This window comes from Enterobacter sp. LU1 (genome assembly GCF_008271405.2).
GTDB lineage: Bacteria > Pseudomonadota > Gammaproteobacteria > Enterobacterales > Enterobacteriaceae > Enterobacter > Enterobacter hormaechei_C.
Genome location: NZ_CP043438.2, coordinates 4,411,334 through 4,636,526, shown reverse-complemented (window position 1 = coordinate 4,636,526; position 225,193 = coordinate 4,411,334). Strand labels below are relative to the sequence as shown.

192 protein-coding genes, 5 tRNA genes, 6 rRNA genes, 2 pseudogenes and 1 riboswitch (1 of these 206 only partly in view) are annotated in these 225,193 nt (G+C 55.8%); of the genes and pseudogenes, 98 read left to right on the top strand and 107 right to left on the bottom strand.

Annotated elements, in window-relative coordinates; genetic code table 11:
• Positions 1-638 precede the first annotated feature (638 nt).
• The 9 genes from rpmH to FZF21_RS22085 all read left to right on the top strand — a co-directional run bounded on the left by rpmH (position 639) and on the right by FZF21_RS22085 (position 8,158).
• The gene (gene rpmH / locus FZF21_RS22125) at positions 639-779 is read left to right on the top strand and encodes a 50S ribosomal protein L34 (RefSeq protein ID WP_000831330.1); all 141 of its coding nucleotides are present in this window, start codon (positions 639-641) and stop codon (positions 777-779) included.
• A 16-nt stretch (positions 780-795) separates the two neighbouring features.
• Positions 796-1,155: a ribonuclease P protein component gene (gene rnpA, locus FZF21_RS22120; protein ID WP_006808764.1), complete on the top strand. Its 360-nt coding sequence runs from the start codon at positions 796-798 to the stop codon at positions 1,153-1,155.
• The gene (gene yidD / locus FZF21_RS22115) at positions 1,119-1,376 is read left to right on the top strand and encodes a membrane protein insertion efficiency factor YidD (RefSeq protein ID WP_001307474.1); all 258 of its coding nucleotides are present in this window, start codon (positions 1,119-1,121) and stop codon (positions 1,374-1,376) included. Before rnpA ends, yidD begins: the two co-directional genes overlap by 37 nt.
• 2 nt (positions 1,377-1,378) lie before the next feature.
• Complete coding sequence (gene yidC / locus FZF21_RS22110; protein WP_003861138.1) at positions 1,379-3,022, top strand: membrane protein insertase YidC; 1,644 nt, start codon at positions 1,379-1,381, stop codon at positions 3,020-3,022.
• Between the two features lie 72 nt (positions 3,023-3,094).
• Entirely contained in the window at positions 3,095-4,459 is a 1,365-nt protein-coding gene (gene mnmE, locus FZF21_RS22105; protein WP_015570136.1) for a tRNA uridine-5-carboxymethylaminomethyl(34) synthesis GTPase MnmE, read from the top strand.
• Positions 4,460-4,570: 111 nt separating this feature from the next.
• Entirely contained in the window at positions 4,571-5,746 is a 1,176-nt protein-coding gene (locus tag FZF21_RS22100; protein WP_023302811.1) for an MFS transporter, read from the top strand.
• Positions 5,715-6,686 carry an HTH-type transcriptional regulator YidZ gene (gene yidZ / locus FZF21_RS22095; RefSeq protein WP_017383702.1) on the top strand — a complete coding sequence of 324 codons (972 nt, stop codon included), beginning with the start codon at positions 5,715-5,717 and terminating at the stop codon, positions 6,684-6,686. The genes FZF21_RS22100 and yidZ overlap by 32 nt, the downstream gene beginning before the upstream one ends.
• A gap of 122 nt (positions 6,687-6,808) precedes the next feature.
• Positions 6,809-7,555, top strand: a complete 747-nt coding sequence (locus FZF21_RS22090) for a 4'-phosphopantetheinyl transferase (RefSeq protein WP_017694032.1) — start codon at positions 6,809-6,811, stop codon at positions 7,553-7,555.
• Positions 7,556-7,591: 36 nt separating this feature from the next.
• Positions 7,592-8,158: an NADPH-dependent FMN reductase gene (locus tag FZF21_RS22085; protein WP_003861147.1), complete on the top strand. Its 567-nt coding sequence runs from the start codon at positions 7,592-7,594 to the stop codon at positions 8,156-8,158.
• Positions 8,159-8,246: 88 nt separating this feature from the next.
• Here FZF21_RS22085 and adeP read toward each other — a convergent pair whose 3' ends face one another.
• The gene (adeP, locus tag FZF21_RS22080; protein WP_017383704.1) at positions 8,247-9,584 is read right to left on the bottom strand and encodes an adenine permease AdeP; all 1,338 of its coding nucleotides are present in this window, start codon (positions 9,582-9,584) and stop codon (positions 8,247-8,249) included.
• A gap of 165 nt (positions 9,585-9,749) precedes the next feature.
• Between adeP and yieH the strand changes: the two genes are divergently transcribed.
• On the top strand, positions 9,750-10,415 hold the full coding sequence (yieH, locus tag FZF21_RS22075; RefSeq protein ID WP_017383705.1) for a 6-phosphogluconate phosphatase: 666 nt from the start codon (positions 9,750-9,752) through the stop codon (positions 10,413-10,415).
• A gap of 44 nt (positions 10,416-10,459) precedes the next feature.
• Here the strand turns inward: yieH and phoU are convergent, their stop codons facing one another.
• From phoU to asnC, 24 genes are all read right to left on the bottom strand, one after another.
• Positions 10,460-11,185, bottom strand: coding sequence for a phosphate signaling complex protein PhoU (gene phoU / locus FZF21_RS22070; protein ID WP_003861153.1), 726 nt, complete (start codon positions 11,183-11,185; stop codon positions 10,460-10,462).
• Between the two features lie 26 nt (positions 11,186-11,211).
• The gene (pstB, locus tag FZF21_RS22065; protein ID WP_003861154.1) at positions 11,212-11,985 is read right to left on the bottom strand and encodes a phosphate ABC transporter ATP-binding protein PstB; all 774 of its coding nucleotides are present in this window, start codon (positions 11,983-11,985) and stop codon (positions 11,212-11,214) included.
• A 47-nt stretch (positions 11,986-12,032) separates the two neighbouring features.
• The gene (gene pstA / locus FZF21_RS22060) at positions 12,033-12,923 is read right to left on the bottom strand and encodes a phosphate ABC transporter permease PstA (protein ID WP_003861156.1); all 891 of its coding nucleotides are present in this window, start codon (positions 12,921-12,923) and stop codon (positions 12,033-12,035) included.
• A complete protein-coding gene (gene pstC, locus FZF21_RS22055; RefSeq protein WP_015570141.1) occupies positions 12,923-13,882 on the bottom strand; it encodes a phosphate ABC transporter permease PstC in 960 nt (319 codons plus the stop codon). Before pstC ends, pstA begins: the two co-directional genes overlap by 1 nt.
• A gap of 128 nt (positions 13,883-14,010) precedes the next feature.
• Positions 14,011-15,051 (bottom strand): phosphate ABC transporter substrate-binding protein PstS, encoded by a 1,041-nt coding sequence (gene pstS, locus FZF21_RS22050; RefSeq protein ID WP_017383706.1) that lies wholly within the window; start codon positions 15,049-15,051, stop codon positions 14,011-14,013.
• A 246-nt stretch (positions 15,052-15,297) separates the two neighbouring features.
• A complete protein-coding gene (locus FZF21_RS22045; RefSeq protein ID WP_149121136.1) occupies positions 15,298-16,350 on the bottom strand; it encodes a fimbrial protein in 1,053 nt (350 codons plus the stop codon).
• Between the two features lie 9 nt (positions 16,351-16,359).
• Complete coding sequence (locus FZF21_RS22040; RefSeq protein ID WP_149121391.1) at positions 16,360-18,837, bottom strand: fimbria/pilus outer membrane usher protein; 2,478 nt, start codon at positions 18,835-18,837, stop codon at positions 16,360-16,362.
• A gap of 38 nt (positions 18,838-18,875) precedes the next feature.
• On the bottom strand, positions 18,876-19,559 hold the full coding sequence (locus FZF21_RS22035; protein WP_015570146.1) for a fimbrial chaperone: 684 nt from the start codon (positions 19,557-19,559) through the stop codon (positions 18,876-18,878).
• Between the two features lie 95 nt (positions 19,560-19,654).
• A complete protein-coding gene (locus FZF21_RS22030; protein WP_047737221.1) occupies positions 19,655-20,179 on the bottom strand; it encodes a fimbrial protein in 525 nt (174 codons plus the stop codon).
• A gap of 331 nt (positions 20,180-20,510) precedes the next feature.
• Positions 20,511-22,340, bottom strand: coding sequence for a glutamine--fructose-6-phosphate transaminase (isomerizing) (gene glmS / locus FZF21_RS22025; protein ID WP_047737219.1), 1,830 nt, complete (start codon positions 22,338-22,340; stop codon positions 20,511-20,513).
• Positions 22,341-22,565: 225 nt separating this feature from the next.
• Positions 22,566-23,936, bottom strand: a complete 1,371-nt coding sequence (glmU, locus tag FZF21_RS22020) for a bifunctional UDP-N-acetylglucosamine diphosphorylase/glucosamine-1-phosphate N-acetyltransferase GlmU (RefSeq protein ID WP_017383707.1) — start codon at positions 23,934-23,936, stop codon at positions 22,566-22,568.
• 138 nt (positions 23,937-24,074) lie between these two features.
• Positions 24,075-24,494 carry a F0F1 ATP synthase subunit epsilon gene (locus FZF21_RS22015; RefSeq protein WP_006177560.1) on the bottom strand — a complete coding sequence of 140 codons (420 nt, stop codon included), beginning with the start codon at positions 24,492-24,494 and terminating at the stop codon, positions 24,075-24,077.
• Positions 24,495-24,514: 20 nt separating this feature from the next.
• Positions 24,515-25,897, bottom strand: a complete 1,383-nt coding sequence (gene atpD, locus FZF21_RS22010; protein ID WP_015570150.1) for a F0F1 ATP synthase subunit beta — start codon at positions 25,895-25,897, stop codon at positions 24,515-24,517.
• 31 nt (positions 25,898-25,928) lie between these two features.
• Positions 25,929-26,792: a F0F1 ATP synthase subunit gamma gene (gene atpG / locus FZF21_RS22005; protein WP_003862364.1), complete on the bottom strand. Its 864-nt coding sequence runs from the start codon at positions 26,790-26,792 to the stop codon at positions 25,929-25,931.
• Positions 26,793-26,843: 51 nt separating this feature from the next.
• Positions 26,844-28,385 (bottom strand): F0F1 ATP synthase subunit alpha, encoded by a 1,542-nt coding sequence (gene atpA / locus FZF21_RS22000; protein ID WP_003862367.1) that lies wholly within the window; start codon positions 28,383-28,385, stop codon positions 26,844-26,846.
• A 12-nt stretch (positions 28,386-28,397) separates the two neighbouring features.
• Entirely contained in the window at positions 28,398-28,931 is a 534-nt protein-coding gene (gene atpH, locus FZF21_RS21995) for a F0F1 ATP synthase subunit delta (RefSeq protein ID WP_015570151.1), read from the bottom strand.
• A gap of 14 nt (positions 28,932-28,945) precedes the next feature.
• On the bottom strand, positions 28,946-29,416 hold the full coding sequence (gene atpF, locus FZF21_RS21990; protein WP_003862370.1) for a F0F1 ATP synthase subunit B: 471 nt from the start codon (positions 29,414-29,416) through the stop codon (positions 28,946-28,948).
• 48 nt (positions 29,417-29,464) lie between these two features.
• The gene (gene atpE, locus FZF21_RS21985) at positions 29,465-29,704 is read right to left on the bottom strand and encodes a F0F1 ATP synthase subunit C (RefSeq protein ID WP_000429386.1); all 240 of its coding nucleotides are present in this window, start codon (positions 29,702-29,704) and stop codon (positions 29,465-29,467) included.
• Positions 29,705-29,753: 49 nt separating this feature from the next.
• Positions 29,754-30,569, bottom strand: coding sequence for a F0F1 ATP synthase subunit A (atpB, locus tag FZF21_RS21980; protein WP_003862373.1), 816 nt, complete (start codon positions 30,567-30,569; stop codon positions 29,754-29,756).
• An 8-nt stretch (positions 30,570-30,577) separates the two neighbouring features.
• The gene (gene atpI / locus FZF21_RS21975; protein ID WP_003862375.1) at positions 30,578-30,958 is read right to left on the bottom strand and encodes a F0F1 ATP synthase subunit I; all 381 of its coding nucleotides are present in this window, start codon (positions 30,956-30,958) and stop codon (positions 30,578-30,580) included.
• A 615-nt stretch (positions 30,959-31,573) separates the two neighbouring features.
• Positions 31,574-32,197 carry a 16S rRNA (guanine(527)-N(7))-methyltransferase RsmG gene (gene rsmG, locus FZF21_RS21970; protein ID WP_017694037.1) on the bottom strand — a complete coding sequence of 208 codons (624 nt, stop codon included), beginning with the start codon at positions 32,195-32,197 and terminating at the stop codon, positions 31,574-31,576.
• 107 nt (positions 32,198-32,304) lie between these two features.
• The gene (gene mnmG, locus FZF21_RS21965; RefSeq protein WP_003862379.1) at positions 32,305-34,194 is read right to left on the bottom strand and encodes a tRNA uridine-5-carboxymethylaminomethyl(34) synthesis enzyme MnmG; all 1,890 of its coding nucleotides are present in this window, start codon (positions 34,192-34,194) and stop codon (positions 32,305-32,307) included.
• Between the two features lie 374 nt (positions 34,195-34,568).
• Positions 34,569-35,018, bottom strand: a complete 450-nt coding sequence (gene mioC, locus FZF21_RS21960; RefSeq protein WP_003862381.1) for an FMN-binding protein MioC — start codon at positions 35,016-35,018, stop codon at positions 34,569-34,571.
• 90 nt (positions 35,019-35,108) lie between these two features.
• Positions 35,109-35,567, bottom strand: a complete 459-nt coding sequence (gene asnC / locus FZF21_RS21955) for a transcriptional regulator AsnC (RefSeq protein WP_003862383.1) — start codon at positions 35,565-35,567, stop codon at positions 35,109-35,111.
• Between the two features lie 151 nt (positions 35,568-35,718).
• Here asnC and asnA point away from each other — a divergent pair, with 151 nt between their 5' ends.
• Positions 35,719-36,711, top strand: coding sequence for an aspartate--ammonia ligase (gene asnA / locus FZF21_RS21950; protein ID WP_003862385.1), 993 nt, complete (start codon positions 35,719-35,721; stop codon positions 36,709-36,711).
• Here the strand turns inward: asnA and viaA are convergent, their stop codons facing one another.
• On the bottom strand, positions 36,712-38,163 hold the full coding sequence (gene viaA / locus FZF21_RS21945; protein WP_015570153.1) for an ATPase RavA stimulator ViaA: 1,452 nt from the start codon (positions 38,161-38,163) through the stop codon (positions 36,712-36,714).
• Positions 38,157-39,653 (bottom strand): ATPase RavA, encoded by a 1,497-nt coding sequence (gene ravA, locus FZF21_RS21940; protein ID WP_003862389.1) that lies wholly within the window; start codon positions 39,651-39,653, stop codon positions 38,157-38,159. The genes viaA and ravA overlap by 7 nt, the downstream gene beginning before the upstream one ends.
• Positions 39,654-39,875: 222 nt before the next feature.
• On the opposite strand from ravA, the gene kup reads away from it, so the two are divergent.
• The 7 genes from kup (at position 39,876) to rbsR (ending at position 47,813) form a co-directional block, all read left to right on the top strand.
• A complete protein-coding gene (gene kup, locus FZF21_RS21935) occupies positions 39,876-41,744 on the top strand; it encodes a low affinity potassium transporter Kup (protein WP_006808744.1) in 1,869 nt (622 codons plus the stop codon).
• A 214-nt stretch (positions 41,745-41,958) separates the two neighbouring features.
• A complete protein-coding gene (gene rbsD, locus FZF21_RS21930) occupies positions 41,959-42,378 on the top strand; it encodes a D-ribose pyranase (protein ID WP_003862392.1) in 420 nt (139 codons plus the stop codon).
• Positions 42,379-42,385: 7 nt separating this feature from the next.
• Positions 42,386-43,891 (top strand): ribose ABC transporter ATP-binding protein RbsA, encoded by a 1,506-nt coding sequence (gene rbsA, locus FZF21_RS21925; RefSeq protein WP_017383711.1) that lies wholly within the window; start codon positions 42,386-42,388, stop codon positions 43,889-43,891.
• Positions 43,892-43,895: 4 nt separating this feature from the next.
• A complete protein-coding gene (rbsC, locus tag FZF21_RS21920; protein WP_003862395.1) occupies positions 43,896-44,861 on the top strand; it encodes a ribose ABC transporter permease in 966 nt (321 codons plus the stop codon).
• 27 nt (positions 44,862-44,888) lie between these two features.
• Positions 44,889-45,779 carry a ribose ABC transporter substrate-binding protein RbsB gene (gene rbsB, locus FZF21_RS21915; RefSeq protein ID WP_003862397.1) on the top strand — a complete coding sequence of 297 codons (891 nt, stop codon included), beginning with the start codon at positions 44,889-44,891 and terminating at the stop codon, positions 45,777-45,779.
• 108 nt (positions 45,780-45,887) lie between these two features.
• Positions 45,888-46,817: a ribokinase gene (rbsK, locus tag FZF21_RS21910; RefSeq protein WP_015570155.1), complete on the top strand. Its 930-nt coding sequence runs from the start codon at positions 45,888-45,890 to the stop codon at positions 46,815-46,817.
• 3 nt (positions 46,818-46,820) lie between these two features.
• On the top strand, positions 46,821-47,813 hold the full coding sequence (rbsR, locus tag FZF21_RS21905; RefSeq protein WP_003862402.1) for a ribose operon transcriptional repressor RbsR: 993 nt from the start codon (positions 46,821-46,823) through the stop codon (positions 47,811-47,813).
• Here rbsR and mdtD read toward each other — a convergent pair.
• Both mdtD and FZF21_RS21895 read right to left on the bottom strand, forming a co-directional pair.
• On the bottom strand, positions 47,779-49,212 hold the full coding sequence (gene mdtD / locus FZF21_RS21900) for a multidrug transporter subunit MdtD (RefSeq protein WP_023295649.1): 1,434 nt from the start codon (positions 49,210-49,212) through the stop codon (positions 47,779-47,781). The genes rbsR and mdtD overlap by 35 nt on opposite strands.
• Complete coding sequence (locus FZF21_RS21895; RefSeq protein ID WP_003862405.1) at positions 49,209-49,916, bottom strand: FadR/GntR family transcriptional regulator; 708 nt, start codon at positions 49,914-49,916, stop codon at positions 49,209-49,211. Before FZF21_RS21895 ends, mdtD begins: the two co-directional genes overlap by 4 nt.
• 455 nt (positions 49,917-50,371) lie before the next feature.
• On the opposite strand from FZF21_RS21895, the gene FZF21_RS21890 reads away from it, so the two are divergent.
• From FZF21_RS21890 to rrf (FZF21_RS21875), 4 genes are all read left to right on the top strand, one after another.
• Positions 50,372-51,913 (top strand): 16S ribosomal RNA (locus tag FZF21_RS21890).
• An 84-nt stretch (positions 51,914-51,997) separates the two neighbouring features.
• Positions 51,998-52,073, top strand: a tRNA-Glu gene (locus FZF21_RS21885).
• Positions 52,074-52,265: 192 nt separating this feature from the next.
• Positions 52,266-55,170, top strand: a 23S ribosomal RNA gene (locus FZF21_RS21880).
• A gap of 71 nt (positions 55,171-55,241) precedes the next feature.
• Positions 55,242-55,357: ribosomal RNA gene (gene rrf, locus FZF21_RS21875) — 5S ribosomal RNA — on the top strand.
• Together the 16S, 23S and 5S rRNA genes with 1 tRNA gene alongside form the textbook arrangement of a ribosomal RNA operon.
• 99 nt (positions 55,358-55,456) lie before the next feature.
• Here rrf (FZF21_RS21875) and mobB read toward each other — a convergent pair.
• Both mobB and mobA read right to left on the bottom strand, forming a co-directional pair.
• Positions 55,457-55,960, bottom strand: a complete 504-nt coding sequence (gene mobB / locus FZF21_RS21870; protein ID WP_023295648.1) for a molybdopterin-guanine dinucleotide biosynthesis protein MobB — start codon at positions 55,958-55,960, stop codon at positions 55,457-55,459.
• Complete coding sequence (gene mobA, locus FZF21_RS21865; protein ID WP_045334283.1) at positions 55,957-56,541, bottom strand: molybdenum cofactor guanylyltransferase MobA; 585 nt, start codon at positions 56,539-56,541, stop codon at positions 55,957-55,959. The genes mobB and mobA overlap by 4 nt, the downstream gene beginning before the upstream one ends.
• Positions 56,542-56,609: 68 nt before the next feature.
• Between mobA and FZF21_RS21860 the strand changes: the two genes are divergently transcribed.
• The 3 genes from FZF21_RS21860 (at position 56,610) to dsbA (ending at position 58,592) form a co-directional block, all read left to right on the top strand.
• The gene (locus FZF21_RS21860) at positions 56,610-56,879 is read left to right on the top strand and encodes a YihD family protein (RefSeq protein WP_003861904.1); all 270 of its coding nucleotides are present in this window, start codon (positions 56,610-56,612) and stop codon (positions 56,877-56,879) included.
• A 75-nt stretch (positions 56,880-56,954) separates the two neighbouring features.
• The gene (locus tag FZF21_RS21855) at positions 56,955-57,941 is read left to right on the top strand and encodes a serine/threonine protein kinase (protein ID WP_023295647.1); all 987 of its coding nucleotides are present in this window, start codon (positions 56,955-56,957) and stop codon (positions 57,939-57,941) included.
• A 27-nt stretch (positions 57,942-57,968) separates the two neighbouring features.
• The gene (gene dsbA / locus FZF21_RS21850) at positions 57,969-58,592 is read left to right on the top strand and encodes a thiol:disulfide interchange protein DsbA (protein ID WP_015569896.1); all 624 of its coding nucleotides are present in this window, start codon (positions 57,969-57,971) and stop codon (positions 58,590-58,592) included.
• A gap of 22 nt (positions 58,593-58,614) precedes the next feature.
• Here the strand turns inward: dsbA and FZF21_RS21845 are convergent, their stop codons facing one another.
• Positions 58,615-59,523 carry an acyltransferase gene (locus tag FZF21_RS21845; protein ID WP_026094355.1) on the bottom strand — a complete coding sequence of 303 codons (909 nt, stop codon included), beginning with the start codon at positions 59,521-59,523 and terminating at the stop codon, positions 58,615-58,617.
• 439 nt (positions 59,524-59,962) lie between these two features.
• On the opposite strand from FZF21_RS21845, the gene polA reads away from it, so the two are divergent.
• Positions 59,963-62,752 (top strand): DNA polymerase I, encoded by a 2,790-nt coding sequence (gene polA / locus FZF21_RS21840; protein ID WP_045334285.1) that lies wholly within the window; start codon positions 59,963-59,965, stop codon positions 62,750-62,752.
• Positions 62,753-63,064: 312 nt separating this feature from the next.
• On the opposite strand, the gene yihA is transcribed toward polA, so the two are convergent.
• Positions 63,065-63,694, bottom strand: a complete 630-nt coding sequence (gene yihA / locus FZF21_RS21835) for a ribosome biogenesis GTP-binding protein YihA/YsxC (protein WP_003861913.1) — start codon at positions 63,692-63,694, stop codon at positions 63,065-63,067.
• Positions 63,695-64,273: 579 nt separating this feature from the next.
• Here yihA and yihI point away from each other — a divergent pair.
• Together yihI and hemN are read left to right on the top strand one after the other, a co-directional pair.
• The gene (gene yihI, locus FZF21_RS21830; protein WP_015569898.1) at positions 64,274-64,789 is read left to right on the top strand and encodes a Der GTPase-activating protein YihI; all 516 of its coding nucleotides are present in this window, start codon (positions 64,274-64,276) and stop codon (positions 64,787-64,789) included.
• A 188-nt stretch (positions 64,790-64,977) separates the two neighbouring features.
• Positions 64,978-66,351 carry an oxygen-independent coproporphyrinogen III oxidase gene (hemN, locus tag FZF21_RS21825; protein WP_015569899.1) on the top strand — a complete coding sequence of 458 codons (1,374 nt, stop codon included), beginning with the start codon at positions 64,978-64,980 and terminating at the stop codon, positions 66,349-66,351.
• A 100-nt stretch (positions 66,352-66,451) separates the two neighbouring features.
• Here the strand turns inward: hemN and FZF21_RS21820 are convergent, their stop codons facing one another.
• From FZF21_RS21820 to glnA, 4 genes are all read right to left on the bottom strand, one after another.
• Positions 66,452-66,562 carry a YshB family small membrane protein gene (locus FZF21_RS21820; RefSeq protein WP_017382667.1) on the bottom strand — a complete coding sequence of 37 codons (111 nt, stop codon included), beginning with the start codon at positions 66,560-66,562 and terminating at the stop codon, positions 66,452-66,454.
• A 110-nt stretch (positions 66,563-66,672) separates the two neighbouring features.
• Positions 66,673-68,085 (bottom strand): nitrogen regulation protein NR(I), encoded by a 1,413-nt coding sequence (gene glnG / locus FZF21_RS21815; protein ID WP_003861919.1) that lies wholly within the window; start codon positions 68,083-68,085, stop codon positions 66,673-66,675.
• Between the two features lie 11 nt (positions 68,086-68,096).
• On the bottom strand, positions 68,097-69,146 hold the full coding sequence (gene glnL, locus FZF21_RS21810) for a nitrogen regulation protein NR(II) (protein WP_003861923.1): 1,050 nt from the start codon (positions 69,144-69,146) through the stop codon (positions 68,097-68,099).
• A gap of 167 nt (positions 69,147-69,313) precedes the next feature.
• A complete protein-coding gene (gene glnA / locus FZF21_RS21805; RefSeq protein WP_003861925.1) occupies positions 69,314-70,723 on the bottom strand; it encodes a glutamate--ammonia ligase in 1,410 nt (469 codons plus the stop codon).
• 377 nt (positions 70,724-71,100) lie between these two features.
• On the opposite strand from glnA, the gene typA reads away from it, so the two are divergent.
• A complete protein-coding gene (gene typA, locus FZF21_RS21800; protein ID WP_149121137.1) occupies positions 71,101-72,924 on the top strand; it encodes a ribosome-dependent GTPase TypA in 1,824 nt (607 codons plus the stop codon).
• Between the two features lie 80 nt (positions 72,925-73,004).
• Here typA and ompL read toward each other — a convergent pair whose 3' ends face one another.
• From ompL to yihU, 7 genes are all read right to left on the bottom strand, one after another.
• Entirely contained in the window at positions 73,005-73,691 is a 687-nt protein-coding gene (ompL, locus tag FZF21_RS21795) for a porin OmpL (RefSeq protein ID WP_047638098.1), read from the bottom strand.
• A gap of 74 nt (positions 73,692-73,765) precedes the next feature.
• Complete coding sequence (locus tag FZF21_RS21790) at positions 73,766-75,190, bottom strand: MFS transporter (protein WP_149121138.1); 1,425 nt, start codon at positions 75,188-75,190, stop codon at positions 73,766-73,768.
• A gap of 43 nt (positions 75,191-75,233) precedes the next feature.
• Entirely contained in the window at positions 75,234-76,616 is a 1,383-nt protein-coding gene (locus FZF21_RS21785; RefSeq protein ID WP_003861932.1) for an MFS transporter, read from the bottom strand.
• Positions 76,617-76,661: 45 nt separating this feature from the next.
• Entirely contained in the window at positions 76,662-78,686 is a 2,025-nt protein-coding gene (locus FZF21_RS21780) for an alpha-glucosidase (RefSeq protein WP_149121139.1), read from the bottom strand.
• 16 nt (positions 78,687-78,702) lie between these two features.
• Entirely contained in the window at positions 78,703-79,944 is a 1,242-nt protein-coding gene (yihS, locus tag FZF21_RS21775) for a sulfoquinovose isomerase (protein WP_023304653.1), read from the bottom strand.
• A gap of 14 nt (positions 79,945-79,958) precedes the next feature.
• Entirely contained in the window at positions 79,959-80,834 is an 876-nt protein-coding gene (gene yihT, locus FZF21_RS21770) for a sulfofructosephosphate aldolase (protein WP_017382671.1), read from the bottom strand.
• A gap of 17 nt (positions 80,835-80,851) precedes the next feature.
• A complete protein-coding gene (yihU, locus tag FZF21_RS21765) occupies positions 80,852-81,742 on the bottom strand; it encodes a sulfolactaldehyde 3-reductase (protein WP_032672236.1) in 891 nt (296 codons plus the stop codon).
• A 155-nt stretch (positions 81,743-81,897) separates the two neighbouring features.
• Between yihU and FZF21_RS21760 the strand changes: the two genes are divergently transcribed.
• The 6 genes from FZF21_RS21760 (at position 81,898) to fabY (ending at position 86,642) form a co-directional block, all read left to right on the top strand.
• Entirely contained in the window at positions 81,898-82,794 is an 897-nt protein-coding gene (locus FZF21_RS21760; protein WP_047736687.1) for a sugar kinase, read from the top strand.
• Positions 82,795-82,828: 34 nt separating this feature from the next.
• Positions 82,829-83,629 carry a DeoR/GlpR family DNA-binding transcription regulator gene (locus FZF21_RS21755; RefSeq protein ID WP_003861944.1) on the top strand — a complete coding sequence of 267 codons (801 nt, stop codon included), beginning with the start codon at positions 82,829-82,831 and terminating at the stop codon, positions 83,627-83,629.
• 118 nt (positions 83,630-83,747) lie between these two features.
• Positions 83,748-84,347: a glucose-1-phosphatase gene (yihX, locus tag FZF21_RS21750; protein ID WP_017694048.1), complete on the top strand. Its 600-nt coding sequence runs from the start codon at positions 83,748-83,750 to the stop codon at positions 84,345-84,347.
• On the top strand, positions 84,341-85,222 hold the full coding sequence (locus FZF21_RS21745; RefSeq protein ID WP_003861949.1) for a virulence factor BrkB family protein: 882 nt from the start codon (positions 84,341-84,343) through the stop codon (positions 85,220-85,222). Before yihX ends, FZF21_RS21745 begins: the two co-directional genes overlap by 7 nt.
• A complete protein-coding gene (gene dtd, locus FZF21_RS21740) occupies positions 85,219-85,656 on the top strand; it encodes a D-aminoacyl-tRNA deacylase (RefSeq protein WP_015569909.1) in 438 nt (145 codons plus the stop codon). The genes FZF21_RS21745 and dtd overlap by 4 nt, the downstream gene beginning before the upstream one ends.
• Positions 85,657-85,700: 44 nt before the next feature.
• On the top strand, positions 85,701-86,642 hold the full coding sequence (fabY, locus tag FZF21_RS21735) for a fatty acid biosynthesis protein FabY (RefSeq protein ID WP_015569910.1): 942 nt from the start codon (positions 85,701-85,703) through the stop codon (positions 86,640-86,642).
• 8 nt (positions 86,643-86,650) lie between these two features.
• Here fabY and FZF21_RS21730 read toward each other — a convergent pair whose 3' ends face one another.
• Complete coding sequence (locus FZF21_RS21730; protein ID WP_045142559.1) at positions 86,651-87,571, bottom strand: alpha/beta hydrolase; 921 nt, start codon at positions 87,569-87,571, stop codon at positions 86,651-86,653.
• Between the two features lie 198 nt (positions 87,572-87,769).
• Between FZF21_RS21730 and FZF21_RS21725 the strand changes: the two genes are divergently transcribed.
• Both FZF21_RS21725 and FZF21_RS21720 read left to right on the top strand, forming a co-directional pair.
• A complete protein-coding gene (locus FZF21_RS21725; RefSeq protein ID WP_015569912.1) occupies positions 87,770-88,012 on the top strand; it encodes a ribbon-helix-helix domain-containing protein in 243 nt (80 codons plus the stop codon).
• 2 nt (positions 88,013-88,014) lie between these two features.
• The gene (locus tag FZF21_RS21720) at positions 88,015-88,386 is read left to right on the top strand and encodes a type II toxin-antitoxin system VapC family toxin (RefSeq protein WP_017382676.1); all 372 of its coding nucleotides are present in this window, start codon (positions 88,015-88,017) and stop codon (positions 88,384-88,386) included.
• Between the two features lie 39 nt (positions 88,387-88,425).
• Here the strand turns inward: FZF21_RS21720 and fdhE are convergent, their stop codons facing one another.
• The 4 genes from fdhE to fdnG are packed head-to-tail and all read right to left on the bottom strand — an operon-like array spanning position 88,426 to position 93,949.
• Complete coding sequence (fdhE, locus tag FZF21_RS21715) at positions 88,426-89,355, bottom strand: formate dehydrogenase accessory protein FdhE (RefSeq protein WP_149121140.1); 930 nt, start codon at positions 89,353-89,355, stop codon at positions 88,426-88,428.
• Positions 89,352-89,987: a formate dehydrogenase cytochrome b556 subunit gene (gene fdoI / locus FZF21_RS21710; RefSeq protein ID WP_015569914.1), complete on the bottom strand. Its 636-nt coding sequence runs from the start codon at positions 89,985-89,987 to the stop codon at positions 89,352-89,354. Before fdoI ends, fdhE begins: the two co-directional genes overlap by 4 nt.
• Positions 89,984-90,886 (bottom strand): formate dehydrogenase subunit beta, encoded by a 903-nt coding sequence (gene fdxH / locus FZF21_RS21705; RefSeq protein ID WP_014072386.1) that lies wholly within the window; start codon positions 90,884-90,886, stop codon positions 89,984-89,986. Before fdxH ends, fdoI begins: the two co-directional genes overlap by 4 nt.
• A gap of 12 nt (positions 90,887-90,898) precedes the next feature.
• The gene (gene fdnG, locus FZF21_RS21700) at positions 90,899-93,949 is read right to left on the bottom strand and encodes a formate dehydrogenase-N subunit alpha (protein WP_085929672.1); all 3,051 of its coding nucleotides are present in this window, start codon (positions 93,947-93,949) and stop codon (positions 90,899-90,901) included.
• Positions 93,950-94,320: 371 nt separating this feature from the next.
• Between fdnG and fdhD the strand changes: the two genes are divergently transcribed.
• The 6 genes from fdhD (at position 94,321) to FZF21_RS21670 (ending at position 100,489) form a co-directional block, all read left to right on the top strand.
• Positions 94,321-95,157, top strand: coding sequence for a formate dehydrogenase accessory sulfurtransferase FdhD (gene fdhD, locus FZF21_RS21695; protein WP_017382677.1), 837 nt, complete (start codon positions 94,321-94,323; stop codon positions 95,155-95,157).
• 114 nt (positions 95,158-95,271) lie between these two features.
• Positions 95,272-95,484, top strand: coding sequence for a DUF1471 domain-containing protein (locus tag FZF21_RS21690; RefSeq protein ID WP_047736684.1), 213 nt, complete (start codon positions 95,272-95,274; stop codon positions 95,482-95,484).
• A 487-nt stretch (positions 95,485-95,971) separates the two neighbouring features.
• Positions 95,972-96,685, top strand: coding sequence for a DUF1120 domain-containing protein (locus tag FZF21_RS21685; protein ID WP_015569917.1), 714 nt, complete (start codon positions 95,972-95,974; stop codon positions 96,683-96,685).
• 77 nt (positions 96,686-96,762) lie between these two features.
• A complete protein-coding gene (locus FZF21_RS21680; RefSeq protein WP_015569918.1) occupies positions 96,763-97,449 on the top strand; it encodes a fimbria/pilus chaperone family protein in 687 nt (228 codons plus the stop codon).
• A 26-nt stretch (positions 97,450-97,475) separates the two neighbouring features.
• Positions 97,476-99,899 (top strand): fimbrial biogenesis usher protein, encoded by a 2,424-nt coding sequence (locus tag FZF21_RS21675; protein WP_149121141.1) that lies wholly within the window; start codon positions 97,476-97,478, stop codon positions 99,897-99,899.
• Positions 99,890-100,489: a hypothetical protein gene (locus tag FZF21_RS21670; protein ID WP_017382680.1), complete on the top strand. Its 600-nt coding sequence runs from the start codon at positions 99,890-99,892 to the stop codon at positions 100,487-100,489. Before FZF21_RS21675 ends, FZF21_RS21670 begins: the two co-directional genes overlap by 10 nt.
• A gap of 42 nt (positions 100,490-100,531) precedes the next feature.
• Here FZF21_RS21670 and FZF21_RS21665 read toward each other — a convergent pair whose 3' ends face one another.
• The 6 genes from FZF21_RS21665 to FZF21_RS21640 form a co-directional block, all read right to left on the bottom strand.
• On the bottom strand, positions 100,532-102,274 hold the full coding sequence (locus FZF21_RS21665; RefSeq protein ID WP_149121142.1) for a putative frv operon regulatory protein: 1,743 nt from the start codon (positions 102,272-102,274) through the stop codon (positions 100,532-100,534).
• Positions 102,275-102,283: 9 nt separating this feature from the next.
• Entirely contained in the window at positions 102,284-103,345 is a 1,062-nt protein-coding gene (locus tag FZF21_RS21660; RefSeq protein ID WP_149121143.1) for an aminopeptidase, read from the bottom strand.
• Entirely contained in the window at positions 103,335-104,780 is a 1,446-nt protein-coding gene (locus FZF21_RS21655) for a PTS fructose-like transporter subunit IIBC (protein ID WP_149121144.1), read from the bottom strand. Before FZF21_RS21655 ends, FZF21_RS21660 begins: the two co-directional genes overlap by 11 nt.
• Positions 104,781-104,790: 10 nt before the next feature.
• Positions 104,791-105,237, bottom strand: a complete 447-nt coding sequence (locus FZF21_RS21650; protein ID WP_045348667.1) for a PTS fructose transporter subunit IIA — start codon at positions 105,235-105,237, stop codon at positions 104,791-104,793.
• A 186-nt stretch (positions 105,238-105,423) separates the two neighbouring features.
• Entirely contained in the window at positions 105,424-105,747 is a 324-nt protein-coding gene (locus FZF21_RS21645) for an AzlD domain-containing protein (protein WP_017382685.1), read from the bottom strand.
• Positions 105,747-106,406 carry an AzlC family ABC transporter permease gene (locus FZF21_RS21640; protein ID WP_015569922.1) on the bottom strand — a complete coding sequence of 220 codons (660 nt, stop codon included), beginning with the start codon at positions 106,404-106,406 and terminating at the stop codon, positions 105,747-105,749. The genes FZF21_RS21645 and FZF21_RS21640 overlap by 1 nt, the downstream gene beginning before the upstream one ends.
• A 103-nt stretch (positions 106,407-106,509) precedes the next feature.
• On the opposite strand from FZF21_RS21640, the gene FZF21_RS21635 reads away from it, so the two are divergent.
• The 4 genes from FZF21_RS21635 to FZF21_RS21620 all read left to right on the top strand — a co-directional run bounded on the left by FZF21_RS21635 (position 106,510) and on the right by FZF21_RS21620 (position 111,622).
• On the top strand, positions 106,510-107,058 hold the full coding sequence (locus tag FZF21_RS21635) for an XRE family transcriptional regulator (protein WP_032649886.1): 549 nt from the start codon (positions 106,510-106,512) through the stop codon (positions 107,056-107,058).
• A gap of 17 nt (positions 107,059-107,075) precedes the next feature.
• A complete protein-coding gene (locus FZF21_RS21630) occupies positions 107,076-108,071 on the top strand; it encodes a LacI family DNA-binding transcriptional regulator (RefSeq protein ID WP_003861974.1) in 996 nt (331 codons plus the stop codon).
• Positions 108,072-108,176: 105 nt separating this feature from the next.
• Positions 108,177-110,300: an alpha-galactosidase gene (locus tag FZF21_RS21625; protein ID WP_149121145.1), complete on the top strand. Its 2,124-nt coding sequence runs from the start codon at positions 108,177-108,179 to the stop codon at positions 110,298-110,300.
• Between the two features lie 44 nt (positions 110,301-110,344).
• The gene (locus FZF21_RS21620) at positions 110,345-111,622 is read left to right on the top strand and encodes an MFS transporter (protein ID WP_015569924.1); all 1,278 of its coding nucleotides are present in this window, start codon (positions 110,345-110,347) and stop codon (positions 111,620-111,622) included.
• Here FZF21_RS21620 and rhaM read toward each other — a convergent pair.
• The 9 genes and pseudogenes from rhaM to rhaB all read right to left on the bottom strand — a co-directional run bounded on the left by rhaM (position 111,610) and on the right by rhaB (position 121,495).
• Positions 111,610-111,924 (bottom strand): L-rhamnose mutarotase, encoded by a 315-nt coding sequence (gene rhaM, locus FZF21_RS21615; RefSeq protein WP_015569925.1) that lies wholly within the window; start codon positions 111,922-111,924, stop codon positions 111,610-111,612. The two genes, FZF21_RS21620 and rhaM, sit on opposite strands and share 13 nt — an antisense overlap.
• Positions 111,921-113,068, bottom strand: a pseudogene (gene fucO / locus FZF21_RS21610) (lactaldehyde reductase). Before fucO ends, rhaM begins: the two are co-directional and overlap by 4 nt.
• Positions 113,069-113,165: 97 nt before the next feature.
• Entirely contained in the window at positions 113,166-114,170 is a 1,005-nt protein-coding gene (locus tag FZF21_RS21605; RefSeq protein WP_015569926.1) for an ABC transporter permease, read from the bottom strand.
• Positions 114,167-115,171 carry an ABC transporter permease gene (locus tag FZF21_RS21600; RefSeq protein ID WP_149121146.1) on the bottom strand — a complete coding sequence of 335 codons (1,005 nt, stop codon included), beginning with the start codon at positions 115,169-115,171 and terminating at the stop codon, positions 114,167-114,169. Before FZF21_RS21600 ends, FZF21_RS21605 begins: the two co-directional genes overlap by 4 nt.
• Positions 115,172-116,674, bottom strand: coding sequence for a sugar ABC transporter ATP-binding protein (locus FZF21_RS21595; protein WP_128772125.1), 1,503 nt, complete (start codon positions 116,672-116,674; stop codon positions 115,172-115,174).
• A 99-nt stretch (positions 116,675-116,773) separates the two neighbouring features.
• Entirely contained in the window at positions 116,774-117,760 is a 987-nt protein-coding gene (gene rhaS / locus FZF21_RS21590) for a rhamnose ABC transporter substrate-binding protein (protein WP_015569929.1), read from the bottom strand.
• An 82-nt stretch (positions 117,761-117,842) separates the two neighbouring features.
• Positions 117,843-118,673 carry a rhamnulose-1-phosphate aldolase gene (gene rhaD / locus FZF21_RS21585; RefSeq protein ID WP_015569930.1) on the bottom strand — a complete coding sequence of 277 codons (831 nt, stop codon included), beginning with the start codon at positions 118,671-118,673 and terminating at the stop codon, positions 117,843-117,845.
• Between the two features lie 96 nt (positions 118,674-118,769).
• Complete coding sequence (gene rhaA, locus FZF21_RS21580) at positions 118,770-120,029, bottom strand: L-rhamnose isomerase (protein WP_017382693.1); 1,260 nt, start codon at positions 120,027-120,029, stop codon at positions 118,770-118,772.
• A complete protein-coding gene (gene rhaB, locus FZF21_RS21575; protein WP_149121147.1) occupies positions 120,026-121,495 on the bottom strand; it encodes a rhamnulokinase in 1,470 nt (489 codons plus the stop codon). The genes rhaA and rhaB overlap by 4 nt, the downstream gene beginning before the upstream one ends.
• 136 nt (positions 121,496-121,631) lie before the next feature.
• On the opposite strand from rhaB, the gene FZF21_RS22325 reads away from it, so the two are divergent.
• From FZF21_RS22325 to rhaR, 3 genes are all read left to right on the top strand, one after another.
• Positions 121,632-121,736, top strand: coding sequence for an ABC transporter ATP-binding protein (locus FZF21_RS22325; RefSeq protein ID WP_099975469.1), 105 nt, complete (start codon positions 121,632-121,634; stop codon positions 121,734-121,736).
• A 60-nt stretch (positions 121,737-121,796) separates the two neighbouring features.
• Entirely contained in the window at positions 121,797-122,633 is an 837-nt protein-coding gene (gene rhaS / locus FZF21_RS21570; protein ID WP_015569934.1) for an HTH-type transcriptional activator RhaS, read from the top strand.
• A gap of 73 nt (positions 122,634-122,706) precedes the next feature.
• The gene (gene rhaR / locus FZF21_RS21565) at positions 122,707-123,555 is read left to right on the top strand and encodes an HTH-type transcriptional activator RhaR (protein ID WP_017382695.1); all 849 of its coding nucleotides are present in this window, start codon (positions 122,707-122,709) and stop codon (positions 123,553-123,555) included.
• Here the strand turns inward: rhaR and rhaT are convergent, their stop codons facing one another.
• Positions 123,556-124,590, bottom strand: coding sequence for an L-rhamnose/proton symporter RhaT (gene rhaT / locus FZF21_RS21560; RefSeq protein WP_015569935.1), 1,035 nt, complete (start codon positions 124,588-124,590; stop codon positions 123,556-123,558).
• Positions 124,591-124,878: 288 nt separating this feature from the next.
• Between rhaT and sodA the strand changes: the two genes are divergently transcribed.
• Together sodA and yiiM are read left to right on the top strand one after the other, a co-directional pair.
• On the top strand, positions 124,879-125,499 hold the full coding sequence (sodA, locus tag FZF21_RS21555) for a superoxide dismutase [Mn] (protein ID WP_003861999.1): 621 nt from the start codon (positions 124,879-124,881) through the stop codon (positions 125,497-125,499).
• 66 nt (positions 125,500-125,565) lie between these two features.
• Positions 125,566-126,249 (top strand): 6-hydroxyaminopurine reductase, encoded by a 684-nt coding sequence (gene yiiM, locus FZF21_RS21550; protein ID WP_149121148.1) that lies wholly within the window; start codon positions 125,566-125,568, stop codon positions 126,247-126,249.
• A 43-nt stretch (positions 126,250-126,292) separates the two neighbouring features.
• Here the strand turns inward: yiiM and cpxA are convergent, their stop codons facing one another.
• Together cpxA and cpxR are read right to left on the bottom strand one after the other, a co-directional pair.
• Positions 126,293-127,666: an envelope stress sensor histidine kinase CpxA gene (cpxA, locus tag FZF21_RS21545; protein ID WP_015569937.1), complete on the bottom strand. Its 1,374-nt coding sequence runs from the start codon at positions 127,664-127,666 to the stop codon at positions 126,293-126,295.
• Entirely contained in the window at positions 127,663-128,361 is a 699-nt protein-coding gene (gene cpxR / locus FZF21_RS21540; RefSeq protein WP_003862004.1) for an envelope stress response regulator transcription factor CpxR, read from the bottom strand. The genes cpxA and cpxR overlap by 4 nt, the downstream gene beginning before the upstream one ends.
• A gap of 150 nt (positions 128,362-128,511) precedes the next feature.
• On the opposite strand from cpxR, the gene cpxP reads away from it, so the two are divergent.
• The 6 genes from cpxP (at position 128,512) to FZF21_RS21510 (ending at position 134,659) form a co-directional block, all read left to right on the top strand.
• Positions 128,512-129,018 carry a cell-envelope stress modulator CpxP gene (gene cpxP, locus FZF21_RS21535; protein ID WP_003862006.1) on the top strand — a complete coding sequence of 169 codons (507 nt, stop codon included), beginning with the start codon at positions 128,512-128,514 and terminating at the stop codon, positions 129,016-129,018.
• Positions 129,019-129,171: 153 nt separating this feature from the next.
• A complete protein-coding gene (gene fieF, locus FZF21_RS21530; RefSeq protein WP_017382698.1) occupies positions 129,172-130,056 on the top strand; it encodes a CDF family cation-efflux transporter FieF in 885 nt (294 codons plus the stop codon).
• A gap of 184 nt (positions 130,057-130,240) precedes the next feature.
• Positions 130,241-131,203: a 6-phosphofructokinase gene (pfkA, locus tag FZF21_RS21525; RefSeq protein ID WP_003862009.1), complete on the top strand. Its 963-nt coding sequence runs from the start codon at positions 130,241-130,243 to the stop codon at positions 131,201-131,203.
• A 233-nt stretch (positions 131,204-131,436) separates the two neighbouring features.
• On the top strand, positions 131,437-132,426 hold the full coding sequence (locus FZF21_RS21520; RefSeq protein WP_032103450.1) for a sulfate ABC transporter substrate-binding protein: 990 nt from the start codon (positions 131,437-131,439) through the stop codon (positions 132,424-132,426).
• A gap of 111 nt (positions 132,427-132,537) precedes the next feature.
• Complete coding sequence (locus FZF21_RS21515; RefSeq protein ID WP_003862014.1) at positions 132,538-133,281, top strand: CDP-diacylglycerol diphosphatase; 744 nt, start codon at positions 132,538-132,540, stop codon at positions 133,279-133,281.
• A 73-nt stretch (positions 133,282-133,354) separates the two neighbouring features.
• Positions 133,355-134,659, top strand: a complete 1,305-nt coding sequence (locus FZF21_RS21510; RefSeq protein ID WP_023304636.1) for an SLC13 family permease — start codon at positions 133,355-133,357, stop codon at positions 134,657-134,659.
• Between the two features lie 36 nt (positions 134,660-134,695).
• On the opposite strand, the gene tpiA is transcribed toward FZF21_RS21510, so the two are convergent.
• Both tpiA and FZF21_RS21500 read right to left on the bottom strand, forming a co-directional pair.
• Complete coding sequence (tpiA, locus tag FZF21_RS21505; RefSeq protein ID WP_003862019.1) at positions 134,696-135,463, bottom strand: triose-phosphate isomerase; 768 nt, start codon at positions 135,461-135,463, stop codon at positions 134,696-134,698.
• A 111-nt stretch (positions 135,464-135,574) separates the two neighbouring features.
• Entirely contained in the window at positions 135,575-136,171 is a 597-nt protein-coding gene (locus tag FZF21_RS21500) for a DUF1454 family protein (RefSeq protein WP_017383094.1), read from the bottom strand.
• Between the two features lie 112 nt (positions 136,172-136,283).
• Here FZF21_RS21500 and FZF21_RS21495 point away from each other — a divergent pair, with 112 nt between their 5' ends.
• Positions 136,284-136,703: a DUF805 domain-containing protein gene (locus tag FZF21_RS21495; protein WP_006808672.1), complete on the top strand. Its 420-nt coding sequence runs from the start codon at positions 136,284-136,286 to the stop codon at positions 136,701-136,703.
• Here the strand turns inward: FZF21_RS21495 and fpr are convergent, their stop codons facing one another.
• From fpr to FZF21_RS21475, 4 genes are all read right to left on the bottom strand, one after another.
• On the bottom strand, positions 136,704-137,450 hold the full coding sequence (fpr, locus tag FZF21_RS21490; protein WP_003862024.1) for a ferredoxin--NADP(+) reductase: 747 nt from the start codon (positions 137,448-137,450) through the stop codon (positions 136,704-136,706).
• A 96-nt stretch (positions 137,451-137,546) separates the two neighbouring features.
• Positions 137,547-138,557 (bottom strand): class II fructose-bisphosphatase, encoded by a 1,011-nt coding sequence (gene glpX / locus FZF21_RS21485; RefSeq protein WP_015569942.1) that lies wholly within the window; start codon positions 138,555-138,557, stop codon positions 137,547-137,549.
• Positions 138,558-138,679: 122 nt separating this feature from the next.
• Positions 138,680-140,188 carry a glycerol kinase GlpK gene (glpK, locus tag FZF21_RS21480; RefSeq protein ID WP_006808669.1) on the bottom strand — a complete coding sequence of 503 codons (1,509 nt, stop codon included), beginning with the start codon at positions 140,186-140,188 and terminating at the stop codon, positions 138,680-138,682.
• A gap of 21 nt (positions 140,189-140,209) precedes the next feature.
• Positions 140,210-141,055 (bottom strand): MIP/aquaporin family protein, encoded by an 846-nt coding sequence (locus FZF21_RS21475; RefSeq protein WP_003862030.1) that lies wholly within the window; start codon positions 141,053-141,055, stop codon positions 140,210-140,212.
• Positions 141,056-141,454: 399 nt separating this feature from the next.
• On the opposite strand from FZF21_RS21475, the gene zapB reads away from it, so the two are divergent.
• On the top strand, positions 141,455-141,694 hold the full coding sequence (gene zapB / locus FZF21_RS21470) for a septal ring assembly protein ZapB (protein ID WP_003862031.1): 240 nt from the start codon (positions 141,455-141,457) through the stop codon (positions 141,692-141,694).
• A gap of 586 nt (positions 141,695-142,280) precedes the next feature.
• On the opposite strand, the gene rraA is transcribed toward zapB, so the two are convergent.
• From rraA to priA, 7 genes are all read right to left on the bottom strand, one after another.
• Positions 142,281-142,766 carry a ribonuclease E activity regulator RraA gene (gene rraA / locus FZF21_RS21465; protein ID WP_003862032.1) on the bottom strand — a complete coding sequence of 162 codons (486 nt, stop codon included), beginning with the start codon at positions 142,764-142,766 and terminating at the stop codon, positions 142,281-142,283.
• Between the two features lie 92 nt (positions 142,767-142,858).
• Positions 142,859-143,785 carry a 1,4-dihydroxy-2-naphthoate polyprenyltransferase gene (gene menA, locus FZF21_RS21460; protein WP_149121149.1) on the bottom strand — a complete coding sequence of 309 codons (927 nt, stop codon included), beginning with the start codon at positions 143,783-143,785 and terminating at the stop codon, positions 142,859-142,861.
• 62 nt (positions 143,786-143,847) lie between these two features.
• Complete coding sequence (gene hslU, locus FZF21_RS21455; protein WP_015569947.1) at positions 143,848-145,179, bottom strand: HslU--HslV peptidase ATPase subunit; 1,332 nt, start codon at positions 145,177-145,179, stop codon at positions 143,848-143,850.
• A 9-nt stretch (positions 145,180-145,188) separates the two neighbouring features.
• Positions 145,189-145,719 carry an ATP-dependent protease subunit HslV gene (gene hslV / locus FZF21_RS21450; RefSeq protein WP_003862036.1) on the bottom strand — a complete coding sequence of 177 codons (531 nt, stop codon included), beginning with the start codon at positions 145,717-145,719 and terminating at the stop codon, positions 145,189-145,191.
• Between the two features lie 94 nt (positions 145,720-145,813).
• Complete coding sequence (gene ftsN, locus FZF21_RS21445) at positions 145,814-146,782, bottom strand: cell division protein FtsN (RefSeq protein ID WP_017383099.1); 969 nt, start codon at positions 146,780-146,782, stop codon at positions 145,814-145,816.
• Positions 146,783-146,874: 92 nt separating this feature from the next.
• Complete coding sequence (cytR, locus tag FZF21_RS21440; RefSeq protein ID WP_017383100.1) at positions 146,875-147,900, bottom strand: DNA-binding transcriptional regulator CytR; 1,026 nt, start codon at positions 147,898-147,900, stop codon at positions 146,875-146,877.
• A gap of 119 nt (positions 147,901-148,019) precedes the next feature.
• Entirely contained in the window at positions 148,020-150,215 is a 2,196-nt protein-coding gene (priA, locus tag FZF21_RS21435; RefSeq protein ID WP_032104298.1) for a primosomal protein N', read from the bottom strand.
• Between the two features lie 200 nt (positions 150,216-150,415).
• Here priA and rpmE point away from each other — a divergent pair, with 200 nt between their 5' ends.
• Positions 150,416-150,628 carry a 50S ribosomal protein L31 gene (gene rpmE / locus FZF21_RS21430; protein WP_003862040.1) on the top strand — a complete coding sequence of 71 codons (213 nt, stop codon included), beginning with the start codon at positions 150,416-150,418 and terminating at the stop codon, positions 150,626-150,628.
• 48 nt (positions 150,629-150,676) lie between these two features.
• Here the strand turns inward: rpmE and metJ are convergent, their stop codons facing one another.
• Positions 150,677-150,994 (bottom strand): met regulon transcriptional regulator MetJ, encoded by a 318-nt coding sequence (metJ, locus tag FZF21_RS21425; protein WP_006179183.1) that lies wholly within the window; start codon positions 150,992-150,994, stop codon positions 150,677-150,679.
• A 275-nt stretch (positions 150,995-151,269) separates the two neighbouring features.
• Here metJ and metB point away from each other — a divergent pair, with 275 nt between their 5' ends.
• The 4 genes from metB (at position 151,270) to katG (ending at position 158,307) form a co-directional block, all read left to right on the top strand.
• Complete coding sequence (metB, locus tag FZF21_RS21420; protein ID WP_017383102.1) at positions 151,270-152,430, top strand: cystathionine gamma-synthase; 1,161 nt, start codon at positions 151,270-151,272, stop codon at positions 152,428-152,430.
• Positions 152,431-152,432: 2 nt separating this feature from the next.
• The gene (locus FZF21_RS21415) at positions 152,433-154,865 is read left to right on the top strand and encodes a bifunctional aspartate kinase/homoserine dehydrogenase II (RefSeq protein WP_017383103.1); all 2,433 of its coding nucleotides are present in this window, start codon (positions 152,433-152,435) and stop codon (positions 154,863-154,865) included.
• Between the two features lie 226 nt (positions 154,866-155,091).
• A complete protein-coding gene (gene metF, locus FZF21_RS21410; protein WP_003862045.1) occupies positions 155,092-155,982 on the top strand; it encodes a methylenetetrahydrofolate reductase in 891 nt (296 codons plus the stop codon).
• Positions 155,983-156,126: 144 nt separating this feature from the next.
• Complete coding sequence (katG, locus tag FZF21_RS21405; protein WP_017383105.1) at positions 156,127-158,307, top strand: catalase/peroxidase HPI; 2,181 nt, start codon at positions 156,127-156,129, stop codon at positions 158,305-158,307.
• 92 nt (positions 158,308-158,399) lie between these two features.
• Here katG and FZF21_RS21400 read toward each other — a convergent pair whose 3' ends face one another.
• The 4 genes and pseudogenes from FZF21_RS21400 to argE form a co-directional block, all read right to left on the bottom strand.
• Positions 158,400-159,503 carry a glycerol dehydrogenase gene (locus FZF21_RS21400; RefSeq protein WP_047736664.1) on the bottom strand — a complete coding sequence of 368 codons (1,104 nt, stop codon included), beginning with the start codon at positions 159,501-159,503 and terminating at the stop codon, positions 158,400-158,402.
• Positions 159,504-159,515: 12 nt separating this feature from the next.
• Positions 159,516-159,623 (bottom strand): annotated as a pseudogene (locus tag FZF21_RS22270) (fructose-bisphosphate aldolase); the annotation flags it as partial.
• Positions 159,624-159,709: 86 nt separating this feature from the next.
• Positions 159,710-162,361, bottom strand: coding sequence for a phosphoenolpyruvate carboxylase (gene ppc / locus FZF21_RS21395; protein ID WP_017383108.1), 2,652 nt, complete (start codon positions 162,359-162,361; stop codon positions 159,710-159,712).
• 271 nt (positions 162,362-162,632) lie between these two features.
• On the bottom strand, positions 162,633-163,784 hold the full coding sequence (argE, locus tag FZF21_RS21390; RefSeq protein WP_015569956.1) for an acetylornithine deacetylase: 1,152 nt from the start codon (positions 163,782-163,784) through the stop codon (positions 162,633-162,635).
• Positions 163,785-163,872: 88 nt separating this feature from the next.
• On the opposite strand from argE, the gene argC reads away from it, so the two are divergent.
• The 4 genes from argC (at position 163,873) to oxyR (ending at position 168,362) form a co-directional block, all read left to right on the top strand.
• Positions 163,873-164,877 carry an N-acetyl-gamma-glutamyl-phosphate reductase gene (gene argC / locus FZF21_RS21385; RefSeq protein ID WP_015569957.1) on the top strand — a complete coding sequence of 335 codons (1,005 nt, stop codon included), beginning with the start codon at positions 163,873-163,875 and terminating at the stop codon, positions 164,875-164,877.
• 6 nt (positions 164,878-164,883) lie between these two features.
• A complete protein-coding gene (argB, locus tag FZF21_RS21380) occupies positions 164,884-165,660 on the top strand; it encodes an acetylglutamate kinase (RefSeq protein ID WP_096159761.1) in 777 nt (258 codons plus the stop codon).
• A 105-nt stretch (positions 165,661-165,765) separates the two neighbouring features.
• A complete protein-coding gene (gene argH, locus FZF21_RS21375; protein ID WP_032104309.1) occupies positions 165,766-167,139 on the top strand; it encodes an argininosuccinate lyase in 1,374 nt (457 codons plus the stop codon).
• A 305-nt stretch (positions 167,140-167,444) separates the two neighbouring features.
• Entirely contained in the window at positions 167,445-168,362 is a 918-nt protein-coding gene (gene oxyR / locus FZF21_RS21370) for a DNA-binding transcriptional regulator OxyR (protein WP_003862055.1), read from the top strand.
• On the opposite strand, the gene sthA is transcribed toward oxyR, so the two are convergent.
• On the bottom strand, positions 168,345-169,745 hold the full coding sequence (gene sthA, locus FZF21_RS21365; protein WP_003862057.1) for a Si-specific NAD(P)(+) transhydrogenase: 1,401 nt from the start codon (positions 169,743-169,745) through the stop codon (positions 168,345-168,347). The genes oxyR and sthA overlap by 18 nt on opposite strands.
• 196 nt (positions 169,746-169,941) lie before the next feature.
• Here sthA and fabR point away from each other — a divergent pair, with 196 nt between their 5' ends.
• Complete coding sequence (gene fabR / locus FZF21_RS21360; RefSeq protein ID WP_003862059.1) at positions 169,942-170,580, top strand: HTH-type transcriptional repressor FabR; 639 nt, start codon at positions 169,942-169,944, stop codon at positions 170,578-170,580.
• 9 nt (positions 170,581-170,589) lie between these two features.
• The gene (locus FZF21_RS21355; RefSeq protein WP_017383113.1) at positions 170,590-170,949 is read left to right on the top strand and encodes a YijD family membrane protein; all 360 of its coding nucleotides are present in this window, start codon (positions 170,590-170,592) and stop codon (positions 170,947-170,949) included.
• A gap of 80 nt (positions 170,950-171,029) precedes the next feature.
• Here the strand turns inward: FZF21_RS21355 and trmA are convergent, their stop codons facing one another.
• On the bottom strand, positions 171,030-172,130 hold the full coding sequence (gene trmA / locus FZF21_RS21350) for a tRNA (uridine(54)-C5)-methyltransferase TrmA (protein WP_003862063.1): 1,101 nt from the start codon (positions 172,128-172,130) through the stop codon (positions 171,030-171,032).
• A gap of 104 nt (positions 172,131-172,234) precedes the next feature.
• A riboswitch (cobalamin riboswitch) is annotated at positions 172,235-172,411 on the top strand.
• Between the two features lie 65 nt (positions 172,412-172,476).
• Here trmA and btuB point away from each other — a divergent pair.
• From btuB to FZF21_RS21305, 9 genes are all read left to right on the top strand, one after another.
• Complete coding sequence (gene btuB, locus FZF21_RS21345) at positions 172,477-174,327, top strand: TonB-dependent vitamin B12 receptor BtuB (RefSeq protein ID WP_023304629.1); 1,851 nt, start codon at positions 172,477-172,479, stop codon at positions 174,325-174,327.
• The gene (murI, locus tag FZF21_RS21340) at positions 174,272-175,123 is read left to right on the top strand and encodes a glutamate racemase (RefSeq protein WP_003862067.1); all 852 of its coding nucleotides are present in this window, start codon (positions 174,272-174,274) and stop codon (positions 175,121-175,123) included. Before btuB ends, murI begins: the two co-directional genes overlap by 56 nt.
• A 386-nt stretch (positions 175,124-175,509) precedes the next feature.
• Positions 175,510-177,051, top strand: a 16S ribosomal RNA gene (locus FZF21_RS21335).
• A gap of 70 nt (positions 177,052-177,121) precedes the next feature.
• Positions 177,122-177,198 (top strand) — tRNA-Ile (locus FZF21_RS21330).
• 105 nt (positions 177,199-177,303) lie between these two features.
• A tRNA-Ala gene (locus FZF21_RS21325) sits at positions 177,304-177,379 on the top strand.
• 170 nt (positions 177,380-177,549) lie between these two features.
• Positions 177,550-180,454 (top strand): 23S ribosomal RNA (locus FZF21_RS21320).
• Positions 180,455-180,521: 67 nt separating this feature from the next.
• Positions 180,522-180,637: ribosomal RNA gene (gene rrf / locus FZF21_RS21315) — 5S ribosomal RNA — on the top strand.
• A 55-nt stretch (positions 180,638-180,692) separates the two neighbouring features.
• Positions 180,693-180,769: transfer RNA gene (locus FZF21_RS21310), tRNA-Asp, on the top strand.
• Positions 180,770-180,821: 52 nt separating this feature from the next.
• Positions 180,822-180,897 (top strand) — tRNA-Trp (locus FZF21_RS21305).
• 99 nt (positions 180,898-180,996) lie between these two features.
• Here the strand turns inward: FZF21_RS21305 and hdfR are convergent.
• Complete coding sequence (gene hdfR / locus FZF21_RS21300) at positions 180,997-181,818, bottom strand: HTH-type transcriptional regulator HdfR (RefSeq protein WP_017693775.1); 822 nt, start codon at positions 181,816-181,818, stop codon at positions 180,997-180,999.
• A 118-nt stretch (positions 181,819-181,936) separates the two neighbouring features.
• Here hdfR and FZF21_RS21295 point away from each other — a divergent pair, with 118 nt between their 5' ends.
• Positions 181,937-182,275 carry a DUF413 domain-containing protein gene (locus FZF21_RS21295; RefSeq protein WP_006808641.1) on the top strand — a complete coding sequence of 113 codons (339 nt, stop codon included), beginning with the start codon at positions 181,937-181,939 and terminating at the stop codon, positions 182,273-182,275.
• A 27-nt stretch (positions 182,276-182,302) separates the two neighbouring features.
• Here FZF21_RS21295 and FZF21_RS21290 read toward each other — a convergent pair whose 3' ends face one another.
• A complete protein-coding gene (locus FZF21_RS21290; protein WP_032620478.1) occupies positions 182,303-183,823 on the bottom strand; it encodes a YifB family Mg chelatase-like AAA ATPase in 1,521 nt (506 codons plus the stop codon).
• A 340-nt stretch (positions 183,824-184,163) separates the two neighbouring features.
• Here FZF21_RS21290 and ilvL point away from each other — a divergent pair, with 340 nt between their 5' ends.
• The 7 genes from ilvL (at position 184,164) to ilvA (ending at position 190,714) form a co-directional block, all read left to right on the top strand.
• Entirely contained in the window at positions 184,164-184,262 is a 99-nt protein-coding gene (gene ilvL, locus FZF21_RS21285; RefSeq protein WP_001311244.1) for an ilv operon leader peptide, read from the top strand.
• Positions 184,263-184,348: 86 nt separating this feature from the next.
• The gene (gene ilvX / locus FZF21_RS22145; protein WP_166792073.1) at positions 184,349-184,399 is read left to right on the top strand and encodes a peptide IlvX; all 51 of its coding nucleotides are present in this window, start codon (positions 184,349-184,351) and stop codon (positions 184,397-184,399) included.
• A 2-nt stretch (positions 184,400-184,401) separates the two neighbouring features.
• Entirely contained in the window at positions 184,402-186,048 is a 1,647-nt protein-coding gene (ilvG, locus tag FZF21_RS21280) for an acetolactate synthase 2 catalytic subunit (protein WP_149121150.1), read from the top strand.
• Positions 186,045-186,308, top strand: a complete 264-nt coding sequence (gene ilvM / locus FZF21_RS21275; protein ID WP_003860184.1) for an acetolactate synthase 2 small subunit — start codon at positions 186,045-186,047, stop codon at positions 186,306-186,308. The genes ilvG and ilvM overlap by 4 nt, the downstream gene beginning before the upstream one ends.
• A gap of 18 nt (positions 186,309-186,326) precedes the next feature.
• Positions 186,327-187,256, top strand: a complete 930-nt coding sequence (gene ilvE, locus FZF21_RS21270; protein ID WP_003860182.1) for a branched-chain-amino-acid transaminase — start codon at positions 186,327-186,329, stop codon at positions 187,254-187,256.
• 60 nt (positions 187,257-187,316) lie between these two features.
• Positions 187,317-189,167: a dihydroxy-acid dehydratase gene (gene ilvD / locus FZF21_RS21265; RefSeq protein ID WP_008501574.1), complete on the top strand. Its 1,851-nt coding sequence runs from the start codon at positions 187,317-187,319 to the stop codon at positions 189,165-189,167.
• Positions 189,168-189,169: 2 nt separating this feature from the next.
• Positions 189,170-190,714 carry a threonine ammonia-lyase, biosynthetic gene (gene ilvA, locus FZF21_RS21260; protein ID WP_149121392.1) on the top strand — a complete coding sequence of 515 codons (1,545 nt, stop codon included), beginning with the start codon at positions 189,170-189,172 and terminating at the stop codon, positions 190,712-190,714.
• Between the two features lie 97 nt (positions 190,715-190,811).
• Here the strand turns inward: ilvA and ilvY are convergent, their stop codons facing one another.
• Complete coding sequence (gene ilvY, locus FZF21_RS21255; protein ID WP_017693777.1) at positions 190,812-191,702, bottom strand: HTH-type transcriptional activator IlvY; 891 nt, start codon at positions 191,700-191,702, stop codon at positions 190,812-190,814.
• Positions 191,703-191,854: 152 nt separating this feature from the next.
• Between ilvY and ilvC the strand changes: the two genes are divergently transcribed.
• Complete coding sequence (gene ilvC / locus FZF21_RS21250; RefSeq protein ID WP_006808634.1) at positions 191,855-193,330, top strand: ketol-acid reductoisomerase; 1,476 nt, start codon at positions 191,855-191,857, stop codon at positions 193,328-193,330.
• Positions 193,331-193,368: 38 nt separating this feature from the next.
• Here ilvC and trmL read toward each other — a convergent pair whose 3' ends face one another.
• From trmL to lldP, 5 genes are all read right to left on the bottom strand, one after another.
• Entirely contained in the window at positions 193,369-193,842 is a 474-nt protein-coding gene (gene trmL / locus FZF21_RS21245) for a tRNA (uridine(34)/cytosine(34)/5-carboxymethylaminomethyluridine(34)-2'-O)-methyltransferase TrmL (RefSeq protein WP_003860178.1), read from the bottom strand.
• 45 nt (positions 193,843-193,887) lie between these two features.
• Positions 193,888-195,228 carry an aromatic acid/H+ symport family MFS transporter gene (locus FZF21_RS21240; protein WP_032651952.1) on the bottom strand — a complete coding sequence of 447 codons (1,341 nt, stop codon included), beginning with the start codon at positions 195,226-195,228 and terminating at the stop codon, positions 193,888-193,890.
• 180 nt (positions 195,229-195,408) lie between these two features.
• A complete protein-coding gene (lldD, locus tag FZF21_RS21235; protein WP_017382576.1) occupies positions 195,409-196,596 on the bottom strand; it encodes an FMN-dependent L-lactate dehydrogenase LldD in 1,188 nt (395 codons plus the stop codon).
• On the bottom strand, positions 196,593-197,366 hold the full coding sequence (gene lldR / locus FZF21_RS21230; RefSeq protein ID WP_006808630.1) for a transcriptional regulator LldR: 774 nt from the start codon (positions 197,364-197,366) through the stop codon (positions 196,593-196,595). The genes lldD and lldR overlap by 4 nt, the downstream gene beginning before the upstream one ends.
• A complete protein-coding gene (lldP, locus tag FZF21_RS21225) occupies positions 197,363-199,018 on the bottom strand; it encodes an L-lactate permease (RefSeq protein ID WP_003860175.1) in 1,656 nt (551 codons plus the stop codon). The genes lldR and lldP overlap by 4 nt, the downstream gene beginning before the upstream one ends.
• A gap of 1,099 nt (positions 199,019-200,117) precedes the next feature.
• On the opposite strand from lldP, the gene FZF21_RS21220 reads away from it, so the two are divergent.
• From FZF21_RS21220 to FZF21_RS21205, 4 genes are read left to right on the top strand one after another with little or no spacing between them, the layout of a single operon-like run.
• Complete coding sequence (locus FZF21_RS21220; protein WP_015572771.1) at positions 200,118-200,699, top strand: fimbrial protein; 582 nt, start codon at positions 200,118-200,120, stop codon at positions 200,697-200,699.
• A 30-nt stretch (positions 200,700-200,729) separates the two neighbouring features.
• Positions 200,730-201,404, top strand: coding sequence for a molecular chaperone (locus FZF21_RS21215; protein ID WP_023295610.1), 675 nt, complete (start codon positions 200,730-200,732; stop codon positions 201,402-201,404).
• Between the two features lie 4 nt (positions 201,405-201,408).
• Complete coding sequence (locus FZF21_RS21210) at positions 201,409-203,889, top strand: fimbria/pilus outer membrane usher protein (RefSeq protein WP_052951376.1); 2,481 nt, start codon at positions 201,409-201,411, stop codon at positions 203,887-203,889.
• A gap of 9 nt (positions 203,890-203,898) precedes the next feature.
• Positions 203,899-204,993, top strand: a complete 1,095-nt coding sequence (locus FZF21_RS21205) for a fimbrial protein (RefSeq protein WP_063946296.1) — start codon at positions 203,899-203,901, stop codon at positions 204,991-204,993.
• Between the two features lie 32 nt (positions 204,994-205,025).
• On the opposite strand, the gene FZF21_RS21200 is transcribed toward FZF21_RS21205, so the two are convergent.
• From FZF21_RS21200 to FZF21_RS21185, 4 genes are all read right to left on the bottom strand, one after another.
• Positions 205,026-205,388 (bottom strand): YibL family ribosome-associated protein, encoded by a 363-nt coding sequence (locus FZF21_RS21200; protein WP_015572767.1) that lies wholly within the window; start codon positions 205,386-205,388, stop codon positions 205,026-205,028.
• A gap of 58 nt (positions 205,389-205,446) precedes the next feature.
• Positions 205,447-206,037: a mannitol operon repressor MtlR gene (mtlR, locus tag FZF21_RS21195; protein WP_015572766.1), complete on the bottom strand. Its 591-nt coding sequence runs from the start codon at positions 206,035-206,037 to the stop codon at positions 205,447-205,449.
• Positions 206,034-207,182: a mannitol-1-phosphate 5-dehydrogenase gene (gene mtlD, locus FZF21_RS21190; RefSeq protein WP_017382581.1), complete on the bottom strand. Its 1,149-nt coding sequence runs from the start codon at positions 207,180-207,182 to the stop codon at positions 206,034-206,036. Before mtlD ends, mtlR begins: the two co-directional genes overlap by 4 nt.
• Before the next feature lie 101 nt (positions 207,183-207,283).
• On the bottom strand, positions 207,284-209,191 hold the full coding sequence (locus FZF21_RS21185) for a PTS mannitol transporter subunit IICBA (protein ID WP_045329323.1): 1,908 nt from the start codon (positions 209,189-209,191) through the stop codon (positions 207,284-207,286).
• Positions 209,192-209,627: 436 nt separating this feature from the next.
• On the opposite strand from FZF21_RS21185, the gene FZF21_RS21180 reads away from it, so the two are divergent.
• From FZF21_RS21180 to selB, 3 genes are all read left to right on the top strand, one after another.
• The gene (locus FZF21_RS21180; protein ID WP_015572763.1) at positions 209,628-210,236 is read left to right on the top strand and encodes a glutathione S-transferase; all 609 of its coding nucleotides are present in this window, start codon (positions 209,628-209,630) and stop codon (positions 210,234-210,236) included.
• A gap of 103 nt (positions 210,237-210,339) precedes the next feature.
• Positions 210,340-211,725 (top strand): L-seryl-tRNA(Sec) selenium transferase, encoded by a 1,386-nt coding sequence (selA, locus tag FZF21_RS21175; protein WP_023304616.1) that lies wholly within the window; start codon positions 210,340-210,342, stop codon positions 211,723-211,725.
• On the top strand, positions 211,722-213,560 hold the full coding sequence (gene selB / locus FZF21_RS21170) for a selenocysteine-specific translation elongation factor (protein WP_047736585.1): 1,839 nt from the start codon (positions 211,722-211,724) through the stop codon (positions 213,558-213,560). Before selA ends, selB begins: the two co-directional genes overlap by 4 nt.
• A 3-nt stretch (positions 213,561-213,563) precedes the next feature.
• Here selB and FZF21_RS21165 read toward each other — a convergent pair whose 3' ends face one another.
• Positions 213,564-214,448 carry an ROK family protein gene (locus tag FZF21_RS21165; RefSeq protein ID WP_015572761.1) on the bottom strand — a complete coding sequence of 295 codons (885 nt, stop codon included), beginning with the start codon at positions 214,446-214,448 and terminating at the stop codon, positions 213,564-213,566.
• Between the two features lie 166 nt (positions 214,449-214,614).
• Between FZF21_RS21165 and aldB the strand changes: the two genes are divergently transcribed.
• The gene (gene aldB / locus FZF21_RS21160; protein WP_006808612.1) at positions 214,615-216,153 is read left to right on the top strand and encodes an aldehyde dehydrogenase AldB; all 1,539 of its coding nucleotides are present in this window, start codon (positions 214,615-214,617) and stop codon (positions 216,151-216,153) included.
• A gap of 137 nt (positions 216,154-216,290) precedes the next feature.
• Here aldB and FZF21_RS21155 read toward each other — a convergent pair whose 3' ends face one another.
• Both FZF21_RS21155 and FZF21_RS21150 read right to left on the bottom strand, forming a co-directional pair.
• Positions 216,291-218,240 carry a glycoside hydrolase family 127 protein gene (locus FZF21_RS21155; RefSeq protein ID WP_045142690.1) on the bottom strand — a complete coding sequence of 650 codons (1,950 nt, stop codon included), beginning with the start codon at positions 218,238-218,240 and terminating at the stop codon, positions 216,291-216,293.
• Positions 218,241-218,250: 10 nt separating this feature from the next.
• Positions 218,251-219,651 (bottom strand): MFS transporter, encoded by a 1,401-nt coding sequence (locus FZF21_RS21150; RefSeq protein WP_045329326.1) that lies wholly within the window; start codon positions 219,649-219,651, stop codon positions 218,251-218,253.
• A gap of 225 nt (positions 219,652-219,876) precedes the next feature.
• Between FZF21_RS21150 and FZF21_RS21145 the strand changes: the two genes are divergently transcribed.
• Positions 219,877-220,695, top strand: a complete 819-nt coding sequence (locus tag FZF21_RS21145; RefSeq protein WP_032649828.1) for a helix-turn-helix domain-containing protein — start codon at positions 219,877-219,879, stop codon at positions 220,693-220,695.
• On the opposite strand, the gene araD is transcribed toward FZF21_RS21145, so the two are convergent.
• The 5 genes from araD to FZF21_RS21120 form a co-directional block, all read right to left on the bottom strand.
• Positions 220,696-221,391, bottom strand: coding sequence for an L-ribulose-5-phosphate 4-epimerase (gene araD, locus FZF21_RS21140; protein WP_047736587.1), 696 nt, complete (start codon positions 221,389-221,391; stop codon positions 220,696-220,698). It abuts the gene before it with no gap.
• On the bottom strand, positions 221,385-222,245 hold the full coding sequence (locus FZF21_RS21135) for an L-ribulose-5-phosphate 3-epimerase (protein WP_045616101.1): 861 nt from the start codon (positions 222,243-222,245) through the stop codon (positions 221,385-221,387). Before FZF21_RS21135 ends, araD begins: the two co-directional genes overlap by 7 nt.
• A 2-nt stretch (positions 222,246-222,247) precedes the next feature.
• The gene (gene ulaD / locus FZF21_RS21130; RefSeq protein ID WP_047052152.1) at positions 222,248-222,901 is read right to left on the bottom strand and encodes a 3-keto-L-gulonate-6-phosphate decarboxylase UlaD; all 654 of its coding nucleotides are present in this window, start codon (positions 222,899-222,901) and stop codon (positions 222,248-222,250) included.
• On the bottom strand, positions 222,898-224,403 hold the full coding sequence (locus tag FZF21_RS21125) for an FGGY-family carbohydrate kinase (protein ID WP_058685864.1): 1,506 nt from the start codon (positions 224,401-224,403) through the stop codon (positions 222,898-222,900). The genes ulaD and FZF21_RS21125 overlap by 4 nt, the downstream gene beginning before the upstream one ends.
• A 76-nt stretch (positions 224,404-224,479) precedes the next feature.
• Positions 224,480-225,193 carry the 3' portion of an MFS transporter gene (locus tag FZF21_RS21120; RefSeq protein ID WP_022652031.1) on the bottom strand. The gene runs 606 nt beyond the window's last position, so the window shows 714 of its 1,320 coding nt (coding positions 607-1,320); its start codon lies off the right edge, out of view; its stop codon occupies positions 224,480-224,482.

Sequence of the window (225,193 nt, the reverse complement as noted above, 5' to 3'; positions counted from 1 at the left end):
GGCGGACTCCACTCGAACAATAAAAGAAAACTATTGAATATTCATGATTGTTGGCGCACATCGACATGACCCCATCAGGGTGATGTGCGAACCGCTATCTGCGGTTATACACGCTATCGTTGATACAACCTGAACGATGTTGTGTCTATGCCCGACCAGGATCGCTGGATCCCGATCGGGACCGCGGATCATAGCCTAAACTGAGCCAGAGATCTTCTGTTTCTCACAGATTCTTCCCGATTTATCCACAGGAAGATCCGGAATCGGGTAAGTGTAAACGATCCTGACGCGAGTGCCTCGCGATTTAGGCCGCATATTGGAAAATTTAATGAGCACAGACAATTTTTGGCTTAAATGATCTAACGAAGATCCGGGACGATCCTTGCGCTTTATCGTTGAGCCCGTATAATCCTCGACCCGGCGCGTGATGCTCATCTTCCTGCGTCGTCCGCTGCTCATTTTCCACGCGAAAACGTGCGGAAATACACAGGGATTTAAGGAAAGAGAATTGACTCCGGAGTGTACAATTATTACAATCCGGCCTCTTTAATCACCCACGGCTTCGGCGTCCGTCATTCGAAACTCGGTCGGGCATCCGCAAAAGTCATGAATTTTTTCAAGTTTAGGTAGAAATCGCCATGAAACGCACTTTTCAACCGTCTGTACTGAAGCGCAACCGTTCTCACGGCTTCCGTGCTCGTATGGCTACTAAAAATGGTCGTCAGGTTCTGGCACGTCGTCGTGCTAAAGGCCGCGCTCGTCTGACCGTTTCCAAGTAATAAAGCTAACCCCTGAGTGGTTAAGCTCGCATTTCCCAGGGAGTTACGTTTGTTAACTCCCACTCATTTCACTTTCGTCTTCCAGCAGCCATTACGGGCTGGCACGCCGCAAATCACCATCCTCGGCCGCCAAAATTCGCTGGGGCATCCCCGCATCGGTCTCACAGTCGCCAAGAAAAACGTTAAGCGTGCGCATGAACGCAACCGGATTAAACGTCTGACGCGTGAAAGCTTCCGTTTACGTCAGCACGAACTGCCTTCAATGGATTTCGTGGTGGTGGCTAAAAAAGGGGTTGCCGACCTCGATAACCGTGCTCTCTCGGAAGCGTTGGAAAAATTATGGCGCCGCCACTGTCGCCTGGCTCGCGGGTCCTGATAGCCCTCATTCGGGTCTATCAACGCCTGATTAGTCCGCTACTCGGGCCACACTGCCGTTTCACGCCAACATGCTCAAGCTACGGAATTGAGGCATTGCGCAGGTTTGGAGTGATAAAAGGCAGTTGGTTGACGGTGAAACGCGTATTAAAATGCCACCCTTTACACCCAGGTGGAGACGACCCCGTCCCTCCAGGACCTTTTGATACCAGAGAACACTAACGATGGATTCGCAACGCAATCTTCTTATCATCGCTTTGTTGTTCGTGTCTTTCATGATCTGGCAGGCATGGGAGCAGGATAAAAATCCTCAACCCCAGCAGCAGACCACGCAGACCACGACCACCGCAGCGGGTAGCGCCGCCGACCAGGGCGTACCGGCCAGTGGCCAGGGGAAACAGATTACGGTTAAGACCGATGTGCTTGAGCTGACTATCAACACCCGTGGTGGTGATGTTGAGCAGGCGCTGCTGTTGACCTACCCGAAAGAGCTGAAGTCTACCGAACCGTTCCAGTTACTGGAAACCACGCCTGAATTTATCTACCAGGCGCAGAGCGGCCTGACCGGTCGTGATGGCCCGGATAACCCGGCTAACGGTGCGCGTCCACTGTATAACGTCGAGAATGACACGTTTGTGCTGGCTGATGGTCAGAACGAACTGGTTATCCCGATGACCTACACCGACGCGGCAGGCAACACCTTCACCAAAACCTTCACCCTGAAACGCGGTGAGTATGCGGTGAACGTGGGCTACAGCGTACAGAACGCCGGTGCGAAACCGCTGGAAATCTCTACCTTTGGTCAGCTGAAGCAGTCCATCAATCTGCCGTCTCACCGTGACACCGGAAGCAGCAACTTTGCGCTGCATACCTTCCGTGGCGCGGCTTACTCCACGCCAGATACCAAGTACGAGAAATACAAATTCGACACCATTGCCGATAACGAAAACCTGAACGTCAGCTCTAAAGGCGGTTGGGTCGCAATGCTGCAACAGTATTTCGCGACGGCGTGGGTACCGAATAACGACGGTACGAACAACTTCTACACCGCGAACCTCGGCAACGGTATTGCAGCCATCGGCTACAAATCTCAGCCGGTTCTGGTGCAGCCGGGTCAAACCGGGAAACTGGCAAGCACCCTGTGGGTCGGCCCGGAAATCCAGGACAAAATGGCTGCCGTTGCGCCGCACCTGGATCTGACCGTCGATTACGGTTGGTTGTGGTTCATCTCTCAGCCGCTGTTTAAGCTGCTGAAGTTCATCCACAGCTTCCTGGGTAACTGGGGCTTCTCCATCATCGTTATCACCTTTATCGTTCGTGGCATCATGTACCCGCTGACTAAAGCGCAGTACACCTCCATGGCGAAGATGCGTATGCTACAGCCGAAGATTCAGGCTATGCGTGAGCGTCTGGGCGATGACAAACAGCGTCAGAGCCAGGAGATGATGGCCCTGTATAAAGCAGAGAAAGTGAACCCGCTGGGTGGCTGCTTCCCGCTGCTGATTCAGATGCCAATCTTCCTTGCGCTGTACTACATGCTGATGGGTTCCGTTGAGCTGCGCCACGCGCCGTTCGCTCTGTGGATCCATGACCTGTCCGCACAGGACCCGTACTACATCCTGCCGATCCTGATGGGCGTGACGATGTTCTTCATTCAGAAGATGTCTCCGACCACCGTGACCGACCCGATGCAGCAGAAGATCATGACCTTTATGCCGGTCATCTTCACCGTGTTCTTCCTGTGGTTCCCGTCAGGTCTGGTGCTGTACTATATCGTCAGCAACCTGGTGACCATCATCCAGCAGCAGCTGATTTACCGTGGTCTGGAAAAACGTGGCCTGCATAGCCGCGAAAAGAAAAAGTCCTGATTCGGTAACTTAACGCTAAAATAAGGGCGGTCGATTGACCGCCTTTTTTATTTGTATTGAACGAGAGCAACCATGAGCCATAACGACACTATCGTCGCCCAGGCAACCCCACCGGGACGCGGTGGTGTAGGCATTCTGCGCATCTCCGGCCTGAAGGCGCGTGAGGTGGCCGAAGCGGTGCTGGGTAAACTGCCAAAGCCGCGCTACGCTGATTATCTGCCGTTTAAGGATGCCGACGGCACACCGCTGGACCAGGGCATCGCGCTGTGGTTCCCCGGCCCAAACTCCTTTACCGGCGAAGATGTGCTGGAGCTTCAGGGTCACGGCGGCCCGGTGATCCTCGACCTGCTGTTAAAACGTATTCTGACCCTGCCTGGCCTGCGCATTGCAAAGCCGGGTGAGTTCTCCGAGCGTGCTTTCCTCAACGATAAGCTCGACCTGGCGCAGGCCGAGGCGATTGCCGACCTGATCGACGCCAGTTCCGAACAGGCAGCCCGCTCCGCGCTGAACTCGTTGCAGGGGGCATTTTCCGCACGCGTGAATCACCTTGTGGAAGCACTTACTCACCTGCGAATCTATGTCGAAGCGGCTATAGACTTCCCGGACGAGGAGATCGACTTCCTATCAGACGGTAAAATTGAAGCTCAGCTCAACCAGGTGATGAACGATCTCGATGCCGTTCGCGCCGAAGCGCGCCAGGGCAGCCTGCTACGTGAAGGAATGAAGGTGGTGATTGCTGGTCGCCCCAATGCCGGAAAATCGAGCCTGCTGAACGCCCTGGCGGGCCGTGAAGCGGCGATCGTGACCGACATAGCCGGCACCACCCGCGATGTCCTGCGCGAGCATATCCATATCGACGGCATGCCGCTGCACATCATCGACACCGCTGGCCTGCGCGATGCGAGCGATGAAGTCGAGCGTATCGGTATCGAACGCGCCTGGCAGGAGATCGAGCAGGCCGACCGCGTGCTGTTTATGGTGGACGGCACGACAACCGACGCCGTTGACCCGGCTGAAATCTGGCCAGACTTTATCGCCCGTCTCCCGGCTAAACTGCCGATCACCGTGGTGCGCAACAAGGCCGACGTTACCGGCGAAACGCTGGGCATCAGCGATGTGAATGGTCACTCACTTATTCGCCTGTCGGCCCGTACCGGTGAAGGCGTGGAAGCCCTGCGTAGCCATCTCAAACAGAGCATGGGCTTCGACACCAGTATGGAGGGCGGCTTCCTGGCACGTCGTCGTCACTTGCAGGCGCTGGAAGAGGCGGCTCGCCACCTTGAGCAGGGTAAAGCCCAGCTGATCGGCGCGTGGGCCGGTGAACTGCTGGCGGAAGAGCTGCGTCTGGCGCAGCAGAACCTGAGTGAGATCACCGGGGAGTTTACGTCGGACGATCTGCTGGGTCGGATTTTCTCGAGCTTCTGCATTGGTAAGTAATTCCCGTTAATACAGGGTGATTTCCTCCAGGGAAATCACCATTGTCCAAATGGCAACTCGCTTAATCCCTCCACGCCCCCTATCCTGCTTGCCTGCATCTATGGGGGATTTATGGCTCGTTTTCTGTTCTGTAGTTTTGCGCTGGTTCTGCTGTATCCGTCCGGCATTGATATGTATCTGGTGGGGCTACCGCATATTGCCCGCGATCTGGGCGCCAGCGAGGCGCAACTGCACATCGCGTTTTCGGCCTACCTCGCGGGAATGGCGTCGTCGATGGTATTTGCCGGGAAAATCGCGGATAAAGCAGGCCGTCAGCCCGTCGCCATTACGGGTGCAGTTATCTTTGCGCTGGCATCAGTACTGTCTTCAGTAGCTCAGGAAAGCACAATGTTCCTGTCAGGCCGTTTTATCCAGGGCATTGGCGCGGGTGGCTGTTACGTGGTGGCGTTTGCTATTCTTCGCGATACCTTAAGCGCCCAGCGCCGCGCTAAAGTGCTGTCGATGCTGAACGGCATTACCTGCATCATCCCGGTGCTGGCACCGGTTGTAGGCTACCTGATTATGCTTAAATTTCCGTGGCAGAGCCTTTTCTGGACCATGGCCGCAATGGGCGCCATCGTCTTTATCCTGTCCGTGACGGTGCTGAAAGAGACCCATCCCGGTTCGCAACAGCCATATCACACCGCAACCCTCCATCCGGCTGAAAAGCTGATGAATCGCTTTTTCCTGAGTCGGCTGGCAATCACCACGCTTAGCGTGGCGGTGATCCTCACCTATGTAAACGTTTCCCCGGTGTTACTGATGGAGACGATGGGCTTCGATCGCGGTGAGTATTCGACGGTGATGGCGCTAACCGCGATGGTGAGCATGGCGGTTTCATTCTCCACGCCCTTTGCGCTCAACATCTTCCGCCAGCGCACGCTGATGCTCACCTCACAGACGCTGTTCCTCGCCGCAGGCGTGATCCTGGCGACCGCCACCTCACACGCTGTAATGCTGGTGGGCATTACTCTGATCTGCGCCGGATTCTCCGTCGGCTTTGGTGTGGCAATGAGTCAGGCACTTGGCCCGTTTTCATTGCGGGCAGGCGTGGCAAGCTCGGTGCTGGGCATTGCGCAGGTCTGCGGTTCGTCACTGTGGATTTGGCTGGCGGCGGTGATCGGCCTTAACGCGCTGAATATGCTGATCGGGGTTCTGATTGGCTGTAGCATACTCTGCATTACCTTACTTATGGTCATCCAGCCCGCGGCGCACTATGAAGAAGCCCATCAGCAGTCTCGATCTTAATCTTTTACTTTGCCTGCAACTTTTGTTGCAGGAGCGCAGCGTCACCAAAGCCGCGAAGCGGATGAACGTGACGCCGTCCGCGGTGAGTAAATCGCTGGCGAAGTTGCGCGACTGGTTCGACGATCCGCTGTTTGTGAAAACGCCTTTAGGGCTATTGCCCACGCCGCTGACGGTGAGTCTGGAACAGGATTTGGCCGACTGGATGCAGATTGGCAACCAGATCCTCGATAAATTCCACCATAGCTCTCCTGGCGGGCTTAAGTTTGTGCTCGCCGCCGAAACACCGCTGATGCTGATCCGCTTTAATACCCTGCTGGAGCAGGTGAATGAACGCTACCCACAGGCGACGGTGAAGCTGCGCCAATGGGATTACGATTCGCTGGACGCCATTACGCGCGGAGAAGTGGATCTGGGCTTCACCGGGCGTGAAACGCACCCTCGCTCGCGCGAACTGCTAAAGCTGATGCCGTGGTTTATCGACTACGAAATCCTGTTCAGTGACCGTCCGTGCGTGTATTTGCGCGAGGATCATCCCGCGCTCCAGGAAGCGTGGGATCTGGAGACGTTTCTGCGCTACCCGCATATCAGCATCTTCTGGGAACGCAGCGACACCTGGGCGCTCGACGAGGTGCTAAGAGAGATGGGTCGGGAGCGTAACATCGCCATGAGTTTGCCCGGTTTTGAACAGTCGATGTTTATGGCGGCTCAGCCGGATCACAACTACATTGCCACTGCGCCGCACTACTGCCATCACTACAATCAACTCCACCAGCGTAATCTGGTCTGTCTGCCCATTCCCATCGATGAGGCGCAGGCAGAAAAGCTCACCGTCCCCTTCACGCTGATCTGGCATAAACGGAACAGCCATAATCCGAAAATCCTCTGGCTGCGCGAGACGATCAAAGCGCTGTATACCGCACCAGGTCAGGTTTTTGCCTAAGATAATGTAAAGTTCGGTGCTCAGGCTTCTCTTATTTCCATTTACTGATTAAAACAGAAGCTGAGTTAAGCGATAATCATGTAACCGTTTAACCGACTACGACCATTATCAAGGAGCGAAAAATGGCTACGCACTTTGCACGAGGAACATTAACGGAAGGGCATCTCGTATCGGCCAGACTTTCTTCAGCCTGTCACAGTGAGGCGCTCAAACTACCTGAACACCGCAGGACGCGGTTTTTAGCTTCCCGAGCGCTCCTCGCAGAACTGCTTTTTATGCTCTACGGCACCAGCGAATTACCGGACATACTCACCCAGCCAGAAGGTCGCCCGGTTTTTGCGGACCCGGCACTCCCCCATTTTTCCATTGCGTACACCGGCAACATTGTTGGCGTCGCGCTGACGACGGAAGGTGATTGCGGCCTGGATATGGAGCTACAACGCGTCACGCGCAGCTTCCATGGTGCTAACGCGCTCGATGAATACCCGCTCTCCAGCAATGAAAAGCTGTGGATACGTAACCAGAACGACCCCGTTGAAGCCAGAGCGCAGCTCATTACCCTTCGCCAGAGCATCCGCAAACTGAGCGGCGCGGCGTCAGACGACGCCAGCCTGTTGCAGCTGCTCCCCGGCTCCGGACGCCTGCGCGCGACAAAAGCCTCGCTGGTAGAGGCGCTCTGCGACGCTGAGGACGTACTGATCTGGTCCGTTGCGGTGACCCCCGCCATCGAACGGCTGAAAATCTGGGAGTTTGACAGCACTCGCGGTTGGCGTAGTCTTCCGGATGTACCTGAGCGCGCCAACGAGCCCGCCGCGCGCCTGATGCGATTAACCAGTTTACCGGCAGAAAAAGCATACACCCATAGCTGATCCGTCCAGGATCATCATGATGAAACAGGAGTAATCATGTCTGATACGTTGAAAGTTGTTACGTTACTGGGAAGCCTGCGCAAAGGTTCTTTTAACGGGATGGTTGCCCGTACGCTGCCGCAGCTGGCGCCTGCGGGAATGGAGATCAGTGCCCTGCCGTCCATTGGCGACATCCCGCTTTATGATGCTGACGTTCAGCAGGAAGAAGGGTTCCCGCAGAGTGTGGAAGCGATAGCCGAGCAAATCCGTCAGGCTGACGGCGTGGTGATTGTGACGCCTGAATATAACTACTCGGTGCCGGGTGGTCTGAAGAACGCCATTGACTGGCTGTCCCGTTTACCGGAGCAGCCGCTGTCTGGTAAACCTGTGCTGATCCAGACCAGCTCAATGGGCGCCATCGGCGGCGCGCGCTGCCAGTATCACCTGCGTCAGATCCTGGTGTTCCTGGATGCGATGGTGATGAACAAGCCGGAATTTATGGGCGGCGTGATTCAGAACAAGGTCGACCCGCAGACGGGTGAAGTGGTGGATCAGAGTACGCGTGACCATCTCTCTGGCCAGCTGACCGCGTTTGGGGATTATATTAAGCGGGTGAAGGCCTGATAAAAAAGCCCGGTGGCGCTAGCGCTTACCGGGCCTACACTCGTCAGTAGGTCAGGTAAGCGAAGCGCCACCTGACACCACCAGCATCTTAGTGTGCATCAATAAACACAATCTTCAGCACAAACAGCAGCGCCACAATAATCACGCACGGGCTAAGTTCGCGGAAGCGGCCGGTACCGATCTTCATCACGCAGTAAGAGATAAAGCCCAGCGCGATACCTTCGGTGATCGAGAAGCTGAACGGCATCATCACCGCGGTAATAAATGCCGGAACGGCTTCCGTCAGATCTTCCCACTTCACGCGCGCCAGGCTTGAGGTCATCAGCACGCCGACGTAGATCAGCGCGCCGGCTGCCGCGTATGGTGGCACCATCCCCGCCAGCGGAGAGAGGAAGATCACCAGCAGGAATAGCAGACCCACAACTACCGCCGTCAGGCCGGTACGACCACCCACGGACACACCGGAAGAGGATTCAATGTAAGCGGTAACAGACGAGGTACCGATGAAAGAGCCAGCAACGGAAGAGATGCTATCCACATACAGCGCCTGCTTCATGCGCGGGAATTTGCCTTTTTCATCTGCCAGACCCGCTTTGTCGGTCACGCCAATCAGCGTACCGGAGGAGTCAAACAGGTTGACCAGCATGAAGGAGAAAATCACCCCGGCCAGTCCCAGGTTCAGCGAGCCCGCCAGATCAACGTGGCCAATCACGGTAGAGACGCTCGGTGGCGCAGAGACAATACCGTTGTAATGCACGTCACCCAGCATCCAGCCCAGCAGTGTGGTCACAATGATAGAGACCAGCACCGCAGCATGGATGTTGCGCGATGCCAGGATCGCGATGATAAAGAAGCCCAGCACGCCCAGCAGCACGCTGTGAGAGGTCAGGTTACCAATGCTCACCAGCGTTTCCGGGTTCGCCACGATAACGCCAGCGTTTTTCAGCCCCATCATGCCGATGAACAGACCGATACCGCTGGTGATGCCCACGCGCAGGCTCACGGGAATGTTCGCAATCATCCAGTAGCGCACGCGGAAGATGGTCAGCAGCAGCAGGCCGACCGCGCCCCAGAAAATAGCGCCCATCCCAACCTGCCACGGCAGGCCCATCGCCTGAACCACCACGAACGCAAAGAACGCATTCAGACCCATTGCCGGGGCCAGCGCCACGGGCAGATTAGCGAAAACGCCCATCAGGATGCTGCCAAGGGCCGCGATCAGACAGGTGGTTACAAAGACGGCGCTGGTGTCCATGCCAGCCACGCCCAGAATTTGCGGGTTAACGAAAACGATATAGACCATCGTCAGGAAGGTAGTAAAACCGGCGATCACTTCGGTGCGTGCCGTTGTGCCGTGCTCGCGCAGTTTGAACACGCGCTCAAGCAGCCCCTGACCAGACGTCTGGGTAGTGTGTTGTTGACTCATCATCAATTTCCGAACAAGGAGGGAAAATTCGTCGCTATCCTATACCAAAATGCGACAATAGTGGCGGTTACGGGATACTTTTTTCATTGATTTTGCTTATACGGCAACGATTGCGTCCCGGTGAACTGCCGTACGAAAACGTTAAACTTGTTAAAAGGGAAAGGCATGTCCGGAATTGAAGCGGTATTTTTCGACTGTGACGGTACGCTGGTCGACAGTGAGGTCATTTGTTCCCGCGCGTATGTCGCCATGTTCCAGGAATTTGGTATTACGCTCGATCTCGAAGAGGTGTTTAAACGCTTTAAGGGCGTGAAGCTGTACGAGATCATCGACATCATTAACGAAGAGCACGGGGTGGATCTGGTGAAAGCGGATCTGGAACCGGTGTACCGCGCCGAGGTCGCACGCCTCTTCGACGCCGAGCTGGAAGTTATCGCCGGCGCTAACGCGCTGCTGGATGCGATGACGGTGCCGATCTGCGTAGTCTCTAACGGCCCGGTCAGCAAAATGCAGCACTCGCTCGGCAAGCTGGAGATGTTGCACCACTTCCCGGAAAAACTGTTCAGCGGCTACGATATCCAGCGCTGGAAGCCCGATCCGGCGCTGATGTTCCACGCGGCGAAGGCGATGAACGTCAACGTGGAGAACTGCATTCTGGTGGATGACTCATCTGCCGGCGCGCAGTCAGGGATTGATGCGGGGATGGAGGTGTTTTACTTCTGCGCCGATCCGCACAACAAGCCGATCGACCATCCAAAAGTGACAACCTTTACCGATCTGGCGCAACTGCCAGCGTTGTGGAAGGCGCGCGGGTGGGATATTACGCGTTGAATTAACGTAGGGCGGGTAAGCGTTAGCGCCACCCGCCACACATATCACTCTTTCGGATCTTTACCCGCCAGCAGCTTGTCCAGCTCGTCGCCGCCCACGTGTCGGAAATCCTGCCCCTTCACGAAATAGAAAATGTATTCACAAATGTTCTGGCAACGGTCACCGATACGCTCGATGGAGCGCGCGCAGAACAGCGCGGTCAGTACGCTTGGAATGGTACGTGAATCTTCCATCATGTAGGTCATCAGCTGACGCACAATGCCTTCGTATTCCTGGTCAACTTTCTTGTCTTCACGGTAGATACGGACCGCTTCGTCCAGATCCATGCGCGCGAAAGCGTCCAGCACGTCGTGCAGCATCTGCACGGTGTGGCGACCGAGAGACTCCAGGCTCACCAGCAGCGGCTGGTGCTGCTGGGAGAATTTCTCCAGCGCGGTACGGCAGATTTTATCCGCCACGTCACCGATACGCTCCAGCTCGGCGATGGTTTTGATGATCGCCATCACCAGACGCAGGTCGCTCGCCGTCGGCTGACGCTTCGCAATGATGCGCACGCAGGCTTCGTCGATGGCGACTTCCATCATATTGACGTTGTGGTCGCCTTCAATAACGCGCTTAGCCAGCTCGCTGTCCTGGTTGTGCATCGCCGTGATCGCGTCAGAAAGCTGCTGCTCGACCATGCCGCCCATGGTCATCACCTGGGTGCGAATGCTTTCCAGTTCTGCGTTAAACTGGCCGGAAATGTGTTTATTAAGATTGAGGTTGTCCATGGTTTCTCCACATGCACTAAGGCAAATCAACCGTAGCGGCCAGTAATATAATCTTCGGTTTGTTTCTTCGCCGGACGAGTGAACAGCGCGTCCGTATCGCTGAACTCAATCAACTCGCCCAGATACATAAACGCCGTGTGGTCAGAACAACGTGCAGCCTGCTGCATGTTGTGGGTCACGATCACCACGGTGTAATCCTGCTTCAGCTCGGTGATCAGCTCTTCGATACGCCCGGTCGAGATCGGGTCCAGGGCTGAGCACGGCTCATCCAGCAGCAAGACTTCCGGGCGAATGGCGATACCGCGCGCAATGCACAGACGCTGCTGCTGACCACCGGAGAGAGAGTACCCGCTCTGGTGAAGTTTATCTTTGGTTTCGTTCCATAATGCGGCCTTGGTCAATGCCCACTGCACGCGCTCGTCCATATCCGCACGGGAGAGCTTCTCAAACAGACGCACACCAAAGGCGATGTTGTCATAGATCGACATCGGGAACGGCGTGGGTTTCTGGAACACCATCCCCACTTTCGCACGCAGCAGGGCGATATCCTGGGTATTGGTCAGGATGTTGTCACCGTCCAGCAGAATTTCACCTTCTGCGCGCTGCTCCGGATAGAGCGAATACATTTTGTTAAAGGTGCGCAGCAGCGTGGATTTGCCACAGCCGGACGGACCGATGAATGCCGTTACCTGGTTCTTTGCGATATCCAGGTTGATATTCTTCAGGGCATGGAATTTGCCGTAGTAGAAGTTCAAATCACGAACCTGAATCTTACCCGGGGCAGTATCAACCATACTCATTGACTCATTTCCTCATTCGGCGCCGCGATGTGCCGCGCCGTAAAAATTTAACCGTGTTTCTTCTTCGCGAAAATGACGCGCGCCAGAATGTTCAGCAACAGTACGCAAAGGGTGATGATCAGCACCCCGGCCCAGGCCAGCTGCTGCCATTCCGCGAATGGGCTCATCGCAAATTTAAAGATCGTCACCGGCAGGTTGGCGATCGGCTGCATCATGTCCGTGCTCCAGAACTGATTGGAGAGGGCGGTAAACAGCAGCGGTGCGGTTTCACCGGCGATACGGGCGATAGCCAGCAGGATACCGGTCATGATCCCCGAGACGGACGCTTTCAGGGTGATAGCCGAAATCATCTTCCATTTAGGCGTACCCAGCGCGTAAGCCGCTTCACGCAGGCTGTCCGGCACCAGTTTCAGCATGTTTTCAGTGGTACGAATAACGATAGGCACCTGCAACAGCGCCAGCGCAATCACACCCGCCCAGCCGGAGAAGTGTTCCATTTGCGCCACCACGATGGTGTAAACAAACAGACCCACGACAATCGACGGGGCAGAAAGCAGAATGTCGTTAATGAAGCGGATGACTTCAGCGATCCAGGACTTGCGGCCATATTCCGCCAGATAGATACCCGCCATGATGCCCAACGGCGTACCGAAAACGGTCGCCCACAGGATCAACAGGCCGCTGCCCGCCAGAGCGTTTGCCAGACCACCACCCGCCGTGTTCGGCGGCGGCGTCATCTCGGTGAACAGCGCCAGGGACATTCCATCAATACCCCGGGTGATGGTGGACATCAGGATCCAGATCAGCCAGAACAGGCCGAACGCCATCGTCGCCATGGAAAGCGTCAACGCAATGCGGTTTTTAATCCGGCGCTTTGACTGCATTTTGCGACGGGATTCCGCAAGCTGAGCGGTGTTTTGCATGTCGAGAGTCGCCATTAGCGTGCCCCCTCGTTTTTAGCCAGACGCATAATCATCAGCTTGGAGATAGCCAGCACAATAAAGGTGATAACAAACAGGATCAGGCCCAGTTCCATCAGCGCCGCGACGTGCAGCCCGGATTCCGCTTCGGCAAATTCGTTCGCCAGCGCGGAGGTAATACTGTTCCCCGGCATATAAAGCGAGGCGCTGTCGAGCTGGTAGGTGTTGCCGATGATAAAGGTGACCGCCATGGTTTCACCCAGCGCGCGGCCTAAGCCCAGCATAATGCCGCCAATCACCCCGTTTTTGGTGAACGGAAGGACGATGCGCCAGATAACTTCCCAGGTGGTGCAGCCGATGCCGTAGGCAGACTCTTTCATCATCACCGGGGTTTGTTCGAAGACATCACGCATGACCGCCGCAATGTACGGAATAATCATGATGGCGAGGATCACACCTGCCGCCAGAATGCCGATACCGAATGCCGGGCCGGAGAACAGCGCCCCCACAAACGGAATGGCAGAGAGAACGTTACCGACCGGCTCCTGGAAGTACGTTGCAAACAGCGGCGCGAAGATAAACAGGCCCCACATGCCGTAAACGATACTTGGGATGGCCGCCAGCAGTTCAATGGCGATACCCAGCGGACGTCGCAGCCAGCCTGGCGCCAGTTCCGTCAGGAACAGGGCAATACCAAAGCTCACCGGAACCGCAATCAGCAGGGCGATAAAAGAGGTCACCAGCGTGCCGTAAATCGGCACCAGCGCACCGTAAATATCGTTCGGCGCATCCCACTCTTTGGTCCACAGGAAGGCGAAACCAAATTTTTGAATGCTCGGCCAGGAGGAGAAAATCAGGGACACGATAATGCCGCCCAGCAGCAATAGCACAATCAGCGCAGCCAGTTTCACCAGCGCGCTGAAAATCATGTCACCTTTTTTACCCGGAGGGTTAAATGCAGGCTTGGTTGCAGCCATAAATTACTCTTCTTTTTGAGACGTTTTTACGAATATGCCCGGTGGCGCTGACGCTTACCGGGCCTACAGAGTAAACCGTAGGGCGGGTAAGCGCAGCGCCACCCGCCATCTTCGTTAAATATATCCTGTTAGTACAGCGCTTTACCGCTGCTGTCTTTCACGTTGGTTTTCCATGCAGCACGGATCTGCTCAACCACGCTGTCTGGCAGGCTGGCGTAATCCAGATCGTTAGCCTGTTTGCCGCCATTTTTATATGCCCAGTCGAAGAACTTCAGCACTTCAGCACCCTGCTCAGGCTTCTTCTGCTCTTTGTGGACCAGAATGAAGGTGGTAGACGTGATAGGCCATGCATCGTCGCCTTTCTGGTTGGTCAGGTCCTGCGCGAAGGATTTGCTCCAGTCAGCGCCTTTCGCGGCGTTGGCGAAGTTCTCTTCGGTCGGGCTAACCGGTTTGCCGTCGGCAGAAACCAGTTTGGTGTAAGCCAGGTTGTTCTGCTTAGCGTAAGCGTATTCTACGTAACCGATGGAGCCTGGCAGACGCTGTACGAAGGCTGCGATACCGTCGTTGCCTTTACCGCCCAGACCGGTTGGCCAGTTAACGGTAGAGCCGGAACCGACTTTAGATTTCCACTCTTCGTTCACTTTCGCCAGGTAGCTGGTGAACACGAAAGAGGTACCAGAGCCGTCAGCACGACGAACCACCGCGATATTCTGCGAAGGCAGCTTAACGCCCGGGTTCAGCTTAGTGATGGCTTCGTCATCCCATTTTTTGATTTTACCCAGGTAGATGTCACCCAGGGTTTTGCCGTCCAGCACCAGCTCGCCTGATTTCAGGCCAGGGATGTTAACAGCCAGCACAACGCCGCCGATCACGGTCGGGAACTGGAACAGGCCTTCCTGATTCAGTTTCTCATCAGACAGCGGAGCGTCGGATGCGCCGAAATCAACGGTATTCGCGGTAATTTGTTTTACGCCACCGGAGGAGCCGATACCCTGATAGTTGACCTTGTTACCGGTCTCTTTCTGGTAGGTATCCGCCCATTTGGCATACACCGGCGCAGGGAAGGTTGCACCAGCGCCAGTCAGGCTTGCTGCTGCAAAGGCAGAGAAAGCGCTCATTGATAAGGTCGCGGCGACAACAGTTGCGACAGTGGTACGCATAACTTTCATAATGTCTCCTGCAAGGATTTCGTAAATCATTGTTTAAGTGGCTACGATGAGCAAAATAGGACAAACAGGTGACAGATAAATGTACGAAATATGACAGTTTTATGACAAAGCCAGCGATGGATGTAACCACATGAAAAATAAAGCCATTAATTCACAGCATGGTCATATTTTTGTCATCTTTTTTGCAATGAATCAGTTTTAGCGTAGCTGATATGACAACGGCTGTCATAAACAGCCGTTGTCATTTTAATGAGCGATTTCAATCGTCAGAGTTGCCGTTGCATTGAACTGGCCTGGTTTGGGCCTCGCTCCTGTCGCGCTGGCAGGCGCGCTTGAAAATGTCAGCGTGCCCAGCGTATCCCCCATGATGTCGGGAATTTTAGTCGTTTCCGCTTCAAGGGCACCGCCATTCGTATTCACTTCCCGATTATATTTATCGTAGACTTTAATTCCTACGTCTTCGTTGTCCGTCGCAATCATCGAATTATCAGAAGCCACGGCTGAGGCATGCAGGGTTGCGTCGAGCTTGTCGTAGAACATCATATCGGTGCATTTGATGTTCACGGTACGAGTGATTTTGCGATCGGTCAGCGCTTTCCCTTTCGTCGACGAAAACTCTGACGCCAGGATTTCATTGAAATCAAAAACAATGGCCTGCCCCTCGTCAATCTCACAAGATTGAGGAACCGTCACTGTTCCCTGAACAATCACATCAGAAATAATCTCATTCGAAACAGTACGCGGGTCGATCGTGGCATAGATATTCGCCACCAGCGTCGCCGGGATCGTCATCACCCCGGTAAAGGCTTTTTTAACGTACAAATAGACCTGCCCCGAGCCGCCACTATAAAACGTGGTGGCGGAACTTACACCGCTGTGACATTGATAGGGAGTACCGGTTTTATTCGGCAGATGATCAAAAGGCACGGCCGTATAACCGACACCAAGTATGTAAACAAGCAGGCCGATATCAACGTTTTCATTCAGGTTAAAATAGGCGACATTGTTCCTGCTTCCCGCAGGCACCAGCGCCGGATTAACGACGCTGGTTATGTAGGTGTGATCGTAACTCTGATTCGGCCCGGTCAGACAGTAGCAGGTACCTTTAAACGAGGTGTTGTTATTATTCACATTAATAAGCGTTGTCGTCCCGGCTATATTGTCCGTAATGGAAAACTGCTCTGTAAAATTGAGGTAGTTATGATATTTGCCATTGTCTGGCACACAATAACCGGTTGGGGCTGCATGCGCATAAAAGACGCAGGTCAGTAAGGCTAAAAGCCAGTATTGCAGTTTCATTTTAATCCTTTATCGACACGTGACGGGCATCTGCACCAGTCCAGCGTCAGGCTGTTGTTGAAGCGTGTATTCCGCCCGACAGGTTGCGCCGTCGTTTAGCGTCAACGTAAATTGCCCCTTTTCCGGCAGGCCTGAGAGATAGAGTTCGCCCTCTTCTCCGACAATGCCCGTAACGCTTCCGGTGTCCAGCGTTGCCGATCCCGTTGCCCCAAAAGGCGCAGGTTTGCCATTGCTGAGATGAACGTTGAAAAGGATGCGGTAGCCGATATGCGTAACGAATTCCGCTTTTACTACCGCTCCACGGGTGGGAACCAGATTCTGGACGCTTTTTTCCAGTTCAATATTGCCAGAGGCAAAGTCGCTGTCGCCAATTGCGATACGATTTTCATCATAGGGTGACAGCTGCGTTTTTACGGTGTAGCCGCGCCAGTCCGTCGCGACACCGCTGCTGTTTTCCACCGCCAGGCCCGCCGCTCCTGGAGCTTTCACCAGCGCGACGGTTTCTCCCATTTCCTGTGAGAAGGTGACACCTTCTGAATGCAGTAGAATGCCGCCGCTGACGCCATAATTGAGACTTCGGGTTTCGTTGCTCCAGGCATAGTTACCTTTCATGGAGCCATAAGCCGCGTCCCATGCCAGTCCCGCATTCCCCCCCGTACTGCCGCCACTTTCATCAACGGATTGCTGTATGTTCCAGTTCAAGTTGTTGTTCTGAAGCAGCCTTCCGTTCAGGCCTACCTGATGGGAGACGCTGTTTTTATTGTTGCCAGTAACGTTATAGTTGGCGTAGGTGTTCGGTAACCACTGGGAGAGCGGAAGCGAGAGTGACAGCATGAAAACGTGTTCGTTTTCGCCATCCTTTTCCCAGTCCCCATCGTGATGATTCGCAGTATCGGTATAGTTCCATGACGCATTCCACGTCATCTGTTTCCAGCTGTTGCTGTAACCAATCTGGATCAGCCGTTCAACGTTATCCGTTCGCCAGTACTGTTCACGGCTCAGCGTCAGGTAAATATTTCCATACCCCTGCGCAAAAGGTTGTGTCCACGTTCCCTCCAGACGGCTTCTGCGGTTACCCGTTTGCCAGAACGTCTCGCTATCGCTCCTGCGGGAAGCCCACTCATCCAGGGTATAAAATCCTTCCGTTGAATAGCGATAGCCTACTATTCGCAGGCTGGTATTACTTACATCGAACGTCTTGGAATAGAGAAAACGCCAGGATTGCCCCTGCTCCGTATCATCGACAAAACGAGACGCCGCATGGGTGACATCCATCGATATCGCCCCGATTTCGCCGAGATCCTGACCAATACCAGCCGCTATGGCAGTGTAATTCTCAGCTAACTGTGTGCCGCCATACAGCGTCATTCCCCCTTGCATGCCGCGTAAAAGCTGAGCCTGCAATAAATCAGGTGAATAGCGATCGCTGTTGTTCAGTTCGCCAATGCTGATATCAAAGTCCGTCTGGCCTTCCCGTCGCAATATCGCCAGGGAAGCATAAGGCTGCGTAAAATGCTGCTCACTACCGTCTTCTTCTTTGATCGTGACGTCGAGATCGCCCCCACTGCTGGTAGTGTTGAGATCGGTCAGGGCGAACGGCCCCTGAGGAACAGCAGATTGATAGATAATGTAGCCATTCTGACGAATGGTGACGACGGCATTACTTTTAGCAATGCCCCGGACGACGGGTGCGAAGCCGTTCAGACTATCCGGCAGCATGTCATTATCGGTGTACAGGCGCACGCCGCGCACCTGGCTGCTATCGAATAGATCATTTGCCGTCCAGGTATCCCCCATCATTATCTGGCTTCGCAGGCTGGCAATATCACGTTGTAAATACGTACTCGCAGAATGATAACTGCCGTTGCTGTTTACCGCATTGAGGGTGCTGTAGTTGCGAAGTCGCCAGCTGCCAAGGTTAATACCGCTACGCATGTTCAGATAATACAGATCGTCACTGTCATAGTCTGATTTCAACGTCTGGGTGGTTGAAAAATCATAATTCACCATCAGGGCATTAATACCCTGATCCCAGCGTGAAGGCGGAATGGCGTCACGCGCTGAAGAATCCATATAAATCTGCGGGATAGAGACCCGTAACGCGAGCTTTTCGTCATCCAGAACCCATGTAGCTCCCGTAAGCGGTGGAACGGGCTCGCAGCGGCTGGTGTTAATCGTAGCCAGTGCTTTTATGGCATCCACTTTTATGCCAAACGTAGCCAGCGTATTTTTTAAGTCGCGGAAACAGGGCTGGAGTGCGCTCTCGTTGTTTGTTCGAAAAAAATGGATTTCACGGCGCTCAAAAAAGCGCTCGTTGATATAAATATCAACCTGATAATCCCCTTCAGGGAGATTATCAGGCCGGCTAAACTGACTGATATCAATGTCGACCGGATGTTCAAGTTCTAACAATCGTGAGTTAAAGGTTTCACCAGCAGCGTGCCCGGAATACGTGCCGCTGACCCACAGCGACACCAGGGATAACATAAAATAGATGCGCTTCAACGTTAACCATCTCGCCTGAGTCAAAGGGGGTATTTGATGACGTCGCTTATCGCGCCATAATCATTGATGCTATGCCAGGTGAGTGTCTTACTCGCGACGCCAGCGGGTAAGGGAATGTTGAGCGTCTCAAAGGGCTTAATCATCGCCAAATCCAGCGGTTTGCCGTCTACAGCAACATCAATAACGTTGATATGGATAGCCGTAGGATTATTAACCACCAGGGTATTGCCTTGTTTGCGCCAGATGACTTTTAGGCTGGCGGTTTCAGGCTTTTCAGTAATGCTGGCAGGGCGCCAGAATAACTTAATGCGCGTTTTAATCGCGATTTCCAGCTTGCTGTTCTGTTTGTCCGGCGTTGGAGGGATATTCTTAACATTCAGCCAAAAGACAGATTCCCGCTCGGTGGGTAAATCGCCTTTTGTTTTAATAATGCGCAATACGCGCTCCTGTTTTGGCTCCAGCCTTGAAACAGGAGGAATAACGGTAAACGGTGGTTTCGTTTTCTCTGTGGCTAAAAAAGGATCAATCCATGCCTGAATCAGATAGGGTAAGGAAGTATCATTATTAATTACAGAAATAGTGGTATCTGTTTTATTGCTGGGGAAAATAACCCGCGTACCACCGATAATAATCCCACCCCAGGAGGGAGAGGCACACACGACTAAAAAGAGAATAATAAAAATGTCGATAAAACGCCTGCGCATATCATATCCTGTGACAGGCCTGCGAGGTTTCGCTGTCCATTAGACGTAAAGAAACCTGCCTTGCCAGGCCTGATTATATTTCGGAAAGCTAGAGGTTAATTACTGTAAGTGATAGTAAATTCAGAATCCGCATTTGCCACACCAGGCGTTACGGCTGCGGAGGTAGCAATATAGCGAGCCATGAACGGCAGTGTCGCCTTGCCATCAGCGTCGATATCTGCACTGACTGACTGGTTGTAGAGCTTCAGCAAGGTGTTGTCAGCACGGTTGTAGATGGCAACGGCAACCCCTGTAGCTCCACCAGCGTTCAGTTTAAGGTAACCGTCTCCATCTTCTGTACCATCAAAGCGAGCGGTGGCTTTTTTATATGTATCAGGGCAATTTTCAAGATCGATCTGGAAAGCCTGTACGGAAGCCGTCGAGCCTGCACCAGAAAAGGCGGATTTATTGACTTTACCAAGGTCAACGGTTTGAGTTTGTGTTGGCGCAGTAACCTCACAGGTGCTGTCAATAATTTCGCCTGTAAAGTGTACAGTACCATTGCCGTTCCCCGCGTGCGCCTGCCAACCTAAAAGCAAAGATGAGCAAACTAATGCGCTTTTAAAAAGTTTTCCATTCATTATGACATTATCCTGAAGTTATGAATAATCATGTTTCATTATTAAAACAAATATTGCCGAACCATCCCGGCCAGGAAATAGTAAACTGAAAAATGAAAATAACAAGGAGAAATAATATTGTATTAATTATTACTGATGGAATAAGAGAATAAACATAAGCGTTTTATTACTTAATATAATTTTATATCACACTGAAAAGTCGACACACTGTAATTAGTTTTTATTTAATAAGAAGTGGAAAAGTTTATTTTTCAGAAAATATTTATGTTTTGATATAAAAATAACCCCGTAATCATAAATTAACGGGGTTATTCCTAAGTGATATATAATATTATTCTACGGTAACAGACTTCGCCAGATTTCGCGGCTGATCAACGTCGGTGCCTTTGATCAGCGCGACGTGATAAGCCAGCAGTTGCAGCGGAACGGTATAGAAGATCGGCGCAATCACCTCTTCCACATGCGGCATCTCGATGATGTGCATGTTGTCGCTGCTGGCGAAACCGGCATCTTTATCCGCAAAGACGTACAGAACACCACCACGGGCGCGCACTTCTTCGATGTTAGATTTCAGTTTTTCCAGCAGTTCGTTGTTCGGTGCCACCACGATAACCGGCATATCCGCGTCGATCAGCGCCAGCGGGCCATGTTTCAGTTCACCTGCCGCGTAAGCTTCAGCGTGAATGTAAGAGATCTCTTTCAGCTTCAGTGCGCCTTCCAGCGCAATCGGATACTGATCGCCACGCCCCAGGAACAGGGAGTGATGTTTGTCAGAGAAATCTTCCGCCAGCGCCTCAATGCGTTTGTCCTGAGACAGCATCTGCTCGATACGGCTCGGCAGCGCCTGAAGGCCATGCACAATGTCGTGTTCAACGGAGGCATCCAGACCTTTCAGACGCGCCAGTTTCGCCACCAGCATCAGCAGAACGGTTAACTGAGTGGTAAACGCCTTGGTGGAAGCCACGCCAATTTCAGTACCGGCTTTGGTCATCAGCGCCAGATCGGATTCACGTACCAGCGAAGAGCCCGGCACGTTACAGATGGCCAGCGAGCCCAGGTAACCCAACTCTTTAGACAGACGCAGCGCCGCCAGGGTATCAGCCGTTTCGCCAGACTGAGAAAGGGTGATCATCAGGCTGTTACGACGCACCGCAGATTTGCGGTAGCGGAACTCAGACGCGATTTCCACATCACACGGCACGCCCGCCAGGGATTCAAACCAGTAGCGCGAGACCATACCGGAGTTATAAGAGGTACCGCAGGCCACGATCTGAATGTGCTCGACTTTGCCCAGCAGTTCGTTGGCATTGGCGCCCAGCTCGCTCAGATCCACTTCGCCGTGGCTGATGCGCCCGGTAAGGGTGTTTTTGATGGCGTTTGGCTGTTCGTAGATCTCTTTCTGCATGTAGTGACGGTAAGCACCTTTGTCGCCCGCGTCGTATTGCAGGTTTGATTCGATCTCCTGACGCTTAACCTGCTCGCCTTTCGTGTCGAATACGGTCACGCTGCGACGTGTCACCTCGGCAATGTCTCCCTCTTCCAGGAAGATAAAGCGACGGGTAACCGGCAGCAGCGCCAACTGGTCGGAAGCGATAAAGTTTTCACCCATACCCAGACCAATCACCATCGGACTACCGGAACGCGCGGCCAGCAGCGTGGACGGGTCGCGGGAATCCATGATCACCGTACCGTAAGCACCACGCAGCTGAGGGATAGCGCGCAGCACCGCATCACGCAGTGTACCGCCCTTTGCCAGCTCCCAGTGCACCAGGTGAGCAATCACTTCGGTGTCGGTTTCAGAGACGAAGGTATAGCCGCGCGCTTTCAGTTCTTCACGCAGCGGTTCGTGGTTTTCGATAATGCCGTTATGCACCACCACAATGTGTTCAGACACATGCGGGTGTGCGTTGCCTTCAGATGGCTCACCGTGGGTCGCCCAGCGGGTATGTGCAATACCGGTGCCACCGTGCAGCGGATGTTCTTCCGCAGCCTGGGCCAGCATCTGCACTTTACCGAGACGACGCATACGGGTCATATGACCTTCTGCATCGACCACAGCCAGACCGGCTGAGTCGTAACCACGGTATTCCAGACGACGTAAACCTTCGAGAAGGATTTCAGCAATATCACGCTGCGCAACTGCGCCAACAATTCCACACATAGTTAGATTTCCTGATTATGGCGTTATGCCATGCGTTGTCGCTGACCTGTATTTGCCCTTTCCGGGCGCCCCGAGCCTTGTAGAGAGTGGGGTTATTTTTATGGGTACTGCTTGTGGGGGGAGATATATATTTATCTCCTCACCCGGGTTTGCCTGATGACGGCTACGCCTTATCAGGCCTACTCAATCGTAGGGCGGGTAAGCATAGCGCCACCCGCCTTGTTGTTACTTCTTCTTCACCGGGCGTTTCCAGCCCTGCTTGCTGACCTGCGGCACACGGCTTAACACCAGCTCGTTCTCGGCCACATCGCGCGTAACGGTTGTCCCGGCGGCAATGGTCACGCCTTTGCCCACGGTGACAGGCGCCACCAGCTGGGTATCGGAGCCTACAAACACATCATCACCGATGATGGTTTTAAACTTATTGGCACCGTCATAGTTACAGGTGATGGTTCCAGCACCGATGTTTACGTTGTCGCCAATTTCCGCATCGCCCAGATAGGTCAGATGACCGGCTTTCGAGCCCTTACCCAGACGCGCTTTTTTCATTTCCACAAAGTTACCTACGTGAGCGCCTTCCAGCAGCTCAGCGCCCGGGCGCAGACGCGCAAACGGGCCGATGGTACATGCCGCCTCAAGATGGGCATCTTCCACCACGCTGTACGGGCTGATTTCGCAGTCGTCACCGATCACGCTGTTTTTAATCACGCAGCCAGTGCCGATTTTGACGCGGTTGCCCAGCGTGACGTTACCTTCCAGGATAACGTTAGTATCTATTTCAACGTCGCGCCCGTGGGTCAGCGTGCCACGCAGATCGAAACGCGCCGGATCGCGCAGCATAACGCCCGCGAGCAACAGCTTTTCTGCCTGCTCGGACTGGTAAATACGCTCCAGGCGAGAAAGCTGGAGACGGTTGTTTACCCCGTCCGTTTCGCTGATGCGAGCCGGGTGAACGGCGGCAATCTCACGCCCTTCCTGGTACGCCATCGCAATGATGTCGGTGATGTAGTATTCACCCTGCGCGTTGTTATTGTTGAGTCTGGACAGCCAGCGCTTCATATCCGCACCGTTCGCAATCAGGATGCCAGTGTTGATCTCCTGAATCTGGCGCTGTTCGTCAGTGGCATCTTTATGCTCAACAATCCCGGTTACCTTGCCGTTTTCACGCGTAATGCGGCCATAGCCGGTTGGATCGTCCAGCACGACGGTCAACAAACCGATGCCGCCCTGCGGTTTGGCTTCACGTAGGCGAGTGAGGGTTTCAACGGAGATCAGCGGGACGTCGCCGTAGAGCATCAGGATATCTTCATCATCAGAGAAGAAGGGTGCAGCCTGCTGCATCGCATGGCCTGTACCCAACTGTTCTGCCTGTAGCACCCAGTTGAGATTGTCATCACGCAGCGTTTTTTTCAGCAGGTCGCCGCCATGTCCATAAACCAGATGCACCTGGCTGGCGCCCAATTCATTCGCTGCATCAATAACATGCTGAACCATTGGCTTTCCTGCCAGCGTGTGGAGCACCTTAGGCAGATCGGAATACATGCGGGTACCTTTGCCTGCGGCAAGGATCACCACGCTCATCGCACTGTTTAACATACGCATCCTGACGGTAGTTTGTGTGAGAAGTAAAAACGTTTGATGCTTAAAATTCTACATCTTTTTCATCATGAATTAAGGCCGAAAAAAAAAGCCAGCCTGGGATCCAGACTGGCTTTTGTGCTTTTCAAGCCGGTGTTACATCGCTTTTTTGGTCAACTCGATAACGCGCAGTTTCGCGATCGCTTTGGCCAGCTCCGCAGACGCCTGAGCGTAATCCACGTCACCATGAGAGCTGCTAATGTGCTCTTCAGCCTTACGCTTCGATTCCAGGGCTCGCGCTTCGTCGAGATCCTGGCCACGAATAGCGGTATCGGCCAGAACGGTCACACTGCCTGGCTGCACTTCAAGAATGCCGCCGGACAGATAGATAAACTCTTCATGACCGAACTGTTTAACGATGCGGATCATACCAGGCTTAATGGCGGTGAGCAGCGGTGCGTGACCCGGGAAAATACCCAGTTCACCTTCACTACCCGTTACCTGGATTTTCTCGACCAGACCAGAGAACATTTGTTGCTCTGCGCTGACGACGTCCAGGTGGTAAGTCATTGCCATATCACCCTCCGATTAAGGCGTTAAAGTTTTTTGGCTTTTTCCACGGCTTCTTCGATGGAACCAACCATGTAGAACGCCTGCTCTGGCAGGTGATCGTATTCGCCTTCCATGATGCCTTTAAAGCCACGGATGGTGTCTTTCAGGGAAACGTATTTACCAGGTGCACCGGTGAATACTTCCGCAACGAAGAACGGCTGGGACAGGAAGCGCTGGATCTTACGCGCACGTGCTACCACCAGTTTGTCTTCTTCAGACAGTTCATCCATACCCAGGATGGCGATGATGTCTTTCAGTTCCTGATAACGTTGCAGCAGGGACTGTACGCCACGCGCGGTGTCGTAGTGCTCCTGGCCAACAACCAGTGGATCCAGCTGACGGCTGGTGGAGTCCAGCGGGTCAACGGCCGGGTAGATACCCAGAGACGCGATCTGACGGCTCAGTACCACGGTTGCATCTAAGTGAGCAAAGGTGGTGGCTGGGGATGGGTCAGTCAAGTCATCCGCAGGTACGTATACCGCCTGAACGGAGGTGATAGAACCGGTTTTGGTAGAGGTGATACGTTCCTGAAGAACACCCATCTCTTCCGCAAGCGTAGGCTGATAACCTACCGCTGAAGGCATACGACCCAGCAGTGCAGATACTTCAGTACCGGCCAGGGTGTAACGGTAGATGTTATCAACGAACAGCAGAACGTCACGACCTTCGTCACGGAACTTCTCAGCCATGGTCAGGCCGGTCAGCGCAACGCGCAGACGGTTTCCTGGTGGCTCGTTCATCTGGCCGTAAACCAGGGATACTTTATCCAGAACGTTGGAGTCGGTCATTTCGTGGTAGAAGTCGTTACCCTCACGAGTACGTTCACCCACGCCCGCAAACACGGAGTAACCGGAGTGCTCGATCGCGATGTTACGGATCAGCTCCATCATGTTTACGGTTTTACCTACACCCGCACCACCGAACAGACCGACTTTACCGCCCTTCGCGAACGGACACATCAGGTCGATAACTTTGATGCCGGTTTCCAGCAGTTCCTGAGAGCTGGACAGCTCTTCGTAGGAAGGTGCCGCGCGGTGGATAGCCCAACGCTCTTCTTCACCGATGTCGCCTTTCATGTCGATTGGCTGACCCAATACGTTCATGATACGACCCAGTGTTGCTTTACCTACCGGGACTTCGATCGGGTGCTCAAGGTCTTTTACTTCCAGACCACGACGCAGACCGTCGGAAGAACCCATGGCGATGGTACGCACGATACCGCCGCCGAGCTGCTGCTGAACTTCCAGCACCAGGCTCTCGTTACCATTCTGTACCTCAAGCGCGTCGTACACGCGTGGTACGGCGTCCTGAGGGAACTCGACGTCCACCACGGCGCCGATTACCTGGACAATCTTTCCAGTAGCCATCTTGAATCCTCTACGTAATTCGTAAACCTGGTTAAACCGCGGCGGCCCCCGAGACGATCTCGGTGAGTTCCTGAGTAATGCTGGCCTGACGAGCTTTGTTGTAAACCAACTGCAGCTCTTTAATCAGGCTGCCGCCATTATCGGTCGCGGCTTTCATCGCCACCATTCGTGCGGCCTGCTCGCTGGCCAGGTTTTCTACAACGCCCTGATAAACCTGAGATTCAACGTAACGACGCAGCAGGGTATCCAGCAGCGGTTTCGGATCGGGTTCATACAGGTAATCCCAGGCTTTCTGTTTCAGCTCGTCATCTTCTGATGCCGGTAACGGCAGCATCTGAGTGAGCGTAGGCACCTGAGACATGGTGTTAATAAATTTGTTGCTGACAACGTACAGTCTGTCCAGACGGCCTTCATCGTAGGCCTGCAACATCACTTTAACCGGGCCGATCAGTTCGGACAGGGACGGGTTATCACCCATACCGGTCACCTGAGCGACAATGTTGCCGCCAACGGAGTTAAAGAAAGAGACGCCTTTAGAGCCAATCAGTGCCAGATCGCACTGAACGCCTTTATCGGACCAGCCTTTCATATCCGCCAGCAGTTTTTTGAACAGGTTAATGTTCAAGCCGCCACACAGACCACGGTCAGTCGACACCACCAGGTAGCCCACGCGCTTAACGTCGCGTTCTTCCAGGTAAGGGTGCTTATATTCCAGATTACCGTTCGCAAGGTGACCAATCACTTTGCGCATGGTCTCTGCATAAGGACGGCTGGCCGCCATGCGATCCTGCGATTTACGCATTTTGGAAGCGGCGACCATCTCCATCGCTTTAGTGATCTTTTGCGTGTTCTGGACGCTTGCGATCTTACTACGTATCTCTTTTGCGCCGGCCATGAGCTTCTCCTCAATGCCAGACGGCTTGTCCTGAGACAAGCCGCCGGACGATTACCAGGATTGGGTTGCTTTGAAGGAATCGAGGATAGCTTTCAGCTTGCCTTCGATTTCGTCGTTATAGCCACCGGTCTGGTTGATCTCTTGCATCAGCGGAGCGTGATCACGGTCGACGTAAGCCAGCAGAGCGGCTTCGAAGCTACCGATTTTCGCCAGTTCCACATCTTCGAGGTAACCGCGTTCAGCCGCGAACAGTACCAGGCCCTGCTGAGCAACAGACATTGGCGCGTACTGTTTCTGCTTCAGCAGCTCGGTCACTTTCTGACCGTGGCTCAGCTGTTTACGGGTTGCTTCGTCCAGATCGGATGCGAACTGAGAGAACGCAGCCAGTTCACGATACTGTGCCAGCGCGGTACGGATACCACCGGACAGTTTCTTGATGATCTTGGTCTGAGCAGCACCACCCACACGGGATACGGAGATACCCGGGTTAACCGCCGGACGAATACCGGAGTTAAACAGGTTGGTTTCCAGGAAGATCTGACCATCGGTAATGGAGATTACGTTGGTCGGAACGAACGCAGAAACGTCACCCGCCTGGGTTTCAATGATCGGCAGAGCGGTCAGAGAACCTGTTTTACCCTTCACTTCACCTTTGGTGAAGTTCTCGACGTATTCCGCGTTAACGCGGGAAGCACGCTCCAGCAGACGAGAGTGGAGGTAGAATACGTCGCCCGGGAATGCTTCACGTCCTGGTGGACGACGGAGCAGCAGGGAAACCTGACGATAAGCAACGGCCTGTTTAGACAGGTCATCGTATACGATCAGCGCATCTTCACCGCGGTCACGGAAGTATTCGCCCATTGCGCAACCGGCGTATGGCGCCAGGTATTGCAGTGCAGCAGATTCAGACGCGGTTGCTACCACAACGATGGTGTTAGACAGTGCGCCGTGCTCTTCCAGTTTACGAACCACGTTGGAAATGGTGGACGCTTTCTGGCCGATAGCCACGTACACACATTTGATGCCGGAGTCACGCTGGTTGATGATGGCGTCGATAGCCATCGCGGTTTTACCGGTCTGACGGTCACCGATGATCAGTTCACGCTGACCACGACCGATTGGGATCATGGCGTCAACGGACTTATAACCCGTCTGCACTGGCTGATCAACGGACTGACGGTCGATAACGCCTGGTGCGATAACTTCGATTGGGGAGAAGCCATCGTGCTCAACCGGACCTTTACCGTCGATTGGCGCACCCAGGGTGTTAACAACGCGACCCAGCAGGCCACGGCCAACCGGTACTTCCAGAATACGGCCAGTACACTTAACCTTCATGCCTTCGGCAAGGTCAGCGTATGGACCCATCACAACGGCACCTACGGAGTCGCGCTCCAGGTTCAGTGCGATAGCGTAACGGTTACCCGGCAGGGAAATCATCTCACCCTGCATACAATCGGCCAGGCCGTGGATGCGGATAACACCGTCACTTACAGAAACAATAGTACCTTCGTTGTGAGCTTCACTCACAACATTGAACTGAGCAATGCGCTGCTTGATCAGTTCGCTGATTTCGGTGGAATTCAGTTGCATGCTCCAGTCCCCTTAAGACTGCAAGACGTCTGCAAGGCGCTCAAGACGGCCGCGTACGCTGCCATCAATGACCATATCACCCGAGCGGATGATTACGCCTGCCATTACAGACTTATCGATTTTGCAATTCAGCTTAACTTTGCGTGACAGACGTTTTTCCATCGCGGCGGTGATTTTCGCAAGCTGTTCGTTACTCAGTTCAGTCGCAGAAGTTACTTCAACTTCAGCGGTAGCTTCACTAAGGGCACGTAAGTGCTCAAACTGCTCGAGAACATCCGGGAGCACACGGAGACGACCATTTTCCGCCATCACCTTAATCAGGTTCTGGCCGTTGGCATCCAGTTGCTCTCCGCACACGGCGATAAACGACGCGGCGAGGGTTTCAGGCGCTAACGCACCAGAAAGCAACTCGGCCATTTGTTCGTTTTTCGTCACCTCAGCGGCAAACGCCAGCATATTCTGCCAGCGATCGACATTTTGGTGTTCGACAGCAAAGTCAAAAGCTGCTTTGGCGTAGGGGCGAGCTACCGTAACAAATTCAGACATCAGCCCCTCCCTCCTTACAGTTCAGCGACAAGTTTGTCCACGATGTCGCTGTTAGCAGCTTCATCCACGGAACGTTCGATGATCTTCTCGGCGCCAGCAACAGCCAGAATCGCAACCTGCTTACGCAGTTCTTCACGAGCACGTTTACGCTCAGCTTCAATTTCAGCCTGAGCCTGTGTCACGATCTTAGTACGTTCCTGTTCTGCTTCAGCTTTGGCTTCGTCCAGGATCTGAGAACGGCGTTTGTTAGCCTGTTCAATGATTACCTGAGCTTCAGCTTTCGCTTTTTTCAGCTGGTCTGTCGCGTTGGCCTGTGCAAGGTCCAAATCTTTCTTAGCGCGTTCTGCGGAAGCCAGACCGTCAGCAATTTCTTTCTGACGTTTTTCGATGGCAGCCATTAAAGGCGGCCATACATACTTCATGCAGAACCAGACAAAGAGAATAAACGCGATGGCCTGGCCGAGGATTGTTGCGTTCATGTTCACAGCACAATACCTCTTAAATTTCTGTGGCTTGGGGTTTTAAAACAACTACTACGCGACAGCAAACATCACGTACAGACCCAGACCTACAGCGATCATTGGGATTGCATCCACCAGACCCATAACGATAAAGAACTGAGTACGCAGCAGAGGAATCAGATCAGGTTGACGCGCTGCGCCTTCCAGGAATTTGCCCCCGAGGATGCCGATACCGATCGCAGCACCGATAGCCGCCAGACCCATCATCACAGCGGCAGCCATGTACAGCAGATCCATATTCAGGTTTTCCATGACAGTCTCCAGTTTGTTTCAATTAAAACGTAGTAGTGTTGGTAAAAAATCAGTGCTCTTCAGACGCCATCGACAGATAGACGATCGTCAGAACCATGAAGATAAAGGCTTGCAGCGTAATGATCAGGATGTGGAAAATGGCCCATGGCACATTCAGAATCCACTGTGACCACCACGGCAGAAGACCCGCGATCAGAATGAAAATCAGCTCACCCGCATACATGTTGCCGAACAGTCGCAGACCCAGTGAAACAGGTTTGGACAGCAGGCTAACGCCTTCCAGGATCAGGTTGACCGGAATAAACGCCCAGTGGTTGAACGGCTGCAAGGTAAGCTCTTTCACAAAGCCGCTTACGCCTTTCATTTTGATGCTGTAGAACAGAATGAGGATAAATACGCCCAGCGCCATCGACAGGGTGATGTTCACGTCGGCAGACGGAACCACGCGCAGTGCAGGCAGGCCGAGTACGTGCTCACCGATCCAAGGTAAGAAATCGATAGGCAGGAGGTCCATCAGGTTCATCAGGAAGACCCAAACGAACACGGTCAGGGCCAGCGGAGCAATCAGTTTGCTCTTACCATGGTACATGTCTTTCACGCTGCCATGGACGAAGCCGATGATCATCTCGATGAACGTCTGGAATTTCCCTGGAACACCGCTGGTCGCCTTTTTAGCAACGCTGCGGAACATGGCCAGGAACAGAAGACCCAAAACCACCGAGAAGAACATGGAGTCGATGTTGATCGTCCAGAAGGTGGCCGGGGGGTTATGTGGATCCACCAGCGAGAATGTACGCAGGTCCAGCTGAAGGTTATTCAGATGGTGACCTATGTAATCCTGCGGCGTCATATTTTCTGAAGCCATGATGCCTTTTACCCTTTGTTATTGATTACAGCTGGAGCCAGAACTTGTACCACCAGCACCAAAACCCACGTTGCTATCAGCGGCATGAATACCACTTTCAAAACCGCCAGCGCCATCACCAGTAGAGCAAAGGTCAGCAACACCTTACACACTTCGCCGAGAGCGAAGGACCAGGCCACGCGGCCTTTGGCGGGTGTATGCGCCTGATGACGCCAGGCAAAAATCATAAACAACACGTTTGGCAGAACCACCGCCAAACCTCCGCACGCGGCGGAGATGCCCCAGAAGGGGTCTTTGAGGCTAAACAGCAGTCCACTTGCTATCACAGCCAGAAACTGAATGAACAGAAGCTTACGAGCAACGTTTCTACTCAAGAGCGACACAGACATCACGTTTTTACTCCTGCTCCCTTCGAGGTATGCCGCGTGTCGTATAAAACGTCCTTTAAGGCTCAGAGTCAAGCATCAAAAAGCGGTCAAATTATACGGTGCGTACCCGTGATTTCAAACATTAAGTAGCGAAAAGGTGAATAAATGTTTAAATATTTTTCCCCAGTCCTATTTTTCAACTTTTGACCTAAGTGCCGACCTTCAGGCAAAACTGCAAACAGCGCGGAAACGTTGGTGATAAAGCGTGCACGAGATCACAAAATACACATTTGCGATAAAGTGGTATTTATCAAAGACGTAAAACGATTTATTTCATCTGTATGAAATTAAAGCAAAAAAATCGCAACTATTTTTAAAACAGAGCCGTATACAACAAAAACCTTTTATTGACATTCTTAATAAATATTTAACATTCCATTCTTGTTGCCTTTACCCACTTTTAGCAGGCTGATATTTTCATGGTTGATTATCCTCAGAGTGAACAACTCACTTCAGGTTAACCATAAGAAAACCCATGGTAACAACAAGGTTAAATTAACAACGGCCAAAACAGACGGGATGTGCTGCTTTTTAACACGATCAGAACAGCACAAATTCCACATTTTTTATTAATTTTTAAAAAGTGTTTGGCTTAATTATCACCAGATGACGCTCACCTTCGAGCTGAGGGATCTGAAGTTTCTCAATGGATTCGACAGCAAAACCGTCCGGAAGCTGCTCGATTTCGTCCCCCGGAAGTTGCCCTTTCAGCGCATAAAAACGCCCCTTCTCCGCCGGCAGGTGTTTGCACCAGCTCACCATGTCATTGAGTGACGCAAATGCGCGGCTGATAACGCCGTCAAACGGTGGCTCAGCCGGGAACTCCTCTACCCTGCTCTGCACGGGCGTGATGTTTTCCAGCTTCAGCTCATGCTGGACCTGGCGTAAAAAGCGTACGCGCTTACCCAGGCTGTCCAGCAGCGTGAATTGACTCTCCGGTCGAACAATAGACAACGGAACGCCCGGCAAGCCCGGGCCGGTGCCCACGTCGATAAAACGTTCCCCGTTCAGATATGGCGCCACGACGATGCTATCGAGAATATGGCGAATCAGCATCTCGTTGGGATCGCGTACGGAGGTGAGGTTGTACGCTTTATTCCATTTGTTCAGCATATCGACATAGGCCACCAGCTGATTTTTCTGGTGATCGGTGAGCGAAATACCTGCCTGTTCCAGCAGACGAGAGAGTTTATTGAGCACGGTGGATACCTGTTGAGAAACTTAAGTGGCGGGTGGCGCTTCGCTAACCCGCCCTACGGGTTCAGTAGGCCCGGTAAGCGCAGCGCCACCGGGCAATTTTCAGAGCATTACGCGCTGCGGCGCAGCATACCCTGCTTTTTCAGCCACACCAGCAGAATCGAAATCGCAGCAGGTGTGACGCCGGAGATACGTGAGGCCTGGCCAATCGACACAGGTTTGTGATCGTTCAGCTTAGCGATCACTTCGTTGGAAAGGCCCGTCACCTGACGATAGTCCAGCATTTCCGGCAGCAGCGTGTTTTCGTTGCGCTGCTGTTTTTCGATCTCATCCTGCTGACGCGCGATGTAGCCTTCGTATTTCACCTGGATCTCGACCTGTTCAGCCGCTTCCGCGTCTTCAAGGCCCGGCGCGAACGCGGTCAGTTTGACCAGATTCTCGTAAGTGACTTCAGGACGACGCAGCAGATCTTCCCCGCTGGCTTCGCGCGACAGCGGTGCTGTTAAGTGAGCGTTTACTTCGGCAGCGGTTTCCGCCTGCGGATTCACCCAGGTGGTTTTCAGGCGCTGACGTTCCTGTTCGATACGCTCCAGCTTCTCGTTGAAGCGCGCCCAGCGTTCGTCATCCACCAGACCCAATTCACGGCCCACCTCAGTCAGACGCAGATCGGCATTGTCTTCGCGCAGCATCAGGCGATATTCCGCACGAGAAGTAAACATGCGGTACGGTTCTTTGGTCCCCAGCGTGCAGAGATCGTCGACCAGAACGCCCAGGTAAGCCTGAGAACGCGCCGGTGCCCAGCCCTCTTTCTCGGCAGAGAAGCGAGCGGCGTTCAGACCGGCCAGCAACCCTTGTGCGGCAGCTTCTTCGTACCCGGTGGTACCGTTAATCTGGCCTGCGAAGAACAGACCCTGGATGAATTTGCTTTCCAGCGTCGGCTTCAGGTCGCGCGGATCGAAGAAATCGTACTCAATAGCGTAGCCAGGACGAACGATCTTCGCGTTTTCCATGCCCTGCATTGAACGCACAATCTGCATCTGCACGTCGAACGGCAGGCTGGTGGAGATGCCGTTTGGATAAATTTCGTTAGAGGTCAGCCCTTCAGGTTCGAGGAAGATCTGGTGCTGGTTACGATCGGCAAATCGCATCACTTTGTCTTCGATCGACGGGCAATAACGTGGGCCGATCCCTTCGATCACACCGGCGTACATTGGGCTGCGATCGAGGTTATTGCGGATCACGTCATGGGTTTTTTCATTGGTGTGCGTGATGTAGCACGGCACCTGCTGCGGATGCTGAGCCGCATTGCCCATGAACGAGAACACCGGCATCGGATTATCACCGTGCTGTTGCGCCAGCACGCTGAAATCAATGGTGCGCGCGTCAATACGCGGCGGTGTACCGGTTTTCAGGCGGCTGACGCGCAGCGGCAGTTCACGCAGACGACGTGAAAGTGGGATAGACGGCGGATCGCCAGCACGGCCACCGCTGTAGTTATCCAGGCCGATATGAATTTTTCCGTCCAGGAATGTCCCGACGGTCAGCACAACCGCTTTTGCGCGGAACTTGAGCCCCATCTGGGTTACGGCACCCACGACGCGATCGTTCTCGACGATAAGATCTTCAACTGCCTGCTGGAAGATCATCAGGTTCGGCTGGTTCTCCAGCGCGGTGCGCACAGCCTGACGGTAAAGCACGCGGTCTGCCTGTGCGCGGGTCGCACGAACAGCAGGCCCTTTACTCGCGTTTAGTATCCTAAACTGGATGCCTGCATGATCGATCGCTTTCGCCATCAGGCCGCCAAGTGCATCCACTTCTTTTACCAGGTGTCCTTTCCCAATGCCGCCAATCGCCGGATTACAGGACATTTGTCCCAGCGTGTCGATATTGTGTGTCAAAAGCAGGGTCTGCTGACCCATTCGCGCTGCGGCCATTGCGGCCTCAGTGCCTGCGTGACCCCCGCCAATGATGATGACGTCAAAAGGATCCTGATAAAACATGGTGGTCTGCCTCGCGTAAAGCGGTATGAAAATGGATTGAAGCCCGGGCCGTGGATTCTACTCAACTTTAGTCTTTCGAGAAAGCATTGGGATCCTGGGCTATTAAAAAGAAGATCTTTTTATTTAGAGATCTGTTCTATTGTGATCTCTTATTAGGATCGCAGACCTCTGTGGATAAGTCCGATCCCATAAATAAGATCATGCAGTTAGGAAGGATCGTTTGCTGTGAATGATCGGTGATCCTGGACCGTATAAGCTGGGATCAGATCGCCACTTTATACACAGGTCAAAAACTAAACCAACGTTGTTCTTTGGATAACTACGGCTTAATACGAGCTTTTAACCAGAGTTATCCACATCTGATCGCACGATCTTTAATCGTTTTTGAGTAAATTTTTCCATTCCGCGAGCCAGATCTCGGCTGGATCTTCGGGAATATCATGATCGAGGATGTTGATCTTTAGCGTTTCACCCAGCTGTTTTGCTCCGCAGGCGGTCACCGCAGCTTCTACTTTCTCTATGGCGCCACAGAAAGTGTCATATTCACGGCTGCCGATCCCCACAGCGCCAAACCGGACGTTTGACAGATCGGGCTGTTGTTCCAGCAGTTCGTCATATAAAGGTTGCAGGTTATCCGGCAGATCGCCCGCGCCGTGCGTGGAGGTGATCAGCAGCCAGACCCCGTCAGTCGGGAGATCTTCCAGCAGCGGTCCGTGCAGCGTTTGTGTAGAAAAGCCCGCATCTTCCAGCTTCTCAGCCAGATGTTCCGCTACATATTCCGCACCGCCCAGGGTGCTGCCGCTGATAAGAGTAATGTCCGCCATTGATCGCTCGCTCAGATAAAGAGGCGGCCATTGTACGCTGTGAACGAGCTGGGATCTACCTGTGGAAAATGTGGGAATGAAATTGCCCGATCACGGGCGGATAGTACGCATGATCGGGTTTTGCAGGGAGATCAGGGTTTCAGTGGACTGAATTTCATCGATTGTTTGGATCTTGTTGATAAGTACCTGCTGGAGGGCGTCAATGGATCGGCACATCACCTTTATAAAGATGCTGTAGTGCCCGGTGGTGTAGTACGCCTCGGTGACTTCATCCAGCGCGTTCAGTTTCTCCAGCGCGGAGGGGTAATCTTTGGCGCTTTTCAGAATAATGCCAATGAAGCAGCAGACGTCGTAGCCAAGTTGCTTCGGGCTGACATCAATGCGTGCGCCGGTGATGATCCCGGCCTGCTTCATTTTCTCGACGCGAACGTGAATGGTCCCCGGGCTGACGCCAAATTGTTTCGCCAGTTCGGCATACGCGGTGCGTGCGTTGGCCATTAGCGCTTCCAGAATGCCGCGGTCCAGATTGTCGATCTGATAATTTTCCATAGGTTTTTCTTATGAAGATTAATGATTCCCTCTATTCTAGCGTCTTATTTTAACGAATCAAAAGTGAAGGCGGCTTTTTGTTGATGGGTTATTGAATTAAGCGCCTGTTCTGTTGCTTAATCAGTATCAACAGGACGCAGGAGTATAAATAATGAAAACCGCTTACATCGCAAAACAACGCCAGATCAGTTTCGTAAAATCCCATTTTTCCCGCCAGCTGGAAGAGAAGCTTGGCCTTATTGAAGTTCAGGCGCCGATTCTGAGCCGCGTGGGTGACGGGACGCAGGATAACTTGTCTGGTTGCGAAAAAGCGGTACAGGTAAAAGTGAAAACACTGCCAGACGCCCAGTTCGAAGTGGTTCATTCCCTGGCGAAGTGGAAGCGTCAAACCCTGGGACAACACGACTTCAGCGCGGGCGAAGGGCTTTACACGCACATGAAAGCCCTTCGCCCCGATGAAGACCGCCTTTCCCCGATTCACTCTGTCTACGTTGACCAGTGGGACTGGGAGCGCGTAATGGGAGATGGCGAGCGTCACGTCGGTACGCTGAAATCCACTGTTGAGGCGATCTACGCCGGGATCAAAGCAACCGAAGCGGCCGTGAGCAAAGAGTTTGGTCTGGCACCGTTCCTGCCGGAAACGATCCACTTTGTTCATAGTCAGGAATTGCTGAGCCGTTTCCCGGATCTGGATGCCAAAGGCCGTGAACGCGCGATCGCCAAAGAGCTGGGCGCGGTATTCCTTATCGGCATTGGCGGGAAATTGTCTGATGGTAAACGTCACGACGTCCGTGCGCCGGATTACGATGACTGGAGCACCGTGGGCGAAAGCGAATATGCCGGTCTGAACGGCGATATTCTGGTCTGGAACCCGGTTCTGGAAGATGCGTTTGAACTCTCTTCGATGGGGATCCGCGTGGATGCTGAAGCACTGAAGCGTCAGCTGGCCGTGACCGGTGATGAAGATCGTCTGCAACTGGAGTGGCACCAGGCACTGCTGCGCGGTGAAATGCCGCAGACCATCGGCGGTGGTATTGGCCAGTCTCGTCTGACCATGCTGCTGCTGCAACTCTCTCACATTGGTCAGGTACAGTGTGGGGTCTGGCCGCAGCAGGTACGTGAGAGCGTCGGTTCTCTTCTTTAATTAACGTCGCCAGCGTCTGAGCAGGCGGCTACGCAACCCGGTATCAAAGCGCCAGATGTGATCGAAGATGCGCATGATGCCGGGTTTTCCATGTGCAGACATCGCCACGGCATGGAAACGGTGCTGGTGCACGCGCTGCATCTCCTTCACTTTATTCACGACGTCGTCCGGCAGCCGCTGGGCGATAAAATCGGAAATCACCACCGCATCCGCGTCGTACCAGTCACCGCCCTGCATGCGCTCAATGATGCTGCGAAAACAGCTGGCCAGATCGGTGCCGCCGCGAAAGCGCTGGCTTAAAAAGCGGATCGCCTGCTCCAGCCCCTGTGGGCTGGTCAGTTCATACCCAACAACTTCGCTGGAAAAGAGCATGATGTAGCAGCGACGACGATCGGCAAGCGCCACGCGCATCAGAGCCAGGCAGAACGCTTTTGCACACTGTTCATTAAAGCCCCCCATCGATCCAGACGTATCGACGCAAACAATGAATGGGCCGCGCGGTTGCTCATCAAAATCCTGGTGTACCACCGGACGCTGGCTGATCTTCTCGCGCCAGGCTTCGCCATGCAGTCGATAGGTAATGAGCTGTTTTTCCACCAGCCGACGATAAAACTCATACTCCAGTTCGGTCATGCCCAGCGTGCTGAGTTCCGTAGGCAGCAGGCGCAGGATGTCATCGCTTTGCTGTAGCCCGTCCACCTGCTCCGGTACGGTGGAGGGTTCACGTACCAGCGTACGGAAGGTTTCCATCGGCGCATCTTTCTTTGGGACCGACCGGGCCTCCCGGGAACGGCCGAGCTGTTCTGCGAGCTTCATCAGCTCCGGCTGTTGTGCCAGAAAGTCGCCGTACTTCACGATCAGCTGATAATCGCCCCGCTTTAACTGGCCGGCACTCATATCCCAGAGTCGACCGGCGGCGTTTTCATTCTCCACCAGCACCTGTTCTAACTGGCCGCTCAGGGTCATTCGCTCCTGGACTTCACTGAGCAACTGTTCGCGCTCTTCGTCCAGCAACTGCTGATTAAGGGCCGTGGCCTGGACCACAAGGCTCAGACGCCAGCGCTGTAAAAACAGCGTATGCAGGGCGGGAGTAAAGCTGGGGTTGTCCGTGACCAGCGCTCTGGCCTGGCTGGCAAACGGGGAGTGAACGTTATCAAGCAGCGTCAGGGTTTGCTGTAGCTGGGCAATAAACTGCGGCGTTGAAAGCCGCTGGCACTGCTGGTAACCAGCCACTTCCTCTGTCAGTTCCGGCGGGACTTCCGTCTCCTTAAACCGCTGTCGCAGGTTATCGCGCCAGCGGGGCAGATCGTCCGTCATTGCTTTTCGGAGCTTCGGGAATTTTTCAAAGAAGGCCGCCAGCTGCGGTGAAGCGAGCAGGGTAATGACGACCTCTTCGATCAACCCTTCTTCGCTAACCGCCAGCATGACGTTAAGCGTGTCCAGCGTTAGCATTGACGCGCCTGTTTGATCTGCGCGCTGACATCCTGCAAGCTGGCTTCAATGCGACCTAACCAGTCGCTATGGATAAAGAGGCATTTCTGCTGCTCGCTGAAGCGCGTGTGCTGCTGATGCCATTCGTTATCCAGCGCGTCGAGCTGCTGTTTGATCTCCTCCGGAACAGTATCGGAGGCCGTGCCCGGCAGCGCCAGGCGCGATCCCTGAAGGCTGACGTCACGGATCACAAGGTGCTGGCTGCTGTCGACTTCCATCGACAGCGGCTGTGCAAAGCCTATACCGTTGAGTTTACCGCGGATCTCACCGCCTTTATCCAGCCACTGAACCAGCGCAACGCGTTCGATCGTCACGTGCACAACCTGCATATCATGAAGCTTCAGCGGTTGCTGAAGAAGAAGCGTGAGCGAGGCGTCAGTCAGCCCGGCGGGCAGTTCATAGTGCGGTTTACGGGCAAACATCCCGCCAAGACGGTTCACCTTCAGCGCGGTTTTGTCACTTTGCTGCTGCTGGAGCTGAAGGCGACGTTGGGCAATCGCGCCCAGTTGATTAAGCATGGATTGTTGACCCCACGCGTGTCCGGTCATCAAAACGTCCAGCTGCTGTTGCATCAGATTCATCCCTTCTGCGTCGTGCCACAGGCAGTCTTTCAGCAGGATCAGATCGATTGGGGCGACAGCATCGCGGCCGCTAAACAGCGCGCTTGCCTGGAGCAGGCGAATGGCTTTTTTCCAGCGACGATCGGAGACGTACGGCGCGGAGGGCAGCAAATCAAGCTGCTGGCGCAGCATGAAGATCAGCTCAAAAACGGGATCGGGCAGTTTTATCTTGCCGATCTCCTCCTGCCACTGGTGGTATTCCTCGTCCGTGACCTGCAATGACGCTGCCACCGGGTTTTCGTTTTCATCCTGCTGGCTTACCAGCATAGAACGGAAGTTTGATTTATCCTGGACTTTATCCAGCCACAGACGGATCAGCATACGGTCATACAGCGCTTCCAGGCTGCTGTCGGCTTCGGGCAATTCGTTAGACGCGGCCACCAGCAGGCGCATGGGGATCTTCTCTTCGCTGGCGCCGTTACGGAATCGACGTTCGTTAATTGCCGTCAACAGGGTATTCAGTATGGCCGGGCCGGCTTTCCAGATCTCATCAAGAAAGACGATTTCCGCTTCCGGAAGATAGCCCGCCGTCAGACGTTCATAGCGTCCCTCATCTTTTAACGCCTGAATGGAGAGTGGGCCGAAAACTTCTTCCGGCGTGGAGAAGCGCGTCATCAAATACTCGAATGCGCGCGCGTTCTGGAAAGCGAATTTGAGGCGGCGTGCGATCAGACTTTTGGCAATGCCCGGCGGGCCCAGCAGAAATACGCTTTCCCCACTCAGCGCCGCCAGTAAACAGAGGCGAATGGCGTGGCTACGCTCGTAAAGGCCTTTCTCCAGCGCACTGCTGAGGCGGGAAATTCTTTCTGCTAATAAATGTGAGTGAGCCATAATAGTTTTGCATCCTTTCGCCGTCGTGGCGGCTAATTGAAGCGAGTATAGACGTTTCGGTCTGGCCTGGTAATAGGCTGAAGTGCGGCGCTATTTTCTTTGCGCTACATTAATGCGGCTGCATTTAGGGGTACGATTTTGCATTGAATCGTGCATACTGTGCGCTTTTTGTGGGCCAAGGGACTAAGCACACATTTGTTATTCAAACGAAAAGACTAGTCTATGAGCACTGATAATAAGCAATCATTACCCGCAGTAACGCTTGCGGCGATCGGGGTTGTCTACGGTGATATCGGCACCAGCCCGCTTTATACGCTTCGTGAATGTCTGTCCGGTCAGTTTGGTTTTGGTGTAGAGCGTGACGCCGTATTTGGTTTCCTCTCGCTCATCTTCTGGCTGCTGATCCTGGTGGTCTCCCTTAAGTATCTCTCTTTCGTAATGCGGGCTGATAACGCGGGCGAGGGCGGTATTCTGACCCTGATGTCCCTTGCCGGGCGCAATACGTCCGCAAGAATGACCTCCGTGCTGGTCATCATCGGCCTGATTGGCGGCAGCTTCTTCTATGGAGAAGTCGTGATTACGCCGGCGATTTCTGTAATGTCGGCCATAGAGGGGCTGGAGATTGTCGCGCCACAGCTTGATACGTGGGTGGTGCCACTCGCTATTATCGTGCTGACGTTGCTGTTTGCCATACAAAAACACGGTACCGGGCTGGTGGGTAAGCTGTTCGCGCCTATTATGCTGGCCTGGTTCCTGATCCTGGCGGCGCTGGGCTTACGCAGTATTATCGCCAACCCGGATGTCCTGCACGCGCTGAACCCAATGTGGGCGGTGCATTTCTTCCTTGAATATAAAGTGGTGTCGTTTGTGGCGCTGGGCGCGGTGGTGCTGTCCATTACCGGTGTTGAAGCGCTGTATGCGGATATGGGTCACTTCGGGAAACTCCCTATTCGCGTCGCCTGGTTTAGCGTGGTCTTGCCTTCACTGGTGCTGAATTACTTCGGTCAGGGCGCGCTGCTGCTTGCACACCCTGAAGCGATTAAAAACCCGTTCTTCCTGCTGGCGCCGGACTGGGCGCTGGTTCCGATGCTGATCCTGGCGACGCTGGCGACGGTCATTGCCTCTCAGGCTGTCATTTCAGGCGTATTCTCCCTGACGCGTCAGGCCGTGCGTCTGGGTTATCTCTCCCCAATGCGCATTATCCATACCTCGGAGATGGAGTCTGGCCAGATCTACATTCCCTTCGTCAACTGGCTGCTCTATTTCGCGGTAGTGATTGTTATCGTCAGCTTTGAGCACTCCAGTAATCTGGCGGCGGCGTACGGTATCGCGGTAACCGGAACGATGGTGTTGACCTCTATTCTCTCCACTACCGTGGCGTACCGTAACTGGCACTGGAATAAGTTCCTCGTGGGGCTGATCCTGGTTGGCTTCCTCTGCATCGACGTGCCGCTGTTCTCTGCGAACCTCGACAAGATTGTCTCCGGCGGCTGGCTGCCGCTGACGCTGGGTCTGGTGATGTTTATTGTGATGACGACGTGGAAGAGCGAACGTTTCCGCCTGCTGCGTCGTATGCACGAGCACGGTAACTCTCTTGAGGCGATGATCGCCTCGCTGGAGAAATCCCCACCGGTGCGCGTGCCGGGCACAGCGGTGTATATGTCTCGCGCGCTGAACGTGATCCCGTTTGCGCTGATGCATAACCTCAAGCACAACAAAGTGCTGCACGAACGCGTGATCCTGCTGACGCTGCGTACCGAAGATGCGCCGTACGTTCACAACGTGCGTCGCGTACAGATTGAACAGCTGTCCCCAACCTTCTGGCGCGTGGTGGCAAGCTACGGCTGGCGCGAAACGCCGAACGTGGAAGAGGTGTTCCACCGCTGCGGTCTGGAAGGCCTGAGTTGCCGCATGATGGAGACGTCGTTCTTTATGTCCCATGAGTCGCTGATCATCGGCAAGCGCCCATGGTATCTGCGCCTGCGCGGCAAGCTGTATCTCATTCTGCAACGTAACGCCCTGCGTGCGCCTGACCAGTTTGAGATCCCGCCTAACCGCGTGATTGAGCTGGGGACGCAGGTCGAGATTTAACCCTTCTGAATATGCCGGGTGGCGCTGCGCTTACCCGGCCTACCAGACCCGTAGGCCCGCGCAAGCGTAGCGCCGCCGGGCAATTTTCCTCTATTGCATTTCACTTAGCGAAACGTTTCGACGTTGATCACAAATCCGTTACGTCATGATGGTTTTCTGAACACTTCTGCGGCTACACTGTTTTTAGCGAAACGTTTCGCTAGTGGAGCAAAAAATGAAGAAAGGCACAGTACTCAACTCAGAAATCTCATCGGTGATTTCCCGTCTTGGGCATACCGATACGCTGGTGGTTTGCGATGCAGGCTTACCGGTTCCGCGCAGCACAACCCGTATCGATATGGCGTTAACGCAGGGCGTACCCTCGTTCATGCAGGTACTGGAAGTGGTCACCGCGGAGATGCAGGTTGAGGCGGCCATTCTCGCGGCGGAAATCAAACAACATAATCCGCAACTCCACGAAACGTTGCTCAGCCACATTGAGCAACTGCAACAGCACCAGGGAAACACCATAGAAATTCGTTACACAACGCACGAGCAGTTCAAACAACAAACCGCAGACAGTCAGGCGGTGATTCGCAGCGGGGAGTGCTCCCCGTATGCGAATATCATTCTCTGTGCTGGCGTCACCTTCTGAGGCCATCATGGACGTATTACTGCAACTCAAAGGGATCGATAAGTCGTTCCCGGGCGTAAAAGCCCTCTCCGGCGCGGCGCTGAACGTCTATTCCGGGCGCGTCATGGCGCTGGTGGGCGAAAACGGCGCCGGCAAATCCACCATGATGAAAGTGCTGACCGGTATCTACCAACGCGATGCCGGTTCGCTGCTGTGGCTGGGTAAAGAGACCACCTTTAACGGCCCGAAATCCTCTCAGGAAGCGGGCATCGGCATCATCCACCAGGAGTTGAACCTGATCCCGCAGCTCACCATTGCGGAGAACATCTTCCTCGGCCGTGAGTTCGTGAACCGGTTTGGCAAAATCGACTGGAAAACCATGTATGCCGAAGCGGACAAACTGCTGGCGAAGCTGAATCTGCGCTTTAAGAGCGACCGACTGGTGGGCGACCTTTCCATCGGCGATCAGCAGATGGTGGAAATCGCGAAGGTGCTGAGCTTCGAGTCGAAGGTCATCATTATGGATGAACCGACCGACGCCCTGACCGATACCGAAACCGAATCCCTGTTCCGCGTGATCCGTGAGCTGAAATCCCAGGGCCGCGGCATTGTCTATATCTCACACCGCATGAAAGAGATCTTCGAGATCTGCGACGACGTCACCGTCTTTCGCGACGGGCAGTTTATTGCCGAGCGCGAAGTGGCAACCCTGACCGAAGATACCCTGATTGAAATGATGGTGGGACGTAAGCTCGAAGATCAGTATCCGCATCTGGAGAAAGCGCCGGGAGAAATCCGCCTGAAGGTGGATAACCTCTGCGGGCCGGGCGTGAATGACGTCTCCTTTACCCTGCGCAAGGGCGAGATCCTTGGCGTCGCGGGCCTGATGGGCGCGGGGCGCACCGAACTGATGAAAGTGCTCTATGGCGCACTGCCGCGCACCAGCGGCTACGTTACCCTTGACGGCCATGAGGTGGTCACCCGCTCGCCGCAGGATGGCCTGGCGAACGGCATTGTCTATATTTCCGAAGACCGTAAGCGCGACGGCTTAGTGCTGGGCATGTCGGTGAAAGAGAACATGTCCCTGACGGCGCTAGGCTATTTCAGCCGCAGCGGCGGCAGCCTGAAACACAAAGATGAGCAGCAGGCGGTCAGCGATTTTATCCGTCTCTTTAACGTTAAAACCCCATCGATGGAGCAGGCGATTGGCCTGTTGTCCGGCGGGAATCAGCAGAAAGTGGCGATTGCCCGCGGGCTGATGACGCGCCCAAAAGTGTTGATCCTGGATGAACCTACCCGCGGCGTGGACGTGGGCGCGAAGAAAGAGATATATCAGCTGATTAACCAGTTCAAGGCCGACGGTCTGAGCATCATTCTGGTCTCTTCCGAGATGCCAGAGGTATTAGGCATGAGCGATCGCATTATCGTCATGCATGAAGGGCATCTCGGCGGTGAATTCACTCGCGAGCAGGCCACCCAGGAAGTTCTGATGGCTGCCGCTGTGGGCAAGCTTAATCGCGTGAATCAGGAGTAAGAAGATGACTACCCAGGCTGTTTCTGGTCGCCGCTATTTCACAAAGGCATGGCTGATGGAACAAAAATCGCTGATTGCCCTGCTGGTGCTGATCGCGATTGTCTCGACCATGAGCCCGAACTTTTTTACCGTCAATAACCTGTTCAACATTCTTCAGCAGACCTCCGTCAACGCCATTATGGCGGTGGGGATGACGCTGGTGATTTTGACCTCGGGTATCGATCTGTCCGTCGGTTCCCTGCTGGCCCTCACCGGCGCGATCGCCGCGTCGATTGTTGGTATTGAGGTCAACGCGCTGGTGGCCGTTGCCGCTGCGCTGGCGGCAGGTGCGGCAATTGGCGCCGTAACCGGCGTGATTGTGGCGAAAGGTCGCGTTCAGGCGTTCATCGCCACGCTGGTGATGATGCTGCTGCTGCGCGGTGTGACCATGGTGTACACCAACGGCAGCCCGATTAATACCGGTTTTACCGATAACGCCGATCTGTTTGGCTGGTTCGGTATCGGTCGCCCGCTGGGTGTCCCGACCCCGGTCTGGATCATGGCTATCGTCTTCCTGGCGGCATGGTACATGCTGCACCATACCCGTCTGGGTCGTTATATCTATGCGCTGGGCGGTAACGAAGCGGCAACGCGCCTGTCCGGTATTAGCGTTAATAAAGTCAAAATTATCGTTTACTCCCTGTGCGGCCTGCTGGCGTCTCTGGCGGGCATCATCGAAGTGGCGCGCCTCTCTTCCGCGCAGCCAACGGCGGGTACGGGCTATGAGCTGGATGCCATCGCGGCAGTGGTTCTGGGCGGTACGAGCCTTGCGGGTGGTAAAGGTCGCATTGTTGGGACATTGATCGGCGCACTGATCCTCGGTTTCCTGAATAATGGTTTGAATTTGTTAGGTGTTTCCTCCTATTACCAGATGATCGTTAAGGCAGTGGTGATTTTGCTGGCGGTACTGGTAGACAACAAAAAACAGTAACTGACGACACTACAGGACATCTTAGATATGAACATGAAAAAACTGGCTACCCTGGTTTCTGCTGTCGCGCTGAGCGCAACCGTAAGTGCTAACGCCATGGCGAAGGACACCATCGCGCTGGTTGTCTCTACCCTGAACAACCCGTTCTTCGTCTCTCTGAAGGATGGCGCGCAGAAAGAAGCAGATAAACTGGGCTACAACCTGGTGGTGCTGGATTCTCAGAACAACCCGGCGAAAGAGCTGGCTAACGTTCAGGACTTAACCGTTCGTGGTACCAAAATCCTGCTGATCAACCCAACCGATTCCGACGCGGTCGGTAACGCCGTGAAGATGGCAAACCAGGCGAAGATCCCGGTCATCACCCTTGACCGTCAGGCAACGAAAGGGGATGTGGTCAGCCACATTGCGTCTGATAACGTACTGGGCGGTAAAATCGCTGGCGACTACATCGCGAAGAAAGCAGGTGAAGGCGCGAAAGTGATCGAGTTGCAGGGGATCGCCGGGACTTCCGCGGCCCGTGAACGTGGTGAAGGTTTCCAGCAGGCTGTAGCGGCGCACAAATTCAACGTGCTGGCGAGCCAGCCGGCAGACTTCGACCGTACAAAGGGCCTGAACGTCATGCAGAACCTGCTGACCGCGCATCCTGATGTGCAGGCGGTATTCGCACAGAACGACGAAATGGCGCTCGGTGCGCTGCGTGCGCTCCAGACTGCGGGTAAATCAGATGTGATGGTTGTCGGATTTGACGGCACGCCGGATGGTGAAAAAGCAGTAAATGATGGCAAACTGGCTGCGACCATCGCTCAGCTGCCTGAGCAAATTGGCGCGACTGGCGTGCAAACTGCCGATAAAGTGCTGAAGGGCGAAAAAGTTCAGGCCAAATATCCTGTTGACCTGAAACTGGTCATTAAGCAGTAAAGGCGATTCAGGCAGTCGCTGGCTGCCTGAGGGACACCAAATAAAAGAAAAGTGTGGCATACGCCACCGGGTAATACCGGTGGCGCTCTCAGATGGACACCTCAATACATGAAAACCGCAGGCAACCTCGTCGTCCTTGGCAGTATCAATGCCGATCACATTCTTAACCTTGAAACGTTCCCCACTCCGGGCGAAACCGTCACTGGCAATCAGTATCAGGTGGCGTTCGGCGGTAAGGGCGCAAACCAGGCGGTTGCCGCCGGACGCAGCGGGGCGAATATCGCGTTTATCGCCTGTACGGGTGATGACGATACCGGCGAGCGCGTACGCAAACAGCTGGCAAGCGACAACATCGACATTGCACCCGTCAGCGTGGTTGCAGGGGAATCTACCGGCGTGGCGCTGATTTTCGTCAATGCGGAAGGTGAGAATGTCATCGGTATTCATGCAGGGGCTAATGCCGCGTTAACGACTGAACGCGTCGAAGCGCAGCGTGGAATCATCGCCGGAGCGGAAGCCCTGCTGATGCAGCTGGAGTCACCGGTTGAAAGCGTGCTGGCCGCCGCGAAAATTGCGCATGAAAATCATACGTCTGTCGTACTTAACCCTGCGCCTGCCCGTGTATTATCAGATGAGCTGCTGGCGCTGGTGGATATCATCACCCCGAACGAAACCGAAGCGGAAAAGCTGACGGGTATCCGTGTCGAAAATGATGACGATGCCGCGCGTGCCGCGCTTGCACTGCATGAAAAAGGCATCGGCACCGTAATCATCACCCTCGGCAGCCGTGGGGTGTGGGCTAGCGTCAATGGCGAAGGCCGTCGCGTACCGGGCTTTAAGGTCAAAGCCATTGATACCATCGCCGCAGGAGACACCTTCAACGGTGCGCTGGTAACGGCGCTGCTGGAAGGAAAAGCAATGGATGACGCGATCCGCTTCGCGCATGCCGCCGCTGCGATTGCGGTGACGCGTAAAGGCGCTCAGCCTTCTGTTCCATGGCGTAAAGAGATTGATGAATTCTTAAGTCAGCAGGGGTAACGCTTGGCCACAATGAAAGATGTCGCCCGTATGGCGGGCGTTTCTACCTCGACTGTCTCCCACGTAATCAATAACGATCGCTTCGTCAGCGAGGCGATTCGGGAGAAAGTTGACGCTGCAATTAAAGAACTCAACTATGCGCCGTCTGCGCTGGCCCGCAGCCTGAAGCTCAACCAGACGCGCACCATCGGCATGCTGATCACGGCCAGTACCAACCCTTTTTATTCTGAACTGGTGCGCGGCGTGGAGCGCAGCTGCTTCGAGCGCGGCTACAGCCTGGTGCTGTGCAATACCGAAGGCGATGAGCAGCGCATGAACCGTAACCTGGAAACGCTGATGCAAAAACGCGTCGACGGGCTGCTGCTGCTCTGTACCGAAACGCATCAACCTTCGAAAGAGATCATCCAGCGTTATCCTTCTATTCCCACGGTGATGATGGACTGGGCGCCGTTCGACGGCACCAGCGATCTGATCCAGGATAACTCGCTGCTGGGCGGCGATATGGCGACTCAGCATCTGATCGATAAAGGTCATACCCGCATTGCCTGTATTACCGGCCCGCTGGATAAAACCCCGGCGCGCCTGCGTCTGGAAGGCTATCTTTCGGCCATGGAACGGGCGGGGCTTGCCATTCCTGATGGCTATCGCATCACCGGCGATTTCGAATTTAACGGTGGATTTGAAGCAATGCAGAAACTGCTGGCGCAAGAGCCGCGTCCGCAGGCGGTGTTTATCGGTAACGATGCGATGGCATTCGGAGCATATCAGGCGCTGTATCAGGCGGGATTACGTGTTCCGGACGACATGGCGATCGTCGGTTACGATGATATCGAACTGGCGCGCTACATGACGCCCCCACTGACCACCATCCATCAGCCGAAGGATGAACTGGGCGAGCTGGCCATCGATGTGTTGATCCACCGCATGGCCCAGCCCACGCTGCAACAGCAACGTTTGCAGCTTACTCCTGTTCTGATGGAACGCGGTTCGGTTTAGCCTTCTCTTTGTGACGCTCTTTAATCAGGTTCCGGCCGTCTTTTGGTTTTAACAACATAAAGACCACCGCCGATACCACGGTAAGCGCGCCCATAGTGATAAAGGTATAGTGGAACTGCTCAACGGTATTTGTACCGTCAAACCCTTCATAAAACCGCAGTACCGCCGCGCTCACGGCAACCCCGAGGCTGATCGACAGCTGTTGAGTGACCGCCAGTACGCTGTTGCCGCTGCTGGCATTCTCGTCGGTGAGGTCCGCAAGGGTGATGGTGTTCATCGACGTAAACTGCGTCGACATGGCCATACCCAGCACAAACAGCGGCAGGATCAGCATCCAGATTGGTAACGCCGCAGATTGCAGGGAGAACTGCGCAATCATCAATCCGATAAAGATCGTCACGCCAACCAGCGTCTTACGATAGCCAAACCAGCGCAGCACCTGCGTGACCGTCGATTTTGCCAGAATCGAGCCCATCGCCGTGGGCGCCATCATGCAGCCAGCAATCAGGGCCGGATAGCCGAAACCGACCTGGAGCATCAGCGGCATCAGGAACGGTACGCAGCCCGTGCCCAGACGCGAGGCAATATTGCCCGCGATCCCGACGGAGAACGTTCGGGTGTTAAACAGAGATAAAGAGATAAGCGGTGTCGGATGGCGACGCGCATGACGTATATATAGAAGGAACAGCAGAATACCGCTGAGGATGACGGCCATCGCCAGCCACGTCGCTACGATTTTCTCGCCAAACAGCTCCATCCCGCTGGAGAACAGGACCAGGCTCAGGCCAAACAGGAAGAAACCACCCATATCGAAGCTGCGTCTTGGCGTGGTGAAGTTCGGCATATATTTGCGGGCATAAATCAGCCCTGCCACACCAATCGGAATATTAATCAGGAAGATCCAGTGCCAGCTAGCCCAGGTCACCAGTACGCCGCCGAGAACCGGGCCAAGTATCGGGCCGACCAGGCCAGGCATAGTCACAAAGTTGAGCACCGGGAGCAGTTCGCTGCGCGGATAGGCGCGTAATAACGCCAGACGCGCGACGGGCATCATCATCGCGCCGCCTATCCCCTGTAGAACGCGGAAGATAACCAGTTCCGTCAGAGAGGTGGAGAGGGCGCAAGCCAGAGAACCGAGCGTGAACAGCGTCACCGCCAGCATGAACACTTTGCGTGTGCCAAAACGATCGGCCAGCCAGCCGCTGACCGGAATAAGCATCGCCACTGTCAGGGTGTAGCTGATGATGGCGGATTGCATCGCCAGCGGGGAGCGGTTAAGGCTTTGGGCTATGGCGGGAAGGGCGGTATTGAGGATAGTGGCATCCAGTGCCTGCATAAAGAACGCCATGGCTGCAATCCACGGCAGTCCGGCCATACTGCGTGCTTTTTTCTCTGTCATTTATTTACCTGCTGGTGGGTTGGCGCGGCCAGCAACGCCTGGCACGCACTCAGGGCTCGCTGCCCGTCGCTCTCCTGAATGGCATCGACTATCGCCTGATGCAGATCCAGCTTCACCACCTCATCCTGCGTAATAGAGGTAAAGTAAGTGTGGTACACAGAATGGAATAAAGAAGCAAAGGAGGTCAGGAAAGGATTTCCGCTCATATTATAGATATGTTCATGCCAGGCCATATCGACCGCTATCCAGCGCTCGCGGTTAAAGTGCTTTTTCAGATCCACCATCTCTTCCATCAAAGTATTGAGCTGCGCTTTTTGCTCGGCTGTGCCGAGCGTGGCGGCAAGCAGGCAGGCCTGAGGCTCAAGACTGCTGCGCATGACCAGAAAGTGATCGACGACCTGATTAAAGTTATCTTCGGTCATCCACCAGGTGAGTAACTCCTGATCGAGAAAGTTCCAGTTTCCCTGAGGCATAACGCGGGTGCCAATGCGCGGACGTGGAAGCACCATCCCTTTCGCCGTTAATGTTTTTACCGCTTCGCGAACGGCGGTACGGCTAACGCCAAACTGATCTCCCAGCTCCATCTCGCTGGGCAGGATGCTACCTGGAGCATATTTACCCGCTAAGATCAGCTGCGCCAGTTTCTCTGCCAGCACATAGGACAGGTTTTTTTGAGCTGCCAGCTGTTGTGCGCTTAATGGCATCGCTTTTATTCCTTAAATATTGATGCGGTTAATTATGCCATCTCAGGTGTGATTGTGGTTGCAGATACATCAAATAGAACAATTTGTAGCTGGATCTCATCGCTTTTGGTGAAAAAAAACACGGTCAGAAACTTTTTTTAAATTTCCTCTTGTCACTTCAGAAGAACTCCCTATAATGCGCCTCCACTGACACGGAACAACGGCACGCAAGCCGCCGGGTCGGCAGAGAAAAGCAAAACAAACGCTTGACTCTGAAGCGGGAAAGCGTAATATGCACACCCCGCGCCGCAGCGAAAACGAAGCGGCACTGCTCTTTAACAATTTATCAGACAATCTGTGTGGGCACTCAAAGTGACATGGATTCTTAATGTCCTCGGACACTAAATGAATACCAAGTCTCAACGAGTGAACACGTAATTCATTACGAAGTTTAATTCATTGAGCATCAAACTTTTAAATTGAAGAGTTTGATCATGGCTCAGATTGAACGCTGGCGGCAGGCCTAACACATGCAAGTCGAACGGTAACAGGAAGCAGCTTGCTGCTTCGCTGACGAGTGGCGGACGGGTGAGTAATGTCTGGGAAACTGCCTGATGGAGGGGGATAACTACTGGAAACGGTAGCTAATACCGCATAACGTCGCAAGACCAAAGAGGGGGACCTTCGGGCCTCTTGCCATCGGATGTGCCCAGATGGGATTAGCTAGTAGGTGGGGTAACGGCTCACCTAGGCGACGATCCCTAGCTGGTCTGAGAGGATGACCAGCCACACTGGAACTGAGACACGGTCCAGACTCCTACGGGAGGCAGCAGTGGGGAATATTGCACAATGGGCGCAAGCCTGATGCAGCCATGCCGCGTGTATGAAGAAGGCCTTCGGGTTGTAAAGTACTTTCAGCGGGGAGGAAGGCGATAAGGTTAATAACCTTGTCGATTGACGTTACCCGCAGAAGAAGCACCGGCTAACTCCGTGCCAGCAGCCGCGGTAATACGGAGGGTGCAAGCGTTAATCGGAATTACTGGGCGTAAAGCGCACGCAGGCGGTCTGTCAAGTCGGATGTGAAATCCCCGGGCTCAACCTGGGAACTGCATTCGAAACTGGCAGGCTAGAGTCTTGTAGAGGGGGGTAGAATTCCAGGTGTAGCGGTGAAATGCGTAGAGATCTGGAGGAATACCGGTGGCGAAGGCGGCCCCCTGGACAAAGACTGACGCTCAGGTGCGAAAGCGTGGGGAGCAAACAGGATTAGATACCCTGGTAGTCCACGCCGTAAACGATGTCGACTTGGAGGTTGTGCCCTTGAGGCGTGGCTTCCGGAGCTAACGCGTTAAGTCGACCGCCTGGGGAGTACGGCCGCAAGGTTAAAACTCAAATGAATTGACGGGGGCCCGCACAAGCGGTGGAGCATGTGGTTTAATTCGATGCAACGCGAAGAACCTTACCTACTCTTGACATCCAGAGAACTTTCCAGAGATGGATTGGTGCCTTCGGGAACTCTGAGACAGGTGCTGCATGGCTGTCGTCAGCTCGTGTTGTGAAATGTTGGGTTAAGTCCCGCAACGAGCGCAACCCTTATCCTTTGTTGCCAGCGGTTAGGCCGGGAACTCAAAGGAGACTGCCAGTGATAAACTGGAGGAAGGTGGGGATGACGTCAAGTCATCATGGCCCTTACGAGTAGGGCTACACACGTGCTACAATGGCGCATACAAAGAGAAGCGACCTCGCGAGAGCAAGCGGACCTCATAAAGTGCGTCGTAGTCCGGATTGGAGTCTGCAACTCGACTCCATGAAGTCGGAATCGCTAGTAATCGTGGATCAGAATGCCACGGTGAATACGTTCCCGGGCCTTGTACACACCGCCCGTCACACCATGGGAGTGGGTTGCAAAAGAAGTAGGTAGCTTAACCTTCGGGAGGGCGCTTACCACTTTGTGATTCATGACTGGGGTGAAGTCGTAACAAGGTAACCGTAGGGGAACCTGCGGTTGGATCACCTCCTTACCTTAAAGAACCTGCCTTTGTAGTGTCCACACAGATTGTCTGATGAAAAGTAAATAGCAAGGCGTCTTGCGATTGAGACTGTACGTCCCCTTCGTCTAGAGGCCCAGGACACCGCCCTTTCACGGCGGTAACAGGGGTTCGAATCCCCTAGGGGACGCCACTTGCTGGTTCGTGAGTGAAAGTCACCTGCCGTCATATCTCAAAACTGACTTGCGAGTCATGTTTGAGATATTTGCTCTTTAAAAATCTGGATCAAGCTGAAAATTGAAACGACACACAGCTCATGTGTGTTCGAGTCTCTCAAATTTTCGCAAGTCGATGGTGAATCGAAAGAAACATCTTCGGGTTGTGAGGTTAAGCGACTAAGCGTACACGGTGGATGCCCTGGCAGTCAGAGGCGATGAAGGACGTGCTAATCTGCGAAAAGCGCCGGCGAGGTGATATGAACCCTTGACCCGGCGATGTCCGAATGGGGAAACCCAGTGCAATCCGTTGCACTATCGTTAACTGAATACATAGGTTAACGAGGCGAACCGGGGGAACTGAAACATCTAAGTACCCCGAGGAAAAGAAATCAACCGAGATTCCCCCAGTAGCGGCGAGCGAACGGGGAGCAGCCCGGAGTCTGAATCAGCTTGTGTGTTAGTGGAACGGTCTGGAAAGTCCGACGGTACAGGGTGATAGTCCCGTACACGAAAGCACACTTGCTGTGAACTCGAAGAGTAGGGCGGGACACGTGGTATCCTGTCTGAATATGGGGGGACCATCCTCCAAGGCTAAATACTCCTGACTGACCGATAGTGAACCAGTACCGTGAGGGAAAGGCGAAAAGAACCCCGGCGAGGGGAGTGAAAAAGAACCTGAAACCGTGTACGTACAAGCAGTGGGAGCCTCTTTATGGGGTGACTGCGTACCTTTTGTATAATGGGTCAGCGACTTATATTCTGTAGCAAGGTTAACCGTATAGGGGAGCCGAAGGGAAACCGAGTCTTAACTGGGCGTTAAGTTGCAGGGTATAGACCCGAAACCCGGTGATCTAGCCATGGGCAGGTTGAAGGTTGGGTAACACTAACTGGAGGACCGAACCGACTAATGTTGAAAAATTAGCGGATGACCTGTGGCTGGGGGTGAAAGGCCAATCAAACCGGGAGATAGCTGGTTCTCCCCGAAAGCTATTTAGGTAGCGCCTCGTGAATTCATCTTCGGGGGTAGAGCACTGTTTCGGCTAGGGGGCCATCCCGGCTTACCAACCCGATGCAAACTACGAATACCGAAGAATGTTATCACGGGAGACACACGGCGGGTGCTAACGTCCGTCGTGAAGAGGGAAACAACCCAGACCGCCAGCTAAGGTCCCAAAGTCATGGTTAAGTGGGAAACGATGTGGGAAGGCACAGACAGCCAGGATGTTGGCTTAGAAGCAGCCATCATTTAAAGAAAGCGTAATAGCTCACTGGTCGAGTCGGCCTGCGCGGAAGATGTAACGGGGCTAAACCATGCACCGAAGCTGCGGCAGCGACACTATGTGTTGTTGGGTAGGGGAGCGTTCTGTAAGCCGTTGAAGGTGTGCTGTGAGGCATGCTGGAGGTATCAGAAGTGCGAATGCTGACATAAGTAACGATAAAGCGGGTGAAAAGCCCGCTCGCCGGAAGACCAAGGGTTCCTGTCCAACGTTAATCGGGGCAGGGTGAGTCGACCCCTAAGGCGAGGCCGAAAGGCGTAGTCGATGGGAAACAGGTTAATATTCCTGTACTTGGTGTTACTGCGAAGGGGGGACGGAGAAGGCTATGTCAGCCGGGCGACGGTTGTCCCGGTTTAAGCATGTAGGCGGAGGTTCCAGGTAAATCCGGTACCTTGTTAACGCTGAGGTGTGATGACGAGGCACTACGGTGCTGAAGTGATAAATGCCCTGCTTCCAGGAAAAGCCTCTAAGCATCAGGTAACACGAAATCGTACCCCAAACCGACACAGGTGGTCAGGTAGAGAATACCAAGGCGCTTGAGAGAACTCGGGTGAAGGAACTAGGCAAAATGGTGCCGTAACTTCGGGAGAAGGCACGCTGATGTGTAGGTGAAGCCCCTGCGGGCGGAGCTGAAATCAGTCGAAGATACCAGCTGGCTGCAACTGTTTATTAAAAACACAGCACTGTGCAAACACGAAAGTGGACGTATACGGTGTGACGCCTGCCCGGTGCCGGAAGGTTAATTGATGGGGTTAGCGGCAACGCGAAGCTCTTGATCGAAGCCCCGGTAAACGGCGGCCGTAACTATAACGGTCCTAAGGTAGCGAAATTCCTTGTCGGGTAAGTTCCGACCTGCACGAATGGCGTAATGATGGCCAGGCTGTCTCCACCCGAGACTCAGTGAAATTGAACTCGCTGTGAAGATGCAGTGTACCCGCGGCAAGACGGAAAGACCCCGTGAACCTTTACTATAGCTTGACACTGAACACTGGTCCTTGATGTGTAGGATAGGTGGGAGGCTTTGAAGCGTGGACGCCAGTCTGCGTGGAGCCAACCTTGAAATACCACCCTTTAATGGCTGGTGTTCTAACGTAGACCCGTTACCCGGGTTGCGGACAGTGTCTGGTGGGTAGTTTGACTGGGGCGGTCTCCTCCCAAAGAGTAACGGAGGAGCACGAAGGTTGGCTAATCCTGGTCGGACATCAGGAGGTTAGTGCAATGGCATAAGCCAGCTTGACTGCGAGCGTGACGGCGCGAGCAGGTGCGAAAGCAGGTCATAGTGATCCGGTGGTTCTGAATGGAAGGGCCATCGCTCAACGGATAAAAGGTACTCCGGGGATAACAGGCTGATACCGCCCAAGAGTTCATATCGACGGCGGTGTTTGGCACCTCGATGTCGGCTCATCACATCCTGGGGCTGAAGTAGGTCCCAAGGGTATGGCTGTTCGCCATTTAAAGTGGTACGCGAGCTGGGTTTAGAACGTCGTGAGACAGTTCGGTCCCTATCTGCCGTGGGCGCTGGAGAATTGAGGGGGGCTGCTCCTAGTACGAGAGGACCGGAGTGGACGCATCACTGGTGTTCGGGTTGTCATGCCAATGGCACTGCCCGGTAGCTAAATGCGGAAGAGATAAGTGCTGAAAGCATCTAAGCACGAAACTTGCCCCGAGATGAGTTCTCCCTGAGACTTTAAGTCTCCTGAAGGAACGTTGAAGACGACGACGTTGATAGGTCGGGTGTGTAAGCGCAGCGATGCGTTGAGCTAACCGATACTAATGAACCGTGAGGCTTAACCTTACAACGCCGAAGGTGTTTTGGCGAAGAGACAGACAATCAAATTTCAGCCTGATACAGATTAACAGAATTTGCCTGGCGGCTGTAGCGCGGTGGTCCCACCTGACCCCATGCCGAACTCAGAAGTGAAACGCCGTAGCGCCGATGGTAGTGTGGGGTCTCCCCATGTGAGAGTAGGGAACTGCCAGGCATCAAACAAGTGAAGAGGCCATCCGGAAGGATGGCCTTTTTGCGTTTGTTTGCTGAAAAACGGCAGACCGGGTAAGGCGAAGCCGCCACCCGGCAGATCTCAGACTGCACACCACGCCAAAATAAACGCTGTAATCCCCTCCACATTATTCAAATCCAGAACCGGTACTTCCAGCGACAACGCAACGTCACTGGCCACGGCAATCACATGCTCATCCAGCATTAGTTCGCTAACATCATGCCCGGCGCCGTTTCTGAACAGCAAGATCTTAGGCACGGCCTCATGCTTAAACCCCTCAACCAGCACCAGATCCAGCGTGGAGTGATCCATCCGGCTGACAAGATAAGCGAGATCCAGCGGTGCTTCATCCGGTGTTTCTGTCATTAACGCCCAGCGCTGGTTACTCGCCACCATCGTTTGTGCAGCGCCAGCCTTACGCAGCTCATAGCTATCTTTCCCCGGCTTATCGACATCCATGTTATGGTGCGTATGCTTAATCAATCCGGGACGAATGCCTTTGGCGCAAAGTGCAGGTATTAGTTTTTTTAGCAGCGTAGTCTTCCCGGTGCCACTCCAGGCAGAGATCGCTAATACGGGTATCATTTCTTCTCCTGCATTATCTGCAAATCTTCCGTCGTGTTTACATTCACAAACGCCGATTTCATGTCGCTGAAATCAACGGAATGCCCTCCGGACTGACGCATAAATACCATGACGCGCCGCTCTCCTGCGGCCAGGTAATCTTCCAGCGCGGATATTAACGAGCGATTAATCAATGCGATCGTTGGATGGTCGCGTTCACCGTCGTGTGCCCAGACGACGGGAGCACCATCGCGCCCCTGCATCAGACGTTCAACCAGACAGGACGGGATGAAGGGCGTATCACATGAACAAAAGAGAAACCACTCTCCATGCGACTGCTGCATAACGGAAAGCATTCCCGCCAGCGGACCGGGGTAGTCCACCAGGTTATCCTGATAAACCGGATACCCGCTGCGCTGATAAATATCAACATGTCGGTTAGCGCTGATCGCCATCGAGGACACCTGATCTGCAAGCGTATCAGCAACATGCTGCCATAATGGTGTGTTATTCAGGAGCTGAAGCCCCTTATCCTTTCCGCCCATTCGCGTTGCCCTGCCCCCGGCCAGAACAACTCCGATGATTTCCTGGCATTGATTCACGAATATCGCCTCTTTTATTGTGGGATTGACCCTGCTAACGTGTCTCTCTAAATGAAAGGAGCACTACCATGAAATGTAAACGTCTTAATGAAGTCATTGAGCTTCTCCAGCCGGCCTGGCAAAAAGAGCCAGAGCTGAATCTGATGCAATTTTTACAGAAACTGGCGAAAGAGTCAGGTTTTGATGGCGAACTGGCAGACCTTTCTGACGACATCCTGATCTACCACCTGAAAATGCGTGACTCGGCTAAAGATGCTGTTATTCCTGGCATTCAGAAAGATTATGAAGAGGATTTTAAAACCGCATTACTGCGTGCCCGAGGCGTAATTAAAGAGTAAAAGCTTGTAAGCGGAGCCACCGAAATCGCCACAAGATGATATCCTGAATCATTCGTATAATTTCCGGATGATCGGATGAACGACCAGGCTTTTACTTTCCAGACACTACACCCGGATACCATTATGGATGCGCTGTTCGAACAGGGTATTCGGGTGGATTCCGGGTTAACCCCTTTAAACAGCTACGAAAACCGTGTCTACCAATTTCAGGACGAAGAGCGCCAGCGCTTTGTCGTAAAGTTTTACCGTCCACAGCGCTGGTCCGCAGAACAAATTCAGGAAGAGCATCAGTTTGCCCACGATCTGCTGGATGACGATGTTCCCGTTGCGGCACCCATTAAATTCAATAACCAAACGCTGCTGACCCATCAGGGCTTTTACTACGCGGTATTTCCGAGCCTGGGCGGAAGACAGTTTGAGGCAGATAATATCGATCAGATGGAATGGGTTGCCCGCTATCTGGGGCGCATTCATCAGACGGGACGTAAAAAACCGTTTGTTGCCCGTCCGACGATTGGTGTTCAGGAATATCTTATTGAGCCGCGACAGGTATTCGAAACATCGGCGCTGATCCCGAATGCGCTAAAGGATAATTTCCTCACGGCGACCGATAAGCTTATTGATGCTGTAAAAGCCTGCTGGCGGGATGATATTACTACTCTGCGCCTGCACGGTGACTGCCACGCCGGGAATATTCTCTGGCGCGATGGCCCACTATTTGTCGATCTTGATGACGCACGTATGGGACCCGCGGTGCAGGATCTGTGGATGCTGCTCAACGGTGATAAAGCCGAGCAGCGCATGCAGCTTGAGACCATAATTGAAGCTTATGAAGAATTTAGCCCCTTTAATTCAGACGAAATTGCCTTGATAGAACCTTTACGTGCGATGCGATTTGTTTATTATCTCGCGTGGTTAATCAGGCGTTGGGAAGACCCGGCTTTTCCCCGAAATTTCCCCTGGCTTACCGGGGAGGATTACTGGCGCAACCAGATATCCACATTTACCGCGCAGGTTAAGGTTCTACAGGAACCCCCTTTGCAATTAACGCCGATGTATTAATTGGACACACCCAGGAGAGAGTTAATCATGAAAAAAATTTGGCTGGCGCTGGCTGGTATGATTCTGGCATTTAGCGCAACTGCTGCGCAGTTTACCGACGGCAAGCAGTACATTACGCTGGACAAGCCTGTTGCTGGCGAGCCTCAGGTGTTGGAGTTCTTCTCCTTCTACTGCCCGCACTGCTACGAGTTTGAGCAGGTACTTCATGTTTCTGACAACGTGAAGAAAAAGCTGCCGGAAGGCACCAAAATGACGAAATACCACGTTGAGTTCCTTGGCCCACTGGGTAAAGATCTGACTCAGGCATGGGCGGTCGCGATTGCGCTGGGTGTGGAAGATAAGATCACCGCGCCTCTGTTTGAAGCCGTACAGAAAACCCAGACCGTACAAACTACGGCAGATATTCGTAAAGTGTTCGTGGATGCCGGTGTTAAAGGTGAAGACTACGACGCTGCGTGGAACAGTTTCGTGGTGAAATCTCTCGTGGCACAGCAGGAAAAAGCTGCCGCTGACTTCCAGTTGCAGGGCGTGCCGGCGATGTATGTTAACGGCAAATACCAGGTGAATATGCGTGGTATGGACACGACCAGCATGGATATCTTCGTACAACAGTACGCTGATACCGTGAAATACCTGGTTGAGAAAAAGTAACAAACATAAAGAAAAACGCCGGTCACTGACCGGCGTTTTTGTATGAAGATTTAATCTTAGCTATCTGCTCGTCTTTCTCTTTCCAGAGTGTATTAAGCCAAAGCTGGAAACGACGTTTGAAGTTTTTATCGTTGACATAATCCCCGTGCAGTTCAGTGCTGACGGGCATCAGATCAACGCGGACAACGATACGCGTCAGCCTGCCGCTGAGCATATCGTAGAACGGCGTCCTGTCATTTTCCGGATAGCAGAGCGTTACGTTCAACAATTTATCGAACTGCTCACCCAGCACGTTGAGCGCCATTGCGATGCCCGCAGCCTTTGGCGGCAACAGGTTCTGATAAGGAGAACGAGTCTGCTGGCGCTTCTCTTCGGTAAAGCGTGATCCTTCGACGAAGTTAACAATGGTGGTGGGATGCGCGCGAAACTTCTCGCAAGAACGGCGCGTGGTTTCCACGTCCTTACCGCGGCGTTCCGGATGACGAATTAAATAGCTGCGTGAATAGCGTTTCATAAACGGCATATCCAGCGCCCAGCAGGCCAGTCCAATGAAAGGCACCCAGGCCAGCTGCTGTTTCAGAAAGTATTTGTTCATCGGAATGTGTTTGCGAAACAGTACGCACAATACAACGATGTCGGCCCAGCTGTGGTGATTGCAGATCAGCAGATACCAGTTCTTTTTGTTCAGCTTCTCCAGCCCCTGAACATCCCACTTCAGCCAGGGGTTCAGATGCAGCAGGATCGCCAGCCCTTCACACCAGCAGTACATCATAAAATTACAAAAAGCAGACACCGCGCGCCATACCGGAGGGACAGGCAGCAGAAGTTTAATTATTCCGGCAACGATGATTGGCACAGAACAGGCGATGGTAACCAGAATAGTTAAAATGACGCTTAACCATAATGTTATCGCTGCGAGTATTCTCGACATAATGAATTTATTCAGATAGTTAGCTGTAATTGAGCAGCCGGCTATCCGGTGCTGGGCGCCGATCTTATCAGAAATTCGCTCAGACCTGGGCGGTTTCACACCAGGAGGCTGCGGCTTTTCCTGCCAGGCAGCGAATTTTTGCATATAGACAGAGTGCTTAAGTCTTATATCCACATAGACTAAATAAACATCAGTGAAGCGCGATCTTAAGTGATCTTATAGCAATGCCTTGATTTTATTATATAAATAAGTTTTCAGTATCACTTTTATAAAGCTGTTATTCACCTGTATTAAAAATATGCACAAACTTATCCACAGTTTTGTTTTGCGAGCGATCTTCCCGATCGCAAAATCTTTTTCTGTATAAAGCGCTAAAACCTGATGTTTTCATCCTTCTGTGGCATCCTTTACCCATAAATTCATAAAAGGCACGGACATTATGGTTCAGATCCCAGAAAACCCACTTATACTCGTCGATGGCTCTTCTTACCTGTATCGGGCGTATCATGCGTTTCCTCCTCTGACCAACAGCGCAGGGGAACCTACCGGCGCAATGTACGGCGTGCTGAATATGCTTCGCAGCCTGATTCTGCAATACCACCCAACCCATGCGGCCGTGGTGTTTGATGCGAAGGGTAAAACCTTCCGCGATGAATTATTTGAGCATTACAAATCTCACCGTCCCCCTATGCCTGACGATCTGCGTGCGCAAATTGAACCGTTGCACGCTATGGTGAAAGCGATGGGGCTGCCACTGCTGGCGGTCTCAGGCGTTGAAGCTGATGACGTAATTGGTACCCTGGCGCGCGAAGCGGAAAAAGCAGGCCGCCCGGTTCTGATCAGTACCGGTGATAAAGACATGGCGCAGCTGGTAACGCCCGGGATCACGCTGATCAACACCATGACAAACACCATTCTTGGCCCGGAAGAAGTGGTCGCCAAATATGGCGTGCCGCCAGAGCTCATTATTGATTTCCTCGCCCTGATGGGCGATTCCTCGGATAACATTCCTGGCGTACCGGGCGTAGGCGAAAAAACAGCTCAGGCGCTGCTGCAAGGGCTGGGCGGGCTGGATACGCTATATGCAGAACCCGACAAAATTGCCGGTCTTACCTTCCGTGGCGCAAAAACCATGGCCGGAAAGCTCGCCGATAACAAAGAGGTGGCTTATCTCTCCTATCAGTTGGCCACCATCAAAACTGACGTAGAGCTGGAGCTTACCTGCGAGCAACTGGAAGTGCAGGAACCCGCCGCCGACGAACTGCTTGGCCTGTTCAGAAAATACGAATTTAAACGCTGGACCGCGGATGTTGAAGCCGGGAAATGGCTTCAGGCGAAAGGGGCTAAACCTGCGGCGAAGCCGAAAGAGACCATCGTTGTCAATGCCGAAGAGCAGGCAGAAGAGGCGGTAGCGCTCTCCTTCGACAACTATGAAACCATCCTTGAAGAGTCACGGCTCATCGCCTGGATTGAAAAGCTAAAAAAAGCGCCAGTATTTGCTTTCGATACCGAAACGGACAGCCTTGATAACATTACGGCTAATATGGTGGGCCTGTCATTCGCAACGGAGCCGGGTATTGCAGCCTATGTTCCGGTAGCTCATGACTATCTGGATGCGCCGGAGCAAATCTCCCGCGAGCGCGCCTTAGAACTGCTGAAGCCGATTCTGGAAGACGAGAAAGTGCTGAAGGTTGGGCAAAACCTGAAGTACGACCGCGGTATTCTGCAAAACTACGGCATTGAGCTGCGTGGTATCGCTTTTGACACCATGCTGGAATCTTACATTCTGGACAGCGTGGCGGGCCGCCATGATATGGATTCCTTATCCGATCGTTGGCTGAAACACAAAACCATCACCTTTGAAGAAATTGCCGGTAAGGGCAAAAATCAGCTGACCTTTAACCAGATCGCGCTGGAAGAAGCAGGCCGCTACGCCGCGGAAGACGCTGACGTCACGCTACAGCTGCATCTCAAAATGTGGCCGAAATTGCAGAAGCACGAAGGGCCGCTGAATGTGTTCCAGAACATTGAGATGCCGCTGGTGCCTGTGCTGTCCCGCATTGAGCGCAATGGCGTTAAAATCGACCCAACGGTGCTGCATAACCACTCTGGTGAGCTGGCGCAGCGCCTGACCGAGCTTGAACAGAAAGCGCATGAGCTTGCTGGCGAGGCATTTAACCTGTCTTCACCGAAACAGCTGCAAACCATCCTGTTTGAAAAACAGGGTATCAAGCCGCTGAAGAAAACCCCGGGTGGCGCCCCTTCAACGTCTGAAGAGGTGCTGGAAGAGCTGGCGCTGGACTATCCGCTGCCAAAAGTTATTCTGCAATACCGTGGTCTGGCTAAGCTGAAATCGACCTATACCGACAAACTGCCGTTGATGATCAACCCGAAAACGGGCCGCGTGCACACCTCCTATCACCAGGCTGTGGCGGCGACCGGGCGACTTTCGTCAACCGATCCTAACCTTCAGAACATTCCGGTGCGTAATGAAGAGGGCCGCCGTATTCGCCAGGCTTTCATTGCGCCAGAGGATTATCTGATTGTCTCCGCGGACTACTCGCAAATCGAACTGCGTATTATGGCGCACCTGTCACGCGACAAAGGCCTGCTGACGGCCTTTGCCGAAGGGAAGGACATCCACCGGGCAACCGCTGCCGAAGTGTTTGGGCTGCCGCTGGAGAGCGTGACAAACGAGCAGCGTCGTAGTGCAAAAGCGATCAACTTCGGTCTGATTTACGGCATGAGTGCCTTTGGTCTTTCACGCCAGCTCAATATCCCGCGTAAAGAGTCGCAGAAGTATATGGATCTCTACTTCGAGCGGTATCCGGGCGTGCTGGAATATATGGAACGTACCCGCGCACAGGCGAAAGAGAAAGGCTACGTTGAAACGCTGGATGGCCGTCGTCTCTACCTTCCGGACATCAAATCCAGCAACGCCGCGCGCCGGGCTGGTGCTGAACGTGCTGCGATCAACGCCCCTATGCAGGGCACTGCGGCGGACATCATTAAACGCGCAATGATTGCCGTCGATGCCTGGCTCGAAAAAGAGAAACCGCGCGTGAAAATGATCATGCAGGTACACGATGAACTGGTCTTTGAAGTTCATAAAGACGATCTGGAGACGGTCTCTCAGAAGATCCATGAACTGATGGAAAACAGCATGAAGCTGGACGTTCCGTTGCTGGTGGAAGTGGGTAGCGGCGAAAACTGGGATCAGGCTCACTAAGGGTTATCGGAATAACGCGCGTTTTATGTAAGTAAGCAACATAAGTACGCGCGTTTTGTGACGATCATTAGAATTCCCTATGTAAAGAATGAAAAAAAACTACAAAAAGTGCTTTGTCCAGCGATAAAAAAAGAGTAGAGTTAACGACGTAGGGTACAGAGGTAAGATGTTCTATCTTTCAGACCTTTTACTTCACGTAATCGGATTTGGCTGAATATTTTAGCCGCCCCAGTCAGTAATGACTGGGGCGTTTTTTATTGCGGCAAAGAAAGTTTCAGGCGAAAAAAAGCGCGGTCATCGCCGCGCCTGTTGTTACTCTGCTTCCGCTTCAGTCGCCGGTTCCAGATCGTTAAACCAGCTGTCGAGCTTCTGTCGCAGTTTATCCACGCCCTGCTTTTTCAGCGAGGAGAACGGTTCAACCTGTACATCACCGTTGAATGCCAGCACCGCTTCACGAACCTTGTTCACCTGCGCCTTGCGCGCGCCGCTCGCCAGCTTATCTGCTTTTGTCAGCAGCACCAGCACCGCAATATCGCTTGCCACCGCCCAGTCAATCATCTGCTGGTCGAGATCTTTTAGCGGATGACGAATATCCATCAGCACCACCAGACCTTTCAGACACATGCGTTTTTCCAGGTATTCACCCAGCGCACGCTGCCATTTGATCTTCATCTCTTCCGGTACCTGCGCGTAACCGTAGCCCGGTAAATCGACCAGGCGTTTGCCTTCAGCCACTTCAAACAGGTTAATCAGCTGAGTACGGCCAGGTGTTTTTGAGGTACGCGCCAGGTTTTTCTGATTGGTGAGCGTATTCAGGGCACTGGATTTTCCCGCATTGGAGCGGCCAGCAAATGCCACTTCAATCCCTGTGTCTGAGGGCAGGTGGCGAATATCGGGCGCACTGGTGACAAAATGCGTCTGTTGGTAGTTCCAGGTAGTCACGTGGTCGTCTCCAAAAATCGTAATCTGCGGGGATTATACCTGAATGCGGGCAAAAGGCTTTTCCCTTCGTCATTGACATGTAAGTGAAAGCCCTACGGAATGTAAGAGATCTGCCCTTAAGCGTATGAGAAATTTAAGAGAAATCGCAGACGCTAAAAAACTCAAAATATTAAAATTCAAAGAGTTATTAATGAGTAATTATCTGAAAATCCGGTTTTGTACCTTTTCATAGCTTGTTAGTTTAAGGGAACAAGGTAAAGTGTGTGCCAGGGCGAGGATGCCAACAGGATAACGACTTAAGGATAAGGGTCAGGAGCGCCAGGAGGCGAAGACTCAGGATTGTCAGGACGACCGGCGCCTGGAGGCGTTTTTAACAGGAAACGGAACCGTATCACGGACGGTAGTAGCCAAGGGATAAACAGGGTTTGTTGCAGGCAAACAGGGAATGTCTGACCCGTTAAGGGTTGTGAGTCAGGAAAAAAGGCGACAGATTGCTCTGTCGCCTTTTTTCTTTGCTTGCTTTCTGCTAGATTTCGCCGCAATTCTATACTGAAGAAAACGACTTAAAGATAAAACATCATGAAAAAACCGACCTCCGCTGCGGGCGTGAAACGCCCTGCAAAAGCACGCCGCAAAACGCGCGAAGAACTGAATCAGGAAGCGCGCGATCGCAAACGCGATAAAAAACATCGTGGCCATGCTGCGGGTAGCCGTGCTAACGGTGGCGGTGCCGCAGGCGCTTCTGCAAAAGGCAAACAGCAGAAAGATCCTCGTATCGGCAGTAAAACTCCCATTCCACTGGGCGTGACAGACACGCCGGTCACTAAGCAGCACAAACCAAAGAGCGAGAAACCTATGCTTTCACCGCAGGCTGAGCTGGATATGCTGGAGAACGATGAGCGCCTGGATGCGCTGCTGGAACGTCTTGAAGAGGGTGAAACCCTGACCGCTGAAGAGCAGTCCTGGGTGGACGCCAAACTGGACCGCATTGATGAACTGATGCAGAAGCTGGGTCTGTCCTACGATGATGAAGAAGACGAAGAGGAAGACGAAAAGCAGGAAGATATGATGCGTCTGCTGAAAGGTGGAAACTAACATTTGCACCCGGCAGGTATACTCGTCCTGCTTATAACCCTTCCGGTTATATGTTATCTGGTGTGGTTATTCGTTAAACTACGGCGGTTGTCGCGGCGACAGAAGTGGCTGCGCACCCGAATGATGGCCCGCAACGGGACCAGAACGGGCCGCCGTATACGAACGCGACACCAACGGAAGGAGTGAGCATGTCTGTACCATCTATCGACTGGGATTTGGCCCTGATCCAGAAATATAACTATTCCGGGCCGCGTTATACCTCATACCCCACCGCGCTGGAGTTTTCTGACGCTTTCGGCGAGGCGGATTTTCAGCAAGCTGTGGCGCGCTATCCCGAGCGCCCGCTGTCGCTCTACGTCCATATTCCGTTCTGCCATAAGCTCTGCTACTTCTGCGGCTGCAATAAAATCGTTACCCGCCAGCAGCACAAAGCCGATCAATACCTCGATGCGCTCGAACAGGAAATTCTGCACCGCGCACCGCTGTTTAAAGGGCGTCACGTCAGCCAGCTTCACTGGGGCGGTGGTACGCCAACTTATCTGAATAAAGCGCAGATCAGCCGCCTGATGGCGCTGCTGCGCGGCAATTTTAGTTTTAACGACGACGCCGAAATTTCGATCGAGGTCGATCCGCGTGAAATCGAGCTGGATGTGCTGGATCATTTACGCGCCGAAGGTTTCAACCGCCTGAGTATGGGCGTACAGGACTTCAACAAAGAAGTACAGCGCCTGGTAAACCGCGAGCAGGACGAAGCGTTTATCTTTGCCTTACTCAACCATGCGCGTGAAATCGGCTTTACCTCAACGAATATAGACCTGATTTACGGCCTGCCGAAGCAGACGCCGGAGAGCTTCGCCTACACGCTTAAACGCGTGGCTGAGCTTAACCCGGACCGTCTGAGCGTCTTTAACTATGCGCACCTGCCGACGCTGTTCGCCGCTCAGCGCAAAATCAAAGATGCGGATCTGCCTTCCGCCCAGCAGAAGCTGGACATTTTGCAGGAGACCATCGCCTCGCTGACCGAAACCGGCTATCAGTTTATCGGAATGGATCACTTTGCCCGCCCTGACGATGAACTGGCGATTGCCCAACGCGAAGGTGTTCTCCACCGTAACTTCCAGGGCTACACCACCCAGGGCGATACCGATCTGCTCGGAATGGGCGTCTCCGCCATCAGCATGATTGGCGACTGCTACGCCCAGAATCAGAAAGAGCTGAAGCTGTACTATCAGCAGATAGACGAAACCGGCAACGCGCTGTGGCGCGGCATCGCGCTAACCCGCGACGACTGCATCCGTCGTGATGTGATTAAGGCGCTTATCTGCAACTTCCGTCTCGAATTTCGCGAGGTGGAGTCGCAATGGGATCTGCAATTCAGCGATTACTTTGCCGAAGACCTGAAGCTTCTGGCGCCGCTGGCGAAAGACGGGCTGGTGGATGTGTCGGAGAGTGCGGTTGTCGTCACGCCGAAAGGACGTCTGTTGATTCGTAATATCTGCATGTGCTTCGATGCCTATCTGCGTCAGAAGGCGCGTTTACAGCAGTTCTCGCGGGTGATTTGAGCTGTAATGCCGGGTGGCGGCTTTGCCTTACCCGGCCTACTTAAGTGCGAGATGTAGGCCGGGTAAGCGAAGCGCCACCCGGCTTTTCATCGACAGCTCGTTAGCTAAACAGCCCAACCAGTGCCGCACACAATACCGCCGCAACGGCAGTTTGTGGCGTGTGGCTTTCTGCTGCTCCGCTCGAAAGCAAAGTCACTAATGATTCCAGCATGATGCTCCCCCCTGTTTCCGGGCACGATCATACAAAACTCATCGGAACAGTAAAGCGCAAAATAACGGCACTTTGCGCTCAATTAGTAACCTTTACACAGCGGAGTAAGATCACTCCATTCCCAGCTCTTTCAGCTTGCGCGTCAGGGTGTTTCGACCCCATCCCAACAGGCGAGCCGCTTCCTGTTTGTGGCCCTGGGTATGACGAAGCGCGGTAGTCAACAGCGTGCGCTCCATCTCAGGCTGCGCTTCGGAGAGCAGATTTTGATGACCGGAACGCAGCGCGCGATCTGCCCACTGCGCCAGCAGCGTCGCCCAGCTGTCCGGCAGCGCATGTCCGGCGGTGCTTTCGGGCACGGTGGCTTCAAACAGCTCGGCGGGGAGATCCTGAATCAACACTTCCTGTCCGGCGGCCATCACGGTCAGCCAGCGACAGGTGTTTTCCAGCTGACGCACGTTGCCCGGCCACGCCAGACGGGTGAGGGCGGCATCCGTTTCCGGATGAAGCTGCTTGGCTTCCACGCCCAGCTCGCGGGCCGCCACTTGCAGGAAATGGCGCGCCAGACGCGGGATATCTTCCCGACGCTCGCGCAGCGGCGGGAGGTGGACGCGGATCACGTTCAGACGATGGAATAAATCCTCACGGAATTTCCCCTCCTGCACGCGCAGCTCCAGGTTCTGGTGCGTCGCGGCAATAATACGCACGTCCACCTTCACCGGCGCATAGCCGCCCACGCGGTAAAACTGGCCATCTGCCAGCACGCGCAGCAGTCGGGTCTGAACATCCAGCGGCATATCGCCGATTTCATCCAGGAATAGCGTTCCGCCGTCAGCCTGTTCAAAGCGTCCCTGACGAATGGTATTTGCCCCGGTAAACGCCCCTTTTTCGTGGCCGAACAGCTCAGATTCAATCAAATCTTTGGGGATCGCCGCCATGTTCAGGGCGATGAAAGGCGCTTTCGCCCGCGGGCTGTGGCGATGCAGGGCGTGCGCAACCAGCTCTTTACCGGTCCCTGATTCACCGTTAATCAAGACGCTGATAGACGAGCGCGACAGACGCCCGATGATGCGAAACACGTCCTGCATGGCTGGCGCTTCACCGATGATGTCCGTCGTAGGCCCGAAATCCGGCGCGTGGCGGGGCTGCTGTTGCTCCTGATAGTGGCTGATGGCGCGTTCGACCAGGGCAACGGCTTCGTCGATATCAAACGGTTTTGGCAGGTAATCAAACGCCCCCTGCTGGTAGGCGCTGACGGCGGCATCCAGGTCGGAGTGGGCGGTCATTATGATGACCGGAAGCATAGGGTGGCGCTGTTTGATCTGCTTTAAGAGCGCCAGTCCGTCCATGCCCGGCATGCGAATATCCGAGAGCAGAACGTCCGGCGTTTTGGTGGTGAGTGCGTCGAGCACCTCGCTGCCGCTCTCAAACGTCGTGCAGCTTAATCCCGCTCCTGTGAGCGCGCGTTCAAGCACCCAACGGATGGAGCTATCGTCATCGACTACCCAGACTATCCCTCGTTGCATAAACGTCACCTTTATTTTTTAATCGGCAGGAAAACCGAAAACTCGGTATGTCCCGGCCAACTGGTAAATTCAATTTTGCCGGAGTGTTGGTCAATCAAATTACGGGCGATGGATAACCCCAGCCCGGTGCCGCCTTCGCGACCGCTGACCATCGGGTAGAACAGGGTGTCCTGGAGATGCGGCGGGATCCCCGGCCCGTTATCTTCCACATCAATACGTGCCGCCAGACGATAACGCACGCCGTGCAGCGTCAGCTGGAACGCGGTGCGGGTACGCAGAATAATTTCGCCACCCTCCGGGCCCAGCGCCTGCAACGCGTTACGCACAATGTTCAACAGCACCTGTTCAATCTGGTCTGGATCGTGCGCCAGCTCCGGCAGGCTTGGGTCGTAATCACGTACCAGCGTGACGTTATCCGGCAGCTCCATAGAGACGAGTTTCACCACCCGCTCCGCGACCTTGTGAATGCTTTCTGAAACATGCATCCCCGGCTGCTGCGGCCCGAGCAGGCGATCGACCAGATTACGCAGACGGTCCGCCTGCTCGATAATGACGTTGGTATACTCCGCCAGGGCAGGGTCAGGCAGCGCTTTGGTCAAAAGCTGTGCCGCACCGCGTAAGCCGCCCAGCGGGTTTTTAATTTCATGAGCCAGCCCGCGTACCAGGTCGCGCGCCGCAATCTGCTGAGCATGCTGTAGCTGCTCCTGGCTGAGACGACGCTGGTTATCCATCGGCGCCATTTCCAGCAGAATCATGCCATCTGGCAGGCGCTGTGCGGTGAGGGACAAAATATGCGAGCGTCCGTCAATCACCAGCGTCACTTCGTTATCGGTGAAGCCCTGACCCGCCTGCAAACTCTCCTGCATCAGACCAATATTCAGCGAGAAATAGCTCAGCAGTTCAGGCAGCGGCGTGCCAAACAGTTTACGGGCGCTTTGAGCGAGCAGCTGCTGCGCCGCCGGGTTGGCGTAATGCACCGCCAGCTCGTCGTCGACCAGCAAGATACTGTTAATCAAAGAATTGAGGATCTGCCCAGCATCGGGCAGCGTGCCAGTTGCCATTCAGCAGTCTCCTGGAGTCGTTGCACTATTTTAGTGCAGTATAGCGTTTTAGAGGTAAAAAGCGCGTGAGATCAGGTTGTTGGTGGAGAAAAAAGCCCATCCGAAGATGGGCTAAAGTTTCCACGGCAACTACTCCCGACGCGTATGCGCCGGGTAAAACAAATCAATTAAACGCTGTAGTACAGTTCGAACTCAACCGGGTGCGGCGTCATGCGAACGCGGTCGTTTTCTTCGGTACGCAGCGCGATGTAAGCGTCGATTGCTTCATCGGTGAACACGCCGCCAGCGGTCAGGAACTCACGGTCTGCGTCCAGCGCTTGCAGGGCTTCTTCCAGCGAGCCAGCGACCTGTGGGATCTCTTTCGCTTCTTCTGGCGGCAGGTCGTACAGGTTTTTGTCCATGGCTTCGCCCGGGTGGATCTTGTTCTTGATACCGTCCAGACCGGCCATCAGCAGTGCTGCGAAGCACAGGTATGGGTTAGCCGCCGGGTCCGGGAAGCGCACTTCGATACGACGCGCTTTCGGAGACGCCACCACCGGGATACGGATAGAAGCAGAACGGTTACGGGCAGAGTACGCCAGCATCACCGGTGCTTCGTAGCCTGGGACCAGACGCTTGTAGGAGTTGGTGGTCGGGTTCGCCAGGGCGTTGATCGCTTTAGCGTGTTTGATAACACCGCCGATGTAGTGCAGCGCCTGCTCAGACAGACCCGCGTATTTGTCGCCAGAGAACAGGTTGGTGCCGTTCTTGGACAGGGACATGTGGCAGTGCATGCCGGAACCGTTGTCGCCGAACATGGGTTTTGGCATGAAGGTCGCGGTTTTACCGAAACGGTGCGCAACGTTGTGCACAACGTATTTGTAGATCTGAATCTCATCCGCTTTTTTGGTCATGGTGTTGAAGCGGGTTGCGATTTCGTTCTGGCCAGCCGTTGCCACTTCGTGGTGGTGCGCTTCAACAACCAGGCCCATCTCTTCCATGATCAGACACATGGTAGAACGGATGTCCTGTGAAGAATCGACCGGAGGAACCGGGAAGTAACCGCCTTTCACGCCCGGACGGTGACCTTTGTTACCACCTTCGTATTTGGTGGAAGAGTTCCATGCGCCTTCGATGTCATCGATAGCGACGTGGGAACCAGAAATGGAAGCACCAAAACGGATGTCATCGAACAGGAAGAACTCTGGCTCTGGCCCGAACAGAACGGTGTCTGCGATACCGGTAGAACGCAGGTACTCTTCAGCGCGTTTTGCGATGGAGCGTGGGTCACGGTCATAGCCTTGCAGCGTGCCAGGTTCCAGGATATCGCAGCGGATGATCAGCGTAGGTTCTTCGTAGAACGGGTCAATGAGCGCAGTGGTTGCATCTGGCATCAGAACCATGTCGGATTCGTTAATGCCTTTCCAGCCGCCAATGGAGGAGCCGTCAAACATTTTGCCTTCTTCAAAGAATTCGGCGTTCACCTGATGAGCAGGGATCGTGACGTGCTGTTCTTTACCTTTGGTATCGGTGAAGCGCAGATCAACAAACTTCACTTCATGTTCGTTCAGCATCGTCAAAACGTGTTCAGCGGACATACTTAACTCTCCAGATTGGTCATTGTCGTCGTGGTAACGAGGTCTTCAAATCGGCTGGGCTGCCATATTTTTACTGTATTTCTGTAAAGCGAAATCTGTGCCAACTTTTAAAACACCCCAAAAAGGCGTTATCATGCGCACCATAGTGCAGAAGGGCTGCACCACATTGGATTTGTTGCACCATTATAGTGCTTCTGTGTGAACATCGGGCACCATATTGGTGCAATTTACGTTAAAGTGCCCTTTTACCGCTCCGTGAAAGCGATCACAAAGCATCTCTGCAATACTTGTTTGCGGGGGATGTTTGTGATCCTGTTTTGTAGTGCGATTAATCCGTGTACAATAACGCGCTATTTCTAAATGCCTGAGGCAAAGTTGTGATCGAAAAATTGCGTAATATCGCCATCATCGCGCACGTCGACCATGGTAAAACTACCCTGGTTGATAAGCTGCTACAGCAGTCCGGTACGTTTGATGCTCGTGCCGAAACTCAAGAGCGTGTGATGGACTCCAACGATTTGGAGAAAGAGCGTGGGATTACCATCCTCGCCAAAAACACCGCTATCAAATGGAATGACTACCGTATCAACATCGTTGATACCCCAGGGCACGCCGACTTCGGTGGTGAAGTTGAGCGCGTGATGTCCATGGTGGATTCCGTGCTGCTGGTGGTTGACGCATTTGATGGCCCTATGCCGCAAACGCGCTTCGTGACCAAAAAAGCATTTGCCCACGGCCTGAAACCTATCGTTGTGATCAACAAGGTTGACCGTCCTGGCGCGCGTCCTGACTGGGTTGTTGACCAGGTCTTCGACCTGTTCGTTAACCTCGACGCGACCGACGAACAGCTGGACTTCCCTATCGTTTATGCGTCTGCGCTGAACGGTATCGCCGGTCTGGATCACGAAGACATGGCGGAAGACATGACTCCGCTGTACCAGACGATTGTTGACCGCGTTCCTACGCCAAACGTTGACCTGGAAGGCACCCTGCAAATGCAGATCTCTCAGCTCGACTACAACAACTACGTTGGCGTAATCGGCATTGGTCGTATCAAGCGCGGTAAAGTGAAGCCTAACCAGCAGGTCACTATCATCGATAGCGAAGGCAAAACCCGTAACGGTAAAGTCGGTAAAGTTCTGACTCACCTGGGCCTTGAGCGTATCGAGAGCGACATCGCTGAAGCGGGCGACATCATCGCCATCACCGGTCTGGGTGAACTGAACATCTCCGACACCATCTGCGATCCGCAGAACGTCGAAGCGCTGCCAGCCCTGTCCGTTGATGAACCAACCGTATCCATGTTCTTCAACGTCAACACCTCTCCGTTCTGTGGTAAAGAAGGTAAGTTTGTTACCTCTCGTCAGATCCTTGACCGCCTGAACAAAGAGCTGGTGCACAACGTTGCGCTGCGCGTTGAAGAAACCGAAGACGCTGATGCATTCCGCGTTTCGGGTCGTGGTGAGCTGCACCTGTCTGTTCTGATTGAGAACATGCGTCGTGAAGGTTTCGAGATGGCGGTTTCCCGTCCGAAAGTTATCTTCCGCGAAATCGATGGCCGTAAACAAGAGCCATTCGAAAACGTAACGCTGGACGTTGAAGAGCAGCACCAGGGTTCTGTGATGCAGGCACTGGGTGAGCGTAAAGGCGACCTGAAAAACATGAATCCAGATGGCAAAGGCCGCGTACGTCTCGACTACGTGATCCCAAGCCGTGGCCTGATCGGCTTCCGTTCTGAGTTCATGACCATGACTTCCGGTACCGGTCTGCTGTACTCCACCTTCAGCCACTACGACGACGTTCGTCCGGGCGAAGTGGGCCAGCGTAACAACGGCGTGCTGATCTCCAACGGTCAGGGTAAAGCGGTTGCGTTTGCGCTGTTCGGTTTGCAGGATCGCGGTAAGCTGTTCCTGGGTCACGGTGCTGAAGTTTACGAAGGCCAGATCATCGGTATTCACAGCCGTTCTAACGACCTGACGGTAAACTGCCTGACCGGTAAGAAACTGACCAACATGCGTGCGTCCGGTACTGACGAAGCAACGGTTCTGGTTCCACCGATCAAGATGACCCTGGAGCAGGCTCTGGAATTCATCGATGATGACGAACTGGTCGAAGTGACGCCTCAGTCAATTCGTATCCGTAAACGTCACCTGACCGAGAACGATCGTAAACGTGCAATGCGCGGTGCGAAAGAAGAGTAATTCGGTTATGCCGTAGGCCGGGTAAGCGCATGCGCCACCCGGCAACGAAAAAGCCGCTGAGCGATCAGCGGCTTTTTTTATTAGAACGAATACCGCAACCCTAAACGGATCCGGTACTGCTCGCGGTTGTAATCATTCCATCGGTCCAGCCACTGTAGCTCAAGATACGGCAGCCAGTTTCTGTCGATCTTATAGCTGAATTTATTGGTAATTTCCCAGTGATGGTCTTTGCCATTTTTGCTGTGGTAATCATTCACCCGCTGGAAAAAGTGCGGCTCAAAGGTGTAGAAAAACGCATCCGTCACTTTGAAATTCCAGTAGTTGGCAAATTCATGTGTGTCGTTCTTATCCATCTGCCCGTTATAGTCCGGCGTATCGTAATTGTTATGGTTATAGCGATAGCGGAACGTCAGATTAAACCAGTCCGTAAATTTATAGTTAGTATCTAAATAAACCGCGCCACCTGATCCTGCGCTGCTGTCATTAATCAAGCCGCCGGGCTGGAAGGTCAGTTTGTGGGTCGGTTTGAAGAGTGGATACCACCCCTCAATTTCGTTATAGCTGTGCTTCAGTTCGTCCCATTTCCCCACGTTATAAGCGTTGGTGAACATCAGTCCCGCGCCCATATCGAAGTTATAGCCCGCACGCAGGATCACTTCGTGCAGCTCAGAGGCGGTGTTGTAGGCTTCGCGCGTTTCGACATAGGCCCCGGCAAAAACCGGGCAGGACACAGACGACACGATCAGTACGGTGATGATTCTTTTCATAATTTGTCCATGTATCAGGTACAGAAAGGCCTCCCTCCTGATAAACAGGAAGGACATACTGGCCGGATTTATTGTTATAAAGTGACTGCTGACGCTTTATTGTTGGTGGTTATCTCAGGGGTATTTGCTGTCTGTTTTTTCCGTTTTCCAATCTCCTCGATAATAAAGGCGAAGCGCGCTTCGTTGAGTTTATAAAACAGCCCCATGGTCACGGCGGCAACGATCGCCAGGCCGCACGGCCAGAGGAAAATAAGCTGACGCAACCCAAGCAGCGTGCCTGCGCTCTGTACGGCATGGGGAACATAGCCAATCTGGGTCAGCATGATACCGGGCAGAAAACCGGCCAGCGCCGCGGAGATTTTGCGCGAGAAGGTATAGCCGGTATACACCGACCCTTCGGCGCGGATCCCGGTTTTCCACTCGCCGTAATCAACCGTATCCGGCACCAGCGCCCAGTTCAGGCTGTTCACAAACGCGGTGCCGAAAAAGGCCATGCAGGAAAAGAGCACGAACAGCAGGGAACTGGTTCCCCAGACGAAGTTCAGCACGTCGCCCACCGCCCACAGCGTCAGCCCGCCCAGATAGACCGGCTTCTTGCCAAAGCGCTTCACCGCGCCAGGCACCAGAAACACGCCAATCAGAATGCAACCCATGCTGAAAAAGCCCATCCACGACAGGAGATGCAGATCGTTCAGCACGTACTGGGTGTAATAGACCTGAATCGCCAGCTTGATGTTAAACGCGGCGAGGGTACACAGGTTGGCGATGCACAGCACCAGCAGCGGCGGATTGCGGAAAATCGCGCAGAACGATTTCAGAATGCCGGGTTTATGGTGATCGGGCGTAAGCTCGACGTAGCGCTCTTTCACCCCGCTGTAGCACCACCACATGCAGAACAGTCCCCCGGTGACGAACATCAGCGCGGCCACCAGATAGCCGAGTGAGGGCTGGCTGACGAACAGCGCCTGAATCGGCATAAAGCCGACAGTGCAGAGCAACAGTCCTACCGTTGCGCCGCCCTGACGCCACGCCGCAAGCTGCGCGCGCTCGTTCGGGTTTTTGGTGATGGCCGGAACCATTGCACCGTAGGCACAGTTCATCAGGCTGTAGCAGAGCCCAAACATCATGAAGAGCACGGTGGCGAGAGCCGTTTTCACCGTCAGGCTAAAGTCGTTGGCCATAAACTGCGCCGTGGCCACCAGCGCCACCGGCACGGAGGCGTAGAGAATGAATGGCCGGAATTTCCCCCGCGCGCCGATATTACGCCGGGAGTCCAGCAGCACCCCGGTCAGCATGTCGGTAAACGCGGTAAAGAACTTGGCGACCAGAAAAATGATGCCGCCGTAGAACGCGGGCATGCCCAGCTCGTCCGTGTAAAACTTCAGCAGATACAGCGTGCCAATACACAGCATCAGGTTCGAGCCAAAATCACCCATCCCGTAGGCGCACTTCTCTCGCAGGCTCAATTTCAGGGTTAACGGATCAGTATTATGTGTCATGGTCGATCCTCAAAGCGCCCCGCAGGGCGCTCAATCACGTCATTTATGCCGTACGTTTGCGCAGCTCAATTTCTTCCACGATGCGCACATACATCTTCTCGTTAAGGTTGTAGAAGCAGCCCATCGCCACGATGGTGATGACTGCCAGCAGACTCGGATAGATAAATATCAGCTGCCGTAGCCCTTCAACCGTGCCGGCGGATTGCACCACGTTGGGCACATAGCCGATCTGCGTGAGCATGATCCCCGGGAAGAAGCCCGCCAGCGCCTGCGATACCTTACGGAAGAAGGTAAAGCCGGTGTAGACCGTCCCCTCGGAGCGTACGCCGGTGCGCCACTCGCCGTATTCCACGGTATCGGACACCAGCGCCCAGTTCAGGCTGTTCACGAACGCGGAGCCGAAGAACGCCAGGCAGGAGAACGCCACGAAGCTCACCGAGCCGCCGCCGAAGAAGTAGTTAAGCAGATCGCCCGCCACCCAAATCATCAGCCCGCTGATGTAGACCTTTTTCTTACCGAAGCGCCGCACCGCGCCGGGCATCATAAAGACGCCGATAAAAATACAGCCCATGCTGAAGAAGCCCATGTACGACAGCAGGATCGGGTCGTTCAGTACGTACTGCGTGTAGTAGACCTGAATGGCGAGCTTAACGTTAAAGGCGCCCAGCGTGCACAGGTTAGCGATGCACAGGATAAACAGCGGACGGTTCCCGGCGATGGCGCGAAACGACTGCAACAGCCCCGGTTTCTGCGCCGGGTTAGCAGGCTGCGTCTCGACGTAACGCTCGGTTACGCCTTTATAGCACCACCACATAAAGAACAACCCGAACAGCGAGAAGAGGGTGGCGGCAAAGATGTAGCCAAGCTGGTCGTTGCCCTCAATCAGGTTCATCACCGGGACAAAGCCCACCGTACAGAGCAGCAGACCCAGCGTGGCGCCGCCCTGGCGCCAGGCGGCCAGCGAAGCACGCTCGTCCGGGTTTTTGGTAATGGCGGGCACCATCGCGCCGTAGGAGCAGTTCATCATGCTGAAGAACAGGCCGTACAGCATGAACAGCACCGTCGCCATCACCGTTTTACCGGTAATTTCAAACGGTGTGCCGACGAAGTTAGCTATCGCCAGCAACGTTACCGGGAAGGCTGCATACAGCACGAACGGGCGGAATTTCCCTTTCGGGCCGATCTTGCGCCGGGAATCGAGCATGATCCCGGTGCCCATGTCGGTGAAGGCGGTAAAAAACTTCGCAATCAGGAAGATAATCCCGCCGTAGGTGCCAGGCAGCCCCAGGACGTCGGTGTAGAACTTCAGCAGATACAGCGTGCCGATATCAAGCAGGATGTTAGAGCCGAGATCGCCCATCCCGTAGGCGAGTTTTTCTTTAAACGGCAGGCGCAGGGTTGCCGGATCAGAAGTATGTTGACTCATTATTGTTCTCCGTCTGCCCGCAGGTTTCCCCGCGGGCGAGCCTTATCAGATATGACGTAAGGTGCTAAACAGATCTGCCCATTCGCTGTGCTGGCGATAGAAGACCGGCGGTTTGCCGAGCGGGGCATCAACGGTGATGTCACCGCCCTGGCAGGTTTCCCCGGTCCACGCATTGACCCAGGTGTCCTGCGGCAGATAGAGCGACCAGTCGCGGCGTCCCTCTTCATGAACCGGCGCCACCAGCAGATCGCGGCCAAACAGGTACTGGTATTTCAGCGTGTAGGCGCGCGCGTCGTCCTCGTAGTGCAGGAACAGCGGGCGCATCACCGGTAGGCCGCTCTTCGCGTTCTGCGCTACCGCAGCTTTGATGTACGGCTTCAGAGTGGTGAAGACGGTGGTCATGCGCGCGAAGTGGGCGATGGTGTCCGCGTCGCCGTCGAACTGCCAGTTGTCGCCAGGGCGGTTGCCCTCGTGGGTACGCATCATCGGCGTAAAGGCGCTGAAGTCGCACCAGCGCAGCAGCAGCTCTTTGCTGCGCTTCATCTCGAAGAGGGTCGTATAGCCGCCAATGTCGCTGTGGTGCAGCCCGTGCCCGGTCATCGCCAGCGACAGCGCCGCCGGTACGACGGACGCCAGACCATCGTCCAGGCTCCAGTCGACGTTCTGATCCCCCGCCCACATCATCACCGAGTGCTTCTGGCTGCCGGTGTAGCCCGCGCGCATGAAGAACAGGATCTCCCCGAGCTTGCCGGTCTCCTCCAGCGCTTCGTAGTTACATTTCGCCCACAGGGCAGGCCAGGCGTTATGCATGATCTCCGCGCTCACGCCGTTGTGCAGGAAGGTATCGGTCGGCAGATATTCCCCGAAATCGGCCATCCAGCCGCCGCAGCCCAGTTCGATCAGGTTCTTTTTGATCACCTCTTTGTACCAGCTGTAGGCTTCCGGGTTAGTCAGGTCGATAACGCCCGCGTAGAACTCGCCGAACTCAACGTGGTAATCCTTGCCGTCGGCATCTTTGGTCAGATAGCCGCGCTTCGACGCCTCTTCGCAGAGATCTTTATCGCTGGCGACGTACGGGTTGATATAGGAGAGGAACTGCACGCCTTCCTCTTTCCACTGCGCAATCCGCTCATCAAGCTGCGGATAGAGCGTGCTGTTCCACTTCCAGTTCCACATTACGCGTTTACCAAAGGAGGTCATCCGGATGCCGGACCAGTCCTGCGCCCAGATGCCGTTTACCTTCACGCCGCCCTCGCGCATGGCGTCGAGCTTCTGCTGACACACCTCGGTGCCGCCCTGAATACCCAGCGTCACGCCGTCGTAAACCCAGTCCGGCAGTTCAGGCTGACGCCCCAGCAGGCCGGTCAGTTTTTCCAGCAGATCGACGTAGGTTTCTGCGCATTCGAAGCGCAGCGTGGCGTTATCTTCCCAGAATGCCAGCTCGTGGAAGTCCGGCGCGCTGAAGTCGAAGTTCATATAACAGCTGTTATCCATGTGGCAGTAGTACTTCTGGGTGCTCACGAAGGTAGGCTGTGGGAAGAAGGTCCAGTAGTAATCGCCGCCCGCGTTCTCTTTGCAGTCGGCCTGCCAGGTGACGTAGGTCTGCTTGTTGCGTCCCACGCCCTGCTCGCTGGTCCACAGCGGGAACGGCTTGCCGCGCAGATCGAAATACGAGAACTGCTCGCCGCAGCCGTAGATATGATCGTCAGGCTGAGCCGCCAGCCGCAGCCAGATGCGGTTATGGCTGGCGGCGTCATTTTTCAGCTTCAGCTCCAGACGGCCCTCACCATCCACGCCCACCAGCAGCGTCGCGCTCACCGCGTCGCCGCGGGTAAAGCGGATTGCCCAGCCCGCGCTTTGCTGCGTGACGGTCGCGTTCGTCAGGGCAATCTTTTCGTTAAGCTTGTCTTTGATGCTGAAATTGCCGCGAAACATCTCGATATCCGCCTCACCTGCGCCGATCCACAGGCAAGGGGCATCCGCGGTGTGGGATAAAATCAGACGGTCCTGCCAGCGCAGGGTGAAACCACTTTCGTTATTTTTCAGGTCAATATTGTGTAGGGTACGCATAAAAACTCCGTCTTTATTATTTGGCCAGGCTATCCAGTAATCCGGCGGCGACGGCAGGGGCTAAGCCCGGCGCCAGCGGCAGACGAGGGATCACCAGGCAGTGCAGCAGGTGGTAAATATCCTGCTTGCCGTCCCAGACTTTGGTGGTCACTTCGTTATTGGTGTCCAGCTCCTGCCACCAGGAACCGTTTTCGTAATCCATCAGGTACTTGATGCAGTAATCCCACCATTTCTGATACCAGGCTTCGTACTGCGCCTCGCCAGTGACGGTGTAGAGCGCGTAAGCCGTGCCCATCGCCTCGACGATTGGCCAGCGCACGCGTTCGCGCACGATAGGCTTGCCGTCCCAGCCCACGGAGTAGACAAAGCCGTCCGCCCCGTCGGGTGCCCAGGCGTCGCGAATAGTGGCGTGAAACAGGCCTTTCGCATCTTCCAGCAGCCACTCCGGCGGGGTTTCAAAGCGGGCTTCCAGCGCGGCGCGCAGGTGCAGCATCAGGCGGCCCCACTCGATCCAGTGCCCCGGCGTGCCGCCGTAGGCGCGGAAGCGGTGGGCAGGGTTATCGATGTTGTAATCGCGGATCGGGTTCCAGCTGGTGTCGAAATGCTCGTTAACGCGGTACTCCCCTTTGCGCGCCACGTCGTGAATAATCACCGAGGCGATGCGCAGGGCGCGGTCGAGCCATTTCCGGTCGTGGGTCACGTCATAGACGATGAGGAAGGCTTCCACGGCGTGCATATTGGCGTTACCGCCGCGGTAATCTTCCGTTTTGCTGAAGGCTTCGTCCCAGGACTCCAGGCACATCTGCTCCTGTTCGCTCCAGAAGTAGCGCTCAATCACCTCGATGGCATCGTCCAGCAGCTTGCGTGCCTCGGGGTGGCCGGTGGTCACGGCGCTCGCCGCGCCCAGCAGGACGAAGAAGTGCTGATAGCCCTGCTTGGACGCATCAATCACGCCTTCATCGTTTACGCAGGCGTACCAGCCGCCGTGCTGTTTATCGCGCAGCGGACCGTTCAGGGCATTAATGCCGTGCTCAACCAGGGCGTACGCGCCGGGGCGCCCCATGTTCGCCGCCACCGCGTAAACGTGCAGCATGCGGGCGGTGATCCACAGATGGGTGCCCATATCGCTGCGCACCTGCCCGTTATTGCCCAGCCAGCCAAAGCCGGTCGGTACGGCGGCGTTTTTACCGAAATCGAGAATGCGGTCGGTCTCTTGTTCGAGCCAGCGGTTATGGCTCAGGGTGTTAAACCATTTCATGTTCGGGTCCTTTCTTAACGGCGAGCCATCATTTCGTCGACGATCTCACCCAGACGCTGAAGTTTTGGCACGGAAATATCACGCAGCATCATCTCGGTGTCCGGCAGGCCAATCACCGATGACCAGACGGCGCGACCGGCTAAAAAGCCCGATGCCCCCGCCTGCATGGCGACGCTTACGGCACGCGGGAATAACTTATCGTCCACGCCGGAGGAGAGGATCACCCACGGCATGGCGATGTTCTCGTTCAGCTTCTGCGAGGCCGTCAGTAGCTCGTGCTGCGTGCCCTTACCAAACAGCGGCATTTCCACTTTGTAGAGGTCGGCACCGCTGTCGCCCAGCTCTTTGGCCGCATCGATAATCGCCTGCTCGCGGTCAAACGCGGCGCCGCGGCGCGGGGGACGCACCACCGGCTCGATAATGCTCAACAGTCCGTTGTCGTGGCACAGCGTATTGAACGCTTTCACCATTTCCAGGCGCTGCTGCGGATCTTCATCGCTGCGCCACAGCACCAGCAGCTTCAGCGCCTTACCGCCATCGCGTTTGACCGCCTGCGCGTCAACGTTCTTGTCGATCACCACGCTGTCGACCGGAATGCCGTTCCCCGGGATAAACTCGTCGGCGGCGACAATCATTGCGCAGCTTTTGGCCACGGCCTGCTGCTCGACAATCTGGCGGTAGCAGAACTGCTGGTCGACGAGGATCGCAGAGGCGTACGGCGACAGAATTTTCGCCGCATTGACCTTAAAATCCGTCAGGTGCTGATCGGTTACCGGCACTGGCGCGCCTGCGGCAGCAAACATCAGGCGCATCGCTTCGCGCTGATCCACGGCCAGCATTGCAAAACCGCCGGAAGGTCGGGTGATATCTTTCAGGGTGTACATCGTCATTCCTCAGTCCTTTCGTATCAGTGTGGTTTTTTCAGCCCGGCAGATGCGCGAACCTGTTCAAGAATGGCTGTCCAGTCTTCGCGCCCGCGCCCGGCGGCGCGTGCCTGGTTGTATACTTCGCGGGACGCCGCGCCCAGCGGCATCGGAACGTGGAGCTGGTTGGCCACGTCGAGGGCGATCCCCAGATCCTTATGCGCAAGGTCGATCATGAAGGCGGGTGAAAGATCCCCTTTCAGCACCTTGTTCGGCCAGGATGTCGTGAAGTGGCCTTTACCCGCCGGCGTGCCGCTCATCACCTTGAGCGCCACGTCAAAGGAGAGGCCAAGCGCTTCGCACAGTACGGCGGCTTCGGCGGAAAGGGCGTTCAGGGCGATGCTCATGTAGTTATTGATGAGCTTCACGCGGATGCCCATTCCCGGCCCGCCAGCGTTAATCAGTTCATTGCCCATCGCCATTAAAACGGGGGTGGCGCGCTCAACCTGCTGCGCCGTACCGCCCGCCAGCAGAAGCAGCGTACCGGCGATGGCATGATCAGAGGTGCGTCCGACGGGCACGTCCATCAGGCTGAAGCCTTGCTTAGCCATGTCGCGGATCAGTGCGTCGGTTTGCAGCGGGTGAATGGTGGACATATCAATGACCAGCGCGTCGCGGGATAACCCTTCGCACACGCCGTGCTCGCCGAACAGCACGCTGCGCACCAGGTCGCCGTTTGGCAGCATAGTGATCACGAATTCGGCATCCGTTGCTGCCTGTGCGGGCGTAGCCGCCGCCCGGGCGCCGCTCTCTACCAGCGCCTGAACCGCCTGCGGGTTCACATCAAAAACGTTAAGCTGGTGGCCCTGTTTCAACAGATTCTTCGCCATGGGCGCGCCCATCTGTCCTAAGCCAATAAATGCGATTGCTGACATGCCTCTCTCCTGTCACATCGTGTCAATTTTTGCGCGTTTGTGGTGTCTGTTTTTGATCGTATTTGTAATTTATAGTCAAAAAATTGACACGGGTCACTTTTTAAACATTTGGTGAAATTAAAATGAAGGCATCAGAAATCGCAGAAGGAATCACCATGACTCGCATCGTTTGTGTCGGCATTACCGTGCTGGATCGCATCTGGTATCTCGATGATTTACCGAAAGAAGGTGGGAAATATGTCGCAAAAGACTATACGGAAGTGGGCGGCGGCCCGGCGGCAACGGCGGCAGTGGCAGCCGCGAAACTGGGCGCGGAAGTGGATTTTATTGGTCGGGTGGGAGACGACGATACCGGCAGACGGCTGCTCGCGGAGCTGGAATCCCTGGGGGTGAACACCCGCTATACGCGCATAGTTAAGGGAGCCCGATCGTCGCAATCGGCGGTGCTGGTGGACGCAGGTGGGGAAAGAGTGATTGCCAACTACCCCAGCCCCGATCTCCCTGCGTCGGCAGACTGGCTGCAAGAAATCGACTTCTCTCAGTGGGACATTGTCTTAGCCGACGTGCGCTGGCATGACGGGGCAAAACAGGCATTTACCCTGGCCCGCCAGCAGGGCGTACCGACGCTGCTGGATGCGGATGTCACCCCGCAGGACATCGCGGATCTGATTGCCTTAAGCGACCACGCGGCCTTCTCCGCGCCAGGACTGCGGCGTTTAACGCAGCTGGATGAAACCGAAAACGCGCTGAAGAAAGTACAAACGCTCACAAATGGACATGTGTATGTTACGCAGGGGCGAGACGGCTGTTTCTGGCTGGAAAACGACACGCTATGTCATCAGCCTGGTTTTGAAGTGAACGTCATTGATACCACCGGGGCGGGCGACGTGTTCCACGGTGCGCTGGCGGTCAGCCTGGGGCAGAAATTACCCGCCGCAGACGCCGTGCGTTTTGCCAGCGCCGTCGCAGCACTGAAATGTACAAAGCCCGGCGGGCGCGCGGGTATACCCGACTGTGATCAAACCCGCTCTTTTTTGTCACTTTTTGTATAAAATGCGGGGCGTGATGGTTTTCAGAGGACAGCCCATGAGCCTTACCGAACTGACCGGCAACCCGCGTCACGATCAGCTGCTGACGCTGATTGCCGATCGCGGCTATATGAACATTGATGAACTGGCGCAGCTGCTGGATGTCTCCACGCAAACCGTGCGCCGGGATATCCGTAAGCTCAGCGAGCAGGGGCTGATCACCCGTCATCACGGCGGCGCGGGCAGGGCATCCAGCGTGGTCAACACGGCGTTCGAACAGCGTGAAGTCTCGCTTACCGAAGAGAAACGGGCGATTGCCGAAGCGATTGCGGACTATATTCCCGACGGTTCGACCATTTTTATCACCATCGGGACGACCGTGGAGCACGTTGCCCGGGCACTGCTTAACCATAATCATCTGCGCATCATCACTAACAGCCTGAGGGTGGCACACATTCTTTATAAGAATCCGCGCTTTGAGGTGATGGTGCCCGGCGGTACGCTGCGCCCGCATAACGGCGGCATTATCGGTCCTGCGGCAACAGCGTTCGTGTCAGGATTTCGCGCAGATTACCTGGTCACCAGCGTCGGGGCGATAGAGCACGACGGCGCGATGATGGAATTTGACGTTAACGAAGCCAGCGTGGTGAAAACCATGATCGCTCACTCCCGTCACATTTTACTGGCGGCCGATCATACGAAATACCACGCCTCCGCGGCGGTTGAAATCGGCAACGTGGCGCAGGCGACGGCGCTGTTCACCGATGAGCTGCCCGGCCCGGCGCTGCAAAATCACCTCAAATCCAGCAAGGTTGAGGTTGTCGAAGTCAATTCCGGAGAAGAGCAGCAGGCTGGCTGAAAATCCTATGGCCCGATATTGCGATTCGGGCCTTTCCTTTCTCTAAGCTGAATCTGGCGCATAGCTAAAGTTTCTCTTTCCCGCTACAGTTACTTTTCCACGGCGAAAGGAGATAAACATGCTTTATATCTTTGACTTAGGAAATGTAATCGTCGATATCGATTTTAACCGGGTGCTGGGCGCATGGAGCGATTTTAGCCGTGTTCCGCTGGCGACGTTAAAGCAGAATTTCGCGATGGGTGAGACTTTCCATCTGCACGAGCGCGGTGAGATCAGCGATGAAGCGTTCGCAGAGCGTTTCTGTCAGGAAATGGGTCTCTCGTTAAGCTACGAGCAGTTTTCCCACGGCTGGCAGGCCATATTTGTCGCGATCCGCCCCGAAGTGATCGACATCATGCACAAGCTGCGCGAGCAGGGGCATCGTGTCGTCGTCCTGTCGAATACCAACCGCCTGCATACCACCTTCTGGCCGGATGAATACCCGGAAATCCACGCGGCGGCAGATAAGGTGTATCTCTCCCAGGAGATGGGGATGCGTAAACCTGAGGCGCGTATCTATCAGGCGGTATTGCAGGAAGAAGGATCCACGGCGGCGGATGCGGTCTTTTTTGACGACAACGCCGATAATATAGAAGGGGCTAATCAGTTAGGTATCACCTCCATTCTGGTGACCGGAAAAGAGACGATACCGAACTACTTTGCGAAGCAGTTATGCTAAAAACCGTTCATCAAAAAGCCAATCACCACACGCGCCCGCTGAGGGCGTGGCTGAAACTCCTCTGGCATCGCATTGACGAGGACAACATGACCACGCTGGCGGGCAATCTCGCTTACGTGTCCTTGCTCTCGCTGGTGCCGCTGGTGGCGGTGATTTTTGCGCTTTTTTCGGCGTTTCCGATGTTTGCCGATGTGAGCATGCAGCTTCGCCATTTTGTTTTCGCGAACTTTATTCCTGCCACCGGCGATGTGATCCAGAACTACATTGAACAGTTTGTCGCTAACTCCAGCAAGATGACGGCGGTGGGGGCATGTGGGCTTATTGTTACCGCGCTGCTGCTGATGTACTCCATCGACAGTGCGCTCAACACCATCTGGCGGAGCAAAAAAGTCCGCCCGAAGGTTTACTCCTTTGCCGTCTACTGGATGATTTTAACCCTTGGCCCATTGCTGGCGGGGGCAAGCCTGGCGATCAGTTCCTACCTTCTTTCGCTGCGCTGGGCGACCGACTTAAACAGCGTGATCGATAACGTGCTGCGTATCTTCCCGCTGATTTTATCGTGGCTTTCGTTCTGGCTGCTCTACAGCGTGGTACCAACCACGCGCGTACCCAACCGGGATGCCGTGGTGGGTGCGCTGGTCGCGGCGTTGCTCTTTGAGCTGGGCAAGAAAGGATTCGCGCTTTATATCACCATGTTCCCCTCTTATCAGCTGATTTACGGCGTGCTGGCGGTGATCCCCATTTTGTTTGTCTGGGTCTACTGGACGTGGTGTATCGTCTTGCTTGGCGCCGAAATAACTGTCACTCTCGGGGTCTACCGCGAACTCAAAAAAGCAGCAGAAGCTGAAAAACAACAAGAAGCAGACCAACCATGATTGCATTGATTCAGCGTGTAACCCGTGCCAGCGTCACCGTGGCGGATGAGGTGACGGGTGAAATTGGCCCAGGACTTTTGGTGCTCCTGGGTGTCGAAAAGGACGACGACGAACAAAAAGCCAACCGCTTGTGTGAGCGCGTACTGGGCTACCGCATTTTCAGCGATGCGGAAGGCAAGATGAACCTGAACGTTCAGCAGGCGGGCGGCAGCGTGCTGGTGGTCTCCCAGTTTACGCTGGCCGCGGATACCGAACGCGGCATGCGCCCGAGTTTTTCGAAGGGCGCGGCACCGGATCGCGCAGAAGCCCTTTACGAGTACTTTGTTGAGCGCTGTCGCCAACAGGACATGAATACACAAACCGGACGATTCGCTGCGGATATGCAGGTTTCGCTGGTGAACGATGGCCCCGTCACATTCTGGCTCCAGGTATGAGCCAACTGGCGGCATGGCCGCGGGTAACAAGAGAGAGTACAGCTATGTATCACCTTCGAGTACCGCAAACGGAAGAAGAATTAGACGCTTATTACCATTTCCGCTGGGAAATGCTGCGCAAGCCCCTGCATCAACCTAAAGGCTCTGAACGCGACGCCTGGGACGCGATGGCGCACCACCAGATGGTGGTTGATGAAGAGGGCAACCTCGTTGCCGTGGGACGTCTGTATATCAATGCCGACAACGAAGCTTCAATCCGCTTTATGGCCGTTCATCCCTCCGTGCAGGACAAAGGCCTTGGAACGCTGATGGCTATGACGCTGGAATCCGTTGCCCGTCAGGAAGGGGTCAAGCGTGTCACCTGTAGCGCCCGCGAAGATGCCGTTGAGTTCTTTGCCAAGCTTGGTTTCGTGAATCAGGGGGAAATCACCGCCCCGCAAACTACGCCGATTCGTCACTTTTTGATGATCAAACCCATCGCCACGCTGGACGATATTCTCCATCGCGCCGACTGGTGCGGGCAGCTCCAGCAGGCGTGGTATCAGCACATTCCGCTCAGTGAAAAAATGGGTGTGCGTATTCAGCAATATACCGGGCAAAAATTTATTACCACCATGCCGGAAACCGGCAACCAGAACCCGCACCATACCCTGTTTGCCGGCAGCCTGTTTTCACTCGCCACGCTCACCGGCTGGGGACTGATCTGGCTGATGCTGCGCGAACGTCATCTCGGCGGCACCATTATTCTGGCCGATGCCCATATCCGCTACAGCGCCCCGATCAGCGGCAAGCCGAGCGCGGTTGCTGACCTGGGCGCACTGGGCGGCGATCTCGACCGTCTGGCGCGTGGACGTAAAGCACGCGTACAGATGCAGGTGGAGCTGTTCGGCGATGAAACGCCAGGCGCGGTGTTTGAAGGCACCTATATCGTTCTGCCAGCGAAGCCGTATGGCGCGTATGAAGAGGGCGGGAACGAGGAGGAGTAGTCTCCTTTTCACTCTCGCCCGGCATGGTTAATGCGCCAGGCAATATCTCGCATAACGTCTCGCGCTGACTGGCTAATTCCACCCAACTGGAAGAAGCCGTGTATTACACCCCGCCATCGTTGAGCGGTACACTTCACGCCTTGCTCCGTGAGGCGCTGATAAAGCGCCTCGCCTTCGTCGCGTAACGGATCATACTCCGCGGTAACAATATGGACCTTCGGCAGACCGCTAAAGTCGTTGCGCCACAGTGGGCTGACGTCAGGATGTTGACGGTCGGCTCCAGCCAGATACATTTCATAGCCGCTCAAAAGGGTATCGCGAGTAATCACGTAATCCATGCCATTGAGGGTATAGCTTTCAAAACTGGCCGTAGCGTCGAGCATGGGGTAGATAAGAATGAGCTGCGCGGGATCCCAGAGACCTTTGGCCTTAAGCCGCAATGACGTTACCAGCGCAAGATGACCTCCCGCACTGTCTCCACAAAGTGTAATCCGGTTTTTATCCACACCTAATTGTTCTGCATTTTGCCAGACAAGATCTGCCGCTCTCTCTGCATCGTCATGCGCAGCGGGGAAAGTATGCTCGGGTGCGAGTCTGTACTGAACCGCAATGACCCGGCAGTTACCGTAAAACGCCAGTTGGCGAAGCTGATTATCATGGGTTTCAAACCCACCGCTGACAAAACAACCGCCATGATAGTAGAGGGCACAAGGTAACATTTCAGGGGCATTGAAAGGCGAAAAGACCCGAAAGGTCATATTCTCAAGAACAAGCGTTTCAACCTGGATACGCGTTTCTGTTTCCCCGGCCAGCGCTGTGCTGGCGACATACCCGCTTCTCCGGTCATCAATACTCTGCTTTCGCGAGGAAGGTCGTCCTGCGGCAATAAACTCCTGTACCAGCTTATCAATACCCTTTTCCAGTGCCATGATTACGTCCTTTTACTGTGTTTTTATACAGTTTATAGCCTGGTTTACAGCAGATGAAAACAGAGAAATGTTGAGAGGTGCATATTGTGGAAAGTGGCTCGCAAAATCGATCATTCCCTAAAAAACGTCCTTTCACCCTAAATTGATAAAGAGTATTTTGCCTGAAAATTAACCAAAGATGATATACTAAGGTGATATATGAGCGTTTTGGCGGAACTTGATATGGGCAGAATACTTATTGATTTGTCTGATGACGTGATTCAACGTTTGGATAATCTCAAGCAATTGCGAAATCAGCCACGTGCTGAACTGCTTCGGGAAGCGATAGAACTGTATCTCGACCAGCAGAGTTCTTCTGTTATCCGAAATGCGCTTGGTCTGTGGGGAGACAGAAAAGAGGACGGGCTTGAGTATGAACGCAAGCTGCGTGAGGAGTGGTAATCATGGAGCACATGGCAGTGTTTGATACCAATATTCTCATTGATCTCTTCAACAACCGTATTGAAGCTGCGGATGCGATTGAGCATACCGCGTCGCATCGTGCCATCAGCTTAATTACCTGGATGGAAGTAATGGTGGGCGCTCGCAGGCATGGTCATGAAGCGAAAACGGCAGCCGTTATGGGCGCTTTTGAAATTATTGATGTGTCTCGGGATATTGCGGAAAGAAGCGTTTTACTACGTGAGAAGCATGGAATGAAACTGCCTGATGCTATCATTCTGGCCACAGCGCAGAGCAGAAAATGTCCGTTGATTTCTCGCAACACGAAAGATTTTGCGGGTATTGACGAGGTCCTTACGCCTTACCAGGTGTAGGCCGGGCAAGCTCGCGCCGCCCGGCACTCTCACAGGAGATTACTCCCCTTCACCCGGGAACAGGAACGGGTTGATCGAGCTGCGGGCAAAGCCCTCCTGCTCCATCTTCGCGTCCAGAATCAGCGAGGCGAGATCGTCGGCCACGGCTTCGACTTTCGGGTCTTTTTCCTGATACAGAATCTTCAGGTAGGTCCCGCAGTCGCCGCAGCTCTCCGCTTTCACCGCCGCGTCTTCATTTTCCAGCGACCAGTAGTTCAGATCGCGGGTCTGTTCGCAGTTGCTGCACTTGATGCGCACCACGTGCCACTCGGTTTCACACAGGTTGCAGTGCAGGTAGCGCAGCCCCTGAGTGGTGCCGATTTGCACCATGCTGGAGACCGGCATTGAACCACACACCGGGCAGAACTGGCGCGCTTCGCCGTATTCGGCGCGGGCTTTACCTGGAATCAGGCTCGCCATTTGCGCCCAGTAGAGAGACAGCGCAGCCCAGATGAACGGCGCTTTATCGCTGCTCACCAGTGAGAAGTCGGAAGCAAACAGCGCGCTCGCCATCTCTTCCAGCTCCTGATCGGAGGCTTTTTCCAGGTTCTCAATGACTGCCAGCGCCGTGCCGCTCATCTCGGGCTTCAGCTCGGCGATCAGGGAATGCAGCAGCTTATGCCAGTGCTTGTCGCGCGGCAGGACGTGAATATCCAGCGGCGGTTTGCCATGCTCATTGGCTTCTTTGATGCGTGCGGTCAGGTCCATTTGCAGCGGATGGTCGTACAGCACCACTTCCTGCGCATGGGCGACCAGCGCGGCAAAACGCAGAAAATCGCCCAGCGGGTTGTTCTCTGCCAGCTCGCGCAGACGCTCTGCGCGGCGGTTGTAGAGGTTCTTGAGTCTGGGGAATAACAACGGCGGAATATACTCCGCCGTACGTTTCTCGCTCGACCCCAGCTCATCTTGCGGGATTATGCGAATACTCATTCAGATGACTTTTCCTGTTTCTGGCGGACTTCTCGGTACCAGCGCGGGTGATGTTTCTTCGCCCACGTTTTGGTGACCCAGCCTTCCACCATCGCGGTAATGGTGCCTTTCACCCAGAGGGCGGCGTAAATATGCACCATGATAACCACAATTAACGCCACTGCGGCAAATGAATGCAGCATCAGCGCGAATCGGATCACCGGGATTGAGAAAGCAGGCGCAAAGTACGGACGCCAGATGATCACGCCGCTCACCAGCAACAGGACCAGGAAGATAATCGCCGCCCAGAATACGCATTTCTGGCCGAAGTTATAACGCCCGGTATCACCCACTTCCTCGTTGACGACGATCTTACGAATATTCTTCGCCCAAAAGATATCATCCCGATTGATTAGGTTATGGTGCCAGTAGCGGAAAAACATGATGATGAACGAGGCAAACATCACCACACCCACGAACGGGTGAAGGATGCGCGCCAGCTGCGGCGTGCCCAGTATCTGCATCAGCCAGTTGAAGGACGGGAAGAAGAAACCCAGCCCGCTTATCGCCGCCAGCATGAAGCAGAAGGCGGTGACCCAGTGGTTGATGCGTTCCGGCGCGGTGTAGCGCACGATGGTGTCACGTTTTCTCATTTGCGCACCTCGTCTTTCTCTTCATGCAGGTTGTCGTCTTCCTCTTCCGCACGGTTCGGACCAACGCCGACGTAGTGGAAGATGCTCGCTGCGAAGGTGGCCGCAAAACCGACCGCGGCCAGCGGTTTCCAGATACCTTTCCAGAACTTCACGGTCGCGCTGATTTCCGGGTTCTCCGGCAGGCCGTGATACAGGTTCGGCTTGTCGGCGTGGTGCAGCACGTACATCACGTGCGTACCGCCAACCCCGGCCGGATCGTACAGGCCTGCGTTATCGTAACCACGGGTTTTCAGCTCGCCCACGCGCTCTGCCGCCAGCGTTTTCATATCCTCTTTGGAGCCAAAGTGGATAGCGCCAGTTGGACAGGTCTTCACGCACGCTGGCTCCTGGCCGACATTTACGCGGTCAACGCACAGCGTACATTTGTAGACGCGGTTGTCTTCCGGGTTCAGGCGCGGCACGTCAAACGGACAACCCGCGATGCAATAGCCGCAGCCAATACACTGCTCGGACTGGAAGTCGACGATGCCGTTGGCATACTGAATGATAGCCCCTTCTGACGGACACGCCTTCAGGCAGCCCGGATCCGCACAGTGCATACAGCCATCTTTGCGGATAAGCCATTCCAGTTTGTCGTTCTGCTCCACTTCCGAGAAACGCATTACCGTCCAGGACTTGGCGGTCAGGTCCGCCGGGTTGTCGTACACCCCGACGTTGTGACCCACTTCGTCACGGATGTCGTTCCACTCTGAACAGGCCACCTGACAGGCTTTACAGCCGATACAGGTGGTCACGTCGATAAGCTTCGCCACTTCCTGCTGGTGGTCCCGCGCCTGAGGCGCGGGCGTGAAACCGTTAGTCGCGGAACGACGGATAATGTCTTGAGATTGATAAGCCATAAGTCGTCTCCGTTACACCTTTTCCACGTTCACGAGGAAGGCCTTAAACTCCGGCGTCTGCGTGTTCGCATCACCGACGAACGGCGTCAGGGTGTTCGCAATGAACCCTTTCTTCGCCACGCCCTCATAACCCCAGTGAATTGGGATGCCGATGGTATCCACCTGCTGACCGTGAACGTTCAGCGTGCGAATACGCTTGGTCACCACCGCCTTGGCTTTGATGTAGCCGCGGTTAGAGGAGACCTTCACGGTATCGCCATGGGCAATGCCGAGTTTGTTCGCCAGCTTCTCGCCGATCTCCACAAACTGCTCCGGCTGCGCGATGGCATTCAGCAACGCGTGCTTGGTCCAGTAGTGGAAGTGCTCGGTCAGACGGTAAGTGGTGCCGACATACGGGAACTTGTCCTTTTTACCCAGCGCTTCAAAATCGCCCTTGAAGATGCGGGCTGCCGGGTTAGAGACCACGTTCGGGTGCAGCGGGTTGGTACCCAGCGGCGTCTCAAACGGCTCGTAGTGTTCCGGGAACGGACCTTCCGCCATCTTATCGATAGCAAACAGGCGCCCCATCCCTTCAGGCTGCATGATAAACGGCCCGACATCGCTGCCTGGTGCGGCAGTGCTGTAGTCCGGAATATCCACGCCGCCCCATTTCGCGCCGTCCCACTTCAGTAGCTGACGCTTCGGATCCCACGGGTTGCCTTGCGGGTCAGCAGAGGCGCGGTTATAGAGGATGCGGCGGTTAAGCGGCCACGCCCATGCCCAGCCCAGCGTATTGCCGAGGCCCGACGGGTCGGCGTTATCGCGGTTGGCCATCTGGTTGCCTTTCGGCGTCCAGCTACCGGCAAAGATCCAGCAGCCGCTGGAGGTCGTACCGTCATCGCGCAGGTGCGCAAAGGTGCTGAGCTGATCGCCTTTCTTCGCCAGCACCGCACCGGTCGCCGGGTCGATAACGTCCGCCAGCGCCTTACCGTTGCTCTCCATCGCCACTTCTTCCGGAGACGGATTCTCTGGCGTCGAGTAGTTCCAGGTCATGTTCAGCACCGGCTCAGGCGTTGCGCCGCCTTCAGCCGCGTACATTTTACGCAGACGTAAGAAGATACCGGCCAGGATCTCGCCGTCGTTCAAGGCGATGCCCGGGGCATCCGCGCCTTTCCAGTGCCACTGCAACCAGCGGCCGGAGTTGACGATAGACCCGTTCTCTTCCGCGAAGCAGGTAGACGGCAGACGGAACACTTCGGTCTGAATCTTCGACGGATCGACATCGTTCGACTCACCGTGGTTCTGCCAGAACGTCGACGTTTCGGTATTGAGCGGGTCAATCGTCACCAGGAACTTCAGCTTCGACAGAGACTCGACAACCTTGTTCTTGTTCGGGAACGACGCCACCGGGTTAAAGCCCTGGCAGATATAGCCGTTGACCTGGCCCTGGTGCATCATTTCGAAGTACTGAAGTACGTCGTAACCTTTGTCCCACTTCGGCAGCCAGTCAAAGCCCCAGCTGTTTTCCGCCGTCGCCTTGTCGCCGTAGAAGGCTTTCATCAGCGAGACGAAGAACTTCGGATAGTTGCCCCAGTAGTTCACCTGGCCTTCGAGCAGCGGTTTTGGCGTGCTGGCCGTCAGGTAGGTTTGCAGATCGGTCTGTTTCTCGCTCGGCAGGTTCATGTAACCCGTCAGGCTCTGAGACAGCAGGCCGAGGTCGGTCAGACCCTGAATGTTGGAGTGACCGCGCAGGGCGTTCACGCCGCCGCCTGCCATCCCCATGTTGCCGAGGAGCAGCTGAACCATCGCCATGGTGCGGATGTTCTGCGCGCCGATGGAGTGCTGCGTCCAGCCGAGCGCATACAGGAACGACGCGGTTTTATCTTTCGCGCTGGTTTCCGCTATCAGCTCGCACACCTTCAGGAAATCCGCCTTCGGCGTCCCACAGATGTTTTCGACAACCTCCGGCGTGTAGCGGGAAACGTGCTCTTTCAGCAGGTTCCACACGCAGCGAGGGTGTTGCAGGGTGGTGTCGCGCTTCGCAAAGCCGTTTTCGTCCAGCTCGTAGTTCCAGCTGGTTTTGTCGTATTTGCGTTTTTCGGCGTCATAACCGCTGAACAGGCCATCTTCGAAGTGGTAATCCTCACGCACGATCAGGCTGGCGTTGGTATAGGCTTCGGTGTACTCGCGGTTATATTTTTCGTTGGTCATCAGGTACAGCAATACGCCTGACAGGAAAGTGATGTCAGTACCTGAACGAATAGGGGTGTAGAAATCCGCCACTGACGCTGTACGCGTAAAGCGGGGATCGATCACAATCAGCTTTGCGCCGTTGTGGATTTTGGCTTCCATCGCCCAGCGGAACCCGACAGGGTGCGCTTCAGCGGCGTTACCGCCCATCACCACAATGAGGTTGGCGTTTTTGATGTCGACCCAGTGGTTGGTCATCGCACCGCGACCAAATGTTGGAGCAAGACTTGCTACCGTTGGTCCGTGTCAGACACGCGCCTGGTTGTCGACCGCGAGCATACCGAGTGCGCGCGTAAATTTCTGGGTTAAATAGCCGGTTTCGTTACTGGACGCAGAAGCACACAGCATGCCAGTGGAGAGCCAGCGGTTAACGGTGGTGCCTTCGGCATTCTTCGCGATAAAGTTGGCATCGCGGTCTTCTTTCATCAGCTTAGCGATGCGATCGAACGCTTCTTCCCAGCTGATTTGCTGCCATTTGTCAGAGCCGGGAGCGCGATACTCAGGAAACTTCAGGCGGCTTTCGGAGTGGATAAAATCTACCAGACCGGCCCCTTTCGGACACAGCGCACCACGGTTGACCGGGTGATCCGGATCGCCTTCGATGTGGAAAATGGATGCTTTGGCGTTTTTCGCACCGTCGCCGAGGCTATACATTAACAGCCCACAGCCGACGGAGCAGTACGTACAGGTGTTACGGGTTTCGCGGGTGCGCAGCAGTTTATACTGCCGTGTTTCCGCCAGCGCTACACCGGGCGCAAAGCCCAGTGCCGCCGCCGTGGTGCCTGCCATACCGCCAGCGCAGATCTTAAAGAACTGCCTTCTGCTGACCTGCATGGGTCACTCCTTGGTTCATTACGACATTGCTATGTAGTTTTACTTTGCGGTTGAGAATTAACCGCAAAGGAGAAAAATTTGCATTAATCCCTCATTTCTCCGAGGGATAAGCCCAGAATACCACAATGTCGGTACGCCTGTTCTAACGGGGTTAAAACAAAGTGAACGTATTATCACGGCATTGATTATAAAATGTGATATCAATCACATTTTATCCTGTGCATGTTAAAGAGGTGTAGCAGCTGATCGGTTGCACCCCTCCGTATTGAGTAGGAGAATGGTTGCTGAAAAGTTGATCCATACTATGCGTAAGGCCTGCCGTTTGTGTTGCAATAGCAGGCTCACTTCCGTGGTTGTTCAGGAATACCGTTGTGTCTAAACAAAACCGTGCTGCCCACGTGTCGCCACTGCCTGCGGGCATTGTGGAACTGTCGGTACACAGACCGCCTCACATTTCACATGCCACGCCGGATTTTCTGGCGGAAGAGGTCCCCGTTGCCCTGGTTTACAACGGGATTTCGCATGTGGTGATGATGGCTTCGCCGAAAGATCTGGAACTGTTCGCCATAGGTTTTTCCCTCTCGGAAGGCATCATTGCGCATCCGCAGGAGATCTACGGTATGGATGTGGTTCAGGCCTGTAATGGCCTTGAAGTACAAATCGAACTCTCCAGTCGTCGCTTTATGGGGCTGAAAGAGCGCCGCCGGGCGCTGGCCGGACGTACCGGCTGCGGCGTGTGCGGCGTTGAACAGCTTAACGATATCGGTAAGCCCGTCGCGCCGCTGCCGTTTACCCAGACCTTCAACCTCGGTAACCTCGACAAAGCCCTGGAGCACCTCAATGATGTCCAGCCCATAGGTCAGCTGAGCGGCTGTACACATGCTGCGGCGTGGGTGCTCCCGTCGGGCGAGATCGTCGGAGGTCATGAAGATGTAGGCCGCCATGTGGCGCTGGATAAGCTGCTGGGCCGTCGCGCGCGTGAAGATGCCGTCTGGCAGCAAGGGGCCGCGCTCGTTTCCAGCCGCGCCAGCTATGAAATGGTGCAGAAAGCGGCCATGTGCGGCGTGGAGATCCTGTTTGCGGTGTCGGCTGCGACAACGCTGGCGGTCGAAGTGGCAGAGCGCTGCAACCTGACGCTGGTGGGGTTCTGCAAGCCGGGCAGGGCGACAATTTACACCCATCCGCAGCGATTAATTGTTAATCAGTAATTTTGAATGAGTATAGCAAAACCTTCCGCTTTTAGTTGTTCATGATGAGGGCTAGTATTTATCTCATCAAGGCACGGTGCCTTATCTAAACAACTTAACGAAAAGGTTTATCTCATGAAAAGCATCAAAACTTTTGTCGCTGTAATCGCTCTGGCTGCTTCTTTCGGTTCTTTCGCTGCGCAGACTGTGACTGCATCCGCCTCTACCCTCGATGGCGCAGAAGCCAAAATCGCCGCACAGGCTCAGGAAGCGGGCGCGTCATCCTACAAAATTACCCAGGCATTCACCGGTAACCGCGTACACATGACCGCTAAACTGAACAAATAAGTCATATAGCCGCTGTCCCTTGCTCTTCGGAGCAGGGACAGGTTTCATTCTGCTCCCCTGTTTTTATCCCGCCTTCCTGTACAAACCGCCTGTATTTTCAACCTGACAGAAAATAGCCATATCCTCCGGGATATTTCTTATTGGTTGAATAATAACTATAATGTTCCGTCCGGTTGAGTTACCCTTACTTAAAAATCAGCAATCTCATACATGATCTAAATACAAGGTCTGACCAGTTCTTTTAATTCATTTCAATAATGTATGATTTCATGTCTTTCAGACTGTATTTCGGGATTTATTATATAAATAATCAATAATTGATCCCAAATAATAAGGAAATCCTCAGGCTTTAATCCTAAAGAGATTCGGAGTCATTGACCCCGGTTATTCATGATGATAGTTTCAAAAACAATATTAAATCTTTACCCCTAAAACCAAATATTTCTCTTTTGGTTTATTTTGTATTTAACTCATATAAGGAAATTAAATGAACGCGATGTTTAAAAAAGGAGTGCTGGCATCTGTACTGGCAGTAGCGGCGTCTTCAGCAATGGCGGCTTCCAGTGTTGATATTCAGGTTACGGGGAAAATTGTTCCGTCTTCCTGTACACCGGCATTTATTAGCGGTGGCGGTATTGCTGATTTTGGTACCATGAAGGTGGCTAGTCTGAATTCCACCACCCCAACCCCTCTGGCGGATGTTAAAATTATCCCTATTTCTATTACCTGTGAAGAAGCGACCCGCGTTGGCGTGACCTTTAACGATTCGCATGTGGATTCTGCGCCTACGGAGAATATGCCGGTGAACTTTATTGATTCGGATTTCATTACCAGTGCGGGTTTTACGGCTGGCCTGGGGATGTATGGCGATAAGAAGATTGGCGCTTATTCAATGGGTATCCAAAAGACCGACGGGGCGACGACCAACGGAGACGGTGTAAACCTTTATCCAATCTTCACCAGCGATAACGGCGCATCATGGGGAGTTAAAAGCGGGTTTCGCTACTTACAGGTGAAACCTGATAAGAGTGAGATTTATTCCTTCACAGATCAAGCGACCGGTACAGTGGCACCTGTTGCACAAACTAAAATTAACTTCAACGTGGGCATTGCCGCGATGATTAACCCAACCAACGATTTAAATATCACGGATGAAGCTACCCTGGACGGCTTAACCAACGTTGAGCTGGTTTATCTGTAATCACCCCCACGTATCATGAAATACCTGACACCTCACTTCGGTGGGGTGTCCTATACCAATATTAATGGACTAATATTATGCTGCTTTTAAAGAGAACGCTGATCTGTGCCTGCCTGCTGGCCTCGTTCAACGGTATGGCTGCCGGGATGGTGCCGGATACCTCGCTGCTTATTGTCAATGAAGACAAGCAGGGGGCCAGCATGGATGTTAAAAACACCGATGCTGAAGCACAGCTGCTGTACACCAAAATTATTGATCTCCCGGACGACCCCAAACCGGGTCTGATTGCCACGCAGCCGGTTGTGCGCGTAGATGCGGGTAAAACCCAGCGCGTGCGTTTTGTGCTGAAAAACAGTAATGAGCCGCTGAAGGTGGAACATTTTAAGCGTGTCATTTTTACCGCTATCCCTCAGCGTGAAAAAAATAAAGTTAAAGTGGTGTTTAGCCAGAACCTTCCCGTCATTATTCACCCGGCTGGCCTGGCGGTAAATATTGAACCCTGGAAGGCACTCACCTGGCAGATAAAAAATGGCAATGTCACGGTTGAGAATAATACGCCTTATGTCGTCCGACTGGAGCAAAAGGTGAAATTAATGGCCTCGGGTACGATCGCGACATTAGCTAAGACTTACATTCTTCCTGGCGAAAAAATGACGGCCAGCGCCCCAGCCAAAATATCAGCATCCGAAAAACAAATCGAAATCTATCCGGCAACGCGTTATGGCTATAAGGCAGGGAATTATATCGCCGACCTTCAGCAATAAAATCACTTAACAAACATGGAGTAGTTATGTTAAACGGTTCCTGTAAAAAGGGAATGCTCGTGTTTTGCCTTAGCGTGCTGGCATTTAATATTCGGGCTGAGATTTCCTCTAATGCGAATGAATCTCTGGAACTGGCGCGAGCCATATTTGACAGCGATGCTTTAAAAAATAACGGGCTTGATCCGGCCATTGCGGATTACTATTCCCTCACTCCCCGTTTTACCCCTGGCTACCATAATGTGACGGTTAATATTAATGGTAAGCAGCGCAATATTATGCCCGTGAAATTTGATGAGGAAGGAACGCCCTGTATTGATAAAGCGTTTCTGGAAAACGCGGGCCTGATTAAACAGACGAAAAGAGGCACCTGCCCGAAGATTTATCAATACTGGTCCGGATCAACGATTCAGACTTCGCCGGATATTGATGAAATATCGGTTGTTGTACCGCCTGAAGCGATCGACCCTGATTATGGCCGACAGTTCGCCGAGGTGCGTGGCGGACGTGCAGCCATGCTGAATTACTCCATGTTTGGCACCCATAATCACTATGATGATGAGAACGCTGACCGTTTCCAGTCGACCTTTGAAATGGGCTTTAATGCCGGAGACTGGATTGTGCGCAGCACGCAGTTCATTAGCGACGGCAGCGATCAGGATTTTGAGGTCGACTCCCTCTACACCTATGCCCAGCGTACCTTTACCGATTATGGCGTGATGGTGCAGGGTGGCCAGATTAACATCGCCAACAGCCGCTTCAGTATTCCGGGAATTTACGGGGTCCAGATGATGCCGGATACCGCACTCACTCCTCAGGTGGGGACGGGCGTCGAAGTCAGCGGTATTGCCCGTAATCCGCAGGCGCGCGTCGATATCCGCCAGGGCGGACAGCTCATTTACTCAACGCTGGTTCCTGCCGGTCCGTTCAACCTGGATGACGTGCCGCTGGCGAACCTCAACACCGACCTGAACGTAACGGTCACCGAGACTGACGGCAGCGAAAACCGGTTTACCGTTTCGGCGAGCACATTCCGCAGCAACCACGTGGGCCGCGCCCCGGGCTTTACGCTGGCTATGGGCCGCGTTGAAGACATGGACTCACGCTTTGAAAATCCGTGGGTGGTGTCCGCCAACAACGGCTGGTCTGTCAATAAGCGTGTCAATTTTCTGGCCGGTATGGTGATGGCGGATAACCACTATTATGGCTTCTCCGGCAACCTCGATACCATACCGATGCAGAACCTGTATGCCTCGTTGGGTTTTCTGGCGTCAATAGACAACCAGACGCAAACCGACGGCAACAAAACGACGCTGGATCTGGGTTACTCCCTGCCGTGGGGCATTGGGCTTTCGCTGGGCGGTAGCTATGGCACACCGGACTATCGCGAGATGGCGGAACTTTACGGCGAGGATGACGATATGTCGCAAACCAAATACGACACCAGCGTCGGTATCAACTGGTCGAGTACCACGCTGGGCCGCTTTTCCCTCAGCTATTATCGCAACGAGAGCTGGAACAGCGACTATGACAGTCGCCGGTTTATCTCGTCGTGGTCACAGACTTTTAAATACTTCAACGTGAGCGTGAACTGGGAGTCGGATGTCAGCCGGCACGACAGCAGCGACAACGATCAGTTTTACGTAAACGTGTCGATCCCGCTGGGACGCTCAGGCGTGACAACCAGCTCCTGGTATCGCGAGAGCGAAGGTAAGCGTTCTTACGGCACGCGGGCAATGGGCTCGCTCAACGCTGAGAACCAGTACACGGTGGGGGCCACTCAGGACCAGGAAGAGAACACCACCAGCTGGGACAGCTCGCTGAACAGTAATCTGCATTACACCAACCTGGCGCTGGCGGCAGGAGGAGATAACGACAGCAATACCAACTACTCAGCAGCATTAAGCGGCGGGATTGTCGCCCACAGCGACGGGGTGACCTTCTCGCCTTACCGCGTGACCGATACGTACGCCATTGCCAGACTGGATAAACCGGTGGCTGGCATCGAGATAGGTACCCCGCGCGGCGCGGTATGGACCGATAAATGGGGCCAGGCGATTATTCCTGCGCTGTCGCCGTTCCGTGAAAGCACGATTGAGATCAACACGGAAAGCCTGCCAGGCAATCTGGACGTAAGAAATGGCAGAACAGCGATCAAAGCGTCTCACGGCGCTGTGGCGAAGTGGGAGTTTGCGACGTTAAGCCAGCGCCGCGTGCTGCTCAGTATACGCCGTGCGGACGGTACGCCGCTGCCGGAAGGTGTCTCGATTGTGGACGCGGCAGGGGAGTATGTGACGAGTGCGCCAGAAGACGGCGTGATCTTCCTGAACGATATCTCTGCCAGCCAGCAGCTGTATGCGAAGCTGGATGAAGGGCGTTGCAGGCTGACGTACACCCTGCCGGAGGCAGAACCGAATAAATTCTATGAAGAGGTGACAGGGAAATGTCTCTGAATAACGTTCGTCAATACGCGCTGATGCTTATGCTGCTCTGCGGCGCAGCGGGACTTTCGGGAATGGCGCAGGCCGATGACGGCGCCTGTGAAATGATGTCGGCGGTGAAGAAAGTCGATTACGGGCGCTACCGTAAAGAGGATATGCGGCAAACGTCCGCTGAACATATTGGCAAAGTGTACAACGGTTATGCTTCTGTGATGCGTGAAGTTCAGGTTTCGGTGCTGTGTCCGGATGTGCGCAAAATGCGCATCTCCGTAGACGGGATTGCCCGACAGAACCTGGCGTATCGTTTTACGGACAGCGGCGCGATGAAAATCGAATTCAAAGATGGGCGGGTGGACGGGAACCCCGTGCAGCTGGCCGCGGTCGATATTGGCGCGGTAGCCGTTCAGGGAGGCGCTTCTCAGGTGACGCTGAAGCCGGAAAAAGCGCTGGCGGCGGTAAACGGTACAGAAGTGGCGGGCGAGCAGTTTGTCGCCACTATGATGATCACGACCTATCTTTCTGACAAGGCGTTTAGCGTTACTAACACCACGGATTTTGAAGAAACGCTGACGCTTAACGTCGATACGCTTCCTGCGCGCTAATCGTTCTGTCCCTGCTCTTCTGTGCAGGGACAGTTCCTTTCTTCAGCGCAATAACGCAATAAATGTCTCGTAACTGTCCACACTGTCGATCTGCTGCGGCGAATGACTGCTTAACATGCCGGCCAGAAAACTAAATACTTTCTGCTCCTGCCGATTTTCCACGCTGGCACAGGCGATAAGGGCGTGCTTCACGAGTTCGCTGTTCACGTGAAGCGTGCGTTCCAGCATAATAAAATATCCGCGAAATGGCCCCGCGGCCTCGCTCCAGCAGTGGGGGATCGCCACGTGGTTGACGATCAGATTCTCGCCCTCCCGTTCGCGCTGACTAATGCGTAGCGCTTCATCTTCGGTAATTAACTGCCTTTCACAGAGACGCGCGGTAATGGCGGCGATGACCTCATCCCAGCTCTCGCAGGTGCGGTTCGCGTAGTAAAAAGATCCCTCTGGCGGGAAAAAGCGTTCAGGTTGCTGGCGAATAAACGCCGAGGCCAGGAAATCCTTAATCTGATCGATACCCGCCGCGGTAATGATGTTGCGTATAACCAGTACGTTACGTAGGCCTTCATCCAGCAGAAAGTGGCTGTTATTCACAATCAGCGCCGGATGGTTTTCGTCTGCCAGGGCCACAAGTTCATCGGGCGTGAAGGCGACAACGACCCGGCAGTTCATCACCTCTCGCTCAATGGCCATTTTATTGATGGTCGCAATGGCGTTTTGATCGGCAAGCAGAAAGATGGGCGTCCATGCGCTGTGGTGTCGCTCCAGTGCACAGGCGAAATAGAGTCCCGGCAGATCGCTGTCGATAAGCGGGATGTCGATCTCCATGCGCAACTGGTTGATGAATTTTACGCTCATATCAAACGCGGCAGGCCACGCGGCCTTAAGGTTATTCATGGAGCCGGGTCGGCTTTCCGGCAGCCAGTTTGGCATCGCCACGCAACGTTTCAGGTGGGCGGTCAGGTCATCTTTCAGCTGAGCGTCGATCACCTGCGGCTGCCCTGCGGCGGACAGCCTCGCCAGCTGGCCGGCGACATACTCTGATGTGATACCATTGGCGTGTTGCTGTAGCCGATTGAGCGTGCTGGCGATGACGTTAATCACCGTCGGACTGAGCCAGATCCCCGTCCGCTCGCAGCAGTCGCGAAGCGCGTCAGATTCGGCGACGTCGGCGTAAACCGGAAGCTGCTGGCGCAGGGCGTATCCGGCCAGAACCATGCTGGCCCGATAATCTGCCTGAATATCCGGCCACGCCGTCAGGCTCTGACAGTGCGCGTGCAGCATGGATAAGGTTGCCGGGGCAATCCCCGCCAGCGGAAACGCCAGCGGATCCTTTTTGAACAGGTTAGCCAGCAGGATCAGGCGCTTATCCGGGTCGACATCAATGAAGTACCCGGCGCCGGGACGGCTGGCGAGCGGGAATGCGCGCGCATAGCGCTGCCGCAGGCGCGGCAGACGCTCAGCAATCCAGGCATCGGGAAGGTTTAGCGCATCCGCCAGCTGCGCGCGGGACATCACCGGGCGGATCAGCAGCAGCGCCAGCAGCCGGTCATCATTATCATGGCGCTGTAACAGCCGGAAATACTGTTTTCTGTCGGCAATCTCAAGCTGGTACAGGGCACTGCCCGTCGCCCTGATCCGCGCCGTGCCGCTGAGGGTGAAATTGATGTAGTCGATATCACGCAGGATGGTGCGGGCAGAAACGCCGGTATGCTGGGCCAGGCCGCTGAGTGCCGCAGGCTGCGACTCCAGCGCATCGAGTAAAGCAAACTGACGTTCGTTGAGCATGGCGGGTCCTTAGCGAAAATCCGTTAGCGCGGCGACCTGCGTTTCATCAAGCGACATCAGCAGTTCATGCACTATGTTCAGCGCCGCGTCATAATCCTTTTGGGAGATCATACTGTTGTTGGCGTGCAAATACCGTGTCGGCAGACAAAGCGCCACCACGGGCCGCCCGCCGCCCATCACGTTATACCGTCCGCCGTCGGTTGCGCCGGTTTTCATGGTGCTGAACTGTAACGGCGCGCCTTGTTTTTCTGCGCTTTGCCTGAGCAGGGCCACCAGCTTTTGACTGGCAAAATAGCGTTTGTCGAACAGCATCACGCCGGGGCCGTCGCCCAGGTTTAGCGGATATCTAATGGCGTCGATGCCCGGTACGTCGCCTGCGACGGCGGTATCCAGCACAATCACCACGTCAGGCTTAATGCACTCGGCGGAGGTTTGCGCCCCGCGTAAGCCCACCTCTTCCTCGACGCTGCCCACGCCGTACAGGGTGATATTCGGGTTGTTCACCGTCAGCAGCAGCTCGGCCATTAAGGCGCAGCCCACGCGGTTATCCAGCGCTTTGGCGACAATTTTGTCCTCGCCCCAACGGGCAAAGTTCGCTTCCGGGCAGACGAAATCCCCCATTGCAATCCCGTATTTTTCCACCTCTTCGCGGCTGTTCGCGCCTATATCGATAAACATCTCATCAAATGTCATCGGCTGCTGCTTTTGCTTTTCGCTCAGCGCATGGGGCGCGACTGAGCCAATCACCCCCGAAATATTTGCGCCGCTGCGGGTGCGGATTGTCACGCGATGGTTGAGCATCGACTGGCTCCACCAGCCGCCGATGGTGTCGAAGCGGATAAATCCCGCCCCGGTGATATGGGTGACCATAAAGCCCACTTCATCCATATGCCCGACAATCGCCACCTTCGGCCCGCGCGTGCCCTTGCGGGCGATAACGCTGCCCAGGCCGTCAAAGGTGATCTCATCCGCATGGCCTTCAAGGGTGTCGATCAAAATATCCCGCGCTTCCTGTTCGTCGCCGCTGACCGCGCTGGCATCGCAAAGGGATTTCAGTAAATCAATGTTCATTTGCCTTCTCCATACGGGCAGCTTTGCGCTTCAGCCACCCGCTTTTCAGAACGATAATCAACGCAATGTTCAGCGCCAGGCCGATGGCCAGCACCAGATAAAACGAGCCAGCTGGTGACATCAGGCCAATCAGCGGATCGAACACGCCAAGACCGGGTGCCAGGCGTTGAATACCAAACGAGATAGTGAGCATGCCCGCGATCCCTCCGCTCAGGGTATTTGCGGTCAGCATGGGTAGGGGGGCCGCCAGCGCATAAGGGATGGCAGGTTCGGTGGCGACGGTCGCGCCCACCACAATGGCGCTGCTGGCGGCCGCTTTTTCCTGTTCGGTAAACAGCTTCGGCGCCAGATAAGTGGCGATACCTGCGGCAACGGGTGGCATCAGCGCTACCACGCCGACGATGGCGTACCAGTCGTAGATATGTTTTTCCAGCAGCGAGAAGCAGAAGAACCACGCGGTTTTATTGACCGGACCGCCCATATCGAACGCCAGCATCGCGCCCACCAGGAAGGCCGCGCCGAGCTTCATCGACGGTGGAATGGTGTTGAGGAAATGCAGCAGGCCGCCCATCAGATCGGACATTAGCGGCCCGACAACGTACCAGGTCAATACGCCAAACACCAGCAGCGTCACGAACGGGATCAGCATCGAGCCCAGCAGCGGCTGCAACGCTTTCCCAAGCTTCAGCTTGCGAAACCACAGCACGAAGTAACCTATTGCAAGTCCCAGCACCACCGCGCCAAGAAATCCCGCGCCGGACTGCGTGCCCAGCAGCCCTTTATCGTTCGCCAGATAGCAGACCAGGAACGCTGGAGCAAAAGCGGGTTTGTCGGCAATCGACGAGGCGATGTACGCCCCCATAATCGGGATCATAAAGGTGAAGCCCAGGTAACCGATCGATTCGACAACCCAGCTAAACGATGGTGCGCCTTTCGACATATCGCTATAAGGCAAACCGAACTGCACCAGCATATTGGCGAGCGCTACCAGAATCCCCCCGCCGATAACGAACGGCAGCGCGGCAGAAACGCCCGCCATCAGATGACTCATTACGCTGCCCTGCTGCACATCCTGTTTTCCCAGCTTCACGCTGCTATCGGCGGCGAAAAGCTGCGACTGCGTGTGTAAGTTATCAAATATGGCCTCTATGTTTTTCAGCGCCTGGGATATGGGGAGCTGATAAACCTGTTTACCGGCAAAGCGCGCGCGATCGTCGGCGCTTAGTCCGCGCCCGGTCGCCAGAATCACGTAGTCTGCGGCGCGGATAGCCTCGTTGCTCAGATGGTTTTCCACTCCGCTGGCGCCCTGCGTTTCAACCTGAATGCTATGCCCCAGCTCGCGGGCCTTTCGCTCCAGCGCTTCGGCGACCATATAGGTGTGCGCGATACCCGCCGGGCAGTTGGTGATGGCCACTAACCGTAACGACGTTCCCATTGTTTGCTCCTTATTCGCTCAGCGTCTGGTTGAGCAGCGTGAGGATCTGCTCCTGACCGCCCTGTTTGAGTTGTGAGATAAATTCGGGGTGAATAATCTTCCGGCACAGGGTGCCAATCAGCTTCACCTGCGCCTCTTCTCCCTGCTGCGGCACGCCAAGGCAGATCCAGCAGGTTGCTGCTTCGCCGTCGCTGGCCTGCCAGTCCACGCCGCAGGCTTGACGGGCGAACAACACAAACGGTTGTGTGACCACGTGACTTTTACCGTGCGGCACGGCGACCCCGTTGCCGAAGCCGGTGGAGTGCAGTTTTTCGCGTAAAAGTAGCGTTTGTAAAAATGCGGCGCGGTCGGTCACAAAGCCGTTTTGCCAGGCCATCTCCGCCAGCTGTTTCAGGATGGAATAGGGGCTGTTGCCCTGAATGTTGAGATCGATACAAGCGGTCGTCAGGTGCGCCATCGCTTCACTCCGTTGAGAATTGCGTAACCTGATTCTACGGGTGAGGCGATATAAGGCTGAGCATGAAAATGTCAGCGGGGTATGACAAGACGACGGTGAGGAAGAGATGATTATTGTGGACGAGGCCACATTCCTGAAGGGACTGATTTTCCTGACGAATATATCATCGCCAGGAAAGGAAAGTTTTTAATGTAATCCCGCCAGACGCAGCAGCGCCGTCACCACCGCCGCCGCGACGATCACCACAATTAACGGCATTTTGCGCCAGGCCAGAAACACCGCGAACCCCACCCCCAGTACGCGCGCCATCCCGGCAAAATGGTCCCCTTCATAAAACGTTGTTGCCAGCGCGACGGAGAACAACAAAACGGTTGCCGCGTCTGAAAGCAGCGCCTGCGACCGTTCAGAAAGCGCCAGCCGGCTACCGAGTTTCGCCCCGCCGAGACGCATCAGATAGGTTCCGGCAGAAAGAATGGCGATGCCGAGAATAAAGACCGTCATATTTTCCATTATTTTTTCCTCGCGGCAAGGCCGAGCAAAGAGAGCAGCACCGGCAGGCCAACCGGCGCAAACGGTACGGCGGCCAGCGACAACACTGCGCCGCTACATGCGCGGATCAGCGTGGTACGGTTTTTAAATGCCGGCACCACTAACGCCAGCAGGATCGCCGGGAACACCGCGTCCAGCCCGATGGTTTCCGGATCTGGCAGCAGCTTGCCGACCATCGCGCCCAGCACCGCCCCCAGCGGCCAGATGATTGCCACGCCCAGGCCGCACAGCCAGTAGGCCGCTTTACGCTGCTCGGCGGTTTTTTGCGACAGGCCGAACACCACACTTTCATCATTCATGATATGACAGCCCAGAAAGCTCAGGCCGCGCTTGCCCACCAGTTCACGCACCGTAACGCCGAACGGCACATGGCGCGCGTTAACCAGTAAACCGGCCGCTGCCGCTGCCAGCGGATTGCCGCCGCTCGCCACGATGCCGATAAACATAAACTCGGATGCGCCTGCCAGCACCGTGAGGGAGAGGACAAACGGCACCCACAGCGGGAAACCGTAGGCCATCGCCAGTGAGCCATAAGACATGCCGACCACGCCCACCGCGAGGCAGACCAGGACGATCGCTTTTATCGTGTCGCCTTTCAGGCAAGAGAGGTGATTCTTCATACCATTTTAGCCATATCGAACGTATTTCCATTATAATGAACGCATCAGAAACGTTTTACAAGACGAACGATTCGTTCGTTATAGAGAGAAAGAGGCCGTTATTATGACGCAGCCAATCAGCGTGATCGCCAAAAGCCTGGTGCGAGAACGCTTGCGAACCGGGCTCTCACTGGCGGAAATTGCCCGCCGTGCCGGGATCGCCAAATCCACGCTTTCTCAACTGGAGTCTGGCAACGGCAATCCTAGCCTGGAAACGCTGTGGTCGCTTTGCGTGGCGCTGGATATTCCGTTTGCCCGGTTACTGGAGCCGCAGCAACCCGTCACGCAGGTGATCCGCCGCGGCGAGGGCACAAAAGTCGTCGCCGGGCAGGCGAACTACGAGGCGATTTTGCTCGCGGCGTGTCCGCCTGGCGCGCGTCGTGATATCTATCTGCTGCTGACTCAGCCGGGGGCAGACCGTATTTCCCAGCCCCATCCGCCTGGGTCGGTTGAGCATATTATCGTGACCCAGGGGCGGGCGGTGGTCGGTCTGATCGACGCGGCGGAAGAGCTCGGCCCGGGAGATTACATTTGCTACCCCGCTGACCAGCCGCATATCTTTAAGGCGCTGGAGCCAGATACGCACGCGCTGCTGGTGGCGGAACAAAACTAACAAAGATACGGAAAATCATGTCGCTTAAAGCCATTGCCAAAGAACTGGGGCTGTCTGTTACCACCGTCAGCCGCGCCCTCAACGGGTATGACGACGTTTCTGCTGAGACGCGCGCCCGCGTGGAAGCGGAGGCCCAGCGCCGTGGCTACCGACCAAATACCTTTGCCCGTCGCCTGAAGATGGGCAAAATCGACGCCGTCGGGCTGGTGTTTCCGGTGCATCCTGTTCCGCTCAATAACAGCGTTTTTATGGACATGGTCGGCGAAATTAGCCACGAACTGGCGCGACATGAGATTGACCTGCTGCTCATCGCTGACGACGATCTGGCGGACAAACACAGCTATATGCGCATGGTGCAGAGCCGACGCGTGGATGCGCTGATTGTGGCGCATACGCTGGATCACGATCCGCGTCTTGAGCAGCTACAGGCCGCCGGGTTCCCGTTCCTGGCGCTCGGCCGCAGCCAGCTCCCGCAGCCGTACGCGTGGTTCGATTTCGACAACTATGCCGGCACATATCAGGCCACCCGCTGGCTGATCGAGAAAGGCCATCAGCGCATTGCGCTGCTGGGCGAAAGCAACAACCAGGCATTCATCACCCAGCGCCGCCAGGGCTACCTAGACGCGCTGCGGGAAGCCGGACTTTCCAGCGAATGGCTGCGTGCCATGCCCCCTTCGCGTCGCGTGGGGTATGCCACCACGCAAGAACTTCTCTCCCTGCCGCAGCCGCCCACGGCCATCATTACCGACTGCAACACCCACGGCGACGGCGCAGCGATGGCCCTGGCGCAGATGGGGCGCTTAACCGGTGAAAATGCCGTTTCGCTGGTGGTCTATGACGGCTTACCGCAGGACAGCATTGTCGATATCGACGTCGCGGCGGTGATCCAGTCTACCCGTCAGGGTGTCGGGAAACAGATTGCCGATATGGTGCGCCAGCTGATTAATGGCGACGACATTGACACCCTTCAGGTGCTCTGGCAGCCAGAATTCTCCCCAGGCCAGACGGCCTGATTACACCAAAAATTCCAAACCCGATCACAGATCCGAAACGTTTTGGTTTGTATCCGAAACGTTTCGGATCAACACTCAGGACATCCCGATGACAGGAGATGTCTGATGCAAGATTCCATTTTTCGACTTGAAAGCAATACGGTTGACGTGGTGGTAAAAACCCACCCGTTCGCCGAAATTCTCTACTGGGGGCCACACCTTCAGCACTTTTCGCCGCAGGATGTGCTGAGTATTGCGCGCCCGGTTGCTAATGGCAGGCTGGACGTCGACTCCCCCGTCACGCTGATGGCAGAGCTGGGGCATGGGCTGTTTGGCTCGCCGGGCATCGAGGGGCACCGCCAGGGGCTGGACGGATCGCCGGTATTTAAAACCACGCAGGTGCAGCAGGCGTTAAACGCCCTGACAATCACTGCTGAAGACGAGCATGCAGGCCTGCGTCTGACCAGTGAAATAACGCTGGATGCCAGCGGCGTACTGGTGGTGCGTCATGGGTTAACCAACCTGAAAACGCAGGCGTGGCAGGTGGATCGCTTTGCCGTGACGCTGCCGGTGGCCGAACGCGCGCAGGAGGTGATGGCCTTCCACGGTCGCTGGATCAGGGAGTTTCAGCCGCACCGCGTGATGCTTGAACATGACAGCTTTGTGATTGAAAACCGTCGGGGTAAAACCTCCCATGAACATTTCCCGGCGCTGATTTCAGGTACGCCGTCATTCAGTGAAATGCACGGCAACGTCTGGGGTATACATCTGGGCTGGAGTGGTAACCACCGCTTGCGCGCAGAGGCGAAAACCGATGGCCGCCGCTATATGCAGGCCGAAGCGCTCTACCTGCCGGGTGAAATGGCGATTGAAGAGGGGGAAACGCTCTGGACGCCGCGCCTGTATGCCAGTCACTCCCCGCACGGGCTGAACGGCATGAGCCAGCAGTTCCACCGCTACCTGCGCGACAATGTTATCCGCTTCCCGGAAGATAAACCGCGCCCGGTGCACCTCAACACCTGGGAGGGGATCTACTTCAACCACGATCCGGACTACATCATGCGCATGGCCGACGAGGCCGCTGCGCTGGGCGTGGAGCGCTTTATTATCGACGACGGCTGGTTTAAAGGCCGCAACGACGACCACGCCGCGCTGGGCGACTGGTATCTGGACAAGAAAAAATACCCGAACGGCCTAAAGCCGGTAATCGATCACGTTAAACAGCTCAGCATGGAGTTTGGTATCTGGGTTGAGCCGGAGATGATTAACCCCGATTCCGATCTGTATCGCGCGCACCCTGACTGGGTGCTGGCGCTGCCGGGCTACGCCCAGGCGACCGGGCGACACCAGCTGGTCCTCAATCTCAATATTCCGCAGGCCTTTGAATATCTGGTCGAACGCATGAGCTGGCTGCTGGGCGAACACGCGGTCGACTACGTGAAATGGGATATGAACCGCGAGCTGGTGCAGCCAGGGCACAAGGGCAAAGCCGCCGCCGACGCCCAGACGCGCCAGTTTTACCGCCTGCTGGACGTGCTGGGCGAGCGCTTCCCGCACATTGAGTTTGAATCCTGCTCGTCCGGCGGCGGGCGAATCGATTATGAAGTGCTGACCCGCTGCCACCGCTTCTGGGCGTCCGACAACAACGACGCGCTGGAGCGCAACACTATCCAGCGCGGCATGAGCTACTTCTTCCCGCCGGAGGTGATGGGCGCGCATATCGGTCACCATAAATGTCACGCCACCTTCCGCCAGCACAGCATTCAGTTCCGCGGGCTAACAGCGCTGTTTGGTCACATGGGGCTGGAGCTGGATCCGCTCACCGTCGATGCGCAGGAGCGTGAAGGCTATCGCCATTACGCCGCGCTGCACAAGCGGTGGCGAGAGGTCATTCATCACGGCACCCAGTGGCGCGTGGATATGCCGGACGCCACCACCCTGGCGCAGGGTATAGTGAGCGAAGATAAGACGCAGGGGCTGTTTTTGGTCAGCCAGCTCGCGATGCCGGATTACACCCTGATGATGCCGCTGCGCATGCCGGGGTTAGACGCCAGCGCGCTGTACCGCATCACGCTGCTCGATCACCCGAACATCCAGATTACGGGCGAGGGCGGGCACACCATGCGTAAGCTGCCGGCGTGGATGAACGCGCCGCAAACGGTAAGCGGTGAGTGGCTGATGCAGGCGGGTATTGCACTGCCGATTCTGGATCCGGAAACCGCCATTCTGATTGGTGTGGAACGCGTGTAAGGGTGACGGGCCGGGCAACCGGCCCTCCGTTGAGGATAAAAATAATGAACACAACAACCTGTACCCACAAAGACAACCCTAATTTCTGGATCTTCGGGCTGTTCTTCTTTCTCTACTTCTTCATCATGGCCACCTGCTTTCCGTTCCTGCCGATCTGGCTGTCGGACATCATCGGCCTGAACAAAACCCATACCGGGATTGTTTTCTCCTGCATCTCGCTGTCGGCCATTGCCTTCCAGCCGGTGCTGGGGGTCATTTCGGACAAGCTGGGGCTGAAAAAACACCTGCTTTGGATCATCTCGGTGCTGCTGTTCCTGTTCGCGCCGTTCTTCCTGTACGTCTTCGCCCCGCTGCTGAAAACCAATATCTGGCTGGGGGCGCTGAGCGGTGGGTTGTATATCGGCTTTGTCTTCTCAGCGGGGTCGGGGGCGATTGAGGCCTATATTGAGCGCGTAAGCCGCAACAGCTTTTTTGAGTACGGCAAGGCGCGTATGTTCGGCTGTCTCGGCTGGGGGCTGTGCGCCTCAACGGGCGGCATCCTGTTCGGCATCGATCCGTCGTACGTCTTCTGGATGGGGTCGGCCGCGGCGCTGTTGCTGATGCTGCTGCTGGTGGTCGCGAAACCGAAGCCTAACCAGACGGCGCAGGTGATGAACGCCCTGGGCGCGAATCAGCCGCAGATCACCGCTAAAACCGTCTTTACCCTGTTCCGCCAGCGCAGAATGTGGATGTTCATCCTGTACGTGATTGGCGTGGCCTGCGTGTATGACGTCTTCGACCAGCAGTTTGCCACCTTCTTCAAAACCTTCTTCGCCACGCCGCAGGAGGGGACCCGTGCCTTTGGTTTCGCCACCACGGCAGGGGAAATCTGTAACGCGATCATTATGTTCTGCTCGCCGTGGATCATTAACCGCATCGGCGCGAAAAACACGCTGCTGATTGCCGGGGTGATCATGGCGACGCGCATTATCGGCTCGTCGTTTGCCACCACTGCCGTGGAGGTGATTGCCCTGAAGATGCTGCACGCGCTGGAAGTCCCGTTCCTGCTGGTGGGGGCATTCAAGTACATCACCGGGGTGTTTGATACGCGCCTGTCGGCCACCATCTACCTGATTGGCTTCCAGTTTGCCAAACAGTCGGCGGCGATCTTCCTCTCCGCCTTTGCCGGAAATATGTATGACCGGGTCGGCTTCCAGGAGACGTATCTGATACTGGGCTGCTTCGTGCTGGCGATCACGGTGGTGTCGGCGTTTACGCTGAGTGGCAGGCGGGAGATTGCTGCCGCCTCGGGGGCAGCAGCGTTAACACATCAGTCCAGGTAAAACACCTCTTTCAGCGCCGAACTCACCGGGCTGTTATCCGGGTTCGACGGCATAACGTCACCCATATATTTCCACCAGCGCTGGCAGACATCGGTGTTTGCCACCGCGTTCCAGCGCTCTTCCGATTCAATCTCCACCGTCGCAAACAGCAGGTTGCGAGCTTTGTCGAGATAGATGGCGTAGTGGTGCGCGCCGTGGGCTTTCAGTACCGCCTCCAGCTCAGGCCAGATCGGGTTGTGGCGACGTGCGTACTCCTCGTGCGCGTCCGGGTTTACCTGCATCACAAACGCTTTGCGGATCATAAAGCCTCCAGGTACAGCTCGCGGACCTCATCGCGGCTGGCGGTGCGCGGGTTGCACGGCGCGCACGGGTCGGCGAGGGCTTTATCCAGCCAGCCTTCAATATCGGCTTTGGTGACGCCGAGCTGGCTAAATCCGGACGGAATGCCGACCCGGGCGCTCAGGTCACGAATCGCCTGAATGGCTGACATGCTGGCCGCTTCATCGCTCATGCCGCGCGTGTCAACGCCCATCGCCTGCGCCACGCGGGCGAAACGTGCGACCGCGTTGGGCGGTTAAAGTTTTCGATGATCGGCAGCAGAATGGCGTTGCACACGCCGTGTGGCAGGTTGTGCGTCGCGCCCGGCTGGTGCGCCAGGGCGTGCACCAGCCCCAGACCGGCGCTGTTAAACGCCATGCCCGCCAGATACTGACCAAAGGCCATCTGCTCGCGCGCTTCCAGGTTGTGACCATCGTCAACCGCTTTCGGCAGCCAGAGGTTGATCAGGCGAATCGCCTCCAGCGCGTTAGCATCGGTCAGCGGGTGCGCGCCGACGGACACGTAGGCTTCAATCGCATGGGTCAAGGCATCCATGCCGGTTGCGGCGGTCACGGAGGCCGGAATATCAAGCATCACGCTGGCATCGTCCACGGCGATATCCGGGATGATGTTCGGGTCGATAATCACCTCTTTCACCTGTCGCGCGGCGTCAATGATCACCGCGTTGCTGGTCATCTCCGCCGCCGTGCCTGCGGTGGTGTTGATCGCCACCAGCGGCACGCCCGCGTTTTTCACCTTGCCGACGCCGGAGTAATCGGTTGACGGACCTGGGTTGGCGGTGAGGATTTTGATCGCCTTGGCAGTATCAATCGGGCTGCCGCCGCCAAAGGCAATCAGGTAATCACACTCCGCATCCTGATATGCCGCATAGCCTTTTTGCACCAGCGCTTCCGTCGGATTCGGGAATACCTCATCGAACAGGTGATACGACATCTGATGGGCGTCGAGCGCGGAAAACAAACTGTCGAGCAGGCCAAGTTTCACCAGCTGGCCGTCGGTGACAATCAGCGCTTTTCCCCACTGTTTGTTTGCCACCAGATTGACCATATCGCCGATCGCGCCCGCGCCGTGCAGGCTGATTTTGGGGAGTGCCAACATAAAGCTCATGATAATTCTCCTTAATTACTGTGATTTTTATGCCCGGCGGCGCTGCGCTTGCGCGGGCCTACTGTTAAGTAGGCCGGGTAAACGCAGTGCCACCCGGCTATGAGATCCGTCTTCGCTGCATCACCCGGCGGGTAATAATCGGCAGCGAAATCACCACGATCAGCATCGCGCCGATAATCACCGACATCACAATGCCGGGCACGTTGAGCAGGCTCAGGCCGAAGGTCACCAGCCCCATCAGGAAGGCGGCGATAATCACGCCCACCATGCTGCCGGACCCACCGAGAATATTGACGCCGCCGAGCACCGCCATCGTCACCACCGCCAGCTCCCAGCCCATCGCGATGGTCGGGCGGGTACTGCCCAGACGCGAGGTGAGCAGCACCGACGCCAGGCCGGACATCAGTCCTACCAGCGCAAACAGGATCAGGTTGTGGCGCTTCACGTTGATGCCGGAGTACCACGCGCCGGTCGGGTTGTTGCCGATGGCGTAGGTGCGGCGGCCAAAATTGGTGCGGTGCAGCACAAAGGCAAACAGAGCGGCCAGCACGATAAACAGCGCGAACTCAAACGACAGCGCACCCCAGACGTAGCCCTGGCCGAACCAGGCGAAGCTCTCCGGGTAGCTGTTCAGCGCCTGGTCCCCGAGCAGGATGTAGGTGATCCCGCGGTACAGGCTCATGGTGCCGATGGTGATGACGATGGACGACAGGTTAAAGCGCGTCACCAGAATACCGTTGAACAGCCCGCACAGTAGCCCGACGCCTAATCCCACGCACACCAGCAGTGGCGTATCGACGCCCGCTGCCGCGCAAAAGCCCATCACCGTGGAGCTGAGCGCGATGGTGGAGGCCACAGACAGGTCAATTTCCCGGGCGATAATCAGCATCGCCATCGGCAACACAATGATCGCTTTTTCCGTGAAGTTGAACGTCGCGTCGGAGAGGTTCCAGATATTGAGGAAGTAGGGCGAGGCGAGCGCGTTCACCACAAACACCGCCAGCGTCACCGCCAGCAGGAAGCCCTCCCAGCACAGCAGGCGCTGGAAGATGCCCGGCGCAGAAGTGGGTTTGAACTCTTCAGATGTCATCATTTTGCTCATGGTTTCACCGCCAGTTTCTGACGTGCCAGCGCCGCGTCGCGCAGGATCAGCCTGCCTTTGCGCTTGTTGCCGCGCTCGTTCAGCAGCACAGCGATGACAATGACCGAGCCGGAAATCGCCATCTGCCAGAACGGGGAGACGCCGATCACCGGCAGGGCGTTGTTGATGACGCCAAGGAACAGCGCCCCGAACAGACAGCCGAGCACGCGGCCGGTGCCGCCCATGGTGCTGATCCCGCCAATCACACAGGCTGCCACCACCTGCAATTCAAAACCGTTAGCGACGTCAACATACGCAACGGCAAAGCGTGATATCCACAGGTAGCCGCAGAACCCGGCCAGCAGACCGGAAAGGCAGAAGCTGATGAACTGCATTTTCCCGGCGTTGATCCCGGTGTAGTACGCTGCCGTGGCGTTCCCGCCGGCGGTGTAGAGCGCCCGTCCGGTGCGACTGTAGCGCAGGAAGTAGCCCACCAGCAGCAGTACGGCGATGGCGCACCAGCTCAGCACCGGCAGGCCCAGCACTGACGCACGCGGCAGGCCGAGGAAGTTTGCACCCATCTGGTTGGAGTTCACCCAGCCGCCGCCGGAGAGCAAAAAGATCATTCCGCGGTAGATGCTCATGGTGCCGAGCGTGACCACAATCGCCGGAATGCCCAGTTTCCACACCAGCAGGCCGTTTATTGCGCCCATCAGCAGCCCAAGCGCGCTGGCAAGGATCAGCAGCGCCCAGACGGGCACGTCCGGGTAATGGAAATTAATCAGGGCGACAATCATCCCGGTCAGGGCCAGATTAGCCGCCATCGACAGGTCGATGCCTTTAGTGAGCAGCACCAACATCTGCCCGAGCGCGAGGACGATCAGAATGGCGGTGTCGTTAAACATCTCCACCAGGTTTCCCGGTGCGATAAACGATGGCACGCGGCTGCCAATGGCGACGACCATCAGGACAATCACCGCGCCAAGCAGCGCCTCGCGGTGTTTTAAGAGTGAGCTAAGCATTTATGCCGCCTCCTGTTTTGCACCGCTGGCGGCGCTGACGATGGTTTCCGCCGTCGCGTCTCCCGCCTGGTATTCGGCCACCATCAGCCCCTCGTGCATGACGATAATGCGATCCGCCATGCCCATCACTTCCGGCAGTTCGGACGAGACCATAATCACCGCCAGCCCCTGACTGACCAGCTCGGACATAAACTGATGCACGGCTGCCTTTGAGCCGATATCGATGCCTTTTGTTGGCTCATCGAGGATGATCACGTCAGGGTGCGTCGCCAGCCATTTGCCGATCACCACCTTTTGCTGGTTGCCGCCAGAGAGGGTCTCCACCGCCTGCTTCCAGCTGAAGGCTTTCACTTGCAGGCGTTTGGCGTACTCGTCTGCCAGCTTCCATTCGCGGTCGTCGTGCAGTACGCCGTTCGGATTGAGCCTGCTGAGCTGAGGCAGGCTGATGTTCTGGGCAATCGGCAGGGCGATAATCGCCCCCTGTTTCTGCCTTTCTTCCGGCACGCAGACGATACCGGCTTTGATCGCATCCGCAGGCTGGCGGAAGCGCCGGGGCTGGCCATTGAGGATAATTTCCCCGGACGATGGCCGCGTGACGCCGGAAAGCGCCTGCATCAATTCGGTACGCCCGGCACCCACCAGCCCGTAAAAGCCGAGGATTTCCCCTTTACGCAGGGAGAACGAGATATGCGCAAACTCGGTCGGATGGCAGAGGTTTTTCACCTCCAGCACCGTCTCGCCTTTTTCGCAGTCGATTTTCGGGAAGGTTTGGGTAATGGCGCGCCCGACCATCATCGACACCATCCGCTCCTCGGTGATCTCATTTATTGCCCCTGCACCGACGAACACGCCGTCGCGCAAAATGGTGTAGTGATCGGCCAGCTCAAAAATCTCGTCGAACTTGTGGGAGATAAACAGGATGGCTTTTCCCTCCTGCTTTAAGCGCTCCACAATCTGGTAAAACTCGAGGATTTCATGTTGTGACAGCGCCGCCGTGGGTTCATCGAGGATCACCACCTGCGCCTCAAACGACAGCGCGCGGGCAATCGCCACCATGTGACGCTGGGCGATGCTCAGGGTTTTCAGCGTTGCGCGCGGGTCGATTTGCACCTCAAGGCGGGCGAGAATAGCCTGCGCCCGGCGGTGCATTTCCGGCCAGTCGAGCTTTTTCAGGAAGCCTTTGTGAAGGTACTGACCGACAAAGATATTTTCGGTGACCGAGAGTTCATCGAACAGGACGGTTTCCTGGTGAATGGCGGTGATGCCCATTTTATGCGCCGACTCCGGCGTCGGAAGGTGAACGGGGATCGCCTTGTAGAGAATTTCGCCCTCGTCGGGCTGGTATATGCCGGTCATCACTTTGACCAGCGTCGACTTGCCCGCGCCGTTTTCGCCGATAAGCGCCGTCACTTTGCCGGGCCACAGCGCAAGCTGCACGTTCTCAAGAGCACGCACGCCGGGGAACACCCTGGTGATGCCAGAAAGCTGTAGCAATGGGGTCATGATAGTTCTCCTGGACAGGGGAATTTGTAGGGCGGGTAAGCGGCAGCGCCACCCGCCTTTTGCCGGATGGCGCTACGCTTATCCGGCCTACAAATCACATCAAAAGATTTTTGAGAACTTATCAATATTGCTGGCATCGTAAACGAACGGCTCGGCCATCGCGCCGTTGCCGTCGGCATCCAGCTTCACTTTGCCCAGCTTGCCCATGCTGGCCTCGCCTTTCGTGGCGTTGCCTTTCACCAGGTCATCCGCCAGGTAGGTTGCGGCATAGCCCAGGTCAATCGGGTTCCAGATGGCAAAGCTCTTGCTTGCGCCGGACTTCACCGCGCCCGCCATCTCAGACGGCAGGCCTAAACCGGTGACGTACACTTTGCCAATCTTGCCCTGGTCCTTCACCGCCTGCGCGGCAGCCACAATGCCCACGGAAGAAGGCGAAACAATCACTTTCAGCTCCGGGTAGGTTTTCAGCAGGCCGACCGCTTCGCGGTAGCTCTTGTCAGAGAGATCGTCCCCGTAGGCCACGGTCACCAGATTGACGGACGGGTACTTCGGCAGCACCTTTTTCATCTCCGCAATCCAGGTGTTCTGGTTGGTGGAGGTTGGCGTGGCGCTCAGCACCGCCACATCGCCTTTCTCCACGTTCAGCGCTTTCAGGGCATCGGCGGCGAGCTTGACGTTGGTTTCGCCAATCAGGGCGTTATTGGACGGGTTGAGGTGGATCTGACGCCCGGCTTTCGCCACGCCGGAATCCCACGACACAACCTTGATGCCGCGCTGCATCGCTTTTTTCAGCACCGGCACGACGGCGTCCGGATCGTTCGCGGAAATCGCGATCGCATCCACGCCCTGGGCGATCAGCCCGTTCAGCACCTCGATCTGCGCTTCCGCCGTGGTGGTGGTCGGGCCGGTATAAATCACTTTTACATCGCCTAACTCTTTGGCCGCCTCCTGCGCGCCGACGTTCGCTGCCTCGAAGAATCCATTCCCTAAGGACTTCGCCACCAGGGCGATTTTCACTTCTGCTAAAGCGGAACCGGACAACGCCAGAGCGGCAACGGTGAGGATCAAGCTTGCTTTTATTTTCATTGCTTTTACTCCACTGACTTGAGTTAGTTGTAGGGATAGCAGGTGGTTTTCGCCCCGTCTCGGTGAGCGGGGCGCGATGTTGTTATTGGTACAAATCTAACGCCGACTGCATGGGGGTGACGCCAAAGCGTTTACCCAGGGCGATCAGTTCTTCCCGGGTGATGGTCTGCTTCATGCCGCCCATGGAATAGACCTTCACCAGCACTTCCGCGGATTTCTCGGCGGTGTCGATCAGGCCGAAGGTTTCATCCAGCGTCGGGCCGCTGCCGAAGACGCCATGGAACGGCCACAGCACCAGTGAATGTTTCTGCATGTCCGTCGCGGTTGCCTGGCCGATTTCGTCGGTGCCCGGCACCATCCACGGCAGAATGCCGACGCCGTCCGGGAACACCACCAGACACTCGGTGCTGCCTTCCCACAATTTGCGGGTGAAGAAATCAGAATTGTTTTCCAGCACGTAGGTCAGGGCGATCAGGTTGGTGGCGTGGCAGTGCATGATCACGCGGTCCTTGCCATTGGTCGCCTTGATGCGCTCGCAGTGGGAGAGGAAGTGCGCCGGCAGCTCAGAGGTTGGCACCGCCTCATCCGTCAGCCCCCACAGAATGTGGTAGCCCGCGCCGTCGCTATCCACTTTCACTACGCCGAGGTTGGCCTGCGGGTCGAGCTGAACGTTGCGGAAGAACTTCCCGGAACCGGTGACGATAAACGGCGTGTTGGCGAGCAGCGGCATCGGCTGGCTCAGGGCGATATAGCGCGGCTTCTGGTGGAAATCGGCTGCGAACGGTTCGATATCCGCATCGTCCAGGCGCAGCGTCAGGTTGCCGCCGTTGCGCTCGTCCCAGCCCTTCAGCCAGGCGTCGGAGGTGGCTTTGATCATGCCCTGGACGAACCAGGAGGTGGTGATGGTCTGCATACTGTGTTTCCTTTGAAAATGCCGGGTGGCGCGTTGCTTACCCGGCCTACTTTTACCTGTAGGCCCGGCAAGCAACACGCCGCCGGGCAATGTTTTTTACTGACGAGCGGCAAGAACGTCTTTCTCATATGCCCGCACGTTGTCCAGCCACTGGCTGCCCGCAGGCGCATCGTGACGCTGGCAGTACATCTCCCACACCGCCTGCCACGGCAGGGATTTCTGCTCTTCCAGCAGCGCCAGGCGCGCGGTGTAGTCGCCGTTTTCTTCCAGCTGTTTCAGGGCGGCGACAGGCTCCAGCAGCGCGCGCAGCAGGGCTTTCTTCATGTTGCGGGTGCCGATAACCCACGCCGCGATGCGGTTGATGGAGGCGTCGAAGAAGTCGAGGCCAATGTGTACGCGGTCGAACAGATCGTGGCGGATGATTTCGCTGGCAATCGCCTGGGTTTCGTCATCCAGCAGCACCACGTGGTCGCTGTCCCAGCGCACCGGGCGGCTGACGTGCAGCAGCAGGCGCGGCACGAAGAGCATGGCGGCGGAGATCTTGTCGGAGATCACCTCGGTTGGGTGGAAGTGGCCGGCATCCAGGCACAGCGCGGTCTGGCGGCTGGTGGCATAACCCATGTAGAACTCGTTCGAGCCGACGGTGTAGCTCTCGGCGCCAATGCCGAACAGCTTGCTCTCGACGGCGTCGATGTGGTGCGCCGGGTCCAGCTTCTCGCTGATGGCTTCATCCAGCGCGGCCAGCAGGCGCTGGCGCGGGGCCAGTCGGTCGACGGTGATGTCCTTCATGCCGTCCGGGATCCAGATGTTCATCACCGACGGCGTGCCAAGCTGCTCGCCGAAATACGCAGAAACGCGGCGGCTGGCTTTGACATGGTCGATCCAGAACTGGCGGATTTCGTCGTTGGCGTGCGCAAGGGTAAAGCCGTCCGCGCTCAGCGGGTGCGAGAAGCAGGAGGGGTTAAAGTCCAGGCCCAGCTTGTTGGCTTTCGCCCACGCCACCCAGTTCGTAAAGTGCTCCGGTTTGATTTCATTACGCGCCACCGGCTCGTCGGATTCGAGATAAATGGCGTGCAGATTCAGGCGCTTTGGCCCGGGGATCAGGCTCAGCGCCAGCTCCAGATCCGCACGCAGTTCGGTGGCGTTGCGCGCTTTGCCCGGATAGTTACCCGTGGCCTGAATCCCCCCCGTCAGGGAACCGCCCGGGTTCTCGAAGCCAGCAACGTCATCACCCTGCCAGCAGTGCATGGAGACGGGCAGACGGTCGAGCTGGCGCAGCGCCTCTTCGACATCCACGCCGACGGCGGCGAAACGCTGTTTAGCCAGGTCCCAGGCTTGTTCAAGTTGAGTGGTCATGCGCAAAGCTCCTTAGTCAGTCGTTTTTGCTGAAACTGCGCCCGGTAGCGGGCAATTTCATGGCAGGGATGGGGGGTGAAGGTGGTCAGGCTGTTATTCGCCGTCACCACCGAACGGAAATCGTCGACGTTTGAAAGTTCGTCCAGGGTCATCAGCTGAATGCCGATATTGCCGAGCGTGGAGGCTTCAATCGGACCTGCCACCACGGTAATGCCGCAGGCATCCGCGCAGAGCTGGTTCAGCAGCTGGTTCTGGCAGCCGCCGCCCACGATATGCAGCTGCGTGAACGGTTTGCCGCGAAGGTCAGCCAGCTCGCTCAGGATGTCGGCATAGAGCAGGGCGAGACTGTCAAAAATGCAGCGCGCCAGCTCGGCCGGGCTGGACGGCACCGGCTGCCCGGCCTCGACGCAGGCGGCCTGGATTTCGGCGCTCATGTGCGCCGGATTGATAAAGCGGTCGTCGTTCGGGTTAATCAGGAAGGTGCAGGCCTTCAGCGTTTCGGTTTCCGCGATAAGCGCGGGCAGGTCGGTGATGTTCTGCTCTTTCAGCACCCGCTGGAGCAGCCACAGGCCCATGATGTTCTTCAGCACCCGGTAGCGCCCTTCGGCGCCACCTTCGTTAGTGATGTTCGCCGCCAGTGCGGCATCGCTGGTGTAGGGTGTTTTGCTCTCAAAGCCCATCAGCGACCAGGTGCCGGAAGAGAGGTACGCCGCGTCTTTGCCGGCGAGCGGCGAGGCAATGACCGCGCTCGCGGTGTCGTGACTGGCGACGGCGACAACAGGGATTTCATTCCCCTGCGGGCAAAGCCAGTGGCCGATCACATTGCCCGGATGGGTTGGCGCGCCGAACCAGGACGGCGAGGCGCCCGTCCAGGCCAGCAGATGTTCATCCCAGTTATCGGTGTTGATGTTAACCAGCTGCGTGGTGGTGGCGTTGGTGTATTCCCAGTTCATGTTGCCGGTCAGACGGTAGCTTAAGTAGTCCGGGATCAGCAGCGCATGCGCCACCTTTTCGACCAGCTCTGGCTGTTGCTCAACCAGCGCGCGCAGCTGATACAGCGTGTTAAACGGCAGAAACTGAATGCCGCTGCGACCATAGATGTTCTCCTTGCCAAGCTGGGCGATGGCGTGCGCCATTAGCCCATCGGTGCGGCTGTCGCGGTAGGAGACGGGCAGGCCGACGCGTTCGCCGTGACTGTCCAGCAGTACGTAATCCACACCCCAGGTATCAATGCCGATACTGTCGATGCGAATACCGTCTTCGCAGACGTTGTGAAGTCCGGTGCGGATCTCTGCTTCCAGGGCGTCGATATCCCAGGTAACAAAACCGTCCTGTTTTTGCAGACAATTGGCGAAACGGTGCATTTCGCGAAGCGTAAGGGTGTGCAGGTCGCAGTCCCAGGTGGCGAGCATTACACGGCCGCTGGATGCGCCTAAATCGACAGCCACACAATGGCGAAAAGTCATGGTCGGGTCCTTTCTTAAGTCATTAGCGAGGAGTGTAAGAAAGGGAAGAAATAGCCACCTTCTCGCCACTGACAGCCCAAATCTCGCGCTGGCAAGAAAGCAAAGATGAACGTGAGGGAGTTCACAGTTTCCAGTAATGGCGGGGTTTGCAGGCAGTGTGACGCTGACCGCATTTCCTGATCTTTCCGTCTGTTTCTTGAAAAACCGACAGCTTTTGCGCGGTTTGCTGTCAAAAATTTAAGGTGAGCGTGGAAGGCCTTAATTACTATTTTGAGAACTTTTCTCATTGGTGGGGGCCGTTATGACCGTACTGCACAGCGTCGATTTTTTTCCTTCGGGGGCTTCGCCGGTCGCGATTGAGCCACGGCTGCCTCAGGCTGCGTTCCCGGAGCATCATCATGATTTTCATGAAATTGTGATTGTTGAGCACGGAACGGGCATCCACGTGTTTAACGGTCAGCCGTATACCATCAGCGGCGGTACGGTGTGCTTCGTGCGCGATCACGACAGGCACCTGTATGAACATACCGACAACCTTTGCCTGACCAATGTGCTCTATCGTTCTCCGGATGCGTTCCAGTTTCTCTCCGGGCTGAATCAGCTGTTGCCGCAGGAGAAGGACGGTCACTACCCCTCGCACTGGCGGGTGAATCAGTCCACGTTGCAGCAGGTGCGTCAGCTGGTGAGCCAGATGGAGCAGAGCGAGGATGGACAGGAGACGCACGCCATTGCTACCCGCGAGCTGCTGTTTATGCAGCTGCTGGTGCTGCTGCGGCGCAGCAGCCTGGTGGAAGGGCTGGAAAATAACGACGCGCGCCTGAATCAGCTGATGGCCTGGCTGGAAGATCATTTTGCCGAAGATGTCTGCTGGGAAACGCTGGCGGATGACTTTTCGCTCTCGCTGCGCACGCTGCATCGTCAGCTCAAGCAGCATACCGGGCTGACGCCGCAGCGCTACCTCAACCGTCTGCGCCTGATCAAAGCGCGGCACCTTTTACGTCATACCGACGAAAGCGTCACCGATATCGCCTATCGCTGCGGATTCGGCGACAGTAACCACTTTTCGACGCTTTTTCGCCGGGAGTTTAACTGGTCGCCGCGCGATATTCGTCAGGGGAAAGACGCGTTGCTTCAGTAACGCGAGGGCAGTCACCGTTTTTTTGCTGCAAAAAGGCTAATAATGTCCGGTTATTCGCCGTAGAGGTTGTGGTGTGGCTGCTCAGCTCATTCTTCGCAAAGATGATTTTTTTGCCTCCGCGAGTCAGGCCGTCGCGGTGGCCGACCGCTACCCGCAAAACGTCTTTGCCGAGCACACCCACGAGTTTTGCGAGCTGGTGCTGGTATGGCGAGGCAACGGCCTGCACGTCCTCAACGACCGCCCCTACCGCATCACGCGCGGAGACCTGTTCTACATCCGCGCTGAAGACAAACACTCCTACGCCTCGGTTAACGATCTGGTGTTGCAGAACGTCATCTACTGCCCCGACAGACTTAAACTGAATGTCGACTGGGCGGGCAATATCCCCGGTTTTCATGATGCCAGAGGCGAACCGCACTGGCGCTTAAGCAGCAACGGCATGGCTCAGGTGCGCCAGACGATTTCCCAGCTGGAGCAGGAGAGCCAGAAGAGCGATCCGGTGGCAAACCAGATGTCGGAGCTGCTTTTTGCCCAGCTGGTGATGACCCTGAAGCGGCATCGTTACGCTACGGATAATCCCTCTGCTACCACACAGGAAGCGCTGCTGGATAAGCTCATCACCCGGCTTGCGGGCAGTCTGAACAAGAGTTTCGTGCTGGAAAAATTCTGCGAGCAGGAGCAGTGCAGCGAGCGCGCGCTGCGTCAGCAGTTCCGCACCCAGACGGGGATGACGGTCAACCACTATCTGCGCCAGCTGCGCATCTGCCACGCCCAGTACCTGTTACAGCATACGGAGCTGATGGTGAGTGAAGTGGCGATGCGCTGCGGCTTTGAGGACAGTAACTACTTTTCGGTGGTGTTTAACCGTGAGGTGGGGATGACGCCGGTTCAGTGGCGTCATCGCAGTCGAAAGGCAGCGTAATCAGTTCGCCATGCCGAGGCCGACGATATTGGCCGCAATGATAATCACCACACAGCCCAGGCTCAGCACGCCAACCGGACGACGCCCGGCGTTGTTCCACTCTTTCAGCACCAGCCCAACCAGCCCGCCGCACAGCACGTAGAAGCTCATGTGCAGCATCCAGCTCATGTAGTCATACTGCGCCGGAATACTGGCGTGACCCCAGGCGTAGAAGAAGAATTGCAGATACCACATCAGACCGCCGAGGGCGGAGAGCAGGACGTTGGTGACGATCAGCGGTTTTGCCAGCGAGAAGTCGGCTTTTACCGACAGGTTCTTCACTTTTGCCAGACGAATGAAGCAGAAGCCGAGGTTTACCAGCGCGCCGCCGCCCATGATCACCACGTAGCTTGGCAGGGCAACGTACAGCGGATCGACGCCCAGCGCCGCAGCGGCGTCGTGCATCGGTTTGGCGGCGTTCATGGCGAACGACATGCCCGCCGAGAATACGCCGCACATCACCGCCAGCAGCAGCCCTTTCTTCAGGTTGAACTCTTCGGCTTTGATGCCCATCTTGCGTTCTTTCAGCTGGCCTGCGCGGGTGACGATGCCCACGCCGATCACCGCCACCAGCACGCCCAGCAGCGTCATTCGCCCGCCCTGAGTGTTGATCAGCACGTCGAAGTGGCCGTTGAGGATTGGCGTCATCAGGGTGCCAACAATCAGCGTAATGCCAATCGCGATGCCAATCCCCATCGACATGCCTAGGTAGCGCATGGTGAGGCCGTAGTTGATATTACCGATGCCCCACATCGCGCCAAACAGGAATACCGGCAGCAGGGTGGAGGCGTTGAAGGAGGAGAAGTAGCCCCAGAAATCGGGCAGCAGCATGGCGCTGATTGTCCATGGCAAAATCAGCCAGGACACGGTGCCGCCAACGGACCACATGGTTTCCCATGACCAGCCTTTCACCTTTTTAAACGGGGCATAGAAACAGGCTGCACTGGCCGCGCCTATCAAATGCCAGAAAATACCCATCGTAATCGCATGATTCATTTTTACATCCTCATCGTTTTTATAGCCGGAGGCTTCCCGCCGACTTGATGAGTGTAAAAATGAGGCGGTTTGGGAACCTTCAGAAGGTTGCCGCACTTTTGTTCAGGATGGCAATCAGCACGTTAAGCACGTGAGCAGACTCACAATTTTGTCATTTATCAAAAATCTAATAACCTTATAAAAACTACGGCATTGATAATCATTTTCAATATCATTTAATTAACTATAATGAACCAACTGCTTACGCGGCATTAACAGCTGTGCCGCCCGACAATAATGGAGAGGATTATGAGTTATACACTGCCATCCCTGCCGTATGCCTACGACGCACTGGAACCGCATTTCGACAAGCAGACGATGGAAATCCATCACACTAAACACCACCAGACCTATGTGAACAACGCGAATGCTGCGCTGGAAAGCCTGCCAGAGTTCGCTAATCTGCCTGTTGAAGAGCTGATCACCAAACTGGACCAGCTGCCGGCAGACAAGAAAACCGTGCTGCGCAACAACGCGGGCGGTCACGCTAACCACAGCCTGTTCTGGAAAGGCCTGAAAACCGGCACCACCCTTCAGGGCGACCTGAAAGCGGCTATCGAGCGTGACTTCGGTTCCGTTGACAACTTCAAAGCGGAATTCGAAAAAGCCGCTGCAACCCGTTTCGGCTCTGGCTGGGCGTGGCTGGTCCTGAAAGGTGACAAACTGGCGGTCGTTTCTACCGCTAACCAGGACTCCCCGCTGATGGGTGAAGCTATCTCTGGCGCATCCGGCTTCCCAATTCTGGGTCTGGACGTGTGGGAACACGCTTACTACCTGAAGTTCCAGAACCGTCGCCCTGACTACATCAAAGCCTTCTGGGATGTAGTGAACTGGGACGAAGCAGCAGCGCGTTTCGCCGCTAAAAAATAAGGTTGCATTGACGCCTGTGAGAAGCGAGTCTGATGACTCGCTTTTTTTGTATCTGAAGGAGTGGAGATGCATTACCCGGTGAATGTGTTTACAGGCAAGGTAAGGGAGTACGAAGGCAGCCGCCCGAGCGCCATCGCCAAAGTGCAGGTCGACGGTGAGCTGACGTTGACCGATCTCGGGCTTGCGGGTGACCAGCAGGCTGAAAAGAAAATCCACGGCGGGCCTGATCGCGTGCTGTGCCACTATCCGCGCGAGCACTATCAGCACTGGAAAGCCGAATTTCCTGAACAGGCGGACCTCTTCGTCGCCCCCGCGTTTGGCGAAAATCTCTCAACGGAGGGGCTGACGGAGAAGAACGTCTTTATCGGCGATATTTACCGCTGGGGCGATGCTTTGATTCAGGTCACCCAGCCGCGCTCACCGTGCTTTAAGCTTAATTACCATTTCGGCATTCAGGATATGTCGGCCCAGCTGCAAAACGCGGGTAAAACCGGCTGGCTGTATCGCATTGTGCAGGCGGGACAGGTTTCGGCGGATGCGCCGCTGGAGCTGGCTTCGCGCTTGAGTGAGGTGTCGGTATACGAGGCCTGCGCAATTGCCTGGCATATGCCGTTTGATGACGAGCAGTATCACCGCCTGCTGTCAGCGGCGGGATTATCCACCAGCTGGACCAGAACGATGCAGAAGCGGCGGTTAAGCGGCAAGATCGAGAGCAGTTCGCGGAGATTGTGGGGGAAAGAGGTTCCGTAGAAAGTAGGCCGGGTAAGGCGAAGCCGCCACCCGGCACATACGGTTACGAACGCTTATACAGCGGCAGCCACAGCGTTAACCTCAGCCCGCCCAGCGGGCTGTCATCGGCTTTCACCCAGCCACGGTGCTGTTGCATGGCGGTTTCAACAATCGCCAGACCTAGCCCCGTACCACCAGATTCACGGTCGCGCGCCTCGTCGGTGCGGTAGAACGGACGGAAAATCTGCTCGCGATCTTCCGGGCTGACGCCAGGACCATCGTCATCGACAATGACGGTAATCCCGTCTTTATCCACCGAAAACGCCACTTCAATCTTCGTGTGCGAATAGCGCAGGGCGTTACGCACGATATTCTCCAGCGCGCTTTCCAGCGTGTTGGGGTTACCGTAGAGCGGCCACGGGCCCGGCGGGAAGTTGACGGTGAACGATTTGCCCATCTGCTCCGCTTCGAACGCCGCGTTGTCCAGCACCTCATGCCAGAGGTGATTGGCTTTCACCGTTTCGCTCACCAGCGCGTTTTTCTGCTGATTGCGCGACATCACCAGCAGATCGTTGATCATGCTGTCCAGGCGATGCGCTTCCGTCTCAATACGCTCCAGCTCTTTGCTCTCACCGCTGCGGCGGCGCAGCAGGGCGGTACCCAGCTGTAAGCGCGTGAGCGGCGTCCGCAGCTCGTGGGAGATATCCGACAGCAGGCGTTGCTGCGCGGTCATCATGCGGTCAAGAGCAGAGACCATCTGGTTAAAACTGGTTCCGGCGGCCAGAAACTCCTGCGGCCCGGATTCCAGCTCCGGATGTTGCCTCAGGTTGCCCTGCGCCACTTCGTCCGCCGCATTTTTCAGCTTACGCGCCGGTTTCGCCAGGCTCCACGCCAGCCATAACAGCAGCGGGGAACTGACCAGCATCGTGACAATCAACAGCAAAAGCGGACGGTCAAACAGCAGGTTGATGAAGTCGGACTGGGAACTGCTCGCAGGGCGGATCAGGTAGAGCTGGTAATTGTCTTCCCCATCCCGCACCGAGAAAGGACCGACCATCTCTACCCGACCATATTTCTTTTTCTGTGGGTGATCGGCATTATCCGCCTGGCCAATAAAGTTGCGGATAATCTGCATTTCATTGCGATCGGCCCCAATCACGCGGCCTTCACTGGTGACCAGTAAAAGACGTTGTCCGGGGGGCGCCCACTTGTCGATAGCGCGAAACAGCCTGCGCCACCACATTAAATCGTTCGGCGGATCGTTTGCCAGCTCCGCTTCCACGTGCTGCTCGATCATCACGCCCTGACGTTGCTCGCTGTCGAGTAGCTCCGTCATCTGGCGTGAGTCGAGTTTTGGCAACATCAAAACGAGCATTAAAACCAGTGCCAGCGTCAGCCAGAAGATGGCGAAGATGCGGGCGGTTAAGCTGCCTATCATGAAGCGGAAACCATCAGATAACCGCGACCACGCAGGGTTTTAAACCAGGGGTGACCGTCTTTACGCTCCGGCAGCTTACGGCGCAGGTTCGAGATATGCATATCGATGGCGCGGTCAAACGGGGTGAGGCGTTTGCCCAGCACTTCCTGGCTTAAGTGTTCACGCGACACCACCTGGCCGAGATGCTGCGCCAGCAGATACAGCAGGGTGAACTCGGTGCCGGTTAGCTCCAGCGTTTCACCGTCGAAGCTCGCTTCCTGGCGGCCCGGGTTCAGGCTCAGGGAGTCCACTTCCAGCGTAGGTGAGCTGTTGTCGGTATTCTGCTGCTGCTCGCTCCAGTGAGAGCGGCGCAGGATCGCGCGAATACGGGCCACCAGTTCACGGTCGTTGAACGGCTTAGGTAAATAGTCATCCGCACCCAGCTCAAGGCCGAGAACGCGGTCAAGCTCGCTGCCGCGTGCGGTCAGCATAATGACGGGGGTCTGGTGTGTCTGGCGAAGCTCTTTCAACGTATCAATACCGTTTTTCTTCGGCATCATGACGTCGAGCAAAAGTAAATCGATGCTGTCGTCAAGGAGACTCAGCGCCTGCTCGCCATCATGGGCAACCAGGACGTTGAAACCTTCCATGTCGAGCAACTCCTTTAAAAGAGATGTGAGCTCTCGGTCATCATCAACTAACAGGATTTTATTCATTGTTTAAATACCTCCGAGGCAGAAATTACGACATCAAGGCTATCTAATCCATGACTTTACGTTGTTTTACACCCCCTGACGCATGTTTGCAGCCTGAATCGTAGACTGTCTCTCGTTGAATCGCGACACGAAAGATTTTGGGAGCAAGTGATGCGCAAAGTTACCGCTGCCGTCATGGCCTCAACGCTGGCCTTCAGTGCGTTTAGCCAGGCTGCTGTAGCTATCATCAGCGATAACGGTTCCTCAGCAGAGGGCGCAACGCAGCACAGCAGCCAAAGCCATATGTTTGACGGCATAAGTTTAACCGAACATCAGCGTCAACAGATGCGAGATCTGATGCAGAGGGCAAGACACGACCAGCCCCCTGTTAATGTTAGCGAAATGGAGACAATGCATCGCCTTGTCACCGCAGAAAATTTTGACGAAAGCGCTGTACGCGCTCAGGCCGAAAAAATGGCGCAGGAACAGGTTGCCCGCCAGGTAGAGATGGCGAAGGTTCGCAACCAGATGTTCCACCTGCTAACGCCCGAGCAGCAAGCGGTTTTGAATACCAAACATCAGCAACGGATGAACCAGTTGCGTGAGGTTGCACGGATGCAGCGAAGCTCAGATATGACGCTTTTCAGTAGCAATAGCAGTACCCGTAGTAACCAGTAAACCCTGTTTTCCTTGCCATAGACACCATCCCTGTCTTCCCCCACATGATGTGGGGGTTTTTTTTGCCCATTGTTCAGGTTTGTTAACGCTTTATTCATCCTTTCACTCCACCACCATCCGTTATACTAGCGCCATGGCATGACAGGAGTGTTTATGAATCAATCCTATGGACGGCTGGTAAGCCGGGCCGCAATAGCCGCGACGGTGATGGCGTCGTGTTTGCTGATCATTAAAATTTTCGCGTGGTGGTACACCGGGTCGGTCAGTATTCTGGCGGCACTGGTGGATTCACTGGTGGATATTGCCGCCTCGCTGACCAACCTGCTGGTGGTGCGCTACTCGCTGCAACCGGCGGATGAAGAGCATACGTTTGGCCACGGCAAAGCGGAATCGCTGGCCGCGCTGGCACAAAGCATGTTTATTTCGGGCTCTGCGCTTTTCCTGTTTTTGACCGGTATTCAGCATCTTATTTCGCCTTCTCCGATGAACGATCCGGGCGTTGGCGTGGTCGTAACGGTAGTTGCACTTATAAGCACACTTGTTCTTGTAACGTTCCAGCGCTGGGTTGTACGCAAAACACAAAGCCAGGCTGTACGGGCCGATATGCTTCATTATCAGTCTGATGTTATGATGAATGGGGCTATTCTTATTGCGCTTGGTCTGGCCTGGTATGGCTGGCATCGGGCCGATGCTTTGTTTGCGTTAGGGATAGGGATCTATATTTTATACAGCGCCTTGCGGATGGGGTATGAAGCGGTACAGTCGCTTCTTGACCGTGCGCTTCCGGATGCAGAACGTGATGAAATTTATGCCATCGTGACCAACTGGCCTGGCGTCAGTGGTGCTCACGATCTTCGTACGCGGCAGTCAGGGCCGACCCGCTTTATTCAGATTCATTTGGAAATGGAAGACAACCTGCCACTGGTTCAGGCGCATATGGTCGCTGAACAGGTGGAGCAGGCGATTTTGCAGCGTTTCCCTGGGTCAGACGTCATTATTCATCAGGATCCGTGCTCTGTCGTACCCAGGGCGTTTTGAGCTTTCGTAATTCGTTGTAAAAAAGTGAGCCAGAGCAGCATTTTGTGGATAAATTACCACCATATGGCCTGACCTGAATCAATTCAGCTGGAAGGGATTGATATACTATTTGCAGTATTCGACGGTTGAACAGTTTCTTCCGGCAGCAGATTTCAATTTTGCATTCCTAAGTTCAGAGGTAGTCATGATTAAGAAAATCGGTGTGTTGACAAGCGGCGGTGATGCGCCGGGCATGAACGCGGCAATCCGTGGGGTTGTCCGTGCAGCGCTGACGGAAGGTCTGGAAGTTTTTGGTATCTATGACGGTTACCTGGGTCTGTATGAAGACCGCATGGTTCAGCTCGACCGCTACAGCGTGTCTGACATGATCAACCGTGGCGGTACTTTCCTCGGTTCTGCACGCTTCCCGGAATTCCGTGACGAACACATCCGTGAAGTGGCTATCGAAAACATGAAAAAACGGGGTCTGGATGCGCTGGTGGTTATCGGCGGCGACGGCTCCTACATGGGTGCAAAACGTCTGACTGAAATGGGCTTCCCGTGCATCGGCCTGCCTGGCACCATCGACAATGACATCAAAGGCACCGACTACACCATCGGTTACTTCACCGCGCTGGGTACCGTTGTGGAAGCGATTGACCGCCTGCGTGACACCTCTTCCTCTCACCAGCGTATTTCTATTGTTGAAGTGATGGGCCGTTACTGCGGTGACCTGACTCTGGCGGCGGCAATTGCCGGTGGCTGTGAGTTCGTGGTGGTGCCGGAAGTGGAATTTAGCCGTGAAGATCTGGTCGCTGAAATCAAAGCCGGTATCGCGAAAGGTAAGAAACACGCCATCGTTGCTATCACCGAGCACATCTGTGACGTTGACGAGCTGGCGAAGTACATCGAAACCGAAACCAAACGCGAAACCCGCGCGACCGTTCTGGGTCACATTCAGCGTGGTGGTTCCCCAGGCCCGTACGACCGTATCCTGGCGTCCCGCATGGGCGCGTACGCGATCGAGCTACTGCTTCAGGGCCACGGCGGCCGCTGCGTCGGTATTCAGAACGAGAAACTGGTTCACCATGACATCATCGACGCCATTGAAAACATGAAGCGTCCGTTCAAAGGTGACTGGCTGGACTGCGCGAAAAAACTGTACTGATTGGCTCTGTTGCCCGGTGGCGGCAAGGTAAATGCAAAACGGTAACCCTTGGGTTACCGTTTTTTATGGTTGCTCCCTCTCCCGTGGGAGAGGGTTGGGGTGAGGGCATCAGGCCGCTCATTCACTTTTTTTTTATTCCTGCACGTTATAGCCAATCTTTTTTTATTCTTTAATCATCGGTTAGCTTTCTGGCACGCTGCATTCATCAAAACACTACACAAGAGAGCTGGGCGATGAATAAATGGGGCGTGGGGTTAACATTATTGCTGGCATCGACCAGCGTTCTGGCAAAGGACATTCAGTTACTGAACGTGTCGTACGATCCGACGCGTGAACTATACGACCAGTACAACAAAGCTTTCGCGGCGCACTGGAAACAGGAAACCGGCGATAACGTGGTGGTTCGCCAGTCTCACGGCGGTTCCGGTAAGCAGGCGACATCGGTGATCAACGGTATTGAAGCCGACGTGGTGACCCTGGCGCTGGCTTATGACGTGGACGCGATCGCGGAGCGTGGCCGTATCGACAAAAACTGGATCAAGCGTCTGCCGGACAACTCTGCGCCATACACCTCGACCATTGTCTTCCTGGTGCGTAAAGGCAACCCGAAACAGATTAAAGACTGGAACGACCTGATTAAGCCAGGCGTGTCTGTCATTACCCCGAACCCAAAAAGCTCCGGCGGCGCACGCTGGAACTATCTGGCAGCCTGGGGCTACGCGCTGCACCACAACAACGGCGATCAGGCCAAAGCACAGGGCTTCGTCAAAGCACTGTTTAAAAACGTCGAAGTGCTGGACTCCGGCGCGCGCGGTGCAACCAACACCTTCGTCGAACGCGGCATTGGCGACGTGCTGATCGCCTGGGAAAACGAAGCCCTGCTGGCGACCAACGAGCTGGGTAAAGACAAGTTCGAGATCGTCACCCCGAGCGAATCCATCCTCGCTGAGCCGACCGTCTCCGTCGTCGATAAGGTTGTTGATAAGAAGGGCACCAAAGCGGTGGCGGAAGCCTATCTGAAGTACCTCTACTCACCTGAAGGGCAGGAAATTGCGGCGAAAAACTTCTACCGCCCACGCGATGAGGCCGTCGCGAAGAAATACGAAAACGCCTTCCCGAAACTGAAGCTGTTCACTATTGATGATGTGTTTGGCGGCTGGACCAAAGCGCAGAAAGAGCACTTCTCTAACGGCGGCACCTTCGACCAGATCAGCAAGCGCTAAGCGTTTTACAAAGAACGACACGGTAACCCGGTGTGAGAAATCCGCCGGGTTTTTTATTTGGTCATCATTTTGCGTTACTCTTTTGCCTCTATTGAAAACAGGGAACGCGTTGTGAAAAAAATTATCTTACTGATTCTGATCGTTATCGCCCTTGCCGCAGGCGGCGTGTACTGGATGAAAGCGGGTAATCCGAATGCGTTGCGTCATATCGTTCTCGACCAGTGTGTGCCCAACCAGCTGCATAACCGTAACCCGGCACCGTGTGCGCAGGTGAAGCCAGATGCGGGCTACGTGGTGTTCAAGGACCGCAACGGGCCGCTGCAATACCTGCTGATGCCCACGTACCGTATCAACGGCACCGAAAGCCCGCTGCTGACTGAGCCGCAGACACCGAATTTCTTCTGGCTGGCATGGCAGTCTCGCCATTTTATGAGTATGAAACGGGGGGCCGACGTGCCTGACAGCGCCGTTTCGCTGACCATCAACTCCCCGACCGGGCGCACGCAAAACCATTTTCATATCCACATCTCCTGTCTGCGCCCGGACGTGCGTGAGAAGCTGAACGCGTCGCAGGGGCAAATCAGCACCCAGTGGTTACCGCTTCCGGGCGGGCTGGAAGGGCATGAATACCTTGCCCGTCGGGTGACGGAGAACGAACTGGTGCAGCGCAGCCCGTTTATGATGCTGGCGGAAGAGCTGCCGGAAGCCCGCGATCATATGGGACGCTTCGCGCTGGCGATGGCGCAGCAGTCGGACGGCTCGTTTGTATTGCTGGCGACAGAGCGTAACCTGCTTACCTTTAACCGCGCGTCGGCTGAGGAATTGCAGGATCATCAATGCGATATCCTGAAGTGACCCCACCATAAATAGCGTTTACTCGCCCTGCCTGTCGCCGTAGACTTGCTGAAAAATTCTACAGGAGACAGGTATGTCGCTCTGGTTAACGCATCCTCTGCTGCTTCCCTCGCTGATCGTCGGCGTCACCATCGTGCTGTGGGCGACGTCGCTGTTGCCGGAATTTATCACCGCGTTGTTGTTTTTCACGGCGGCGATGACCGCCAGAATCGCCCCGCCGGAAGTGATCTTCGGCGGCTTCGCCTCGTCTGCCTTCTGGCTGGTGTTCAGCGGCTTTGTGCTGGGCGTGGCGATTCGGAAAACCGGCCTGGCGGACAGGGCCGCCCGGGCGCTGTCGGCAAAGCTTACCGACTCCTGGGTGCTGATGGTGGCGAGCGTTGTGCTGCTGAGCTATGCCCTGGCATTCGTGATGCCGTCGAACATGGGACGTATTGCGCTGCTGATGCCGATTGTCGCCGCGATGGCGAAGCGGGCCGGCATTCCTGATGGCTCGCGGGCCTGGTTTGGCCTGGCGCTGGCGGTCGGGTTTGGCACCTTCCAGCTCTCGGCCACTATTTTGCCCGCCAACGTGCCCAACCTGGTGATGAGCGGCGCGGCGGAAGGCTCATACGGTATCCACCTCAACTATGTCCCGTATCTGCTGCTGCACACCCCGGTGCTGGGTATTCTCAAAGGCCTGATTCTGATTGGCCTGATCTGCTGGCTGTTCCCCGGCAACCCGAAACCGGCGAAGGATCTCACGCCATCGGAACCGATGGGGCGTGACGAAAAACGACTCGCCTGGCTGCTGGCGGTGGTGTTGACGATGTGGGTGACGGAGAGCTGGCACGGCGTTGGGCCAGCGTGGACGGGGTTGGCGGCCTCGGTCATCGTTATGCTGCCGCGCATCGGTTTTATCACCGGGGAAGAGTTCTCGGCGGGGGTGAATATGCGCACCTGTATTTACGTCGCGGGTATACTCGGGCTGGCCATTACGGTGACGCAGACCGGTATCGGTGCGGCCGTAGGCGAGGCGTTGCTCCATATCATGCCGCTGGATGCAGACCGCCCGTTTACCAGCTTCCTGGCGCTGACGGGGATCACCACGGCGCTCAACTTCATTATGACCGCCAACGGCGTTCCTGCGCTGTACACCACGCTGGCGCAGAGCTTCTCCGACGCGACCGGCTTCCCGCTGCTGTCGGTGATCATGATTCAGGTGCTGGGGTATTCCACGCCGCTGCTGCCGTATCAGGCGTCGCCGATTGTAGTGGCGATGGGCTTAGGGAAAGTGCCTGCGAAGGCGGGGATGCTGCTTTGTCTGGCGCTGGCGATTGCGACGTATCTGGTGCTGCTGCCGCTGGATTATTTGTGGTTTAGCGTGTTAGGTCGTTTGTAGGGCGGGTTAGCGAAGCGCCACCCGCCACAAAGGCAATTACGCCTGCTTAGCCGCTTCTGCCGCTTTAACGATCACCGCGAAAGCGTCTGCTTTCAGGGATGCGCCGCCAACCAGTGCGCCATCGATGTCTGGCTGGGTGAACAGCTCAGCTGCGTTTGATGCGTTAACGGAACCGCCGTACTGGATGATGACCTGCTCAGCCACTTTCGCGTCTGCTTTTGCAATATGGTCACGGATGAACTTGTGCACCGCCTGTGCCTGCGCTGGAGTTGCAGATTTGCCGGTACCGATCGCCCAGACTGGCTCGTAAGCGATAACCGCGCCTTCGAACGCTGCCGCGCCCTGGGTTTTCAGCACAGCGTCGATCTGACGTGCGCACACTTCTTCGGTTTTGCCTGCTTCGTTTTCTGCTTCGGTTTCACCGATGCACAGAACCGGGATCAGACCCTGCTCTTTCAGCACAGCGAATTTCTTCGCGATGAACTCATCGGATTCTTTGTGATAGGTGCGACGCTCGGAGTGGCCGATGATGATGTATTTCGCGCCGATATCTTTCAGCATTTCAGCGGAGGTTTCACCGGTGAACGCGCCAGACAGGTTAACGTCAACGTTCTGCGCGCCCAGAATGATGTGGCTGCCGTCAGCGGCACGTTTAGCCAGATCCAGGTACATATCCGGCGGAGCGATAGCAACCGCGCAGCCGGTCACGCCAGCCAGCTCTTTACGCAGGTTAGCAACCAGTTCGTTTACCATGTGGCGGCTGCCGTTCAGTTTCCAGTTACCCATCACTAAAGGATGTCGCATTTCAATTCTCCACGCTCAATAAGCGAATTAAGGAATATGGCCGCCCTGTCGGGCAGCATGGTCTGTGAATCAGTATAGAGATTTTCCCTCGAAAGGCTTTGCTTTTTGTCATTAATTCGCCCCCTCGAGTGCGTCTGATAGGGCCAGCTTAATCGGTTCAACCGCGAAGGTCAGCCCCTTTTCGCCGTTATCTGCGACGACATAGCGAACGGCACCTTCCGTATCGGCGTAATAGCGTTTGTTTTTCCCGGCGGTAAGCAGTTTTTGCAGCTTTTGCTGGCTTTGCGCTTTCGTGAAGGTGGGGGTAAAGGCGCGCAGAATAGCGCTCATGTACTCCAGCGCTTTCGCTTTCGCCGCTTTCTGCTCTGGCCCCTGAATCGGCAGCCAGGTGATCTGCATACTTTTGATTTTTAACGTTCCGCGCTCAAGGGCGGTAGAGGCATACAGATTCTCGTTAATTTTGCTGGCCGCGCGGGTCAGGGTCGGCGTATCGCGGGCGCTGTCAATCGCACGGAACTCTCCCAGCGGAAGTGAGGGGTTTTCTTTGTTGAAGGCTTCGCGGAACTGGCTGATAGATTGATCGAAAGAGGGGGCGCCCGCCAGAAGATAGGGGGCGGTGACCGGGGAAGCCGTTTCCGCGGCATAGAGGGAAAAACTGGCGCTCAGCATCGCTAAACACAAATAAAGAGAGTGTGCCGAACTTTTCATCAACATTGCCCCTGGCCATCATTGCCCATGATTAAAACGATATCTTGTCGGCTTGTCAAAAGGTCACAACTCCAGGGTAAAATGCGGGCTAAACAATAATAAGGAACCTTACATGACCATACAGCAGTGGCTGTTTTCATTCAAAGGGCGTATTGGACGCCGTGACTTCTGGATCTGGATTGCAACGTGGGTTGTCGCCATGCTGCTACTGTTTTTTGTTGCCTACAACGCATGGCTGAGCACGCAAACGGCGGCATTTGCGCTGGTCTGTTTACTGTGGCCAACCGCCGCCGTAGTGGTGAAACGTCTGCACGATCGTGGCCGCTCCGGCGCATGGGCTTTCCTGATTATTCTGGCGTGGATGCTGGTGGCGGGGAACTGGTCAATGCTGCCCTCAATCCTCCCATGGGTGGTGGGCAGACTGCTGCCGACGGTTATCTTTGTAATGATGGTTGTCGAACTGGGCGCGTTTATCGGCACCCAGAGCGAGAACAAATATGGAAAAGATACCCTTGAGGTGAAGTACCGCTGATCACCAGTAGTGTTCGGCGGTCATGTGGCCCGGCCGGCGGCGAAGGTGCTTCGTCATCTGCCGGGTATCCTTCAGCAACTGCTGCGTATCGCGTACCATCTGCGGGTTACCGCACAGCATCACATGGCTGGTTTCGGTATTCATCGGTAAACCCACCGCTTCTTCCAGCGCGCCGCTTTCAATCAACGCCGGAACGCGACCGGTTAACGAGCCGGCTGCGGTTTCGCGGCTGACCACCGTCTGAATTTTTAACTTCCCGCCATATCTCTGTTCCAGCGCCTGCATCTGCGGCAAATAGCTCAGGTCTGCGGCGTAGCGCGCGGCGTGAACCAGCACGATATTTTTAAAGCGCTCCAGATCTTTGCCGTATTGCAGAATGGAGAGATACGGGCCGATGGCCGTCCCGGTCGCCAGCATCCAGAGCGTGTCACAGTCGGGAATTTCATCCAGCACGAAGAACCCCGCCGCGTCGGAGACAATCTGCACTTCATCGCCCGGCTTCAGCGCGGCGAGGCGTGGGCTGAGCTTACCGTCCGGGACGGTGACCAGATAGAACTCAAGGTCCGGGTTATCAGGCGCATTAACGTAAGAGTAGGCGCGCTGTACGCGTTCACCGTCGATATCCAGCCCGAGCTTGGCAAACTGCCCGGCAGTAAACGGATGAACGGGAGCGTGCAGCGTGAGGCTAAATAGCGCATCGGTCCAGAACTGTACCTTTGTGACTTTACCTGTTACCCAGTCCGCCATGATCTTCTCCTGTGCTGTTTCTCTCTTCTATCTTCCGTACTTGTGGGAAACATTTCCAGCCCATTCGGGCCGGAAAGCTCTATCGATCAAACGGTTTTACAGAATGTGCGTCTGTACGTCCGGATCTTTACGATCGAGATAATGAATGGACTTAATGCGGCGAATAGTGCGGGATTTACCGCGGATCAGCAGGGTTTCAGTGGTGGCCATGTTGCCCTTGCGGGTGATGCCGTCCAGCAGATCGCCTTTGGTGATGCCGGTTGCGGAGAAGACCACATTATCGCTGCGGGCCATCTCGTTCAGCGCGAGCACTTTATTGGCCTCGATGCCCATCGCCGCGCAGCGCGCCAGTTCGTCTGCACCAATGCGAAGGTTCTCGTCGCTGTCGCCTTTGACCTCATGGCGTGGCAGCAGACGCGCCTGCATATCGCCGTCCAGCGCGCGGATCACTGCCGCAGAGACCACACCCTCCGGCGCACCGCCGATGCCGTAAAGCACGTCGACTTCGCTGTCCGGCATGCAGGTCAGAATAGAGGCGGCAACGTCGCCATCCGGAATAGCAAATACGCGCACGCCGAGCGCTTGCAGGTACGCGATGGTGGCGTCGTGGCGCGGTTTCGCCAGAATGGTCACGGTGAGTTCGCTGAGCGCTTTACCCAGCGCCGCAGCGATATTGCGCAGGTTGGCGTCCAGCGGCAGGCTAAGGTCGATAGCGCCTTTAGCGCCAGGACCGACGATCAGCTTTTCCATGTACATATCGGGCGCGTTGAGGAAGCAGCCCTTATCGCCCACCGCCAGTACCGCCAGCGCGTTGGCCTGGCCCATCGCCGTCATACGCGTGCCTTCAATCGGGTCGACCGCGATATCCACGGCATCGCCTTTGCCCGTCCCGACTTTTTCACCGATGTAGAGCATCGGCGCTTCGTCGATTTCGCCTTCGCCAATGACGATAGTGCCATCGATATTGACCTGATTAAGCACAATGCGCATGGCGTGGACGGCTGCACCGTCTGCGGTATTTTTGTCGCCACGGCCCAGCCACTTGTAGCCTGCGAGGGCGGCAGCTTCGGTGACGCGGGAAAACTCGATAGCAAGTTCACGTTTCATGAGGTACTCGTACAATCAAAAGGAATTGCACGAAGTTTATCACAGAGTGGGGAGGGGCGAAGGGACCGGTGCGGTCGGAGCCCCTCACCCTAACCCTCTCCCAGGGGAGAGGGAATATAGGTTTACTCGTCGTGCTCTTCCCACGCCAGGGCACGTTTCACCGCTTTCTTCCAGCCGCTGTAGCGGTAGTTGCGCTCGGTGGTTTCGATGCCAGGACGGAATTCGCGTTCGATAACCGCTTTTTCCTGAAGCTCGTCGAGGTTTTGCCAGAAGCCAACCGCCAGACCTGCCAGATACGCCGCGCCCAGCGCCGTCACTTCTCGCACCTCAGGACGTTCAACGCGGGTGCCCAGAATGTCGGACTGGAACTGCATCAGGAAGTTGTTGGCTACCGCACCGCCGTCCACGCGCAGGGCGTGCAGACGAATGCCGGAGTCAGCCTGCATCGCTTCCAGCACGTCGCGCGTCTGGTAGGCGATGGATTCCAGCGTCGCGCGAATGATGTGGTTTGAGTTCACGCCGCGCGTCAGGCCGAAAATCGCGCCGCGGGCATACGGATCCCAGTACGGTGCGCCCAGACCGGTGAACGCTGGCACCACGTACACGCCGTTGGTGTCTTTCACTTTGGTCGCGAAGTATTCGGAGTCAAACGCGTCGCTGATCAGCTTCATCTCGTCGCGCAGCCACTGAATGGAGGCGCCCGCCATGAATACCGCCCCTTCCAGAGCATAGTTCACTTCACCGCGTGGACCGCAGGCGATGGTGGTCAGCAGACCGTTTTCTGATTTCACCGCTTTCTCGCCAGTGTTCATCAGCATAAAGCAGCCGGTGCCGTAGGTGTTCTTCGCCATCCCTTCCTTGACGCACAGCTGGCCGAACAGCGCCGCCTGCTGGTCACCGGCGATACCAGCGATAGGAATACGGGTGCCGCCTTTACCGCCAATGTTGGTCTGGCCGTACACTTCTGAAGACTTACGGACTTCTGGCAGCATCGCGCGCGGAATGTCCAGCGCGTCCAGCATCTTGTCATCCCACTCCAGGGTGTTGATGTTGAACAGCATGGTGCGCGAGGCGTTGGTGTAGTCGGTGACGTGAACGCGTCCCTGAGTCATCTTCCAGATAAGCCAGGTATCGACGGTGCCGAACAGTAGCTCGCCACGACGTGCACGTTCGCGTGAACCTTCCACGTGGTCGAGGATCCACTTCACTTTGGTGCCCGAAAAATACGGGTCAACCACCAGGCCGGTGGCGCTGCGCACGTACTCTTCCATTCCTTCGCGCTTCAGCTGTTCGCAGATCTCTGACGTACGGCGGCACTGCCAGACGATGGCGTTGTAGATGGGCTTACCGGTTTCGCGCTCCCAGACCACAGTCGTTTCGCGCTGGTTGGTGATACCGATAGCGGCAATCTGGTCAGAACTGATGTCGGCTTTCGCCAGCACTTCCACCAGCGTGGAGCTTTGTGACGCCCAGATCTCCATCGGGTCGTGTTCAACCCAGCCTGGACGCGGATAAATTTGCTCAAATTCGCGTTGAGACACGCTGACAATGTTCGCGTCATGATCCATTACGACAGCGCGGGAGCTGGTAGTGCCCTGGTCGAGCGCAACGATATATTTTTTTTCGGTCATGGTATGTGTCCCGTAGTCAGATTACAGCGAAGCTTTTTGTTGTGTGGTGGACGTTGTCTCTTTTTCCTCTTCCACACAGGTGTCGCACGGTAAGTGGCGACCAATTAATTTGCGATAGCCGAATGCGCCCAGCGCCGCCCCTACGATTGGCCCGAACAGCGGAACCAGGAAGTAAGGAATGTCTTTGCCGCCCGTGAAGGCGACATCGCCCCATCCCGCAAAGAAGGCGAAGGTTTTTGGACCCAGGTCACGCGCCGGATTCATCGCAAAGCCGGTCAGCGGACCCATGGATGCGCCAATTACCGCAATCAGAAGGCCAATCAAAAGTGGCGCCAGCGGGCCGCGCGGAATGCCGTTTCCATCGTCGCCCAGCGCCATGATGACGCCCATCAGAATAGCGGTAATCACCATCTCAACCGCGAACGCCTGCACAAAATTGATATGCGGATTCGGATACGTTGAGAAAATGCCTGCCAGATCCAGACTTTCGACACTGCCACGCACCATATGATGCGTCTGTTCGAAGTCGATGAAAAGATTGTAATAAAGCCCGTAAACTAACGCCGCTGCGCAAAAGGCGCCGGCAAATTGCGAAATGATAAAAGGAACAACTTTGCGTCCGTCAAAACACGCGAATAGCCACAACGCGATGGTCACCGCCGGGTTAAGATGTGCACCGGAAACCCCTGCGGTCAGGTAGATGGCCATCGCCACGCCCAGACCCCAGATAATACTGATTTCCCACTGACCAAAACTGGCACCCGCCACTTTCAGTGCTGCGACACAGCCTACTCCGAAGAATATCAACAACCCGGTACCCAGGAACTCGGCAATACACTGGCCTTTTAAGGTTGATGTCTGACTCATAATCGGAATCCTGCAAAAGAGTAATGTTTATTGTTTGCGTGACCGCCCGTGACAGTCACGATGCCCTGTAGACATAGTGTTAATTTATCGTTAACGAGCACAAACGAGAAATATCGAAATCTAAATGTGTGGTCTGCGTCAATAAAATGAGCGTTTTCGCGCCATAAAGCGCGTTTTTGCATCAGATAATGATTATGGGCTGAATCATTTCTTTAACTTATGGGTTAACAACTTAGGGGTATATGCGGCGAACGCACCAGGACGAGGCCGAAAAGTGTTGCAAACCGCGATCTGCGTGGCATGCCGCTGGACAGGGGCGACGGCGCTCCATACAATCGGAACATATGTTGTGCGCGTTTACGTTAAAGCGTCGCCTTGCAATTCAGGAGAGGTAGGATCATGTCTTTAGAAGTGTTTGAGAAACTGGAATCGAAAGTACAGCAGGCGATTGACACCATCACGCTGCTGCAAATGGAAATTGAAGAGCTGAAAGAAAAGAACAACTCCCTGTCACAGGAAGTTCAGAATGCTCAGCACAGCCGTGAAGAACTGGAGCGCGAAAACAACCAGCTGCGCGAACAGCAGAACGGCTGGCAGGAACGCTTGCAGGCGCTGCTGGGACGTATGGAAGAAGTTTGATTTCCTTAGGGAATGCATTGAACAGGCCGGGTAAGGCGAAGCCGCCACCCGGCTTTTTTATGGTTTCCCTAACCGATATCAAACCATAAAAAAGGCCGCCCTGGGCGGCCTTAACGCTACTTGTCCTGCGCTGTCGTAGCAAAAGCAACAAACCCAACAGGTTCATCGCTCTTTACAACGAGTACGCTGGCGACAATGAACGCGATACATAAATAGCGTTTCATTATGCGGTCCCTGCTGCTTACCGCTCCACCGTTCACCACCGGTGATAAGTCGGTGGACACAAGCCTTGATGTTAGCCTGCTTTACGGTAGTGAATACACCTTTCCCTGGACCGATGCCCATTTGCGAGATGGCGGAAAGGGACGCGGTATCATAATGAGCATCAACCAGGTAGTTAAGGTATTCACAGACAATTAGGATTTTATAAAGGTTAGGAAGGGTTGCCCAAGGTTTGGGCGAGAGTATGATGAAGTTCCTTGGTGTTAGTCTGTAAGACGTCCCAACGGACCGCGAATCCCGAGGGACAAAAAAAACCGCCACATTGCTGTTGGCGGTTTTTTTATGCATCTCGCTTACCGATTAACTACTCAATATCCAGCGCATCCTCAGAAAGGATAATGCCGGTATTGTCAGCATAAAGGTGGTCACCCGAGAAGAAGGTCACGCCGCCGAAGTTAACGCGCACGTCGCTTTCGCCGATGCCTTCACCCGCTGCGCCAACCGGAATGGCGGCAATGGCCTGAATACCGATATCCAGGTCTTCGAGATCGTCCACCTGGCGCACGGAGCCGTAGACCACAATCCCTTCCCACTCGTTTTGCACCGCAAGGCGGGCGAGGTCCGCATCGATCAGTGCACGGCGCACTGAACCGCCACCATCCACCAGCAGGACGCGACCACGACCGTTCTCTTCGAGCAGATCGTACAGCAACCCGTTGTCCTCGAAACATTTCACCGTGATGATTTGTCCGCCAAACGACGACCGTCCACCAAAGTTGGAGAACAGGGGTTCAACGACGTTGACATCTTCCTGGTAGATGTCACAAAGCTCGGAGGTATCGTATTTCATAGGTTTAACGCTCTTTTGCTGCGAATGTGTTCAGTATATCGTGCGAAATGCGTTGTTGGCAAAATCATCAATTGTTAATTGATATTTGTCAGCTAACTCAGCGTCTGGCTTAAGACAATCCCGATGACGAACAGCAGGTTAGTCAGTAACGCGTCTTTTACCGTACGTTCCAGCATCGGTGGCATGGCGGCCGGGCTGAGTTCACGCATGACGTAGCGGGCCTGCTTAATCAGCAGCGGTGCGGCGAGCACAAACAGCCAGCCCCAGAGGCTGTGCAGCGAAATCAGATTGAACAGCGCCAGGCAGACCAGCGCGCCGATGAGCAGGCAGGCGTGATAGCGGCGTGCATTCACCGGACCCAGACGCACGGCCAGCGTGTTTTTACCGTTCTCGCGGTCGCTATCGATGTCGCGCAGATTATTGATATTCAGCACCGCCGTCGCCAGCAGACCACAGGCGGTCGCCGGCAGGAACAGGGCAGGGATCACCGTGTGCGCCTGTAAGTACCAGCTTCCCATCACGCTCAGCCAGCCGAAGAACACCAGCACGGAGATGTCGCCCAGACCAATATACCCGTAAGGACGCGTCCCGACGGTATAGGTAATGGCTGCAATAATGGCGAGCAAGCCCAGCACCAGGAAGCCAATGAAATCACTGGTGGTTTTCGAGGCGACCGTCACCAGCGCCAGCCCGGACAGGCAAATCAACACCACGGTGATAATCAGCGCCCGTTTCATCTGTGCCTGGGTAATCACCCCTTTTTGCATCCCGCGCAGCGGCCCGATGCGGTCAGGCTTGTCGCTGCCTTTTACCGCATCGCCGTAATCATTGGCGAGATTAGAGAGGATTTGCAGCAGCCCGGCGGTGACAAGCGCCAGACCTGCTACCAGCGGATCGAAATGACCCTGCCACCAGGCAAGCGTGGTACCGACGATAATGGCGGCAAAAGCCAGAGGAAGCGTTTTAGGACGCAGACTTTCGAGCCACGCCTGTGTACGGCTGATATCAGTCATAGTTATTTAGCCAATAAAAATGGGGGCCATAGCCCCCATCAACAGTGATGAAAATGCATTGAACGCGATTATAGAATAAAACGGCTCAGATCTTCATCTGCCACTAACGCATCCAGGTGTTTGCCCACATAGTCTGCGTCAATGGTAATGCTTTGACCGTTAAGGTCGCTCGCATCATAAGAGATGTCTTCCATCAGGCGTTCCAGCACGGTGTGCAGACGACGCGCACCGATGTTTTCGGTGGTTTCGTTGACCTGCCACGCGGCCTGGGCGATGCGCTTGATACCGTCATCGGTAAATTCAATGTTCACGCCTTCGGTCGCCATCAGCGCTTTGTACTGTACGGTCACAGAAGCGTTTGGCTCAGTCAGGATACGTTCGAAATCTTCGGTGGTCAGCGCCTGTAACTCGACGCGGATTGGCAGACGTCCCTGAAGTTCCGGGATCAGGTCAGACGGGCTGGCAATCTGGAACGCACCGGAGGCGATAAACAGAATGTGGTCAGTTTTAACCATGCCGTGCTTGGTGGAGACGGTGCAACCTTCCACCAGCGGCAGCAGGTCGCGCTGAACGCCTTCGCGTGAGACATCCGGGCCGGACGCGTTACCGCGCTTACAGATCTTGTCGATTTCGTCGATAAACACGATACCGTGCTGCTCAACCGCGTCGATAGCATCCTGTTTCAGCTCTTCCGGGTTAACCAGCTTCGCGGCTTCTTCTTCAATCAGCAGCTTCATCGCGTCTTTGATTTTCAGCTTACGCGCTTTCTGCTTCTGTCCGCCCAGGTTCTGGAACATGGACTGCAACTGGCTGGTCATCTCTTCCATGCCCGGAGGCGCCATAATTTCCACGCCCATTGGCGCGGCAGCGAGATCGATCTCAATCTCTTTGTCGTCCAGCTCGCCTTCGCGCAGTTTTTTGCGGAATGCCTGACGCGCAGCAGAAGGTTCAGGCTGCTGTTCAGCCTGTCCCCAGTTGTTTTTTGCCGGTGGGATCAGCACGTCGAGAATACGCTCTTCGGCCATCTCTTCGGCGCGATAGCGGTTTTTCTCAATTGCCTGGACACGCACCATCTTAATCGCCGAGTCGGTCAGGTCGCGGATGATGGAGTCCACTTCTTTACCCACATAGCCCACTTCGGTGAACTTGGTGGCTTCAACTTTGATGAACGGCGCGTTAGCCAGTTTGGCCAGACGACGGGCGATTTCGGTTTTACCCACACCGGTCGGGCCGATCATCAGAATATTTTTTGGCGTCACTTCGTGGCGAAGCTCTTCGTCGAGCTGCATGCGACGCCAGCGGTTACGCAGTGCGATAGCCACGGAGCGCTTGGCGTCGTCCTGGCCGATAATGTGTTTGTTCAGTTCGCTGACAATTTCGCGTGGGGTCATTTCAGACATGGGCGATCCTTACGCTTTAGACGGTAATTCTTCGATGGTGTGATTGTGGTTGGTATAGATGCAGATATCACCTGCAATATCCAACGCTTTCACCGCGATATCGCGCGCGTTCATGTCGGTATTTTCCAACAGCGCACGGGCTGCGGCCTGGGCGTACGGGCCGCCAGAGCCGATGGCAATCAGGTCGTTTTCAGGCTGAACCACGTCGCCGTTACCGGTGATGATCAGCGAGGCGTTTTCGTCAGCCACGGCCAACAGCGCTTCGAGCTTGCGCAGCATGCGGTCGGTACGCCAGTCTTTTGCCAGCTCAACGGCGGCTTTCACCAGATGACCCTGATGCATTTCCAGTTTGCGTTCAAACAGTTCAAACAGCGTGAAGGCATCAGCCGTGCCGCCTGCGAAACCGGCGATCACTTTGTCGTTATAAAGACGACGTACTTTCTTCACGTTGCCTTTCATGACGGTATTACCCAGCGTGGCCTGGCCATCACCGGCAATTACCACCTGGCCGTTACGGCGTACACTTACTATTGTTGTCACGAGCAGACCCCCTGGTTACAGATTCGGGAAACAGAAGCCCTGAGCCTGTGCTCAGGGCTGAATTAAATGATAGATGGGGGGGATTTTGGGGGTTTCAACCCCCGGAGGCGAGTCGAATGCAGTTTGTGTGGCCAGCCACTTTCAAACGGGAAATGGTGCCGTCTGCGTTTTCTTTGCCTTTGACCGGTCCAATCACTACGCGATTCCAGCCGTTATTGGTGGTAATGCGTGAGTCAAATCCTTCAAATGCCAGCTGAGCACGCACCGTTTCTGCCTGTTCGGCGCCTTTAAACGAACCGCACTGAACCATCCAGCGGCGTTCATCTTTTTTCTCAGCCGTCTGCTTCGGTGCCTCGGTCTCTTTGGTGACCGGCGCAGCCTGCTGCGTTTTTGGCTGTTGCGCAGTGGTATGCGCAGGCGTCTGCAACAGATCCTGATACGGCTGTGCCGTTTGCTTCTGCGGCTGCGCCTTCGGTTGCTGCTGGACAGGCTGAGTTTGTACGGTACGCGTCTGCTGCTGCGGTTGTGTACGCGGCTGCTGTACCGGCTGCGTCTGCGTCCACTGCTGCTGTTGCGTTTGCTGCTGAGCCTGACGCTGGCGCTGCAACGTTTGCTGACGCTGCGCCGGGGTTTGTTCGTTCCACGGTACTTCGTTCAGCTGCGTAGGCTGCTGGCGCATGTCCGCCTGCATCTGAGCGAGCAATTGACGCTGTTCGTCCGTCAGCTGATCGGCATTCTTTACTTCACCCCCGGCAGAAGGCTCGGTAGGCGCACGTACGCCAGGCTGGCGGCTTTCCAGCTCTTTAATGTAGCGCCAGCGCTCTTCAGGCTTCGGCGGCAGGCCGTTGCCAACGACCTTGTTACCCTGAAGGGCTTCAGACTCTTCTTTTTTATGATGCGTAATGAAGTAGAGGCCGCCAATAAAGGCCACCAGCACAGCCGCAGCAATGGCGACCATAGCTGGGGAGACAGCAGACAGGCTGCGTTGCTTGCTTTTTGAACTACTCTTTTTGCGTCGCGAAGGTGCCGGCTGGCCGCGACGTACATAATCTCGTTGTGCCACTATCGTTTCGCTGTATTTATTCGTTCGTCAGCCCGCCATGTTACTTAAGCGACGGGGCTTTGACCAGATAAGGGTGTCGAAAGGTATTTACTTTAAGTTAATGCCTGGGTAGAGCCGCGCACAATCAGCTCACAATCCAGTAGCCGTGACCCACTGCTAACTGATTGACCGTGCAGCTGATCCAGCAAAAGCAGCATCGCTTCACGGCCGATGTCATACCGCGGCTGTGCAACGGTCGAAAGCGGCGGATCGCAAAACTCCGAAAGTGAAATATTATCAAAACCGATTATCGACAGGTCCTGCGGCACGCGCAGGCCGTGACGTTTGGCGTAGGATAACGCCCCCAGCGCCATCACGTCGCTGTGGCAGAAGACCGCGGTGGGCGGTTCTGGCAAGGCCAGCAATTTTTCCAGCGCCTGCCCGCCCGCTTCAAAGGTGAAATCACCGCGCGCAATGTAGTGCGGATCGACGATAGCCCCGGTACGGCGCAGCGCCTGAACGTAGCCCTGCAAGCGGTAATGACACAGCGGCATCTCTTCTGGTCCGGCGATACAGCCGATACGCTTATGCCCCAGTTCCTGAAGATAGTTCACGGCGTTGAATGCGGCGGTGAGGTTATCGATATGAACGGTTGGCAGCTCCAGCTCCGGCGCGAATTCGTTCGCCATGACCATCGGCGGTAAATTGCGCTGTTCTTCAATGCTGGCATCAAACGGCAGGCGTGAGCCAAGCAGCAGCATGCCATCAATCTGCTTGGTGATGATCAGGTCGATGAACGTTTTTTCCTGCTGGTTCTGGTGAGCACAATCGCCAATCAGCACCAGATAGCCCTGGGCGGCGGCCGTGACCTCAATGCCGCGGATGATTTCGCTGAAGAAGGGATCGCAGATATCCGGCACGATCACCAGGATGGTGCGGGATTCGTTGCGTTTAACGTTGCGCCCCATGGCTTGCGGGAAATATCCAACCTCAAGCGCCGCCTTTTCAACCCGGTTTCGGGTCGCCTGGGAGACTTTGTCAGGGTTCATCAATGCGCGGGACACGGTTGCTGTTGAGACTTGTGCTTTCTCGGCAACGTCTTTCATGGTCGCCGAGGCAACCTCTTTCCTGGACTTCAACGTCTTCTCCTCGCCTGAACACCGAACTGCGGACAGCACCATTTTTACAGATAGTTAATGGAATCGGTTACAGAATTTTCATAAAAAGTGTGAGGCGCATTAAATTTTTCGATCCGTCTTCAGCCTTCAATCGGATCGACGTCAAGAACCCACTTCACTTTTCGCGCTTCCGGTAGGGTATTGATCAGCGCCAGCGTGCCGCTGACGATCTGCTGTAAACGGATACGCGAGGGGTGCTGAAGTAAGAGTTGCCAGCGGAAACGGCCCCCGCGTTTCGGGGCGAGCGCGGGTACCGGGCCTAAAATCCACAGCTGATTATCCACCAGCGGGCTGGCTTGCAGGAGGTTCCTCAGCTGTTGCAGGAACAGCGGCGCCTGCTGGTTATTATGATCTTCCGCACGGATGATAACGTGGCTGGTCCACGGGGGAAGCTGCATCGTCTGACGTTCGGCCAGCGCCTGGTCCGCGAAGGCGTCATAGCCTTTGTGCAGCAGAGTTTGCAGCAGCGGATGTTCAGGGTGGTGCGTTTGCAGCACCACCTCGCCCTGCTTACCCGCTCGACCAGCGCGACCGGCAACCTGGGTATAAAGCTGGGCAAAACGCTCGGCGGAGCGAAAATCCGCGGAGAACAGCGCGCCGTCGACGTCCAGCAGGGCGACCAGCGTCACGTCCGGGAAGTGGTGCCCTTTCGCCAGCATCTGAGTACCAATCAGGATGCGCGCGCCGCCGCGATGCACTTCCGCCAGTTGCTGCTCCAGCGCCCCTTTACGGCTGGTGGTATCCCTGTCGATACGGGAGATGGGTACGTCCGGGAAGAAGGGCGCGAGCGCCTGTTCAAGCTGTTCCGTTCCCAGACCGACCGGCACGATGTGCGTTGAGCCGCAGGACGGGCATTGACGGGGGACCGGACGCTGGCTGTCGCAGTGGTGGCAGCGTAAATGGCGCTGAGCCTGGTGGAAGGTGTAGTAGTGATCGCAGCGCGGGCACTCCGCGATCCAGCCGCAGTCGTGGCACAGCAGCGCAGGCGCGAAGCCGCGGCGGTTCAGGAACAGGATCACCTGGTTGCCCGCCTGCAAATGCTGGCGCATGCGGCTAATCAGCGCAGGCGCTAACCCGGCCTGCACCTGCTGGCCTTTCAAATCCAGCACATGCTGAATGGCCGGGCGGGCATTCCCCGCACGGCGCGTCAGGCGCAGCATGTGGTATTTACGCTGGCGAACGTTGTGCAGCGTTTCAAGCGCGGGGGTGGCGGACCCGAGAATAATGGGGATTTGCTCGCTGTGGGCGCGGTACACGGCTAAGTCGCGGGCGTGATAGCGCCAGCCTTCCTGCTGTTTATAGGAGCTGTCATGCTCTTCATCGATTACGATAACGCCGAGATTTTTAAAGGGCGTAAACAGCGATGAACGGGTGCCGATCACAATTGCTGCTTCGCCGTTTTTCGCTTTCAGCCAGGCGCTGAGGCGCTCGCTGTCGTTCAGGCCGGAGTGCAGGACCTCAACGGGCGCATTAAAGCGTTCACGAAAACGCGCGATGGTTTGCGGCGTCAGGCCGATTTCCGGCACCATCACCAGCGCCTGTTTGCCCTGCGCGAGCACGTTTTCCAGCACGCTCAGATACACTTCGGTTTTACCGGATCCGGTGACGCCCGCCAGCAGCCAGGCGGAAAAATGGTCGGCGGCGCTGTGAATCGCGCCTACGGCGGTGGCCTGCTCGGTATTCAGACGCAGGCGATCGCCCGAGACGGAAAAGCCGTCGCGCCAGTCGTGAAGGGCAGGGGCTTCACTGGCCAGCTCGCTCAACCCTTTCTTCCTTAATGCCTGCAACGCGGTTTCGCTTACCTCAAGCTCGTCGACCTGATGGCGCCAGATTTTTCCCTGGCGCAGCGCGGCCAGCGCCTGCTGCTGTTTCTGCGAGCGCTTCAGGCTGTTAATGTCCACAGCCTGGCCCTGCTCGGTGGCAAACCAGTACCACATTGGCGCGTGGCTGGCGCTCTTGCCCTGGCGCAGCATAATGGGCAGGGCATGGAACAGCACGTCGCCAATCGGATGATGATAATAATCTGCCGCCCACAGCAGCAGTCGCCAGGTGCTGGTGGAGTAAACCGGCTCGCTGTCCAGCACCTCAACAACCGATTTCAGCTCGTTAAGCGGCAGTTCGCTGTGTTCGCTGACGGACACCACGATCCCCACACGCTGCTGTTTGCCAAACGGCACGGTCACGCGACAGCCCGCTTTGGCGCTCATGCTGTCGGGCAGCAGGTAGTCAAAGGTGCGGGGAAGCGGAACGGGCAGGGCAACGTGAGCGACGGGCATCGAATCTTCCTGACTTGAAAAGTGGCGCGTTAGTATACACATTAGTGAAAGCGGCGTGCGGATCAGTTTGCATACGTTGGTCAAATTCTGTATGATTCGCCGCCTTTGGTGTATTTTACGCCAAAGAACTTACATTCAACATCGCGTGGTGTCTGGCGTTAGGGCTGGAAGAGCGACGCGGCCTTAACTGAGGTTCTCCCATGAAAAAAGATATTCACCCGAAATACGAAATGATTACTGCAAACTGCTCTTGCGGTAACTCTATCCAGATCCGCTCTACCGTGGGTCACGATCTGAACCTGGACGTGTGCGGCAAATGCCACCCGTTCTACACTGGTAAGCAGCGTGATGTTGCAACCGGTGGCCGTGTTGACCGCTTCAACAAGCGTTTCAGCATCCCGGGCGCTAAATAAGTTTCCCGAAAAAAAGGCACCGCAAGGTGCCTTTTTTGTATCCGCTTATCAGTATTCCCACGTATCCGGGTCGATACCCAGTTCACGCATGATCACCTTCGCCTCTTCTGGAATTTCGTCACTGCGCTCTTTGCGCAGATCGTCATCGTTCGGCAACGGTTGGCCGGTAAACGCATGCAGGAACGCTTCGCACAGCAGTTCGCTGTTGGTGGCGTGACGCAGGTTGTTCACCTGACGACGCGTACGTTCATCGGTGAGGATCTTCAACACCTTCAGAGGAATGGACACCGTGATTTTCTTGACTTGCTCACTCTTCTTACCGTGCTCAGCGTATGGGCTGATATATTCGCCGCTCCATTCAGCCATGAGATACCTTTAATCCTCTCAGTCATTAATCTAAAGGTGCAAAACCGGTAACCATCAGTTTTGAACCGTAATCTTGCGTAGTTTACCGTAGAGACGATACCGAGGCACGGATATTGCCGCTGTAGCGTGTCCTAAAGCATATAATTTTAACGGCTATTTGCACATTGCTCAATCTATACGCAAAGAAGTTTAGATGTCCAGATGTATTGACGTCCATACTTTCAATGTTTACTCTGGTGCCTGACTTTTCACCTCATTCGCCAGGAAGCCTCACCATGACGCGTAAACAGGCCACCATCGCAGTGCGTAGCGGATTGAATGATGACGAGCAGTACGGCTGCGTTGTCCCGCCAATTCATCTCTCCAGCACCTATAATTTCACCGGATTTAATGAACCCCGCGCGCATGACTACTCGCGTCGCGGCAATCCTACGCGTGACGTCACCCAGCGCGCGCTGGCGGAACTGGAAGGCGGCGCGGGTGCGGTATTAACCAATACCGGCATGTCTGCCATTCACCTGGTGACTACGGTGTTCCTGAAACCTGGCGATCTGCTGGTGGCGCCGCACGACTGTTATGGCGGTAGCTATCGTCTGTTTGATAGCCTGGCGAAACGTGGCTGCTACCGTGTGCTGTTTGTCGATCAAAACGACGAACAGGCGCTGAAACAGGCGCTTGCCGAGCAGCCGAAGCTGGTGCTGGTGGAAAGTCCAAGCAATCCATTGTTGCGCGTAGTCGATATTGCGAAAATTTGTCAGCTCGCAAGGGATGCGGGAGCGATAAGTGTAGTGGATAATACGTTCCTCAGTCCGGCACTTCAGAACCCACTGGCACTGGGTGCCGATCTGGTATTGCATTCATGCACTAAATATCTGAACGGCCATTCTGACGTGGTGGCGGGCGTGGTGATTGCAAAAGATCCCGACGTTGTCACCGAACTGGCATGGTGGGCCAATAACATTGGCGTCACCGCGGGCGCGTTCGACAGCTATTTGCTGCTGCGCGGTATCCGCACGCTGTCTCCGCGTATGGACGTGGCGCAGCGTAATGCCCAGGCGATCGTGGATTTCCTGAAAACCCAGCCGCTGGTGAAGAAGCTTTATCACCCGTCGCTGCCGGAAAATCAGGGGCACGAGATTGCCGCGCGCCAGCAGAAAGGATTTGGCGCGATGTTGAGTTTTGAACTGGACGGTGACGAGCAAACGCTGCGTCGCTTCCTGAGCGGGTTGTCATTGTTTACGCTGGCGGAATCCTTAGGGGGAGTAGAAAGCTTGATCTCCCACGCCGCAACCATGACGCACGCAGGTATGGCACCCGAAGCACGTGCCGCCGCCGGGATTTCCGAGACGCTGCTGCGTATCTCGACCGGTATTGAAGATTCTGAAGATTTAATTGCCGATCTGGAAAATGGCTTCCGGGTCGCAGCCAAGGGGTAATCATGAGTGTGATAGCGCAGGCAGGGACGAAGGGTCGTCAGCTGCACAAGTTTGGTGGTAGTAGTCTTGCTGATGTGAAATGTTATCTGCGTGTCGCAGGGATCATGACCGAGTATTCACAGCCGGGGGACATGATGGTTGTCTCTGCGGCGGGCAGCACCACCAATCAGTTGATTAGCTGGCTGAAACTGAGCCAGACCGATCGCCTCTCTGCGCATCAGGTGCAACAGTCCTTACGTCGTTACCAGAGTGAACTGATTGCCGGTTTGCTGCCTGCGGACGTGGCAGACGGGCTGATTAGCGCTTTTACGCACGACCTTGAGCGTCTGGCCGCTCTGCTGGACAGCGGCATTACCGATGCAGTGTATGCGGAAGTGGTTGGCCACGGTGAAGTGTGGTCTGCGCGCCTGATGGCCGCCGTGCTGCAACATCTTGGTGTGGAAGCCGCCTGGCTCGACGCGCGTGATTTCCTGCGTGCCGAACGTGCCGCACAGCCGCAGGTGGACGAAGGGTTGTCTTACCCGCTGCTGCAACAGCTGCTGGTGCAACATCCTGGTAAACGTATTGTCGTCACCGGTTTTATCAGCCGCAGCAATGCTGGCGAAACCGTTCTGCTGGGCCGTAACGGCTCTGACTACTCGGCAACGCAGATTGGCGCCCTGGCGGGCGTGTCCCGCGTCACCATCTGGAGCGACGTGGCCGGTGTCTACAGCGCGGACCCGCGCAAAGTAAAAGATGCCTGCCTGCTGCCGCTGCTGCGTCTCGACGAAGCGAGCGAACTGGCGCGTCTGGCGGCCCCGGTGCTGCACGCGCGCACGCTACAGCCGGTTTCCGGCAGCGACATCGACCTGCAACTACGCTGTAGCTACACGCCGGATCAGGGTTCCACCCGCATTGAACGCGTGCTGGCATCCGGTACGGGCGCGCGCATTGTCACCAGCCATGATGACATCTGCCTGATTGAGTTCCAGGTGCCTGCGGGCCAGGATTTCAAACTGGCACACAAAGATATCGACACCATCCTGAAACGTGCCCAGGTGCGTCCGCTGGCCGTTGGCGTACATAACGATCGTCAGCTGTTGCAGTTCTGCTATACCGCTGAAGTGGTGGACAGCGCCCTGAAAATTCTGGATGAAGCGGGCCTGCCGGGCGAGCTTCGCCTGCGTCAGGGGCTGGCGCTGGTGGCGATGGTGGGCGCGGGCGTCACCCGTAACCCGCTCCACTGCCACCGCTTCTGGCAGCAACTGAAAGGTCAGCCGGTGGAGTTCACCTGGCAGTCGGAAGAGGGCATCAGCCTGGTTGCCGTTCTGCGCAAGGGGCCAACCGAAAGCCTGATTCAGGGTCTGCACACCTCCCTGTTCCGCGCGGAAAAACGCATCGGGCTGGTGCTGTTCGGGAAAGGGAATATCGGTTCCCGCTGGCTGGAACTGTTCGCCCGCGAGCAGGTAACGCTTTCGGCGCGTACCGGGTTTGAATTTATTCTGGCAGGGGTGGTGGACAGCCGCCGCAGCCTGCTGAACTACGAAGGGCTGGACGCCAGCCGGGCGCTGGCCTTCTTTAACGATGAAGCGGTTGAGCAGGATGAAGAGTCGCTGTTCCTGTGGATGCGCGCGCACCCGTACGACGATCTGGTGGTGCTGGATGTGACCGCCAGCGAACAGCTGGCCGATCAGTATCTGGATTTCGCCAGCCACGGTTTCCACGTCATCAGCGCCAACAAACTGGCGGGCGCGAGCAGCACTGATAAATACCGTCAGATCCATGACGCATTCGAAAAAACGGGCCGTCACTGGCTGTATAACGCCACCGTTGGCGCGGGCCTGCCAGTGAACCATACCGTGCGCGACCTGATTGAAAGCGGCGACAGCATTCTGGCGCTGAGCGGGATCTTCTCCGGCACGCTCTCCTGGCTGTTTTTGCAGTTTGATGGCACCGTTCCGTTCACCGACCTGGTGGATCAGGCGTGGCAGCAGGGCTTAACCGAGCCGGATCCCCGCGTTGACCTTGCCGGTAAAGATGTGATGCGTAAGCTGGTGATCCTGGCGCGTGAAGCCGGCTACGACATTGAGCCGGGTCAGGTACGCGTTGAGTCGCTGGTGCCTGCGGGCTGCGAGGAAGGGTCCGTCGATCACTTCTTCGAGAACGGCGACGAGCTGAACGAGCAGATGGTGCAACGTCTGGAAGCGGCTAACGAGATGGGCCTGGTGCTGCGTTACGTGGCGCGCTTCGAGGCGAACGGTAAAGCGCGCGTGGGCGTGGAGGCGGTGCGTCCTGAACATCCGCTGGCGGCGCTCCTGCCGTGCGATAACGTCTTCGCCATCGAAAGCCGCTGGTATCGCGATAACCCGCTGGTGATCCGTGGCCCGGGCGCGGGACGCGATGTCACCGCCGGAGCCATTCAGTCTGACATTAATCGTCTGGCTAAGCTGCTGTAATTTCGCTTGTTCCCTCTCCCCGTGGGAGAGGGTTAGGGTGAGGGCAGCAGACCGCACTCACCCCCATCATGAACGCCCTTCATCTTGCCTGAACAAACCTCACCGTTATTGTTGATTATTTCTGTTGACGTCATCCCGCTTTTCCGTCATTTTTACATCTGGACGTCTAAACGTATAGAAGTTCACAACACAACAAACATCGACACGCGAAAGATAGAGGTAAGGTATGAGCTTTTTTCACGCCAACCAGCGGGAAGCACTGAATCAGAGCCTGGCCGAAGTAAACGGCCAGATTAACGTCTCTTTTGAATTTTTCCCGCCGCGCACCAGTGAAATGGAGCAAACCCTGTGGAGCTCTATCGATCGCCTGAGCAGCCTGAAGCCGAAGTTCGTCTCCGTGACCTACGGCGCCAACTCCGGTGAGCGTGACCGCACGCACAGCATCATTAAGGGCATTAAAGACCGAACCGGTCTGGAAGCGGCGCCGCACCTGACCTGTATCGACGCCACCCGTGATGAACTGCGCGCCATTGCCCAGGACTACTGGAATAACGGCATTCGCCACATTGTGGCCCTGCGCGGCGACCTCCCGCCAGGCAGCGGCAAGCCGGAGATGTTTGCCGCCGATCTGGTCGGGCTGCTGAAAGACGTTGCCGACTTTGATATCTCCGTGGCCGCCTACCCTGAAGTTCACCCGGAAGCCAAAAGCGCCCAGGCGGATCTGCTCAACCTCAAGCGTAAAGTGGAGGCCGGTGCTAACCGCGCGATTACGCAGTTTTTCTTTGACGTGGAAAGCTACCTGCGCTTTCGCGACCGCTGCGTCTCGGCGGGTATTGATGTCGAAATCATCCCTGGCATTCTGCCGGTCTCGAACTTCAAACAGGCGAAGAAATTCGCGGATATGACCAACGTGCGCATTCCGCTGTGGATGTCCAAAATGTACGAAGGACTGGACGACGACCCGGAAACCCGCAAGCTGGTGGGGGCCAATATCGCGATGGATATGGTGAAGATTTTAAGTCGCGAAGGGGTGAAAGATTTCCATTTCTACACCCTGAACCGCGCGGAAATGAGCTATGCCATTTGCCATACGCTCGGTGTTCGCCCGGCGCTGTAAAGTAAAAAACCCTCATAAAATGAGGGATTTTTAATCGAACGGAGAGTTAAAAGGTATTAGCTATCGAATCTGTGGATTAATTCAACTATCTCTTATCGCTAGTGGTGTATATCGTAACGGTAACACTGTAAAGGGAGCATAGCGATGAGCATGTCAGACGAGACCAATAACGCGGCATCCGCCGGCAAATGTCCGTTCCACCAGGGCGGCGTCGATCATAGCGCGGGTGCAGGTACCGGCAGCAAAGAATGGTGGCCTAAACAACTTCGCATCGATCTACTTAATCAACACTCCAGCCGTTCTAACCCGCTGGGTGAAGACTTCGACTACCGCAAAGAATTCAGCAAGCTCGACTATTCCGCCCTTAAGGGCGATCTCAAAGCACTGTTAACCGACTCACAACCGTGGTGGCCTGCCGACTGGGGCAGCTATGCGGGCCTGTTTATCCGTATGGCCTGGCACGGTGCGGGTACCTATCGCTCCGTTGACGGTCGCGGCGGCGCCGGACGCGGTCAGCAACGCTTTGCACCGCTGAACTCCTGGCCGGATAACGTCAGCCTGGATAAGGCTCGCCGCCTGCTGTGGCCAATTAAGCAAAAATACGGACAAAAAATCTCCTGGGCTGACCTCTTTATCCTCGCGGGTAACGTGGCGCTGGAGAACTCCGGCTTCCGCACCTTTGGTTTCGGTGCCGGGCGTGAAGACGTCTGGGAACCGGATCTGGACGTGAACTGGGGCGATGAAAAAGCCTGGCTGACCCACCGTGACCCGGAAGCGCTGGCGAAGCGCCCGCTGGCGGCCACCGAAATGGGTCTGATTTATGTGAACCCGGAAGGGCCAAACGCCAGCGGTGAACCGCTGTCTGCGGCGGCGGCGATCCGCGCTACCTTTGGCAACATGGGCATGAATGACGAAGAGACCGTCGCGCTGATTGCGGGCGGCCATACGCTCGGTAAAACGCACGGCGCAGGTGAAGCCACGCACGTGGGCACTGACCCGGAAGCGTCGCCGATTGAAGCACAGGGCCTGGGCTGGGCCAGCACGCACGGCACCGGTATTGGCGCTGACGCCATCACCTCCGGGCTGGAAGTTATCTGGTCTCAAACCCCGACCCAGTGGAGCAATTACTTCTTCGAGAACCTGTTCAAATACGAATGGGTGCAGACGCGTAGCCCGGCGGGCGCCATTCAGTTTGAAGCCGTGGATGCGCCTGAAATTATGCCTGACCCGTTCGACCCGTCGAAAAAACGCAAGCCAACCATGCTGGTCACCGACCTGACGCTGCGTTTTGATCCGGAATTCGAGAAAATTTCCCGTCGCTTCCTGAACGATCCGCAGGCCTTCAACGAAGCCTTCGCGCGTGCCTGGTTCAAGCTGACCCACCGCGATATGGGGCCAAAAGCGCGTTACATCGGCCCGGAAGTGCCGAAAGAAGATCTGATTTGGCAGGATCCGCTGCCTCAACCGGTGTTCCATCCGACGCAGGAAGATATTGAAAGCCTGAAAGCAGAAATCGCGGCCTCTGGTCTCTCCGTGAGCGAGCTGGTTTCCGTGGCCTGGGCGTCGGCATCGACCTTCCGCGGCGGCGACAAGCGTGGCGGCGCTAACGGCGCGCGTCTGGCGCTGGCGCCTCAGCGCGACTGGGATGTGAACGCCGCGGCGGTGCGGGCGTTACCGGCTCTGGAAGCAATCCAGCGCACCACTAATAAAGCCTCACTGGCCGATATCATCGTGCTGGCGGGTGTTGTGGGCGTTGAGCAGGCGGCGAAAGCCGCGGGCGTTTACGTCAACGTACCGTTCACCCCGGGCCGCGTGGATGCGCGTCAGGACCAGACGGACATCGAGATGTTTAACCTGCTCGAACCGGTTGCTGACGGTTTCCGCAACTACCGTGCGCAGGTGGATGTGTCCACTACGGAGTCGCTGCTGATCGACAAAGCCCAGCAGCTGACCCTGACCGCGCCGGAACTGACGGTGCTGATCGGCGGTCTGCGCGTACTGGGTGCAAACTTCGATGGCAGCAAGAATGGCGTGTTTACCAACCGCGAGGGCGTGCTGAGCAACGACTTCTTCGTTAATCTGCTGGATATGAACACCCAGTGGAAAGCGACCGACGACTCAAACGAGCTGTTTGCCGGTAGCGATCGCGCCAGCGGGGAAGTGAAATACACCGCGACCCGCGCCGATCTGGTCTTCGGTTCAAACGCCGTCCTGCGTGCGCTGGCCGAAGTTTACGCCAGCAGTGATGCACACGAGAAGTTCGTTCGTGATTTTGTTGCCGCATGGGCGCGAGTGATGGATTTGGACCGGTTTGATGTGAAGTAACCATTGTGCCGGGTGGCGGCTACGCCTTACCCGGCCTACAAATTAAAGTGCCATGTAGGCCGGGTAAGCGCAGCGCCACCCGGCTTTTTTCGTTACTCCCACTCCTGCAAGAACCGCTGTCCGTACTGGTCCGCCACCAGCAGCGCCGCATAGACCTGATCCGGCGTTACGCCGCCAGGCATGTTGTGAATGGTTTCCCCTTCGGCACAGGACGCCTCCGCGATCAGCCGCATTTTGGCCGGAATATCCTCTTTGATATTCAGCTGCGCCAGCGTGATCGGCAGCCCAACACTGTGGCAAAGCGCGGCGACGGTCTCAATTTCTTCAACCGGCGCGTTCTCCAGTACCAGTTGCGTCAGCGTGCCGAACGCGACCTTTTCACCATGGTAGAAATGATGCGCATCCGGCACCGCCGTCATGCCGTTGTGAATGGCATGCGCCGCCGCCAGCCCGCCGCTTTCAAAGCCCACGCCGCTGAGATAGGTGTTGGCTTCGATAATGCGTTCCAGCGCCGGTGTGACCACGTGCTGTTCCGCCGCCAGCATCGCTTTCTCGCCCTCTTCAACCAGCGTGTTGTAGCACAGCTCTGCCAGCGCTAACGCTGCCTGCGTGCACTTGCCGCCCGCCATGGTCGTCGCGCCGCTACGTGAGCAGGCACGCGCTTCAAACCAGGTTGCCAGGGCATCGCCAATCCCGGCGGCCAGCAGGCGTGCAGGTGCGCCCGCCACCACTTTGGTATCGACAATCACCATGTTCGGGTTGTGCGGCAGCATCAGGTAGCAATCGAACTCGCCGCTGTCGGTATAAATCACGGAAAGGGCGCTGCACGGCGCATCGGTGGAGGCAATGGTCGGGGCAATGGCCACCGGCACGTCCATAAAGTGGGCCAGCGCTTTGGCAGTATCCAGCGTTTTTCCGCCGCCGATACCCAGCACCGCCAGACAGTCAGTGCTGTCGGCCAGCTTTTTCAGGCGATCGATTTCATTTTGCGAACATTCGCCACCAAATGGTGCAATTTCGGCATGGAGTCCGGCTTTTTTAAAACTCTGGCGCAGGGTTTCTTCAGCAAAACCCAGCACAAATTTATCGCCCACCACCAGCCAGCGATTTGCCAGCGGCTTCAGGTAGTCGCCGAGGCGAGTGAGAACATCTGCGCCCTGGATGTATTTTCCCGGGGATTGAATGACACGGTCCATAACATTACTCCCTTAGTGTTTGAGGTAAATTCTGTCCTGTTCGAACTGCACTAAGAGTGACTCTACTCCCGGCGTGCCGGTCATTTGTTGCGCTACGTCTAAGGGAAACGTGATTGCCTTACCGGAGGTAAAGATTGAGAGGGAAATCAGGGAAGGGGGAAGATCGAGAAGTGCCCGGCAAGCGTAGCGCTGCCGGGCACTGAGCATTAACCGGTGTTGCGCATACCTGCCGCAACGCCAGCTATCGTTACCATCAGCGCCTGTTCAACGCGCGGATCCGGCTCTTTACCTTCCTCTTCCGCCAGACGCGAACGGTGCAGCAGTTCAGCCTGTAAAACGTTCAGCGGGTCGGTGTAGATGTTACGCAGCTGGATAGACTCGGCGATCCACGGCAGGTCTTCCATCAGGTGGGAGTCGTTAGCGATATCCAGCACCACTTTAATGTCGCCTTCCAGCAGCTCGCGCAGCTCTTTACCCAGCGCCCACAGCTCTGGTTTCACCAGACGCTGATCGTAGTATTCCGCCAGCCACAGGTCGGCTTTCGAGAAGACCATCTCCAGCATGCCCAGACGGGTAGAGAAGAATGGCCAGTCGCGGCACATGGTTTCCAGTTCGCTCTGCTTTCCGTCTTCCACCACTTTTTGCAGCGCCGCACCGGCACCCAGCCAGGCCGGCAGCATCAGACGGTTTTGCGTCCAGGCGAAGATCCACGGAATGGCGCGCAAGGATTCAACGCCGCCGGTCGGGCGACGCTTGGCCGGGCGCGAACCCAGAGGCAGTTTACCCAGCTCCTGCTCAGGCGTGGCTGAGCGGAAGTAAGGCACAAAGTCTTTGTTTTCACGCACGTAGCCGCGATAGAGGTCGCAGGAGATGTCAGACAGCTCGTCCATAATCCGGCACCAGGACTCTTTTGGCTCCGGCGGTGGCAGCAGGTTGGCTTCCAGGATCGCACTGGTATAGAGCGACAGGCTGCTGATGGTCACTTCCGGCAGGCCGTACTTGAAGCGGATCATCTCACCCTGCTCGGTCACGCGCAGGCCGCCTTTCAGGCTTCCTGGTGGTTGAGAGAGCAGCGCTGCGTGTGCAGGCGCACCGCCACGACCAATGGAGCCGCCGCGTCCGTGGAACAGGGTCAGTTCAATACCGGCTTTTTCGCAGGTTTTGATTAGCGCATCCTGCGCCTGATACTGCGCCCAGGAGGCTGCCATCACGCCCGCATCTTTCGCGGAGTCGGAATAGCCAATCATCACCATCTGTTTGCCCTGAATAAAGCCGCGATACCAGTCGATGTTCAGCAACTGGGTCATCACGTCGTTAGCGTTGTTCAGGTCGTCGAGGGTCTCAAACAGCGGGGCCACTGGCAGAGCATAGTCAATGCCCGCTTCTTTCAGCAGAAGGTGAACGCCCAGCACGTCGGACGGGGTCTTCGCCATGGAGATCACATAGGCGGCCACCGATCCTTTCGGCGCATCCACGATCGCTTTACAGGTGTTGAGCACTTCGCGGGTGTCGTTGCTTGGCTCCCAGTTGCGCGGCAGCAGCGGGCGCTTGGAGTTCAGCTCGCGGATCAGGAACGCCTGTTTGTCGGCTTCTGACCAGCTTTCATAGTCGCCGATGCCGAGGTAGCGGGTCAGCTCGCCCAGTGCTTCGGTATGACGGGTACTTTCCTGACGAACGTCGATACGCACCAGCGGCACGCCGAAACACTTCACGCGGCGCAGGGTGTCGAGCAGTTCGCCGTTGGCAATGATGCCCATCCCACAGGCCTGGAGCGATTTATAGCAGGCGTACAGCGGCTCCCAGAGCTGTTCGTTCTGGCTCAGCAGACCTTCCGGCTTCGGCAGGCGCTGGCCTTTCAGGCGCGCTTCCAGCCAGGCCTGAGTGGCCATCAGCTGACCGCGCAGTTTTTTCATCAGGAAACGGTACGGCTCGCTGGCGCCTTCTTCACCGGCCAGCGCGCGCAGTTCCGGCGTGGCTTCCACCATCGACAGCTCGGAGATCAGCACCTGAATATCTTTCAGGAACAGGTCGGTCGCTTTCCAGCGGCTCAGCAGCAGGACATGGCGGGTGATTTCCGCCGTCACGTTCGGGTTGCCGTCGCGGTCGCCGCCCATCCAGGAGGTAAAGCGCACCGGAACAAAATCAACCGGCAGGCGGTAGCCCAGGTTCTCTTCCAGCTGTTCGTTCAGCTCGCGCAGGTAGTTGGGGACCCCTTCCCACAGGCTGTTTTCCACCACCGCAAAGCCCCATTTGGCTTCGTCGACCGGGCTTGGGCGATGCTTACGAATTTCATCCGTGTGCCAGGACTGGGCAATCAGCTGGCGCAGACGGCGCATAAGCTGGTTACGTTCGTAGTCGGCAATGTCTTTGTTATCCAGTTGCTTCAGACAGTTGTTCACTTCCACCATTTTGTGGATCAGCGTACGACGGGTGATTTCGGTTGGGTGTGCGGTCAGCACCAGCTCCAGCGAAAGGGATTCCACCGCTTTTTTGATGGTCGCTTCGTTGAGGTCGGGCTGGTCTTTGAGTTTACGAAGGGTGCGGGCAATGACTTCCGGGTTGCTGGCCGCTTCGCCTTTTGGCGAAATGCTGTGGTATTGCTCAGCGGTGTTTGCCAGGTTCAGAAACTGGCTGAAGGCGCGGGCAACGGGCAGCAGCTCATCGTTAGAGAGGTTCTGCAAGGTGGTGAGCAGCTCCTGACGATTGGCCTCGTTACCGGCGCGGGAAGATTTGGACAGCTTGCGGATGGTTTCAACGCGGTCGAGGATGTTCTCCCCCAGTGCGTCTTTGATGGTATCTCCAAGCACTTTGCCGAGCATACTGACATTACTACGCAACGCGGAATATTGTTCGTTCATAAAAACCCAGTCACCCCATCATTTTTGTTTATGCCCATGCGAAAATCTTCTGGACATTATTTTGTCATCTCCCTTTATAAAGCCACGTAAAACCCCCGTCGTCAATTGCTGCGAAAACGGTTCAGCAAACGAATAAATGTGGGCAATTTACGAAATTTAATTCGTATTGCGTCAGATAAGAGATGCTTATGGGAATGTGACGAAGATCATGCGATTTGTTGCCCTCACCCTAACCCTCTCCCACAGGGAGAGGGGACTGTTCGGTGCGTTTTTAATGCCAGCAGAAGTGATGCACAACCTGGGTAATGAGTTCGCGAGTGGGCTTGATGAAGCGGGTTTCGAGATATTCGTCCGGCTGGTGGGCCTGGTTGATGGAGCCAGGGCCCAGAACCAGCGTCGGGCACAGCGTCTGAATAAACGGCGCTTCGGTGCAGTAGTTCACCACGTCGGTTTTCTCGCCGAGCAGTTTTTCCACCACCTGAACCAGTTGATGGTCAGGCGGACATTCGTAGCCTGGAATCGGCGGATGCAGTTCGGAGACCGTCAGACGGCCCGGCCAGCGCTCGCTGACCGGTGCCAGCGCTTCGTTCAGTAAGCCATCCAGATCGCTCAGCGTCATGCCCGGCAGAGGACGGATATCCATATGCAGTTCGCAGCAGGCGCAGATACGGTTGGACGCATCACCGCCGTGCAGGCTGCCGAGGTTTAGCGTCGGATACGGCACGGTGAACGCCTCGTAGTGATAGCGCTCTTTCAGATCGTCGCGCAGGGTCATGATGCGGCCAATCGCGTCATGCATCAGCTCGATGGCGTTCACGCCGCGCGCCGGATCGCTGGAGTGGCCGGACTGTCCGAGCACGCGCACCGCGGTAGAAATATGGCCTTTGTGCGCCCGAATCGGTTGCAGAGAGGTCGGTTCGCCGATGATCGCGCAGTCAGGACGAATCGATGTGTTTTCAGAGAAATAACGTGCGCCCGCCATGCTGGTCTCTTCATCGGCGGTCGCCAGAATGTAGAGCGGCTTTTTCAGGGTTGTCACGTCCACGTCACGCAGCGCGTCGAGGATAAAGGCGAAAAAGCCTTTCATGTCGGCGGTGCCCAAACCGTAGAGTTTGTTGTCATGTTCGGTCAGCGTGAACGGATCGCGCGTCCAGCGGCCATCATCAAACGGCACGGTGTCAGTGTGGCCAGCCAGCAGCAGGCCGCCCGCGCCATGTCCGGTACTGGCGAGCAGGTTAAATTTGTGGCGTGTTCCGGGGACGGGCTGAACCTCAACGTTAAACCCAAGATCGCTAAACCAACCCGCCAGCAGATTGATTAAAGACTCATTGCTCTGATCCAGGGCTTCTTCCGTCGCGCTGATGGAGGGTGTGGCAATCAGGGCGCGGTAAATCTCGATAAATGGCGGTAAGTTCATTTTCATTGTTGACACACCTTAGGTCGTGATAGTATCAATATTCATGCAATAAATGTGAATAAAAATACATTATCGTTGAGCATAAAGGAACCCGATGTTGAATACGCTGATTGTAGGCGCTAGCGGTTATGCGGGCGCAGAGCTTGTAAGCTACGTAAATCGCCACCCTCATATGACCATAACCGCTTTGACCGTGTCAGCGCAAAGCAATGATGCCGGAAAGTTAATTTCCGATTTGCATCCACAGCTTAAGGGCGTGGTTGATTTGCCTTTGCAGCCCATGTCTGACATCAGCGAGTTCACCGACGGCGTTGACGTTGTGTTTTTAGCCACGGCGCATGAAGTTAGCCACGACCTGGCACCGCAATTTTTAGCGGCTGGCTGCGTGGTCTTTGATCTCTCCGGCGCGTTTCGCGTTAACGACAGCGCGTTCTACGAAAAATATTACGGTTTCACCCATCAGCACCCGGATCTGCTCGAAAAAGCGGTGTACGGCCTGGCGGAGTGGAGCGCTGACAAACTGAAAGAAGCGGATCTGATTGCCGTGCCGGGCTGCTACCCGACGGCGGCGCAGCTTTCCCTGAAGCCGCTGATCGACGCCGGTCTGCTGGATCTGCATCAGTGGCCGGTGATCAACGCCACCAGTGGCGTGAGCGGCGCCGGGCGCAAAGCGGCGATCTCCAACAGCTTCTGCGAAGTGAGCCTTCAGCCGTATGGCGTGTTTAATCACCGCCATCACCCTGAAATCACCACCCATCTGGGCGCGGACGTGATTTTCACCCCGCACCTCGGCAGCTTCCCGCGAGGGATCCTCGAAACCATTACCTGCCGCCTGAAACCGGGTGTGACCAAAGAACAGGTGAGCGAGGTCTTCACGCAGGCGTATGCGGATAAACCGCTGGTGCGCCTGTATGACAAAGGCGTGCCGGCGTTGAAAAACGTGGTTGGCCTGCCGTTCTGCGACATCGGCTTTGCCGTGCAGGGCGAGCATCTGATTGTGGTCGCCGCAGAAGATAACTTACTCAAAGGCGCTGCCGCACAGGCAATGCAGTGTGCAAATATTCGTTTCGGCTTCCCTGAAACGCAGGCTCTTATTTAAGGTGTGATGATGAATCCATTAATTATCAAACTCGGTGGTGTACTGCTGGACAGCGAAGAAGCGCTGGAGCGCCTGTTTACCGCACTGGTGAACTATCGCGAATCACACCAACGTCCGCTGGTGATTGTGCACGGCGGCGGTTGCGTGGTGGATGAGCTGATGAAAGGGCTCAACCTGCCGGTGAAAAAGAAAAATGGCCTGCGCGTGACGCCAGCGGATCAGATTGACATCATTACCGGCGCGCTGGCGGGAACGGCGAACAAAACGCTGCTGGCGTGGGCGAAGAAACACCATATCGCCTCCGTTGGCCTCTTTCTGGGCGATGGCGATAGCGTAAAAGTGACCCAGCTCGACGAAGAGCTTGGCCATGTTGGACTGGCGCAGCCAGGTTCGCCTGAGCTGATTAACACCCTGCTGGAAGGCGGTTTCCTGCCGGTGGTGAGCTCAATCGGCGTGACCGAAGAGGGCGAACTGATGAACGTCAATGCGGACCAGGCGGCGACGGCGCTGGCGGCAACGCTGGGCGCAGACCTGATCCTGCTCTCCGACGTGAGCGGCATTCTGGACGGCAAAGGCCAGCGCATTGCGGAAATGACCGCCGCAAAAGCCGAGCAGCTGATCGATCAGGGCATTATCACCGACGGCATGATCGTTAAAGTTAACGCCGCGCTGGATGCGGCCCGCACGCTGGGCCGCCCGGTGGATATCGCCTCCTGGCGTCACGCAGAGCAGCTTCCGGCGCTGTTTAACGGCACGCCGATTGGCACGCGTATTCTGGCTTAAGATTCTGTGCCGGATGGCGCTTCGCTTATCCGGCCTACGTGAATTTTGTAGGCCCGGTAAGCGCAGCGCCACCGGGCAAAAATATCATCATTAAGGAAATTCGTTATGGCACTTTGGGGTGGGCGTTTTACACAGGCAGCGGATCAGCGGTTCAAACAGTTCAACGACTCTTTGCGCTTCGACTACCGCCTGGCCGAACAGGATATTGTCGGCTCTGTGGCCTGGTCCAAAGCGCTGGTGACCGTTGGCGTGCTGACCGCAGACGAACAGCAGCAGCTGGAAGAGGCGCTGAACAACCTGCTGGAAGAGGTGCGTCTGGATCCGGAGCAAATCCTCCAGAGCGATGCCGAAGATATTCACAGCTGGGTGGAAGGCAAACTGATCGACAAAGTCGGCCAGTTGGGTAAAAAGCTCCATACCGGGCGTAGCCGTAATGACCAGGTGGCGACCGACCTGAAGCTGTGGTGCAAAGAGACCGTCGGCGAACTGCTGGCGGCGAATCGTCAGTTGCAGAGCGCGCTGGTGGACACCGCGCAGAGCAATCAGGATGCGGTGATGCCGGGTTATACCCACCTGCAACGCGCGCAACCAGTGACGTTCGCGCACTGGTGTCTGGCCTACGTTGAGATGCTGGCGCGTGATGAGAGCCGTTTACAGGATACCTTAAAGCGTCTGGACGTCAGCCCGCTGGGCAGCGGCGCGCTGGCCGGTACGGCGTATGAAATCGACCGTGAGCAGCTGGCAGGCTGGCTGGGCTTTGCCTCCGCCACCCGCAACAGCCTGGACAGCGTCTCTGACCGTGACCACGTGCTGGAGCTGCTCTCGAATGCCTCTATCGGGATGGTGCACCTGTCGCGCTTTGCCGAAGACCTGATCTTCTTTAACTCTGGCGAAGCCGGGTTTGTAGAGCTGTCCGACCGCGTGACGTCCGGCTCCTCCCTGATGCCGCAGAAGAAAAACCCGGATGCGCTGGAGCTGATCCGCGGTAAGTGTGGCCGTGTGCAGGGCGCGCTGACCGGTATGATGATGACCCTGAAAGGGCTGCCGCTGGCATACAACAAAGACATGCAGGAAGACAAAGAGGGGCTGTTCGACGCGCTCGACACCTGGCTGGACTGTCTGCATATGGGCGCGCTGGTGCTGGACGGCATTCAGGTGAAACGTCCGCGCTGCCAGGAAGCGGCGCAGCAGGGGTATGCTAACTCTACCGAGCTGGCGGACTACCTGGTGGCGAAAGGCGTACCGTTCCGCGAGGCGCACCATATTGTGGGTGAAGCGGTGGTGGAAGCGATTCGTCAGGGTAAAGCCCTTGAAGAGCTGGCGCTTGCCGACCTGCAAAAATTCAGCGCGGTTATCGGGGATGATGTCTACCCGATTCTGGCCCTGCAATCCTGCCTGGATAAGCGTGCAGCGAAAGGTGGCGTGTCGCCGAAGCAGGTAGCGCAGGCGATTGCGGATGCGAAAAACCGGTTGGTTTGAATAGTGCGGGCTGGTGCCCTCACCCCGGCCCTCTCCCACAGGGAGAGGGAGAAAAACGGAGCCTGGCTTAGTGCTGGGCTTTTTTTTACGCAAAAAAAAGCGGACCACGGGGTCCGCAAAAGTTCACGTTGGCTTTAGTTTTTCGAGTTTTGAGAGAAACTCGCTGACGGTGCGGGGACGTCAAGGGTCAAACACGTGCCGCCTCGTCTATGTGATGTATTATTCAACAGAATGCTTGATAGGGATAATCGTTCGTTGCTATGCTATCTATCGCCATGAACTATCGTGGCGACGGAGGATGAATAATGAATATTCGTGATCTTGAATACCTGGTAGCGTTAGCTGAGCATCGCCATTTTCGCCGCGCGGCAGACTCCTGCCACGTCAGCCAGCCAACGCTGAGCGGTCAGATCCGCAAGCTGGAAGATGAGCTGGGCGTGATGCTGCTGGAGCGCACCAGTCGTAAGGTACTGTTCACGCAGGCAGGTCTTCTGCTGGTGGATCAGGCGCGCACCGTACTGCGCGAGGTCAAAGTGCTCAAGGAAATGGCAAGCCAGCAGGGGGAAGCGATGTCCGGCCCGCTGCATATTGGCCTGATCCCAACCGTTGGCCCGTACCTGTTGCCGCAAATCATTCCGATGCTGCACCAGACGTTCCCGAAACTCGAAATGTACCTGCATGAAGCGCAAACCCATCAGCTGCTGGCGCAGCTGGACAGTGGCAAGCTCGACTGCGCGATCCTGGCGCTGGTCAAAGAGAGTGAAGCGTTTATTGAAGTACCGCTGTTCGATGAGCCGATGATGCTGGCGATCTATGAAGATCACCCGTGGGCGAACCGCGATCGCGTGCCGATGGCCGATCTGGCCGGGGAAAAGCTGCTGATGCTGGAAGATGGCCACTGTCTGCGCGATCAGGCGATGGGCTTCTGCTTCGAAGCGGGTGCCGATGAAGATACCCATTTCCGCGCAACCAGCCTGGAAACGCTGCGTAATATGGTGGCGGCGGGAAGCGGTATTACGCTGCTGCCTGCGCTGGCGGTGCCGCACGAGCGTAAACGTGATGGCGTGGTCTATCTGCCGTGTATTAAGCCGGAGCCGCGTCGCACCATTGGTCTGGTTTATCGTCCGGGGTCACCGCTGCGCAGCCGCTATGAGCAGCTGGCAGAGGCCATCCGGGGTGCGATGGATGGCCATTTCGACAGCGCGTTAAAACAGGCGGTTTAAGCCGTTCAGCGCAGCTACCCGATAGGCTTCCGCCATGGTCGGGTAGTTAAAGGTGGTGTTAACGAAGTACTCAATGGTGTTGCCACCACCTTTTTGCTCCATGATCGCCTGGCCGATATGAATGATTTCCGCCGCGCGTTCACCGAAGCAGTGAATACCGAGGATCTCTTTCGTCTCGCGATGGAACAGGATCTTCAGCGTACCTACGCTCATCCCCACGATTTGCGCCCGCGCCAGATGTTTAAACTGGGCACGACCCACCTCGTAAGGCACCTTCATGGCCGTCAGCTGCTGCTCGGTTTTGCCGACAGAGCTGATTTCCGGAATGGTGTAGATCCCCGTCGGGATATCTTCAATCAGATGCGCCGTCGCTTCACCTTTCACCAGCGCCTGTGCTGCGATGCGGCCCTGATCGTACGCGGCGGAGGCCAGGCTTGGGTAACCAATCACGTCACCGACCGCGTAAACGTGCGGCAGCGCAGTCTGGTACATGCTGTTGACCTTGAGCTGACCGCGGCTGTCGGTTTCAAGCCCGATATTCTCCAGCTGCAATGAATCCGTGTTGCCGGTACGGCCGTTGGCGTACAGCAGGCAGTCCGCCTTCAGCTTCTTACCGGATTTCAGGTGCATGATCACACCGTCGTCGCAGCCTTCGATTTTCTCGTACTCTTCGTTGTGGCGAATCACCACGCCGCTGTTCCAGAAGTGGTAGGAGAGGGAATCTGACATCTCCTGATCGAGGAACGCCAGCAGCCGGTCGCGGGTGTTGATCAGATCAACTTTGACCTCCATTCCCCGGAAGATCGACGCATATTCACAGCCAATCACGCCCGCGCCGTAGATGATCACATGGCGTGGCTCGTGGTGCAGGCTGAGGATGGAGTCGCTGTCGTAAATGCGCGGGTGCGAGAAATCCACGTCTGCCGGATGGTAAGGACGGGAGCCGCAGGCGATCACAAATTTTTCAGCGGTGAGCGTCTCAACCGAACCGTCGTGGCACTCTAGCGCCAGGGTGTGTTCATCCACAAAATGCGCGTTCCCTTGCAGAATTTCACAGTGGTTGCGCTCATAGAAACCCTGACGCATGCGCGTCTGCTGGTTAATGACCGTGTCTGCGTGATTCAGGATATCGGCAAAGGAGGAGCGAAGAAGTCGGGAGTGGTCGCTGTAAAGAGGGTTCTGGTTAAATTCGATAATGCGGCTAACGGCGTGGCGGAGGGCTTTCGAAGGGATGGTGCCCCAGTGGGTGCAACCGCCGCCGACGTTATGGTAGCGCTCAATAACCGCTACTCTGGCTCCCTGTTTTACCAGACCCATAGCAGCACCTTCGCCGCCGGGGCCGGAACCAATAACTATTGCGTCGTAATCGTAGGAATGTGGCATGGCAAGGCTTACCTGTTCTTATACATAAAAGCAACAGAATCATAACATCATTGCCAGGGTAACCCAATTATCGTTGTGCTTTTTTCGGGCAGTGGAGCACAAACCGCCCGTAAACAATCATTCACAAAGCCAGGTAAACAGATTAATTTTATTCTCTGGTATAGTGCCAACGGGCCTTTGGAAGGATTCAACTATCGTGATGGGCGTAAGAGCACAACAAAAAGAGAAAACCCGGCGTTCGCTGGTGGAAGCCGCATTCAGTCAACTGAGTGCTGAGCGGAGTTTTGCCAGTTTGAGCCTGCGTGAAGTGGCGCGCGAGGCCGGGATTGCGCCAACGTCCTTCTATCGTCATTTCCGTGATGTGGATGAACTGGGCCTGACCATGGTCGACGAGAGCGGTTTGATGCTGCGCCAGCTTATGCGTCAGGCGCGTCAGCGTATCGCCAAAGGCGGCAGCGTGATCCGCACCTCCGTGTCGACATTTATGGAATTTATCGGCAATAACCCTAACGCGTTTCGCCTGCTGTTGCGTGAGCGTTCCGGAACTTCAGCCGCGTTTCGTGCCGCCGTCGCGCGTGAAATTCAGCATTTCATCGCGGAACTTGCCGACTATCTTGAACTCGAAAACCATATGCCGCGTGCGTTTACTGAAGCACAGGCCGAGGCGATGGTGACGATTGTTTTCAGCGCGGGTGCCGAAGCGCTGGATGTCAGCATTGAACAACGTAAGCAACTCGAAGAGCGACTGGTATTGCAGCTGCGGATGATTTCTAAAGGTGCGTACTACTGGTATCGCCGTGAACAAGAGAAGTTGGCACATCAAAACGATGAGTGAAGGTGAGTAATGAAACAGTCAGGTCAGGATAAAGGAACGCTGTTGCTGGCATTGATCGCTGGCTTATCCATTAATGGTACGTTTGCGGCGGTTTTTAGCTCAATTGTACCGTTCTCGATTTTCCCGATTATCGCGCTGGTGCTGACGGTGTACTGCCTGCATCAACGTTATCTGAACCGCACCATGCCGGTTGGGTTACCGGGACTGGCCGCAGCCTGTTTTATTCTGGGTGTACTGTTGTACAGCACCGTGGTGCGCGCAGAGTATCCGGATATTGGCTCTAACTTCCTGCCTGCGGTACTGTCTGTGGCGCTGGTGTTCTGGATTGGCTCGCGCATGCGTAGCCGCAAGAGCCAGTTACCGGAGTAATGAATTATTTGTAGGGCAGGTAAGCGAAGCGCCATCTGCCAAAAAATGCCGGATGGCGCTACGCTTATCCGGCCTACAGATCACCGTGCGGTAAGTAAAACGCCGCACTCCATATGGTGCGTATACGGGAACTGATCGAACAGCGCCAGACGTTCAACCTTGTGCGTCTGGCTTAATGTTTCCAGATTCTTGCACAGCGTCTCCGGGTTACAGGAGATGTACAAAATACGCGGGTACGCCTGCACCATCTTCTCGGTTTCGCTGTCCAGGCCACTGCGCGGCGGATCGACAAAAATTGTCTCACACTGGTAGCTCTTCAAATCAATCCCTTGCAGGCGGTTAAACTCGCGTACGCCGTTCATCGCCTGGGTAAATTCTTCTGCCGCCATACGAATAATTTGTACGTTATCAATATGGTTAGCGGCGATGTTGTACTGCGCGGCTGCCACCGACGGTTTGGCGATTTCCGTCGCCAGCACGCGCTCGAAATTACGCGCCAGCGCCAGCGAGAAGTTGCCGTTACCGCAGTAGAGCTCCAGCAGATCGCCCTTAGACCCTTCTGTCGCCTTCAGCGCCCACTCAAGCATCTGCACGTTCATGGCGGCGTTCGGCTGGGTGAAGCTGTTCTCTACCTGACGGTAAACCATCTCTTTACCTGCTACCGGCAGACGCTCGTCGATGTAATCCTGGTCCAGCATGATTTTGGTTTTGGTCGCGCGGCCAATCAGGTGCACGTTGATGTTCTGCGCGCGCAGCGCATCGCGCAGGGCTTCTGCCTGCTCGCGCCACTCGTCGGTCAGCGCTTTGTGATAGAGCAGAGAAACAATGGCCTGATTGCTTTGGGTGGTCAGGTAGTCAATCTGGAACAGCTTGTTGCGCAGCACCGGATTGTTGCGTACACCGTCGATCATTAGCGTCATCAGCTGGTTGATGAGCTCACTCGCCGCCGGAAAACTGTCTACGCGAATGCGGGATTTCGTCTGCTGATCGAAAATGATGTGGTACAGGTCATCGCCATCGTGCCAGATGCGGAACTCAGCGCGCATACGGTAGTGGCTGACCGGAGAACGAAACACCTCGGGAACCGGCGCGTTGAAAGGCGTCATCATACTTTGCAGGCGGACAACTTTTTCTGCCAGCTGTGCGTCGTACTGTTCTGTCGGGAGGTGTTCGGGGGTCATGATGCGTCCTGAGTGATAAAGAATTACGCGGGGATTGTAGGGATTGTGCAGTGGATGTCCAGATTTAATGGCTAATAGCTATCTGGACATCTATACGTGTCTAATTGTAGCATTCTGTTTCCGGTCTCCTGAGAGTGAAAAGGGAATCCAGTGCAAATCTGGAGCTGACGCGCAGCGGTAAAGACTGGCGGGATGAGAGTTGTAGACACTGTGAAAATGGGAAGTCTTCATCCGTATAACGCCACCCAGCCCGAAGACCTGCCGGGATCACGTCGCATTTGGTTTCATCATCGCGTGCTATCGATGAGGCCTGCGGCATCCTTCTTATATTGTGGATGCTTTAACAATGATTAAAAAAGTATCGCTGTTGACGGCGTTTTCCGTCACGGCATTTTCGGGCTGGGCGCAGGAAAGCGCCGACTCGTTGGTGGTGACAGCAAACCGTTTCGAACAACCAGCAAAAACCGTTCTGGCTCCGACCTCCGTCGTGACCCGTGAGGATATTGAACGCTGGCAGGCAACGAGTGTTGTGGAAATCATGTCACGCCTGCCGGGTGTGGACATCGCACAAAGCGGCGGGATGGGGTCAACCTCTTCAACGTTTATTCGCGGTACGGAATCCCGCCATGTTCTGGTACTGATTGATGGTATCCCCCTGAATAATGCCGGGATCAGCAATGTTCCCGATTTAAGCCAAATTCCGACGTCGCTGATTCAGCGTATTGAGTACATTCGCGGCCCACGTTCGGCGCTGTATGGCTCCGACGCGATTGGCGGTGTGATTAACATCATTACCGGGCGCGACAAGCCGGGTGCAGAAATTTCTGCGGGTGTCGGTTCAAAGGGGTATCAAAACTATAACGGTGCCTTCCAGCAGGTGTTCGATAAAACCAAAATCACCATGGCCGGTGATTATACCTATACCCGTGGTTTTGATATTGCCGCAAAAGATGCCCCGCGCCAGCCAGACCGCGATGGTTTTATGAGTAAATCGCTATTTGGCTCGGTGGAGCAGCAGTTTACCGACAGCGTCAGTGGGTTCTTCCGTGGCTTTGGCTACGATAACCGCTCCGCGTATGACGGTTACGATCACTATGGTGCGACCGGCATTGATGGGCGGCCGGACACGCGTCAGGTTTACAGCCAGAATTGGGACACCGGGTTGCGCTATAACCAGGGTATTTTCCAGTCACAGCTGGTGGCAGGGTATGGCCGTAGCAAAGATCAGAACTATGATCCGAAAAAAGGCCGCTACGCTGACTCCGCAACCATGGATGACGTGAAGCAGTACACCACCCAGTGGCTGAATACGGTTGAAGTGGGTCACGGCAATATCGGCGCGGGTCTGGACTGGCAGAAGCAGAAAACCCAGGCGGGTACGGGCTATCTGGAAAAAGGTTACGAACAACGTAATACCGGCGTGTTCCTTTCGGCGATGCAGCAGTTCAACAGCGTGACGCTGGAAGCGGCGGCGCGTAATGACGATAACTCTAATTTTGGCAATCACGCCACCTGGCAGACCAGCGCCGCATGGGAGTTCATCGAGGGGTATCGCATCATCGGTTCTTACGGTACAGCGTATAAAGCACCGACCATGAGCCAGATCCACAGTAAAGATTACGGTAATCCGGATCTGAAGCCAGAAGAGAGTAAGCAGTGGGAAGGTGGCTTTGAAGGTCTGACGGGGCCGGTAAACTGGCGTGTGACGGGCTATCGTAATGATATCGATAACCTCATTAATAGCGACCCGCGGACTTACCGTTATTACAACGTCGATGAAGCCCGTATTAAAGGAATCGAGGCGACGGCCCAGTTCGACACTGGCCCGGTAGGGCATCAGATTTCTTACGACTACGTCGACCCGCGTAATGCGAAAACTAACGAAGTCCTGGCTCGTCGCTCAAAGCAACAGGTTAAGTATCAGCTTGACTGGCAGGTGTGGGATCTCGACTGGAATCTGGCGTACCGTTATCTGGGCACTCGCTATGACGTTGCCGTTGATCCGAATACCTACGCCACAGAACGCGTGAAAATGGGCGGCGTCAGCCTGTGGGACGTCGCGGTTTCATATCCTGTCACCTCTCATCTCACAGTTCGTGGTAAAATAGCCAACCTGTTCGATAAAGATTACGAGACAGTTTATGGCTACCAAACTGCAGGACGGGAATACACCTTGTCTGGCAGCTACACCTTCTGATCCGCGTCCCACCGTGCTGGTGTTTGATTCCGGCGTCGGTGGGCTGTCGGTCTATGATGAGATTCGGCAGCTCCTGCCGGATCTCCATTACATCTACGCCTTCGATAACGTCGCGTTCCCGTATGGGGAAAAGAGTGAAGACTTTATTGTTGAGCGCGTGGTTGAAATCGTCACCGCGGTACAAAAGCGTTATCCCCTGGCGCTGGCGGTCATTGCCTGTAATACGGCAAGCACGGTCTCTCTTCCTGCCCTGCGCGAAAAATTCCCGTTCCCGGTTGTGGGCGTTGTTCCGGCAATCAAACCTGCGGCGCGTCTGACGGCGAACGGCATTGTGGGGTTGCTGGCTACGCGCGGTACGGTAAAACGTCCTTATACGCGTGAGCTTATAGAGCGCTTTGCCAATGAATGCCAGATCGCCATGCTCGGCTCCGCGGAGCTGGTGGAAATGGCGGAAGCGAAACTGCACGGCGAGACGGTATCGCTTGAAGAGCTGCGTCGTATTTTGCGTCCATGGCTGCGGATGCAGGAACCACCGGATACGGTTGTTCTTGGCTGCACCCATTTCCCGCTATTACAGGAAGAGCTGTTAAAGGTTCTGCCTGAAGGGACCCGGCTGGTGGATTCCGGTGCTGCGATTGCGCGTCGGACGGCCTGGCTGCTGGAACACGAGGCGCCGGATGCGAAATCAGCGGATGCGAACATCGCTTTCTGTATGGCGATAACAAAAGAAACCGAACAACTTTTGCCCGTTTTACGTCGTTATGGCTTCGAAACGCTCGAAAAACTGGCGCTGTAGCACGGTTTTGAGCAAAAAAGAGACGGTTGAACGTTTTTTTTCAAAGAGGGGTTGTCAACGTCGGAGAACTCCCTATAATGCGCCTCCACTGACACGGAACAACGGCTTACAAGCCGCCGGGACAGCGGGGTTCAGAGATGAACGCCAACAGAGAAAAGTGAAAATAATTGCTTGACTCTGAATGAGGAAAACGTAATATACGGGACCTCGCAACGATGAGCTGAAAGCCGCGTTGCAACTGCTCTTTAACAATTTATCAGACAATCTGTGTGGGCACTCAAAGTGACATGGATTCTTAATGTCCTCGGACACTAAATGAATACCAAGTCTCAACGAGTGAACACGTAATTCATTACGAAGTTTAATTCATTGAGCATCAAACTTTTAAATTGAAGAGTTTGATCATGGCTCAGATTGAACGCTGGCGGCAGGCCTAACACATGCAAGTCGAACGGTAACAGGAAGCAGCTTGCTGCTTCGCTGACGAGTGGCGGACGGGTGAGTAATGTCTGGGAAACTGCCTGATGGAGGGGGATAACTACTGGAAACGGTAGCTAATACCGCATAACGTCGCAAGACCAAAGAGGGGGACCTTCGGGCCTCTTGCCATCGGATGTGCCCAGATGGGATTAGCTAGTAGGTGGGGTAACGGCTCACCTAGGCGACGATCCCTAGCTGGTCTGAGAGGATGACCAGCCACACTGGAACTGAGACACGGTCCAGACTCCTACGGGAGGCAGCAGTGGGGAATATTGCACAATGGGCGCAAGCCTGATGCAGCCATGCCGCGTGTATGAAGAAGGCCTTCGGGTTGTAAAGTACTTTCAGCGGGGAGGAAGGCGATAAGGTTAATAACCTTGTCGATTGACGTTACCCGCAGAAGAAGCACCGGCTAACTCCGTGCCAGCAGCCGCGGTAATACGGAGGGTGCAAGCGTTAATCGGAATTACTGGGCGTAAAGCGCACGCAGGCGGTCTGTCAAGTCGGATGTGAAATCCCCGGGCTCAACCTGGGAACTGCATTCGAAACTGGCAGGCTAGAGTCTTGTAGAGGGGGGTAGAATTCCAGGTGTAGCGGTGAAATGCGTAGAGATCTGGAGGAATACCGGTGGCGAAGGCGGCCCCCTGGACAAAGACTGACGCTCAGGTGCGAAAGCGTGGGGAGCAAACAGGATTAGATACCCTGGTAGTCCACGCCGTAAACGATGTCGACTTGGAGGTTGTGCCCTTGAGGCGTGGCTTCCGGAGCTAACGCGTTAAGTCGACCGCCTGGGGAGTACGGCCGCAAGGTTAAAACTCAAATGAATTGACGGGGGCCCGCACAAGCGGTGGAGCATGTGGTTTAATTCGATGCAACGCGAAGAACCTTACCTACTCTTGACATCCAGAGAACTTTCCAGAGATGGATTGGTGCCTTCGGGAACTCTGAGACAGGTGCTGCATGGCTGTCGTCAGCTCGTGTTGTGAAATGTTGGGTTAAGTCCCGCAACGAGCGCAACCCTTATCCTTTGTTGCCAGCGGTTAGGCCGGGAACTCAAAGGAGACTGCCAGTGATAAACTGGAGGAAGGTGGGGATGACGTCAAGTCATCATGGCCCTTACGAGTAGGGCTACACACGTGCTACAATGGCGCATACAAAGAGAAGCGACCTCGCGAGAGCAAGCGGACCTCATAAAGTGCGTCGTAGTCCGGATTGGAGTCTGCAACTCGACTCCATGAAGTCGGAATCGCTAGTAATCGTGGATCAGAATGCCACGGTGAATACGTTCCCGGGCCTTGTACACACCGCCCGTCACACCATGGGAGTGGGTTGCAAAAGAAGTAGGTAGCTTAACCTTCGGGAGGGCGCTTACCACTTTGTGATTCATGACTGGGGTGAAGTCGTAACAAGGTAACCGTAGGGGAACCTGCGGTTGGATCACCTCCTTACCTTAAAGAACCTGCCTTTGTAGTGCTCACACAGATTGTCTGATGAAAAACAGCAGTAAAAAACCTCTACAGGCTTGTAGCTCAGGTGGTTAGAGCGCACCCCTGATAAGGGTGAGGTCGGTGGTTCAAGTCCACTCAGGCCTACCAAATTTTTGCTGATGCTGCGTTGCGGCGACACTCACATACATAAGTATGCTTCGTGTCACCACGCCTTGCCTCAACAAAAATTACCGGTACAGAGGTGACTACGATGGGGCTATAGCTCAGCTGGGAGAGCGCCTGCCTTGCACGCAGGAGGTCTGCGGTTCGATCCCGCATAGCTCCACCATCTTTTACTGCGAACACAAGAAAACTTCAGAGTGAACCTGAAAAGGTGCACTGCGAAGTTTTGCTCTTTAAAAATCTGGATCAAGCTGAAAATTGAAACGACACACAGCTCATGTGTGTTCGAGTCTCTCAAATTTTCGCAATCAGAAGTGAAACATCTTCGGGTTGTGAGGTTAAGCGACTAAGCGTACACGGTGGATGCCCTGGCAGTCAGAGGCGATGAAGGACGTGCTAATCTGCGAAAAGCGCCGGCGAGGTGATATGAACCTTTGACCCGGCGATGTCCGAATGGGGAAACCCAGTGCAATCCGTTGCACTATCGTTAACTGAATACATAGGTTAACGAGGCGAACCGGGGGAACTGAAACATCTAAGTACCCCGAGGAAAAGAAATCAACCGAGATTCCCCCAGTAGCGGCGAGCGAACGGGGAGCAGCCCGGAGTCTGAATCAGCTTGTGTGTTAGTGGAACGGTCTGGAAAGTCCGACGGTACAGGGTGATAGTCCCGTACACGAAAATGCACATGCTGTGAACTCGAAGAGTAGGGCGGGACACGTGGTATCCTGTCTGAATATGGGGGGACCATCCTCCAAGGCTAAATACTCCTGACTGACCGATAGTGAACCAGTACCGTGAGGGAAAGGCGAAAAGAACCCCGGCGAGGGGAGTGAAAAAGAACCTGAAACCGTGTACGTACAAGCAGTGGGAGCCTCTTTATGGGGTGACTGCGTACCTTTTGTATAATGGGTCAGCGACTTATATTCTGTAGCAAGGTTAACCGTATAGGGGAGCCGAAGGGAAACCGAGTCTTAACTGGGCGTTAAGTTGCAGGGTATAGACCCGAAACCCGGTGATCTAGCCATGGGCAGGTTGAAGGTTGGGTAACACTAACTGGAGGACCGAACCGACTAATGTTGAAAAATTAGCGGATGACCTGTGGCTGGGGGTGAAAGGCCAATCAAACCGGGAGATAGCTGGTTCTCCCCGAAAGCTATTTAGGTAGCGCCTCGTGAATTCATCTTCGGGGGTAGAGCACTGTTTCGGCTAGGGGGCCATCCCGGCTTACCAACCCGATGCAAACTACGAATACCGAAGAATGTTATCACGGGAGACACACGGCGGGTGCTAACGTCCGTCGTGAAGAGGGAAACAACCCAGACCGCCAGCTAAGGTCCCAAAGTCATGGTTAAGTGGGAAACGATGTGGGAAGGCACAGACAGCCAGGATGTTGGCTTAGAAGCAGCCATCATTTAAAGAAAGCGTAATAGCTCACTGGTCGAGTCGGCCTGCGCGGAAGATGTAACGGGGCTAAACCATGCACCGAAGCTGCGGCAGCGACACTATGTGTTGTTGGGTAGGGGAGCGTTCTGTAAGCCGTTGAAGGTGTGCTGTGAGGCATGCTGGAGGTATCAGAAGTGCGAATGCTGACATAAGTAACGATAAAGCGGGTGAAAAGCCCGCTCGCCGGAAGACCAAGGGTTCCTGTCCAACGTTAATCGGGGCAGGGTGAGTCGACCCCTAAGGCGAGGCCGAAAGGCGTAGTCGATGGGAAACAGGTTAATATTCCTGTACTTGGTGTTACTGCGAAGGGGGGACGGAGAAGGCTATGTCAGCCGGGCGACGGTTGTCCCGGTTTAAGCATGTAGGCGGAGGTTCCAGGTAAATCCGGTACCTTGTTAACGCTGAGGTGTGATGACGAGGCACTACGGTGCTGAAGTGATAAATGCCCTGCTTCCAGGAAAAGCCTCTAAGCATCAGGTAACACGAAATCGTACCCCAAACCGACACAGGTGGTCAGGTAGAGAATACCAAGGCGCTTGAGAGAACTCGGGTGAAGGAACTAGGCAAAATGGTGCCGTAACTTCGGGAGAAGGCACGCTGATGTGTAGGTGAAGCCCCTGCGGGCGGAGCTGAAATCAGTCGAAGATACCAGCTGGCTGCAACTGTTTATTAAAAACACAGCACTGTGCAAACACGAAAGTGGACGTATACGGTGTGACGCCTGCCCGGTGCCGGAAGGTTAATTGATGGGGTTAGCGGCAACGCGAAGCTCTTGATCGAAGCCCCGGTAAACGGCGGCCGTAACTATAACGGTCCTAAGGTAGCGAAATTCCTTGTCGGGTAAGTTCCGACCTGCACGAATGGCGTAATGATGGCCAGGCTGTCTCCACCCGAGACTCAGTGAAATTGAACTCGCTGTGAAGATGCAGTGTACCCGCGGCAAGACGGAAAGACCCCGTGAACCTTTACTATAGCTTGACACTGAACACTGGTCCTTGATGTGTAGGATAGGTGGGAGGCTTTGAAGCGTGGACGCCAGTCTGCGTGGAGCCAACCTTGAAATACCACCCTTTAATGGCTGGTGTTCTAACGTAGACCCGTTACCCGGGTTGCGGACAGTGTCTGGTGGGTAGTTTGACTGGGGCGGTCTCCTCCCAAAGAGTAACGGAGGAGCACGAAGGTTGGCTAATCCTGGTCGGACATCAGGAGGTTAGTGCAATGGCATAAGCCAGCTTGACTGCGAGCGTGACGGCGCGAGCAGGTGCGAAAGCAGGTCATAGTGATCCGGTGGTTCTGAATGGAAGGGCCATCGCTCAACGGATAAAAGGTACTCCGGGGATAACAGGCTGATACCGCCCAAGAGTTCATATCGACGGCGGTGTTTGGCACCTCGATGTCGGCTCATCACATCCTGGGGCTGAAGTAGGTCCCAAGGGTATGGCTGTTCGCCATTTAAAGTGGTACGCGAGCTGGGTTTAGAACGTCGTGAGACAGTTCGGTCCCTATCTGCCGTGGGCGCTGGAGAATTGAGGGGGGCTGCTCCTAGTACGAGAGGACCGGAGTGGACGCATCACTGGTGTTCGGGTTGTCATGCCAATGGCACTGCCCGGTAGCTAAATGCGGAAGAGATAAGTGCTGAAAGCATCTAAGCACGAAACTTGCCCCGAGATGAGTTCTCCCTGAGACTTTAAGTCTCCTGAAGGAACGTTGAAGACGACGACGTTGATAGGTCGGGTGTGTAAGCGCAGCGATGCGTTGAGCTAACCGATACTAATGAACCGTGAGGCTTAACCTTACAACGCCGAAGGTGTTTTGGCGAAGAGACAGAAGATTTTCAGCCTGATACAGATTAACAGAATTTGCCTGGCGGCTTTAGCGCGGTGGTCCCACCTGACCCCATGCCGAACTCAGAAGTGAAACGCCGTAGCGCCGATGGTAGTGTGGGGTCTCCCCATGTGAGAGTAGGGAACTGCCAGGCATCAAATTAAGTAGTAAGCCGGTGCATTAATCCGGTGGTTACAGAAGTATTCGGTGGAGCGGTAGTTCAGTCGGTTAGAATACCTGCCTGTCACGCAGGGGGTCGCGGGTTCGAGTCCCGTCCGTTCCGCCACTTATTAAGACATTAAGCCTGCCCTTCCGGCAGGCTTAATGGCAAAAACTTTAGGGGCGTAGCTCAGTTGGTAGAGCACCGGTCTCCAAAACCGGGTGTCGCGAGTTCGAGTCTCTCCGCCCCTGCCATATAGAATCCTTTGCTTCGGCAAAGGATTTTTTTTGCCTGCAAAACAGCTCAACACCTTCCTGAAGAATAAGCAGCCTGCGTTTCCGCAGGCTGTTGCGTTAATCCAGTATGCTGGTTTTTAACAGATCTTTTATCTGTGACTGCTTATCGCTGTTTTGCAGCCAAATGGCATACAGCGGCCTGGAGAGCGTTGTCGAATCGGTGACAACATGGAGTGCGGGTTTATTATCCGCCCAGCGAACAGGTAACCAGGTACAGCCTTTCAATGCGGGAAGATGCTGGCATGCGATCTCCGCTGAGCTTGTCGTGAGCTGCGGGATATCATCGCTGGCAATTAACCCCGTCTCGTGTTGCTGAAAATCAGGCCCCCATTCCAGGCGTAAATAATTCAGGTCGGCCTTCATCATTGCAGGCTCCGATGCATAGAGCGCCAGGCTAAACTGTCCAACAATCTGGCTGCTAAATTCGTCCATCTTGGGGGCTTCTGTGGTGATCAGCAGATCAAGCTGCCGCTCGTGGAGTTGCTTAACCAGCGACTGACGTTGCGCAATCCTCGCCTCAAATTGCAGATGATTGTGTGTGCGATATAGCCGCATAAGCCACTGGCTGAGCATGCATTCCCATAGTGAAGCGCTGGCACCAATCGAGAATTCATTATGCCGGGAGGTGTGCGCAACCTCCTTTCGCGCTGCCTGCCAGGTATTCATCAGGGTTTCTGCATAAGGCAACAACTTTTCACCAGCCGGAGTTAAACGAATATTGTTGCGATGGCGGGTAAAAAGGTTCACACCCAGTTGATTTTCCAGCTGTCGAATACGAAAACTGACTGCTGACTGCGTCAGGTAGAGGGCTTCAGCTGCTCGCCCAAAGTGTCGCGTTCTGCTCACTTCGAGGAAAGTTTTTAGCAATTCCGTATCCACATCTTTCTCCACAAAATTATTTGTCGTTATGATTTAAATGTTTTGTTTTACACTCTGTCAAGCGTAACTAATACTCCGCGCCATAAATAGCTCGGCCAAAGAATTAGGAGCGTGTAGGATGGCGGAAAGCTTTACGACGACTAATCGTTTTTTCGACAATAAACATTACCCGCGCGGGTTCTCTCGTCACGGCGATTTCACTATCAAAGAAGCTCAACTTCTTGAGCGCCATGGTTATGCCTTTAACGAGCTGGATCTGGGTAAACGTGAACCGGCAACCGAAGATGAAAAACAGTTTGTCTCTGTTTGCCGTGGTGAGCGTGAGCCGCAGTCTGATGCAGAACGTGTATGGATCAAGTATATGGCTCGCATTAAGCGTCCTAAGCGTTTCCATACGCTGTCTGGCGGTAAGCCGCAGATGGAAGGTGCAGAAGACTACACCGAGTCTGACGATTAAGAAGAGAAGGGGCTACGGCCCCTTTTTTTATGCCAGCATTTTTTGCAGATGCAACAGCAGCCGATCGATCGCACGATAACTTAATGCCTCCTGCAAATGCCGCCTCTCTATTCCGGGGCAGCCCTCCACGTCGGCGACCGTGCGCGCTACTTTCAACAAACGCTGCCACGCGCGAATGGATAGCCCAAACCGCGTCAGTGTCTCTTCCAGCCAGCCTGCATCTTCAGCGTTGAGAGAACAAAACTGTCGGATCCCGCTGTTATCCAGCCGGGCATTCAGCCTGTTCTGACGAGCATACTGCCGCGCCTGCGCCGCAATAACCCGTTCACGCACAGTTGCTGAGCTTTCGCCCCTAATACCGGTTTGCCTCAGCAGACCGGGCGGGGGCAGGGGGATCTCGAGAGATAAATCAAAACGGTCGAGGAAGGGGCCAGACAGCTTACTCAGATAGCGCAGCGTCTGCTCCGGCGTACAGCGGTTATGATTGCCCTGATAATGACCCGTAGGGCTAGGGTTCATCGCGGCGACCAGCTGAAACTGCGCAGGGTAGCTTATTTTGGCCCGTGTACGAGACAAATGGATTTCGCCGGATTCAATCGGCTCCCGCAATGCATCCAGCACGCGGCGTTCAAACTCTGGCAATTCATCCAGAAACAAAATGCCGTTGTGCGCCAGTGAGATTTCACCCGGTCCGGGGATCGAACCCCCGCCCACCATCGCGGTAAGAGACGCACTGTGGTGTGGAGAGCGGAAAGGACGGCGGCGCCACTGTTTATGCAGCGACGTAGAACTGACCAGGCTAAATATCGCGGCGCTTTCCAGTGCTTCATGATTATTGAGGGGTGGCAACAGGCCGCTCAATCTGCTCGCCAGCATCGTTTTCCCCGTGCCTGGCGGACCTATCAGTAACAGGTTATGCCCACCCGCGGCCGTTATCTCTAACGCCCGTTTACCCTGTTCCTGACCCATAATATCGCTGAGATCCTCGGGCGAAGCTGGCGCCACCTCGTCATTCTCCTGCGGCTCGGCAAGCTCGTGTCGGCCTTCCAGCCAGGCGCAAACCTCTTGCAAATGTCCCGCGACAAGACACCCCTTTTCGGCGATAAGGCTTACTTCAGAGGCATTTTCATTGGCCACAATGATTTGTCTTCCCGCGCGTATGGCTTCAAGCGCACCCGAGATTGCTCCGGGAACGCCTCTTAACGCGCCTGTAAGCGCTAATTCACCCACGAACTCACACGAGCTTAGCCCTGGCGTATTGAGCTGTTCAGAAGCCGCGAGAAGCGCTATAGCAATAGGTAAATCATATCGCCCTCCCTCCTTTGGCAAATCGGCGGGCGCAAGGTTAATGGTGATCTTCTTCGCCGGAAAAGCATAACCGCTATTAATAATTGCGCTGCGCACGCGATCCCTCGCCTCTTTAACGGTCGTTTCTGGTAAGCCGACCAGCGTCAGTCCGGGCAGTCCATTACTTAAATGAACCTCTACAGAAATAAGCGGTGCCTTCACGCCGATGGCCGCGCGTGTATAAACAACTGACAGTGACATAAGCCCTCCTTGGCGGTGACTATGCCAGCATCATTTTTTCCTGTTTAGCACTAATTCACTGAATTACGGCGCTCGTTCCAGCCTTTTAGCGGCAAAATGTAATCCTTACATGTCGGTGGAGTCGGCCTCGCAGAAAAGAAATCATGCGCGCCTTGCCGGATGAAGCAGGACAAAAAAATGAAAAATCTTCATTTCTATTTTTTCCCTATATAAAACAACGATTTTGAAAGAAATAGTTCGCATGCTACAGATATAGGTCATAAAAAAATCTTGTGTCAGATGAAATATCTGTGGTAACTCTTTAGGTATTCCTTCGAACAAGATGCAAAAAGAACTGAAAATGACAGCCCTTCTACGAGTGATTAGCCTGGTCGTGATTAGCGTGGTGGTGATTATTATCCCACCGTGCGGGGCTGCACTTGGACGAGGAAAGGCTTAGAAATCAAGCCTTAACGAACTAAGACCCCCGCACCGAAAGGTCCGGGGGTTTTTTTATGACTAAAAAACTTAAATGAGGAGCAGAGAATGACGACTAGCACAAAATTCTGTTTCTCCAGATTTATGACGGGGAACTAACTATGAATGGGGCACAATGGGTAGTACATGCGTTGCGCGCGCAGGGAGTCGAAACCGTATTCGGTTATCCGGGTGGCGCAATTATGCCGATTTACGATGCACTGTATGACGGCGGCGTGGAACACCTGTTGTGCCGACACGAGCAGGGCGCAGCGATGGCCGCCATCGGTTATGCCCGTGCGACCGGTAAAACCGGCGTCTGTATGGCCACCTCCGGTCCGGGCGCAACGAACCTGATCACCGGCCTGGCTGACGCGCTGCTCGATTCCGTACCCGTGGTGGCGATCACCGGCCAGGTGGCCTCTCCGTTCATCGGCACCGATGCCTTCCAGGAAGTGGATGTGCTCGGTTTATCGCTGGCCTGCACCAAACACAGCTTCCTCGTTCAGTCTCTCGAAGAGCTGCCGCGGGTGATGGCCGAAGCGTTCGAGGTTGCCAGCTCTGGCCGTCCTGGCCCGGTTCTGGTTGATATCCCGAAAGATATCCAGGTTGCACTCGGCGATCTGGAGCCGCATTTCTCTACCGTGGAAAGCGATAATGCGTTCCCGCATGCAGAGGTGGAAGAGGCGCGTCAGATGATGGCGCAGGCCAAACAACCGATGCTGTACGTAGGCGGCGGCGTGGGCATGGCGCAGGCTGTTCCGGCGCTTCGCGCGTTCATTGCGACCACGCAAATGCCCGCCACCTGCACGCTGAAAGGTCTCGGTGCGGTAGAGGCAGATTACCCGTACTACCTCGGCATGCTGGGGATGCATGGTACCAAAGCGGCAAACCTGGCGGTGCAGGAATGCGACTTGCTTATCGCCGTCGGCGCACGTTTTGACGACCGCGTTACCGGCAAGCTGAATACCTTCGCGCCGAACGCCAAAGTGATCCATATGGACATCGACCCGGCGGAGATGAGCAAACTGCGTCAGGCGCATGTCGCGTTGCAGGGCGATCTTAACGCGCTGTTACCGGCGCTGGAGCAGCCGCTGGATATCAACCCATGGCGTCAGCACACCGCTGATATGCGTACTGAACACGCGTGGCGTTACGATCACCCAGGCGACGCCATCTATGCGCCGCTGCTGTTGAAACAGCTGTCAGACCGTAAACCCGCAGACAGCGTGGTAACGACGGATGTCGGCCAGCATCAGATGTGGTCAGCCCAGCACATGACCTACACCCGCCCGGAGAACTTTATCACCTCGAGCGGCTTAGGCACGATGGGCTTCGGTCTGCCAGCAGCCGTTGGCGCGCAGGTTGCCCGCCCGAACGATACCGTTATCTGTATCTCCGGTGACGGCTCCTTCATGATGAACGTCCAGGAGCTCGGCACCGTGAAGCGTAAGCAGTTACCGCTGAAGATCGTCTTGCTCGATAACCAGCGTTTAGGCATGGTTCGCCAGTGGCAGCAGCTGTTCTTCCAGGAGCGTTACAGCGAAACGACCCTGACCGATAACCCCGATTTCCTCACCCTGGCCAGCGCCTTCGGCATTCCTGGCCAGCACATCACCCGTAAAGACCAGGTTGAAGCGGCACTCGACACCATGCTGTCAAGCGAAGGGCCATACCTGCTTCATGTCTCAATCGACGAGCTTGAGAACGTCTGGCCGTTGGTACCGCCCGGTGCCAGTAACTCACAAATGCTGGAGAACTTATCATGATGCAACATCAGGTCGCCGTGCAGGCTCGCTTCAACCCGGAAACGTTAGAACGCGTATTGCGCGTGGTTCGCCACCGTGGCTTTCAGATTTGCTCTATGAATATGGAAACGGCCACCGACGCGCAGAACATCAGTATCGAATTAACCGTTGCCAGCCCGCGGCCGGTCGACTTACTGTTTAGTCAGTTATCAAAACTGGTAGACGTTGCCCATGTTGCCATCTGCCAGAGCACAACCACATCACAACAAATCCGCGCTTAAGCGTGACAGGACGAAAAAATGACGACAAAAAAAGCTGATTACATTTGGTTCAATGGTGAGATGGTTCGCTGGGAAGACGCGAAAGTTCACGTGATGTCCCACGCGCTGCACTACGGCACCTCCGTGTTTGAAGGGATCCGTTGCTACGACTCTCACAAAGGGCCAGTGGTGTTCCGCCATCGCGAACACATGCAGCGTCTGCATGACTCAGCCAAAATTTATCGTTTCCCGGTCTCCCAAAGCGTTGATGAGCTGATGGAAGCCTGCCGCGAGGTGATTCGCCAGAACAAACTGACCAGCGCCTATATTCGTCCGCTGGTCTTCGTGGGTGATGTTGGCATGGGCGTCAACCCGCCCGCTGGCTATAACACCGATGTGATCATTGCTGCGTTCCCGTGGGGCGCCTACCTGGGCGCGGAAGCGCTGGATCAGGGGATCGACGCAATGGTTTCTTCCTGGAACCGCGTGGCGCCAAACACTATCCCGACTGCGGCTAAAGCGGGCGGTAACTACCTTTCCTCACTGCTGGTCGGCAGCGAAGCGCGCCGTCACGGCTATCAGGAAGGTATCGCGCTGGATGTGAATGGCTACATCTCCGAAGGTGCGGGCGAAAACCTGTTTGAAGTGAAAGACGGCATTCTGTTCACCCCGCCGTTCACCTCGTCCGCGCTGCCGGGCATCACCCGCGACGCCATCATCAAGCTGGCAAAAGATCTGGGTATCGAAGTGCGCGAGCAGGTACTGTCCCGCGAATCCCTGTACCTGGCTGACGAAGTGTTCATGTCCGGTACCGCGGCTGAAATTACGCCGGTGCGTAGCGTCGATGGCATTCAGGTGGGCGAAGGCCGCTGTGGCCCGGTCACCAAACGCATTCAGCAAGCCTTCTTCGGCCTGTTCACCGGCGAAACAGAAGACAAATACGGCTGGTTGGATCAGGTTAATCACTAAATATAAATTTGGGACGGCACGCACCGTCCCATTAAATAGTCAGACGGGAGTAAATAAAGCATGCCTAAGTATCGTTCAGCCACCACCACCCACGGCCGTAATATGGCGGGTGCCCGCGCACTGTGGCGCGCCACCGGAATGACCGACGCCGATTTCGGCAAGCCAATTATCGCCGTGGTGAACTCCTTCACCCAGTTTGTGCCGGGCCACGTGCACCTGCGCGATCTCGGTAAGCTGGTTGCCGAGCAAATCGAAGCCTCCGGCGGCGTGGCGAAAGAGTTCAACACCATTGCGGTGGATGACGGTATCGCAATGGGCCACGGGGGGATGCTCTATTCACTGCCGTCGCGCGAGCTGATCGCCGACTCGGTGGAGTACATGGTTAATGCCCACTGCGCCGATGCGATGGTCTGTATCTCCAACTGCGACAAAATCACCCCGGGGATGCTGATGGCTTCCCTGCGCCTGAACATTCCGGTGATCTTCGTCTCTGGTGGCCCAATGGAAGCGGGGAAAACCAAGCTCTCCGACAAAATCATCAAGCTCGACCTGGTCGATGCGATGATCCAGGGCGCGGACCCGAAAGTCTCTGACGAGCAGAGCGACCAGGTGGAGCGCTCCGCGTGCCCGACCTGCGGCTCCTGTTCCGGGATGTTCACCGCCAACTCCATGAACTGCCTGACCGAAGCGCTGGGCCTGTCTCAGCCGGGCAACGGCTCGCTGCTGGCGACCCACGCCGACCGTAAGCAGCTGTTCCTTAACGCGGGCAAGCGCATCGTTGAGCTGACCAAACGCTACTACGAGCAGGACGACGCCAGCGCGCTGCCGCGTAACATCGCCAGCAAAGCGGCGTTCGAAAACGCCATGACGCTGGATATCGCCATGGGCGGTTCCACCAACACCGTTCTGCACCTGCTGGCCGCCGCGCAGGAAGCTGAAATCGACTTCACCATGAGCGACATCGACAAGCTCTCCCGCAAAGTGCCGCAGCTGTGTAAAGTCGCGCCGAGTACCCAGAAGTACCACATGGAAGATGTCCACCGTGCGGGTGGCGTGATTGGTATTCTCGGTGAGCTGGATCGCGCCGGGCTGTTGAACCGCGACGTGAAAAACGTGCTCGGCCTGACGCTGCCGGAGTCGCTGGAGCAGTACGACGTGATGCTGACCAAAGACGACGCGGTGAAAAACATGTATCGCGCCGGTCCGGCGGGCATCCGTACCACCCAGGCGTTCTCGCAGGATTGCCGCTGGGACACGCTGGATGACGATCGCGCCGAAGGCTGCATTCGCTCGCTGGAACATGCCTACAGCAAAGACGGCGGTTTGGCCGTGCTGTACGGTAACTTCGCGGAAAATGGCTGCATTGTGAAAACCGCAGGCGTGGACGACAGCATCCTGAAATTTACCGGCCCGGCAAAAGTGTATGAAAGCCAGGACGAAGCGGTAGACGCTATCCTCGGCGGCAAAGTGGTGGAAGGCGACGTGGTGGTCATTCGCTACGAAGGGCCGAAAGGCGGTCCGGGCATGCAGGAGATGCTCTACCCGACCACCTTCCTGAAATCGATGGGCCTCGGCAAAGCCTGCGCGCTGATCACCGATGGTCGTTTCTCTGGCGGCACGTCAGGCCTCTCCATTGGCCACGTCTCGCCAGAAGCGGCAAGCGGCGGCAATATCGCGATCATCGAAGATGGCGACCTGATCGAAATCGACATTCCGAACCGCGGCATTCAGCTGAAGCTGAGTGACCAGGAGATTGCGGCCCGTCGTGAGGCGCAGGAAGCCCGCGGCGACAAAGCCTGGACGCCGAAAGATCGTCAGCGTGAAGTCTCCTTCGCCCTGCGCGCTTACGCGAGTCTTGCCACCAGTGCAGATAAAGGCGCGGTGCGCGATAAATCTAAACTGGGGGGCTAATGATGGCCGAGTCACAACCCTTATCCGCCGCCCCGGAGGGGGCGGAATACCTGAGAGCGGTACTACGCGCGCCGGTCTATGAAGCGGTGCAGGTCACGCCCCTGCAAAAAATGGACAAAATCTCTTCGCGTCTCGACAACGTCATTCTGGTGAAGCGTGAAGACAGGCAGCCGGTGCACAGCTTCAAGCTGCGCGGCGCCTACGCGATGATGGCCGGGCTGACGGACGAGCAGAAAGCGCGCGGGGTGATTACCGCCTCGGCGGGCAATCACGCGCAGGGCGTGGCGTTCTCCTCGGCGCGTCTGGGGCTGAAGGCGCTGATCGTGATGCCGGTCGCCACCGCAGATATCAAGGTCGACGCGGTGCGCGGGTTCGGCGGAGAAGTGCTGCTTCACGGCGCTAACTTTGACGAAGCCAAAGCCAAAGCGATTGAGCTGGCGCAGCAGCAGGGCTTCACCTGGGTGCCGCCGTTCGATCACCCGATGGTGATTGCCGGGCAGGGTACGCTGGCGCTGGAACTGTTGCAGCAGGACGCCCATCTCGACCGCGTTTTCGTCCCGGTGGGCGGCGGCGGCTTAGCCGCAGGTGTGGCGGTGCTGATCAAACAGCTGATGCCGCAGATCAAAGTGATTGCGGTTGAAGCGGAAGACTCTGCCTGCCTGAAGGCGGCGCTGGACGCCGGACATCCGGTAGATCTGCCGCGCGTCGGGCTGTTCGCCGAGGGCGTGGCGGTGAAGCGCATTGGCGACGAAACGTTCCGCCTGTGCCAGGAGTATCTCGACGATATCGTCACCGTCGACAGCGACGCTATCTGCGCGGCGATGAAAGATCTCTTCGAGGATGTGCGTGCGGTGGCGGAACCATCCGGCGCGCTGGCGCTGGCGGGAATGAAAAAATACATCGCCCAGCACAATATTCGCGGCGAGCGTCTGGCGCACGTGCTTTCCGGTGCCAACGTGAACTTCCACGGTCTGCGCTACGTTTCCGAGCGCTGTGAGCTGGGTGAGCAGCGTGAAGCGCTGCTGGCGGTGACCATTCCGGAAGAGAAGGGCAGCTTCCTGAAGTTCTGTCAGCTGCTGGGCGGTCGTTCGGTAACGGAGTTCAACTACCGCTTTGCCGATGCCAAAGATGCGTGCATTTTTGTCGGCGTGCGTCTGAGCCGTGGCGTGGAGGAGCGCAAAGAGATCCTCAGCCTGCTGCATGACGGCGGCTACAGTGTGGTCGATCTCTCCGACGACGAGATGGCGAAGCTGCACGTGCGTTACATGGTCGGCGGCCGTCCATCGAAGCCGCTCAGGGAACGCCTGTTCAGCTTCGAGTTCCCGGAATCGCCGGGCGCGCTGCTCAAGTTCCTGCACACGTTGGGCACGCACTGGAACATCTCTCTGTTCCACTACCGCAGCCACGGCACCGACTATGGCCGCGTACTGGCGGCGTTCGAGCTGGGCGAGCACGAGCCGGATTTCGAAACGCGCCTGAACGAGCTGGGCTATGAGTGCCATGACGAAACCCACAACCCGGCGTTCCGTTTCTTCCTGGCGGGTTAAGTTGTTCGGGAAAATGCCTGATGGCGCTGCGCTTATCAGGCCTACGTTCTAAGGGTTGAACTGCGTGTAGGCCGGGTAAGCGCAGCGCCACCCGGCTTTAGTGGTTCGGCAATATCGTCCAGAACGCATCAATAAGCGGCTCATGCAGCCGCTTTTTTTGTGCGCACACGCCGAGCTCGAACGGCGTTTTCTCGTCGCTGCGCTCCAGTATCATCACGCGATTGCGCACCGGCTCTGGGCTGTTTTCCAGCACCACTTCCGGTAGCAGCGCTACGCCGCAGCCGAGCGCCACCATCGATACCATCGCCTCATGGCCGCCGACCGTGGCGTAAATCGACGGGTTACTGATCTTCTGGCGGCGGAACCACAGCTCAATGCGGCGGCGCACCGGCCCTTGATCGGCCATGATAAACGGCACCGTGGACCAGTCCGGTTTCTCCACCGAAACCTGGTTGCGCACCGGGCAGGGCAGCGCCGGGGCAATCAGCACTACCGCCAGATTCTCCAGCATCGAGAACGCCACCGCCCCCGGCAGCGTTTCAGGTTTTCCGGCAATCGCCAGATCCGCTTCGCCCGTCACCACTTTTTCCATCGCGTCGGCGGCATCGCCGGTGGTGAGCTTAATTTCAACCGACGGATGTTCCGCGCGGAAGCGGTCGAGAATGGGGGGAAGATGGCTGTAGGCAGCGGTCACGGAACAGAAAATATGCAGCTCGCCGGAAAGCGACGGCCCCTGCTGGTCGATGGTGTGCCGCAGCTGCTGATACTGTAATAACGTCTGCTGAGCAAAGATGCGCAGCTCTTCACCGGCTTCCGTGAGAGTGACGGTGCGGTTATCGCGCACGAACAGCGGCTGGCCGAGGTCTTCCTCAAGGCGCTGGATCTGGCGCGACAGCGTGGAGGGGCTGACGTGCATCGCCCGGGCGCTGCGGCCAAAGTGCCGGCTTTCCGCCAGGTGCAGGAACATTTTCAGATCGCGTAAATCCACCGATTCCACTCCCTCTTTTTACATTGCAAAAATTGCAATGTGACGTTGTGAATATATCAATTTCCGCAATAAATTTCCTGTTGTAATGTGGGTACATTCTCGCTGAAACGCGAACCGAACAATAAGACACACAACATCACGAGGTATCACCCATGGCTAACTACTTTAATACACTGAACTTGCGCCAGCAGCTGGCGCAGCTGGGCAAATGCCGCTTCATGGCGCGCGATGAATTTGCTGATGGCGCGAGCTACCTTCAGGGTAAAAAAGTGGTCATTGTCGGCTGTGGCGCACAGGGTCTGAACCAGGGCCTGAACATGCGTGACTCCGGGCTGGATATCTCCTACGCCCTGCGCAAAGAAGCGATTGCTGAGAAGCGTGCTTCCTGGCGTAAAGCGACCGAAAACGGCTTCAAAGTGGGCACCTACGAAGAGCTGATCCCGCAGGCGGATCTGGTGGTTAACCTGACGCCAGACAAGCAGCACTCTGACGTTGTGCGTTCCGTACAGCCGCTGATGAAAGACGGCGCCGCGCTGGGTTACTCCCACGGCTTCAACATCGTTGAAGTGGGCGAGCAGATCCGTAAAGACATCACCGTGGTGATGGTGGCACCGAAGTGCCCGGGCACCGAAGTGCGCGAAGAGTACAAACGTGGCTTCGGCGTACCGACGCTGATCGCCGTTCACCCGGAAAACGATCCGAAAGGCGAAGGCATGGCGATTGCCAAAGCCTGGGCAGCGGCCACTGGCGGCCATCGTGCGGGCGTGCTGGAATCTTCCTTCGTTGCGGAAGTGAAATCTGACCTGATGGGCGAGCAGACCATCCTGTGCGGCATGCTCCAGGCCGGCTCTCTGCTGTGCTTCGACAAGCTGGTGGAAGAAGGCACCGATCCGGCATACGCGGAAAAACTGATTCAGTTCGGCTGGGAAACCATCACCGAAGCGCTGAAGCAGGGCGGCATTACGCTGATGATGGACCGACTGTCCAACCCGGCAAAACTGCGCGCGTTCGCACTCTCTGAACAGCTGAAAACCATCATGGCGCCGCTGTTCCAGAAACATATGGACGACATTATCTCCGGCGAGTTCTCTTCCGGCATGATGGCGGACTGGGCGAATGACGATAAGAAACTGCTGACCTGGCGCGAAGAGACCGGTAAAACCGCGTTCGAAACCGCACCACAGTATGACGGCAAGATCACCGAGCAGGAGTACTTCGATAAAGGCGTCCTGATGATCGCGATGGTGAAAGCGGGCGTTGAGCTGGCGTTCGAAACCATGGTGGATTCGGGCATCATTGAAGAATCTGCGTACTACGAATCGCTGCACGAGCTGCCGCTGATCGCAAACACCATCGCCCGTAAACGTCTGTATGAGATGAACGTGGTGATCTCCGATACTGCCGAGTACGGTAACTACCTGTTCTCTTACGCCTGCGTACCGCTGCTGAAAGAGTTCATGACCACCCTGCAAGCGGGCGATCTGGGCCAGGCGATTGCGGAAGGAGCGGTTGATAACGCGCAGCTGCGTGACGTCAACGAAGCGATTCGCAGCCACGAAATCGAGAAAGTGGGCCAGAAACTGCGTGGCTACATGACCGATATGAAACGTATCGCGGTAGCAGGCTAAACACGACGAATCGGGTGGCGTAAGCCACCCGAACTGTTTTAGCTACGCAATATCGCGCCGGGATAACCCAGCTGGCGCCACGCCTCATACACCACCACCGACACCGCATTCGACAGGTTCATGCTGCGGCTGTCCGGCATCATCGGAATACGAATTTTCTGCTCAGCGGGCAGGGCATCCAGAATGGTGGCCGGCAGGCCGCGGGTTTCCGGACCAAACATCAGATAATCCCCGTCCTGATAGCTTACGGCGCTGTGCGCTGGCGTACCTTTGGTGGTCAGGGCGAACATGCGCTGTGGTTTTTCGGATCCCAGAAACGCGGCGTAATCGTGATGACGAACGACGGCGGTAAACTCATGGTAGTCCAGCCCCGCGCGGCGCAGACGTTTGTCGTCCCACGTAAAGCCCATCGGCTCAATAATGTGCAGACGAAAACCGGTGTTGGCGCACAGGCGGATAATATTGCCGGTGTTCGGCGGAATTTCTGGTTCGAATAAGACGATGTTAAGCATGCTGCCCCCTTAATTGCGGGGGCAGAATAGCAGAAAAGAGAGGGACTAGGCGACGCCCGGCTCCTGCGCGCGGCTATACAGCATTTTGTAGACGGTTGCCGCCGCAGCCACGAGAGCAGGTACGCTGAGGATCATTAAAATACTGTCCGCCTGCCACTGCATGGAAAGAAGCTGGGCGCTGGTCATGGTGCCCGCCACGCCGCCGAAGCGGCCGATCCCCTGCATCCAGGCGATACCCGTCGCACGGCACTCGGTAGGGTAAAAGGTGGCGGCCAGGGTCTGCATGCCCGACTGCGCGCCGTTCATCGCGATCCCCATCAGGAAAATTAACCCGCCAAACAGGGCGATATGGTTATGCTCAATGCCGAGTAAAAGAATCAGGCCCATCGTCAGCACGAAACCACACGCGACCACCTTGTGCGCTTCCCAGCGATCCATCATCCAGCCCGCGAGCAAAATGCCAGCGGTGCCGCCGAAGGTGAACAGCGAGGTAAGCCAGGCGGATTCCGCCAGCGCATATCCCATCCCCTGCATCAGCGTTGGCATCCAGCTCAGCAGGACGTAATAAATCACCAGCCCCATAAAATAGGTGACCCACAGCATCAGGGTGCCGGGCAGCCAGGGCATGGAAAACAGCTGCGACACGCTGCCTTTTTTCGACGCGACTTTCTCCTCCGCGAGGAAAAAGCCCGTGACGCTATCCAGCGTGCTGCGGGCGAACCGGCTGGCGATGCGGCGAACCTGGGCGACGTCTTTCCCGCGCTGCACCAGAAACTTCACCGACTCCGGCAACAGCAGCGCCAGCAGCACCGTTAAAATCAGCGGCGCAATCGCGCCGGTCAGCAGCACGCTTCGCCAGCCGTGGTGAGGGATAAGCCAGGACGAGATTGCTCCGCCGCCCGCCGCACCCAGAGGGAAGCCGCAGTACATGGTGTTAATTGCCATGGCGCGGCAGCGCTGGGGGGCAAACTCGGAGATCAGCGTGATGGCGTTAGGCATGGCGGCACCCAGCCCGAGACCGGTCAGAAATCGCCATAGCGTCAGGGTATTCAGACTTTGCGCCCAGGCCGTGCCCAGGCTCGCCAGGCCGAAGAACAGACACGAAAAGACCAGCACGCGCTTGCGTCCCATCCGGTCCGATACCGGACCTGCAATCAGGGCACCCAGCGACAGCCCCAGCAGCGCCGCACTCAGCACCGGCCCCAGATCCTGTTTATGTATTCCCCACTCCGTCGACAGCGTAGGCGCAATGTAACCCATCGCTGCGGTATCAAACCCATCAATCGCCAGCACCAGAAAGCCCAGCACAATTAGAAGCCAGTGAAACCCTGAAAAAGGACTTTCATCGATCACCTGCTGAATATCCACCTTACCTGAATACGCCATACGCTCCACTCCGATCTGATGTTGTTTTTGTGTTCTTGTATTTGCTTGTCTATACAATTGCGGACGGCAGGTGGATGTCAAATTTTCTTATCCAGAATGTTACGCAGGTGTTATTTTCGACAAAAAAAGCGCCCGAGGGGGAAGTCGGGCGCGGAAGAAGGGGAGGCTAACCGGGGGAGATCAGGCCGCGTTTCCCTGAGAAAGAGGGGCCAGCGCCGCAGGCAGCTTACTGAGCTCCTGCACCAGAGAGTCTTTGCTGATTTCACCGATTGTTTTCGCACCGGTCAGCGTCATCGCCACCTTCATCTCTTTCTCGATCAGGTTCAGCAGATTCGCCACGCCCGCCTGGCCGCTGGTGGCCAGCGCGTACAGGTAAGCACGGCCCAGCAGCACGCTGTCCGCGCCCAGGGCGATCATGCGCACCACGTCCAGCCCGTTACGGATGCCGCTGTCGGCCAGGATCGCAATATCGCCTTTCACCGCATCGGCAATGGCCGGCAGGGCGCGGGCGGAGGAGAGCACCCCGTCAAGCTGGCGGCCACCATGGTTAGAGACCACGATCCCATCGGCGCCAAAACGTACCGCGTCGCGGGCATCTTCCGGGTCGAGGATCCCTTTGATCACCATCGGGCCGTCCCAGAATTCGCGGATCCACTCCAGGTCTTTCCATGAGATCGACGGATCGAAATTGTTCGCCAGCCAGCCGATGTAATCTTCCAGCCCGGTCGGTTTACCCAGGTAGGCCGAAATATTGCCCAGATCGTGCGGACGGCCGTTCAGCCCGACATCCCACGCCCACTGCGGGTGCGTCACCGCCTGCCAGTAACGGCGCAGGGCCGCGTTAGGGCCGCTCATGCCGGAGTGGGCGTCGCGGTAGCGCGCGCCGGGGGTCGGCATGTCGACGGTAAAGACCAGCGTTGAGCAGCCCGCCGCTTTGGCGCGCTCCAGTGCGTTGCGCATAAAACCGCGATCGCGCAGGACGTACAGCTGGAACCACATCGGGCGCTTGATGGTCGGGGCGACTTCTTCAATCGGGCAGACGGACACGGTGGAAAGGGTAAACGGAATGCCTTTGGCATCTGCGGCGGCGGCGGCCTGCACTTCACCGCGACGGGCATACATGCCGCATAAACCGACAGGTGCGAGCGCTACCGGCATGGAGAGCGTTTCGTTAAACAGCTTCGTCTCAAGGCTCAGGTCAGACATATTCTTCAGCACGCGCTGGCGCAGGGCCACCTCCGACAGGTCTTCCACGTTGCGGCGCAGGGTGTATTCGGCATACGCCCCGCCGTCAATGTAGTGGAACAGGAACGGGGGCAAAATGCGCTGCGCCGCGGCGCGATAATCACTGGCTGCTGAAATAATCATGCTTTGTTCTCCCTGGAAATATCACTCTCGCCAGGCAGACGGGTAATACGCGCCTGTCGGGCCTGATCTTCATCGAATCGTTTAATGGTGGTATGCACGAAGCCGAGATGCGCCATCATCGCCTTGCGCGCGGCCTCGGCATCACCGGCCAGAATGGCGTTGAGCACCGCCTCGTGCTGTTCGGTCAGCTGAGCAAACACCGGCGGGACCAGATACATGCGCTGGCGGCTCTGCTTCACGGAGGATTGCAGCAGGTCGAAGAACCCGCGCATGGTTTGCAGCAGCACCACGTTGTGCGAGGCCTCGGCAATCGCCAGATGGAACCGCACGTCCGCCTGGGAGGCGATGTCCGGGTCGCTGCTTTGCGTGGCTTCAAAACAGGCTTTGAGCTTCTCTTTGTCGGCGTCGGTTGCCCGCATCGCCGCGTGCCACGCTGTACTGGTTTCGATGGCGTGACGCGCTTCGAGGATGTCGAAGCTGTAGTCCGGGTCGTTTTCCATCAGCGTCTTCAGCGGCTGCACGATGTTTTGTTCGGACCAGTCGTCATGCTGCCAGCGCACAAAGGTGCCGCCGCCGCGACGGCTCAGCAGCACCCCTTCACTAACCAGCGTCGCCAGCGCCTCGCGCAGTGAGTTGCGCGACACGCCAAGCTGAGCGGCAAGCTGACGCTCGGCGGGCAATCTCATGCCCGCTTCCAGCTGTTGTTCTTCTATCAGCGCCCGTACGCGAGTGGCAATCTCGTCGGACAGGCGTCTGGGCATCACTATCATGGAATCATCCAGGTTAAGACATAGGCCTGCAATGTGGTGATCACGCCCACCATGCAGGTAAATATCAGGCTGTGTTTAACGGTAAAGCGGAACAGATCCGACTCTTTGCCTACCAGCCCCACCGCGGCACAGGCAATGGCGATGGACTGCGGCGAGATCATCTTCCCGGTCACGCCGCCGGTGGTGTTCGCGGCGACCAGCAGCACGTCCGAGACGCCAATCTGCTGCGCAGCCGTGGCCTGTAGGGCGGCAAACAGGGCGTTAGATGACGTATCTGAACCAGTCAGGAACACCCCCAGCCAGCCGAGGAACGGCGAGAAGAAGGTAAACGCGTGGCCGGTATGCGCCAGCGCTAACGCCAGCGTCGACGACAGGCCGGAGTAGTTCGAAATAAACGCGAACGCCAGCACCATGCCGATGGAGTAAATCGGCAGCATCAGCTCTTTAATCGTCGCCGCAAAGGTCTGCACCGCGGCGGCAGGCTTCATGCGCAGCCACACTACGGAAAGGATAGCGGCAAACAGGATGGCCGTGCCGGTGGCTGAGAACCAGTCGAACTTAAACACTGCCGCATATGGCGTGGCGTCGTGCACCACCGGCGGCATACGGGCGACCATTTTGTCGAGGAACGGCACGGAGATATTAATCACCATGTCGTACAGCGCGCCGCCCGGGGCGAACAGGGCTTTAAAAGGCGGAATGCTCCACAGCGTCACGGTGGCGGTCAGGAACAGGAACGGTGACCATGCGCGCACAATCTGTCCGGCGGTATAGCCGGTGCGCGCCAGCGTCTGATCCACGTGCGATGCGCCCATGTCAGCAAAGCGGAAGATACGTACCGGCTGCCAGCGTTTCAGGAACAGCGTCAGGCAGACCAGCGACACCAGGGAAGAGATGATGTCCGGCAGTTCCGGGCCGAGGAAGTTGGAGCTGAGATACTGGGCAATGGCGAACGAACCGCCCGCTACCATCACCGCAGGCCAGGTCTCCTTCACGCCGCGCCAGCCGTCCATAATCGCCATGATCCAGAACAGCACGATAATGGTCAGGAACGGCAGCTGGCGACCCACCATCTGGCCGATCTCGAAGCTGTCCAGCCCGGTCACCTGGCCCGCCACCAGAATCGGAATGCCCATCGCGCCAAACGCCACCGGGGCGGTGTTCACAATCAGGCACAGGCCAGCGGCATACAGCGGGTTAAAGCCCAGCCCGACCAGCAGAGCGGCGGTGATCGCCACCGGCGCGCCAAATCCTGCCGCCCCTTCAAGGAACGCCCCGAAGGAGAAACCGACAATCAGCATCTGTAAACGCTGGTCCGGTGTAATAGAGAGAATCGACGAGCGAATAATATCGAACTGCCCGGTTTTGACCGAGATTTTGTAGACAAAGACGGCGGCGATGATGATCCACGCAATCGGCCACAGGCCGTAGAAGAAACCATACACCACGGAGGCCAGCGCGCGATCGACCGGCATTTTATAGAAGAACAGCGCCACCAGCAGGGCGATGGCAACGGTGTACGTTGCGGCAAGGTAGCCCTTCAGCTTGAGCTTAATTAGCGCAAAGAAGAAGAACAGGATCGGTAGCGATGCGATCAGGCTCGACAGCCAGATATTCCCGGCCGGATCGTAGTTTTGTTGCCAGAGGCTCATGCAGGTCTCCTGAGGACCACACAGGTGTTCGTCGGGTGAGTCTCTGCTCATCTCAGCGTCACACTTAGTGTAAAAGTGGTCCATCCAATATTGTGATGTAGGGTTAATGGCAATAAATGGTTAACCAAGTGTTGCTATTCGGCAATGGTTTTGTGAAGTGGAGCATCAAAACTGTGAACGATGGATAGCTTTGCGCATGATTGGTAGGACCAAAATCGCAAAATCAACTCACCGTGTGCGATGGGAGCGGTAGTCAGGTGGAGAGCATTACATTCGTCTTTTGAGCAGATACGACGCGTAAAAGATGTTGAATAAAATGGGGAGGTGATAATATTACGTGAATTGAATGAGGTTTGTTTGCTTTATTTGTGTTTTTGAAAAGCTGTATATATGTGAGCAGAGTGATTTATTTCCTATAAATAAAATTTTTTTTGGTTAAAAATGCGAAATCTAAGCTGTAGCAAAAAATTTTAATTAAGGTAAATTTCACATATAGATTTTAACAGTGTATTACAAACGATCAATTGCTGATCGATAAAGAAATATCCTGTTTAACCGTGATTTTTCAGGATAAAGGGCAAGAATTTTTTGCTGAAGTGACATTTTTTGGCTAATAATATTCTGAAATAAATTGATCAAACAATGATCAGTTGGCTCTCTTGTAATTTAGTTACGGTATTAAAAGCAAATTAATAATTATCAGGGCAATCGAAAGGGGTTAAATTTGTTAGCTGAGTGTTAATTCCAGAGTGTTTACAGACGCGGCGTACTGCTTTTCAATACGTAGACGCTAAAAGGCATATGATTTACTATTTATTCAGAAGCAACGTTACAGAAGACATTAAATTTATTACTAACCACAACGTATTCAGTGTTATTTTCGGCCAGAAGTCATTTCCTCAGTTGCAGGATATCTGTGTATGGCCTTCTGAAAATATACGGATTATCACCATGGGATGGACCCTGCTTTATTCTATAAGGTCGCGTCACCCATTCTGCTAAAACCCTTTTGGTGGCGTTTTTAAATCCTTATAGCGTTTATTGTACCTGGTACAACAAGTCTATATCTGTTTAATTTACAGAGGGGAAAGTGTTCCAAATGAAAATCAAAAATGTGGCGCTGGCGATTGCCGCGGCGGGGCTGCTGTTATCTTCTCAATCAGTACTGGCAAGCAGTGATTCTGGCGTTAATGCTTCCCTGGATACAGGCGCTGGCTCGCAGAGTACAGGCGGCGTGATCAACTTTACCGGGAAAATCACTCTTATTTCCTGTGATATTACCCCTGCGTCAAAAAGCAAAACGGTAGACCTCGGCGCGTGGGCGAAAAGCTACTTCGACGATCACAGCGAAACGACGCCGCGTGAGTTCAAAATCAACGTAGAGAACTGCCCGGAGACGGTTGAATCTGTTGCGGTACTGTTTGACGGAACCAAAGATACGGTGAATGACACACTTCTACAGGTTACCCCAGGCGAAGGTATGGCGACGGGCGTCGGCGTGAAGCTTTATAACAGCGATCGCAGCACCGCGATTAAACCGGGTACGGTATCTGAAACAACCGCACCGGATGCTGAAGGCAATGCTGAATTAACGTTTTATGCCTCTCTCGACAAAGACGGGTCGGAAATTAACGCGGGCGACGTCAATGCCGTTTCCAACTTCCTGATGGTTTATAACTGATTTCACTCTCAGCCACCTCCAGAGATAATAATGATGAAACGTTTATCGTATATTATGCTCACTGCATTAATGGTTAGTTCTGCGTCAGTTTCCGCTGGCGTTGTAATGGGGGGAACACGGATCGTATACCCACAACACAGCAAGGAGGTGGCATTTTCTGTTTCTAATATGGAAAGTGCGGTTCCCTATCTTATTCAGTCGTGGGTTGAAGGTGATGGGCAGGATAAAAATAACGCTGCGCCATTTATTGTTACACCACCTCTGTTCAGACTTGATCCGGAGCAGACCAACACGCTGCGTATTCAATATACCGGCGCTCCGCTGCCCACAGATCGTGAATCTGTATTCTGGCTCGATATTAAAGCGATTGCGCCAAAGCCAAAAGAGAGCAGCAACGAATTACAAGTTAACGTTAAATCGAAATTTAAAATTTTCTACCGCCCGGACAACCTTAAAGGGGACGCTGCCACTGCCTGGCAGAAAATAACGTTTTCGCGGACGGGAAAAGGGCTTAAGGCCGCCAACCCGACGCCATACTACGTCTCTTTTTATCGACTGTCCGTTGGCGGGCATAAAATTGAGCAGCCGGGCATGATCGGTCCAGGGGAAATCCGCGAATGGCCTGTGTCCGCCTCCGGGGGCGTAAGCTGGTCGGCTATTAATGATTTTGGTGCCATCACCGCCACCCACACCCAGCCTCTTTAAGACCATGTCTTTTCGCCTGTTTCGTTACGCGCCGCTTTCGGTGTTGCTGCTTAGCTTCAGCCGCGCGGGGATGGCCGAGGATTACTTTGATCCCGCCGCGCTGGAGCTTTCCTCTACCGAACAGAAAACGGCGGATCTGCACTATTTCTCTGAAAAGGGCGGGCAGATGCCAGGCACCTGGCTCGTGACGCTGGAGATTAACGGACGCGAGGAGCGGCATCAGGAGATCACCTTCGTCAATGAGAAAGGCAGCCTGCAACCCGTTTTTAGCGTATCGCTGCTGGAAGCGCTTGGGGTGAATGTCAGGGCCATTCCTGCATTCTCACGGTTGCGGGAGGGAGAAACGTTCACGCACCTCGCGGATTTCATTCCGGCAGCGCGAACCTCCTATGATTTCAACCAGCAGCGTCTCTTTCTCAGCCTGCCGCAGGCGGCGATGAAACACCGCAGCCGTGGCTACGTGCCGCAGTCGCAGTGGGACGATGGTATCCCGGCGGCATTTACTGATTACAGTCTGTCGGGCGGCCAGGCACATCATCAGCGTGGCGTCACGACATCCAGCTATCTGAGCCTGCGTAACGGTATCAATCTGGGGGCGTGGCGGTTGCGCAACACCTCCGCCTGGAGCCACAGCGACGCGGGCGGCGACCATTTTCAGTCGCAAAGTAGCTGGCTGACCCGGGATATTCGCCGTCTTAACAGCCAGCTACGGATCGGCGATGCCTGGACCGCAGGCGACGTCTTCGATAGCGTGGCGTTTCGCGGGGTACAGCTTACATCAAGCGAAAGCATGTTGCCCGACAGCCAGCGCGGCTTCGCACCAACCATCCGCGGCGTCGCACACAGCTTCGCTAAAGTCTCCGTTTCGCAAAATGGCTATGTGATCTATGAAACCTGGGTGGCCGCCGGGCCATTTATCATTAACGATCTGTTCCCCGGCGCACAAAGTGGCGATCTACAGGTGACGGTCACGGAAAGTGACGGCTCAACGCGCGTCTTTACCCAACCCTATTCTGCGGTGCCGTTTATGCGACGCCTGGGCAGCCTGAAATACAGCCTCAACGCCGGACGATTTCACTCCGGCTCCGGCGATGCGCGTTCACCTGAGTTTGTTGAAGGCGCTTTCTTCTACGGCCTGCTCTCGAGGATGACGGTGTATGGCGGCTTTCGTACGGCGAGCAACTATCAGGCCGGTGCAATTGGCGTAGGCAGAGGGTTTGGCGCATTTGGCTCGCTGGGCATTGACGATACGCTGGCAAAAAGCCGTTTACCCAATGGCAAAAGCGCGATGGGGCAGGCGTGGCGCATTCAGTATCAGAAAGATTTCAGCGCTACCGGCAGCGCCTTCAACCTGGCGAGTTATCGCTATGCCTCGCGCAATTACTATGAATTCAGTGAACTGAATCAGTCTGACAGCCAACAGCTGCAACTCAATAATCGCCGTAGCCGCTCGCAGGTCACCTTCTCACAGACGCTGGGTCAGTTCGGCAGCCTCAGCGTCTCGGCATGGATGCAGGATTACTGGCATACGTCCGGGCAGGATAAAACCATCCACATTGGCTGGTACACCAGCTGGCGAGGCATTACCTGGGGCGCGGGGTATGACTACACCGACTCAGCGCTTGAGCAGCATCCCGATCGTACCGTGTCGTTTAACGTCAATGTTCCGCTTGGTCACTGGTTACCGGACAGCTCGGTCAGTTACTTCATCAACCACAACAATCGTGGGATGACCACGCAGCAGGTGTCACTCAACGGCAGTGCGCTGGCGAATCGCAACCTTAATTACAGCGTTCAGCAGAGTAAGGCCAGCGAGGGACAAGCCGACAGTACCAGCCTGGCGCTGCAATACAACGGTGGCTACGGCAACGTCAGCCTCGGTTATGACCACAGCCGAAGCGGTAGCAACGCGAGCCTCGGACTCGCCGGAGGCGTTATCGCCACGCAGTATGGCGTCACGCTTAGCCAGCCGCTGGGCGATACCGTCGCCCTGCTACGCGTGCCCGGCGCGGCGAACGTTGAGCCGGAGGGCTACAACGGGATCCATACCGACAGCCGCGGCTATGCGGTCATGCCAACGCTCTCGGCGTACCGCAAAAATACCGTCAGTCTTGATACGGCGACGCTGGGTGAGAACGTCGACGTTGAGCAGAGCGGTCTGACGCTCATTCCCACCAGCGGCGCGGTGGTGCTGGCCAATTACAAAACCCACATTGGTTATCGCGTTCTGTTTTCCCTGCGCTACCACGGCGAACCGTTGCCGTTTGGCGCGCAGGCTGAAGTGGTGGAGCAGAACCGCCATTCTGCAAACCGAAGCATGGTCGCTGACGGCGGTCAGGCCTACCTGAGCGGGGTACCAGAGCGCGGCACCCTGCGCGTCAGCTGGTATCAGGACGGGGAGCAGCAGCAATGCCAGACACCTTTCAGACTGGGGAAAGCTCATATGGCCCCCGGTATCGCCACGCTATCCGTTGAGTGCCATTAGAGGAATATCATGCGTCGTTTTATTCACTGGTTTTTCTACCTGAGCCTTCTTTCGCTTTTTGGCATGCTGAGTTTTCATGCCCATGCTCAGACCTCATCTTGCCGCACCACGCGCGATCAGTGGGTCGTTCAGGTGCCCTACGCCATAGGGTATGCGCCCGGCACGGCGGACTGGACGCCGATATCTGCGCCGATACAGTCTACCGGGGCGGATTTCTACAGCTGTGATGGCGGGAATGATGCCTGGCGTAGTATCGGCTTTGTCGACGTGGATAACCCCGTCGGCACCGTGGTTGGTGAAGACGGGGCGTCACGTCACGTCTATAAAACTCAGATCGACGGCATCGGCTATGCGCTGGGGTTCCGGGAACAGCAGTACTGCGGCGCCGATGCGGTACGCTACATTGACGGCACAAGTCAGGTGAATGGCAATGAGTCCCGGCGCATTTGCGACGCATCGCAAAACCCCGCCTTTGCCAGCGCCTCAATGTATAAAATGCAGTTCTGGGTGGTGTTTTACAAAATTCCAACGACCAGCGCCATGCCTGACGATAACGCCAATTCCCAGGAGCAAAATGTCGGATCGCTGATATTGCAGGCGGGAGAAAATCAAGCCAGCGCCACCAACGTGGCGACACCGGTACAGATCCATCTCGCCAGCTTCACCGTCAGGCGTACCAGCTGTTCAGTGGGCTCTCGCAGCATTCTTGTTCCCATGGGGAGCGTGAGCCAGCGTGAATTTCATGGCATAGGCTCCCGCGCCGGAGGCGGACGCTTCAGCATTCCGGTGACCTGCGAAAATAACACGGCGGTGAAGATGGGTTTCTTTGGCGATACCACGCCGGGCAACGATCGGGCGCTGGCATTGACGAAGCAGGAGGATAGCGCCAGCGGTGTCGGGATCGAACTGCTTTACGGTGACAATACCGGTTCGGTTCAGGGGCAGGTGGTACCATGGAACATCCCACAGGTGTCAGCATTTGGGCAAGTGGGGGATAACCAGACGCAAACCTTCTGGTTTGATGCGCATTACCTTCAGACGGAAGAGAACGTGACGGCGGGAAAAGCGGATGCGATGGCGACGTTTAACCTGATTTACAACTGAGTTTCCCCTGCCGCAGCGGCAGGGGAGGACGATCAGAACGCGGTCTTACAAAAACCCGTCATCTCTTTCAGGCCCATTTCGCGACCAAGCTCAGTCATCGGGTGCACCACCACCAGGCCACGGACGCTTTTCTTCAGCTTGCCCATGTCGGCCTGCTCTTTTTTGGTGATCGCGCGGCGATGCGGCATGTTCATCAGCTTCTGCGCTTCTTTACTCAGCTTCTGGCCTTTCACTTCGCGCAGGCGTTCAATTTCCGCCTCCAGCTTCACGGACTCTTTTTCCAGCTCGGCATATTTCTCGGCGGAATCGACCAGGGAGAGGCCAGCCATCTGATGGCGGATCAGATCCAGACGGTCGCTCAGGCGTTTAATTTCGTTCTTTTCGACTTCTTTCATGACAAATAACTCTGAAAACGGGGAATTTACAGGGAAGGATACACCAATGTGTGCGGGCTTACTTCTGAAACGCTTTTTTTAAGCTGATTTTAGAAATCAGCTCAGTCAGGGAAAGCACCATGGTGGAGCGCACAACCTGTTGATAACGCAGCTTTTGCATCGCGTACAGCTCAGGGTCGCTGTTATCAAACTGAGGTGCGGGAGGGAGCGCGGATACGCAGTGCAGTTCGCCGAAGGGCCCCAGTATCTCATCATCGGTAAAGGTGTACTCATTACCGTCATGATTGAGCTCTTCGCGCAGCGCCATTAACAGCTCGGCGTCTTCATACTCCTGGCGGTTCAGCACGCCAAGACCGTAAATCAGCTTCAGCCGTACCGATAAATCGCCCAGCGGTCCGTCTCCGTCCAGTAACGGTTCTACAGCATACTTTACCGCGTAGTCGTCTTTGCGAAACACCTGAAGCACCAGAATGTTCACCGCCTCGGTTAACAGCTCGACGGCGGCAATCAGGAAACTCCGTACGGTTTTGCCAGCATTCAGACGCTCAAGCACACGATTTTCAAAGGCCTGGGTTTGTTCCATTATTGCCTGCATATCTGACAATCTGTTATTCGGGCGCAGGCTAACCTGCGCCGGACTCTGCATCATTTGGTTGCGTTGTATGCGCTGACCGCCTCCGCAACTACGTCACTGTTGGCATCCAGACCGGAGATCTGCGCCAGCGCAGCCTGCGCGCCTTTGTCATCAATCAGCTGAGCCAGCTCAATCGCCTGCGGGTCCTGCTCGCTGCGGTAGTGCATGGCGGCAGCGATGCCCTTCACCAGGTTTGCGTGCGGCAGGCCGTATTCCAGCGTGCCCAGCAGCGGTTTAATCAGGCGGTCGCCCGCGCTCAGTTTACGCAGCGGCTGACGACCCACGCGCTCAACGTCATCTTTCAGATACGGGTTTTCAAAACGACCGAGGATTTTCTGGATGTATGCCGCGTGTTTATCAGCATCAAAACCGTAGCGTTTGATCAGCACCGCGCCGCTCTCTTCCATTGCCCCTTTGACCACCGCACGGATGTTCTCATCGAGGATCGCGTCACGAATCGTCTGATGACCGGCCAATTTTCCGAGGTACGCGGTTATAGCATGCCCGGTGTTCAGCGTGAAGAGTTTACGTTCGACAAATGCCATCAGGTTATCGGTTAATTCCATTCCCGGAATGGTCGGCAGCGCGCCCTTAAACTGGGTTTTATCAACGATCCACTCGCTGAAGGTTTCCACGGTCACTTCCAGCGGGTCGTTGGTGGCGGATGCTGACGGCGGAACGATGCGGTCAACGGCGGAATCCACAAAACCCACGTGCGCTTCAACCCAGGCTTTATCTTCGTCGGCGACGGCCGCAAGAACGTGGCCTTTCAGCTGCGTGGTGCCGCGCACCATGTTTTCACAGGCGATGATGTTCAGCGGTGTTTCAACGCCCTGTGCTTTACGCTTCGCCAGGCCTTTCGCAACCGCCGGGGCGATACGCTCAAGCACCACCGGACCCACGGCGGTGGTGACCAGATCAACGCTCGCGATGAGGTCAATCACGTCGTCGCCAATGCTGCTTACCGCGTTGACGCCAGAGACCGTTTCAACCTGTTCGTTTTCACCCACCACGTGAACCTGATAGCTATGACGGGCATTCAGGGCATCCAGAACCACCTGATTCACATCGGCGAATGTCAGGGTAATGCCCGCGTCTGCCAGCAGTTTACCGATAAAGCCACGACCGATATTACCTGCGCCAAAATGTAATGCTTTCATAGTGTTAACCTTTATCAATGTTTTTACCCGAGAGGGCTGGGGTGAGGAACGTTTTCCCCTCACCCTAGCCCTCTCCCCGGGGGGAGAGGGAAGAGGCGCTGTTATTTGTTCAGCAGGGCCAGAACTTCTTCAACGCTGGTGGTGTTGGCCAGACGCTCAATAACCGTTTCGTCATCCAGCGCGTTGGTCAGGCTGGTAATCACCTGGATATGCTCGTTGTTGCGAGCGGCGATACCAATCACCAGACGGGCGATGTCGTCCTCTTCTTCACCGAAGCGCACGCCATCAGGATACTGACAGAACACCACGCCGGTTTTCAGCACGCGGTCTTTGGCTTCCACCGTACCGTGTGGCACCGCGATGGATTCACCCAGGTAGGTTGGGGTCAGCTTTTCGCGTTCCAGCATCGCCTCAACGTACTCAGGCTGAACGTAGCCGCCTTTCACCAGCTGCTCACCGGCGAAGCGAATGGCCTCTTCTTTATTGGTCGCCGTGCGGCCAAGGAAGATGTTTTCAGCGCCCAGTTTGAACAGATGCGCGTTGCTCTCGTCGAAGCTGTCTTGCAGGCTGGTACGCACTTTCACTTCGTTATCTTCATGGCGCTGCGCCGCCACCAGGCGTTCGGTCAGGCTGGCGTACAGGCCGCTGTCGAGGAAGTTGGTCAGGGAAATGTGCTGCGCCTGCGGTACCTGACGCATAGCGCGTTCGGTCAGATCGCGGTGCGTGATCACCAGGTCAACGTCCGGCGGCAGGCTGTTAATCGCGCTGTTGGTGACGGAGATGTTGGTCAGACCCGCATCCTGCACTTTCTTCCGCAGTACGCCCGCACCCATTGCGCTGGAGCCCATACCGGCATCACAAGCCACGATGATTTTACGCACGTGGCTCAGGTCGTTAGAGACATCTCCCGCCGCCAGCGGCGTTGCGCCTTTGGATTCGGCTTTCATGTCATGCATACGACGGGTTGCCGCTTCGATATCGTCGTCTTCTTTCACCTTGCTGGTTTTCAGCAGGATAGCGGAGGCCACGAAGGAGACCGCCATGGCCGCACAGATCGCCGCGATGTTCGCGAAGTAGGCGCCTTTCGGGGTCATCGCCAGCACCGCCAGGATAGAGCCTGGAGAAGCAGGAGACACCAGACCACCGCCCAGTACGCTCAGGGTGAACACGCCGGTCATACCGCCAAGGATAACGGCCAGGATCAGACGTGGGTTCATCAGCACATACGGGAAGTAAATTTCGTGAATACCGCCCAGGAAGTGAATGATCGCCGCGCCGCCAGCAGACTGTTTCGCGCTGCCGCGACCAAAGAACATGTACGCCAGCAGAACGCCCATACCCGGACCCGGGTTCGCTTCAATCAGGAAGAAGATGGACTTGCCGAGATCGTGTGACTGCTGAATACCCAGCGGTGAGAAGATACCGTGGTTGATGGCGTTGTTCAGGAACAGGATTTTCGCCGGTTCAACGAAGATAGACGCCAGCGGCAGCATGTCGTGCGCAACCATAAAGTTAACGCCTGCCGCCAGAATTTTGGACAACACTTCAACCGCAGGGCCAATGCCGAGGAACGCCAGAATGGCGAGGATCATCCCGATGATGCCCGCAGAGAAGTTGTTCACCAGCATTTCGAAGCCGGATTTGATCTTGCCATCAACCCAGACGTCGAATTTCTTGATTGCCCAGCCGCCCAGAGGACCGGCAATCATCGCACCGAGGAACATCGGCATATCCGCACCGACGATAACACCCATGGTTGTGATGGCACCCACGACGCCACCACGGTCACCACCCACCAGACGACCACCGGTATAACCGATGAGCAGCGGCAGGAGATAGGTAATCATTGGGCCAACAAGTTTCGCCAGCGTTTCGTTAGGCAACCACCCTGTCGGAATAAATAATGCGGTGATAATACCCCACGCGATAAACGCGCCGATATTTGGCATCACCATGTTGCTGAGGAAACGACCAAAGCTTTGCACTTTGATCTTGAAATCGGATGACATAAAACACCCCTTCTTATGTTTACGCTTAGGCTTGTGGCCCGAGGTTTATCGTTAATGTGCGGCGGCAGAGGTAGCCGGGCCCTGTTCTGATGCTGTGAAATCTGGCACTGAATCGTTCAACTGTCCAGACAGCGAAATTTTGTGTGATCTGAATCACATGAATGTAGGGGGTGAGGACATTAATGAAGTGATCGCGATCACATAACGAGTGTGTGAAAAAAATACATCGCTCAAAATTACGCCAAAACGGACGGTGTTTTGTGATTTATATCACAATGTTAAGTTGGCTGTTTGTTTCCGGATTGTGATTTGATTCACAAAATATTTTTATGCAGATTTCTCCCGTATCCCCTCATGGCAGGAATGCGATACGCACACCTGCCTTTTTCCACGGCTTGATCCATACTGACCTCTTTGTGGGCATTAAGGATAAGCAATGAAACTCATCGGCAGTTATACCAGTCCTTTCGTGCGTAAGATTTCGATTCTCCTGCTGGAGAAAGGAATTGAATTTGAATTCGTGAATGAACAGCCCTACAACGCTGAGAACGGCGTTGCGCAGTACAACCCGCTGGGGAAAGTCCCGGCGCTGGTAACGGACGAGGGCGACTACTGGTTTGATTCCCCGATCATTGCGGAGTACATCGAGCTGCTTGGCGTTGCGCCAGCCATGCTGCCGGCGGACCCAAAAGCAGCGCTGGCGATGAAGCAAATTGAAGCCCTGGCGGATGGCATTATGGATGCGGCATTGACGTCCGTACGCGAGCAGGCAAGGCCCGCCGCCCAGCAGTCAGAAAATGAGCTGCTGCGCCAGCGCGAAAAAATCAGCCGCAGCCTGGATATGTGCGAACAGCTGATCCGCGACGGAAAAATTCAGAGCGATAGCCTGAATCTGGCGACGATCGCCATCGCCTGCGCCATTGGCTACCTCAATTTCCGCCGCGTCTCGCCGGGCTGGTGCGTGGATCGTCCGCTGCTGGTCAAACTGGCGGAGACGCTCTTCCAGCGCGAAAGTTTTGCCCGGACTGAACCACCAAAGGCTTGATGCGGGTTATAACACTTCCTGGCGGGAGGCGGTACAATCCCCCCACATGTTAACTCCCTCTCCCGTCGGGAGGGGGGAAGATATTTACTCGCCAGGCGTATTCATGACTACTCATCATTCCCTCTACAGCCAGATCCCCGCTACCGATCGTCTGCTTCGTGACCCGCGCATCACTGCGGTGCTGGAGCAGTTTGGCCATACTGCAACGGTCGACATGCTACGCCAGCTTCAGGACGATGCGCGTCGCCATATTCAGGCTGAGAACGCGCTACCCGGCTGGTGCGTGGCGTGGGAGCAGGAAGTTGAACGCAGGCTGAGCAAGCACGGGCAAAGCGCGTTGCGCCCGGTTATTAACCTGACGGGCACGGTTCTGCACACCAATCTGGGCCGGGCACAGCAGGCAGAAGAGGCAACAGAGGCCGTCACCCGTGCCATGCGCTCGCCGGTGACGCTGGAGTACGATCTGGACGGCGCCGGGCGTGGGCATCGCGATCGCGCACTGGCGGATCTTCTCTGCCAGATCACCGGCGCGGAAGATGCCTGCATTGTGAATAACAACGCGGCGGCGGTGCTGCTAATGCTGGCGGCCACCGCGAGCGGAAAAGAGGTTGTCGTCTCTCGCGGCGAGCTGGTTGAGATCGGCGGGGCGTTTCGTATTCCGGACGTCATGCGCCAGGCGGGCTGCACGCTGCATGAAGTGGGCACAACCAACCGTACCCATGCAAAAGATTATCGCGCGGCGGTGAATGAAAACACCGCCCTGCTGATGAAAGTGCATACCAGCAATTACCATATTGAGGGGTTCACCAAAACGGTGGAAGAGGCCGAACTGGCCGCCATCGGGCGCGAGCTAAACGTGCCGGTGATTGCCGATCTCGGCAGCGGGTCGCTGGTGGATATGCGCCAGTACGGTCTGCCGAAAGAGCCCATGGTGCAGGAAATGGTTGCCGCGGGCGTAAGCCTGGTCAGTTTCTCCGGTGATAAATTGCTGGGCGGGCCGCAGGCGGGGATTATCGTCGGCAGGCGCGAGCTGATTGCGCAGCTACAGCAGCACCCGCTGAAGCGCGCCCTGCGTGCCGATAAAATGACGCTGGCCGCGCTGGAAGCCACGCTGCGGCTCTATCTCCACCCGGAGAAACTGGCTGACCGCCTGCCCACGTTGCGTTTGCTGAGCCGTGATGCGGCCTCCATTCGCGCGCAGGCGGAAGCGCTACTGCCGCAGGTTGCTCCTCATTACCCTGAGTTTGACGTTCGTATCGAGCCTTGCCTGTCGCAAATTGGCAGCGGCTCGCTGCCGGTGGACAGGTTACCGAGCGAAGCGCTGACGTTCACCCCGCGCGACGGACGCGGAAGCCAGCTTGAGGCGCTGTCGGCGCGCTGGCGCGCATTACCGACGCCGGTGATTGGCCGGATCGGTGACGGGCGCATGTGGCTGGATTTACGCTGTCTGGAAGATGAAGTGCGGTTTCTGGAGATGATGTTGAAATGATTATTGCCACCGCCGGTCATGTTGACCACGGCAAAACCACGTTATTGCAGGCCATTACGGGCGTGAATGCCGATCGCCTGCCGGAAGAGAAAAAGCGCGGCATGACCATTGACCTGGGTTACGCCTACTGGCCGCAGCCCGACGGTCGCGTGCTGGGCTTTATCGACGTGCCCGGCCACGAGAAGTTTCTTTCCAATATGCTCGCGGGCGTGGGCGGGATCGATCACGCCCTGCTGGTGGTCGCGTGCGATGACGGGGTGATGGCGCAAACGCGCGAGCATCTGGCGATCCTCCAGCTGACGGGAAACCCGCAGTTGACCGTCGCCCTCACCAAAGCGGACCGTGTGGATGAGGCGCGTATCGACGAGGTGCGTGAAGAGGTGCTGGCGGCGCTGAGTGAGTACGGTTTTAGGGATGCCGCACTGTTTGTCACCGTGGCGACAGAAGGCCGCGGTATCGACGCTCTTCGCGACCATTTGCAGCAGATCCCGTCTCGTGAACATGCCAGCCATCACCGCTTCCGTCTGGCGATCGACAGGGCATTTACCGTGAAAGGGGCTGGGCTGGTGGTGACCGGCACCGCGCTGAGCGGCGAAGTGAACGTGGGCGATACCCTGTGGCTGACGGGCGTGAACAAACCGATGCGCGTGCGCGGGCTTCACGCGCAAAACCAGCCGGTGGAACAGGCCCACGCCGGGCAGCGTATCGCGCTGAATATTGCCGGTGATGCCGAAAAAGACCAGCTTAACCGCGGCGACTGGCTGCTGGCCGACGCGCCGCCGGAGCCTTCTGAACGGATCATCGTTTCTCTCCAGACCCATACCCCACTGACCCAGTGGCAGCCGCTGCATATCCACCACGCGGCCAGCCACATCACCGGACGCGTGTCGCTGCTGGAAAACGATCTCGCCGAACTGGTGTTCGACTCCCCGCTCTGGCTGGCGGATAACGACCGCCTGGTTCTGCGCGATATTTCGGCGCGGGAAACGCTGGCGGGCGCGCGCGTGGTCATGCTGGATCCGCCCCGTCGCGGCAAGCGTAAGCCCGAGTATTTACAGTGGCTGGCCGCACTGGCCCAGGCCCGCGATGATAAGTCTGCGTTAGATATCCACCTTGAGCGTGGTGCGGTGGATCTGGCGGCGTTCGCCTGGGCGCGCCAGCTCAGCAGCGAAGGATTGCGTCTTCTGACGCAGGAGCCAGGTTTTATTCAGGCCGGCAACAGCCTGCTGAACGCGCCGGTGGCGGCGCGCTGGCAGCGCAAAGTGCTGAGCACGCTGGCGACCTACCATGAACAGCATCAGGATGAGCCCGGCCCGGGCCGTGAACGTCTGCGGCGCATGGCGTTGCCCATGGAAGACGACGCGCTGGTGCTGTTGCTGATTGAAAACATGCGTGAAAGCGGCGTGATTGCAAGTCATCACGGCTGGCTGCACCTGCCGGCGCACAAGGCCGGTTTTACCGCTGAGCAGGACGCGGTCTGGCAAAAAGTGGCGGCGCTGTTTGGCGATGAACCGTGGTGGGTGCGCGATCTGGCGCGTGAAACCCATACCGATGAGCAGCTGATGCGTCAGGTACTGCGCCATGCGGCGCAGCAGGGGATGATTGTGGCGATCGTGAAAGATCGTTATTACCGCAACGATCGGATCGTGGCATTTGCGAACCTGATCCGGGAGCTGGATCAGGCGCGCGGATCAACCTGCGCCGCAGACTTCCGCGATCGGCTGAACGTAGGACGCAAACTGGCGATTCAGATCCTGGAGTATTTCAACCGCATCGGGTTTACGCGTCGTCGTGGCAATGACCATGTGCTACGCGACGCGCAGTTATTTCCCTAAGCGTTAAGCGCTGCGCGCCTGCTTCTGCTTAGCCAGCCAGACCGCGCCCAGCCTTCCCGCCTGGTTACCCAGCTCGCAGGGAAGGATGGGCACCCGGAGCGCTTCCCACTCCTCGAATCGCTGTAGGTATTTATCCAGCAGGAGATAGATTTTCTCCTGCTCGCTAATGCCGCCGCCAATCAGCACCGCCTGCGGATCAAACATGGAGATCACGCTGTAGATGCCCCGCGAGAGGAAATGCGCCCACTCTTCTATGGCCTCACGCAGATGCACGTCGCTGTCCATGCGTCTAAACAGCTCCTCACCGTCAGGCATCTCATCTTCCGACACGGCCAGCGCGCGGCGGCAGGCTTTCATCAGGCCGCTGGCGGACGCCACTTCGTGCATCGGCTCGCCGTTGTTGCCAACGGGCAGCACGCCAAACTCACCCGCCCGGTAGTGCGACCCACGGTAGAGATCGCCCTCCATGACGATACCGCCGCCGATGCCGGTGCCGATGGTGATGCAGACAAAATGCTCATAGTCCTTACCGGCGCCCTGCCAGCGTTCGCCCAGCGCCGCGCAGTTGGCGTCATTTTCGGTTGTTACGGGGAGATCGGTCAGCTGTGCGAAAAGCTCGCACAGGTTTTCACCGTCAAGGTAATCCAGTGCCCCGGCCTTGGCCGCTTCGCCGGTATGGTGATTGATGTGGCCCGGAAAACTCACGCCGATGCCGACGATCTCATGCTCCTGGCGGTACTTATCCACCACCGCTTTCCACTTCTGTTTGAAGGTGCTTTCATCGTCAGGCGTATCATATTCATCGGATGTCAGTTCTTCGCCGTTTTCGTTGATCACGCCGTGTTTGATGTGGGTTCCGCCCACGTCAAAGCCGATAAATAGCTGCATTGCATTGTTCCTCATGAGCCCCTGAGCTATTAAGTATGGCTCCGGCGGCAGAAACGAAACGTAAAGTACGGTAATCCGTGATACGGCTCGTAAACCCGTTACCGACTGGCGAGAAAATCACCAGCCGGAACTACCCTTGTTGTACACCTACTGCAAGGAGACGGTCATGACAAACAATCCTCCCTCATCGCGTATCCAGCCAGGCGAGTATGGTTTTCCTCTTAAGCTGAAGCCCCGCTATGACAACTTCATCGGCGGCGACTGGGTGGCGCCCGTCGACGGTGAGTACTATTCCAACCTGACGCCCGTTACCGGCCAGCCGCTGTGTGAAATTGCCAGTTCGGGCAAGCGGGATATCGATTTAGCGCTGGATGCGGCGCATAAGGCGAAAGATAAGTGGGGACAAACGTCCGTTCAGGACAGAGCGGCCATTTTGTTCAAAATCGCCGATCGGATGGAGCAGAATCTGGAGCTGCTGGCGACCGCGGAAACGTGGGACAACGGCAAGCCGATCCGGGAAACCATGGCGGCGGACGTGCCGCTGGCGATTGACCATTTCCGCTATTTTGCGTCCTGCATTCGTGCCCAGGAGGGGGGAATAAGTGAAGTTGACAAAGATACCGTGGCGTATCACTTCCACGAGCCGCTCGGCGTGGTGGGGCAAATTATTCCGTGGAACTTCCCGCTGCTGATGGCGAGCTGGAAAATGGCGCCCGCGCTGGCGGCGGGTAACTGCGTGGTGCTGAAACCTGCACGCTTAACGCCGCTTTCGGTACTGCTGCTGATGGAGGTGATTGGCGACCTGTTGCCGCCGGGGGTCATTAACGTGGTCAACGGGGCCGGGGGAGAGATCGGCGAATATCTGGCTACTTCAAAGCGTATTGCTAAAGTGGCGTTTACCGGCTCAACGGAAGTGGGTCAGCAGATCATGCAGTACGCGACCCAGAACATCATTCCGGTCACCCTGGAGCTGGGCGGGAAATCGCCGAACATCTTCTTTGCCGACGTGATGGATGAAGAGGACGCCTTCTTCGACAAAGCGCTGGAAGGGTTTGCGCTGTTCGCGTTCAACCAGGGTGAAGTCTGCACCTGTCCGAGCCGCGCGCTGGTGCAGGAATCCATTTATGAGCGCTTTATGGAGCGGGCGATCCGGCGCGTGGAGTCGATTCGCAGCGGTAATCCGCTGGATAACGTCACCCAGATGGGAGCGCAGGTATCGCATGGCCAGCTGGAAACCATCCTCAACTATATTGATATCGGTAAAAAAGAGGGGGCCGATGTGTTGACCGGCGGTCGTCGTAAGGTGCTGGGCGGCGATTTGCAGGAGGGTTACTACCTTGAGCCGACCATCCTGTTCGGTAAGAACAACATGCGCGTTTTCCAGGAGGAAATTTTTGGACCGGTGCTGGCCGTCACCACGTTTAAAACCATGGACGAGGCGCTGGAGCTCGCCAACGACACGCAGTATGGCCTGGGGGCGGGCGTCTGGAGTCGTAACGGTAATCTGGCCTATAAAATGGGCCGCGGCATTCAGGCCGGACGCGTATGGACAAACTGCTATCACGCCTATCCGGCTCATGCGGCGTTTGGCGGCTACAAGCAGTCGGGCATCGGGCGTGAAACCCATAAGATGATGCTGGAGCACTACCAGCAAACGAAATGTCTGTTAGTCAGCTACTCCGATAAACCGCTGGGGCTGTTTTAATCTCCGGGCTCAGGCCGTTCCGGGTGGGGTGACCTGAGCCGGGTTAAAGCCGGGTGGCGGCTTCGCCTTACCCGGCCTACTTTTTACTCCCTCTCCCGTGGGAGAGGGCTGGGGTGAGGGCAACAGGCCGCAGTTATTCAGCTTTCATCCACCCATATCCGCATTTCCCCTTCTCCCCGGTTTGCCCAGCTGAACCACGGAATAAAGGTCAGCGTCCGGGGCTGACGTTCTACCGGCGAGTGGTCGTACTGCCACAGGGCATCAGTGTCCTTCGCCTGACACCCGATCCCTTCCGCCTGTATCAACATCTTGTGCGCGAAAATGCCTTTGCCTTCAAATACCCGAAACGCGCTGTCCTGGGGCAAAGAAAGGTTATGCAGATTTGCGCCGTTATCGGCTTCTTCCAGGCAGTAAACCAGCGGTCCACGCTGCAATGCGACTTTCCCCGCCTGCTGGCGCACCTGCGGGTTGCCGTACACGCGGCGGACCGGCATCGGTAACGTCAGCGTCAGCGTGTCGCCTTCCTGCCAGCTTCGGTTGAGGTATAAGTATCCACGGGAGACCTCGCCTGTAATGGCCTGACCATTGAGCGAAACAGCCGGTTCCGCACACCAGTCCGGCAGCCTCAGGGCCAGCGTGTGAGTCACCGGAACTGGTGAGGTAATCTCGATTTTCACCTGCTCATGCCACGGATAGTTCCCGCTAATCCGCAGCTGGAGGATGTTATCCCCAACCGGAATGGCGACGTCGTTCCCCACGTACAGGTTGATCAACAGCGCGTCCGGGCGAACGGTATAAATGTAGTGCCCCAGCGAGGTCAGCACGCGCGCAATATTCGGCGGGCAACAGGCGCAGCCGAACCAGCGCTGGCGCACCGGTTTGACGTGGTCATAGATATGGTTAAAGGCCAGGGTTTTCGGGTGCACTTCCAGCGGATTCACATAAAAGAAATGCTTACCGTCCAGCGCCATGCCGCCCAGCACCGTGTTGTACAGCGCGCGCTCCATCACGTCGGCGTAGTGGCCGTCCGCCTCCATCTCCAGCATCCGGCGGGCAAACATCATCAGGCCGATGGAGGCGCAGCTTTCGGCGTAGACCGTATCGTTGGGCAGATCGTAATCGCTGCTGAACGCCTCGCCGCTGCTTTGGGAGCCAATCCCGCCGGTGATGTACAGCTGGCGCTGTGCCATGTTGTTCCACAGCCGCAGGCAATCCTGACGTTTCCCCTCGTCGCTGCTCAGGCGCGCCAGATGTGCCATGCCCGCCATCAGATAGACAAAACGCACGGCGTGGCCGATGGCCGTTTGTTGTTCCGCAAGGGGCAGATGCGCCTGGCTGTAAGCTTTGTCCTTGACCATCCACGCCGGGCCATAGGTGTTCCAGTATGACGTTCTGCCGCGCTTCTCGTATTCGATATCGTAGAAGTGAGGCTGCGCGCCGCGTTCCTCAATAAAGTATTTCACCAGATTGAGATAGCGTTGCTCCTGCGTGACGTCGTACAGCCGCATCAGCGCCAGCTCGATTTCCGGGTGGCCAGGGTAACCGTGCAGCTGGTTTTCGCCCGGGCCAAACACGCTGTCGATATGATCCGCCAGCCTGCACACCACGTCCAGCAGGCGGCGTTTTCCGGTTCCCTGGAAATACGCCACGCCCGCTTCAATCATATGTCCGGCGCAGTACAGTTCGTGGCATTCGGCCAGATTGGTCCAGCGCTCGGCCGGTGCTTTCACCGTGAAATAGGTATTGAGATAGCCATCTTCGCACTGCGCCGCTGCGACCAGCTCGATCACCTCGTCGGCGGTTTTTTCCAGTTCAGCATCCGGCTTCTGGCACAGCGACCACGCCACGGCTTCGAGCCATTTCGCCACGTCGCTGTCCTGAAAGACCATCCCGTAGAACTCCCCCTGTTCCAGACCGGCGGCGATGCGGAAGTTGGCGATGGCGTGGCTGGGTTCGGCCTCCGCCACGCGATCGTTAAGCGCATCCCACTGGTAGGGGATCACCACATCGCGGACCAGCCGTTGGTACTGACCAAGAAACGGGTCGTTGATTTTCAGCTGATGCAGGTCGGCTTCCATTATGGTCATATCGTTCTCCTCAGGACTGTACATGACGCTGGCGCAAATCGGTGGCAATGCGCGACATCACGGGATTGTTAAGCCTGCACCAGCGGATAGCGACCGCCAGCAGCAGGTGGAAAAGGGCAGGAAGCAGCGTCTCCATGGAGGTGATGCCCTGCAATGAGGCGGGTGTCTGGTTACCTGCGCCTGGCTGATAGGCCACGGCAATAAACACCAGGCTGATGATCCCGGCGCTGGATGCCCACGCGAGCTTGATGAAAAACAGATTGAAGGCGAAGTTCATCCCCGATGAGCGCACGCCGTTTTTCCATTCGCCGTAGTCATCGGCAAAGGCCATCAGCGAGAAGTGCAGCGGCAGGGTGAAGCCCAGGATCACGCCGTTACTTAAAATCACGATCAGCCAGAGCGTCTGGTGCGCCGGGCCACCCGGCAGGAACCACATTCCCACCGCAAGCGCAGCGAGTATCAGGTTGGTGTAGTAGTAGAGTTTGACGGTATCAATCCGCCGCGACAGCGGACTGACGATCACCGCGCCCAGAATAGCGGCAAAGGTCACCATGGTGAAAAACAGCGAGGTGTACGCCGTGCTGCCCTGAAGCACGTAGGTGATGAAGTACATGTATCCGCCGCCGCGAATGTTGAAGACGTTGATCAGCAGAAACGACATCACCAGCATCAGCAGCAGCTGATCGTTTTTCCGCAGGCCCGCCAGGTGCTCGCGCAGGGTGAATTTACCCATCAGCGCAAGCGGGACGCGCTCGCGCACCCAGAAGAAGCAGCACAGGAACATCACCACGGCGATGGTGCACAGCACGCCGACGCCCAGCTGATAACCCCGGGCGGTATTGCCCTGTCCCAGCTCTGACACCAGCCACGGCAGGCCAACGGAGACCAGAAAGCCCGCCACGCCGCACAGTACGAAGCGCCAGGACTGGCAGGATATAACCTCGTTGTGGCGGGTGGTCATGGTGTTGATCAGCGCGCAATATGGCACGTTGATGGCGGTATAGCCCACTGAAAGCAACAGATAGGTGCCGAACGCCCAGGCGATTTTCACGCCCATGCTGGCGTCCGGGACGGTGAAGGTCAGCACGCCGACGATCCCGATGGGAAGCGCGACCCACAGCTGCCAGGGACGAAAACGCCCCCAGCGGCTCTGCGTGCGGTCGGCAATCACGCCCATCACCGGATCGGAAATCGCGTCAAATACCCGAAGGGCAATAAACAGCGTGCCCACCAGCGCGGGCGTCAGGCCAAATACATCGGTATAGAAAAAGGTCAGAAAGTTCATGATCAGGCAGGTAATTACCGTGCCGCCCGCGTCGCCCAGGCCGTAGCCAATTTTCTCGCGGACTGACAGCCGGTCATCGGCTGCCTGTTTTGCAACTTCTGCGTCTGTAATCGGTGTGGAAGTCATGGGGTAACTCCTCGATAAACGATTTTTTATCGTATTTGTGCAAGGTACCCCATTTATTCTGCATTCAACGGGCAGACCAACAAGGGAAGGGAAAAGTATAAAAAGGTGACGATTCCGACCTGATGGTAAAACTGTGAGTTTGATCGAGCTGTTCTGCTGATATTTATTAATAATCAAGGGATAAAGACAATATTAGCCACCAAAAAAGCGGAAAAATGAATATCCATGCTTGAATTATCCATAGCACTTCCGATTAGAGTTCAAAATGGCGGGTTATTTATCTCCCGGGGCGTGGGCCGTCATCCCGCACGAAAATTATCTTCGTGGGAGATAATTTTTGTCGAAAAAGGGACATTAACGATCCAGGAGGAAAATACGCTGTTTGAGGTAAACGCTGGCGAGAGTTTATTACTTTGGCCGAAGCGGCGGCATGTCGGCGTGGAAGATTTTCCGGGCGATCTCAAATTTTACTGGCTGCATTTTGAGGTGGATGAACGCTTGCCGGTGTTGCCAGGCGCGACGCCGCTGTCGATTGAGCAACACTGTAGCGTGCGGGATCCGCAATATGTTATTGCGTTATTCCGTCAGTTTTTAAGCGAGCAGGAAAAATTACAGCGTAGCCAGGCGCTGGAGATAATTTTGCTGTTAATTTTGCAGCAGATATCGCTCTCGCCGGGATATGAAGATAAAGCGGATGATGCGGGCGCAGCAATGGCGTGGAAGGCCAAGCAGCTTATCCGCACGCACTTTCATTTGCCCCTGTCCACTTCGCAGCTGGCAAAAGAGCTGCACTGCAACGCAGATTACCTGGGGCGGGTATTTCGTCGGACGTTTCATTTAACCCTGACGGAGGCAATTCACCGCCAGCGCGTCAGGGCCGCTGAAAAACTGCTGCTGAACGATGCGGCCTCATTAACTGAAGTGGCCGCCCGGTGCGGTTTTAATGACGTGGGTTATTTCCGGCAAATATTCTCAAAACATACCGGGTTAACGCCCGCCGTCTGGAAACGGCGGTACTGTAAAGAGCATATTAATTCCGGATGATCACTGGCCGTAATAGGCATTTGCGCCATGCTTGCGCAGGTAATGCTTCTCCAGCAATTCCTGCTGCATAACCGGAAGCTGAGGTGCAAGCTGGCGCGAGAAAAGCCCCATATAGGCGCACTCTTCCAGCACCACGGCATTGTGTACCGCATCGGCAGCGTCTTTGCCCCAGGCAAACGGGCCGTGAGAATGAACCAGCACCGCCGGGACCTGCATCGGGCTTATGTCGCGCTCCTCGAAGGTTTTGATAATGACTTCCCCCGTCTGGTATTCATATTCACCCGCGATTTCAGCCGGGGTCATCAGCCGCGTGCAGGGGATCGCACCGTAGAAATAGTCCGCGTGCGTCGTGCCCCACGCGGGTAAATCCTGCCCCGCCTGCGACCAGATGGTGGCGTGGCGGGAATGGGTATGCACAATGCCGCCAATTTCCGGGTAACGACGATACAGCGCGAGATGGGTCGGAGTGTCGGAGGAGGGTTTTTTACTCCCCTCGACCACTTTACCCGTGGCGATATTTACCACCACCATATCTTCTGCGGTCATCACGTCGTACTCCACGCCGGATGGTTTGATCACCATCATGCCGCTGGCACGGTCAACCGCGCTGACGTTGCCCCAGGTGAACGTCACCAGCTGGTGGGCGGGCAGGGCGAGATTTGCCGCCAGCACCTCGGCTTTAAGTTGTTCTAACATGTCATGCCTCCTTCCTGCATTCGGGCTTCAATCCAGCGGCGCGCCTGGATGATCTCCAGCACCGGCTCTTTGGCTTTCTCGGTCCACATTTCAATCAGAAATGCGCCGCGATAGTTAAGTTGATTCAGCGTATTAAACACGCCAACGAAATCGACGCAGCCCTCGCCAAAGGGCACATCGCGGAACTGTCCGGGGCTTTTTTCGGTAACGGGCCGGGTATCTTTCAGGTGGATAGCGGCGATGCGGTCAATGCCCAGCGTCAGCTCGGCGGTGACGTCGTTGCCCCACGCGCTCAGGTTGCCGACGTCCGGGTAAACGCTGAACCACGGCGAGGCGAGCATGTCGTCCCACTTTTTCCACTTGCTGATGGAGTTCATAAACGCAGTGTCCATGATCTCTACCGCCAGCATTACCTGCGCGGCGGCAGCCTGCTCTACGGCCCACGCCAGCCCTTCGGCAAAGCGCTGTTGCGTGCCCTCGTCGTGCTCCTCGTAGTACACGTCATAACCCGCAAGCTGGATGGTGCGAATACCCAAATCACGGGCCAGCCGGATGGCTTTGGTCATGATCTCGCGGGCGCGTTCGCGCACGATTTCATCGCGGCTGCCAAACGGGAAGCGACGATGGGCAGACAAGCACATCGACGGGATGGCCACGCCGGTCTCCAGCATCGCTTCCACCAGAGAGGCGCGCTGCGTGGTACTCCATTCAAGGCGCGATAAACGCTCGTCGGTCTCATCCACCGACATCTCCACAAAATCGAAGCCGCAGCTTTTTGCCAGAACCAGGCGCTCCGGCCAGGAGAGATCTTTTGGCAGCGCTTTTTCGTAAATGCCTAACGGATGCTGACGCATGGTTACTCTCCCCAGATGTCGCGGATTTGCGAATGGAATGCCTGTGCCACCTGCGGCGGATTATCGGCGCCTGCCAGCGCGCGACCGGCAATGAAGGCTTTGACGTTGATCTGCTTAAACAGCGGCAGGTCGGCGGGGGTGATACCGCCAGTGATGGAAAGCTGTAGCCCGATATCGGACAGCGCCTTCATTTTGCTGAGATCCGCCTCGCCCCACTGCTGGCCGCTGGCCTGTGCGTCGCGCCCGCGGTGGTAAATCGCCTGCTTCACCCCGATGCGGTGCCACGCGCGGGCGTCGTCCAGCGTCCAGTTGCCAAACAGCTCCATCTGGATCTCGCCGCCGCCGCGCAGTGCGACCTCGTGACCACGTTCAACGGTGGCCAGCGGGGCGGCACAGATGATGGTCATCCAGTTTGCGCCTGCGCCAAACGCCTGCTCAGCCAGCGTTTCTCCGGCATCGGCGACTTTCCAGTCCGCCACGATAATTTTATCCGGACACTGCGCACGCAGGGCGCGAACGGCGTTTAGCCCTTCGGTCAGGCACAGGATGGTACCGGCTTCGACGATGTCGACGTGATCGGAAAGCGTCGCGACATCGCGCTGCGCGGCCTGAAGCGAGGTGTGGTCGAGCGCCAGCTGCAATAATGGTCGGCTCATAGGTCGTACTCCTTAACACGGGCGTGATAGCCCTGTAATGCTGAAATCAGTAGCTGGTAACGGTGATATTTGCGCTGGTAGGCGGCATGAGCACACATGTCAGGTTCAATCATCCGGATGTCATGCCTGAGGGCGCGCTGAGCGGCGTAAAAATCGGGATAGAGGCCTGTACCGACGAGCGCGGCCAGCGCCGCACCGGAACAGCCGGTCTCTTCCACCTGCGGGAGTTCAATCGCCAGGCCGCTGACGTCCGCGAGCATCTGCATCCACACGTCCGAATGGGTGGGGCCGCCCGTCACGCGCAGGGCCTGCACGTGGGGAAAGCGTTCGAGCATACGGTTGAGGTGGGTCATGTGGCTGAATACCACCCCTTCATAAACCGCCTGGAGGAGGTGCGCGCGGGTATGCAGCGCCTGCAAGCCATAGAAGCCGCTGGTCATCTCCAGCCCGGCGTTGCTGCCGTAGAGGAAAGGCAGGAAGAACACATCGCTTTCAGCTTTTGGCAGGCTGGCCACGGCGTGGTTAATCTCATCGAATGACATATCGCCCCATTGGGCCGTCAGCCATTCCAGGTTGCCGGACGACGTGGGGCTGGCTTCATGAACGATGAACTGCTGCGGATGGACGTAGCGGCCATAGACGTAGGGGAAAGGCTCGTTGTCGCGGATGCCGTGGGCAATCCCACTGGTTACGGCCCAGGTCCCCATTACGGCATTCAGCGTATGTTCGTCATGCAGCCCGGCGCAGATCGCGGTGGAAACCACATCAAACAGTCCACCAACGACGGGAGTACCCGCCGTGAGACCGGTCAGTGCGGCTGCCTGAGCGGTGATTTCCCCGCAAATTTCTGCTGAACCGATAATAGGCGGCAGGGCACCGTCAATGTCGCTGATGCCGAGCCAGCGCGTGAGCTGCGGATCGTACTGCCCGGTATTCATGTTGTAGAGATTGGATTCCGAGATGTTGCTCTCTTCGCAGCCTTTGACCCCGGTCAGACACCAGCGCAGGTAATCGTGCGCCATCATCACGCTGCCAATTTGCTGATACCGCTGCGGCTCGTTCTCTTTAACCCAGCGCAGGAGTGAGGCCGGATGCCCCGTCCACAGCGTCTGGCGAGTATGCGGATAGAGCTTTTCGGGTATACCGTCCTGCTGCCAGCGTTGCACGATCTCCAGCGCACGGCGATCGGAGGAGAGTATGGCGTTACCCAGGGGGCGATCCTGTTTATCGAGCAGAAACAGCCCCTTGCCCTGGGCTGAAATGCCAACGCCTTTGATCTGACCGCCGTCAGCGCCTGAATTTTTGAGCAGCAGGGCGACAGTTTTGTGGCAGTGCTGCCAGAGCTGGTGCATATCCCGCTCGGCGTAGCCGGCGCGGGGGCTGAGCGTGGCCACTGAGCGGCGTTCAATACAGACTTCTTTGCCCTGGCTGTTGTATAAACCGGCTTTCAGATAAGTACCGCCACAATCGATACCCAGCCAGAAGGGCTCTTTTTCACTCATCTTCTTCTCGCTTAATTGCCGGGTGGCGCTTCGCTTACCCGGCCTACGGTTTGGTTTAGTGGGTCAGGTGAGGGCCTCAGGCCGCACGTTTATGTGGAGTCACCGTGGGGTTGGGCTCTGCTCCGGCATCGCATTTCGCCGGTAACAGCAGGGCCAGCAGCGATGCCAGCGCCAGCGAAACTGCCAGGCAGTAAACGCCTGCGTCTTTGCTGTACAGGGTGATCAGTACGCCTACCGCATAAGGACCGCAGAACCCGCCGAGGTTGCCCAGGGCATTAATCACGCCGCGAGCGCCACCCGCCATCTCAGCGCTGAACAGACGCGCCGGTATGGTCCAGAACACCCCCGCTGCGGATTGCAGGAAGAAGCCACAGCCCACCAGCGCGGCATAGGCCAGCCAGGTGTGCTCTTTCAGCGCCACGGAGAGGAACATGCAGAGCGCAAAGCCAATCAATGGCAGGGAGACAAACAGCTTGCGCTTGCCGGTGCGGTCAGAGAGCGAAGAGAACAGGAACATACCGGCAATAGCGCCGATGTAAGGCAGAATGGCGAGCATTCCCACCTGGCCGATGCTGGTGTGCGTCAGCTCCTTCAGAATGGTGGGCAGCCAGAGGGTGTAACCGTAAATGCCAGTCTGGTAGAAGAAGTTGAGGGCGATCAGCTGCCACATGGTTTTGTCAGACAGCACCGCGCTGAGCGAGGCGTTTTTCACCTCTTTACCCGCAATGGCCTGCTGCTCTGCCGCCAGCGTTTGTACCAGGTAGTTTTTCTCGGCCTCAGAGATCCAGCG

Coding starts and splice junctions, on each gene's coding strand:
- rpmH (WP_000831330.1), top strand. CDS start 639: ATGAAACGCACTTTTCAACCGTCTGTACTGAAGCGCAACCGTTCTCAC.
- yidD (WP_001307474.1), top strand. CDS start 1,119: ATGGCGCCGCCACTGTCGCCTGGCTCGCGGGTCCTGATAGCCCTCATT.
- yidC (WP_003861138.1), top strand. CDS start 1,379: ATGGATTCGCAACGCAATCTTCTTATCATCGCTTTGTTGTTCGTGTCT.
- mnmE (WP_015570136.1), top strand. CDS start 3,095: ATGAGCCATAACGACACTATCGTCGCCCAGGCAACCCCACCGGGACGC.
- FZF21_RS22100 (WP_023302811.1), top strand. CDS start 4,571: ATGGCTCGTTTTCTGTTCTGTAGTTTTGCGCTGGTTCTGCTGTATCCG.
- yidZ (WP_017383702.1), top strand. CDS start 5,715: ATGAAGAAGCCCATCAGCAGTCTCGATCTTAATCTTTTACTTTGCCTG.
- FZF21_RS22090 (WP_017694032.1), top strand. CDS start 6,809: ATGGCTACGCACTTTGCACGAGGAACATTAACGGAAGGGCATCTCGTA.
- FZF21_RS22085 (WP_003861147.1), top strand. CDS start 7,592: ATGTCTGATACGTTGAAAGTTGTTACGTTACTGGGAAGCCTGCGCAAA.
- adeP (WP_017383704.1), bottom strand. CDS start 9,584: ATGAGTCAACAACACACTACCCAGACGTCTGGTCAGGGGCTGCTTGAG.
- yieH (WP_017383705.1), top strand. CDS start 9,750: ATGTCCGGAATTGAAGCGGTATTTTTCGACTGTGACGGTACGCTGGTC.
- phoU (WP_003861153.1), bottom strand. CDS start 11,185: ATGGACAACCTCAATCTTAATAAACACATTTCCGGCCAGTTTAACGCA.
- pstB (WP_003861154.1), bottom strand. CDS start 11,985: ATGAGTATGGTTGATACTGCCCCGGGTAAGATTCAGGTTCGTGATTTG.
- pstA (WP_003861156.1), bottom strand. CDS start 12,923: ATGGCGACTCTCGACATGCAAAACACCGCTCAGCTTGCGGAATCCCGT.
- pstC (WP_015570141.1), bottom strand. CDS start 13,882: ATGGCTGCAACCAAGCCTGCATTTAACCCTCCGGGTAAAAAAGGTGAC.
- pstS (WP_017383706.1), bottom strand. CDS start 15,051: ATGAAAGTTATGCGTACCACTGTCGCAACTGTTGTCGCCGCGACCTTA.
- FZF21_RS22045 (WP_149121136.1), bottom strand. CDS start 16,350: ATGAAACTGCAATACTGGCTTTTAGCCTTACTGACCTGCGTCTTTTAT.
- FZF21_RS22040 (WP_149121391.1), bottom strand. CDS start 18,837: ATGTTATCCCTGGTGTCGCTGTGGGTCAGCGGCACGTATTCCGGGCAC.
- FZF21_RS22035 (WP_015570146.1), bottom strand. CDS start 19,559: ATGCGCAGGCGTTTTATCGACATTTTTATTATTCTCTTTTTAGTCGTG.
- FZF21_RS22030 (WP_047737221.1), bottom strand. CDS start 20,179: ATGAATGGAAAACTTTTTAAAAGCGCATTAGTTTGCTCATCTTTGCTT.
- glmS (WP_047737219.1), bottom strand. CDS start 22,340: ATGTGTGGAATTGTTGGCGCAGTTGCGCAGCGTGATATTGCTGAAATC.
- glmU (WP_017383707.1), bottom strand. CDS start 23,936: ATGTTAAACAGTGCGATGAGCGTGGTGATCCTTGCCGCAGGCAAAGGT.
- FZF21_RS22015 (WP_006177560.1), bottom strand. CDS start 24,494: ATGGCAATGACTTACCACCTGGACGTCGTCAGCGCAGAGCAACAAATG.
- atpD (WP_015570150.1), bottom strand. CDS start 25,897: ATGGCTACTGGAAAGATTGTCCAGGTAATCGGCGCCGTGGTGGACGTC.
- atpG (WP_003862364.1), bottom strand. CDS start 26,792: ATGGCCGGCGCAAAAGAGATACGTAGTAAGATCGCAAGCGTCCAGAAC.
- atpA (WP_003862367.1), bottom strand. CDS start 28,385: ATGCAACTGAATTCCACCGAAATCAGCGAACTGATCAAGCAGCGCATT.
- atpH (WP_015570151.1), bottom strand. CDS start 28,931: ATGTCTGAATTTGTTACGGTAGCTCGCCCCTACGCCAAAGCAGCTTTT.
- atpE (WP_000429386.1), bottom strand. CDS start 29,704: ATGGAAAACCTGAATATGGATCTGCTGTACATGGCTGCCGCTGTGATG.
- atpB (WP_003862373.1), bottom strand. CDS start 30,569: ATGGCTTCAGAAAATATGACGCCGCAGGATTACATAGGTCACCATCTG.
- atpI (WP_003862375.1), bottom strand. CDS start 30,958: ATGTCTGTGTCGCTCTTGAGTAGAAACGTTGCTCGTAAGCTTCTGTTC.
- mnmG (WP_003862379.1), bottom strand. CDS start 34,194: ATGTTTTATCAGGATCCTTTTGACGTCATCATCATTGGCGGGGGTCAC.
- mioC (WP_003862381.1), bottom strand. CDS start 35,018: ATGGCGGACATTACTCTTATCAGCGGCAGCACCCTGGGCGGTGCGGAA.
- asnC (WP_003862383.1), bottom strand. CDS start 35,567: ATGGAAAATTATCAGATCGACAATCTGGACCGCGGCATTCTGGAAGCG.
- asnA (WP_003862385.1), top strand. CDS start 35,719: ATGAAAACCGCTTACATCGCAAAACAACGCCAGATCAGTTTCGTAAAA.
- viaA (WP_015570153.1), bottom strand. CDS start 38,163: ATGCTAACGCTGGACACGCTTAACGTCATGCTGGCGGTTAGCGAAGAA.
- ravA (WP_003862389.1), bottom strand. CDS start 39,653: ATGGCTCACTCACATTTATTAGCAGAAAGAATTTCCCGCCTCAGCAGT.
- kup (WP_006808744.1), top strand. CDS start 39,876: ATGAGCACTGATAATAAGCAATCATTACCCGCAGTAACGCTTGCGGCG.
- rbsD (WP_003862392.1), top strand. CDS start 41,959: ATGAAGAAAGGCACAGTACTCAACTCAGAAATCTCATCGGTGATTTCC.
- rbsA (WP_017383711.1), top strand. CDS start 42,386: ATGGACGTATTACTGCAACTCAAAGGGATCGATAAGTCGTTCCCGGGC.
- rbsC (WP_003862395.1), top strand. CDS start 43,896: ATGACTACCCAGGCTGTTTCTGGTCGCCGCTATTTCACAAAGGCATGG.
- rbsB (WP_003862397.1), top strand. CDS start 44,889: ATGAACATGAAAAAACTGGCTACCCTGGTTTCTGCTGTCGCGCTGAGC.
- rbsK (WP_015570155.1), top strand. CDS start 45,888: ATGAAAACCGCAGGCAACCTCGTCGTCCTTGGCAGTATCAATGCCGAT.
- mdtD (WP_023295649.1), bottom strand. CDS start 49,212: ATGACAGAGAAAAAAGCACGCAGTATGGCCGGACTGCCGTGGATTGCA.
- FZF21_RS21895 (WP_003862405.1), bottom strand. CDS start 49,916: ATGCCATTAAGCGCACAACAGCTGGCAGCTCAAAAAAACCTGTCCTAT.
- mobB (WP_023295648.1), bottom strand. CDS start 55,960: ATGATACCCGTATTAGCGATCTCTGCCTGGAGTGGCACCGGGAAGACT.
- FZF21_RS21860 (WP_003861904.1), top strand. CDS start 56,610: ATGAAATGTAAACGTCTTAATGAAGTCATTGAGCTTCTCCAGCCGGCC.
- FZF21_RS21855 (WP_023295647.1), top strand. CDS start 56,955: ATGAACGACCAGGCTTTTACTTTCCAGACACTACACCCGGATACCATT.
- dsbA (WP_015569896.1), top strand. CDS start 57,969: ATGAAAAAAATTTGGCTGGCGCTGGCTGGTATGATTCTGGCATTTAGC.
- FZF21_RS21845 (WP_026094355.1), bottom strand. CDS start 59,523: ATGTCGAGAATACTCGCAGCGATAACATTATGGTTAAGCGTCATTTTA.
- polA (WP_045334285.1), top strand. CDS start 59,963: ATGGTTCAGATCCCAGAAAACCCACTTATACTCGTCGATGGCTCTTCT.
- yihI (WP_015569898.1), top strand. CDS start 64,274: ATGAAAAAACCGACCTCCGCTGCGGGCGTGAAACGCCCTGCAAAAGCA.
- hemN (WP_015569899.1), top strand. CDS start 64,978: ATGTCTGTACCATCTATCGACTGGGATTTGGCCCTGATCCAGAAATAT.
- FZF21_RS21820 (WP_017382667.1), bottom strand. CDS start 66,562: ATGCTGGAATCATTAGTGACTTTGCTTTCGAGCGGAGCAGCAGAAAGC.
- glnG (WP_003861919.1), bottom strand. CDS start 68,085: ATGCAACGAGGGATAGTCTGGGTAGTCGATGACGATAGCTCCATCCGT.
- glnL (WP_003861923.1), bottom strand. CDS start 69,146: ATGGCAACTGGCACGCTGCCCGATGCTGGGCAGATCCTCAATTCTTTG.
- glnA (WP_003861925.1), bottom strand. CDS start 70,723: ATGTCCGCTGAACACGTTTTGACGATGCTGAACGAACATGAAGTGAAG.
- ompL (WP_047638098.1), bottom strand. CDS start 73,691: ATGAAAAGAATCATCACCGTACTGATCGTGTCGTCTGTGTCCTGCCCG.
- FZF21_RS21790 (WP_149121138.1), bottom strand. CDS start 75,190: ATGACACATAATACTGATCCGTTAACCCTGAAATTGAGCCTGCGAGAG.
- FZF21_RS21785 (WP_003861932.1), bottom strand. CDS start 76,616: ATGAGTCAACATACTTCTGATCCGGCAACCCTGCGCCTGCCGTTTAAA.
- FZF21_RS21780 (WP_149121139.1), bottom strand. CDS start 78,686: ATGCGTACCCTACACAATATTGACCTGAAAAATAACGAAAGTGGTTTC.
- yihS (WP_023304653.1), bottom strand. CDS start 79,944: ATGAAATGGTTTAACACCCTGAGCCATAACCGCTGGCTCGAACAAGAG.
- yihT (WP_017382671.1), bottom strand. CDS start 80,834: ATGACGATGTACACCCTGAAAGATATCACCCGACCTTCCGGCGGTTTT.
- yihU (WP_032672236.1), bottom strand. CDS start 81,742: ATGTCAGCAATCGCATTTATTGGCTTAGGACAGATGGGCGCGCCCATG.
- FZF21_RS21760 (WP_047736687.1), top strand. CDS start 81,898: ATGACTCGCATCGTTTGTGTCGGCATTACCGTGCTGGATCGCATCTGG.
- FZF21_RS21755 (WP_003861944.1), top strand. CDS start 82,829: ATGAGCCTTACCGAACTGACCGGCAACCCGCGTCACGATCAGCTGCTG.
- yihX (WP_017694048.1), top strand. CDS start 83,748: ATGCTTTATATCTTTGACTTAGGAAATGTAATCGTCGATATCGATTTT.
- FZF21_RS21745 (WP_003861949.1), top strand. CDS start 84,341: ATGCTAAAAACCGTTCATCAAAAAGCCAATCACCACACGCGCCCGCTG.
- dtd (WP_015569909.1), top strand. CDS start 85,219: ATGATTGCATTGATTCAGCGTGTAACCCGTGCCAGCGTCACCGTGGCG.
- fabY (WP_015569910.1), top strand. CDS start 85,701: ATGTATCACCTTCGAGTACCGCAAACGGAAGAAGAATTAGACGCTTAT.
- FZF21_RS21730 (WP_045142559.1), bottom strand. CDS start 87,571: ATGGCACTGGAAAAGGGTATTGATAAGCTGGTACAGGAGTTTATTGCC.
- FZF21_RS21725 (WP_015569912.1), top strand. CDS start 87,770: ATGAGCGTTTTGGCGGAACTTGATATGGGCAGAATACTTATTGATTTG.
- FZF21_RS21720 (WP_017382676.1), top strand. CDS start 88,015: ATGGAGCACATGGCAGTGTTTGATACCAATATTCTCATTGATCTCTTC.
- fdhE (WP_149121140.1), bottom strand. CDS start 89,355: ATGAGTATTCGCATAATCCCGCAAGATGAGCTGGGGTCGAGCGAGAAA.
- fdoI (WP_015569914.1), bottom strand. CDS start 89,987: ATGAGAAAACGTGACACCATCGTGCGCTACACCGCGCCGGAACGCATC.
- fdxH (WP_014072386.1), bottom strand. CDS start 90,886: ATGGCTTATCAATCTCAAGACATTATCCGTCGTTCCGCGACTAACGGT.
- FZF21_RS21690 (WP_047736684.1), top strand. CDS start 95,272: ATGAAAAGCATCAAAACTTTTGTCGCTGTAATCGCTCTGGCTGCTTCT.
- FZF21_RS21685 (WP_015569917.1), top strand. CDS start 95,972: ATGAACGCGATGTTTAAAAAAGGAGTGCTGGCATCTGTACTGGCAGTA.
- FZF21_RS21680 (WP_015569918.1), top strand. CDS start 96,763: ATGCTGCTTTTAAAGAGAACGCTGATCTGTGCCTGCCTGCTGGCCTCG.
- FZF21_RS21675 (WP_149121141.1), top strand. CDS start 97,476: ATGTTAAACGGTTCCTGTAAAAAGGGAATGCTCGTGTTTTGCCTTAGC.
- FZF21_RS21670 (WP_017382680.1), top strand. CDS start 99,890: ATGTCTCTGAATAACGTTCGTCAATACGCGCTGATGCTTATGCTGCTC.
- FZF21_RS21665 (WP_149121142.1), bottom strand. CDS start 102,274: ATGCTCAACGAACGTCAGTTTGCTTTACTCGATGCGCTGGAGTCGCAG.
- FZF21_RS21660 (WP_149121143.1), bottom strand. CDS start 103,345: ATGAACATTGATTTACTGAAATCCCTTTGCGATGCCAGCGCGGTCAGC.
- FZF21_RS21655 (WP_149121144.1), bottom strand. CDS start 104,780: ATGGGAACGTCGTTACGGTTAGTGGCCATCACCAACTGCCCGGCGGGT.
- FZF21_RS21650 (WP_045348667.1), bottom strand. CDS start 105,237: ATGGCGCACCTGACGACCGCTTGTATCGATCTCAACATTCAGGGCAAC.
- FZF21_RS21645 (WP_017382685.1), bottom strand. CDS start 105,747: ATGGAAAATATGACGGTCTTTATTCTCGGCATCGCCATTCTTTCTGCC.
- FZF21_RS21640 (WP_015569922.1), bottom strand. CDS start 106,406: ATGAAGAATCACCTCTCTTGCCTGAAAGGCGACACGATAAAAGCGATC.
- FZF21_RS21635 (WP_032649886.1), top strand. CDS start 106,510: ATGACGCAGCCAATCAGCGTGATCGCCAAAAGCCTGGTGCGAGAACGC.
- FZF21_RS21630 (WP_003861974.1), top strand. CDS start 107,076: ATGTCGCTTAAAGCCATTGCCAAAGAACTGGGGCTGTCTGTTACCACC.
- FZF21_RS21625 (WP_149121145.1), top strand. CDS start 108,177: ATGCAAGATTCCATTTTTCGACTTGAAAGCAATACGGTTGACGTGGTG.
- FZF21_RS21620 (WP_015569924.1), top strand. CDS start 110,345: ATGAACACAACAACCTGTACCCACAAAGACAACCCTAATTTCTGGATC.
- rhaM (WP_015569925.1), bottom strand. CDS start 111,924: ATGATCCGCAAAGCGTTTGTGATGCAGGTAAACCCGGACGCGCACGAG.
- FZF21_RS21605 (WP_015569926.1), bottom strand. CDS start 114,170: ATGAGCAAAATGATGACATCTGAAGAGTTCAAACCCACTTCTGCGCCG.
- FZF21_RS21600 (WP_149121146.1), bottom strand. CDS start 115,171: ATGCTTAGCTCACTCTTAAAACACCGCGAGGCGCTGCTTGGCGCGGTG.
- FZF21_RS21595 (WP_128772125.1), bottom strand. CDS start 116,674: ATGACCCCATTGCTACAGCTTTCTGGCATCACCAGGGTGTTCCCCGGC.
- rhaS (WP_015569929.1), bottom strand. CDS start 117,760: ATGAAAATAAAAGCAAGCTTGATCCTCACCGTTGCCGCTCTGGCGTTG.
- rhaD (WP_015569930.1), bottom strand. CDS start 118,673: ATGCAGACCATCACCACCTCCTGGTTCGTCCAGGGCATGATCAAAGCC.
- rhaA (WP_017382693.1), bottom strand. CDS start 120,029: ATGACCACTCAACTTGAACAAGCCTGGGACCTGGCTAAACAGCGTTTC.
- rhaB (WP_149121147.1), bottom strand. CDS start 121,495: ATGACTTTTCGCCATTGTGTGGCTGTCGATTTAGGCGCATCCAGCGGC.
- FZF21_RS22325 (WP_099975469.1), top strand. CDS start 121,632: ATGGCGGGGTTTGCAGGCAGTGTGACGCTGACCGCATTTCCTGATCTT.
- rhaS (WP_015569934.1), top strand. CDS start 121,797: ATGACCGTACTGCACAGCGTCGATTTTTTTCCTTCGGGGGCTTCGCCG.
- rhaT (WP_015569935.1), bottom strand. CDS start 124,590: ATGAATCATGCGATTACGATGGGTATTTTCTGGCATTTGATAGGCGCG.
- sodA (WP_003861999.1), top strand. CDS start 124,879: ATGAGTTATACACTGCCATCCCTGCCGTATGCCTACGACGCACTGGAA.
- yiiM (WP_149121148.1), top strand. CDS start 125,566: ATGCATTACCCGGTGAATGTGTTTACAGGCAAGGTAAGGGAGTACGAA.
- cpxA (WP_015569937.1), bottom strand. CDS start 127,666: ATGATAGGCAGCTTAACCGCCCGCATCTTCGCCATCTTCTGGCTGACG.
- cpxR (WP_003862004.1), bottom strand. CDS start 128,361: ATGAATAAAATCCTGTTAGTTGATGATGACCGAGAGCTCACATCTCTT.
- cpxP (WP_003862006.1), top strand. CDS start 128,512: ATGCGCAAAGTTACCGCTGCCGTCATGGCCTCAACGCTGGCCTTCAGT.
- fieF (WP_017382698.1), top strand. CDS start 129,172: ATGAATCAATCCTATGGACGGCTGGTAAGCCGGGCCGCAATAGCCGCG.
- pfkA (WP_003862009.1), top strand. CDS start 130,241: ATGATTAAGAAAATCGGTGTGTTGACAAGCGGCGGTGATGCGCCGGGC.
- FZF21_RS21520 (WP_032103450.1), top strand. CDS start 131,437: ATGAATAAATGGGGCGTGGGGTTAACATTATTGCTGGCATCGACCAGC.
- FZF21_RS21510 (WP_023304636.1), top strand. CDS start 133,355: ATGTCGCTCTGGTTAACGCATCCTCTGCTGCTTCCCTCGCTGATCGTC.
- tpiA (WP_003862019.1), bottom strand. CDS start 135,463: ATGCGACATCCTTTAGTGATGGGTAACTGGAAACTGAACGGCAGCCGC.
- FZF21_RS21500 (WP_017383094.1), bottom strand. CDS start 136,171: ATGAAAAGTTCGGCACACTCTCTTTATTTGTGTTTAGCGATGCTGAGC.
- FZF21_RS21495 (WP_006808672.1), top strand. CDS start 136,284: ATGACCATACAGCAGTGGCTGTTTTCATTCAAAGGGCGTATTGGACGC.
- fpr (WP_003862024.1), bottom strand. CDS start 137,450: ATGGCGGACTGGGTAACAGGTAAAGTCACAAAGGTACAGTTCTGGACC.
- glpX (WP_015569942.1), bottom strand. CDS start 138,557: ATGAAACGTGAACTTGCTATCGAGTTTTCCCGCGTCACCGAAGCTGCC.
- glpK (WP_006808669.1), bottom strand. CDS start 140,188: ATGACCGAAAAAAAATATATCGTTGCGCTCGACCAGGGCACTACCAGC.
- FZF21_RS21475 (WP_003862030.1), bottom strand. CDS start 141,055: ATGAGTCAGACATCAACCTTAAAAGGCCAGTGTATTGCCGAGTTCCTG.
- zapB (WP_003862031.1), top strand. CDS start 141,455: ATGTCTTTAGAAGTGTTTGAGAAACTGGAATCGAAAGTACAGCAGGCG.
- rraA (WP_003862032.1), bottom strand. CDS start 142,766: ATGAAATACGATACCTCCGAGCTTTGTGACATCTACCAGGAAGATGTC.
- hslU (WP_015569947.1), bottom strand. CDS start 145,179: ATGTCTGAAATGACCCCACGCGAAATTGTCAGCGAACTGAACAAACAC.
- priA (WP_032104298.1), bottom strand. CDS start 150,215: ATGCCCGTCGCTCACGTTGCCCTGCCCGTTCCGCTTCCCCGCACCTTT.
- rpmE (WP_003862040.1), top strand. CDS start 150,416: ATGAAAAAAGATATTCACCCGAAATACGAAATGATTACTGCAAACTGC.
- metJ (WP_006179183.1), bottom strand. CDS start 150,994: ATGGCTGAATGGAGCGGCGAATATATCAGCCCATACGCTGAGCACGGT.
- metB (WP_017383102.1), top strand. CDS start 151,270: ATGACGCGTAAACAGGCCACCATCGCAGTGCGTAGCGGATTGAATGAT.
- FZF21_RS21415 (WP_017383103.1), top strand. CDS start 152,433: ATGAGTGTGATAGCGCAGGCAGGGACGAAGGGTCGTCAGCTGCACAAG.
- metF (WP_003862045.1), top strand. CDS start 155,092: ATGAGCTTTTTTCACGCCAACCAGCGGGAAGCACTGAATCAGAGCCTG.
- katG (WP_017383105.1), top strand. CDS start 156,127: ATGAGCATGTCAGACGAGACCAATAACGCGGCATCCGCCGGCAAATGT.
- FZF21_RS21400 (WP_047736664.1), bottom strand. CDS start 159,503: ATGGACCGTGTCATTCAATCCCCGGGAAAATACATCCAGGGCGCAGAT.
- ppc (WP_017383108.1), bottom strand. CDS start 162,361: ATGAACGAACAATATTCCGCGTTGCGTAGTAATGTCAGTATGCTCGGC.
- argE (WP_015569956.1), bottom strand. CDS start 163,784: ATGAAAATGAACTTACCGCCATTTATCGAGATTTACCGCGCCCTGATT.
- argC (WP_015569957.1), top strand. CDS start 163,873: ATGTTGAATACGCTGATTGTAGGCGCTAGCGGTTATGCGGGCGCAGAG.
- argB (WP_096159761.1), top strand. CDS start 164,884: ATGATGAATCCATTAATTATCAAACTCGGTGGTGTACTGCTGGACAGC.
- argH (WP_032104309.1), top strand. CDS start 165,766: ATGGCACTTTGGGGTGGGCGTTTTACACAGGCAGCGGATCAGCGGTTC.
- oxyR (WP_003862055.1), top strand. CDS start 167,445: ATGAATATTCGTGATCTTGAATACCTGGTAGCGTTAGCTGAGCATCGC.
- sthA (WP_003862057.1), bottom strand. CDS start 169,745: ATGCCACATTCCTACGATTACGACGCAATAGTTATTGGTTCCGGCCCC.
- FZF21_RS21355 (WP_017383113.1), top strand. CDS start 170,590: ATGAAACAGTCAGGTCAGGATAAAGGAACGCTGTTGCTGGCATTGATC.
- trmA (WP_003862063.1), bottom strand. CDS start 172,130: ATGACCCCCGAACACCTCCCGACAGAACAGTACGACGCACAGCTGGCA.
- btuB (WP_023304629.1), top strand. CDS start 172,477: ATGATTAAAAAAGTATCGCTGTTGACGGCGTTTTCCGTCACGGCATTT.
- murI (WP_003862067.1), top strand. CDS start 174,272: ATGGCTACCAAACTGCAGGACGGGAATACACCTTGTCTGGCAGCTACA.
- FZF21_RS21295 (WP_006808641.1), top strand. CDS start 181,937: ATGGCGGAAAGCTTTACGACGACTAATCGTTTTTTCGACAATAAACAT.
- FZF21_RS21290 (WP_032620478.1), bottom strand. CDS start 183,823: ATGTCACTGTCAGTTGTTTATACACGCGCGGCCATCGGCGTGAAGGCA.
- ilvL (WP_001311244.1), top strand. CDS start 184,164: ATGACAGCCCTTCTACGAGTGATTAGCCTGGTCGTGATTAGCGTGGTG.
- ilvG (WP_149121150.1), top strand. CDS start 184,402: ATGAATGGGGCACAATGGGTAGTACATGCGTTGCGCGCGCAGGGAGTC.
- ilvM (WP_003860184.1), top strand. CDS start 186,045: ATGATGCAACATCAGGTCGCCGTGCAGGCTCGCTTCAACCCGGAAACG.
- ilvE (WP_003860182.1), top strand. CDS start 186,327: ATGACGACAAAAAAAGCTGATTACATTTGGTTCAATGGTGAGATGGTT.
- ilvD (WP_008501574.1), top strand. CDS start 187,317: ATGCCTAAGTATCGTTCAGCCACCACCACCCACGGCCGTAATATGGCG.
- ilvA (WP_149121392.1), top strand. CDS start 189,170: ATGGCCGAGTCACAACCCTTATCCGCCGCCCCGGAGGGGGCGGAATAC.
- ilvC (WP_006808634.1), top strand. CDS start 191,855: ATGGCTAACTACTTTAATACACTGAACTTGCGCCAGCAGCTGGCGCAG.
- trmL (WP_003860178.1), bottom strand. CDS start 193,842: ATGCTTAACATCGTCTTATTCGAACCAGAAATTCCGCCGAACACCGGC.
- FZF21_RS21240 (WP_032651952.1), bottom strand. CDS start 195,228: ATGGCGTATTCAGGTAAGGTGGATATTCAGCAGGTGATCGATGAAAGT.
- lldD (WP_017382576.1), bottom strand. CDS start 196,596: ATGATTATTTCAGCAGCCAGTGATTATCGCGCCGCGGCGCAGCGCATT.
- lldR (WP_006808630.1), bottom strand. CDS start 197,366: ATGATAGTGATGCCCAGACGCCTGTCCGACGAGATTGCCACTCGCGTA.
- lldP (WP_003860175.1), bottom strand. CDS start 199,018: ATGAGCCTCTGGCAACAAAACTACGATCCGGCCGGGAATATCTGGCTG.
- FZF21_RS21220 (WP_015572771.1), top strand. CDS start 200,118: ATGAAAATCAAAAATGTGGCGCTGGCGATTGCCGCGGCGGGGCTGCTG.
- FZF21_RS21215 (WP_023295610.1), top strand. CDS start 200,730: ATGATGAAACGTTTATCGTATATTATGCTCACTGCATTAATGGTTAGT.
- FZF21_RS21210 (WP_052951376.1), top strand. CDS start 201,409: ATGTCTTTTCGCCTGTTTCGTTACGCGCCGCTTTCGGTGTTGCTGCTT.
- FZF21_RS21205 (WP_063946296.1), top strand. CDS start 203,899: ATGCGTCGTTTTATTCACTGGTTTTTCTACCTGAGCCTTCTTTCGCTT.
- FZF21_RS21200 (WP_015572767.1), bottom strand. CDS start 205,388: ATGAAAGAAGTCGAAAAGAACGAAATTAAACGCCTGAGCGACCGTCTG.
- mtlR (WP_015572766.1), bottom strand. CDS start 206,037: ATGATGCAGAGTCCGGCGCAGGTTAGCCTGCGCCCGAATAACAGATTG.
- mtlD (WP_017382581.1), bottom strand. CDS start 207,182: ATGAAAGCATTACATTTTGGCGCAGGTAATATCGGTCGTGGCTTTATC.
- FZF21_RS21185 (WP_045329323.1), bottom strand. CDS start 209,191: ATGTCATCCGATTTCAAGATCAAAGTGCAAAGCTTTGGTCGTTTCCTC.
- FZF21_RS21180 (WP_015572763.1), top strand. CDS start 209,628: ATGAAACTCATCGGCAGTTATACCAGTCCTTTCGTGCGTAAGATTTCG.
- selA (WP_023304616.1), top strand. CDS start 210,340: ATGACTACTCATCATTCCCTCTACAGCCAGATCCCCGCTACCGATCGT.
- selB (WP_047736585.1), top strand. CDS start 211,722: ATGATTATTGCCACCGCCGGTCATGTTGACCACGGCAAAACCACGTTA.
- FZF21_RS21165 (WP_015572761.1), bottom strand. CDS start 214,448: ATGCAGCTATTTATCGGCTTTGACGTGGGCGGAACCCACATCAAACAC.
- aldB (WP_006808612.1), top strand. CDS start 214,615: ATGACAAACAATCCTCCCTCATCGCGTATCCAGCCAGGCGAGTATGGT.
- FZF21_RS21155 (WP_045142690.1), bottom strand. CDS start 218,240: ATGACCATAATGGAAGCCGACCTGCATCAGCTGAAAATCAACGACCCG.
- FZF21_RS21150 (WP_045329326.1), bottom strand. CDS start 219,651: ATGACTTCCACACCGATTACAGACGCAGAAGTTGCAAAACAGGCAGCC.
- FZF21_RS21145 (WP_032649828.1), top strand. CDS start 219,877: ATGCTTGAATTATCCATAGCACTTCCGATTAGAGTTCAAAATGGCGGG.
- araD (WP_047736587.1), bottom strand. CDS start 221,391: ATGTTAGAACAACTTAAAGCCGAGGTGCTGGCGGCAAATCTCGCCCTG.
- FZF21_RS21135 (WP_045616101.1), bottom strand. CDS start 222,245: ATGCGTCAGCATCCGTTAGGCATTTACGAAAAAGCGCTGCCAAAAGAT.
- ulaD (WP_047052152.1), bottom strand. CDS start 222,901: ATGAGCCGACCATTATTGCAGCTGGCGCTCGACCACACCTCGCTTCAG.
- FZF21_RS21125 (WP_058685864.1), bottom strand. CDS start 224,403: ATGAGTGAAAAAGAGCCCTTCTGGCTGGGTATCGATTGTGGCGGTACT.